The 230686-nt window shown below is 43.1% G+C and carries 230 protein-coding genes, 4 pseudogenes, 1 riboswitch and 1 other annotated feature (2 of these 236 only partly in view); of the genes and pseudogenes, 61 read left to right on the forward strand and 173 right to left on the reverse strand.

Annotated elements, in window-relative coordinates:
• Window positions 1-314 carry the 3' portion of a histidinol-phosphatase gene (locus tag QFZ77_RS33580; protein WP_307447055.1) on the forward strand. Its footprint begins 493 nt before the window's first position, so 314 of the gene's 807 nt are visible here — the last part of the coding sequence; the start codon falls outside the window, past its left edge; its stop codon occupies window positions 312-314.
• A 52-nt stretch (window positions 315-366) separates the two neighbouring features.
• Here the strand turns inward: QFZ77_RS33580 and QFZ77_RS33585 are convergent, their stop codons facing one another.
• The 3 genes from QFZ77_RS33585 to QFZ77_RS33595 form a co-directional block, all read right to left on the reverse strand.
• Window positions 367-2679, reverse strand: a complete 2313-nt coding sequence (locus tag QFZ77_RS33585) for a bifunctional diguanylate cyclase/phosphodiesterase (RefSeq protein ID WP_307447058.1) — start codon at window positions 2677-2679, stop codon at window positions 367-369.
• A 185-nt stretch (window positions 2680-2864) separates the two neighbouring features.
• Entirely contained in the window at window positions 2865-4130 is a 1266-nt protein-coding gene (locus QFZ77_RS33590; RefSeq protein WP_307447062.1) for an MFS transporter, read from the reverse strand.
• Between the two features lie 5 nt (window positions 4131-4135).
• Window positions 4136-4351: a GNAT family N-acetyltransferase gene (locus QFZ77_RS33595; RefSeq protein WP_307447064.1), complete on the reverse strand. Its 216-nt coding sequence runs from the start codon at window positions 4349-4351 to the stop codon at window positions 4136-4138.
• Window positions 4352-4449: 98 nt separating this feature from the next.
• Between QFZ77_RS33595 and QFZ77_RS33600 the strand changes: the two genes are divergently transcribed.
• Complete coding sequence (locus QFZ77_RS33600; RefSeq protein WP_307447067.1) at window positions 4450-5490, forward strand: ParB/RepB/Spo0J family partition protein; 1041 nt, start codon at window positions 4450-4452, stop codon at window positions 5488-5490.
• Between the two features lie 4 nt (window positions 5491-5494).
• Here the strand turns inward: QFZ77_RS33600 and QFZ77_RS33605 are convergent, their stop codons facing one another.
• From QFZ77_RS33605 to QFZ77_RS33645, 9 genes are all read right to left on the reverse strand, one after another.
• Window positions 5495-6016, reverse strand: a complete 522-nt coding sequence (locus QFZ77_RS33605) for a GNAT family N-acetyltransferase (RefSeq protein ID WP_307447070.1) — start codon at window positions 6014-6016, stop codon at window positions 5495-5497.
• 35 nt (window positions 6017-6051) lie between these two features.
• The gene (locus tag QFZ77_RS33610; protein WP_307447073.1) at window positions 6052-7038 is read right to left on the reverse strand and encodes a phosphotransferase enzyme family protein; all 987 of its coding nucleotides are present in this window, start codon (window positions 7036-7038) and stop codon (window positions 6052-6054) included.
• A gap of 1 nt (window position 7039) precedes the next feature.
• Window positions 7040-8545, reverse strand: a complete 1506-nt coding sequence (locus QFZ77_RS33615) for an amidase family protein (RefSeq protein ID WP_307447076.1) — start codon at window positions 8543-8545, stop codon at window positions 7040-7042.
• A 364-nt stretch (window positions 8546-8909) separates the two neighbouring features.
• Entirely contained in the window at window positions 8910-12158 is a 3249-nt protein-coding gene (locus QFZ77_RS33620; protein WP_307447079.1) for a response regulator, read from the reverse strand.
• A 31-nt stretch (window positions 12159-12189) separates the two neighbouring features.
• Complete coding sequence (locus tag QFZ77_RS33625) at window positions 12190-12900, reverse strand: response regulator transcription factor (RefSeq protein ID WP_307447082.1); 711 nt, start codon at window positions 12898-12900, stop codon at window positions 12190-12192.
• Between the two features lie 147 nt (window positions 12901-13047).
• Window positions 13048-15201 carry an EAL domain-containing protein gene (locus tag QFZ77_RS33630; RefSeq protein ID WP_307447085.1) on the reverse strand — a complete coding sequence of 718 codons (2154 nt, stop codon included), beginning with the start codon at window positions 15199-15201 and terminating at the stop codon, window positions 13048-13050.
• 64 nt (window positions 15202-15265) lie between these two features.
• A complete protein-coding gene (locus tag QFZ77_RS33635; RefSeq protein WP_307447088.1) occupies window positions 15266-15670 on the reverse strand; it encodes a hypothetical protein in 405 nt (134 codons plus the stop codon).
• Window positions 15671-15942: 272 nt separating this feature from the next.
• Entirely contained in the window at window positions 15943-16437 is a 495-nt protein-coding gene (locus tag QFZ77_RS33640; protein ID WP_307447091.1) for a CYTH domain-containing protein, read from the reverse strand.
• A 99-nt stretch (window positions 16438-16536) separates the two neighbouring features.
• Window positions 16537-17364, reverse strand: a complete 828-nt coding sequence (locus tag QFZ77_RS33645; RefSeq protein WP_307447095.1) for an AraC family transcriptional regulator — start codon at window positions 17362-17364, stop codon at window positions 16537-16539.
• Window positions 17365-17476: 112 nt separating this feature from the next.
• Between QFZ77_RS33645 and QFZ77_RS33650 the strand changes: the two genes are divergently transcribed.
• Window positions 17477-19183 (forward strand): glycoside hydrolase family 2 protein, encoded by a 1707-nt coding sequence (locus tag QFZ77_RS33650; protein WP_307447097.1) that lies wholly within the window; start codon window positions 17477-17479, stop codon window positions 19181-19183.
• A gap of 87 nt (window positions 19184-19270) precedes the next feature.
• Here QFZ77_RS33650 and QFZ77_RS33655 read toward each other — a convergent pair whose 3' ends face one another.
• The 6 genes from QFZ77_RS33655 to QFZ77_RS33680 all read right to left on the reverse strand — a co-directional run bounded on the left by QFZ77_RS33655 (window position 19271) and on the right by QFZ77_RS33680 (window position 25122).
• The gene (locus tag QFZ77_RS33655) at window positions 19271-20113 is read right to left on the reverse strand and encodes a carbohydrate ABC transporter permease (protein WP_307447101.1); all 843 of its coding nucleotides are present in this window, start codon (window positions 20111-20113) and stop codon (window positions 19271-19273) included.
• A 16-nt stretch (window positions 20114-20129) separates the two neighbouring features.
• Window positions 20130-21014 carry a carbohydrate ABC transporter permease gene (locus tag QFZ77_RS33660; RefSeq protein WP_307447104.1) on the reverse strand — a complete coding sequence of 295 codons (885 nt, stop codon included), beginning with the start codon at window positions 21012-21014 and terminating at the stop codon, window positions 20130-20132.
• 77 nt (window positions 21015-21091) lie between these two features.
• The gene (locus QFZ77_RS33665) at window positions 21092-22435 is read right to left on the reverse strand and encodes an ABC transporter substrate-binding protein (protein ID WP_307447107.1); all 1344 of its coding nucleotides are present in this window, start codon (window positions 22433-22435) and stop codon (window positions 21092-21094) included.
• Window positions 22436-22507: 72 nt separating this feature from the next.
• Window positions 22508-24307 carry a cache domain-containing sensor histidine kinase gene (locus QFZ77_RS33670; RefSeq protein ID WP_307447111.1) on the reverse strand — a complete coding sequence of 600 codons (1800 nt, stop codon included), beginning with the start codon at window positions 24305-24307 and terminating at the stop codon, window positions 22508-22510.
• Window positions 24297-24896, reverse strand: coding sequence for a helix-turn-helix domain-containing protein (locus QFZ77_RS33675; protein WP_373462789.1), 600 nt, complete (start codon window positions 24894-24896; stop codon window positions 24297-24299). Before QFZ77_RS33675 ends, QFZ77_RS33670 begins: the two co-directional genes overlap by 11 nt.
• The gene (locus tag QFZ77_RS33680; RefSeq protein WP_307450049.1) at window positions 24802-25122 is read right to left on the reverse strand and encodes a response regulator; all 321 of its coding nucleotides are present in this window, start codon (window positions 25120-25122) and stop codon (window positions 24802-24804) included. Before QFZ77_RS33680 ends, QFZ77_RS33675 begins: the two co-directional genes overlap by 95 nt.
• A 325-nt stretch (window positions 25123-25447) precedes the next feature.
• On the opposite strand from QFZ77_RS33680, the gene QFZ77_RS33685 reads away from it, so the two are divergent.
• The gene (locus QFZ77_RS33685) at window positions 25448-26719 is read left to right on the forward strand and encodes an erythromycin esterase family protein (RefSeq protein ID WP_307447114.1); all 1272 of its coding nucleotides are present in this window, start codon (window positions 25448-25450) and stop codon (window positions 26717-26719) included.
• Between the two features lie 224 nt (window positions 26720-26943).
• Here the strand turns inward: QFZ77_RS33685 and QFZ77_RS33690 are convergent, their stop codons facing one another.
• The gene (locus QFZ77_RS33690; protein WP_307447116.1) at window positions 26944-27678 is read right to left on the reverse strand and encodes a hydroxypyruvate isomerase family protein; all 735 of its coding nucleotides are present in this window, start codon (window positions 27676-27678) and stop codon (window positions 26944-26946) included.
• Window positions 27679-27811: 133 nt separating this feature from the next.
• Between QFZ77_RS33690 and corA the strand changes: the two genes are divergently transcribed.
• The gene (corA, locus tag QFZ77_RS33695) at window positions 27812-28762 is read left to right on the forward strand and encodes a magnesium/cobalt transporter CorA (protein WP_307447121.1); all 951 of its coding nucleotides are present in this window, start codon (window positions 27812-27814) and stop codon (window positions 28760-28762) included.
• A 395-nt stretch (window positions 28763-29157) separates the two neighbouring features.
• Window positions 29158-29778, forward strand: a complete 621-nt coding sequence (locus QFZ77_RS33700; RefSeq protein WP_307447123.1) for a glycoside hydrolase family 172 protein — start codon at window positions 29158-29160, stop codon at window positions 29776-29778.
• A 231-nt stretch (window positions 29779-30009) separates the two neighbouring features.
• Here the strand turns inward: QFZ77_RS33700 and QFZ77_RS33705 are convergent, their stop codons facing one another.
• From QFZ77_RS33705 to QFZ77_RS33730, 6 genes are all read right to left on the reverse strand, one after another.
• Window positions 30010-31662, reverse strand: coding sequence for an ABC transporter substrate-binding protein (locus tag QFZ77_RS33705; protein WP_307447126.1), 1653 nt, complete (start codon window positions 31660-31662; stop codon window positions 30010-30012).
• Window positions 31663-31713: 51 nt separating this feature from the next.
• Window positions 31714-32610, reverse strand: coding sequence for a carbohydrate ABC transporter permease (locus QFZ77_RS33710; protein WP_307447129.1), 897 nt, complete (start codon window positions 32608-32610; stop codon window positions 31714-31716).
• A gap of 24 nt (window positions 32611-32634) precedes the next feature.
• Window positions 32635-33594 (reverse strand): ABC transporter permease, encoded by a 960-nt coding sequence (locus QFZ77_RS33715; RefSeq protein ID WP_307447132.1) that lies wholly within the window; start codon window positions 33592-33594, stop codon window positions 32635-32637.
• A 164-nt stretch (window positions 33595-33758) separates the two neighbouring features.
• Entirely contained in the window at window positions 33759-36086 is a 2328-nt protein-coding gene (locus QFZ77_RS33720) for a helix-turn-helix domain-containing protein (RefSeq protein WP_307447134.1), read from the reverse strand.
• Between the two features lie 273 nt (window positions 36087-36359).
• Window positions 36360-36620: a hypothetical protein gene (locus tag QFZ77_RS33725; RefSeq protein ID WP_307447137.1), complete on the reverse strand. Its 261-nt coding sequence runs from the start codon at window positions 36618-36620 to the stop codon at window positions 36360-36362.
• Between the two features lie 195 nt (window positions 36621-36815).
• A complete protein-coding gene (locus QFZ77_RS33730) occupies window positions 36816-39980 on the reverse strand; it encodes an ATP-binding cassette domain-containing protein (RefSeq protein ID WP_307447141.1) in 3165 nt (1054 codons plus the stop codon).
• A 657-nt stretch (window positions 39981-40637) separates the two neighbouring features.
• Between QFZ77_RS33730 and QFZ77_RS33735 the strand changes: the two genes are divergently transcribed.
• From QFZ77_RS33735 to QFZ77_RS33740, 3 genes and pseudogenes are all read left to right on the forward strand, one after another.
• Window positions 40638-40892: an SDR family NAD(P)-dependent oxidoreductase gene (locus tag QFZ77_RS33735; protein ID WP_373462790.1), complete on the forward strand. Its 255-nt coding sequence runs from the start codon at window positions 40638-40640 to the stop codon at window positions 40890-40892.
• A pseudogene (locus QFZ77_RS38070) lies at window positions 40837-41061 on the forward strand (SDR family NAD(P)-dependent oxidoreductase); the annotation flags it as partial. The gene QFZ77_RS33735 and the pseudogene QFZ77_RS38070, both read left to right, overlap by 56 nt.
• Window positions 41062-41144: 83 nt before the next feature.
• Complete coding sequence (locus QFZ77_RS33740; protein ID WP_307447147.1) at window positions 41145-42110, forward strand: cation diffusion facilitator family transporter; 966 nt, start codon at window positions 41145-41147, stop codon at window positions 42108-42110.
• 60 nt (window positions 42111-42170) lie between these two features.
• Here the strand turns inward: QFZ77_RS33740 and QFZ77_RS33745 are convergent, their stop codons facing one another.
• Window positions 42171-43229 carry a LacI family DNA-binding transcriptional regulator gene (locus QFZ77_RS33745; RefSeq protein ID WP_307447150.1) on the reverse strand — a complete coding sequence of 353 codons (1059 nt, stop codon included), beginning with the start codon at window positions 43227-43229 and terminating at the stop codon, window positions 42171-42173.
• Window positions 43230-43365: 136 nt separating this feature from the next.
• Between QFZ77_RS33745 and QFZ77_RS33750 the strand changes: the two genes are divergently transcribed.
• A complete protein-coding gene (locus QFZ77_RS33750) occupies window positions 43366-44283 on the forward strand; it encodes an EamA family transporter (RefSeq protein WP_307447153.1) in 918 nt (305 codons plus the stop codon).
• Between the two features lie 237 nt (window positions 44284-44520).
• On the opposite strand, the gene QFZ77_RS33755 is transcribed toward QFZ77_RS33750, so the two are convergent.
• From QFZ77_RS33755 to QFZ77_RS33780, 6 genes and pseudogenes are all read right to left on the reverse strand, one after another.
• Window positions 44521-45327, reverse strand: coding sequence for an ABC transporter ATP-binding protein (locus tag QFZ77_RS33755; protein WP_307447155.1), 807 nt, complete (start codon window positions 45325-45327; stop codon window positions 44521-44523).
• 3 nt (window positions 45328-45330) lie between these two features.
• Window positions 45331-46149: an ABC transporter permease gene (locus QFZ77_RS33760; protein ID WP_307447159.1), complete on the reverse strand. Its 819-nt coding sequence runs from the start codon at window positions 46147-46149 to the stop codon at window positions 45331-45333.
• 23 nt (window positions 46150-46172) lie between these two features.
• A complete protein-coding gene (locus QFZ77_RS33765; RefSeq protein ID WP_307447162.1) occupies window positions 46173-47195 on the reverse strand; it encodes an ABC transporter substrate-binding protein in 1023 nt (340 codons plus the stop codon).
• A 64-nt stretch (window positions 47196-47259) separates the two neighbouring features.
• Window positions 47260-47368: riboswitch (guanidine-I (ykkC/yxkD leader) on the reverse strand.
• Window positions 47369-48088: 720 nt separating this feature from the next.
• Entirely contained in the window at window positions 48089-48853 is a 765-nt protein-coding gene (gene sdhB, locus QFZ77_RS33770) for a succinate dehydrogenase iron-sulfur subunit (RefSeq protein ID WP_047680827.1), read from the reverse strand.
• Between the two features lie 2 nt (window positions 48854-48855).
• Window positions 48856-50619 carry a succinate dehydrogenase flavoprotein subunit gene (gene sdhA, locus QFZ77_RS33775; RefSeq protein ID WP_171641079.1) on the reverse strand — a complete coding sequence of 588 codons (1764 nt, stop codon included), beginning with the start codon at window positions 50617-50619 and terminating at the stop codon, window positions 48856-48858.
• A 16-nt stretch (window positions 50620-50635) separates the two neighbouring features.
• Window positions 50636-51290, reverse strand: a pseudogene (locus tag QFZ77_RS33780) (succinate dehydrogenase cytochrome b558 subunit).
• 288 nt (window positions 51291-51578) lie between these two features.
• Between QFZ77_RS33780 and QFZ77_RS33785 the strand changes: the two are divergent.
• Window positions 51579-52475, forward strand: a complete 897-nt coding sequence (locus QFZ77_RS33785) for a LysR family transcriptional regulator (RefSeq protein ID WP_307447170.1) — start codon at window positions 51579-51581, stop codon at window positions 52473-52475.
• A gap of 51 nt (window positions 52476-52526) precedes the next feature.
• On the opposite strand, the gene QFZ77_RS33790 is transcribed toward QFZ77_RS33785, so the two are convergent.
• From QFZ77_RS33790 to QFZ77_RS33805, 4 genes are all read right to left on the reverse strand, one after another.
• Entirely contained in the window at window positions 52527-53264 is a 738-nt protein-coding gene (locus QFZ77_RS33790; protein WP_307447174.1) for a response regulator transcription factor, read from the reverse strand.
• A 93-nt stretch (window positions 53265-53357) separates the two neighbouring features.
• Window positions 53358-54608, reverse strand: a complete 1251-nt coding sequence (locus QFZ77_RS33795; RefSeq protein WP_307447177.1) for a cation:proton antiporter — start codon at window positions 54606-54608, stop codon at window positions 53358-53360.
• Window positions 54608-55270, reverse strand: coding sequence for a potassium channel family protein (locus QFZ77_RS33800; RefSeq protein ID WP_047680845.1), 663 nt, complete (start codon window positions 55268-55270; stop codon window positions 54608-54610). Before QFZ77_RS33800 ends, QFZ77_RS33795 begins: the two co-directional genes overlap by 1 nt.
• Window positions 55271-55284: 14 nt before the next feature.
• The gene (locus QFZ77_RS33805) at window positions 55285-56637 is read right to left on the reverse strand and encodes a TrkH family potassium uptake protein (RefSeq protein ID WP_307447182.1); all 1353 of its coding nucleotides are present in this window, start codon (window positions 56635-56637) and stop codon (window positions 55285-55287) included.
• A 211-nt stretch (window positions 56638-56848) separates the two neighbouring features.
• Here QFZ77_RS33805 and QFZ77_RS33810 point away from each other — a divergent pair, with 211 nt between their 5' ends.
• Window positions 56849-58483 carry a CPBP family intramembrane glutamic endopeptidase gene (locus QFZ77_RS33810; protein ID WP_307447185.1) on the forward strand — a complete coding sequence of 545 codons (1635 nt, stop codon included), beginning with the start codon at window positions 56849-56851 and terminating at the stop codon, window positions 58481-58483.
• Here the strand turns inward: QFZ77_RS33810 and uvrC are convergent.
• From uvrC to QFZ77_RS33825, 3 genes are all read right to left on the reverse strand, one after another.
• Window positions 58443-60440 carry an excinuclease ABC subunit UvrC gene (gene uvrC, locus QFZ77_RS33815; RefSeq protein ID WP_307447188.1) on the reverse strand — a complete coding sequence of 666 codons (1998 nt, stop codon included), beginning with the start codon at window positions 60438-60440 and terminating at the stop codon, window positions 58443-58445. The two genes, QFZ77_RS33810 and uvrC, sit on opposite strands and share 41 nt — an antisense overlap.
• A 499-nt stretch (window positions 60441-60939) precedes the next feature.
• Window positions 60940-61254, reverse strand: coding sequence for a thioredoxin (gene trxA / locus QFZ77_RS33820; RefSeq protein WP_057307540.1), 315 nt, complete (start codon window positions 61252-61254; stop codon window positions 60940-60942).
• Between the two features lie 142 nt (window positions 61255-61396).
• A complete protein-coding gene (locus tag QFZ77_RS33825; protein WP_029194766.1) occupies window positions 61397-61780 on the reverse strand; it encodes a MerR family transcriptional regulator in 384 nt (127 codons plus the stop codon).
• Window positions 61781-61990: 210 nt separating this feature from the next.
• On the opposite strand from QFZ77_RS33825, the gene QFZ77_RS33830 reads away from it, so the two are divergent.
• Window positions 61991-62134, forward strand: a complete 144-nt coding sequence (locus QFZ77_RS33830) for a YqzM family protein (RefSeq protein WP_082562634.1) — start codon at window positions 61991-61993, stop codon at window positions 62132-62134.
• A 140-nt stretch (window positions 62135-62274) separates the two neighbouring features.
• On the opposite strand, the gene dnaI is transcribed toward QFZ77_RS33830, so the two are convergent.
• From dnaI to QFZ77_RS33845, 3 genes are all read right to left on the reverse strand, one after another.
• Window positions 62275-63225, reverse strand: a complete 951-nt coding sequence (gene dnaI, locus QFZ77_RS33835) for a primosomal protein DnaI (protein WP_307447196.1) — start codon at window positions 63223-63225, stop codon at window positions 62275-62277.
• Window positions 63226-63279: 54 nt separating this feature from the next.
• Window positions 63280-64800 (reverse strand): replication initiation and membrane attachment family protein, encoded by a 1521-nt coding sequence (locus tag QFZ77_RS33840; protein ID WP_307447198.1) that lies wholly within the window; start codon window positions 64798-64800, stop codon window positions 63280-63282.
• 171 nt (window positions 64801-64971) lie between these two features.
• Window positions 64972-65328: a winged helix-turn-helix transcriptional regulator gene (locus QFZ77_RS33845; protein ID WP_307447201.1), complete on the reverse strand. Its 357-nt coding sequence runs from the start codon at window positions 65326-65328 to the stop codon at window positions 64972-64974.
• Window positions 65329-65487: 159 nt separating this feature from the next.
• On the opposite strand from QFZ77_RS33845, the pseudogene QFZ77_RS38075 reads away from it, so the two are divergent.
• Window positions 65488-65589: pseudogene (locus QFZ77_RS38075) on the forward strand (zinc-binding alcohol dehydrogenase family protein); the annotation flags it as partial.
• 117 nt (window positions 65590-65706) lie between these two features.
• Here the strand turns inward: QFZ77_RS38075 and QFZ77_RS33855 are convergent.
• Complete coding sequence (locus QFZ77_RS33855) at window positions 65707-66582, reverse strand: alpha/beta fold hydrolase (protein ID WP_307447206.1); 876 nt, start codon at window positions 66580-66582, stop codon at window positions 65707-65709.
• Between the two features lie 75 nt (window positions 66583-66657).
• Complete coding sequence (locus tag QFZ77_RS33860; RefSeq protein WP_171641056.1) at window positions 66658-66942, reverse strand: YuiB family protein; 285 nt, start codon at window positions 66940-66942, stop codon at window positions 66658-66660.
• 191 nt (window positions 66943-67133) lie between these two features.
• Between QFZ77_RS33860 and hemQ the strand changes: the two genes are divergently transcribed.
• Window positions 67134-67880 carry a hydrogen peroxide-dependent heme synthase gene (hemQ, locus tag QFZ77_RS33865; RefSeq protein ID WP_029194770.1) on the forward strand — a complete coding sequence of 249 codons (747 nt, stop codon included), beginning with the start codon at window positions 67134-67136 and terminating at the stop codon, window positions 67878-67880.
• A gap of 162 nt (window positions 67881-68042) precedes the next feature.
• Here the strand turns inward: hemQ and QFZ77_RS33870 are convergent, their stop codons facing one another.
• On the reverse strand, window positions 68043-68324 hold the full coding sequence (locus QFZ77_RS33870) for a hypothetical protein (protein WP_057307547.1): 282 nt from the start codon (window positions 68322-68324) through the stop codon (window positions 68043-68045).
• 27 nt (window positions 68325-68351) lie between these two features.
• Entirely contained in the window at window positions 68352-69542 is a 1191-nt protein-coding gene (locus tag QFZ77_RS33875) for an NAD(P)/FAD-dependent oxidoreductase (protein ID WP_047681609.1), read from the reverse strand.
• Between the two features lie 414 nt (window positions 69543-69956).
• Between QFZ77_RS33875 and QFZ77_RS33880 the strand changes: the two genes are divergently transcribed.
• Window positions 69957-70958: an NAD(P)/FAD-dependent oxidoreductase gene (locus tag QFZ77_RS33880; RefSeq protein WP_307447222.1), complete on the forward strand. Its 1002-nt coding sequence runs from the start codon at window positions 69957-69959 to the stop codon at window positions 70956-70958.
• A gap of 311 nt (window positions 70959-71269) precedes the next feature.
• Here the strand turns inward: QFZ77_RS33880 and sda are convergent, their stop codons facing one another.
• Window positions 71270-71434 (reverse strand): sporulation histidine kinase inhibitor Sda, encoded by a 165-nt coding sequence (gene sda, locus QFZ77_RS33885; RefSeq protein WP_373460170.1) that lies wholly within the window; start codon window positions 71432-71434, stop codon window positions 71270-71272.
• A gap of 331 nt (window positions 71435-71765) precedes the next feature.
• Between sda and QFZ77_RS33890 the strand changes: the two genes are divergently transcribed.
• Window positions 71766-71927 carry a hypothetical protein gene (locus QFZ77_RS33890; RefSeq protein WP_029194774.1) on the forward strand — a complete coding sequence of 54 codons (162 nt, stop codon included), beginning with the start codon at window positions 71766-71768 and terminating at the stop codon, window positions 71925-71927.
• Window positions 71928-71975: 48 nt separating this feature from the next.
• On the opposite strand, the gene QFZ77_RS33895 is transcribed toward QFZ77_RS33890, so the two are convergent.
• The 4 genes from QFZ77_RS33895 to QFZ77_RS33910 all read right to left on the reverse strand — a co-directional run bounded on the left by QFZ77_RS33895 (window position 71976) and on the right by QFZ77_RS33910 (window position 73939).
• The gene (locus QFZ77_RS33895; protein ID WP_307447228.1) at window positions 71976-72656 is read right to left on the reverse strand and encodes a glycoside hydrolase family 73 protein; all 681 of its coding nucleotides are present in this window, start codon (window positions 72654-72656) and stop codon (window positions 71976-71978) included.
• Between the two features lie 149 nt (window positions 72657-72805).
• Window positions 72806-73084 carry a hypothetical protein gene (locus QFZ77_RS33900; RefSeq protein WP_307447230.1) on the reverse strand — a complete coding sequence of 93 codons (279 nt, stop codon included), beginning with the start codon at window positions 73082-73084 and terminating at the stop codon, window positions 72806-72808.
• 159 nt (window positions 73085-73243) lie between these two features.
• On the reverse strand, window positions 73244-73615 hold the full coding sequence (gene erpA, locus QFZ77_RS33905; RefSeq protein ID WP_029194777.1) for an iron-sulfur cluster insertion protein ErpA: 372 nt from the start codon (window positions 73613-73615) through the stop codon (window positions 73244-73246).
• A gap of 132 nt (window positions 73616-73747) precedes the next feature.
• A complete protein-coding gene (locus tag QFZ77_RS33910) occupies window positions 73748-73939 on the reverse strand; it encodes an aspartyl-phosphate phosphatase Spo0E family protein (RefSeq protein ID WP_307447234.1) in 192 nt (63 codons plus the stop codon).
• A 342-nt stretch (window positions 73940-74281) separates the two neighbouring features.
• Between QFZ77_RS33910 and mqnE the strand changes: the two genes are divergently transcribed.
• Window positions 74282-75385 (forward strand): aminofutalosine synthase MqnE, encoded by a 1104-nt coding sequence (gene mqnE / locus QFZ77_RS33915; RefSeq protein ID WP_373462699.1) that lies wholly within the window; start codon window positions 74282-74284, stop codon window positions 75383-75385.
• Window positions 75386-75429: 44 nt separating this feature from the next.
• Window positions 75430-76494 (forward strand): NAD(P)/FAD-dependent oxidoreductase, encoded by a 1065-nt coding sequence (locus tag QFZ77_RS33920; protein ID WP_307447237.1) that lies wholly within the window; start codon window positions 75430-75432, stop codon window positions 76492-76494.
• Between the two features lie 2 nt (window positions 76495-76496).
• Here QFZ77_RS33920 and QFZ77_RS33925 read toward each other — a convergent pair whose 3' ends face one another.
• Window positions 76497-76751 carry a YuzB family protein gene (locus QFZ77_RS33925; RefSeq protein ID WP_307447240.1) on the reverse strand — a complete coding sequence of 85 codons (255 nt, stop codon included), beginning with the start codon at window positions 76749-76751 and terminating at the stop codon, window positions 76497-76499.
• A gap of 95 nt (window positions 76752-76846) precedes the next feature.
• Between QFZ77_RS33925 and QFZ77_RS33930 the strand changes: the two genes are divergently transcribed.
• The gene (locus QFZ77_RS33930) at window positions 76847-77092 is read left to right on the forward strand and encodes a NifU family protein (RefSeq protein WP_056829608.1); all 246 of its coding nucleotides are present in this window, start codon (window positions 76847-76849) and stop codon (window positions 77090-77092) included.
• Window positions 77093-77157: 65 nt separating this feature from the next.
• Here the strand turns inward: QFZ77_RS33930 and QFZ77_RS33935 are convergent, their stop codons facing one another.
• The 5 genes from QFZ77_RS33935 to QFZ77_RS33955 form a co-directional block, all read right to left on the reverse strand.
• Window positions 77158-77949, reverse strand: coding sequence for an SDR family oxidoreductase (locus tag QFZ77_RS33935; RefSeq protein WP_307447246.1), 792 nt, complete (start codon window positions 77947-77949; stop codon window positions 77158-77160).
• A 7-nt stretch (window positions 77950-77956) separates the two neighbouring features.
• Window positions 77957-78667 carry a Cthe_2314 family HEPN domain-containing protein gene (locus QFZ77_RS33940; protein ID WP_307447249.1) on the reverse strand — a complete coding sequence of 237 codons (711 nt, stop codon included), beginning with the start codon at window positions 78665-78667 and terminating at the stop codon, window positions 77957-77959.
• Window positions 78668-78704: 37 nt separating this feature from the next.
• Window positions 78705-79661 carry a DMT family transporter gene (locus QFZ77_RS33945; RefSeq protein WP_307447252.1) on the reverse strand — a complete coding sequence of 319 codons (957 nt, stop codon included), beginning with the start codon at window positions 79659-79661 and terminating at the stop codon, window positions 78705-78707.
• Window positions 79658-81421 carry a UbiD family decarboxylase gene (locus QFZ77_RS33950; RefSeq protein WP_307447256.1) on the reverse strand — a complete coding sequence of 588 codons (1764 nt, stop codon included), beginning with the start codon at window positions 81419-81421 and terminating at the stop codon, window positions 79658-79660. The genes QFZ77_RS33945 and QFZ77_RS33950 overlap by 4 nt, the downstream gene beginning before the upstream one ends.
• A 134-nt stretch (window positions 81422-81555) precedes the next feature.
• Window positions 81556-82455 (reverse strand): COX15/CtaA family protein, encoded by a 900-nt coding sequence (locus tag QFZ77_RS33955; protein ID WP_307447259.1) that lies wholly within the window; start codon window positions 82453-82455, stop codon window positions 81556-81558.
• A gap of 245 nt (window positions 82456-82700) precedes the next feature.
• Between QFZ77_RS33955 and QFZ77_RS33960 the strand changes: the two are divergent.
• Window positions 82701-83223: pseudogene (locus tag QFZ77_RS33960) on the forward strand (general stress protein).
• 83 nt (window positions 83224-83306) lie between these two features.
• On the opposite strand, the gene QFZ77_RS33965 reads toward QFZ77_RS33960, so the two are convergent.
• The 8 genes from QFZ77_RS33965 to QFZ77_RS34000 form a co-directional block, all read right to left on the reverse strand.
• On the reverse strand, window positions 83307-83651 hold the full coding sequence (locus QFZ77_RS33965) for a thioredoxin family protein (protein ID WP_307447262.1): 345 nt from the start codon (window positions 83649-83651) through the stop codon (window positions 83307-83309).
• 388 nt (window positions 83652-84039) lie between these two features.
• A complete protein-coding gene (locus QFZ77_RS33970; protein ID WP_307447265.1) occupies window positions 84040-85983 on the reverse strand; it encodes a TnsD family Tn7-like transposition protein in 1944 nt (647 codons plus the stop codon).
• 300 nt (window positions 85984-86283) lie between these two features.
• Window positions 86284-87960 carry an ATP-binding protein gene (locus tag QFZ77_RS33975; protein ID WP_307447268.1) on the reverse strand — a complete coding sequence of 559 codons (1677 nt, stop codon included), beginning with the start codon at window positions 87958-87960 and terminating at the stop codon, window positions 86284-86286.
• A gap of 21 nt (window positions 87961-87981) precedes the next feature.
• Window positions 87982-90159 (reverse strand): hypothetical protein, encoded by a 2178-nt coding sequence (locus QFZ77_RS33980; protein ID WP_307447270.1) that lies wholly within the window; start codon window positions 90157-90159, stop codon window positions 87982-87984.
• 13 nt (window positions 90160-90172) lie between these two features.
• Window positions 90173-90985, reverse strand: a complete 813-nt coding sequence (locus QFZ77_RS33985) for a TnsA endonuclease N-terminal domain-containing protein (protein ID WP_307447273.1) — start codon at window positions 90983-90985, stop codon at window positions 90173-90175.
• Window positions 90986-91073: 88 nt separating this feature from the next.
• Window positions 91074-91442 (reverse strand): hypothetical protein, encoded by a 369-nt coding sequence (locus QFZ77_RS33990; RefSeq protein ID WP_307447275.1) that lies wholly within the window; start codon window positions 91440-91442, stop codon window positions 91074-91076.
• Window positions 91443-91524: 82 nt separating this feature from the next.
• Window positions 91525-92550 carry a TnsD family Tn7-like transposition protein gene (locus tag QFZ77_RS33995; protein ID WP_307447278.1) on the reverse strand — a complete coding sequence of 342 codons (1026 nt, stop codon included), beginning with the start codon at window positions 92548-92550 and terminating at the stop codon, window positions 91525-91527.
• An 8-nt stretch (window positions 92551-92558) separates the two neighbouring features.
• A complete protein-coding gene (locus QFZ77_RS34000) occupies window positions 92559-92858 on the reverse strand; it encodes a hypothetical protein (protein WP_307447282.1) in 300 nt (99 codons plus the stop codon).
• A 145-nt stretch (window positions 92859-93003) separates the two neighbouring features.
• Between QFZ77_RS34000 and QFZ77_RS34005 the strand changes: the two genes are divergently transcribed.
• Window positions 93004-93342, forward strand: a complete 339-nt coding sequence (locus tag QFZ77_RS34005) for a helix-turn-helix domain-containing protein (RefSeq protein ID WP_171651979.1) — start codon at window positions 93004-93006, stop codon at window positions 93340-93342.
• 480 nt (window positions 93343-93822) lie between these two features.
• Here QFZ77_RS34005 and QFZ77_RS34010 read toward each other — a convergent pair whose 3' ends face one another.
• Window positions 93823-94665 carry a tyrosine-type recombinase/integrase gene (locus QFZ77_RS34010; protein WP_307447286.1) on the reverse strand — a complete coding sequence of 281 codons (843 nt, stop codon included), beginning with the start codon at window positions 94663-94665 and terminating at the stop codon, window positions 93823-93825.
• A 258-nt stretch (window positions 94666-94923) separates the two neighbouring features.
• On the opposite strand from QFZ77_RS34010, the gene QFZ77_RS34015 reads away from it, so the two are divergent.
• Window positions 94924-95121, forward strand: coding sequence for a hypothetical protein (locus QFZ77_RS34015; protein ID WP_307447289.1), 198 nt, complete (start codon window positions 94924-94926; stop codon window positions 95119-95121).
• A gap of 268 nt (window positions 95122-95389) precedes the next feature.
• Here QFZ77_RS34015 and QFZ77_RS34020 read toward each other — a convergent pair whose 3' ends face one another.
• A complete protein-coding gene (locus QFZ77_RS34020; RefSeq protein WP_307447292.1) occupies window positions 95390-95860 on the reverse strand; it encodes a DinB family protein in 471 nt (156 codons plus the stop codon).
• A 193-nt stretch (window positions 95861-96053) separates the two neighbouring features.
• Between QFZ77_RS34020 and QFZ77_RS34025 the strand changes: the two genes are divergently transcribed.
• The gene (locus QFZ77_RS34025; RefSeq protein ID WP_307447294.1) at window positions 96054-96341 is read left to right on the forward strand and encodes a hypothetical protein; all 288 of its coding nucleotides are present in this window, start codon (window positions 96054-96056) and stop codon (window positions 96339-96341) included.
• A 12-nt stretch (window positions 96342-96353) separates the two neighbouring features.
• The gene (locus tag QFZ77_RS34030; RefSeq protein ID WP_307447297.1) at window positions 96354-96746 is read left to right on the forward strand and encodes a hypothetical protein; all 393 of its coding nucleotides are present in this window, start codon (window positions 96354-96356) and stop codon (window positions 96744-96746) included.
• Window positions 96747-96928: 182 nt separating this feature from the next.
• Here the strand turns inward: QFZ77_RS34030 and QFZ77_RS34035 are convergent, their stop codons facing one another.
• The 6 genes from QFZ77_RS34035 to QFZ77_RS34060 form a co-directional block, all read right to left on the reverse strand.
• Window positions 96929-97408, reverse strand: a complete 480-nt coding sequence (locus QFZ77_RS34035; protein ID WP_307447300.1) for a hypothetical protein — start codon at window positions 97406-97408, stop codon at window positions 96929-96931.
• 29 nt (window positions 97409-97437) lie between these two features.
• A complete protein-coding gene (locus QFZ77_RS34040; protein WP_307447303.1) occupies window positions 97438-97905 on the reverse strand; it encodes a coagulation factor 5/8 type-like protein in 468 nt (155 codons plus the stop codon).
• Between the two features lie 190 nt (window positions 97906-98095).
• Window positions 98096-98641, reverse strand: a complete 546-nt coding sequence (locus QFZ77_RS34045) for an HAD-IIIA family hydrolase (RefSeq protein WP_307447306.1) — start codon at window positions 98639-98641, stop codon at window positions 98096-98098.
• 242 nt (window positions 98642-98883) lie between these two features.
• A complete protein-coding gene (locus QFZ77_RS34050; RefSeq protein WP_307447309.1) occupies window positions 98884-99468 on the reverse strand; it encodes a hypothetical protein in 585 nt (194 codons plus the stop codon).
• Window positions 99469-99589: 121 nt separating this feature from the next.
• Window positions 99590-100054: a GNAT family N-acetyltransferase gene (locus QFZ77_RS34055; protein ID WP_307447312.1), complete on the reverse strand. Its 465-nt coding sequence runs from the start codon at window positions 100052-100054 to the stop codon at window positions 99590-99592.
• Window positions 100055-100643: 589 nt separating this feature from the next.
• Window positions 100644-101732 (reverse strand): S-layer homology domain-containing protein, encoded by a 1089-nt coding sequence (locus QFZ77_RS34060; protein ID WP_307447315.1) that lies wholly within the window; start codon window positions 101730-101732, stop codon window positions 100644-100646.
• A gap of 479 nt (window positions 101733-102211) precedes the next feature.
• Between QFZ77_RS34060 and QFZ77_RS34065 the strand changes: the two genes are divergently transcribed.
• Window positions 102212-102616, forward strand: coding sequence for a VOC family protein (locus QFZ77_RS34065; RefSeq protein ID WP_307447318.1), 405 nt, complete (start codon window positions 102212-102214; stop codon window positions 102614-102616).
• A gap of 191 nt (window positions 102617-102807) precedes the next feature.
• On the opposite strand, the gene QFZ77_RS34070 is transcribed toward QFZ77_RS34065, so the two are convergent.
• Window positions 102808-103236 (reverse strand): GNAT family N-acetyltransferase, encoded by a 429-nt coding sequence (locus tag QFZ77_RS34070; protein WP_307447321.1) that lies wholly within the window; start codon window positions 103234-103236, stop codon window positions 102808-102810.
• Window positions 103237-103480: 244 nt separating this feature from the next.
• On the opposite strand from QFZ77_RS34070, the gene QFZ77_RS34075 reads away from it, so the two are divergent.
• Together QFZ77_RS34075 and QFZ77_RS34080 are read left to right on the forward strand one after the other, a co-directional pair.
• A complete protein-coding gene (locus tag QFZ77_RS34075; RefSeq protein WP_307447324.1) occupies window positions 103481-104044 on the forward strand; it encodes an RNA polymerase sigma factor in 564 nt (187 codons plus the stop codon).
• Complete coding sequence (locus QFZ77_RS34080) at window positions 104031-105038, forward strand: sigma-E factor regulatory protein RseB domain-containing protein (RefSeq protein ID WP_307447327.1); 1008 nt, start codon at window positions 104031-104033, stop codon at window positions 105036-105038. The genes QFZ77_RS34075 and QFZ77_RS34080 overlap by 14 nt, the downstream gene beginning before the upstream one ends.
• 84 nt (window positions 105039-105122) lie before the next feature.
• Here the strand turns inward: QFZ77_RS34080 and QFZ77_RS34085 are convergent, their stop codons facing one another.
• The 3 genes from QFZ77_RS34085 to QFZ77_RS34095 all read right to left on the reverse strand — a co-directional run bounded on the left by QFZ77_RS34085 (window position 105123) and on the right by QFZ77_RS34095 (window position 106579).
• A complete protein-coding gene (locus QFZ77_RS34085; RefSeq protein WP_307447330.1) occupies window positions 105123-105680 on the reverse strand; it encodes a GNAT family N-acetyltransferase in 558 nt (185 codons plus the stop codon).
• 65 nt (window positions 105681-105745) lie between these two features.
• A complete protein-coding gene (locus tag QFZ77_RS34090; RefSeq protein WP_307447334.1) occupies window positions 105746-106030 on the reverse strand; it encodes a hypothetical protein in 285 nt (94 codons plus the stop codon).
• 189 nt (window positions 106031-106219) lie between these two features.
• On the reverse strand, window positions 106220-106579 hold the full coding sequence (locus tag QFZ77_RS34095) for a GNAT family N-acetyltransferase (RefSeq protein ID WP_307450054.1): 360 nt from the start codon (window positions 106577-106579) through the stop codon (window positions 106220-106222).
• Window positions 106580-106708: 129 nt separating this feature from the next.
• Between QFZ77_RS34095 and QFZ77_RS34100 the strand changes: the two genes are divergently transcribed.
• On the forward strand, window positions 106709-107986 hold the full coding sequence (locus tag QFZ77_RS34100; RefSeq protein WP_307447337.1) for an IS110 family RNA-guided transposase: 1278 nt from the start codon (window positions 106709-106711) through the stop codon (window positions 107984-107986).
• Window positions 107987-108438: 452 nt separating this feature from the next.
• Here the strand turns inward: QFZ77_RS34100 and QFZ77_RS34105 are convergent, their stop codons facing one another.
• The 17 genes from QFZ77_RS34105 to QFZ77_RS34185 all read right to left on the reverse strand — a co-directional run bounded on the left by QFZ77_RS34105 (window position 108439) and on the right by QFZ77_RS34185 (window position 122340).
• The gene (locus QFZ77_RS34105) at window positions 108439-108795 is read right to left on the reverse strand and encodes a DUF3221 domain-containing protein (RefSeq protein ID WP_307447342.1); all 357 of its coding nucleotides are present in this window, start codon (window positions 108793-108795) and stop codon (window positions 108439-108441) included.
• A 186-nt stretch (window positions 108796-108981) separates the two neighbouring features.
• Window positions 108982-109233 carry a hypothetical protein gene (locus tag QFZ77_RS34110; protein ID WP_307447346.1) on the reverse strand — a complete coding sequence of 84 codons (252 nt, stop codon included), beginning with the start codon at window positions 109231-109233 and terminating at the stop codon, window positions 108982-108984.
• A 130-nt stretch (window positions 109234-109363) separates the two neighbouring features.
• Window positions 109364-109879, reverse strand: a complete 516-nt coding sequence (locus QFZ77_RS34115) for a hypothetical protein (RefSeq protein ID WP_307447349.1) — start codon at window positions 109877-109879, stop codon at window positions 109364-109366.
• A gap of 276 nt (window positions 109880-110155) precedes the next feature.
• A complete protein-coding gene (locus QFZ77_RS34120) occupies window positions 110156-110647 on the reverse strand; it encodes a nucleoside/nucleotide kinase family protein (RefSeq protein WP_307447352.1) in 492 nt (163 codons plus the stop codon).
• A 188-nt stretch (window positions 110648-110835) separates the two neighbouring features.
• On the reverse strand, window positions 110836-111171 hold the full coding sequence (locus QFZ77_RS34125; protein WP_307447356.1) for a hypothetical protein: 336 nt from the start codon (window positions 111169-111171) through the stop codon (window positions 110836-110838).
• 43 nt (window positions 111172-111214) lie between these two features.
• Complete coding sequence (locus QFZ77_RS34130; RefSeq protein ID WP_307447359.1) at window positions 111215-111628, reverse strand: nucleoside 2-deoxyribosyltransferase; 414 nt, start codon at window positions 111626-111628, stop codon at window positions 111215-111217.
• 159 nt (window positions 111629-111787) lie between these two features.
• A complete protein-coding gene (locus QFZ77_RS34135; protein ID WP_307447362.1) occupies window positions 111788-112438 on the reverse strand; it encodes a hypothetical protein in 651 nt (216 codons plus the stop codon).
• Window positions 112439-112661: 223 nt separating this feature from the next.
• On the reverse strand, window positions 112662-113132 hold the full coding sequence (locus tag QFZ77_RS34140; protein ID WP_307447365.1) for a hypothetical protein: 471 nt from the start codon (window positions 113130-113132) through the stop codon (window positions 112662-112664).
• A 267-nt stretch (window positions 113133-113399) separates the two neighbouring features.
• The gene (locus QFZ77_RS34145; protein WP_307447368.1) at window positions 113400-113660 is read right to left on the reverse strand and encodes a hypothetical protein; all 261 of its coding nucleotides are present in this window, start codon (window positions 113658-113660) and stop codon (window positions 113400-113402) included.
• 174 nt (window positions 113661-113834) lie between these two features.
• Window positions 113835-114425, reverse strand: coding sequence for a hypothetical protein (locus QFZ77_RS34150; RefSeq protein WP_307447372.1), 591 nt, complete (start codon window positions 114423-114425; stop codon window positions 113835-113837).
• A 270-nt stretch (window positions 114426-114695) separates the two neighbouring features.
• On the reverse strand, window positions 114696-115145 hold the full coding sequence (locus QFZ77_RS34155; RefSeq protein WP_307447375.1) for a hypothetical protein: 450 nt from the start codon (window positions 115143-115145) through the stop codon (window positions 114696-114698).
• 336 nt (window positions 115146-115481) lie between these two features.
• Window positions 115482-116768 carry an AbiJ-related protein gene (locus QFZ77_RS34160; RefSeq protein WP_307447377.1) on the reverse strand — a complete coding sequence of 429 codons (1287 nt, stop codon included), beginning with the start codon at window positions 116766-116768 and terminating at the stop codon, window positions 115482-115484.
• Between the two features lie 318 nt (window positions 116769-117086).
• On the reverse strand, window positions 117087-118211 hold the full coding sequence (locus QFZ77_RS34165) for an RNA-binding domain-containing protein (RefSeq protein WP_307447381.1): 1125 nt from the start codon (window positions 118209-118211) through the stop codon (window positions 117087-117089).
• A 235-nt stretch (window positions 118212-118446) separates the two neighbouring features.
• Complete coding sequence (locus QFZ77_RS34170) at window positions 118447-120222, reverse strand: ATP-dependent nuclease (RefSeq protein WP_307447384.1); 1776 nt, start codon at window positions 120220-120222, stop codon at window positions 118447-118449.
• 210 nt (window positions 120223-120432) lie between these two features.
• On the reverse strand, window positions 120433-121326 hold the full coding sequence (locus QFZ77_RS34175; protein WP_307447389.1) for a hypothetical protein: 894 nt from the start codon (window positions 121324-121326) through the stop codon (window positions 120433-120435).
• Between the two features lie 17 nt (window positions 121327-121343).
• The gene (locus tag QFZ77_RS34180; protein ID WP_307447391.1) at window positions 121344-122009 is read right to left on the reverse strand and encodes a TauD/TfdA dioxygenase family protein; all 666 of its coding nucleotides are present in this window, start codon (window positions 122007-122009) and stop codon (window positions 121344-121346) included.
• A gap of 121 nt (window positions 122010-122130) precedes the next feature.
• Window positions 122131-122340 (reverse strand): hypothetical protein, encoded by a 210-nt coding sequence (locus tag QFZ77_RS34185; protein ID WP_307447394.1) that lies wholly within the window; start codon window positions 122338-122340, stop codon window positions 122131-122133.
• Between the two features lie 763 nt (window positions 122341-123103).
• On the opposite strand from QFZ77_RS34185, the gene QFZ77_RS34190 reads away from it, so the two are divergent.
• Window positions 123104-123943 carry an SPFH domain-containing protein gene (locus tag QFZ77_RS34190; protein WP_307447397.1) on the forward strand — a complete coding sequence of 280 codons (840 nt, stop codon included), beginning with the start codon at window positions 123104-123106 and terminating at the stop codon, window positions 123941-123943.
• A gap of 13 nt (window positions 123944-123956) precedes the next feature.
• The gene (locus tag QFZ77_RS34195) at window positions 123957-124148 is read left to right on the forward strand and encodes a type II toxin-antitoxin system antitoxin (RefSeq protein WP_307447399.1); all 192 of its coding nucleotides are present in this window, start codon (window positions 123957-123959) and stop codon (window positions 124146-124148) included.
• Window positions 124149-124568: 420 nt separating this feature from the next.
• On the opposite strand, the gene QFZ77_RS34200 is transcribed toward QFZ77_RS34195, so the two are convergent.
• From QFZ77_RS34200 to QFZ77_RS34215, 4 genes are read right to left on the reverse strand one after another with little or no spacing between them, the layout of a single operon-like run.
• Window positions 124569-125798, reverse strand: a complete 1230-nt coding sequence (locus QFZ77_RS34200; protein WP_307447402.1) for a hypothetical protein — start codon at window positions 125796-125798, stop codon at window positions 124569-124571.
• Window positions 125799-125809: 11 nt separating this feature from the next.
• Entirely contained in the window at window positions 125810-126643 is an 834-nt protein-coding gene (locus QFZ77_RS34205) for a hypothetical protein (RefSeq protein ID WP_307447404.1), read from the reverse strand.
• Window positions 126640-127329 (reverse strand): ATP-binding cassette domain-containing protein, encoded by a 690-nt coding sequence (locus QFZ77_RS34210; protein ID WP_307447408.1) that lies wholly within the window; start codon window positions 127327-127329, stop codon window positions 126640-126642. Before QFZ77_RS34210 ends, QFZ77_RS34205 begins: the two co-directional genes overlap by 4 nt.
• A gap of 54 nt (window positions 127330-127383) precedes the next feature.
• Window positions 127384-127761 carry a GntR family transcriptional regulator gene (locus QFZ77_RS34215; protein WP_057307568.1) on the reverse strand — a complete coding sequence of 126 codons (378 nt, stop codon included), beginning with the start codon at window positions 127759-127761 and terminating at the stop codon, window positions 127384-127386.
• 254 nt (window positions 127762-128015) lie between these two features.
• On the opposite strand from QFZ77_RS34215, the gene QFZ77_RS34220 reads away from it, so the two are divergent.
• Window positions 128016-129284 carry a DUF2515 family protein gene (locus QFZ77_RS34220; protein WP_307447415.1) on the forward strand — a complete coding sequence of 423 codons (1269 nt, stop codon included), beginning with the start codon at window positions 128016-128018 and terminating at the stop codon, window positions 129282-129284.
• Between the two features lie 16 nt (window positions 129285-129300).
• Here the strand turns inward: QFZ77_RS34220 and QFZ77_RS34225 are convergent, their stop codons facing one another.
• From QFZ77_RS34225 to QFZ77_RS34260, 8 genes are all read right to left on the reverse strand, one after another.
• The gene (locus QFZ77_RS34225) at window positions 129301-130974 is read right to left on the reverse strand and encodes a putative polysaccharide biosynthesis protein (RefSeq protein ID WP_307447417.1); all 1674 of its coding nucleotides are present in this window, start codon (window positions 130972-130974) and stop codon (window positions 129301-129303) included.
• 33 nt (window positions 130975-131007) lie between these two features.
• A complete protein-coding gene (locus tag QFZ77_RS34230; RefSeq protein WP_307447421.1) occupies window positions 131008-131487 on the reverse strand; it encodes a DUF456 domain-containing protein in 480 nt (159 codons plus the stop codon).
• 42 nt (window positions 131488-131529) lie between these two features.
• Window positions 131530-132264: a Cof-type HAD-IIB family hydrolase gene (locus tag QFZ77_RS34235; RefSeq protein WP_307447424.1), complete on the reverse strand. Its 735-nt coding sequence runs from the start codon at window positions 132262-132264 to the stop codon at window positions 131530-131532.
• Between the two features lie 36 nt (window positions 132265-132300).
• A complete protein-coding gene (asnB, locus tag QFZ77_RS34240) occupies window positions 132301-134175 on the reverse strand; it encodes an asparagine synthase (glutamine-hydrolyzing) (protein ID WP_307450056.1) in 1875 nt (624 codons plus the stop codon).
• A gap of 879 nt (window positions 134176-135054) precedes the next feature.
• The gene (locus QFZ77_RS34245; RefSeq protein ID WP_307447427.1) at window positions 135055-137115 is read right to left on the reverse strand and encodes a peptidoglycan D,D-transpeptidase FtsI family protein; all 2061 of its coding nucleotides are present in this window, start codon (window positions 137113-137115) and stop codon (window positions 135055-135057) included.
• Between the two features lie 18 nt (window positions 137116-137133).
• The gene (locus QFZ77_RS34250; protein WP_307447430.1) at window positions 137134-137856 is read right to left on the reverse strand and encodes an HAD-IA family hydrolase; all 723 of its coding nucleotides are present in this window, start codon (window positions 137854-137856) and stop codon (window positions 137134-137136) included.
• Between the two features lie 171 nt (window positions 137857-138027).
• On the reverse strand, window positions 138028-139176 hold the full coding sequence (locus tag QFZ77_RS34255; RefSeq protein WP_307447433.1) for a transglutaminase domain-containing protein: 1149 nt from the start codon (window positions 139174-139176) through the stop codon (window positions 138028-138030).
• A gap of 40 nt (window positions 139177-139216) precedes the next feature.
• Window positions 139217-139651 carry a hypothetical protein gene (locus QFZ77_RS34260; RefSeq protein ID WP_171641008.1) on the reverse strand — a complete coding sequence of 145 codons (435 nt, stop codon included), beginning with the start codon at window positions 139649-139651 and terminating at the stop codon, window positions 139217-139219.
• A gap of 321 nt (window positions 139652-139972) precedes the next feature.
• On the opposite strand from QFZ77_RS34260, the gene QFZ77_RS34265 reads away from it, so the two are divergent.
• Both QFZ77_RS34265 and QFZ77_RS34270 read left to right on the forward strand, forming a co-directional pair.
• Window positions 139973-141139, forward strand: a complete 1167-nt coding sequence (locus QFZ77_RS34265; protein WP_307447439.1) for an MFS transporter — start codon at window positions 139973-139975, stop codon at window positions 141137-141139.
• 168 nt (window positions 141140-141307) lie between these two features.
• On the forward strand, window positions 141308-141661 hold the full coding sequence (locus QFZ77_RS34270) for a ribonuclease M5 (RefSeq protein ID WP_047681520.1): 354 nt from the start codon (window positions 141308-141310) through the stop codon (window positions 141659-141661).
• A gap of 21 nt (window positions 141662-141682) precedes the next feature.
• On the opposite strand, the gene QFZ77_RS34275 is transcribed toward QFZ77_RS34270, so the two are convergent.
• The 8 genes from QFZ77_RS34275 to QFZ77_RS34310 all read right to left on the reverse strand — a co-directional run bounded on the left by QFZ77_RS34275 (window position 141683) and on the right by QFZ77_RS34310 (window position 148247).
• Complete coding sequence (locus QFZ77_RS34275; protein ID WP_307447443.1) at window positions 141683-142315, reverse strand: SCO family protein; 633 nt, start codon at window positions 142313-142315, stop codon at window positions 141683-141685.
• 17 nt (window positions 142316-142332) lie between these two features.
• Window positions 142333-143310, reverse strand: a complete 978-nt coding sequence (cyoE, locus tag QFZ77_RS34280; protein ID WP_307447447.1) for a heme o synthase — start codon at window positions 143308-143310, stop codon at window positions 142333-142335.
• A gap of 208 nt (window positions 143311-143518) precedes the next feature.
• Window positions 143519-144373 (reverse strand): urease accessory protein UreD, encoded by an 855-nt coding sequence (locus tag QFZ77_RS34285; RefSeq protein ID WP_307447450.1) that lies wholly within the window; start codon window positions 144371-144373, stop codon window positions 143519-143521.
• The gene (gene ureG / locus QFZ77_RS34290; protein ID WP_307447452.1) at window positions 144366-145025 is read right to left on the reverse strand and encodes an urease accessory protein UreG; all 660 of its coding nucleotides are present in this window, start codon (window positions 145023-145025) and stop codon (window positions 144366-144368) included. Before ureG ends, QFZ77_RS34285 begins: the two co-directional genes overlap by 8 nt.
• Window positions 145026-145066: 41 nt before the next feature.
• On the reverse strand, window positions 145067-145801 hold the full coding sequence (locus QFZ77_RS34295) for an urease accessory protein UreF (protein WP_307447455.1): 735 nt from the start codon (window positions 145799-145801) through the stop codon (window positions 145067-145069).
• Between the two features lie 41 nt (window positions 145802-145842).
• Window positions 145843-147525, reverse strand: a complete 1683-nt coding sequence (gene ureC, locus QFZ77_RS34300) for an urease subunit alpha (RefSeq protein ID WP_373462792.1) — start codon at window positions 147523-147525, stop codon at window positions 145843-145845.
• Window positions 147526-147538: 13 nt separating this feature from the next.
• Window positions 147539-147922 (reverse strand): urease subunit beta, encoded by a 384-nt coding sequence (locus QFZ77_RS34305; protein WP_307447461.1) that lies wholly within the window; start codon window positions 147920-147922, stop codon window positions 147539-147541.
• Window positions 147923-147944: 22 nt separating this feature from the next.
• Entirely contained in the window at window positions 147945-148247 is a 303-nt protein-coding gene (locus tag QFZ77_RS34310; protein WP_029194808.1) for an urease subunit gamma, read from the reverse strand.
• Window positions 148248-148530: 283 nt separating this feature from the next.
• Between QFZ77_RS34310 and urtA the strand changes: the two genes are divergently transcribed.
• From urtA to gerQ, 7 genes are all read left to right on the forward strand, one after another.
• The gene (urtA, locus tag QFZ77_RS34315; protein WP_047681507.1) at window positions 148531-149805 is read left to right on the forward strand and encodes an urea ABC transporter substrate-binding protein; all 1275 of its coding nucleotides are present in this window, start codon (window positions 148531-148533) and stop codon (window positions 149803-149805) included.
• Between the two features lie 80 nt (window positions 149806-149885).
• Window positions 149886-150791: an urea ABC transporter permease subunit UrtB gene (urtB, locus tag QFZ77_RS34320; RefSeq protein WP_047681504.1), complete on the forward strand. Its 906-nt coding sequence runs from the start codon at window positions 149886-149888 to the stop codon at window positions 150789-150791.
• A gap of 21 nt (window positions 150792-150812) precedes the next feature.
• On the forward strand, window positions 150813-151889 hold the full coding sequence (gene urtC / locus QFZ77_RS34325; protein WP_307447469.1) for an urea ABC transporter permease subunit UrtC: 1077 nt from the start codon (window positions 150813-150815) through the stop codon (window positions 151887-151889).
• Between the two features lie 49 nt (window positions 151890-151938).
• Window positions 151939-152730 (forward strand): urea ABC transporter ATP-binding protein UrtD, encoded by a 792-nt coding sequence (urtD, locus tag QFZ77_RS34330; protein ID WP_307447471.1) that lies wholly within the window; start codon window positions 151939-151941, stop codon window positions 152728-152730.
• Window positions 152723-153418, forward strand: coding sequence for an urea ABC transporter ATP-binding subunit UrtE (gene urtE, locus QFZ77_RS34335; RefSeq protein WP_307447474.1), 696 nt, complete (start codon window positions 152723-152725; stop codon window positions 153416-153418). Before urtD ends, urtE begins: the two co-directional genes overlap by 8 nt.
• 226 nt (window positions 153419-153644) lie before the next feature.
• A complete protein-coding gene (locus tag QFZ77_RS34340; RefSeq protein WP_307447477.1) occupies window positions 153645-154331 on the forward strand; it encodes a response regulator transcription factor in 687 nt (228 codons plus the stop codon).
• 168 nt (window positions 154332-154499) lie between these two features.
• A complete protein-coding gene (gene gerQ, locus QFZ77_RS34345; protein ID WP_307447480.1) occupies window positions 154500-155003 on the forward strand; it encodes a spore coat protein GerQ in 504 nt (167 codons plus the stop codon).
• A gap of 53 nt (window positions 155004-155056) precedes the next feature.
• Here the strand turns inward: gerQ and QFZ77_RS34350 are convergent, their stop codons facing one another.
• Window positions 155057-155353 carry a hypothetical protein gene (locus QFZ77_RS34350; protein ID WP_307447483.1) on the reverse strand — a complete coding sequence of 99 codons (297 nt, stop codon included), beginning with the start codon at window positions 155351-155353 and terminating at the stop codon, window positions 155057-155059.
• Between the two features lie 250 nt (window positions 155354-155603).
• Here QFZ77_RS34350 and QFZ77_RS34355 point away from each other — a divergent pair, with 250 nt between their 5' ends.
• Window positions 155604-156587, forward strand: coding sequence for a metal-dependent hydrolase (locus tag QFZ77_RS34355; RefSeq protein WP_307447485.1), 984 nt, complete (start codon window positions 155604-155606; stop codon window positions 156585-156587).
• A gap of 127 nt (window positions 156588-156714) precedes the next feature.
• Here the strand turns inward: QFZ77_RS34355 and QFZ77_RS34360 are convergent, their stop codons facing one another.
• Entirely contained in the window at window positions 156715-156942 is a 228-nt protein-coding gene (locus QFZ77_RS34360) for an alpha/beta-type small acid-soluble spore protein (RefSeq protein ID WP_056829533.1), read from the reverse strand.
• A gap of 153 nt (window positions 156943-157095) precedes the next feature.
• Between QFZ77_RS34360 and QFZ77_RS34365 the strand changes: the two genes are divergently transcribed.
• On the forward strand, window positions 157096-157278 hold the full coding sequence (locus QFZ77_RS34365; protein WP_307447488.1) for a DUF5325 family protein: 183 nt from the start codon (window positions 157096-157098) through the stop codon (window positions 157276-157278).
• 78 nt (window positions 157279-157356) lie between these two features.
• On the opposite strand, the gene trpS is transcribed toward QFZ77_RS34365, so the two are convergent.
• Window positions 157357-158340: a tryptophan--tRNA ligase gene (trpS, locus tag QFZ77_RS34370; RefSeq protein WP_307447491.1), complete on the reverse strand. Its 984-nt coding sequence runs from the start codon at window positions 158338-158340 to the stop codon at window positions 157357-157359.
• A 65-nt stretch (window positions 158341-158405) separates the two neighbouring features.
• Window positions 158406-158670: a binding site (T-box leader), on the reverse strand.
• A 159-nt stretch (window positions 158671-158829) separates the two neighbouring features.
• Between trpS and QFZ77_RS34375 the strand changes: the two genes are divergently transcribed.
• Window positions 158830-159963 carry a permease gene (locus tag QFZ77_RS34375; protein WP_307447494.1) on the forward strand — a complete coding sequence of 378 codons (1134 nt, stop codon included), beginning with the start codon at window positions 158830-158832 and terminating at the stop codon, window positions 159961-159963.
• A 49-nt stretch (window positions 159964-160012) separates the two neighbouring features.
• Here the strand turns inward: QFZ77_RS34375 and ilvD are convergent, their stop codons facing one another.
• The 6 genes from ilvD to QFZ77_RS34405 all read right to left on the reverse strand — a co-directional run bounded on the left by ilvD (window position 160013) and on the right by QFZ77_RS34405 (window position 166779).
• Complete coding sequence (gene ilvD, locus QFZ77_RS34380; RefSeq protein WP_307447496.1) at window positions 160013-161698, reverse strand: dihydroxy-acid dehydratase; 1686 nt, start codon at window positions 161696-161698, stop codon at window positions 160013-160015.
• A gap of 120 nt (window positions 161699-161818) precedes the next feature.
• Window positions 161819-162805, reverse strand: a complete 987-nt coding sequence (locus QFZ77_RS34385; protein WP_307447500.1) for an ABC transporter permease — start codon at window positions 162803-162805, stop codon at window positions 161819-161821.
• A 1-nt stretch (window position 162806) separates the two neighbouring features.
• Entirely contained in the window at window positions 162807-164315 is a 1509-nt protein-coding gene (locus tag QFZ77_RS34390; protein WP_307450062.1) for a sugar ABC transporter ATP-binding protein, read from the reverse strand.
• A gap of 69 nt (window positions 164316-164384) precedes the next feature.
• Window positions 164385-165479, reverse strand: a complete 1095-nt coding sequence (locus tag QFZ77_RS34395; RefSeq protein WP_307447503.1) for a sugar ABC transporter substrate-binding protein — start codon at window positions 165477-165479, stop codon at window positions 164385-164387.
• A gap of 153 nt (window positions 165480-165632) precedes the next feature.
• Complete coding sequence (gene rnhA, locus QFZ77_RS34400) at window positions 165633-166280, reverse strand: ribonuclease H (RefSeq protein ID WP_307447506.1); 648 nt, start codon at window positions 166278-166280, stop codon at window positions 165633-165635.
• 1 nt (window position 166281) lies between these two features.
• On the reverse strand, window positions 166282-166779 hold the full coding sequence (locus tag QFZ77_RS34405; protein ID WP_307447508.1) for a hypothetical protein: 498 nt from the start codon (window positions 166777-166779) through the stop codon (window positions 166282-166284).
• 160 nt (window positions 166780-166939) lie between these two features.
• Here QFZ77_RS34405 and QFZ77_RS34410 point away from each other — a divergent pair, with 160 nt between their 5' ends.
• Window positions 166940-167179, forward strand: a complete 240-nt coding sequence (locus QFZ77_RS34410) for an alpha/beta-type small acid-soluble spore protein (protein WP_307447511.1) — start codon at window positions 166940-166942, stop codon at window positions 167177-167179.
• Window positions 167180-167986: 807 nt separating this feature from the next.
• Here QFZ77_RS34410 and QFZ77_RS34415 read toward each other — a convergent pair.
• The 6 genes from QFZ77_RS34415 to QFZ77_RS34440 all read right to left on the reverse strand — a co-directional run bounded on the left by QFZ77_RS34415 (window position 167987) and on the right by QFZ77_RS34440 (window position 174445).
• Window positions 167987-169147 carry a trans-sulfuration enzyme family protein gene (locus QFZ77_RS34415; RefSeq protein ID WP_307447514.1) on the reverse strand — a complete coding sequence of 387 codons (1161 nt, stop codon included), beginning with the start codon at window positions 169145-169147 and terminating at the stop codon, window positions 167987-167989.
• A gap of 31 nt (window positions 169148-169178) precedes the next feature.
• Entirely contained in the window at window positions 169179-170012 is an 834-nt protein-coding gene (locus QFZ77_RS34420) for a carbohydrate ABC transporter permease (RefSeq protein ID WP_307447517.1), read from the reverse strand.
• A gap of 2 nt (window positions 170013-170014) precedes the next feature.
• Entirely contained in the window at window positions 170015-170896 is an 882-nt protein-coding gene (locus QFZ77_RS34425) for a carbohydrate ABC transporter permease (RefSeq protein ID WP_307447521.1), read from the reverse strand.
• Between the two features lie 69 nt (window positions 170897-170965).
• Window positions 170966-172321, reverse strand: a complete 1356-nt coding sequence (locus QFZ77_RS34430) for an ABC transporter substrate-binding protein (RefSeq protein WP_307447524.1) — start codon at window positions 172319-172321, stop codon at window positions 170966-170968.
• 119 nt (window positions 172322-172440) lie between these two features.
• On the reverse strand, window positions 172441-173118 hold the full coding sequence (locus tag QFZ77_RS34435) for a FadR/GntR family transcriptional regulator (protein WP_307447527.1): 678 nt from the start codon (window positions 173116-173118) through the stop codon (window positions 172441-172443).
• Window positions 173119-173446: 328 nt separating this feature from the next.
• Window positions 173447-174445: an ABC transporter substrate-binding protein gene (locus QFZ77_RS34440; RefSeq protein ID WP_307447529.1), complete on the reverse strand. Its 999-nt coding sequence runs from the start codon at window positions 174443-174445 to the stop codon at window positions 173447-173449.
• A 180-nt stretch (window positions 174446-174625) separates the two neighbouring features.
• Between QFZ77_RS34440 and QFZ77_RS34445 the strand changes: the two genes are divergently transcribed.
• The 3 genes from QFZ77_RS34445 to QFZ77_RS34455 are packed head-to-tail and all read left to right on the forward strand — an operon-like array spanning window position 174626 to window position 177549.
• A complete protein-coding gene (locus QFZ77_RS34445) occupies window positions 174626-175657 on the forward strand; it encodes a FecCD family ABC transporter permease (RefSeq protein ID WP_307447532.1) in 1032 nt (343 codons plus the stop codon).
• Window positions 175654-176703 (forward strand): FecCD family ABC transporter permease, encoded by a 1050-nt coding sequence (locus QFZ77_RS34450; RefSeq protein WP_307447534.1) that lies wholly within the window; start codon window positions 175654-175656, stop codon window positions 176701-176703. The genes QFZ77_RS34445 and QFZ77_RS34450 overlap by 4 nt, the downstream gene beginning before the upstream one ends.
• Before the next feature lie 33 nt (window positions 176704-176736).
• A complete protein-coding gene (locus tag QFZ77_RS34455; protein ID WP_307447536.1) occupies window positions 176737-177549 on the forward strand; it encodes an ABC transporter ATP-binding protein in 813 nt (270 codons plus the stop codon).
• A gap of 55 nt (window positions 177550-177604) precedes the next feature.
• Here QFZ77_RS34455 and QFZ77_RS34460 read toward each other — a convergent pair whose 3' ends face one another.
• Window positions 177605-177973, reverse strand: coding sequence for an O-methyltransferase (locus QFZ77_RS34460; RefSeq protein ID WP_307447539.1), 369 nt, complete (start codon window positions 177971-177973; stop codon window positions 177605-177607).
• A 284-nt stretch (window positions 177974-178257) separates the two neighbouring features.
• Between QFZ77_RS34460 and QFZ77_RS34465 the strand changes: the two genes are divergently transcribed.
• Window positions 178258-179517, forward strand: a complete 1260-nt coding sequence (locus tag QFZ77_RS34465; RefSeq protein ID WP_307447542.1) for a methyl-accepting chemotaxis protein — start codon at window positions 178258-178260, stop codon at window positions 179515-179517.
• Window positions 179518-179573: 56 nt separating this feature from the next.
• On the opposite strand, the gene QFZ77_RS34470 is transcribed toward QFZ77_RS34465, so the two are convergent.
• On the reverse strand, window positions 179574-181382 hold the full coding sequence (locus tag QFZ77_RS34470; RefSeq protein WP_307447545.1) for a M3 family oligoendopeptidase: 1809 nt from the start codon (window positions 181380-181382) through the stop codon (window positions 179574-179576).
• Window positions 181383-181538: 156 nt separating this feature from the next.
• On the opposite strand from QFZ77_RS34470, the gene QFZ77_RS34475 reads away from it, so the two are divergent.
• Window positions 181539-181703 (forward strand): YycC family protein, encoded by a 165-nt coding sequence (locus QFZ77_RS34475; RefSeq protein ID WP_082562639.1) that lies wholly within the window; start codon window positions 181539-181541, stop codon window positions 181701-181703.
• Between the two features lie 3 nt (window positions 181704-181706).
• On the forward strand, window positions 181707-181940 hold the full coding sequence (locus tag QFZ77_RS34480; RefSeq protein WP_082562640.1) for a hypothetical protein: 234 nt from the start codon (window positions 181707-181709) through the stop codon (window positions 181938-181940).
• A gap of 111 nt (window positions 181941-182051) precedes the next feature.
• On the opposite strand, the gene QFZ77_RS34485 is transcribed toward QFZ77_RS34480, so the two are convergent.
• Window positions 182052-182756, reverse strand: coding sequence for a DUF2225 domain-containing protein (locus tag QFZ77_RS34485; protein WP_307447550.1), 705 nt, complete (start codon window positions 182754-182756; stop codon window positions 182052-182054).
• A 42-nt stretch (window positions 182757-182798) separates the two neighbouring features.
• Window positions 182799-183191, reverse strand: coding sequence for a globin domain-containing protein (locus tag QFZ77_RS34490; protein ID WP_307447553.1), 393 nt, complete (start codon window positions 183189-183191; stop codon window positions 182799-182801).
• Window positions 183192-183471: 280 nt separating this feature from the next.
• On the opposite strand from QFZ77_RS34490, the gene ylbJ reads away from it, so the two are divergent.
• The 4 genes from ylbJ to QFZ77_RS34510 all read left to right on the forward strand — a co-directional run bounded on the left by ylbJ (window position 183472) and on the right by QFZ77_RS34510 (window position 189014).
• On the forward strand, window positions 183472-184710 hold the full coding sequence (ylbJ, locus tag QFZ77_RS34495) for a sporulation integral membrane protein YlbJ (RefSeq protein WP_307447555.1): 1239 nt from the start codon (window positions 183472-183474) through the stop codon (window positions 184708-184710).
• Window position 184711: 1 nt separating this feature from the next.
• The gene (gene glgP / locus QFZ77_RS34500) at window positions 184712-187312 is read left to right on the forward strand and encodes an alpha-glucan family phosphorylase (protein ID WP_307447557.1); all 2601 of its coding nucleotides are present in this window, start codon (window positions 184712-184714) and stop codon (window positions 187310-187312) included.
• A gap of 127 nt (window positions 187313-187439) precedes the next feature.
• Window positions 187440-188114: a PilZ domain-containing protein gene (locus tag QFZ77_RS34505; protein WP_307447559.1), complete on the forward strand. Its 675-nt coding sequence runs from the start codon at window positions 187440-187442 to the stop codon at window positions 188112-188114.
• Window positions 188115-188201: 87 nt separating this feature from the next.
• Window positions 188202-189014 (forward strand): NAD kinase, encoded by an 813-nt coding sequence (locus QFZ77_RS34510; protein WP_307447561.1) that lies wholly within the window; start codon window positions 188202-188204, stop codon window positions 189012-189014.
• A gap of 61 nt (window positions 189015-189075) precedes the next feature.
• On the opposite strand, the gene QFZ77_RS34515 is transcribed toward QFZ77_RS34510, so the two are convergent.
• Entirely contained in the window at window positions 189076-189393 is a 318-nt protein-coding gene (locus QFZ77_RS34515; protein WP_036632718.1) for a YutD family protein, read from the reverse strand.
• A 40-nt stretch (window positions 189394-189433) separates the two neighbouring features.
• Window positions 189434-190309, reverse strand: a complete 876-nt coding sequence (gene lipA, locus QFZ77_RS34520; protein WP_307447563.1) for a lipoyl synthase — start codon at window positions 190307-190309, stop codon at window positions 189434-189436.
• A gap of 155 nt (window positions 190310-190464) precedes the next feature.
• Here lipA and larE point away from each other — a divergent pair, with 155 nt between their 5' ends.
• The 3 genes from larE to larC are packed head-to-tail and all read left to right on the forward strand — an operon-like array spanning window position 190465 to window position 192950.
• Entirely contained in the window at window positions 190465-191313 is an 849-nt protein-coding gene (gene larE, locus QFZ77_RS34525; protein ID WP_171692805.1) for an ATP-dependent sacrificial sulfur transferase LarE, read from the forward strand.
• On the forward strand, window positions 191310-192086 hold the full coding sequence (gene larB / locus QFZ77_RS34530) for a nickel pincer cofactor biosynthesis protein LarB (protein WP_057307614.1): 777 nt from the start codon (window positions 191310-191312) through the stop codon (window positions 192084-192086). The genes larE and larB overlap by 4 nt, the downstream gene beginning before the upstream one ends.
• Window positions 192087-192095: 9 nt before the next feature.
• Window positions 192096-192950: a nickel pincer cofactor biosynthesis protein LarC gene (gene larC, locus QFZ77_RS34535; protein ID WP_307447567.1), complete on the forward strand. Its 855-nt coding sequence runs from the start codon at window positions 192096-192098 to the stop codon at window positions 192948-192950.
• Window positions 192951-193000: 50 nt separating this feature from the next.
• Here larC and larC2 read toward each other — a convergent pair whose 3' ends face one another.
• Window positions 193001-193489 (reverse strand): nickel pincer cofactor biosynthesis protein LarC2, encoded by a 489-nt coding sequence (gene larC2, locus QFZ77_RS34540; RefSeq protein WP_307447569.1) that lies wholly within the window; start codon window positions 193487-193489, stop codon window positions 193001-193003.
• 116 nt (window positions 193490-193605) lie between these two features.
• On the opposite strand from larC2, the gene QFZ77_RS34545 reads away from it, so the two are divergent.
• A complete protein-coding gene (locus QFZ77_RS34545; RefSeq protein ID WP_307447571.1) occupies window positions 193606-194655 on the forward strand; it encodes a M23 family metallopeptidase in 1050 nt (349 codons plus the stop codon).
• 10 nt (window positions 194656-194665) lie between these two features.
• Here QFZ77_RS34545 and yunB read toward each other — a convergent pair whose 3' ends face one another.
• The gene (yunB, locus tag QFZ77_RS34550) at window positions 194666-195463 is read right to left on the reverse strand and encodes a sporulation protein YunB (protein WP_307447573.1); all 798 of its coding nucleotides are present in this window, start codon (window positions 195461-195463) and stop codon (window positions 194666-194668) included.
• A gap of 711 nt (window positions 195464-196174) precedes the next feature.
• Between yunB and QFZ77_RS34555 the strand changes: the two genes are divergently transcribed.
• Window positions 196175-197023: a transposase gene (locus QFZ77_RS34555; protein ID WP_307447575.1), complete on the forward strand. Its 849-nt coding sequence runs from the start codon at window positions 196175-196177 to the stop codon at window positions 197021-197023.
• 578 nt (window positions 197024-197601) lie between these two features.
• Here the strand turns inward: QFZ77_RS34555 and QFZ77_RS34560 are convergent.
• The 29 genes from QFZ77_RS34560 to QFZ77_RS34700 form a co-directional block, all read right to left on the reverse strand.
• Window positions 197602-198465 (reverse strand): hypothetical protein, encoded by an 864-nt coding sequence (locus tag QFZ77_RS34560; RefSeq protein WP_307447577.1) that lies wholly within the window; start codon window positions 198463-198465, stop codon window positions 197602-197604.
• Window positions 198466-198622: 157 nt separating this feature from the next.
• Window positions 198623-199183 carry a 5' nucleotidase, NT5C type gene (locus tag QFZ77_RS34565; RefSeq protein ID WP_307447579.1) on the reverse strand — a complete coding sequence of 187 codons (561 nt, stop codon included), beginning with the start codon at window positions 199181-199183 and terminating at the stop codon, window positions 198623-198625.
• A gap of 63 nt (window positions 199184-199246) precedes the next feature.
• Complete coding sequence (locus QFZ77_RS34570; protein ID WP_307447581.1) at window positions 199247-199891, reverse strand: pentapeptide repeat-containing protein; 645 nt, start codon at window positions 199889-199891, stop codon at window positions 199247-199249.
• Between the two features lie 93 nt (window positions 199892-199984).
• Entirely contained in the window at window positions 199985-200560 is a 576-nt protein-coding gene (locus tag QFZ77_RS34575) for a hypothetical protein (RefSeq protein WP_307447583.1), read from the reverse strand.
• Window positions 200561-200815: 255 nt separating this feature from the next.
• Window positions 200816-201838, reverse strand: coding sequence for an ATP-grasp domain-containing protein (locus QFZ77_RS34580; RefSeq protein ID WP_307447585.1), 1023 nt, complete (start codon window positions 201836-201838; stop codon window positions 200816-200818).
• Entirely contained in the window at window positions 201835-202671 is an 837-nt protein-coding gene (locus QFZ77_RS34585; protein ID WP_307447587.1) for an HAD family hydrolase, read from the reverse strand. Before QFZ77_RS34585 ends, QFZ77_RS34580 begins: the two co-directional genes overlap by 4 nt.
• Window positions 202668-203801, reverse strand: a complete 1134-nt coding sequence (locus QFZ77_RS34590) for a cysteine protease StiP family protein (protein ID WP_307447588.1) — start codon at window positions 203799-203801, stop codon at window positions 202668-202670. The genes QFZ77_RS34585 and QFZ77_RS34590 overlap by 4 nt, the downstream gene beginning before the upstream one ends.
• Window positions 203774-205189 carry a phosphoribosyltransferase family protein gene (locus tag QFZ77_RS34595; protein WP_307447590.1) on the reverse strand — a complete coding sequence of 472 codons (1416 nt, stop codon included), beginning with the start codon at window positions 205187-205189 and terminating at the stop codon, window positions 203774-203776. Before QFZ77_RS34595 ends, QFZ77_RS34590 begins: the two co-directional genes overlap by 28 nt.
• Window positions 205134-206237 (reverse strand): HpcH/HpaI aldolase/citrate lyase family protein, encoded by a 1104-nt coding sequence (locus tag QFZ77_RS34600; RefSeq protein WP_307447592.1) that lies wholly within the window; start codon window positions 206235-206237, stop codon window positions 205134-205136. The genes QFZ77_RS34595 and QFZ77_RS34600 overlap by 56 nt, the downstream gene beginning before the upstream one ends.
• A 76-nt stretch (window positions 206238-206313) precedes the next feature.
• Window positions 206314-207051 carry a TerC family protein gene (locus QFZ77_RS34605; RefSeq protein WP_307447594.1) on the reverse strand — a complete coding sequence of 246 codons (738 nt, stop codon included), beginning with the start codon at window positions 207049-207051 and terminating at the stop codon, window positions 206314-206316.
• 32 nt (window positions 207052-207083) lie between these two features.
• Window positions 207084-208340 carry a TerD family protein gene (locus tag QFZ77_RS34610; protein ID WP_307447596.1) on the reverse strand — a complete coding sequence of 419 codons (1257 nt, stop codon included), beginning with the start codon at window positions 208338-208340 and terminating at the stop codon, window positions 207084-207086.
• Window positions 208341-208412: 72 nt separating this feature from the next.
• A complete protein-coding gene (locus QFZ77_RS34615) occupies window positions 208413-209000 on the reverse strand; it encodes a TerD family protein (RefSeq protein ID WP_307447598.1) in 588 nt (195 codons plus the stop codon).
• Window positions 209001-209093: 93 nt separating this feature from the next.
• On the reverse strand, window positions 209094-209675 hold the full coding sequence (locus tag QFZ77_RS34620) for a TerD family protein (protein ID WP_307447601.1): 582 nt from the start codon (window positions 209673-209675) through the stop codon (window positions 209094-209096).
• Between the two features lie 39 nt (window positions 209676-209714).
• Window positions 209715-210314, reverse strand: coding sequence for a TerD family protein (locus tag QFZ77_RS34625; protein ID WP_307447605.1), 600 nt, complete (start codon window positions 210312-210314; stop codon window positions 209715-209717).
• A gap of 106 nt (window positions 210315-210420) precedes the next feature.
• On the reverse strand, window positions 210421-210867 hold the full coding sequence (locus QFZ77_RS34630) for a tellurite resistance TerB family protein (RefSeq protein ID WP_307447609.1): 447 nt from the start codon (window positions 210865-210867) through the stop codon (window positions 210421-210423).
• A 229-nt stretch (window positions 210868-211096) separates the two neighbouring features.
• Window positions 211097-212425, reverse strand: coding sequence for an LLM class flavin-dependent oxidoreductase (locus QFZ77_RS34635; protein WP_307447611.1), 1329 nt, complete (start codon window positions 212423-212425; stop codon window positions 211097-211099).
• Between the two features lie 22 nt (window positions 212426-212447).
• Complete coding sequence (locus QFZ77_RS34640; RefSeq protein ID WP_307447613.1) at window positions 212448-212978, reverse strand: GNAT family N-acetyltransferase; 531 nt, start codon at window positions 212976-212978, stop codon at window positions 212448-212450.
• A 48-nt stretch (window positions 212979-213026) separates the two neighbouring features.
• A complete protein-coding gene (locus tag QFZ77_RS34645; protein WP_307447616.1) occupies window positions 213027-213506 on the reverse strand; it encodes a DinB family protein in 480 nt (159 codons plus the stop codon).
• Window positions 213503-214690 (reverse strand): M20 peptidase aminoacylase family protein, encoded by a 1188-nt coding sequence (locus tag QFZ77_RS34650; RefSeq protein ID WP_307447619.1) that lies wholly within the window; start codon window positions 214688-214690, stop codon window positions 213503-213505. Before QFZ77_RS34650 ends, QFZ77_RS34645 begins: the two co-directional genes overlap by 4 nt.
• 38 nt (window positions 214691-214728) lie before the next feature.
• Entirely contained in the window at window positions 214729-215739 is a 1011-nt protein-coding gene (locus QFZ77_RS34655; protein WP_307447622.1) for an LLM class flavin-dependent oxidoreductase, read from the reverse strand.
• A gap of 27 nt (window positions 215740-215766) precedes the next feature.
• Window positions 215767-216519 (reverse strand): amino acid ABC transporter ATP-binding protein, encoded by a 753-nt coding sequence (locus QFZ77_RS34660; protein WP_307447625.1) that lies wholly within the window; start codon window positions 216517-216519, stop codon window positions 215767-215769.
• Window positions 216516-217226, reverse strand: a complete 711-nt coding sequence (locus tag QFZ77_RS34665; RefSeq protein WP_307447627.1) for an amino acid ABC transporter permease — start codon at window positions 217224-217226, stop codon at window positions 216516-216518. Before QFZ77_RS34665 ends, QFZ77_RS34660 begins: the two co-directional genes overlap by 4 nt.
• Window positions 217223-218005 carry an amino acid ABC transporter permease gene (locus QFZ77_RS34670; protein WP_307447630.1) on the reverse strand — a complete coding sequence of 261 codons (783 nt, stop codon included), beginning with the start codon at window positions 218003-218005 and terminating at the stop codon, window positions 217223-217225. Before QFZ77_RS34670 ends, QFZ77_RS34665 begins: the two co-directional genes overlap by 4 nt.
• 44 nt (window positions 218006-218049) lie before the next feature.
• Window positions 218050-218916 (reverse strand): transporter substrate-binding domain-containing protein, encoded by an 867-nt coding sequence (locus QFZ77_RS34675; protein WP_307447632.1) that lies wholly within the window; start codon window positions 218914-218916, stop codon window positions 218050-218052.
• Between the two features lie 147 nt (window positions 218917-219063).
• On the reverse strand, window positions 219064-219954 hold the full coding sequence (locus QFZ77_RS34680) for a LysR family transcriptional regulator (protein ID WP_307447634.1): 891 nt from the start codon (window positions 219952-219954) through the stop codon (window positions 219064-219066).
• Between the two features lie 185 nt (window positions 219955-220139).
• Entirely contained in the window at window positions 220140-220568 is a 429-nt protein-coding gene (locus tag QFZ77_RS34685; RefSeq protein ID WP_307447637.1) for a GGDEF domain-containing protein, read from the reverse strand.
• Window positions 220513-220983: a hypothetical protein gene (locus QFZ77_RS34690; RefSeq protein ID WP_307447641.1), complete on the reverse strand. Its 471-nt coding sequence runs from the start codon at window positions 220981-220983 to the stop codon at window positions 220513-220515. The genes QFZ77_RS34685 and QFZ77_RS34690 overlap by 56 nt, the downstream gene beginning before the upstream one ends.
• A complete protein-coding gene (locus QFZ77_RS34695; RefSeq protein ID WP_307447644.1) occupies window positions 220980-221720 on the reverse strand; it encodes a cache domain-containing protein in 741 nt (246 codons plus the stop codon). Before QFZ77_RS34695 ends, QFZ77_RS34690 begins: the two co-directional genes overlap by 4 nt.
• A gap of 247 nt (window positions 221721-221967) precedes the next feature.
• On the reverse strand, window positions 221968-222807 hold the full coding sequence (locus QFZ77_RS34700; protein ID WP_307447647.1) for a hypothetical protein: 840 nt from the start codon (window positions 222805-222807) through the stop codon (window positions 221968-221970).
• 262 nt (window positions 222808-223069) lie between these two features.
• On the opposite strand from QFZ77_RS34700, the gene QFZ77_RS34705 reads away from it, so the two are divergent.
• Window positions 223070-223309 (forward strand): hypothetical protein, encoded by a 240-nt coding sequence (locus QFZ77_RS34705; protein WP_307447650.1) that lies wholly within the window; start codon window positions 223070-223072, stop codon window positions 223307-223309.
• Between the two features lie 71 nt (window positions 223310-223380).
• Here QFZ77_RS34705 and QFZ77_RS34710 read toward each other — a convergent pair whose 3' ends face one another.
• From QFZ77_RS34710 to QFZ77_RS34740, 7 genes are all read right to left on the reverse strand, one after another.
• Window positions 223381-224871 carry a gamma-glutamyltransferase family protein gene (locus tag QFZ77_RS34710; protein ID WP_307447653.1) on the reverse strand — a complete coding sequence of 497 codons (1491 nt, stop codon included), beginning with the start codon at window positions 224869-224871 and terminating at the stop codon, window positions 223381-223383.
• Window positions 224864-225883 carry an ABC transporter ATP-binding protein gene (locus tag QFZ77_RS34715; RefSeq protein WP_307447656.1) on the reverse strand — a complete coding sequence of 340 codons (1020 nt, stop codon included), beginning with the start codon at window positions 225881-225883 and terminating at the stop codon, window positions 224864-224866. Before QFZ77_RS34715 ends, QFZ77_RS34710 begins: the two co-directional genes overlap by 8 nt.
• The gene (locus QFZ77_RS34720) at window positions 225883-226881 is read right to left on the reverse strand and encodes an ABC transporter ATP-binding protein (protein WP_307447659.1); all 999 of its coding nucleotides are present in this window, start codon (window positions 226879-226881) and stop codon (window positions 225883-225885) included. Before QFZ77_RS34720 ends, QFZ77_RS34715 begins: the two co-directional genes overlap by 1 nt.
• A gap of 35 nt (window positions 226882-226916) precedes the next feature.
• The gene (locus QFZ77_RS34725) at window positions 226917-227837 is read right to left on the reverse strand and encodes an ABC transporter permease (RefSeq protein WP_307447662.1); all 921 of its coding nucleotides are present in this window, start codon (window positions 227835-227837) and stop codon (window positions 226917-226919) included.
• A 13-nt stretch (window positions 227838-227850) separates the two neighbouring features.
• Window positions 227851-228768, reverse strand: coding sequence for an ABC transporter permease (locus tag QFZ77_RS34730; RefSeq protein WP_307447664.1), 918 nt, complete (start codon window positions 228766-228768; stop codon window positions 227851-227853).
• Window positions 228769-228877: 109 nt separating this feature from the next.
• On the reverse strand, window positions 228878-230434 hold the full coding sequence (locus QFZ77_RS34735; RefSeq protein WP_307447667.1) for an ABC transporter substrate-binding protein: 1557 nt from the start codon (window positions 230432-230434) through the stop codon (window positions 228878-228880).
• Between the two features lie 65 nt (window positions 230435-230499).
• On the reverse strand, window positions 230500-230686 hold the 3' portion of the coding sequence (locus QFZ77_RS34740) for a gamma-glutamyl-gamma-aminobutyrate hydrolase family protein (RefSeq protein ID WP_307447669.1). 521 nt of this gene lie beyond the right edge of the window; only the last 187 of its 708 coding nucleotides appear in the window; its start codon lies off the right edge, out of view — the gene reads right to left on this strand; it ends in the stop codon at window positions 230500-230502.

Below are 230686 nucleotides of genomic sequence, written 5' to 3' on the forward strand. Positions count from 1 at the left end.
AAGGCTTCTATCCAGCCTTCTCTGATATCTCCACACCTAAGGTTAACGAAACGTTGAAGATCATCGGAGAAGCAGGTGTAGCGATTGAGATCAATACTTCCGGCAAAACGAAGGACGTAGGAGGCTGGTACCCTTCCAATGAAATATTGGAGCAAGCGCTGCATTATGGTGTTGAAGTGACCTTCGGCTCTGATGCTCATCTGCCAAGCCGAGTTGCTGATGATTGGGAAGAAGTTAGCAAGACGTTAAAAGAGATCGGCTTCAAACATTGGGTCTATTTCAAAAATAAACAAAAACAAATCGTTCAACTCTAAAAGAGAAAAAATCTCCTTCGCTGCCTTCAGCGGGGGAGATTTTTGTTTATTTTTATTCAATATGGCCAGATGGGTTTGATTCAAGAAAGGCAAGCTTAGGCTGTAAACATTCCTGTAACACAGGCAGTGCTTGCTCGGCAGTCATAGGCCGGTAGAAGTAGTAGCCTTGAATTTGACTGCAGCCATTCGCGACTAAGAAGTCCGCCTGTTCTTTTGTTTCAACACCTTCCGCAATAATTTGCAGTTGAAACGAATTGGCTACGGAAATAATCGCTTTGATCATCGCTCGATCCTTGTCATCCGTTTGTACGCCGCGGACAAATGATTGGTCCAATTTGATTTTGGTGACTGGGAACCTTTTCAAATAACTTAGAGAGGAGTAATGTGTACCGAAATCGTCGACCGATATCGCAATGCCCAGTTGGCGAAGCTTGCTAAGTGCGTCCAGCTGCTCATCCTGCATTGCGAAATTTTCGGTAATTTCCATTTCCAAATACTTAGCTTCCAGGCCTGTCTCCTCTAAAATTTGTTTCACTTTATCAACAAAACGTTCATCATTCAGCTGTTTGACCGATAGATTGACGGAAATAGCTAAAGGTTCAATCGTCATGCTGTGCCAAACCTTCATCTGCTTGCAAGCACCTCTCAGCACCCAATCACCAATACTAGCAATCGTACCTATTTCTTCTGCTAGAGGAATGAAGTCAGCGGGAGAAATATAACCTTTGGTCGTATGATTCCAACGCAAGAGTGCTTCAACACCAATAATTTTGCCCAATAAACAATCTACCTGCGGTTGGTACACAATTTCGAGTTCATTCCGGTCAAGTGATTGACGCAGATGATTTCCCATCTCCAGCTTTGATAGGGAATTCATGGCCATCTGCTGATTAAAGAAGCTGTATGAGCTGCCGCTCTCTTTTTTGGCTATGTACATGGCAATATCCGCATTCTTGAGCAATGCTTCCCAAGTTACACCCCCATAAGGATACTGCACGATACCAATACTGGCGCTAATGAAAAAAGAGCGATTCGATAACAAACAAGGCGGCTTTAAGATATCTATTAATTGTTCACAGAAGAGTTGAATCTCCTTCTCACTTGGACAATCTTCTAGCAGGATGGCAAACTCGTCCCCACCAAATCTGGCAAATGTATGAAAGGGAAGGTTAGATTGCCCTATACGATTAGCAACTTCCTGCAGCATAAGATCGCCCATATGATGACCATGCGAATCATTAACCATCTTGAAGTTATCCAGATCAAAGAAAAGCATAGCAAGGGATGTATGATTAATTTCGTTGTGTACAATTTGTTCTTTCAAGATCATTTGAAAATGGGCTCGATTATGTATCCCTGTCAGAACATCATGATAAGCCATATACGATAGCATTTGTTCGGATTCCAGCAAGCGTTTGGTTGAATCATACAATTCCTGTTGTCCTGCCAAAAGCTCTTCATTCGCAGCAGTCAAATCCTCATTTGCAAACTGTAACTCTTGTGTGCGCTCATTTACCGCTCCGCTTAACTTATCCCGCTGTCTAACGATATACAGGATAAAGATGAGGCCGATAAGCAGAACAAGCATAAAAGAGCTGCGTATTAATATGATTTGCCGCTTAATATTCTGAACAGCACTTGCCTGCGGCAGCGCAGCAAGCTCCCATTTCGTCTCCGTATGCTCAATGGTGGCTATCATCGGGTTTTCTTGAAAAATAGAATCGTCGCCATAGAACGCAGGCTCGCCAGGATTGCGGATGGAAATCTGTAGATCCCCTGTATCTCTATTCTTAATTCCTGCTTCGACAAGTAGTTGATCCAGATTTACACCCACAGATACGAAGCCCCAAAAAACACCATCTTGATAGATTGGCTTTCGAGCGACTAAACCATTAATACCTTGAAGTAATTTAAACGGGCCATTCATTGTCATTTTTTTAGTTTGCAAAGCTTTTGAAATTTGCTGTTGAATATTTGTACGGGGATCCTGCAGCAAATCCCAATTATATATACTTTCGTTACCCTGAATCGGATAAACGAACTTCATAACTCCTTTAGGTGCAATAATTAAATTAAACGTTGATCCCTGAGCGCCATGATAAAGAGATGCAATGAATTCCATGACTTCTTTATCGTCTTTGTTTTGCAAGTAACTCGCATCCACATAAGCTTCCAGGCTTACCATCATATTAAAATTACGGTCAATAACGGATTGTAATGCCAATGCTCTTGAGGATAATTGCGACTGTTCCGTAATTTCAAGCTCATGGAGTAAGGAGTCCTTATACTTATTAAGAACAAACTCTGACGATGAAACTAATATGACGAAAATTAGAGCTATTATCGTGTTTTGAATCATTTTCATGCTACTCTACTCCTAAGTCATATGAAAGTTTTATGTCACAATTCGACATCATTATCCTCTATTATTTCATCTATAAACCTTCCGATGCAATCTTTTTATTGAATTTGGTATTACTTTGCAAAAATGGATGAAAAACAACAAGAAGGACCTAGCCTAAATGGCTGGGCCCTTCTTGTTTTCCGATTTTACAACGCCCTGGCTGTCGTTCCTGTACGTTGAATACGTATAGCCATGATGGCAGCAATCATACATACGAAGCCCGCCATAAGAAAAGGTAGCGAATAGCTGCCGAGCAAATCTCTCAGCAGACCTGCTTCATAAGCAGCAAAGGATGCCCCTAGCTGGTGAGCGACTACAATCCAACCAAAGACCATGCCTGCCTTCTCCTTGCCGAAAATATCCGATGCGATCTTCACGGTTGGCGGAACGGTTGCAATCCAATCTAATCCGTAGAAAACGGCAAAAATAAGAAGCTCCGTATAGCCTAATCCGAGCGCTTGCGGCAGAAAAATAAGCGAAATTCCGCGAAGCCCATAGTACCAAAACAGCAGCCAACGGCCGTCAAATCGGTCGGTCAACCAACCGGACATTGTCGTCCCGACCAAGTCAAAGATGCCCATAAGCGCCAGCAATCCCGCTGCGGTTACTTCAGGAATGCCAAAATCCCCACAGGCGGGAATAAGATGCGTACCAATTAACCCATTCGTGGAGAACCCGCAGAAAAAGAACGTCCCCGCAAGCAGCCAGAATGCCTTGTTCTTACTGGCATCTCGAAGGGTAAGCAGAGGAGTCATAAACAAGTTGCCTTTGAATTCGGCAGGCTTGACGACTTGATCAGACCCATAGGGAGCAGCACCTATGTCATAGGGATGATTGCGCATCCAGATCGCTACAACAGGGATTAACACCGCGATCACAGCGATCGCTGTATAAATGGCATAGCGCCAACCGACGTCCACCGTTATTTTAGCCAGAAGAGGTAGAAATAGCAGCTGCCCTGTCGCCGCGCTGGCTGTCAGAATGCCAACCACTACGCCTTTATTCTGAGTGAACCATCGATTCGCGATCGTGACACCGAGCACGTTGGCAAGTGAACCCGTTCCAAGCCCCACAACGACCCCCCAAAGCAAATGAAACTGCCACAAAGCCGTGATCATAGGCGTCAGCGAAAGGCTGGCCGCGATGCAAATGAGGGAGATCAGCACCACCCGACGGGTACCAAAACGCTCCATCAATGCAGCGGAGAAAGGCCCCATCAGACCATACAAAAAAATATTAATGGAGACAACGGAGGATACATCCGCGCGGCCCCATCCGAACTCTTTTTCAAAGGGAAGCATGAAAATGCTAGGTACCGAGCGTATACCCGCCGATACAATCAAGGTAAAGAAGGTCACCAGGACAACAATCCAGCCGTAATGCAGTTTGGTGCGTTTTGCTAAAGTTCCCACTTTATTTACTCCCATTCTTCTGCCAAAATCCCATAAACCTCATGATCATGAAAGGTATTATAACTGAACTCGGCCTGTCTAATTGTTCCTTCATGCTTGAATTTCAACCTCACCGGAACTGAGCGGCTCTTGAAGTTATCCGTCCAATGGAATAAGGCATCTGCATGCCTGACTTCTAGTATTTTTATTTCGAGTTCATCACTTATTTTACATGAAAACATGATTGACCTCCTATCTAGCACCATGATTAGCATTTCCACGATTTTGTTCCTTGTTATATAATAATCCAAGGACAACCTGAACGAATGGAGAAATGAATATGGATATACATGAAATTCCCATGCATTTAATTGACGAGGATACGGATCAGCCCAGATATCAATTTGATGAAGAGGCGCTCCAAGAATTAATGAAAAGCATCGAGGAGATCGGCTTACTCTCTCCGATTAAAGTGAGAACAACGGCAGACAACCGGTACAAAATTATTTACGGGAACCGGAGATACAAAGCTAGCAAAATGCTGGGACGCCCAACCATGTCCTGTATCGTATCGACCGTAACGGATGAGTTGGAGATTTATTTAGAACAGATTGCGGAGAATCTGACAAGGGAAGGCTTTTCCCCCATTGAGGAAGCCGAGGCCTTCCACAAACTTATGAATGATTCCAAGTTCAGTTCCTCTATTAAATACCTTTCTAGCAAACTTGGCAAGCCGGAAACTTACATCAAAAACAAATGTGATTTGTTAAAGTTTGGAAATTCAGTTAAGAAACTGATCGTAAGCGGCACAGAAATTCGAAAAGACAAGTTGACCGAGGACCAGCTGCTGCCTATCAAAGATTTACCGATCGAGCACCGCGATCCGCTTGCTTTGATTATTGCCAGAGATGAAATGCCTGTTAGTGATGTCAAAAAGATTGCTCGCATGTTCAAAGATAAAGATATTTCAGAGAGCACCAAAGGGAAGCTTCTCTATAAATCAGGTCATGATCTGGTCGAAACTTGGTCCGTCTTTCAAAACAACCGAGCAGAACGCGCCAAGCCTGCAGCTACAAAAGCTCCGACAAAAGTGGAGAAAGCGGAGAAAGCCAAGGAAATAGTCTCGGACAATAAAACAGAAATGCCGGTACAAAGCGGGCTTCCTGCAGCTTCAACTAACCCAACAACTAGCCCAATTCAAGCCAAACTTCTGCAAATGCTTAACGCATTTCCTGCACCTAGTGATTTTCAAGTTGCAGCCTTAGACGTCGATGCCCAAGATAAAGAACAATTTCTGAATGATCTCAATACCTTAGTCGGTAATTTGGAAAAGCATTTGGATGCGTGGAAAAAAGTTAGAGAACTTGCCGTTATCCACTAACATCCTAGTCTAGCAATTCAAGTACTTCAAGCTTCTTCGCATAGCAATGCCTTAGAAGACCGCCATACATCAGGCGGGTGAATTGAAGTATGAAGCCTGCTGCTTCTAAGTTTTGACGACTTATTCCATTGTCAGGATGCACGGTTGCGTAGAGGTATAACATACCTTGTTCCCGCGCTCGCTGTTCCCTCAAAGCATGAAAATGCCGCTGCAGACCTTGTCCCCTGACCGATTCATGGACAAGAGTTCCTTCTAGAGAAGCAACTCTTGGTAGATCTGCTTCCGGCACTCCAAACTCTCGTCCGAGATTATTGGCACTTAAACCGGGAAATGCGATAACCGTATATGCAACAAGCTTTTCGCCTTGATAAGTGCCATACATCTCTCCCTTGTCTTGGACATATTCGTATAGTGCCTCCAAACGGTCCATCGAATAAAGCGCATCAGAAGGAAGACGTGACACCACGTCCATCATTAATGCTTGTACTTGCGGTATATCTGGTTGCCATAAACGCCTTATTTCCAAGTTGTGATCCTCCTCATGTACCGCTGATCAGTAGGTCACCATGGGTTGCCGAAACCAAGTCTCATTTCGTCCGTCATTGTCATGAGCTTTAATTTCAATCCTGCATACCATGGTGGCGTATTTGATAGATCACTGTCCTCCAAAGCTGTTAAGATTCTTGAAAAGCTAAAGAGCTTAGAGAACCTTAGGAACTTTGGAAAGTGTTCTATCATTTGCTTGTCTAATGGACATATTGCCTTATAGCCTCTCAGAAAGCTTTCAACCTGGCTGCTGGAATCCCTCTCTGTATTATCCAACACGTCGGCAAGAGCTGCAACAATATCCATCGCATACCAATGATACATAGCATCATCAAAATCAATAACATGAAATTGCGACGTACTTGCATGCCAGAAAATGTTATCCTGTTGAAAATCATAATGAATGAGACCATACTCATGTTTGGATTGCTTTAAAGAATAAAGCCAAATCCTCAGGTTATCCAGCTCCATCAAGGCTTCTTTTTCATGTGGATGACGATCTAATGCCATTGCAATATAATCCAGTCCATCCCGCCAATCCTGACGCTTTATTCCTTTAGCAGGTTCATATACCTGTGACCTTGCATGCAAGCTGCCAAGTGATTTCCCCCACGCCTCCATCTGCGAATCGTTCATTTGATCACAATCTAAACTTTCCCCTTCCGCATCACTGAACACAACACCAATATATGCCCCTTTACTTGTCGTTACTCTTTCAACTAGCTTACCCTCGCTAGAACGTATAAGCACAATTGTAGGATAATGAGATAAGGCTAAGTAATTTATGAAATCAAGTTCAGCCTCTACATGCTCCAGAGTCTGTGCTCTTTCAAAAGAAAACCTCAAAAAAAAATTCTTACCTTTATTTTCAAATCGATATACGAAGTTAGAGCTTGCTCGCCAAACTTTTAAAGTTCCTTCCTCATGCTCCCATAACCGCATGAATGCCTTAGCCACATGATCGTTGATTAATCCAACAACCATCGTTCTTAGATTCATCATTTTATTCTACCTCTACTTTCGCAGCAGTTGCTAACTCGGGTTGAATGCGATGTTTCGCCGCTTGCTCAAACCCATAAGCAATTTTAATCAAAGTGGGCTCGCTAAAAGCCGTTCCTACAAAAGTGATACCTTGTGGCCCCTTCGTTGTGTACCCGCCTGGTGCGATAATCCCCGTTGCAGCATACCCTCCCGGTACAGTAATGGACGGGTAACCGGCTCTTGCCGCAAGATCAGCCCCACCCACAAATCCTAGAAATAGCAGAGCGTCCAGATGATGTTTCTCTAAAACATGATTGATCCCCTGCTCACGCGACATCTCTTTATCTCTCTTTTTGCTGTCTAAATAGGCTTGTTCCGTTAGTGTCCCGCTCGTTTCCTCTGACCAGATTAAGGTTCCTTGTCCATATTTCAATGCTTGATCTGCATGTGCTTCATTGTAGGCAATGACATCTGCCAAAGAATGAACGGGAATCGAGCCGGGCAACTGGGCTAAATAATCATTCAAGTCTTTCTTAAATTCAAATCTCATGACATTACCATCCCAGTCCATCTGTTCGCACGGAAGTTCTACCGGATCAACAATAGTCGCACCCTTTTGTTTCAAAACGGCGATAGCCGCCTCCACAATATCAAGCCGAGCTTTATCTAATTCTTGATAATAAAATCTCGGGATCCCTACTCTAGCTTGCTGCAAATAATTGGCGTCTAAGAATGGGGTGTAGTCTTGGAAAGAACGCCCTTTACTCGCTAACATCTCAACATCACGCTCATCTATGTTAGTCAAAGCGCCGAGCAAAATCGCTGCATCGCTGACAGTTCTTGCTATAGGCCCCGCTGTGTCCTGGCTATGAGCAATAGGGATGATGCCCGTTCGGCTTACTAGTCCAATCGTAGGCTTAATGCCAACTAAGCTATTCTGGCTGGAAGGACTGATGATAGAGCCCGACGTTTCCGTTCCAATCGCCGCTGCTGCTAGATTCGCTGCCGTGGCCGCTGCTGAGCCTGAACTTGAACCGCCTACGAATAATTCGCCAGGGCCGTAAGGATTTAAGGTGAGACCACCTCTTGAGCTATAACCCGCCCAAATATCGCCTGACATGTAGCCTGCCCATTCGGTCATATTCGTTTTACCAAGCAGCACAGCCCCCGCCGCTCGAAGCTGTGCCGCCACGAAGGAATCGGCTGCTGCGAATGACTCCGCTAATGCGATAGAACCGGCGCTAGTATGCATACGATCGTGTGTATCGATATTATCCTTCAGCAGAATAGGGATACCATGCAGGGATCCACGACTGCCCTTCACTTTTCGTTCTTCATCTAAAGCTTTGGCTATGTCTAAAGCATCTGGATTTATTTCTAAAATGGCATTTAATATGGCGTCATACTTTTCTATGCGGGTTAGATATATATGAACCAATTGTTCCGAAGTAACCCTACCTGTGCTCATTGCTTGCTGCATACTTGCTATATCTGCCTCTATGATCCATTTCTCCAACTCATTTTCCATTCATCAATCTCCTTCTAGTTCACAGTCTTATTTACATTGTTCTCTGTAGGGTATGAAGTTCCTGTATGTGTAAGTTGGCGAGTTTAATTATAGTTATTTTTGATTAAATTCATCGTCTCAGACAAGATGACCACGCCAACAGTCGTAGCTTACCCGGATCCTTGCCTCGCATAACCAACGCTCCTATATATGTGTATGTATAAATAAAATAAGCTAACCTTTTCCAGCCTTGGCTGTAAAAAGAGTTAGCTTTCTTCATGTAATGACACACATAGAAACGTCGCCAACGGTCTTTGCTTCGATTCTTATTGGACGAATGGATGAGCAGCTCACTATCTGAAATTGATATATGAAGTTCCACTCACTAAGAAGCTTCATTTGGGATAAATGTGGTAATACGCTCTATTTCCTCCGCCACTTCGATGAGCTGATCATGGAAATCATCTTTTTGCAAAATGGCAAGTTCCAGGTAACTTGCAGCTTCATGCAAACGATTTGCGGAAATACTTCCGGCAACTCCGATAAGTGTGTGTATAGCCCTTTTGACAGCCTTCCAATCCTCATCAAGGATACTTAGCGTTAGCTGCTCGACAAAAGTTGTATAATTTTTCTTAAACAACTGAAGCATGACGATTAGAATGCTTTCTTTTCCTTCTAGACGGGCAAGTGCAGCTTGCCAATCTATCGCTTCAATCTGCCTATAAAAATAGATTGTATTCGCCTGACTAGCCCCTATTGAAGTAAACGGTTCTATCCATTTACTAATCACACTAAAGAGACGCTTTATATCCAAAGGCTTACTAATGACGTCATTCATTCCATAACGGATATAATCTTCATGATCCTGTTTAACAACGTTGGCCGTCAGTCCAATGATGGGTATATTCATATAGTTGGGGATTTGACGAATGTACGCTGTCGCTTCAACGCCGTCCATGACTGGCATGTGAATATCCATCAAAATCAAGTCGTATTCGTCGACTTCCAGTTTTTCAATGGCTTCCCGGCCATTTTCCGCTATCGTGATCTCAAATCCATGCTCCTTCAGAAACTCCAAAGCAACCTGCTGATTAATTTCGTTATCCTCCACGAGAAGAATTCGCCCTGTCTTGCTAACTCTAGAGGACTTGGCCTGCAAAGACCTGCCGCTTCTTGGAGATGAGTTGTGCGGATTAAACAAGGATTCCAACGTTTGATAAAGCTCTAAACGGCAAATTGGTTTAACCATGATAGCATCAGGTCTTGCGCTTATCGGAAGTCTCAGCATTTCTTCTTTACCAAGCGGCGAAGTTAAGCATACAACAAGCGTTTGATCTCTTTGGATCGACTCGATAAAAGTATTCCATGTATCTATGCCATACATATCTTCAATTTCCATATCAAGCAGGATACAATCGTACTTGTCGTCATCGGTCCCCAACCCCTTCATCCGTTCAAACATATCTCTCCAGGATGACACCTCCGATACGATCAAGGCAAACGACTCCAAAGTGTCCCGTAAGGTGCTGCGCATCAGGGGATGATCTTCGACCAGCAAAACTTGATACGTCGTATGCTCTTTTGTTAAGTCCCATTCATCTGGATCAGCGAACTCTATGACTTGAAAAGGCAGTGTAAATTTAAATCTGCTTCCTTTACCCTCTACACTCTCGGCTGTTAATGACCCGCCCATAAGCCCAATCAAATGCTGGCTGATCGTAAGTCCCAATCCTGTTCCCCCATATTCACGACTCGTAGATCCATCTGCCTGAGAAAAAGGATCAAAAATAAAGGCTAAACGATCTGGAGATATACCTATTCCACTATCCTCTACGGTAAAGCTAAGCCTAATTTCTTCTCTGGATGTGTGTGGTTCCAACTCAATTTGGAGCATCACATAGCCCTCTGAAGTAAATTTAATCGCATTGCTGCAAAGATTAAGCAGTACTTGCTTCAGTCTCAGCGGATCCCCAAGAATATGATTGGGCAATTCAGCGGCTGTATTAAAAATAAGCTCGATCTGGCGACTATCGGATAAGACACTCAATATACTGGAGAGTTCCTTGAGAAGCTCATCTAACTGAAAGCTGGTTCGTTCTACTTCGAGTTTTCCCGCTTCTACTTTGGAAAGGTCAAGAACATCATTAATAATGCCTAGCAGTGTATGGGATGAAGATTTTATTTTATGTAGATAATCCTTTTGATGGTCTGAGAGTGAGGTTTTCCCGAGAAGTTGAGAAAGACCAATGATACCGTTCAGAGGAGTTCTAATTTCATGACTCATTTTGGCAATAAATTGGCTTTTAGCTTGATTCGCTTGATCGGCGGCATGCCGCATGGTTACCTCTGTGAAATCATGAACCGTTCCAACAATACCTTCCAATTCGCCACTCGCATCATGATAGACTGAAAGCGTGACACAATAATCTCGAAGAGCACCTGAAGAGGACGGAATACTCATTTCAAATCGTACGTTACCACCATTCCGGATGACTTCTTGGAAATGGGAATCCCAACGAATTTGCTCGGCTTCCGGGAGAAATCCGGTTATTTTTTTGCCCAACATGTCCGCAGCTGTCGCATGGGTCATCAGGGAAACAATTTGATTCACAGAGGTAATCTCGCCTTCCTTCGTGAACCCAAGAATTCCTTCCTGTGAATTCTCTACGAGGATACGATAGCGTGCTTCACTCTCCTGAATACGCCGTTCTGCTGCTGTTCGCTCTGTAATATCTGTCGTAGAGCCGATGATCTCGACCACCTGCTCACCTTCAAATACGGGTTGTAAGGTTGTAAAGGCGATCTTCCCTTTTATTTGGTTCTCATACGCGACTTTGTTCCCCTTCCAGGCTTCTTCGAATTTCCCAAGTATAAATGTTGTGAATTCAGTGGTAAAACATTTGATTGATTGTATATTTTTATTTATTAAATCTTGTGGGTGTAGTCCAAGATTTCGTAATAACTGACCATCGATCATGGTATAAATGAATTGATTATGACTTTTATTAAGTTTAAACGTAATGCCGGGCTGCAGCCGAAGAATATCCACTAACTCTTGTTGGATATGACTTACTTGACTCCTTAGCTCCTCTGCCCTTAAGAAATAGCGGATTAGCGCTGCTGCGAATAAGCCCCCTCCCAAATGCAGAAGCAACGTTGGAATGACTAACCGGGCAACAGGAATATGATAGATTAGTACCATATCAACGAACAAGACACTGATAGGACACATCATTAATAATGTCCATTTTCTCCAATAACCATGAATGAAATGATTAGTTAGCGCGGTACCCGCAAATATGAGTAGTCCTAGTGTAGAGATTCGAAAAAATACAGAAGGATCTATCAGCGTCCTGCCAATAATCATAATCGTTGTGGCAATAAAACCAGAAATTCCTCCACCAATGAATGTAGCCATCAGAATAGCAATCGCTTTTAAATCCAATATATGTCTTGCAGTAACATGTACGCCAAGAAAAGTTAGAATGACACCATAGATCCCATGCAGCAAACCTGCTAGTATGCGATATTTCCATCTAGATGTGGCTTTTAATCTAGGAGAATAGAAAATCTCGATAGACAAGAAAATGAAGACAGCCAGTATCGAGAAATTGTTCAGTAGATCTTTGAGCACTGCTATTCACCTCATCGCTTAATTACACACCTTAAATAGCTGAAAGATGCACAAATTTATAACCAACACCCCATACGGTTTTAATATATTGTGGTTCCTTTGGATTCTGTTCTATTTTTCTACGGAGATTCGTAATATGTACATCAATGGCGCGATCATTCACGATTTCGCCCATCCGATATAAAGTATCTATAAGCTCATCACGTCTAAACACTCTGCCAGGATAGTGAATAAAACGTTTCATTATTTCAAATTCAGAATTGGTGATATCAATTTTTTGATCTTTGATCACAATCAATCTGCGCTCTACATCCAGAGTAAAGTCAGGATATTGTGACTCTGACTCTGTCCCTTCCGACACACCGATAGCCGGAACCTGTATGTCCGCCATACGAAGTGAGGCTTTGATACGTGCTTTTAACTCCTGCATGCTAAACGGCTTACAAAGATAGTCATCAGCCCCAATATTAAAGGCCTCCACCTTCTCCTTAATATTTGTTTTCGTCGATATCACAATAATAGGAACCAAACTTAATCCCCTAATGGCCCCACATAGCTCTAACCCCTCATAATCTGGCAAAACGAGATCCAATAAAATCACATCAGGCTGAAAATGAACGATTTCCCTCAATCCGTCATGTCCATTTACGGATTGCTTCACATCAAATTGATCTTCCGAAAGATACATGCTTATCATTTGTCCTATAATGATGTCGTCTTCGATAATAAGCACCTTAATCACTAAAATCCCTCCTTTATACCTATTTTGTTTCTATCATCTATTATAATATGTCGAATTATGGCAGGTCTACACTATTTTTTACCAGAAATATGAAAAATAAAAAACGCCACAGAACCGACAGTCACTGTCATGGCGTTAGGATGATTCTTATGTATTCGCAATTCGATTGCATGTAAATCTATCAAATATCTCGGGTACTTCGCTTGCTTCTACCGGGCGGCTAAATAAATACCCCTGTACGGTGTCACAATTGAATTCCTGCAGAATCTTTAAATCGTTGTCGTTCTCTACCCCTTCTGCAATCACAACTAGCTTTAGGTTACGTGCTAGCGCAATGATCGTATTTACAATGGCTGCATTGGTAGGATTAATCGAGATATCCTTCACAAAGGATTGATCAATTTTCAAATGATGGATCGGGAATTCTTTCAAATAGCTGAGCGAGCTGTAACCCGTTCCAAAGTCATCCATAGCAATCTTCAGACCCATGTTTCTAAAACTATTTAAAGTCGTTAAGGCAACTTGAACATCCATCGTCATGCTTTCCGTTATCTCTAATTCCAGATATTGCGGTTCGAGTCCTGTCTCTTGAAGTATGCTGTTAATCTGTTCTTTGAGTGACTGATCATAGAACTGCTTAGAAGACAAGTTGACAGCCATTGAAACCTTAGGAAAACCTAACTCCTGCCAGCTCTTATTCTGGCTGCATGCTTCTCTAAGGACCCATTTTCCAATCGGATAGATTAATCCCGTTTCCTCTGCGATAGGAATAAATTCTAGTGGAGATACGCACCCCAGTTCAGGGCTTTTCCACCGAATTAAACTTTCAAATCCGACGATCTGATTTACTAATAGATTGACCTGCGGTTGGTACACCAGAATAAACTCATTTTTCTCCAATGCTTTTCGCAAATGCTTCTCAATCTTAATTCTACGTTCTATTTTCGCATAAATTTGCGAATTGAAATATTGAACTTGATTACCGCCTAGTTCCTTGGCGTATTCCATAGCAATATCTGCAAAACGAATCAGATTATCAGGGTCAATATCGTCTTGTGGATACTGGCTAATCCCGATCGAGGGAGATATATAAATTTCATGTTCTTGGATGCGAATGGGCTGATTAATAGTCTGAACAATGGTATGTGCGAAACCTTCAAGTTCAGCTAACGAATGGTGCTTAACCAAACAAATAAATTCGTCACTGCCCACTCTGAAAACAGAAACATCTTTGATCATGGTACTGTTTTTCAATCTGCGGGCCATAACTTGAAGAATTCTGTCCCCTGTATCATGACCTAACGTTTCGTTGGCCAGCTTGAAGTGATCCAAATTCACGAATACAACAGCAAAACGTTCCTGCTGTGCAATTGCGTCCTCGATCCATTTACTTAACCCATGTCGATTCGGAAGGCCTGTCAGAGGGTCATGATGGATTAAAAAGCGGATTCGTTCCTCCAAGCTTCGCGACTCCGTAATATCTACAGTTAGCGAAATGATTTCTGTCATTACACCATCTCGTTTGATTGGGCGAAGTACGGTTAAGTAATAATAACCATGCCATTCGGTTTCGAAATCAATGACTTCTTCATTGTCCCATGCCGCTTGATAATAGGGAGCCATGAAGTCGGCCTTATCTTGCGGGAAAATCGTAAACAAATCCTTGCCTACCGCGTTATTATCCTTGATACCAAGCCGGTTAAATAGTGAGCCCTGCCAAGTTGTATAGATAAATTTATGATCCTCTTTATGAAATTTAACGAGAAGTCCATTCTGTTGTTTAATTTGATCCTGCAGCTCATCGTGAAAATGAAGCATATCCCCTTCCATTTTAAGTAGGAATGTAAGCATTTCCAAGTGAATTTTGATCGACTGCTCTTTCCCCAACATACTCGTCTCATTCCGTAGGAACAGTTTCTTCCTCATTGCGGTTTTACACCGTAATAGAAATTCTTCTTCCAACAGCGCATTCTGTGTACTTTGGAATAATGTTTCCTTCTGGATAAAGTCCAAAGCCCCTAGCTCCAGGGCTTGCAAGGCAACATTTGAACATTCTTCCGTGCAGCTGCTCAGCATAATAACCGGCACAGGATGGAAGGTCATAATTTGACGCAAAGCAGCTAGTCCATCGAGCTCGGGCATCTCTACATCCAGTGTTACTAGGTCCGGCTGCAGCTCTACAATTTTATCCAGCGCATTGGCACCATTAACCGCGAATCCTACCACTGAAAATTGTTCATCTTGTTCAAAAAGATTCGCAATCCTATTTCTCATTACGATGGCGTCATCAACGATTAACACCCGGTATTTCCTCATTCTTATCACCTAAATTCTTATGAATTCGTCTTTGTCAAAATAATGCCGGTTAAGTGACTCGCATTTGAATCGCAGAGAAAACAAGATCAATGATTTCCCCTCGGGCTTGATTGACAAATCCTAGTGTTGTCTGCTGCAGGTTTTCTATAGAAACACAAGAGGATAACAGCATCTTATCTGAGAACAAATACAAGGACAGCTCATACGAAGATGAAACGTTTTTGACTACTTCACTAATATTCGTCTTTTTATATTTTTCAGGAAGCTCAACCGCGTACACTAAATACAAGGGTTCACTCGGAAATTGAGTCATTTGAAAAATTTCTTTAAAAGAAGACTTCACATACGAATTCCAACGAAATCCAAATCTATAGTTATGATCCTCTTCCCAATTGGGCTCGAACTGAGAAATTAATTCGAGAAACTGCTGGCGGTAGTAATGTATCAGGTTCATAGGTGGCCCCTCGCAATTCCTGAAAATGTTAGCTATCATTTCTGTACATCCATCATACTTTGTAATTGTTGTTAAACATCTATTTTAAATCTTAGCTAAACATTATTTTTGCTAATAGTTCGCTAACGAATCTAACACTTTCACTCTTCAGAAAAAAGCGAAAAGACCAAGCTCTGACCTCACTTGGGTCATAAACTCGGCCTTATGTATGTTTATCTTGATGAAGATTATTAACCAATTGTAAGGAAAACGAAATATAACTTATATAAATACTATCGTGACGTCTGCAGTTTTACCCACATGGACTTATTTCGGAATTCTTCCTCCGCTCCTAACTCTCTCCCAAACCAAGAAGGTACTACAAAGAGCCGCGCAGCTTCAACATCTGGAAACTCGACTTCGACAACTAGGAGATCCACTTGTTTATATTCATCAATTTCAAAATGGAGCCCTTGAACATCAACCGTGGTACGAATCTTCTCCAATGGGACTAACCCCGTACGTTCAAGAAGCTGCTTATATATAGGTTCCGATATGTTGTATTCAATCTCTTCCCGAACCAAGCCATGCCCTGATTTGAACGTATGTGTAAAATGCGACAATCCAGAACTATCCACCAGCTGGCGCACTCTGATTTCTTGATCTTCCGAGAAGGCCAAATACGTTTGATAAATATACTGCTTTGAAACTAGCGTGATTTCATTATTATCCAATTCCGCCACAGGGAACGCGGGTAATAGGAACTTTCTTTCGATTTCGGCACTCATTGGTGTGACCCCTCTCCAAACAAATCATGTTTTCTTCACCATTTTACCACGCAATCATTAAAAAAACTCCCAGAAGGGAGCACTCCCCTTCCATGTCTCTCATCGGTTGGACTTGTTCAAAGTTCGGAATCGAGCCGGAGATACTTCGTTCCACGCCCGAAACATTTTACCAAAATGAAATTCATCGGCAAATCCGCATGCATCCGCAATAGCTTTCATCGGTTCTTCTGTCAGCAGCAGCAGTGTTTTGGCTTTCTCATTGCGAATCCGGTTCAAGTACTCTTTGGGTGAAACGCCTACTTGCTGCATGAACATTTTTCGCAACTGGGAGACGGAGATATGGAAGGTTCGCGCGAGTTCTTCCATCCTCAAGGGCCGGTTATAGCAGGTTTCGATCCAAAACTTCGCTTGCTGAAATGCTTTCATATACGGGTCCGTTGACGTGTTTGTATCCCTCATGAAATGAATCAATCGTGAAAGGACATATTGGAATTCAGCCTGTCTTTCGTGTGGGTCCGGGCTCTGTAACGTCCCTATCTGCTTGAACTGCTCTTGAATCCAGACCGCTTGCTCCGGAGAATACAACTTGTTAAAAGGCAATTGAAGTGAGTCCAAATGAACGGGCTGCAGCCAGGTTTGATTCTCATAGGGGATGTCGAAAGCATCAAATAGAAGCATACGAATATAGAGCGGTTTATCCACAGATGATGTCATGGTCAGCGTAAAACCCGGCCTTAAGTAAAAGAGCATACCCGATTGTACATTCAATAGCTGTTCATCAAACGAATGTGTAAATTCTCCTTCTCCACTCATAATCCAGTAAAGAGAATGAACATCTGTTGTATTCCGAATGTCTTTCCAGCCTGGAACAGGCAGCTTCTCATAGGTCAGACGAAGATGATACATCCGGTGCTCTTTTGTTTCCATTCATTCACCACCTTCAAAGCGATTTTGACAAATACTAAAGTTCTTTATCCATAGAAAATAGCCATTCTTCCATGATACGCTTAACTAAACATACATGAAAGGGGCTTTTACTTTGATTCGTACTTTTCAACAACACTCCCTACGCCATACCCGACTTCTTGATGGATTATGGGACTTCATAACGGATCCAGGAAATGTAGGGATAACGGAACAATGGCATGCCAAGTTTCCAACCGATTCCCGAAAGCTTGTGGTTCCTTCTTGCTGGAATAATGAATTAGGCTTATACGATTATATCGGGGCCGCGTGGTATCGCACGTATTTCGACACCGCACAAGAAGCTAATATTCGACTATGCTTTGAAGGAATTCTCCACCATGCCGATGTTTATGTTGACGGTCATCACCTCGGTTACCACTTTGGCGGCTACACCCAGTTCTCCAAGATCATCCCTCATCTAGCGAAGGGAAAGCACGAATTAATCATTCGTGTAGATAGCACCCTTGATTGGCAGACACTGCCCACAGATATCTCAGATTGGTACTCTTATGGTGGAATCATACGTTCTGTCGAGCTTCAGGAGCTGCCCGATATTTATATTGAATCCTTGAAAATTGATTATCAACTAGAGGGAGATACAGCCGATATCCAGCTGCAAGTAAAGTTAAACTCCATAAGCTCGGTTGATCGTCAAATTGTTGTTAGTGCCTCTATAGAAGGACTAGCTTTCTCTGATTCAACCGTTCATATCGCGGCGGGCAAATCTTCACAGCTTTCTCTCCGAGGGAGACTCAAAAACATCCGCAAATGGGATGTTGGACAACCGGAGTTGTATACCTTCGTAGTCCGTATAGGCGAAGATGACCTGATCGATCGGACAGGATTCCGCACCATTGAAGTCAATAACAGTCAAATCCTCCTAAATGGCAAAGCGCTGTATTTGCAGGGAGTGAATCGACACGAAGAGCATCCCGAATGGGGATTTGCTTTTCCACCTAAGCTCATGCTGAAGGATTTGGATATTTTGACCGATATGGGCTGCAACATCGTTCGTGGTTCACACTATCCACAAAGCCAGTTCTGGATCGATTTGCTTGATGAGCATGGACTGCTCCTGTGGAGCGAGATCCCGATGTGGGGCTGTTTTATGAGCAAAGAAACGCTGGCTAGTCCCCTATTCGCAGAACGCGGTTTGCAAATGTTAGACGAAATGATTAGCCGTGATTATCATCATCCTTCGATCATTTTCTGGGGGGCTCATAACGAAATTGATACACGCACGGATGAAGCGCTGGAGCTTACTAAGAAATTCGTTAGCAAAATACGCAGCATGGATACCAGCCGCCTAGTTACGTACGCCACGATGCATCCTGAAGAAGACATTGTACTATCCTATTTCGATGTCATCGGAATCAACAAATATTACGGCTGGTATCAAGGAAACGTGAACGGATTCCGTGACATGCTTCAGCAGTATTATCAACATGCAGAATCACAAGGTGCCAGTGGTAAGCCCGTCATCATGAGCGAGTTTGGCGCTGCTGGTATCTTCGGAGATGCAGGCTGGGAGCCTCGCTTGTTCAGTGAAGACTATCAAGCTGACGTTGTGCAGCAGGCTTTACAGATCTTCCGCGAGGATCCTCGCATCGTCGGTACGCTGATTTGGCACTTCGCCGACATTCGCGTCGATGTGCGGAGTGACCGTCCTTATTTCCGTGATCGGGCGCGGAGTTTTAACAACAAGGGACTGCTGAATGAGTATCGCAAGCCTAAGCTGGCTTACCGATTGGTTAAGGAGATTTATCGATCTAAGAGGTAACTTTCAAAAGGTAAAATCTTAAAAAGACGCTCAAACCAGTTCAATCACACGGTTTGAGCGTCTTCTTTTACTTTCCGTTTGTGCGCATTACCCTTTGAGAGATCCCGCTGTTATACCGGAAATTATCCGTTTATTGAAAATGGATATTACAAGGATCGACGGAAGGGTTGTCATCACAATGGCCGCGAACATCGGTGCAAAATCCGTTGCGTATTGACCCTGAAAATTCAAAAGTCCTATCGGAAGTGTCATCTTTTTGGCATCGTTAATGAATGTTAGTACAACCAGTAGTTCATTCCAGATTCCAGCAAAGTTTATAATGCCAACCGTCATAAGCGCCGGTATCAATAAAGGCATCAAAACTCGCCAATAAACACCGTAAACCGAACAGCCATCAATAATGGCCGCTTCCATAATTTCTTTGGGAATGGAACTCATAAAACCGCTTAGCACCAGTACCGATGTAGGCAGAGCAAAGGCAACATAAATAAGAATCAAGCCGATTTGCGAATTCATCAGATTTAATTTAGAGAAGAAAATAACCAAAGGAATGAGTGTTGCTTGCAGCGGAACCATCAAACCGATCAAAAAATAAAGTAGCGTGCCTTTCGATGCTTTCCACTTTAATTTAATAATCGCAAAAGAGGCCATTGAACCTATTAGTAAGACCAGAAGTAATGTGACAGTCGTAATGAGTACCGAATTGTAAAAATAACGGCCTGTTCCCCCTGTGATCCATGCATTTATGTAGTTTCCCCACAGCCAATGCAGCGGAAGTTCCCATGGACGTTCAAAAATTTCCGGTGTTTTCTTGAGTGAATTCACAATAAGCCAAAACAGAGGATAAATATAGACAAGCGTCCCTAATCCCAAAAATAAATAAGTGAACAGCTTTTGAATGGGACGAATCATTTTTGAACCTTGCTCCATACGCGTACCTCCTTCCTCAATCTTCGATATCTTTGGTGGAAATTATTTTATTAATAACAAACGTAACGATTAAGCACATAACTAGTAAGATGACAGCTAATGAATTACCGTAGCCATATTCTAACTGACCAAAGGAACGTTTTTGCAAATAACCGACCAGTGTTTGTGATACATTGGCAGGCCCCCCGCCCGTCATGACATAAACAAGATCAAAAAACCGTAAGGAACCAATAGAAATGAGAATGGTATTCACTTTAATAATCGGTTTAAGCAATGGCATGGTGATATGCCATACCAATTTCCATCCGATAGCACCTTCAAGACGCGCGGCCTCAAAGATTTCCTCGGAAATATTCTGTATCGCTGCAATGAACAGGATCATGGTATACCCAATAAATTGCCAAGATACAACCGCTGTAACTGCCCACATCACCGTTTTGGGTTCAGACAACCACAGGTGCTTTAGTGAATCTAGCCCTAACCAATCAAGTAAATTATTAATAATACCGATCTGCGGATGATAGATAAATGTCCACATCATACCTACGGCGACACTCGACAGGAATGCCGGCATAATGAAAACAAGCTTAAAGAAATCTTTCCCTCGCACGTTTCCTGTCAGAATCAAGGCCAGAAAAAAACCAAATGGCAGTTGAATCACCAAACTTGTCACCAAGAGAAATAACACGTTACGTATCGTAACAAAAAACACATCATCATCTGAAAACATACGCGTATAATTGTCCAACCCTATAAACTTCATCGGATTCAGAACATCCCAATCAAAAAAGCTCAAATAAATCGATGCGATAATAGGGATGAAAACAATAGCCGAATATAGAAACAGGGCAGGGGTTATAAAGAATGCAATGGTCGAGCCTTTTCTCAGCATTTTATCCATAAACAACCACTCCATTATTGTTTTGATGAAAAAAGGGAGAAGAATATCTTCCCCCTCCATAAGAAAATTTTATAGTTTTAGCGGTTTTTCTCCGTATAAGCTTGCAAGCTCTTGAATGCATCTTCCGGTGATTTGCCTGCTAAGATAGATTGGATCGTGTTGTTATATTCATCCCCAATCTTCGCACCCAGTCCCACATCATAAAAGATGAACATCCCTTTCATTGTGGACATTTGATCTTTTAAATCTTTACTTAACCCTGGCACTTTAGCTGGATCTAAGGTAACTTTAGTAGCTGGAATATCTCCTTGCTCTTCACCAACACGTTTTTGTGTTTTGTCCTCGGACCATACTTTCAGATATTTAACAGCTGCATCTTTGTCTTTTGCCGTTGAACTTATCACTAAGTTAAATGCAGGTTGACCCAACCAAGTGTCAATATCCCCTTTTCCATTCGGAAATGTTGGGAATTTAGCAATGCCCACGACATCCTTCACCTTGGAATCGGTATTTACCAACGTATTGATTGCCCAACTGCCAGTAACCATCATGGCCGCTTGACCATTTTGGAACATGCTCGTCATTGCACTGTTGTCAATACTAAGGAACCCTTCTGGGAACGCCTTCATTTTTGTTAATTCCTGCAATACACGGCCTGTTTCGATGTAAGAAGGATCAAGCCAAGTTCCTTTGCCCTCCATTAATGCATTAAACGGTGCGTCGCCGCCAATCCGATTGGCTACAAATTCACTAAATAAGGCACTAACCCAAGCATCTTTGGCACCCATTGCAATCGGTGTCACTTTATTTTTAACCAACACATCAATCACATGTTTTAACTCATCGTACGTCTTAGGTACCTCAAGGTTATTCTTTTTGAAAATGTCTTTATTGTAGTACATGGTAGCTGCCGCGAAATTAACCGGAACACCATAAATTTTGTCATTGAATGTTAATAAATTAAACGCCCCAGAGATAAAGCGATCTTTCCACGCTGGATCTTTATCCAGATATTCATTAAGCGCCAGCACTTTTCCTGAATCCGCATACGTTTTTAGTTTTCCGGCAGCATGCAGAGTGTACACATCAGGCGCTTCATTTCCGGCGATTTGAGCATTTAATTTCGGATAAAAAGCTGTACTAGGAAGATGTGATACTTCGAAAGTCGCGTTCACATCTGTTCTTGCATTAAATTCTGCAAGCAGATCTTTCTGAATATTGATCCCCTTGTTTTCCGGTTCTAACCAATCAAATTCTTTCATTTTAATCTTATCTTTTGGCTTTGCAGCCGCTTCCGTTGCTTTTGGAGCATCACTAGCTTTGGGTGCCTCACTTGCTTTCTCGGTCCCGCAAGCAGATAATACAGCAGTGATTGCAAAAATAGCAGTGATTGATGCTGAAATCCTTTTAACCTTTTTCATTTAAACCCTCCTCTATCATGTTTTACAATCTAAGCTTAGTTGAAATGGGTTCAAACGAGTATGCGGTATTCCTTACTTCATGGTTGAATCTGCCGACCTCTTCTCATCTTTACGTGGTAAGGATAACGTTATCATTGTACCTTGCCCTACGACGCTATCAATCTGCAAGCCGAATCTCTTTCCGTAATGCAATTGAACCCGCTGATGTACATTAATCAATCCAATCCCCATACCTGAATCATCAACAGTCACTTGCAAATTTTCCCGAATCTGCGCTAGTCTTTCAGCCTCAATACCGTTTCCGTTATCACTTATGGTAATGTTAAATAAATCATCTTCAAAAAAACCGCGAATCTCAATAAGCCCTTGGTCAATCTTCATTTCCATACCATGAATAATCGCATTTTCCACCAACGGCTGCAGAATAAATCGCGGAACTAACAAGGGCAGCGCCATCGTATCTATGTCGATAGAAATGGTAATTTTATCTCCATATCGATATTGCTGAATATAGACATACTTATTAACGTTGTCCAATTCCTTGTCAAGGGGAATGTACTCTTTTCCCTTGATTCCTTCCCGCATTAAATCACCCAACGCTTTGGATAATTTCCCTACTTCAGGAACGTTCTTCATGCGCGCAAGCCAATTGATCGTTTCTAGTGTGTTAAAAAGGAAATGAGGGTTAATTTGAAACATTAAATATTTTAATTGCGACTGCTGTTTCAATAGTTCCTCTTGATAAACCGTATTAATTAAATGATGGATTCGATCGATCATTCGGTTGAAATTTCGACTCATAACACCTATTTCATTGCGGGAATTGTAATTAAATTGAATATCAAAGCGATCTTTTTCCACGTCTTTCATCATCGCGGAAAGCTGACGAATGGGTTTAGATATACTGTTCGACACAAAATAGGCGATTAATAATGCAACGACAATACAGATAATGAAGATAATAAACATCCAATTTTTCAATTCAATAGACGTTTGGGAGTATTTAGCATCCGGAATGACACTGACGATCTTCCAATCGGTATTCCCGATGGCATGATAAGTAATGATATAGTTAATCCCGTCCATCATCTCGCTAGTATGATCTTGTTCAGGTCCATGCAACACGCGAGTTATATACGGGTAATCAGGGGTCGTATTAATCAAGGATTTATTCGAATGTGAAATGATCCTTCCATTCTGATTGATAATATACATTTCACCTTCATTGTTTAATTTCGTCTGCGCAAAAACCGAATATAAAGCGTCTTCTTTAAGATGAAGTTCAAAATAGCCGATTTTCTTCAGGTTTCCTACATCAAACATAGAACTTCTAGCTGTAATCGTTAGCTGCTCGGGATTCGTATTCATCCAAACTAAATTGCCCTCATTCTCTTTCAGTACATCCCAATCGTTTATGTCCAAATCATTGGATTTCAAGACATTTCCCGATGGAAAGACATCTTTATTTAAAGCATAAAGGCTGATGTCCTGTATGTCTTCGCTATCAATGATGGCACCATCCAACAAGAGCTTAATTTTGTTGATTTCGTCTAAATATTCCAACTGATTATGAAAGCCTAGATTGGCTTTTTTAAGAGCATCCCTTATTTCTTTATTCGTAAAAAGGGAATAATACACCCGCTTGACTTCCTTCATCTTGAATTCAATATTTTTGCTTACTTCGGTTAACAAATCGGTGGTGTAAGCGTTTGTTTTTTCCTGTATGAGCGATCGTGATTTTTGATAAGTTAACGTACCGATCACAGCTAATGGAATAAGGTTCAAAATGAGGAAGGACACTAGTAATTTTTTTTGAATCTTCATGTCTAGTATCCATTGCCGCAACCTTCTTGCTAGCTGGTTACGTATCATTGAGGTGCCCGCCTAATTCCGCATGTCTTATAAATAATTGCTTACGAAAATCGTTTGGCGTTTGTCCGTAATGTTTTTTAAACATTTGTCCAAAATACCTGGAATCTCGAATTCCCACCCGACTGGCTATTTCAAATACTTTAACCTGGGGGTCTGCTAGCATATCCACAGCTTTTTGCATACGAATTCGGGTGAGTGTATCCGAGAAGTTTTCTCCTGTTTCCTTCTTAAATAAGCGGCTCAAATAGTCCGGATGATAATGAAGCATGTCCGCAACTTTGGTAATGGTCATTTCCTGCATGTAATTTAATTCTATATATTCAATGATTTGCGCAATCACTTCATTCAGCTTGGATATTTCACCTTCCGGTAGCAACATGCCTTGCAGTGTAAACGAATATTCCTTCAACTGATGCCGCAGACCAAGCTCAAGCTCATTTCGCTGACGGTCCTCTTGAATCACTTGTTTGGCTTTTCTGCAAGCCAGCATGATTTCATCTGGATCGGTAGGTTTTAATACAAAACCGACTGCCCCCAATTTTATTGCTGTCATTGCGTAATCCAACTGGTGGTAGGCTGTAATAAACACCCATTTGATAGATGGATTCTCTGCTTGTACCAGCTCCATTAAGGCTAGTCCGTCTAAACCGGGGCATTTTAATATCAGTCAATACTAGATCTGGATTAACAGCTCGAATCAGCTCTAGTGCCTCCAATCCATTAGCCCCTAACCCTACCAACTCAAAGCCTTCTTCTTCCCAATCTAAGGATCGCAGCCCCATTCGGGTGATTGGTTCATCGTCAGCAATAATCATTCTAATCACACATATTCCTCCCCACCTGAAGTAAGTGAGTTCATTATCATTGTTTTTGTTTAATAGTTCAATGAATATTTGCTTTACGAAAAAGGTTTTCGACCCTCCAAACAAAAAAAGGGACCTAGCCAACGGGGCCAGGTCCAAAGTTTATATTAAAAAAGGGGGGTCTTGTTTATTATAATACACCCATTATGTTAGAGAACTGTAACAGGAATGTTCCAATTGTGTTACAAAAAAAGGCGATTCCATTCAAATGGCTTTTTTTGTATGCACTTTTGTACATACTACAGAAAGTAAATCTTTAGGAATAGGAGTCAAACAAGTGAAAGTTGAAGACGCCATTGTGGAACAGATTAGACAGCAAGCTGTGCAGCTGAGCACCCCCGAAGATTTGGATGTATTAGTAGAAGCAATCGGAGACAAGAAGTACGTTTTACTCGGTGAGGCAACGCATGGTACATCGGAATTTTATAAGCTTCGCATGGAGCTGAGCCGTAAATTGATTGAAACGAAAGGTTTTTCTTTTATTGCTGTCGAGGGCGACTGGCCGTCCTGTTATGAGATTAACCGCTATGTGAAGCAGTACAAGGATGCAAAGCCGAGCTCCCGCGAGGTCATGGAAACTTTTAATCGTTGGCCGACGTGGATGTGGGCCAATGAAGAGGTTGGAGAGTTGATGGAGTGGCTTAACCAGCACAATGCAAATAAGCTGATGGAAGAGCGAGTCGGGTTTTACGGTTTAGACGTCTACAGTTTATGGGAGTCCCTAGAAGAGATCGAACGTTATTTACAGGAAAAAGGCACACCTGAGCAGTTAGCTATGGCGCGGAAGGCATTTGAGTGCTTCGACTCTTATGAGAAGGAGGGGCAAAATTACGGGGTTTCGGCGGCTTTTTACGGCGAAAGCTGCCAAGATGAGGTTGTGAAGCTGCTTCAAGCGCTTCACGCGAAACGCGTGCGGTACGAAGAAGACAGCGAAGCAGCGCTTAGCGCGGAATTGAACGCGCTTGTTGCTGTGAACGCTGAGGATTACTACCGCACCATGGTTCGTCACGACGCGGAATCGTGGAACGTCCGCGACCGACACATGGTCGAGGCGCTGCGCCGCCTCGTCAACCACCACGGCCCAGACGCCAAAGTCATCGTCTGGGAGCACAACACGCACGTCGGCGACGCGCGTGCAACAGATATGTTGGCCGACGGTATGGTGAACGTCGGCCAGCTCGTGCGCGAAGCGCACGGCGAAGCCGATGTGTTCGCTATCGGCTTCGGCACTTACCGCGGCACGGTCATCGCCGCGACATCCTGGGGCGCGCCGATGGCGACGATGCAAGTGCCACCTGCCCAGCCGGGCAGCTGGGAGGAGCTCATGCATCGCGCCGGCGCGCATGATCAGATCCTCCTGCTCAGCAAGGAGGATCCGATTCTCGGGCACGAGGTGCTGGGGCACCGTGCCATCGGGGTCGTGTACCGCCCTGGTCATGAGAGAGGGAATTATGTTCCCTCTCTTATGGCTCGGCGGTACGACGCCTTCGTGCATGTGGATGAAAGCCATGCGCTTCATCCGCTAACCATAAAAAAAGTGCTTGTGTGAATTCACACAAGCACTACCTCCCAAAAGCCTATCCGCCGATGCAAAACACTATTTCGAGGCCTAAATCAAGCTCAGTTCCTATACATAACTAATGTTGTACGAAATTCGCATAAAAGTGGCCTTTTTAGTATGAAATACGGCTAAATTGTTGTATCAAATACAACATCTTCAGCTTGGAAGGAAGATATCAAGGATATTGTTGTACAGCGTACAACTTATGGCTTTCACTTGTCATTAATAAGACGTTTTAACCCAATACTCGGTTCCTCCAGAGGAAAATACTCTAAACCGATATGCCCAGTGAAGCCGGTTTCATCAATGGCCTTGAAAATCTGCTCGTAATTCAACTCGCCGTTACTCAGCTCATGCCGCCCCGGATTACCAGCTGCATGAAAATGGCCTATCCAAGCCATATTTTCACGAATATTCGTAATAAGATGACCTTCGGTAATTTGTTGGTGATAAATATCGAACAGCACCTTCACATGCTGGCTCCCCACCTGCTTCACAATATCGAATGCTTCTTCAGATGAAGCTAAGAAATATCCTTGATGGTTCACAAGTGTATTCAGCGGCTCTACCAATAATGTTATCCCTTCCCGCTCCAATAACGGCACGCATGCTTTTAGTCCATCAATCAATGATTGACGCTGCACTTCTCTGGGCACGCCTTCTAATTCCTGACCCACTTGCGAAATGAGCTGAGAGCAATTCAAGCTCTTCGCTGCCGCAATGGATTCGGTAAGTCCAACTATATAAGTTTCACGCATGGTTTCATCGACTAAGCTCACAAATTTGGTACAAAAGGCAGCAACCGAAACACCAGCATCCTTCACAACATGCGCGACTTCATCCAAATCTTTATTCCACCACGCCCAAAATTCAATCGTATCATAGCCAATTCGCTTCACTTCCTTAACACTTTGAGCAAAATCATGCTTGCTATAAACCGCATCCATACAAACGGAGAGCCTCATTGTCATCCTTCTTTCCAAATATACGTTATTTGTGCTAGGGACCAAGCATTTCTGAACTTTCACTATTGTATGGTAAAATTAAGCAGATGAAAATATGACCCAAGGAGTTTTACTAATGATTCGTTCCCTTGCTATTACCATGGACTTCAATGTGCTCCATAATGTCCCCTTCGAGGAGCTTCTAGGCCCGAACATTAAGTGGTATTGGGTCGACTTTCATAATCCGAGCGAAGAGGAAGCGCTGCATCTGAAAGAGCATTTCCATTTTCATCCGTTGGCCATAGAGGACTGCTTTTTCTTACTGCAACGACCGAAGATGGATCACTATGAGAACGTTCACTTTTTTGTGATGCATGGGATTAATGCGATGACACTGGATGCTGAAGAAGTGGATATGTTTCTGGGAAGCAATTACATTGTGACCTTTCATTTGCATGAATCAAGGGAAATTGAGGATGCTTGGAGCCGAATTTCAGAACAAGAACATTTGCGGAATGAAGGTCATATTTATGCGGCTTATTTAATTCTTGATAATTTGGTGGATCAATATTTCCCAAGTGTTTACCAAATCGAAGATCAATTGGATGATATCGAGAACAATTTTGATGCCGAATCGATTGAAGTCTTAATGAAACATATTTTTGATATTCGGGCCAAATTGTTAAAATTACGCCGCACCATCGTGCCCATGCGTGACTTGCTGTACAGGGTCATCAATACAGATCGTATCGAGCATCTCCGTGAGCAGCTCGTCTTTTTCACGGACATCCATGATCATCTGCTCAAGTTGTCTGAAATGATTGATTCAAACCGCGACATGACGGCTGATATGAGGGATAGTTACATCTCCCTGAATTCAAACCGAATGAATACCATCATGAAAACGTTGACCGTAATCACGACGATCTTCATGCCATTAACGTTCATTGCTGGTCTTTATGGGATGAATTTCGCTTATATGCCTGAACTGAAGTGGCACGGGGGTTATTTTGGAATTCTCTTGATCATGTTCGGAATTGGATTCGGCATGTTCGCTTGGTTTTGGAAAAAGGGCTGGTTTAAATAGAAGACCTTACTGATTCTGAGCAATGCTCATCACGGCATTCCTTCCTAAAGCCAGCAGGCGAAACCCCCACTTTTTTCTTAAAAGCTCGACTGAAGGCATGAATACCGGAAAATCCTAATTGATAAGCTCACAGAAAGAATCCTTCCTTTTCAGCAATAATGGTTAACTTTTAACTAACTTTGGCTAAATGAACGCGCTTACCTTCATTATATAATGTTTTCAAGTTCGCATAACAATAATGATAAAGGTGGATGTTCCTATGTCGCAAAATCAAGGCTTTATTCATGAACTCTCTGTAGCTCCATACCTGACACAAGGTCGAACTCGCTGGATCACGGCAGAGAATCCGACCGGTGAGAAGGGACACGGCGGGAAAGCAGCAAGCAATTTAGGTATTGCTCGCAAAGGCAGGCCATGCATCACTTTACCTCAAGGAGAAACAGTCGTTCTGGCCGATATTCAAGGAACTGGCATCCACGATCGAGAATCAACACGCCGAGGATATTCACGGCTTCTTCTATCAATTTCATTATACGCTTGTAGATTCGCTCCCTGAGAAAACGGCTTACTTTCACGCCCAATATGTCGGTACCTATTTGGCATGGGCAGCCTTAGAACGTTATTGGTGGGGCGAGGTGGAAATTAAATTTTATTTGGACGGAGATGAAGAATGGCCAACTCTCTGCGGGACGGGGACGGAGGATTACTTCGGTGGAGCCTGGTGCTTTTACGAAAAAGAAAACGGGATCCCCGTCGAGGTGTCATACAGCACTCCCTATCTAGGATACCCATACTATTCCAAATCGGATACGACCCTCAAAGAGAAGTTTGGTGAAGATTCCGTGCCTATGCATGGACTGTATCGCTGGCATCTTCCAGACCCCATCCATTTCGAGAGCGATCTGCGCGTCACGATTCAACAGATTGGACTTTCCTCCGTTGCCTATTGGTATCAGATGGAGCCTCATGCGGATTTCCCCATACTGCTTCCCGTTCACCGGAGATGGCCGCGATAGTGAACACGCCAAATTATTTGCAGGCCTAGCTCATCACATGTAGATGCATACACCGTTTTAATTCCGATCGGTGAGCACCACCTCAGAATATAACCGTTTTCACAGAAGGCGTCTTTGACGTAAGAAATGATTTTTTATCGAAAACAACGATGGCGGGGAGCGTACACAGTAAAGGGCCGACTTCCAGAACTATTCGCTGGATTGTCGACCCCATTTATCGATTATACAAATCTACTTCTTCTTCGCATCATAGGCAGCTTGGTAAATTTCCAGATAACGCTTCAGGTTCATATTATCCAAATTTTTCAGATAGCCGTCCCATTCTTTCTCCAGATTTGCATCCCCGATGATGAAACGCGCGGTCATCTCTTTGACATGATCAGTAATCGTCTTCTCGAGATCAGCTAGCTCCATCGCCTGCTCGTTCGTGAAGAACAGCTGCGGTAGAACAGTATCCAGCTTCTGCTTATAAGGCTCGTACTTGTTTTTCGTTTCATTGTACAAAATAACTTCCAATGGGTTTTTCGGATCGGCAACCAAGCCTAAGCGGAAATCGTTCGTTCTAAGCGACGGCCCGGTTTGTGCCCATTTCACATTTTGCACATTGGGCAGCTTGGCGTCGGTATATTTCCAGATGGCCTGCTTGCCATTGATGCCGAGCTCACCTTGAGCCGCATTTTTCCATTCTATATCCGGACGTCCTTCTGTGTTGCGCAGTGTCATCTCCTGAGTGTACATCAGATCTGCCAGACGGAAGGCGGCTTCTGGATTTTTACTCGCTTTCGTAATGACGTAACGCCCTTGTGAGACGCTATTCGTGTACGGCGCAACTTGTAAGCCTTTCGGCCCTTTGAGCACTGGAACAGCGGTAACTTCAAGCCATCTTCCGCTCGGTCCGTTAAAAGCTGTAAACGTCCCATTATGCTGGGCTATCGCCGCGCCCAATATATTAATGTTGGGATTTTCCCCCATTTGCTTCGCCTGATCCCGATCCTGTGTGAAGGACTGCGGCGCGATCAAACCTTCGGCATATAGCTTGTTCAGGTACTTTAGGCCCTCTTGCCATTCCGGCTTATTATAAGGCACATCGACCTTGCCGTTATTAAGGTACAATCGGTTGGTACTATTAGGATTTAGAATAAAAGCATTCATAAGAAACGAATCGATATTGACGGCAGGTCCAACCGCTGCACCTGCAAGCGGAATCTCATCTGCTTTTCCATTGCCGTTCGGATCCTTCGTTTTAAAATCCTTTAGCACCTTGTATAGCTCATCCGTCGTTGTTGGCACAGCCAGCCCCAATTTATCGAGCCATGGCTTGTAAATCCACATTTTTTGGGACATGGAGCAATGGAAACACTCGTTCACAAGCGGCAGCCCGTATATTTTACCGCCTGGCGCTGTAATCGCATCTTTCACTCCTTCAACCTGCTCAAACATCTTCTTGGTTTCGACGCCATACTTATCAATAAAAGGCTTTAAATCGAGGAAATCGCCTTGGCTGCCATAGATCAGCTGTTGTGTAGGGCTAACGTCAAAACCCATGATCACATCAGGCAAATCTCCGCTTCCGAGCACCAGATTAAGCTTTTCTACCGCCGATTTCTCCGGGGCAACATCCCACACGATATGAATGTTCGTCTTCTCCTCCAGATACTTCGTATATTCATTTGTCGCAAAATCTTCAACAAAAGAGCTTCCTTTTACAAGCACCTTTAAGGTTGTTTTTTCCTTTGTGATAGGTAATTCCCCTGCCGCAGTCACCCGGTCCTCTGACACTTTAGGGGCCGCATCTGATTGCGCTGCTTCTTTATCTGAACAACCGCTTAAAATTGAGACTGTACACAAAGCTAGCCCTAAGCTTACTACCATCCATTTTTTCATCTAAAAGAACCCTCCCTGGAATTTTTCATTAGAAAAATTTTCATTGAATGACTAACCTTTCAACGAACCGATCATGACTCCCTTAACAAAATGCTTCTGTACAAAAGGGTAAATCATCATAAGTGGCAGCGACGAGACGACAATGAGAGAGTATTTAAGCAGTGCCCGTAGGCCCTCCCGATTCGCTTCCTGACCCAGATCGGACAGCATAGCGGAATCTACCTCATTTTGAACGAGTATTTCCCTAAGTACAAGCTGTAATGGATAAAGGCTCGGCAGCTTCAAATAGATCAACGCATTAAAATATTGATTCCAATAACCTACCGCCGAATACAGGGTAATGACAGCAATGATCGGACCAGACAGCGGAATCACGACATGCCATACAAACTTGAAATCGTTACAGCCGTCTAACTGAGCGGCTTCCAGCAGTTCATCCGGTATCGTCGTTTTGAAATAAGTTCTCGTAATAATGACATTGAATACACTCATAGCCCCGGGCAAAATCATCGACCAGATCGTATTGAGCATGCCGAGATCTTTGACCAACAAGTAGCTCGGAATGAGCCCGCCAGAAAACATGGTGGTGAACACCAGCAAAAGCATGACGGCATTTTTCCCATACAAGTCTCTCCGTGCGAGCGGATATGCGGCCATAATCGTTAGTGCGACATTGATGACTGTACCCAGAACCGTATAAATAACGGAATTGCGAAACGAGCTCCAAATCAGCTTATGTTTAAATACAGCCTCATAACCGTCGAGTGTAGGTTGAACCGGCCATAGCCACACCTTCCCGGAGATAACCGCGTCTGGGCTGCTGAAGGATGCGCTTACAATAAACACAAGCGGATACATCACTACAATGAGAAATAAGGTAAGCACCGTGTAATTGATCACGTTAAACCAACGGTCATTGCTGGCTTCCCGAATGTTAGCTTGCTCCATGATGACTTCCTCCCCTTGTCACTCTTACCATAGGCTTTCCTGCTTAGCTTTCTTGGCCATTTGGTTGACCGAGATCAGTAAAATCAAACCAATGACCGATTTGAATAAATTGATGGCCGTGGAATAAGAGTAATTCATCGCTTGGGAGGCAAGACCGACCTTATACACGAACGTATCAATGACTTCAGAGGTACGCGAGTTAAGCGGATTTTGCAATAACAGCACCTTTTCAAAGCCCAGATCCAGAATATGTCCGGTGTTCAAAATAAGCAGAATAATCATAACCGGAACGATGCTCGGCAGATCGATATGCAGCATGCGCTGAAATTTACTTGCTCCATCAATAACAGCCGCTTCATGCTGTGCGGGATCAACACCCGCTAAAGCAGCTAAATAAATGATGCAGGAAAAACCTACATTTTGCCAAATACCAGACCAGACATAGATCGAACTGAAATATTCCGGCTTGGCCATAAAATTAATCGTTTTGAATCCCAATTGACCGAGCAGCATGTTCACTAGTCCATTGCGGGGGTCCAGCAGCTCTATGATGATACCTACCATCACGACGACGGATATAAAATGGGGAGCATAAGTAATCAGTTGTACGGACTTTTTGAATAACTGGTTTTTCACATAATTCAAGGATAAGGCCAGAATAATCGGAAACGGAATCCCGGCAAGCAAGCTGTACAAGCTGATGATCAACGTGTTTTTCATCAATTTCACAAATTCATAAGAGTTGAAAAATCGGATGAAGTGCTTCATGCCGACCCACTCGCTCCCAGCGACACCCTTGGATGCAATATAATCCTTGAAGGCAATCTGCGCCCCGTACATTGGATAATATTTAAACACAAGGACGTAGATGACTGGAAGCGCAAGCAAGGCATACAATTGCCAGCTTTTCTTCATTTGCTTCCTTGCGGCAAACAGCAGACTGCTTGCTCCCGTGCTTGCTTTGGTTAATACAACCTCTTTCATTGTGCGCTCTTCCCCCTTTCAATTGATATCTTAACGATACAAGAAACCGCCGCAAGCCGTAAATTAGAAAGCGCTTTCTTTATGTGCAATTATTAAGATTCATTCATGTGCACTTCTAAACGGATGTGCAAAAGTAAAGAATACGGCACAAAAGTGCCGCATTCTTATCCGTGTAATTTCTTATAGGAGGTCGCACTGACGCCATGCAGCCGCTTGAATGCCCGACAAAACGTATTGGAGGAGCTATAGCCAACCTTATCGGAAATTTCAAGAATCGTTAGGTCAGTTGTCTGCAGTAGATTTTTGGCCCGATCCATGCGCAGATTTTCCAAAAAGTCAGAGAAATTAATGCCCGTTTGCTCTTTGAAGAATTGGGAGAGATACACTTTCGAGATGCGAAAACGATCGGCCACTACATCCAGGCAAAGCTCACTGTCCGTATATGCGTTCTGCAGCATGCCAAGAATACTTTGAATCAGCTGCACATTTTGACTTTTCTTGTGCTCGTTCACGCTTTCGCATATCCATCGATAGGTTACGCGGATCGACTGATAATTTTTGCGCATATTTTCATAGGAGTCAATCTCGCTGCTCAGTGACTGGATCCGTCTGTAAATCTCCTGCTGATCGAGCTCCATTTGCGGCAGCAACTTCACCAGACTTCCCCACATTTCGAACAAGAACAACTGCATAACAGCAAAGGAAAGGTGCCTCAGCTCGAAATTCTCATGGTATATCTCATCAAGCGTATGCTGAACCTCAGTATGGTCCCCCGCTTTGGCCAAATTGATTAAACGGATCTCCACATCCTGCGGGAAATAGTAGTTGTTCATATCCGTCGGGAGCTCGTCATACCATACGATTTCATTCTCATTTTTCCTTAATTGTACGTTCAAAGCTTCTCTGGCCTGTTCATACGATCTGGAGATACTAGTGAGACTATCACATAAGCCGCCTACACCATAGACAGACACCAGCTTTAACTGGCTTTTCATCTCCTCATTGGCTTCCTTCAGCTTCTGCTCAATAGGCTCCTTGTAGAGTTCCGACTGCTCAGCTCTATAACAGAAAAGCACCCCGAATTGATCCTCCGCTATATCGTAAACAAAGCCTTCCTGATCGATCGTCCTTCTCAACATTTCTTTAGCCAGTAAACGCTTCATATCCAGTTCTTCCAGCAAGTTATCATTATAGCCGTTATCGAAGCCTCGCAAATGAACAACAGCAACCCGATATAACATCCCTTGCAAATCCATACCGACATACTTTAAGAGTGCATCTGCATCACGTGCCGAAATAAATTGCCCATTCAACAACCGTTGAAAATACGCTGCCCGCAGCAAAGGAACCTGCTGCTCGATCTCGGACTTCATCCTGTGGTTATTGTTGAACAAACCGGTTACCGTTTCTCCAATTAATCTAAAGGCATCTTTCTGGTGCGAGACTACGTCCGTTTTTTCAAGGATCATGTTTACGATATTCCTTAGCGGTTTACTGTTGCGATAAGCCAGCACATATGCGATGAAGACACCCACGACAAGAAAGACGAACGTTAAAGAGAAAATGATTTTCTGAATATAACGAACCTTCTCCAATACAACAAAGGTTGGCTCTCCAACCAGATACGTCCAACCGTTATAGGAGGATTTCGTATAGGTAATCATCATCTGATTCGATTGCAGCGATTGCTCGATTACGCCCTTATCGCCAATCAGATTGCCGATCTCGATCGGTAAGGGGGCTTTACTCGCCGAAAGCTCACTAACGATTTCCCCCTCACCATCCACAATATAAGCCCAACCACCTTCGGAAATGTTCAGCCCTTGAAAAAGCTTCTGGATTTCCTTCTGGTCTATCATGACAGCAATGGCGCCCTGGGGATTTCCGGGGTACCCAAGCGATTGCATATACGTTAGCATAGAATAGGGGACACCCTGTACGATGACTTCCTCAGACGCAAATGTTTTGCGGGTATGAAATTGCTTTGCGACGAAGTCATACCATGAATCATAATCATGCTTGCTGTAACGAGCTACCCGATCAAAAAAATGCTGTAAAGAGTAACTAGCCCCCGGGGTTAACACCATTTCACTATTTTTAAACAATACATAATAATTAAATATGAAATTGTTAGACATCCTGTAATCATATAAGCTTTTATTCGTATCCAATATCCGGTACGTATTCGTCCCCTCAAATGGATCAGTGACAGACTGAAACCTCATAATTCTTGTATCGGCCGCTAACTGCTGGGTAATCGAGGAGATTTCCTCCAATCTTCGATCGAGGATATCTTTACTCTGCTCCAACAGGTTCATATGGCTCGCGGTTGCTTCGCTTTCGATCAACGCAGTCGTCTTCTGATAAATAACCCAGCCAATAATCATCGGCAGCATCAGAAACACAAGATATGGAACGAGAATACGTGCAAACACGCGGTGCCTTCCTTTGTTAACGTTAACATTAATGCTTCTCTCTCTCTTGAACAGCATAGTAAATGTCCCCATTTCCTTTACGATTCCGTGTTGCGATCATATTGAGAGTAATCATTGCGCATTTCAATGTATGCGTTTGCAATCTATTGTGACGTTCATCCCAAAAGGATAAGCTGTTACTTTCAGTATACCTTGATGTGCTGGTAATCGGAAGCTTTTCATTCTTACTTTTCTAGCCTTACCAATACCTGCTAAAGGGCGAATCAGTGTATCTACAGAAACAAAATAAGACTACCCAACTTGGATAGCCTTTTAATTGTCTTTACCACTTCACGGTACATTGGCTTCTGCAATAATTTCCTTTGTCAGAGGATCGACTAAAATATTGGCTTCTACACTATTGTATAGATAGCCAACGTTCCAATATGGTGCTAATTTAAACCAAACAATCTCTGCACCTGTGACTGTGTATTTATCTTCTTGACCATTAAAAGCAATTGATATTGCTTCTTTTTGCGCTGATTTATAAGCAAAAAAAACAGATACGAATACGGCGACAGTTATGACTATTAGCATTGTTATTCTTTTCATCACAAGTGCTTCCCAACCTTTGTAGAGATTTCCTCACTCTTGCTTAGCTCAATCAACAACATTTTCTTCACAACCGAGAATACTTATTTACCGAGATGAGATATTTTAAAATTCTTTGTACTGCAACCCTTCCAATTGTCCCATCTCCTGTGGAATTGATCAGCGTATCACTTTAGAGGCGAACGCTAGAGTATCTTACTTCAGGCAATGATAAACCGCCATCATATCTCGTTTATTCAACTCACGAATACGATTGAAGATAGGAATATCCGCAACTGCCTCAATTAGTAAGCTTTCAGCAACAACATCTCTTACTTTGCCAGTAAGCCATGTTTGTACATCTATGCCCTCGACGATTTCCTTGCGCCCTTCATCGTTGATGCCACTTACATAACAGCTAACACATGGCACCGATAATTTAAATACGCCATCATGGAGACCATCCTCTGAAATTACTTTCTTCCCGTTGCAGAATGGACATGGATGACTTGCTTTAATTTTATTAATTTGGGTAACAATTTTATTGTAACCAAACACTTCATAGACATAAGTTAGTTTTTTATATTTTCCATTGGTGAAATACTTATCAATAATGGTTTCTCTAGTTTCAGCAATATTGGCAAAATCACAGATGGTAATCAAGTTTTTACTGTTGATCGCCTCGAGGTTGCCTTTAATCTTGTCCCAAAATGGTACGGCATTTTGTAAAACCACCTCATAGCCCACAAAGCTTGCAAGTTCCAGTTCAAGCATTTTCAGCGCAACTTGTGTTTCCCTAGGAAATAAAGAGACATCTTCCGTAAGTGCAAGATCGCCGCCAACAATTGATTTTAGTTTTTCTAGTTGAGGTAAACTCCCTACGGTTTTAATGACCTGATCAATCGGTTGCTGAATAATCTCACGAATATCCGTATCACTAAATTTTAGCTTTTTATGATGGTTTAACACGCTTCCTTGACAAACTGGGCAGGCAATCATTTCTTTTGAGGCTTTCATTTGCTCTTTAAGAGGAATGTTCTTCGAAATTACCATATAACGCCCAAGGATGAGATTAAAACCTTCCCATGTTCTCGAAGCCTTCCCTGCTTTATCATAAAATGACTTTTCCCAATAACCATATAAGAAAGTACGCTTTTCTGCTTCTGACATCTCATTAAAGCTTTTACTCATATCGTGACCAAGTTCGTTCTTTATCTCTTCAAACAGGAAGTGCAATTTGGCATGTTGATAATATTTCAAGACATCCATGACTTCTGGAAGTAACATGCCATCCCAGAATGGGACTGTTTTATCTTGAATGAGAACATCCATATCAAATTGCTCAATGACACGACGACCCGAACAACTCGGACAGTGATTGTCTTGATAATAGAAATCGAAGCTTCTTGTATCTTTATTGGTCGGATGAGCAGCCACAATATGATTGATCAGTCCACCCATTTCATAGAGAAAGCTATATTGACTATACAGGTGTCGTTCAAGATCAATGGCGATGACAGGTGCAATCGTTTCAGATTCATATTCACCATAAATCACATGGGCAATTGGCGATAAGCTTTTTAAGATACCACCCTTATAGACGTTTTCTGCCTTTTTAAAATAGTCCAACTGATTTTCTTGTAAGTAGTGAATACCGTTTTGCGGCTTGAGTGTGGAAGAAATATGCATGGGGGCCTTGCTATCTTCCTTAGGTTTTTGACGATAATAATCATCATGACTGACAACATCCAGATGCTCCACAGGGTCAAACTGCCTTTTTCCAAAATCAACGATAAAATCAGAGCTTTCCAGCATATAGGCATTATGTTCGATCATCAGGATGGAGACAGATTCATCTTCCAGAATGTCCCTAACACTATCAATGAATTGGTTTAAAATATTTTGGGATAAACCTTTTGAAGGCTCGTCAAAAATAAAAAGTGTATGTGGGTTTCTTGAATTAGCAAACAGCTCAGAAACTAAATGAACACATTGAAATTCACCAGTCGATAAGGACTGCGTTTTTCTTTCCAGCGTCAAATAACCAAGTCCAAGTTTGATCAATAAGCTCAAGCGTTTATGAGCGATGTCTTCATTTGGCAGTTCATCAATAATATCTTCAATCGAACGCTGAAAAATATCATCAATATCCTCGCTATATTTTGTGAGTTTCTTTTTAATATCAAGAAACGTCGCAACGGTTGAACGACTGGAAATCGACTGGTTTCGATCTTGCCCAACCACGACCAGTTTATCTTTTGGATAACGCTTCTGAAAATCTTTGACCATACACTCATTGACAAGTGTAGATTTACCGCAACCCGACTCACCCGTAAAGGTTACAAGTCTATTTTTGGGAATCTGAATTTCAGCCATTTGAATATTACGACAATAAAGATCATGAAATTGATAGTATTCTGTTGGCATTGCCTTATTTAGTTCACAATGGATAGGTTGTGGACGTGGTGATTCTTCAACAATTTTCCCACCGTATTTACCACTACCAGGTCCAAAGAACAATTGATCATCCGCTGTGTCGAGCACCGTGTCAGAATGGTCAATGAGCCAAATTTGATTCTTATACCCTAATTGTTTAATCTCTGCTAAAATTTTCAATAGTGTTTGGTGATCAAGACCCACGGAAATTTCATCAATGATAATAACCGTATTTTCACTTGTTGCCATGAATTCTGCCAAGTAAAGTCGTGTTATTTCTCCACCTGACAATGTACCCATAATGCGATTTAATGTTAAGTAACCCATATTCATATTGATTATATTCTGGAGAATATGCTGCTTCGCTTCACTAATTTGTAATTCCTCTGCAAGAGAAAGAATCGTTTCAATGCTTAAGTTATTCATATCGGAAATACTATGTGGTTGATTCAATAATTCCATCTTATATTGCTCAACTTCTTGATTGTAGCGCCTACCCTTGCACTTTGGACAATCCACATTTTGGGTCATACTGCGCCCTTTACAATCTGGACACCAGCCTAAGGCGTTATTAAAGGAAAAAACTTCTGGAGAAAGATTAAATTTTTCAGCAAGCGTTACACGAATCTCTTTGAACACGCCCGTATGTGTGCCAATGGTTGAACGAGGATTGGATGAAATCGATGATTTTCCGAGAAAAAGGACTAAAGGCATTTCTTCCATCTTGATGGCACTGAAATTGGTTTCCATAATATTAGGAAATAAATACTGATATTCAGCCTTTGGCAATAAGGAAACGAGACGCTTCTTGGATTCTTCACCAATGGTTTGACAAAACGTTGTTTTACCAGATCCAGACAAACCAGCAATACCTAACGATTTATCTACTGGTAGGGCTGCATCTAATAGGTTAATATTGTTCGAAATTAATCGATTTATTTTCATATGTAAATTAATCCTCTCTATTCTTATAAGCTTAGTCTTTCCATGTTATCACAGAGTTAAATGTATGAATTGCTTTTTTTTCGAATCAAAGAACTCGTCAGCTCCATTCTATTATTCTTTCACATTCCACCATTTGTATGGAACTAAAGAAGCGCCTAAGACATTGAGTTGTTTTTTGACAATTAGATTTACATATCCATATAAGATAAAGCCACTCCTATTACGGGGAGTGGTTTCTTTATTATTTTCAAAGACTTGAACGAAAGATACTTAGGAAAGTCTGATGTCTAATCCTACCAAGACTCCCTTTAGGAATGTAAAACTACAACCAAACGCCCCGTAAGCCCTTAATGTATAAGGGTTATTTGTCATACACAAAAAAAAGGAACCCAGCCAACGGGGCCGGGTTCAAAAGTTTATATTAAAAAGGGGGTCTTGCTTATTATAATACCTCGCAAACATTATGAAACCATAACAGGAGTATTTCAATTATGTTACAAATTAGAAAGCGCTTTATTTCCTACTCTTCTCCAATATTTACACCTCTAAGATTCGATCCCGCAAAGCCGGAATAATGACCTGTCATACGATAATTCAAAGAAAGTCGCCATTGTGACCGGCGCATAATCCGGCATTGGCTTGGCTTCCGCTATACGTTTGGCTGAAAAGGGGTTTAAAATCGAGCTGCTCAACCGCCCGGGCGGTGAGCTTGAAGCAGCAGTGGCCAAAGTGCAGGCTGCCGGAAGAGAAGCGATCTCCATAGAAGCGGATATTGCCGTCGAGGAAGAAGTGAAACAGGCCGTTCAAACCGTCATGGACCAATGGGGCCGGCTCGACGTACTGGTCATTCTTGTGAGTCAAACATGCAATCGAGCCTCTCAAACAGCATGGTGGCAGCATCATCATTACTAGCTCCATTAACGGTAACCGGGTTTTCTCCAGTTTTGGCATGAGCGCTTATAGCACTTCCAAAGCCGGACAAGTGGCTTCATGAAAATGGCTGCGCTTGAATTGGCGTTACAAAATTCGTGTAAACGCGATCTGTCCAGGAGCGATCGAAACGAATATTGATGAGTATACTCTTTACACAAAATCAGTTGCACCTGACGAAGGTCTAGCATATAATAATATTAATTAGAATTATTATAAATAAGGAGGAACCGTATGAGTATCGAATACGACTATCACCATCTCCATCATGTTAAAGAACAGAGCAAATCCAGAAAAACGTTATGGGTAACTCTCATACTGACCGCCTTTTTCACCATTGTAGAAATTGTAGGTGGGGTGCTCTCTAATTCCCTTGCTTTACTATCCGACTCTGCTCATATGATCTCCGATGTCATCGCTTTGGGGCTTAGTATGGTTGCTCTGAAGCTGGCTACTCGTCAGCCTAATGCGCGGTTCACCTTTGGTTTCCTGCGGTTTGAGATTATCGCTTCTTTTCTGAATGGATTAGCCCTCTGTATCATTGCTTTGGGAATTTTTATCGAAGGAATTCAACGTATCATTAACCCGCAGCCGATTCACCTGGCTCTTATGCTTGGAATTGCCTCCATCGGTTTCGTTGTCAATCTTGTTCTTACATTGGTTCTCCATAACAGTGTGAAAGAAGAGGACAATCTGAATGTGAAAAGCGCGCTGTGGCACTTTTTCGGTGATTTACTCAGCTCGGTAGGTGTCATTATCTCTTCTATTATCATTTATTACACAGGTCTTCTCTTGTTCGATCCTCTGATTTCGATGGTCATTGGCGGCATTATTTTTACTGGTGGGAGCAAAATCATTCGAGAATCTTATCTGATTCTGATGGAATCGGTGCCTGAGCGCTTCAACTTAGATGAAATTCGCAGCGAGATCGCGCGTGTTGAAGGTGTCGAAGATGTGCATGAGATGCATCTGTGGGCGGTTTCGACTGATCACTACTCTTTAACCGCGCATGTGTTCATCAATCCCAACATTCAACCCTTCTGTGTTATTCTTGCGATTAATGAAACGCTGAAAAGTAAATATGGCATCAAGCACTCCACCATCCAAATTGAACATGCCGACATTAATCCACATGGGGATTATGGCAAAGAGTTTTTGAAACATCAAAGACAAACGAATAGAAATGAGATTCATATCTAATAAGGGAAAGGCCAAGAAGACCGCTATACTTCTCATCTTAACGAGAGTATAACGGTCTTTTCATGTTGTTGTAGACTTCCGGACAATCATCTCCAAATCAATAAATAGCTCATGTCCGTGAATACGTGGCAGGTGGTCATCCAGCAGTTGTGTATTCTCTTCATCCAAGTCTTCACCAATCTGCCGCATCAGAAAAGCGGCAACTAATCTCGTTTGCAGCTCGACAGGCATGTCGAAACTTGTGATAGAGGGAAAGCTGGCCTTAGAAAACAGTTCATTGTCCATTCCAATCAACTGCACATCCTCCGGCACGCGAATGCCTCGCTCATGACACACAGCTAGAAGCTCCAGTGCCAACGCATCATTGAACGTGTAGATGCCGATAGGTCGCTGCTCGCCGCTAATGCGCAGAGCTTCCTCCAGTGTACCTTCGATACCGAGCTCTCCAGCATCTAGAAGCGCATGCACCGTCGACTCGGCCTTATCGCCTAGCCCTGCCATAAACCCTTGAATACGCTGCTCATTGGCCCCCATCCCTTTACGCCTGCCGGCATAAATAATGGAGCGGCAGCCGTTGGCGAGGAAATGCTGAACAGCTTCCGTCGAAGCCTTCGCGAAATCCAAATTAACCGCCAGTTTGACCATGTCGCTAGGCCATCCCCAGCCATTAAAGATAACGAGCGGCGTGCCCTCCCCGACTAACTGCTGGGTCGATTGCATACTCATCGCTAAACCATGGCTCACTAAACCGTCTACTCTTCGCTGCAGCAAGTGCTCCAGGTGACGCTTCTCGATCACTGGATCCATACCCGCTGCTGAAAATACGGATAAATGGTAACCGAAACTATGTACTTCCTGCTCCAGCTTCTCTGCAAATCGGCCATAATAGCCGCCGAAATGCGGTATGATAAGGCCTAACTCATAGGATCGACGCCGACTAAGGTTCGTTGCCATCACATTGCGGCGATAGCCCAGCTGTACAACGGCTTCCTCCACTTTGCGTATCGTCACCGGTGACATCGGCACCTTTCTCCGATTCAAAACATTGGAAACTGTCGCAATGGATACACCCGCTTCGGAAGCAACATCGATAATGGTGGGCTGTTTACTTTTCTTCATAGGAAATCCCTCATTCTTGAAATGCTTTAACTCATTTTATCGATAAGCAAAACGCTCGTCAAATTTCGATAATCTGTGCATTCCTACGGCAATTCGATATAATGAATAGATATTACTTGGGGATGCATGCAGCCCTATGAAAAGAAAACGTAAGGAGTCACACATCATGTGGTTTATTGCTGCAGTCGGTAGTGCCGTACTATTTGGTCTAACCGGCTTTTTTATGAAAGTGAGTCAAATGCGCCAAGGCTCCACACCGCATCTACTGCTCGGACTCTATCTCACAGGAACACTTGGCTTCGCTGTGAACAGTCTATGGGAAGGCTCCCTCTTCTTAGACGATTGGCGTGTTTGGTTAGCTGGTATTATCATTGGCGTGGGGTCAGGCTGGGGCAATGTCGTATTCATGAAGGCGCTCGAGAACGGTCCGGCTAGCTTAACAGCGCCGCTGATGAACTTAAATATTTTGCTAGTTATTCTCATTTCCGTCACCATCTACGGTGAACACATACATAGCACAGAAGTCAGCGGCATCGTCCTGCTCATTGCTTCAGCGGTTCTTGTATCCATTAAGCTCAAAGAGCCCCTCACAATCAAAGAGAAGAAATGGTTTGCACTCGTTGCGCTCGGCGGACTTCTGTTCTTCTTCCGCAACGGCGGCTTAAAAGTTACTGCCGAGCTAGCGTTAGCGAACACGCCTATTCTACTCATCAGTTATCTGCTATCCGCCATTTGGTTCGCCATCGCTGCAGCTAGCCACACCAAGAAGCAGCAAAAGCCTGTCCAACAAGGGCTCATCGCTACCTATGATGCTTTACCAAGTAGCACAGGATTTCTATGGGGGCTGCTCTCTGGCTGCTTCTCTTATGGCGGCCTTCAGCTTTACTCCGTCGCTCTGCAAATGGGTCCGGGATCCATCGTCGCGCCCATTTTCTCTACCTATGGACTTGTCGTCGTTGTCGGCTCTGTGCTCGTTTACAAAGAAAAGCTGACAATCCTGCAAGGTCTCGCTTTAGCTCTTCTATTTGCAGGTCTCATATTCGTAAAGCTTTGAAACAAATTCACTATTATCCGCGATTCATGTCAAAGGGCTGTCCCAAAAGGGTTATAAACCTTGAGGGGTATCTACCTTGAAGATGGTTTTACATTTTCACGAGGACTTCCACCAATAGGGGGAGGTCCTTTTCCTACGAAACAACAAAAGGGGCTGTCTTAAAAAGTAGATAAAATCTACTATTCAGACAGCCCCTTATTCATTTATTCAACTTACGATACCGGCATTCACTGCTGATTACTCCTCATGATCCCCGATAAGCGAAATAATTTGCTTCTTCAGCTTAATAAACGACTCCGTATCTTTACACTCTAAGGTCTCACGAAGTCCTTGCGGAATCACGACTTCTTGGCGAATCCTTCCAGGATGCGCCTGCATCACATACACGCGCTGCGATAAGAAAATAGCTTCCTCGATGTCATGGGTAATGAACACGACGGTGGTTTTCTCCTTTTCCCAAATACGCAATAGCAGCTCCTGCATCGAATTCTTCGTCTGCGGATCGAGTGCACCGAATGGCTCATCCATCAGTAGGACTTCCGGATTGTTCGCGAGGGCCCGAGCGATGGCGACCCGCTGCTTCATGCCGCCCGAAAGCTCCTTCGGCAGCGATCTGGCGAACTTCTGAAGCCCGACGAGTTCCATAAAGTGATCGGAAACGGCCCTCTTTTCGAATAAAGGAACGCCTTTGAGTGTCAGTCCGAACTCGATATTCTCCCTCACAGAAAGCCATGGGAACAAGGTATAGGTCTGGAATACCATCCCACGGTCAGCGCCAGGACCATCAATTTCATGCCCAGAAATACTTAGCGATCCAGTCGTCATCGACTCTAATCCCGCAAGGATCCTCAATAAAGAGGACTTGCCGCAACCTGAAGGACCTACAAAACTGACAAACTCATGCGCGTCCACATGGAAAGAAACGCGATCCAGCGCGACAAACTGGGATTTCTTTGTGCTATACACCTTCGTTACATCCGTCGCCATAATTTTACTCACAGCCACAGCTCTATCATCAGAGGGCTCCATATTCAAAGCATGCATGATTTAACGCCCTCCTTCCAACCACGGGAAAAATCTACGGTGACAATAAGCAAATGTGCGATCCGTTAGTAAGCCCAGCAAGCCAATGGCGATAATCCCTACGAAGATCAAATCCGTATTGAGGAACCGCTGCGCTTTCATAATGGAGAACCCTAGTCCGCTGCTGGCCGCAACCAACTCAGCAACAACGAGATATGTCCAAGCCCAACCGATGATTAATCGCATGGTGTTCATTAAATCCGGCAGTAGAGCAGGAATAAGCACCTTCTCGATTACTTGCCAGCGGTTCGCACCAAGGGTATAGGAGGTTTGAAGCAAATCATTGGATACCGAACGTGTATTATCGGCAACCATCAGCATGAGCTGGAAGAAGCATCCAATGAAGATGACGATCACCTTCGCCCATTCACCAATCCCTGCCCAAACCATAATGAGCGGGATGAAAGCCGTCGCTGGCATATATCGGATAAATTCCGTCGGAGGGACGAGCAGCGCTTCAGCGAAGCGAAACGTACCTGCCAGAATGCCAAGCGGAATCCCCAATATACAAGCAAGCAGAAAGCCCGCCCCTACTCGAAAAATGCTTATGCCAACATGGTTCCAGAAAACAGAACTCTGAAGTTGAATGGCAAACTGACGAAGGACTTGATCCGGTGTAGGCAAGAACGTACGATTTACAAAGCCGCCATAGCTAAGCACACTCCAGAAGAGCAAAGCTATCACAACAATGAGCACGACACCGGATGTATAGGTTCTACGGCTAATATCGCCACGTATGGCAAACAAAGTTGATTTGCGCTTTTTTTTCACCATGGTGTCCATTTAGAGTCCTCGCTCTCCAGTTGTTATTTCTTACGTTCCTTCAGCACTTCTTCTACAAAGTGTCCATCTAAAAAGCTTTCCGACTTCGGAATAGAGGTCAACATATCTAATCCCTTTAAGAACTCGGCCGTCTTCTGCGAAGTGAATTGCAGGGATTCTAAGTTATCACCCTTTTGAAAAGCTTTCACATTATCTTCAAGTTGGAAAATTTTCACGCTATCCACGCCTGCTTTATATTCATCTACCGGCGTCTCTGCCGCTTTGGCCATAATTTTCAATGACTCTTCAGGATTGGCCTTCCAGTAATCCAAAGCATCGAACCAAGCGTTGATGATTTTTTTCACATCTTCCGGACGGTTCTTCGTTATTTCTTCTTTGAAAACTAACAGATCAGGGATAAGTCCCGGTGTATCTTTGGAGGAAAATAATAGCTTGCCTTTGCCCTCTTGAATCGCCTTGCTTAGGAATGGCTCCCATAGTACCGCGGCATCCAAATTGCCTGAAATAAAGGCAGGCCCTGCATCGTTAACCGTCATATTCGTATAAGCAACATCCTTCTCGGCAAGCCCCGCCTTTTCAAGTGCGGTTAACATCAGAAGATGATCAACCGTTCCCAGCTCAGTCGCTACTTTCTTACCCTTCAAATCCTTCAATGAATTAATGCTCGGCTTCACAACAACACCGTCTCCGCCATTGGAGTTGTCGTTCACCAGCACAGCCTTGAGTTTAATCCCTTTACTTGCTGGAGCAAGTGTATCGCTTAAGGTTTGGCTGTTCGCATCGACTTTACCAGACGCCAATGCCGATAAGGAGTCGCTATATACCGGGAACCAAACGAGATCAACGTTAACCCCATTTTTCTCAAAGAACCCCTTCTCCTTCACTAAATACCAGACAAACCAACCTGGCCATGGACTGAGTGCCAATTTAATCGGTTCTCCGCTTTTTTCCGTTGTCGTACTTGTTGCCCCTTTGCTCGTACATCCGCTAACTACTGTAAAAATCAATAACAACGCCATCATCAGAAATACCACTCTTTGTCTCATTCCGATCTCCCTCTCCATTTGAACTGGTAAAAAGAAAAACCCGGAACGATATCATATTCTGATATCCTCCCGGGCTTTTATCCCTCCGTGTGCACGATGAAGCTCACCGTGTGTCTTCTCTTGGACCTGACCAACAGCCTTCATTCTGTCGCGGAACCCTAGAAAACAAGTTTGCTATGAGGTTAGTACTTCGATGTCCTACATTTGTCTTAATCATACTTACATCCGACTTATATGTCAATATATATAACATAAATAAATAATGGGTTGTCAAAATAGCTTAATGTGTAATATTATATAACATATATAACGACAAAACGGAGGTGTATACGATGTACTCGATTCATTTCCACATCACGATGTTAGATAATCAGCCTGTTCTACCTAAACCTGTTATATTAACGGTGCCTTCTGTTTCTGAACTTCAAGAAGGACACCCCCTATCCGAGCATCCTCTCCTGATTTCCCCTATAAATAATCAAGCAGCCACCCAAGCTGATAGCCTGCCCGCTGACTAGCCTCATAATCCTACGAAGACCATCAGGACGATCCTCCTGATGGTCTTTTTCTGTGTGCAGGGTTTCCATATCCCCTCTTGGGCATCTGTGGTTACCGATGTTGTATTTTCTGCAACAATTCCCGCCGAAAAAAGGCTATTTGACGGGTTGAAGTTGTAGTTTTGTACAACATTTCTGACCCATTTATTGCGAAATGGCCTGTTTCGGGCCCAATTGTTGTACATTATGATAACAACGACGGGAGCGAGGCACGATATAGGCAGCAATTGTTGCATTTTATACAACATCATTCAACCGATAATATGGATTCATTCATCCGGCATAAAAAAAGCCCGACACCCTGGAGATCAGGGCATCGGGCTTGGGCGATTTCGTTTACACGCCTAACCATTTTTTGAACATATGCTTCGTTGTATCTGCATTCAATGCTGCGATTGAAGTCGTCAGCGGAATGCCTTTCGGACAGGAGCGTACACAGTTCTGCGAGTTACCGCAGCCTTCGATACCGCCATCTGTCATCAACGTATCCAGACGCTCGTCTTTGTTCATTTCACCCGTTGGATGCGCATTGAACAGACGAACTTGAGAAAGCGCTGACGGCCCGATAAAGGAGTTCTTGTCATTCACGTTCGGACAAGCCTCAAGACAAACGCCGCATGTCATACATTTGGAAAGCTCGTAAGCCCATTGACGCTTCGACTCCGCCATACGAGGTCCTGGTCCAAGATCATACGTACCGTCAATCGGAACCCATGCTTTTACTTTCTTCAAAGCCGTGAACATGCGCCCACGGTCGATAACAAGGTCACGCATAACAGGGAACGTGCTCATTGGTGCTACGCGAATCGGCTGCTCCAACTTATCAACAAGAGCCGAACAAGCTTGACGCGGCTTACCGTTGATAACCATGGAACAAGCTCCGCATACTTCCTCGAGACAGTTGGATTCCCAGCATACAGGTGTCGTCTTATCACCCTTAGCATTCTTCGGATTACGCTGTACTTCCATCAAACCACTGATGACATTCATGTTGGAGCGATAAGGAATTTCAAACTCCTCGGTATAAGGTTTGGAATCTGGACTCTCTTGACGAGTCACGATAAACTTCACTGTCTTTTGTGCGCTTAGTGTCTCAGCCATGATTAATGTCCTCCCTTTTTCTTCTCCGTGGAGTAATCACGTTTCCGTGGTGCAATTAAAGATACATCGATTTCTTCATAGCTGATTTTCGGACCATCTGGCGTCCAATCGGCAATTGTTGTTTTCATGAAGTTCTCATCATCACGCTCAGTGAATTCTGGCTTGTAATGCGCACCGCGGCTCTCGTTACGCAGCAAGGCGCCGAGTGTCATCGCTTCAGCCAACTCGAACATGTTCCAGAGCTGACGTGTGAACGCAACCCCTTGATTGTTCCAGCGAGCTGTATCTGTGATGTTGATGTTGTTGTATCTTTCTTTCAAATCCTTGATCTTACCAATTGTATCTTCGAGACGATCATTGTAACGAACAACCGTCATGTTAGCATTCATCATGTCGCCAAGCTCTTTATGCAGAACATAGGCATTCTCCGTACCATTGTTCATTTTGAGCAAGTTCTCGTAACGGTCTGTATGACGTTTCTTCTCGCGATCGTATACGATCGAGGACGTATCATCAGCGTGCTTCTCTAAGCCGCGGATATACTCAACCGCTTTAGGACCGGAAACCATTCCGTCATAGATGGCCGAAACGAGTGAGTTCGCTCCGAGACGGTTCGCTCCGTGATGCTGATACTCACACTCACCAGCAGCGAATAAGCCGGGAATGTTCGTCATCATGTTGTAATCGACCCAGATTCCGCCCATGGAATAGTGAACCGCAGGGAAAATCTTCATCGGAATTTTACGCGGATCGTCGCCCATGAATTTCTCGTAGATTTCCATAATACCGCCGAGCTTAATATCAAGCTCCTTCGGATCTTTATGAGAAAGATCGAGGTAAACCATGTTCTCGCCGTTAATACCAAGCTTCTGGTCTACGCACACTGAGAAGATCTCGCGAGTTGCAATATCACGTGGCACCAAGTTACCGTATGCTGGATATTTCTCTTCGAGGAAGTACCAAGGCTTCCCGTCTTTGTATGTCCAAATACGTCCGCCTTCACCACGTGCAGATTCAGACATCAAGCGAAGCTTGTCATCTCCGGGAATCGCTGTTGGGTGAATTTGAATCATTTCGCCATTCGCATATTTAACGCCTTGTTGGTAAACAGCACTTGCTGCCGTACCTGTATTAATAACCGAGTTCGTTGTTTTGCCGAAAATAATACCAGGACCGCCTGTAGCCAAGATGACCGCATCGGATGGGAATGTTTGAATTTCCATGCTCCGCAAATCTTGAGCTGCAATACCACGGCATACGCCATCATCATCTAGAACAGAACCTAGGAACTCCCAATGTTCGAATTTCGTTACAAGACCAGCTGTTTCCCAGCGGCGTACTTGCTCATCAAGTGCGTACAAAAGCTGCTGCCCTGTAGTAGCGCCTGCGAATGCCGTACGATGATATTTGGTACCGCCGAAACGACGGAAGTCGAGGAGACCTTCTGGTGTACGGTTGAACATAACGCCCATACGGTCCATTAAGTGAATAATACCTGGAGCCGCATCGCACAAAGCTTTAACAGGTGGTTGATTTGCTAAGAAATCTCCACCGTATACTGTATCATCAAAGTGCTCCCACGTGGAGTCACCTTCGCCCTTCGTATTCACCGCTCCGTTAATGCCGCCTTGCGCACATACGGAGTGGGAACGTTTAACAGGAACCAAGGAGAACAATTGCACGTGAACTCCGGCCTCTGCTGCCTTAATTGTCGCCATGAGTCCCGCAAGGCCTCCACCGACGACGATAACTTTTGAATTAGCCACTTCTGTTCACCCTCCTTTATTTCCCCGTATGCGCTTCTACCGGAAGCTCAAATTGCGTATCTGTAAATGCAGTCAAAGACATAATAAACATCACGGCCATGACAACGAACAAAGCCATCCAGATCATGGATGAAAAGCGCTGCGCGCGCGGTCCAATTGTAATTCCCCAGCTAACCAAGAACGACCACATACCGTTACAGAAATGGAATGCTGCGGAAAGTGTACCGATGACATAGATTGTAAACATTACCGGATTCGTGGCGATATCATGCATCGTCCGGCCAAGCTCTTCATGCGCTACGTTACCGAATGCAACTTGCAAGCGGGTTTCGAAAAAATTGCCAAGCAACGAACAAGAATGTGATGACACCAGTAACACGTTGAAGCATGAACATTTGATTACGGAAATAACCATACTGCGAAACGTTGTTACGCGCTTGATACGCTACATACAGGCCATATACCGCATGATAAAGAAGCGGTATCCAGATTCCGAAGATTTCTAGAAACAGCACCAATGGCAAGCCATTTAACCAGTTAATTTGATCCACGAACGCGCCTGGTCCTTTTGTTGCTTCATAGTTCGTGAGCAAATGCTCAATAAGAAAGAAGCCCACAGGAATTACGCCAAGCAAAGAGTGGATCTTTCGAAAGTAATACGAATTACCCATAATTGAACCAATTCCCCCCTCATAAAAATTCATTCATCATTTATCCGACATTATCAGACAAGACAAGCCACATATCATTGTACTCTCGCCGCAAACGAGCGTCAACCCATAATCATCCAAGCCTATTTTGCCAAATCAGTGAATGATTATACACCTTCGTCCAAGAAATGTGAATAAAAAGTGACATGTACATCGTACCTCTTTCATGCTTATAATGGAAGTGCCGTTTTTTTATATACACTTATAACTTAAACACATATGCATTGCACGAAAGGAGTCGATAGAAGCATGGAACTCTTGGATGTTTTCGCTGTTGTTGTCGAACAAGTAAGCCTCAATAAAGCATCTCAGCTATTAAACATCTCGCAACCGGCTCTCTCTCGCAAAATAATGAAGCTGGAGGAAGAACTTGGCGTAGAACTTTTTATCCGCAAAGGTAAAAGGCTGGAGCTGACCAAAGTCGGCCAAATTTGCTATGACCATGCTTTGGAACTGCGTCATCTAGAGCGAAAGTTCAAGCAAGCGATCCAAACCTACAAAGCAGCGGGCAGCCACACTTCGATTACCATTGGAGCAAGCCTGACAACGCTGCAAACAACGCTCCCAGATCTTATCACAGATTACTTGCAGGATTACCCGCTGACAGAAATTAAGCTGCTTACGGGTAAGACGCACGAGATCGTTACTATGGCGAAAGAAAACAAAGTGGATATCGGTATCGTTGCGTCCCAAATTAATGCTTCCAGCCTTCATTGCGAGCCTTTATTCGATGATCACTTATGTCTAGTGCTTCCTCTAGGGCATCCTCTTATCGATCGCGCCGTCATCACAATGAACGATTTAAATGATTTGCCGATGATCCTCTTCTCCAAAGGCACTTGGTATCGCATTTTGATGGATGAGCTGTTCAACCGTTATACCATATTACCCAATGTGCAAATGGAGATCGACTCCTTCGAAGCCATCATCCGACTCGTTTCAACCTGTAAAACGGCAACCTTGCTTCCAAGATCCTATTTACGTGAAGATTTAATTCGGAATAATGAACTGATTTTGCGCAATCTGGTAGAGTTAGAACAGACGAAACGAACGACTTCACTCATTTACTCCGACCATACCGCGGATAATATGGCGACTATGAAGTTTATAACTCAAGCGATCAATTATTTTGCCAAGCAAAAATAAAACCTCTGTGCCTCACATCTATAGAAGATGCATAGGCTAGAGGTTCTTTTACTAATAAACAAATTTGTAACCTACACCCCAAACCGTCCGAATCCACTTAGGTTCTTTGGGATTGTCCTCGATCTTTTTACGAAGGTTAGCAATATGTACATCAATGGCCCGATCCGTTACTAAACTGTCGAATCCGCGAACCGTTTGCAGTAAATCTTCTCGGCTATATACACGGCCAGGATGATTCACGAAGCATTTCATAATTTCGAATTCCGAATAAGTCGTTTCCACTAAAACACCATGAACACGCATAGAGCGCGTATTCGGATTGAGCGTTATTTTCTTATCGATATCCAAGACTGCCTCTAATACCGCAGTCGTTGATCCTCCAGCAGCTCCCGTCACTTGACGAGTATTCACACTCGATTTCAAATACAAGTTGGAGCGACGAATAAGAGCGTGAACTCTCGCACTCATCTCATGCATACTGAACGGTTTACACATATAATCGTCCGCACCTGCCCCGAGCGCGTTAACTCGTTCAACGACTTTACTTTTCATCGAGACGATCATAATAGGTATTTTCGAGGTTTCCCGAACTTGTCTGCATAAGGCAAGACCATCCATATCAGGCAGCATCAGATCGAGCAAAATAACATCTGGATCAAACTGGGAGACAGCTGCAATACCTTCTGCCCCATTTGCCTTTCTTATGACATGGAATCCTTCTTCACTTAAATACATAGTGACCATATCGCCGATCATGGCATCGTCTTCAATTATTAATACCTTATACATGGGGAGTCCACCTTCAGTTAGAAATTCTCTTGTTGTATATGTACTCGCAAATTTTTTAATTGAATAGTCGAATGGCGATCAAAGAAATTTATTTTATTCATGGTTCTCGGGATCGTCGGGCTTTATTTCAAGTCCCAGTTTACGCGCTACATAAGCCGTTGTACTTGCTTGAAACAAAATAGTTATAAGCACGGCCATGAACGTAACGCTGGCAATAAGATCACTATGCTGAACACCCATCCCAGCTACCATTCCGGATAATGCCGCGGGTATAACACCTGTCTCTCGAACCCAGAACATGAACAGAATTTCATTTCGTTTCCACTTCGCTTTACGATCCGGCCATGTACAGATCAGAACCGTAAGCGGGCGCGCGATAAACATAAATACAAAGATAACACCTAAGCTAGTCCAGAAATGCTCAAGGAGCAATGGAAAGTTAACTTGACTGCCTAGTAAGATGAAGATGAGCATGCGCATGATGACCGTGATGTTTTCGGAAAAATGCTCCATTTCAAGATGTTTATCTTGCATATCCAGTTTGAACGTCCCTGCATTTCCCCAGATCAGTCCTGCCGTAAAGGTCGCCATAAAGCCGCTTACACCAAGCTCTTCTCCCACGATATAAGCACCGAGTGATGTCACAACCATCGATATCGTTGCGTAGTCTCTTAGTAGACCCAGCTTCAAGTGTGCTGTCAGGAACGTTATCGCGTAGCCAATAGCGGCCCCAACAAGAAGCCCGCCCAACGCTGTCTTCACAAAATCAGTGACCCCCGAAGTAACAGAAACCTCTTGTGTACCAAGAATAATGGCTAATAACGAAAAAGTTAGAATCGAAGCCGTCGCATCGTTAAAAGCAGATTCACTTTCAACCGTTTCACGTACTTTCGTACGGATCTTCACTTGTTTAAAAACAGGGATCAGGGTTGCTGGATCTGTTGAAGCAATAATAGCTCCCAGTAATAGAGCATAAAGCCAAGGCAAATCCAGCAGCAAATGAGCGACTACTGCCACTGCGCCGCATGTGATAAGAACGCCAGGAACACTGAGTAAACTTACAGTAAGCCATACCTTGCGAAGACCAGAGAGTCTGATATTGCGTCCTCCATCGAAGAGGATTAAGGTCGAGCCAATAACAAGGATGAATTGATTCGTAAAAGATGTGCTTGATTCTGTAATCCAGTGAAAGGCTTGTCCCACCAGCATACCTGCTATCAGAAACAGCGCAACGTCAGGAAGCTTCAACCATTGCGCTGCTTTCCCTGAGATCATGCCCAGTCCAAAAATAAGCACGAGTAGGATAAGTACATGTTCAATTAGGATTGAGGTTGTATTTTCCATTATCCGATGACTTCACTTTCAAATTTATCAATTTGATTGTTGGTTCCGATGATGACCATCACATCATTCTCATTCACAACATCACCCGCCGTAGGTGCAATGATAATCCCTGTTTGTTTATTGATAGCCACAATGCTGCATCCATACTTAGCACGAGGATCTAGCTCTCTTAGAGCAAAGCCACATAGATTCTTAGGGACAGATAATTCCACGATTGTGTACTCTTTAGAAATCTCAATGTAATCAAGAAGATTAGGTGATACCAATTGGTGTGCAACACGAATCCCCATATCTCGCTCCGGATAAATCACACGGTCAACACCCAGCTTATTCAGTACTTTGCCATGCAATTCGGACAATGCTTTAGCGACAACCTTTTTGATCCCCAAATCTTTAAGTACAATGGCCGCTAGGATACTCGATTGAATATCATCCCCAATGGCTACAACAGCGCAGTCGAAATTTCGTACGCCCAATGATTTCAATACCTCTTCATCCGTCGCATCCGCAACTACCGTATGGGTAAGCACAGAACTCAGCTCATCAACCACTTCTTCATCTTTATCAATACCCAACACTTCATAACCAAGCTTAATGAGTTCTTTGGAAATACTGGCCCCAAAACGCCCCAGCCCGATTACAACATATTGATTTTTTTTCATATTTCTAGTTCCCCTTATCCAATCGTGATTTTACCCTCTGGGTATCTATATAGTTCTTTCTCTTGCTTCGGCTGCAGTGCATAAGCTAGTGTGATGGGCCCTAAACGCCCAGCAAACATCGTCAAACTTATGAGAATCTTCCCAAATGTCGTTAATTCAGGAGTCAAACCCATGGTCAAGCCTACAGTCCCGAAGGCGGATGTTACTTCAAACAATATTTTCAATAACTGTGAATCCTCCGTCGTCGATAACAGCATGGTGACGATGATAACTAAAAACAACGCCATCATTGTTAAGGTAATAGCCTTAAGAATACGATCCTTGGCCAACCGATAACGAAAAATGACAATATCTTCTTTACCACGGATCATCGTAACTATGGCACTAATTAGAATCGTAAATGTGGTTGTTTTAATACCTCCCCCTGTAGATCCAGGAGAAGCACCGATAAACATTAGGATGACAATGAAAAATTGGGATGCTTGGCGTAGAGCTCCAATATCAACTGTATTCGGCCCAGCCGTACGAGGGGCAACGGATTGGAAGAAGGAAGCTAATATTTTCCCGCCTAAATCCAGTGAACCCATGGTTCTGATATTTGTATATTCGAATATAAAGATGATAATAGCTCCAAACATAATAAGAAAACCTGTCATGCTAAGTACCACTTTGGAATGCAGGGAAAGCTTCTTCTTGGTGTTATAGTCCATCAAATCAGACATAACAATGAAACCAATACCCCCCAGTACAATAAGCGCCATAGCGACAAAATTTACCACGAAATCATCAACATAGCCGGTTAAGGAAACGAATGGCGCATCGACCGTGCCAAATAAATCAAAACCAGCGTTATTAAACATGGATATCGCATGCCAGATTCCGAAATAAAGGGCTTGAGCAAAATCCATATCAAACGACCAACGAATCGTGAAAATGACTGCTGCTATTGCTTCAATCGATAACGAATAAATAATAACTTTGCGGATAAGTCTGACGATGCCTTCCATGCTGCCTTGGTTAAAAGCCTCTTGCAGAACTAATCGTTCTTTTAACGTGATTTTTTTACGAAAGGCAAAAGCGATTAAAGTCGACATTGTCATGAAACCTAATCCGCCAATTTGAATCAAGCTCACAATAACGATTTGCCCAAACATCGTGTAGACACTACCTGTATCCACTACGACCAAACCTGTCACGCATGTTGCCGAAGTCGCTGTAAACAGCGCATCAATAAAAGCAATCGAATGTCCCGTTGCCGAAGCAAAGGGAAGCGTCAAAAGACCTGCTCCTAAGAAAATAATAGCAGCAAATCCGAGAACGAGAATTTGCGGAGGCGTCAGTCGCCAAATATTCATTTTTTTAATCATAGTGCCTCCTGTGTTTGCAAAAAAGACATAAGGATTTCCAATGCGTTAACGTAGGGTTCCCCCGTTATTATTTAGAAATTCCGAACGTTATCCAATTGATAGGTATTATATAATTGTTTTTAATTCTTTACCACTAAATTGGCTTTCTTTTTAAACTATGATAACGTGAAAGATGTGATTTCAGAATCGAAAATATAGAAGGGAACTCACTATGATCAGGCCAAAATTAAATCGTTTTCTCCTCTTCCTTGCATGCATTGGAGTAGCTCTTTATTTGGGAATATCCGCATTAAACGGACTTCAGGCCGAAGAACCGTCGGCAGCAGACAATCCTTCTATTACAAAGCAGCAGGCTGCGGATCGCGCAGCTCAATTTGTTAATGAGCGCTACGATGTGCATAACCCGCAAACCTTTGTTGTTTATCAGTCCAAGAAGGAACGCAGCGGTTATTTGCAAAAGGAGCATTTGTTAGAAGCTTATATGAAGGACTACGGGGAGCGTTACCCCATTGATTATTATCAAGTAAGCGTAGAAGACACCAAGACCAACCGTCAATTTGATGTTGAGATTAATTACACGAATGCATCCGTTATTGGATGGCGTGAAATGCAAAATCCCTCCGATCAAGCAATCATCAGTAAGCAGAAAGCAGACATTTTGGCCAAGCAGGAACTTCGCCAGCAAGGATTTGAGCCGGATGACTTTGCACCCATAGATAAACGGACCGTCGAAGGCGATCAAGAACATGGAACAACCTTATTTTATGAAAAGCAAACAAAACCGATTGGCGAAGCAAAGTTACAGGTTCGAGTTGATTTCAATGATAAAAATCTGACCGGTTATAACGTGCTTTTCAGCTTACCTGCGTCGCATCAAATCTGGATCGATCAGCAGGATCACTCCGCATCTATCATGACTTGGATTTCCATGGGCTTCTCACTCATAATGACCATTGCCGCGATTGTATTCGCCATCATCTATAGAAAACATATGAAATTCAGTAGAGGCTTGCTATTAACAGCCATTTTCTTAGCTATTTATATCACCAATAATTTTAATATGTACCCTGCTTTTAGATCTATGAGCGGAGCTTTGAACGATGAATACGCAACATGGGCAACTATTATTTTCATGAATGTAGTGACTGTGCTGCTCGGCATATCTCTCTACCTAGCTCTAGTAGCAGGTAATGGATTGTGGAATTCTATCGGAGAGCGGAAATGGCCAGCTTGGAAGGAATCATCATTTGGGACTCAGGTTTATAGCGGCATGGGGCGCGGCTATTTGCTTGCTCTCTTTATCTTAGGCGTTCAGCAGGTGCTTTTTTACACAGGTGAAGTGAATTTTGATGTTTGGGCTGTGAACGATCCGTCCGATTCTGTTCTCAATATGGTAGAACCTCGCTTCTTCCCGCTCATGGCCTGGGTTGCTGCCATATCTGAAGAGGCGACCTACCGACTGCTCGGCATCATTCTATTCAAGAAGCTGTTTCGCTCAAACTTTATTGCAATTATCATACCCAGCGTGATCTGGGCGGCTAGTCATACCCAGTATCCCATTTATCCAGTTTATACACGGCTAATCGAGGTCACCATCATAGGCATTATTCTAGGTTATGTCTTCCTCAAGTACGGTTTCATTACCACCGTATTCGCCCATGCCTGCATGGACAGCATCCTCATGGGGATGTCCCTCTTCTACCTCGGACATGTAAGCGATGTGCTTGCTGGCATTTTCTACATCCTGCTGCCTGGTTTGATCGGTCTGCTGCTTGCCTGGCTGCATGGAAAAAGGCGGGGTCCCCTTATTCCTGGGGAGCCGCCGCCTCGCCTTGAAGCGCTTTGAGAATTTCGTTAGCCAATTTCTCACCTATACCCAGGGGCTTGAAGTCTTGGACTTCAGCCTCTTTTATTTTGCGTACGGAGCCAAAATGCTTAAGCAATGCCTTCCGGCGTTTCTCCCCGATGCCGGGAATCGCGTCCAGCTGTGAAACAACCATTGACTTCGCTCTTGTTTCGCGGTGGAACGTAATCGCGAATCGGTGAACCTCGTCTTGAATCCGCTGTAGCAGGTAAAACTCCTGGCTGTCACGCGGCAGTGGCACGACTTCTGCAGGATCTCCGATCATGAGCTGCGCTGTCTTGTGCTTCGCATCCTTCACGAGTCCACAGATCGGAATGAACAGGCCTAATTCGTTCTCCAACACGTCGACTGCGGCTGAGATCTGCCCTTTCCCTCCATCCACGACGATCAGGTCAGGCATCGTGAGATTATCCTTAAGTACACGTTCGTACCTCCGGCGAATCACCTCGCGCATGGTTTCGTAGTCATCCGGCCCAACGACTGTTTTTACTTTGTATTTGCGGTACTCCTTGCGATCTGGCCTGCCGTCCACGAAGACGACCATCGCAGAAACTGGGTTCGTCCCTTGTATGTTCGAGTTATCGAACGCTTCGATACGGCGAATCGTACCTGTACCGAGCCATTCTCCAAGATTCTCAACCGCTTTGGTCGTGCGGCGCTCATCGCGTTCTACCAAGCGGAACTTCTCGTCGAGCGCGTTGCGGGCGTTATCTTTGGCCATATCGACCATTTGCTTCTTCAGCCCTCGCTGCGGGATATGCACTTTGACCTTGAGCCAGGATTCCAGTGCTTCGCGGACATCCTTCTCTTCAGCCTCTACTTGAGCCACAACTTCCGCAGGAACATCGATAGAGGTTTCAATTGAGGCTTCAGCGGGAGCTTCAATAGGAGCTTCAGTAATGACATCTGTAGGAGTATCGGCTGCTCCTTCGGCCCCCGTCATGGGAGCAACTGCCCCCTGTATCGGTATCGTCGGCAGGAAGATCTCCTTCGGCAGCGCCGGATTGTCACTGTAGACCTGAGTAACGTAGGTGATGAAGTCATTGTACTCATCACCGTAATACGGAAACAGCGAGACGTGCCGCTCGATGAGCTTGCCCTGCCGCATATACTGGATGTGTACAGCCATCCAGCCCTTGTCGACTGCGTAACCGAAGACATCTCGGTCTAGCGCATCTGCCGTCGTGATCTTCTGCTTCTCCATCACGGCGTCGATGTTCATGATATGATCGCGCAGCTCCTTGGCGCGCTCGAAGTTCAATTCCTCCGCTGCGGCCAGCATTTTGGCCGTCAGCTCTTCCTTAATGACGTCATGTCCCCCATTCAGGAAACGGCTGATCTCTTGCACCATCCGCTCGTTCGTCTCGGCGGATACGTCGAATTCGCAAGGCGCAAGACACTGCCCGATATGATAGTATAGGCATACTTTCTCGGGCATCGTCTTGCACTTGCGCAGCGGATAAAGCCGGTCCAGCAGCTTTTTCGTTTGCTGGGCCGCAAAGGCATTCGGATAAGGGCCGAAGTACTTGCCCTTATCCTTAAACACCCGCCGCGTGACTTCCAGGCGCGGCTGCTCTTCATGTGTAATCTTGATGTACGGGAACGTCTTATCATCCTTCAAGAGTACATTGTACCGCGGATGATGCTGCTTAATCAGATTACACTCAAGAATCAAAGCCTCCATGTTCGAGGAGGTAATTATATATTCAAAGTCGCGGATTTCGCTGACTAGTTTTTGCGTCTTTGCACTGTGGCTCCCCGTGAAATAGGAGCGCACACGATTCTTTAGTACTTTCGCTTTTCCCACATAAATAATGGTACCTTCGCGGTTTTTCATGATATAACAACCTGGCTTATCCGGTAATAAGCTCAGCTTGTGTTTAATTACTTCCAGACTCTGTTCGCGGACTCCAGCGTCCTCATGCTCATGCTCGGTCATGCATCCAATCTCCTCTCGCGCAAAAACTTACACCATAATTCCCCTCTAAGATCCTAAACTTCGGAGTTCCAAAGCTCTTAAGTTCCTAAGTTTCCAAGCTCCTAAGCTCCTAAATTCCTAAGCCCAGAAGCTCCAAAGTTCCAAAGCCCCTAAGTTCCTAAGTTCCTAAGCCCCTAAGTTCCGAAGCTGCATGTTGCACTGCGTACAACATTTACACCTCTGGGCAGGCCATACCGCTGTAAATCTTGTATTTCATACAACAATTTAACCTCAATATAGGCATAAAAGAGGATTAGCGGCTATATTTGTTGTAGAAAATACAACATTCGTACATAAATGCCCATCTATTCGAATAATTGTTGCATTACGTACAACAAAATCGTCTCAGTAGCTACAAAGTATAAACGCTCCCCATTATCGGAAAACAAAAAAAGCTCTTTTTCAGCATAGCAGAAAAAGAGCTTTTTCTCACGAACAATTGTTTCTAGTTTGTAACAAATTATTGATGACGAGAAACAACATTTTTCAGCGCTTCTTTGGATTGGAAGCCAACTACTTTATCAACAGGCTGTCCGTCTTTGAAAACGATCAATGTTGGGATACTCATAACGCCAAAGCGAGCAGCAGACTCTGGGTTGTCATCCACGTTTACTTTTGCGATTTTCAAGGACTCAATTTCTTTATCAAGCTCTTCCAAAACGGGAGCGATCATTTTACAAGGTCCGCACCAAGGTGCCCAGAAGTCTACAAGTACTGTACCTTCTCCTTCAACTTCGGCTTTAAAGCTGTTATCAGAAACATTCACGATTGACATGATAGTTCCTCCTTCTAAGAATGGATTTGATTTATAACATCAAGTAGTACCTAGCTACCGATGAACGTCAACATGTAAAGTATACCACACCAGTAGGTCATTTCAACCAAGCCATAAGTTAGCAAAAAGGTCGAAGTTGAATCTACTTAGCAGGTAAACCTACAGGCAGGCCCTGAAGTCTTTGCTGCTCGATATAAGCAATACGATCCTTCAAATTAGCTTGCAGCAGCTGCAGCATTTTCATCTGTTGTTCGATTTCTTCGAGCTTCTCTGTGTAGAGTGGCAGCAAATCATCGCACATAGACTCTTGATTTTTCATGACGCAGTTCAGAAAGCTTTCAATTTGTTCGGTCGTAAAGCCTAAGCTCAAATAAAACTGAATGGTCTTCACGCGCTCAACAGCCATCTGGTTGAACACCCGATATCCGTTTTCTTCACGCTGTGTCGCGATTAGCCCTTTCGCCTCATAATACCGCAAAGAACGAATACTGGCTCCGGTAAGCTTGGATAACTCACTAATCCGCATGGCCTTCACCTTTTTCCTTTTCCTTGATCAAGTAAGGATGATTTCATTGTAAACCATGACACTAATGTTAGAGTCAAGTCTTATTTTATACTTTCCGCTGCTATCCGTTATTGTTTGCACAATTGTCACTTTGATTAGCTTTACAACTTTCGACGAATTTGGGTATACTAAACTTAAACATACGAATGTCGGACGTTGGGGGGTAACCACATGAGCGATCCTAAACACCCTGAGCTTCACGTGTACGAAGAACCGCGTAATGATTTCATGGATGTAGGCATTGGCTTTGGCGCTTTCTTTGGCTTTTTGTTTCTAATTGCAGCCATTGCAACCGTGATTCAAGTTATGAAATAGGAATAACCAAGCCTGGAAGAGTACCGCTTTACACTCAGTGTGTAGGCGGTTTTTTCATGCATTTTTTCGTTAGGAAAAACTTATACTTTCTTATATGGCCAAAAAAGCTGTACAGATGAACCCATCTGCACAGCTTTTTATTATTTCCCGCGCTTGTTCGTACCTGTTACCACAACCACATCGACAAAAGGACGAATACGGTCCATAATCCGCTGTCCCTTGTACTCCTCGTCACCATCTTTATTCGTAAAGCTGAAATGCTTCTCCAAATCAGAGAGTGCGTAATTGGATGTGAAAAAGGTCGGCTTACGATTCATGCGATGATTCACGATAGCTCCAATAACATGGTCTCGCAACCACGGATTCAAATTCTCCGCGCCAATATCATCGAAAACTAATAAATCCGTTTCCTTTAGAAGATCAATTGTTTCCTTCAGCTTATAAGGCTCCTGGAACATTCCCTTCAAGTCCTCGGCAAAATCCGGCATATAGACGATTGCACCTGTCATACCGACTTTGGCCAGCTGGTGCAGCATATAGCCCATCAGGAACGTCTTCCCCGTCCCAAATGATCCGGATAAGTAGAGTCCTCTAGTCTGAAGCCCCTCTTCCATCGTCAGACTGACATAGTCGTTAATTTGCATAACGGCTTTCGCCCGGTCCAGATCCGTTTCAAGGATATCTCCAAAAGAATAGCTGCGCGAAATCATCCGCGGATCCACATGAAAGGTGCGGATTCGGCTGCTTATGGCATCCTGCAGCTGCTTCGCATTGAACTTCTTGCAAGCTACCTTTTCCTCATGAACAAACGGCTTTTCATTGACGGAGTCGGCTGTCAACATCGTATAATGCCCTGTCATATCATTCGGACAGTTTTCTAACCCTGGACAATTCGAACAGTTCTTGAACTCTGTCACATATTGATAAAGCTTGTTCATATTAATCTTAATGGTATAGTCATCGACGAATGGATACTTTTGGCGAAATTTGTGAACTAAGGCGTCATCCATAACAACTTTAATTTTCGCTTCTGCCTTCCGTCTCCATTCGGATTGCGGCATTGATTTGAGTAAGTGAGAAAGGGAATCCATGCTTCCTGCACCTCCTTATAATTCTCTTGTACGTTGTTCCATCGGATCTAACCGTCAGCTCTTCCGATTAAAGCGCTCGTCCAGCTTCTGCGCCATCCTTCTCGCGGCTTCCAGCTCTTCATCCGTCAGCCTCGAAGCCGCCGACGTGCCGGCATCCGGCACAACGATCGGAATGTGAGGCTTCTGCGTCTTGCCTTGACGACCTCTAGTTACAGAGCCACCGCCAGCTTTTGCGGCCTCCACCTTGGAAGCGGCCTTCTGTTTGTAGCTGATTTTCTCACGCACATATTCCACTGCTTGTTCGTATGTGACAATTTGCTTGCCCAGCATATCCGATGCGACCGCTTCAATCGAAGACTTAGCCCACGAACGGCGGTCAATATGTAGGAAGTGGATCAAGACGTTAATGACTTCCTCATTCAATTTATAATTCAAGTCAATCTTCTCAAATATATTAAGTACACCGTCCGGAATGGAGCCCTGAGTAAAGAACATTTTCAGAACTGCCGTGTACGGCTCATTTCTCATAATGTAGTTGTATTGATGATCTGTACATTCGCCGCGCAGCTGCTGCGGCACTTCTAGGTAATAAGCCATCTCAACTGACTTGTCTCCAGACGTGTCTAACATATCCTCATTCGCATCGCCTTGCGACTTCTCTTCCGACCTGGATAACGTGCGCTCTCGTTCCTCATCCCGCTTCTTGCTCTGTCTGTAGAACAGATTCGCATTATACTGCATAAGATCCATCTGCAGCTCGCCCTCTTCGGTGAATGCGCCATCCTCATCCAGCAAACGGCATGTTTCCTGAAGTGACAGGTTGTACTTTTTCGCCACAATATTAATCGCAGCCATCTGATCCGTTTTATGCTTGAGAGCTTCAACGAAAACGCGATTACTCGCTCCTCGCGGGAACCTCATAATAATATCCGCATACTGGAAGCCCTTGGTTGTCACGTCCATGCGAGCGTCTCCCTGTTTACTGGCTGAGGCCTCATACAGGGCTTGCTCCAGTTCGTAATCAACCACCTGAGTATTGAGGCGGAATAGATCATAGAACGGAACAGACAGGTTCTCTTCACTCGCGTCACAGCACTCTTCCGGCTCCGGCGAGAGCAGCTCTTCCCGAAGGGATAAGAGCATGAACTTACCGACCTTATCGCGGAGCAGCAGTGTCAAATGCTGATTGCGGAAAAACTCATTGGGCCCAAGCGGAGGGAACAATGTGTACACGAAGACATAGTCTTCTTCACCCGGCAGAAACTTGCGAGTTGTCTGCAGGAGTCCTATGGCTTCAAGCTTCGAAGATTGCTCAATTAAATATTTGCGTCCTCGCTCCCCCTGCTCAAGCTCGAGCAGCAGAAACAGCTTTCGCTGTTGTTCCAGAGGCGAATATCCGACTTTTTCTGCACTCATCTGCAGATAGAGTGCTTGATAGAGGCTAATAGCCAATCCGCCGATCATAGGCTGATACATAATAGCTAACATTTTATAATCCAGACTGCTCAAAGAAAACTCACGGTTCACACAAAACCTGTGGTTCTCGGTGAAATGCAGCATATTCGTCATTCTCATTCCGTTACAGCACCATCCTGCCTCAACCGATTGCAGCTATGTAAGCTTCTCGGTTTCTCTCTATTAGTCTACCACAAAAATCGACACGCTTGGTATCTACGAGAGAAAGATAATATTACCTAATATGAAAAAACCAACCTTTCGGATGGCAAGATTCCGACAACTCAGACGTTAGACGCGACACTCCGACTTGTTTTTGTAAGCATTGCCCCAATCTTTCATAAGTAAAATAATCGGGACCAATGTTTGTCCGAAGTCAGTCAACGAATATTCGACCTTTGGAGGAACTTGATGATACACCTCGCGGTGGACAATGCCGTCCTCTTCCAGTTCCCTTAGTTGTAGTGTCAGCATTCTTTGAGTAATGGACGGACAGATTCTTTTGAATTCATTAAATCTTTTGGTCCCTCCAATCAGGTGATATAAAAGAATGCCTTTCCATTTGCCCCCGATAACATCCAATGTATATTCAACAGGACAGCCCTCATCATTCGGAGGGTTGCCGTACCCGCTTTTACGATCACGCATTACGATTCAGCTCCTTAACAGTATACAAATTGATACTACATAAAACTATTGTGCGTACTTACTATTTTAAAACGGATCGAATAAACTAACAACTTAGAAAAAATTACTGTAAATGAGGTGATGGAATTAAATGTTGAGCATTCGGAAAGTTTGATTGATGATAGCGAGTTTCATCTCGTCGATGAACGCATCGTCGGCAGGAAACCGTCAACACTGGATTTCGCTCAATCGGCAGCGCTGCCGTTAACCATGATTGAAGCAGGCAACACAGTTGGAAAGGTTATTTTGGAACATTTTTAATTTCGGACATTTATTTTTTTGATATTAAAATAGAGCCTGTTGAGTTCTCTCAACAGGCTCTTCAATCTATCAGCTAATTTAATGAAGTGGCAGATGACTTTCCTGGACATCCTCGCCATACATGTCCGGATTCAGTTTCTTTGCAATCGCCAAGTCCAGCAATATACGCTGTGTCTGAGTATCTTCCAGGCTGTCCACCCAGAGGCGGATCAAGTCATTCATCTTTGAAGGGTTTTTAATCGGAATTTGATGCTTAGCATCTTTTATGAAATAAAGGGAGCTATGCGGCAGCTCATTATGGAGTATGTTCGCATACCGATGAAATGTGCGGTCCTTTTGACCATAAATCAATAGGATCGGATGCTGGAGGCCCCTAAGGCGGCGCGTACAGGTGTAGGTAAGGGACTGTTCGTAATAGGACTTCACATTATTAGCAGCATCGCTTAATGAGCTTTCATACAGACTATGATAGGTATTTTCATTATCTGCATTTCCAAAAGTAATTGCTTTTTTCAGTAACTTCATGAGCAGACCTGAACCCGCCATCCACGAAGCGAGCCACAGCCTGCTTTTGTTATAAGAATCCGTTAATTCAGACATCCCGCTAACCACGATTCCCCCAAGGAAACGTTTAGGGTACGTAAGCAGCGCTTCCAGCACTAACGCGCCACCTGTTGAATAACCGCACAGGAATACTTTTTCGATGCCCAGGTAGTCCAGCAGCTGCCTTATATCTTCAACGATCAGCGCATAGCTAAATGCACGATCTGACGACTTGCTCGCGCCGTGTCCCCTGATATCAAAAGTAATGACTTGGAAATGGTCTGAAAGCTGCTCTTTTTGATAAGCAAAGGTCTTTAAGGTTAATAAAGGTGGATGAATAAAGACGATTGGGGTGCCAGTCCCCGTAATCTCAACATTCAATTTGGTTCCGTTCACATGGGCTAAAGGCAAGATGGTCTCCTCCGAAAGGTCAATTTAGGCAACTCAACCTTAGAGTGACCAGTTCTGCCTATTTCTATGAGAACCTTAAAACATTTTGAAGCCTCTGATCCGCAGCGCTTTAATGGCCGATCCACTTAAAATAGCGCCAACCAAACCACCGATAGCCGGAACAATATCAACAATTGTGAAGCTCTCACCGCTGGAAAGAAAAGACGCCTCTCCTATTGAACCATAAATAACAACGCCGATAACCAAAGCAATAAAAGCATAAAGTGGAAACCATGTTGTTTTCATTAGCATATTCAAAATAAACCCGATCCCAAAAAATAACACTATCATTAAGACAGTGGCAATGACCATTTGTAACAATGTATGTTCCCCCTTAACAATGTAAGAAGCCCGTTCATCTATCTGACTTCCTTATAATTGTAATCCACGAAATGTCACAGGTAAAGTGTACACAAATTGAACATTTCCCTCTTCACCCTTTGTTCATTTGCCCTTTCCCCATGAATTGGATACAATGTAGGGGATATTAGCCCTTGAATGGAGGAAAACCAATGAGTGAAGCCGTACAAACGCTGGAAGGCTGGTATGCGCTCCATGATTTCCGTCTAATCGACTGGAACGCATGGCATGCCGCAACCCCGCAGGAGCGTAAGCACGCAACGGACGAGCTGAATACATTTCTGTCCCAGTGGCAGCAATTCGAGAACGATAAACTAGGCAGTACTGCCGTTTATAGCATCGTTGGTCAGAAAGCCGACTTTGTATTCATGCAAATGCGCGAAACGCTTGAAGAACTGAATGAATTGGAAAATACGTTTAATAAATCAAGCTTCGCCGCTTTTACAATCCCGGTCTATTCCTACGTATCCATTGTAGAATTAAGCAGTTATCTAGCTAAGCCAGGCGTGGATCCTTCGGAAGATCCGGAAATTCAAGCCCGCTTGAAGCCTATCCTGCCTAAATCGAAGCACATCTGCTTCTATCCGATGAATAAGCGTCGCGATGGCAATGACAACTGGTACATGCTCCCTGCCGAAGATCGTAAAACGATGATGCGCAGCCATGGCATGATTGGACGCACATACGCAGGTAAAGTGAAACAAATCATTACTGGTTCCGTTGGACTGGATGATTGGGAGTGGGGCGTAACCCTGTTCTCCGATGATCCTCTTCATTTCAAAAAGCTCGTTTATGAAATGCGTTTCGACGAAGTGAGCGCACGTTTCGGTGAGTTCGGCGACTTCTACGTCGGCAACCTGCTGACACCTGATAAATTTGCTAAATTAATTCAAATTTAAGATATAACTCAAGAGTGAAGGACTCCATGTCCTTCACTCTTTTTTGCATCACTGCACAATCAACATTGTGCACATTTTTGGAAGAGGGTAAACAGCCCCTGAAGATGAAATAAGCAAAAAAAGAAAGCTTGCTCAATGAAGAGCGAAGCTTTCTTAAATGAATTATTCCTCATCCTCGTCGTCCCGCAGGGCAGCCTCTAATTCAGCTTCCATTTGCGCTTTACGAGCCAGATACACTTCTGTATCACGGTCACGCTGACGACCTTTTTCCTTCAAGCGTTCAATCGCAGGAAGAATGAGGATATCGATTTCCTTTTGTACAACGGCTACATGATCATATCGTTTCTCAGTCTCTAGAAAGTGACCGACCTCGATCAAGGCATTGTAACGATCCAGTTCATCCCGGGTAAGAAGTCCTCTTACTTGGACACTGCAGTGCCGCATGGCGATCCCCCCGTTTACTAATGATGACTAGAAACGTCCTTTACGTATAACAAGTGGAATACCGCCGATAATGTAGAGGTACCTCATATCAACCACTTTTTTCATCATGGCTGCAACGTTACCTTTCAGCTTACGGGAACCAACGATACCAATGGCTTGACCTTTACCTAAGGAAGCAACTGTACCTTTGTTGGAGTATTTGAAAGTTTTCATTTGCGAACCGCGAATGGAAGCAATCAGGTTATGTGCAACAGCTTCACCTTGCTGCATAGCGATTTGAGCTGTTGGAGGGTATGGTCTGCCTTCATCGTTCATCACGATGGAACAGTCACCAACAACATAGATGTTATCGAAACCAGGCGCATGCAGGTGTTCATCCACTTTAATTCTGCCGCGCATCGTTTCGAAGCCAGCTTCATCAAGCATATGGTTACCGCGGATACCGCCTGTCCAAACGACTGTAGCTGCTTTGATGAACTCATCGCCAGCGATCAGAACACCTTCAGGTGTACATTCTTTAATCGCTGTACCGATTTTGAAAGTAATACCTTTGTCTGTCAAAACTTTCATCGCATACTCAACAAGCTCAGGATCGAATCCTGGAAGTGCCGTTGGAGCTGCTTCAATATTATAAATCTTCACAAGGGAAGGATCTACGTCGAATTCTTTGCAAAGCTGTGGAATACGGTCAGCAAGCTCACCAATGAACTCGATTCCAGTAAATCCTGCTCCACCGATAACGAATGTCAGGTAATCTTTGCGATCCGGTTCACGCTTGTACTTCGCAAATTGATACTCAATATGTTCACGAATGAAACGAACGCTGTTGATACTGCGAATGTTCAATGCGTTTTCTTTAAGCCCTGGAATACCGAAAGTTTCAGCTTCGCCACCAAGACCAATAACCAGGTAGTCATAGGAAAGCGTACCATCTTCGAGAATAACCTTTTTCTCATGAGGACGGATTTGTGTAACTGTCGATTTCACGAAATCAACTTTAAATTCATCAATCAATTTCAAAATGTTCACGCGTGCATTTTCAGGGTTATCCGTCCCTGCAGCAGGCATGTGAAGATGGGTAGTAATGTAATGATAATCATGCTTGTTTACAAGTGTTACATCGGCTTCATTGTAATTTAATTCTTTTTGCAAACGAATTGCGGAAAGAATCCCGCCATAGCCTGCTCCTAAAATTACGATTCTTGGTATTCTACTCATATCTCTCTCACTTCCATATCCGTATTTATAGTCCTATGGTTTCTCTATCTTGTGAAAAATTACACAAACAGCTTCAAAAGTAGTATTCTGCCTCTAGTTTGCACACAGCTGCAGCGAATTATGATGAAACAGGATGAAATTAGTCACAACATGCGTAAACCGATTCTCATGATATAATATAATTTTCATAAGTAAATATCAAGTGCTATTTTGCTCTAAAATAAGGCGTACAGGCCCTTCTAGCCTGACCAACCACTGTAAGCATTATTTATCATATATATAAGCGATTTATATAAAGAAATCTCACTTTTCTGTTTCCTTCAATAGAAGAGACGTTTATAATGGAATAATGATTGTTACTGCACTCAGGAGAATCACACACATCAAAGGAAATGAATCGGAGGAGTTTAAACAATGAACGAGAGAGAAACAAATCAAGATATCGTAGATATCATAGTAATTGGTGGAGGCCCTGCTGGAATGTTCGCATCTTTCTATGCGGGTATGCGCCAAGCATCAGTTAAAATTATCGAAAGTATGCCGCAGCTTGGTGGTCAGCTTGCAGCTTTATATCCGGAGAAATACATTTATGATGTAGCTGGTTTTCCAAAAGTAACCGCACAAGAATTAGTCGACAACTTGCTAGCTCAAATGAAACACTTTCAGATCAACACTTGCTTGGAAGAGAAAGTACACCAAGTGATCAAAAAAGAAGAGCGTCTCTTCGAAATAACAACAGACAAAGGCACACACTACAGCCGCGCCGTTATTATTTCAGGTGGAGTTGGCGCATTCGAGCCGCGTCGTCTTGAGTTACCGGAAGCCGCGCAATTCGAGAAGAAAAACTTGCATTATTTCGTTAGCGATTTGAATGCTTTCGCTGGCCAAAAAGTATTAATCAGCGGTGGCGGTGATTCAGCAGTTGATTGGGCCTTAATGCTTGAACCTATTGCGGAGAAAGTCACGCTTATCCACCGTAGAGATAAATTCCGTGCACATGAGCACAGTGTAGAAAATCTGATGAACTCCAAAGTAAACGTTGTAACTCCTACGGAAATCACCAAACTTCACGGCAGTGACCGTATTGAGCAAGTAACGCTTAAAGATATCAAATCAGGCGAAGAAACTATACATGATGTCGATGCTGTTATCATTAACTTCGGCTTCGTTTCTTCCCTTGGACCGATCTCCGAATGGGGCCTTGAGATTGAAAACGGCTCAATCGTTGTTGACTCCAGAATGGAAACAAACATTCCAGGCATTTTCGCTGCCGGGGATATCACAACTTATCCTGGGAAATTGAAACTGATTGCTGTTGGCTTTGGTGAAGCACCTACTGCGATTAATAACGCTAAAGTCTATATTGACCCTAGTGCAAAGCTTTCACCAGGACACAGCAGTAACTTAAAATTTTAATCTTCTTAAATAAAATGGGGTATTCTAAACCTAATCTACGGATTAGGAGGAATACCCCTTTGTCATATATATGTCCGGTTTGCAACGGCCTTCAGGAGCTGAATATCGAGTGTCCTGTTTGTTCACAACAGATGAATGATTGCGGGAAATGGAGTGACTATCTAGGCCCCTACTCTCCTTATCGAGAGATTGATGATATCTCCATGTCAGATGGGACACTAGGCTCACAGAATAATCAATGCCTTCATCTGGTAAACTGCGCCGACTGCCACCAGAATTTTACCATCCAAATAATTTCATGATGAAACTCTCTAGTTTAGCGGGGTTTCATCCTTGATGTAGACGTGCAGTTTTAAATTACGTCTCTGTATTTCTGCGAGCAACAGGTCAACAAAATCTGATTCCAATCTCAAATCCAATGCTTTGTAATAAGAGTCGATCAATGTTTCGTCACTAATTTGTCTCACTGAAATCACCTTTATTCTATAATTTGTAATTATATTATCATGGCGGGAAAATTAGAACAAGCGTTCCGTTATCCACAGATACCTGTGCATATCCTGTGGGTAGATTGTTAATATGTCCCATAAACGCACTGTATTTATGGGGGATACTGTGTATAAAGTTATGCACACGCTAAACTGTCAGTCTGCCGATAAAAAAAATTGATCGAAATACCGGAAATATTTTACGTTCACTTAACAAATCCTTAAGATTGTTCACACAATTGAAAAGAAATTTTAATCGTCATTTAATATTCGTAGCCTACAATGATAGTAGAAAGACAAAAACAAAGGAGTGAAAGATATGATCGTCTACGACATTGTACTAAATGGTGAAATAAAAGAAACGATTAAACCCCGCAAGAACCGGTTGAAAGAAATTTACGCATTTATGCTAGAGCAAAGTAAGCTCATGAAAGCTAAGTATGGTGATAATGTTAAAATTAAAGGCCGCATGGTGTATTAGGGATAAACAACCCGTTATACACTCGCGGCCTTTTTTTCTTCCATGCCATTAGATGATCCCTTTGCGATGAAGAACCGTTAATAATCGATAGAAATCATAGCTCCCTTTCTCTGGAGTATCGATTAATGCGGCCTTGACCGCAGCGTCCACAGCAGCTTTCGCCCATTGCGGTACTACCTCCATAGCTGCTTGCTCCTCTAAGGAACTAACTCTATTTTGTAAGATTACGATTTGTTCCTGCAGTTTCTCTAACATACGAACGACCTCCTCATCAAAGTGAGTTAAACCATAGGTTTGAATAATCGTATTCAGTTTACTAGCATAAGAGGGATCCGTTGCATATCCACTACTTTGCAATGCTTTCACTTGTTCACCAGGACTTCTCGCTATCCTAACACTAGCATAACGAGGGGATCCAAAAAGTAAATCCTGATCACGAAACCCTGCCTCAAGCGTAGGATATGCGCGAAAATCTCCTGGTACGTTATCATAACGTATACCTCCAATGACTTCCCATGTCGTTGTTGAAACGCGATCACCCTGCCAATAGGGCGTCAATACCCCATTACCAACCTTATATCCGACTAGATTGTTCCACGCATTCAAAATGCCTCCTGTCTCCTGAATGGCTTGCGCGATTCTCACTGAAGGATAGATCGGTGAGTTCTCTAGGCGAAGCTTCACTGCAATAGTTGCAATCATCTCAATAAATTCCTGTCTAGTTGCCATGAACACACCTCCTTCTTTTATCACTAGTAAACTAAACCTTTCAATCTATTCTATTCTTTCAATGCTTAAAAGGGTTCCGCTAGTATTTTGTTTTTTGAAAATAATATAAAAAAGGCTCCCACAAGTGCAACTATCCTGCACTCGGGAAGCTAATGAATCCAATGACCAATCAACATCATAAGTAATCCAAATATAGCCGAATATCTCTTTATCGTTCGGTTCGTCTTCGGGTAAAACAGCAGCAGCCAAATAATAAATCCAATAGGAATTAAAACACCAACTTTTAAATTGAATGTACCTAAAATGTAGTATCCAACTAATTTCAATCCCAAATAACCTTCGTCCTCTTCCCTATTTCTGTAAAACAGCATTAATACGAAAATGACAACAATTGTAGAGATAATTGAAACATTAAAATTCCAATTCACTTATAGGATTCAACTCCTCTCAACCACACCAACTGCAGGAATTCCTTATTATGTATATTGTATCACTTGATGGTTTGTCCTTACTAAGATGAAAAAAAAACCTCCCAAGACAGTGTATTTAAAAATACACACCTTGGAAGGATTGGTTCTCAATGTTCATTAAGCCTCGACTTTATCGTCGCACTTCTCAACTAAGCCCTCTTCATCTTTTACTTTAAATGAAGAACCGCAACCACATGATGCTACAGCATTCGGGTTGTTAATGGAGAACCCGCCGCCCATGCCTGCGTCTGTGTAGTCAATTTCAACACCGTATAAATATTTGGAGCTATCTTCGTCCACAACGACCTTGAGGCCATGAATGGTGAATACTTTATCGTCATCCTTCTGCTCATCATCGAAGCCCATGCCGTAAGAGAAACCGCTGCAGCCTCCGGCTTTGACACCTAGACGCAAAAACAAATTCGGTGATTCTTCAGAAGATAGAAGCTCTTTAATCTTATCTGACGCTGATTCACTAATGTTAATCATAACGGAAATCCCTCCCTAAAGTTCTCCTTATGGAAAACTGGCATTATACTAAGTTTTCGTAATGCTTACTATCAAGTATACTCCTATCTGGCACATTGCTCAAGGGCAGCCGCGCAGTCATTCTTAGACATTTCAGCCATAAACTTTACGGTTATGTCGTATCGCATAATATTGCAACAGCAATTGATCAAGCTCTCGACTGCATTGCTGCACTTCTGGATGAAGGAAGCCGTACGCGGTACCTAAGGAAACCATTTGGCCTCGAAGCTGTTCTATTTCTATATTTAATCGTTCCTGTGGTTCGGTCACGAATATTGGTATCACGATATAATCACCTTTAGCCCTACGTAATCACATTGTAATAGTATACAGGAATTTGTTAATATTGGGAATAACATTTCCTAATATTGTAGGAAAAACCAAATTATATTCGCATATTGTCAATTTATCTCCATCTAAATGATATTGCCCCTCCCAACACGTAGGTTTATAATGGGATGGATGGATTGCACGTATATAGAAGAAACAAAGCGGTGAGTGTGAATTCCTGAACCGAACTGGATGAACAGGTACGCGAGCGTCTCACACCGCCTAACGCATTTGGTCTTTATCTTGCTGAATGCGTTGATTCAGTATGGGCTTTATCTACTATTCAGAGGAGGAATAATGATGAGTGTTGTGACTACAGACCCGGTCAAACGGATGGCTGAAATTGCTGAAAAGGTTGAGAACAGTCAACGTCTATCTATGGAAGATGGGCTATTTTTATATGAATCAGACGATTTGCTAACCATAGGTCAATTAGCGAACAAAGTAAATACGCGAATGAACGGAAACAAGGTTTATTTTGTCCAAAATATGAGTTTGTACTTTACGAATGTGTGCGAGGAGCATTGTGCTTTTTGTCATTTCCGCCGCGACGAAGGTGAAGAAGGCTCATACACCCTTACACCTAGTCAAATGTTAGATTATGTAGCTGAAAATTTTAATCCAGAAATTAAAGAATTTCATATTAGCCAAGGGCATAACCCGCATTTACCTTTTGAATATTACGTGGATTGTATCCGTCAGCTGAAGCAAGCTTATCCTGACGTTACGATTAAAGCTCATACAGCGGCTGAAATTGAATTTTTCTCGCGTATCAGTGGTCTCAGTTTCCGTGATGTCCTGAAAACGCTAATGGATGCAGGTTTATCCACTCTTCCAGGAGGAGGAGCCGAAATTCTGACTGAGCGTTACCGGACTAAAATGAAAGTAGAAAAAGCGTCCTCTGAGGAATGGATTGACGTACATCGTAACGCTCATATGCTCGGAATGAAAACTCACGCAACGATGCTGTACGGCTCAATTGAAACGAAAGAGGAACGCATTCGTCATATGATGCTGCTGCGTGAGCTTCAAGATGAAACAGGCGGCTTCTTAGTATTCATTCCTAATTCCATTCAACCAGCAAGCAAAAATGCTGGCCTCAAACAACGGGTACCAGCTTGGGATGAACTGAAAACCATTGCCATTAGCCGTTTGATGCTGGATAATTTCCCGCATATTAAGGCTTATTTCATCAACATTGGTACGAAATTGACTCAGCTATCCTTCGCTTTCGGTGCTTCGGACGCACATGGTACGATCGTGAAAGAGAAGATTTCCCATGCTGCTGGAGCATTGTCACCAGAAGGTCTTACACGTGATGAGCTTGTTTATCTCATTAAAGGCGCAGGACGCGTTCCTGTTGAACGTGACACCTTTTATAATGAAATCAGGGTATATTAGTCATACTAGAGAAGAGATATTGTTCAGAAGGGATATTGGATGGGATGAAAAAGTTTGTGATTCTTGGAGGAGGTTATGGCGGTTTGACCATAGCCTTAAACATGCTGGAGAAGGATTTACCAGAAGATACACTGCTAGTACTTATTGACCGAAGCCCTTTTCAAGGATTAAAAACAGAATATTACGCACTGGCTTCAGGTACGATCGCTGAAACACATATTCGTGTTGCCTATCCGAATGACCCACGGTTGCTTCTAACATTCGGTGAGGTTTCAAGCGTCGATTTGAACAACAAGCAAATTCTTTTTGAAGACCAAGAACCGTTATCGTACGACTGGTTAGTTATCGGTCTGGGCTGTGTGGATAGTTATCACGGAATTGTCGGTGCTAAGGAGTACTCTTCCAGCATCCAGACTCTTTGCCAAACACGTGCTACCTACCAGCGCATCAACGACATTGCCCCATATGGACAAGTCTCCATTATTGGAGGAGGTCTAAGCGGTGTTGAAATGGCAGCTGAGCTCCGTGAAAGCCGGGCTGATTTGAACATTCGATTAATTGATCGTGGTCCAAGCTTACTTTCGGCTTTCCCGAGCAATTTGCAGCAGTACGTCCGCGAATGGATGACGGAGCATCATATTGAACTCCGTCCTCAAGTATCGTTAGTTCGACTAGATGGTGGAGATTTATACAACGGGGATGAAATTATTAAAACCGATGCTACAATCTGGACAGCAGGCATTCAGCCCAATCCAATCGTTGAGGCATTGAATGTGCCCAAAGACCGCCAGGGCCGTATCCTGCTTAACGAGTATCATCAGATCCCAGAGTATCAAGAAGTGTTCGTCGTTGGGGACTGCGCTGCCCTGCCGTTCTCGCCAAGTGCGCAAGCGGCGCAAGCCCAAGGCAAGCAGATTGCCGAAGCCATGCTGTCGATTTGGAAAGGTGAAACACCTCGTCTTGGTAAAATCAAACTTAGAGGTACACTGGGTTCACTTGGTAAAAAGGCCGGCTTCGGCATCATGGGTAAACGTACGTTAATGACGGGTAAAATCGCTCGTGTCCTCAAAAGCGGTGTACTTTGGAAGTCGAAACGCCACTTCGGGTAAGATTAGTCTCCAAGAAGTTCGTACATTGCTTCTATTTCTTTTATACGGTCTAAAATGCGCTCGTGGAGAGCATCTGCGCTTTCAGCAGCAACGATTTCGCCATTCACAAGCGCATAAGGTTCCATATAGCACTGCCCGCAATTGCCTAGACAGCCGTATTCCATGACGTCGAAGTCCGGATTTTGTTCCAAAGCTTTCATGACTTTATCAGTTCCATGGTGCATATTACTGGCACAAAACTCAATGATTGGTCTCATTATATAAATTCCACCTTATGTTGATATTCAAGTTGAAAACCATTTTCATTTAAACATTATTGTAATATAATAATAGAAGAAAGGAGATGAATCAAATGACTGAAAAAACAAAAGAAGTAATTTATGATGAAGTCCTTGAGGTTTTAGATAAACTCCGTCCTTTTCTACAACGCGATGGCGGTGACGTAGATCTCGTTGATGTAGAAGACGGTATTGTGAAGCTGAAACTTATGGGTGCCTGCGGCAGCTGCCCAAGCTCAACAATCACGTTGAAAGCTGGTATTGAACGCGCATTGGTTGAAGAGGTTGAAGGCATAACAGAAGTCGTACAGGTATTCTAATTACGACTATATCATAAGAAAGAGCTTACCTCTATGGTAAGCTCTTTTTGCATATAGGATAAGGACTAGTTTTTACGCTGGTTAAGCACCGGCAATGGTTGGATTGGATCGAGGCCCCCAGATATATCCATAATATTTCCAGTTATGAAATCGGATGCAGGTAAACAAAGGAAATCAATGACTCTAGCCACATCTTCGCCCGTCCCCGGTCTTCCTACTGGTGTTTCCCCATCAATCTCCAGACGCGCTTCTTGCATCGTACGTTCTTTGTTCTTACCTCGAATATCGCCAGGGCATATCATATTGACAGTGATGCCATGACTCGCTTCTTCTTCGGCCAATGTCTTCGTGAATGAAACTAAGCCCACCTTAGCCGCCGCGTATACGGCGCGATGCGTCCAACCCCTAGCTTCAGCCGCCTTTCCGAATCCAAAGTGGATAATTCGTCCCCAGCGTTTCTCCCTCATCATAGGCAGAACCAGATGATCAAGCTCCATGACGCCAAGCAAATTGCCGCGCATCAGATATTCAATCTCATCGACATTATAATCAGCGAAAAAACGCCGTTCTCTGAAAAAAGGTCCGGCATTATTCACAAGAATATCAATAGGACCGAGCGTAGATGTTGTTTGTTCCACCATACGTATAATATCTTCGCGCTTAGCTACATCGCCTTGGACGGCCACGCTGCGAACACCCAGATCTTCCAATCGAAGGACGAGCTCAGCGGCTTCCTTTTCACTATTTACATAATTGACAGCTACATGGCAACCCCGCTGTGCTAGGGTGATCGCGGTCATTTTGCCCAAGCCTTTGGCGCTGCCTGTAATAAGAACCGTTCGGCCTCTTATTTCCATGGTCCTCTTACCCCTTTGCAATACTTGCCGTAATATAAGAGAAAGCTATTGTTAAGGTTCGGCATACCATTTCAAATCCCTGCTGCAGATCGGCGATATTTGATTTCACATTTTCAACATGAATACGTTCACCTGGAATCGGCTCTTTTTGCATAAGATCATCCAGCATTTCAGCATTAATATAATGAATCTCCATATTGCGCTGATTGCGGAGTCGATCTAGCGCCGATTTATAATCCATTTTGAGATTATAAAGCTGGAGCTCCAGTGAGCCGTGAATATGCTTTTCATGCATGCGGCGCAGTACGGTAAAGTACGAGAACCGAGACTTAAGCGTCTCTGTTTTCAGCTCAAATAGATCATTCATAAACGTGCCCAATTTGTCCAAAATCGAAAACAAGCGAATGAAGGCATTTTTATAAAAATAAACAAATCGATGATATTCTTCGATCTCTTGCGGATTCATTTCCTCCAAGAATGCCTTTCTGATATGCTCAGCGTAACGCTCACAGCAATATTTACTCTGTTCCAGCTCATCCAAGGCATCGATAAACCCCTTGCTCCAGATCGCCCGTCTATGGTACTTGGGATACTCTGAGGCTAGGCGGCTATGCTCCTTAGATTCCAACAGCTCAATATATGTTCTCACCGCGTTGCCAGCATCTAGAAGAAGTCCGCTATCGATTCGTTTCGGTTCATTGAACAATACTCGCAGCACGGGCACACCCCTTTTTCATCCTAGCAAATTTGTTCGGTTATAGCTTTGCTGTTTGTTCGCTTAGCAGGGTCTGTTTCACCTTCTGTGAACGATCCCGTTGTACTAAATACATAGCTGCCAAAACCCCAACACCACCCAAACATTGGTACAGGGAGATAGACTCATGTAAAAAAATGTAGCCTGCAATAGCTGCTGTTACAGGAAGTAAGTACCCATAAGCAGAGGATTTGAACGGCCCTAGCTTAGCTAAGCTCCAGTTGTGAATAGAAAATCCTAAGGCAGTAGCCAACAAGGAGGTATAAATTAAGCTGATCCAACCTGTCGAAGAGATGGCTGCATAATAGGCGGCGTCAGCACGCAAGAGTACGAAGGGCAATAACGAAAGCGCCCCTGCAGTCATTTCGAGCGAGATCAGCAGCGGCAGCGGATAACGCAATACAAGTCGATTCATACCGATGAGATAAATGGCTCCCATAAAACTGCGCATCAGTAATAGGATATCTCCTCTGAACGTTTCTCCTCCAAGATGGAATCCATCTACCCCGCCTGAGACAATGATGATTACACTGCATAAAGCTAAAGGAATTCCTATAAGGATGCGCCATGTGAGCCTCACTTGACCGGCTATTAAAGCGAAAAGAACCGTTATGACGGGCATGAAGCCGCGCCCTAATACAGCGCCATTCGCGGAGTTAGAAAACTGTAAGGCATACTGCAGAAGGGCTTCCATCCCAATAGCATTGAGAATGCCTAATCCACATATAAGGAGAAGATCTCTACCGGCAATCTGTATCTTCAGCGAACGCGATCGATAATAAAAGTAAGTATAGACCCACAGCATCGGAATCATACTCGCGAAGCGTAACCCGTTAAAAACGAGGGAATCCCATTCTCTTCCCCCAATTTTTAGAGAGGCTAAATTAATGCCCCAAAGGATATACACCAGAACAAACCCTGCATGTGGATAAAAAGAACGGAACCGATCCGCATTCATGCGAAATATTCCTTCCAGCGGCGATCCACGAGTTCCACGATATCTTCCCGAGGGAACAGCTCATCGGGATATCCCGGTTTCATACGAGCATCAATCACAATCGGAACCTCGTAAGCGATGTGATGACGATTTACGCTGGACTGCGCGTACATATCACTTGCTGGATTGAAACGAGTGAACACAGTCCATAAGAACTTGGTCTGGTCGTTCGCGATGCCGCTGGCGTCATCCACTAAGATGACTAGCGGCCACTCTGTTAAGCGGCTGGCTGCATTCGCCAGCAGACGCTGTGGCAGCTCCGGCTCCGCCGCGTAAGACGCTCCTGAGACGAGCAGACATCCGCCACAGTAAACGGCGATGTCATGGATCTCTGGCAGTTCTCCTGCGGTGTAGGCTCTTGGCAGCTCACGTACAGGGTCGCCTGTGCCGAGAAGAACTGCTTTGCTGCCATGATTAAGCTGGCCACCTGTATAATCAAGCGTATCATGCGATGTTTTGTTGAAAATGAATAGGTCACGTCCCGGATCAAAACGCTCCAGCACAGTTTCAAGCAGCTCTGTGAAGTTGGCTAAGACCGTCGGCTTGTCTGTGACGATCAAGAACTTGGTGAGTGACAGCTGACCCTCACCTAGAATGCGGAATGCCGTGCCAAGCGCCTCACGGCTATAGCTCTCACGGACGACGGCAGCTGCGAGCGGGTGGAACCCGGTCTCTGCATACGTCCAGAGGTCTTTAACCCCCGGCATCGCCATAGGAAACGCGGGTTCGAGCAGTCTTTGCAGGAATTCGCCAAGGAAGTAATCCTCTTGGCGCGGTTTACCGACGATCGTCGCCGGATAGATCGCGTCTTTGCGGTGCCATACATGATTCACGTTGAAAACCGGGAAATCATGGATGAGTGAGTAATACCCGAAGTGGTCGCCGAACGGCCCTTCGGCACGTCTCGTATGCGGCGGAACAGAGCCGCATATCGCGAACTCCGCCTCGGCCACGAGGCGGTGCCCCCCATGGGGGTTCTCCACCATGGGGAGTTTCTGTCCGAGGATGAGCGAAGCGAGCATCAGCTCGGGCAGGTGCTCGGGCACTGGCGCAATCGCCGAGGCGATGAGCGCAGGCGGGCCGCCCAGGAACACGGTGACGGGCAGCGGCTTGTTGCGTTTCTCGGCTTCGTGGTAATGGAAGCCGCCGCCTTTATGTATTTGCCAGTGCATCCCGGTGGTGAAATCATCATAAACCTGCATGCGATACATGCCGAGGTTATGATGACCTCCGTCCGGATGCTCGGTGTAGACGAGCGGCAGCGTGACGAACGGGCCGCCGTCTTCTTGCCAGCTCGTCAGGACAGGCAGTCCTGCGAGTGGGTTGTCCTGCTTCAAGCCGCCGAGAATCGGCGCTTGGTTCGGCTGTACTTTCTTCGTTCCAACCTTCAACAGATCCATAATGAGGGCACGTTCGCCCCAGAGCGCTTGCGGCGTTGGGGGCATTAACGTGCTTGTAGCGTTAATAACCGCTTTCATGAATTGCTCCGGTTTTGGACCGAAGGCAAGATCAACGCGTCGTGTAGTCCCAAACAGATTCGAGACAACAGGGAATGAACTTCCTTTGACATTCGTGAACAGCAAGGCTGGGCCTTGCTCGTCGATGACTCTGCGATGAATCTCGGCGAGTTCTAAATTCGGGTCTACTGGAGCGGAGATTTCAATCAGTTGATTTTCACGGCGCAAAATGTCTAGAAAAGCTCGTAAATTCGTTGGTACCATGTATGTTCCACCTTTGACTGTGAGATTGTAGATGAATAATTGTAAGTAAAAAGGAAATAGCCTTCCACATCAGAAGGCCTCCTCTACCGCAAAGGTAGCCCTGCCGTGCTTCCAAGGAGCTCGTCCGTCAGGTATTAAGCTTTGCGGTCATATAGCGTAAGTACGCATAGATAACATAAGAATCCAAACATGCAAGAAACAATAACTGCGTGAATCATGCCGGTAAATAAATAAGCGACTTCATTCCCCATTGACCAGGTCACAACGGCACCGCTAAACACTTGAAGAGACACTAAAATTAGCGCCCATTTGCTGCCAAATCTCAGCTTGTCTGGGCCATGATAGTAGCGTTTGGCTTGTAAATAAAGAAATAAAATACATATAAAAAGCAGTAATGCCGCTACACGGTGGGTAAAGACAATACCCGTTGCCCCGCTTAGTTCAGGAACTACTTCTCCATTGCATAAAGGCCAGCCCGAACATCCACCTGATGAAACCGTGTGACGAACGAATGCACCCAGATAAACAACGACATAGCTATAAATCGTCGTCATCCATACAAGGGCTTTAAAACTGCTGCGAATGGCCGTATCACGCTGAAATTGCCCCCATGGCGTAAAAACAATGGCTAATAACAAAGAAAAAGCAAAGGCCAATAAGGATAATCCGAAATGCAGTGCCAAGACGAGTGAAGATTGCGGCCATACAACAGCCATAGCACCCATTGCTGCCTGAATTAGCGTCATCAATACCGTAGCAGAGATGAAAAATTTGGCATCTTTACGTTTCACATAACGAAATACAAGGATGAATGTAGCAACCAGGATTAACGTCACAATGCCAACGACCAATCGATGGCTGTACTCAATAAGCGATGAAATCGTATGTGCCGGGACAAATGTCCCATGACACAGGGGCCACTCATCTCCGCAGCCTCTACCTGCGTCAGCCTTCGTAACTAAGGCACCCATTGCAAGAATAAGAAACATGCCAATGGCCGAAAGATTCGCTAATCTTTGAATCAATTTTTGCATGATTGCACCTACTTTTATGTCGTGACTTCTGTTAATCATGTCGAATGATGTTGTTCCGCTTTCAATTATAGCTTTAATAAGTAGGCAAATCCATTCGCAATTGTTACAAAGCTCTGAAACCACGCTGAAGGCTGTCCTGAAGTTCATAAGGCATTCAATGTTTCAACTTTTTGGACGAGGGTAAATAAAAGATGAGCACCAAATTATTGCTGTTCAACCAAAATCGATTGCAGGAGGTTTTATCTATGGGTAAGCACATTATTGGAGTATTCAATTCTGAAGAAGAAGCCATTCGCGTGATTAACCAACTCAAAGCAGAAGGCTACAGAGCAGATGATATCTCAGTTATCGGCAGGAATAACGAGGATTTAAATCAAATCGAGGATGAAACAGAAACCAAAGCGGAAGAAGGACTAGCTACTGGTGCTGCCGCTGGCGGTGTATTGGGTGGCGTTACGGGATTACTGCTAGGTATTGGTGCACTTGCCATTCCAGGTATAGGGCCCCATCATAGCAGCTGGCCCTATAGTCGCGACTTTGACAGGCGCAGCTGTTGGCACGGGTGCAGGCGGCCTTGTCGGCGGCTTAATCGGCTTAGGTATTCCCGAGAAAGAGGCCAAAGATTATGACGATTACGTTAAAGATGGGAAAATCCTGATCCTCGTCGAATCTGACTCGAACCGTGATCATAAAGCCTATGAAACATTTCGCAATAACCAATCGCTGAATGCTAACACTTATAGCCCTGAGTATGGCTATCGAATCTAGATATATATTTTATTAAAAAATCTCTCTTTGGTAAAATGGGGTCAAATTTGACCCTATTTACTCAAAAGAGAGATTTTTTGTGCTTACGACTTTAAAGCATCGGACACTTCAATAGCGCGGTTGAGGAATTCCTCAATTTCTTCGCGTGTTTTGCGTAGTTTACTGACGAAACGAACCAGCTCTTGGCCTCCACGGAAAGCGATAAAACTTGGTATACCAAGGATATTCAACTGCTCACATAGATCAGGCACTTCGTCGCGGTCTAACTCGATGAACGTGATACGCCCAGCATAAGCTTGTTCTACTGCCGGCATGAAAGGTTCGATATAGTGGCAGTCTTTGCACCAAGTTGCTTTGAATACAGCAATGGTCAACGTGGACTGCGAGATTTGTTCTTGAAAAGCTTGTTCATTGGATACTTTAATCATGACGAGCACCTCACTGCTTAGAATTTATTAACTTATAGCATGTCCTAATAATTGTGTCAAGATTGATTCAGCGAAATAAAGTTCGTTAGTGAAAAGTCCAGTAATTCGCAGTTTTCACAATAACTAAAAATAAATTAAGTTCGTTAGTTAACGGACTTATTCTAATGATATTGATGAAAAATTGGAAAATAAAGTTCGTTAGTAATAATTACTTTTGTAAATTAAAATCAGATACCAGACGTAAAAATGACCAAGACCCGCAATTGTATAATGTCTTGGTCATTTATTATTAAATTATACTACAAGCACTAAAAATCCTTCAAAAAAACCTTTTAATTCCTCATTTCCAAGTTTACTAAAATGATTTTCCGGAATTTCTATACTATTACTAATTTCTGCGTTGGAACTGTTCATTAGTTTCAATATTATCTTTTATTAATTTATATGTTAATGGTAAGTTATTTTCATTTTGACGAATCATCATTTCTTCATTCTTTTTAAGCTTCGAGACAAAGGTTCCTAATCGAATCTTCTGTCTTGGTGGGGAAGTCAACACACTCTGTACTATTGGCACTAATATATTAATAAATTTAAGATCAAGCTCTGACCAATTAACCTTCGAATAATTTCTTTCAGGAAGATGTTCATCGCACCAATTTGGGTCTGTTTCCAAAAGGGACATCCACGCTTTCTCACCTACAATATTTAATAATTCACTGCGCGAATAATTCTTCTCATTTAGACAGCTGACAATTACCTCTTTAGTATTTTCTATTTTTGAAATCTCGTATTCCGTACAAATTCTTAAGGTAGTAAATATATCATAACTGTTATTATTATTTAAGAAGAGCAAAACATACTTCTTTACCGTTGTATAAGCAACATCCATATACTTTGAAGTTTTATAGTAACTCTTAGTAGTGTTGTAATGTTGAATCAACCTTTTAAACCAGTCAAGATCGTATTTTTTCTTTCTAATCTGTTTTTCACCACTAATTGCTTGCGAGTATCTGTAATATCTAACTTTAGAAAAACTAATTGATTTAGTAGAATCCTGGAGTGTGCATTGTTTCCACTTTGCGCCAGTAGATAACACATTTACCTTTTCTGAGAATTCGAGCTTTGAATAAATATAGTTACAATCTGGACATTGAAAACATCCGCGGTATTTTTTATCATTATATGAATACGTTCTTTTACATTTTGTAATTGACCAATTCCCACAGTATTCATTTAAACATTTCCACGGACCGATGCCAAACGGAATTGGTTCTGCAACCAAAGGATGTTCAGATGCAAACAAATCCTCTGCACTGCCTCCTATAATGTCCATTAATGCAGAATGAATATATAAATCGCCCATTAAAGTTAATTGTAAATATTGCTTTGAAAAATGATCCTCTTTTAAACTTACTGTAAAACCCTTGAGAGATGACATGTATTGAACTACTACTTGAAAAAGTTTTTTATTATTAAAATATCCTGCCCTTTCAATAAAACCAGCACCAAATGCAAAAGCAATATACCGATTCTTTAAGGATTCAGTGTTTATATTAAACCCGTTTTTCATTAAAAATCGAATATTCTCTAAGTATTTAAAAATTATAGAACTGAAATCAATTGATGCAATATCTATACTTATTGACTGTCCACACCTATTACAATTCGGCTTATATATTGATTGATGATTAAATACTAATGATTCTCCGCATGATTGGCAAGAATCAATTAATTTACATTTATGATCATAACACACATCTAAATGCTTGAACTGGTGTAATCTATGTATATAACATTCTCCGAATGTTTCATAATCCTGTTTGCAACAGACTGGACAATAACGAATTGTATCAGTTAGAAAATAACTAAGATTGTTGGAATGAAAACCAGTCAATACGGTATTGCATACTTGTTCCTTTACTTGGACCTTTCTAGTTTCTTTTAAAAAAGTAAACGATATTGGAAGATATGAATGACGCTCAAGAAATTCATCCTCAGTAATTGAATTTTTGGGCAATGCATTTATTAGTGTACTTATCATAAAAGGACATTTATAGTTTCTTTTTTTAAGTTTCTTCCCAAACAACTCATTATATGTTACCACGATACTAAACGATCTGTTTTTCAACATGTGAATCCTATATAAGATGCTTCTAAAATCTTCATCATCATACATCGGTAGATGAAAATCTATTTTCATTCTAACACCCCGATTAGTTATAAGATGCCTCATTGTTGCGCGATTAAGCATATAGCCAAAATTTCTTGTAAATACAGCATTCAAACCAGAGCGAGTGCCGAATAATCCCATATATATCAAGTCAAAATACATGCTCCCTCTCATTTTATAATGCCTTTAAACAATATTTCGAATATCCTCATCTAGGTAATGTTGGCGGTATTATGAAGTGTGAAAGCAATTAAGTTTCTATTTATTATGATCAATATTTCCAAGATTATGCAACATAATACGGATTGAACCTAATCTATCGTCATGAAGTCTCCGATCTTCCAACTATAATTCTCGTATAGGTATTAATTGCCTTCCAAAAAAAGGCAACTCCTGTTCACTGAAGCACAGGAATCACCTTTTAAGTAATATTTTCTCATACACTCTGTAGACTTATGTACTTTATATGCTGCCGATTTTTAAAGTACTTTCACTAATTTTAGCATGTACCTTTTGTACATCAGGTTTATTTCTTCTATTTTCACCTGATCTTTGCTTACGTTCTACTTTCGATTTTATTTTCGTATAAGCTTGAAATGCTGCGCTTTTTAATTCAGGTAGAAGGATGTTTTTGTCCCCCTCAATTAATGATTTTACAATCAAATCAGCCTGATTCACAGGAACCTGAGCTTCCATTAACCATTTAGTTGCTTCATATGCAATATCTACTTTATCCTTCGAGTTGCTATCAGATTCGGCATTTGAAGTCGTAAACTGTTTCTTAGCTAATTCTGATAAAGCCTTATCAAAAAACTTATCAATCTTTAAATCCTTTATATAAATATCTTTTAAAGACTCAAGCTTTGCATAATCATTGAGTTTGAGCGCTAATAGCACTGGCTTTAGAGCACACAATTCATTATCAATTACATCTCGGATGATTTGAGGAGTTAGATACTCTGTTCCATTATTGATAGCCCTCCACTGAGCAACCATAAATAGCTTAATAGCAATATCCGTAACTCCCTGGGAGTATTCATACATAGCATGATTTAAAAAATCATCTAATTCAATTGGGTTATGGGTCCACTGATACTTCCATAATGCATTCAAAAAAATTTTCCACTCCATACCGGCTGCTAAATCGGATGGTGCATCAAAAGGTCGAAATACCATTCTCTCCCAAAATACAACTCCAAAATGCTCACAAGCCCTACGAAGCTGTCGAAACTCTTTTGATAACATATCCCATGCTTTATTGGTTCCAATTAGCACAACTGGAATACCCAGCATATTTTTTAATGTTACAAAAAAATTAAGCATATGCTCTTCTACATCCGTATTTCCACTAAGATGTTGAATCTCATCAATGATTAAAACACCAATCATATAAGTCGCACACATTTGAGCCATGACAGGGATCATTTGTTCGACAGTACCCTTAATAATAAATATATCGTAATGTTTATCGCCTACAAGATCTCTTAGAATTTGAAAGAAATTGAGGCATAGTGCCTTAATCGAACCTTTTGGCGGACATTCCAGTTTTAACCAAACAATCTGCGTTGAGTTGATATTTCGTCCTTTATATTGACTATGTCGAATAACCTGAGCAGGGTACATTGTCATTAGGATGTTATTTATCGCTGTTGTCTTCCCCATCCCAGAGACCCCGATTATTGATAACCCTCCTCCTGAAGTCTTATAGGATTTATTATCAAATGAAACGGTTTGAGACGTTTTCTTTGATTGCTCAAATGCCGCCATCGCTTTGGCGACATTATCAGCAGCCTCATTTCGTAATCTAACACCATTCACTGTGAGAGGATTTCGGTCAACATAACCATCACGTATCAAGATAGACAAGCTCTGCTCTATTCGTATATGGTTTTCTAGGGGTTGAACGAACCGCGGGAGATCGTAAATACAATGAAGCCTGAGTGTTGGGTTCCTCGATCTATCCCGCTCATGGAAAGAAACTTTCTTGGTTAGTTTCTTAATTACTACAGGAACATCGTGTATTGGTTGAAGGGCTTCGATTAAAGGGTTGTCACGATATTTAGCAATCTCTGCTCTTCTATAAGAAGCCACAACATCTTCACCTCTAAGAAATGAAAGTCGTTCTTCAATAACTTCCATACTATTCACCTCGTCATTTTACTAGTTCTGCGCAGCTAGTAAAGCTTGAATCCTAGAATTTCCTAAGTTTTGAATTTCCGGAGCTTTTGAAAATTCCTCTGACTGTTCTCCGGAGCAAATACCTTGAGCTTCTTGCAAATCACTGTTATCGTCCGATAGGAAATTTTCGGTTAAACGCATTTTTTCCTTTTCTAAAGCTGTACGTTCAGCGATACCGTCAATCAGCTTAGCATTGCTTAGCCCACTTTCTATTTTTAGTGCTTTTGCCATTTCAACAATATTATCTCTGCGGTAATCCTTTTCAGCTTCCGCTTGCTCTTCAATTGGCCTATATTGTTCTCTTTCAAGTCCAAGAACTTCTTGAATATGCTCGTATTCATCCCATGACCTATCAAGAGAACTAGGATCCGAATTGATGATTCTGAGCTCAAGGTAACCGTCTCCATTATCTCCTTTTAAAACTACTTTATCTCTAACTCTGGGATCATATGCGATATTTAACTTTTTCCCCATACGTGGATTACCGTCTACAAACCACCCTTCACGTATAGCCTGTTCGCAGCTAAAATGTAGTCCCTTAAATTTTATGCCCAAATTCGTAATTCTTCCAGTCTCAGTTGGTAAAAGATTAATTTTTAATGTTTCTTCATCGAAACTTCTGAAACAATGCCCTTTCCGTTTCATCCCCCACTCCAACAACTCACGTGGGATTGGCTTCACCCCATCAGCAATCATATCGTCATCTAGAGAATAACCCTCCATATAATGATAATTGTTATGCCAAATTGCTAAATCATACATGATCTGCGAAAATTCTTTAAGTGTTAATACGGCCTTTGTTCTAGGGTCTGGATCCCCTCTACGCCGCATTTCGATTGAAACTTCTCCCGGTAATCTAGAAATAGCTTCGACATTATATACATTAAAGAAGCTTTCAACTAGCGCTTTCCAATCTGCGCGATACGGAGCCATGTACTCAATATCAACACCAAGAATATTTCGAAGGCCAGTAATTTTTGTATTTAACAATTCACCTCTATCTGCAGTAAATTGTCGAGGCAAACAAGCTAGTGACCACTCTTCTGGCATGATTGTCATGCCACTCCGTTGACATAGATCTACTTTTGATGAGCCTGTATTATAGATGGCCATAGCAGCCCCGATGTAGGATCTCTCAAACCCTATGTAAATTCCTGCAATGTAGTGACTAAACAAATCAATCACAGAATAAATTACAGGCCTTCCAATGGGTAGGTAAGAGCGATAGCTACTTGCCAGATAAGTATCTGCTATAGTTGAGTCAATATGAAATATGGAACCTGGAATCAATGCTTGTTTCGTTTGATTCCCAATCTTAGCTCTCTTATTAAGATTGAACCTTCGTTCACCAATTAGAGCTAGTGAAGAACCAATAAAGTTTGCATTTTTAAATTTATTAGCGTGGTAATAGAACGTTTTAAATAAAGGTCGTTCCTCTTTAGGCAGGAGTATCGGTTTGGCTTTACCATTCTCATCCTCTTCATAATGACTTATAAAATAGGTTCTGTTCATTTTATTAAAAGCTTTCCGCAAAGAGAGCTTTTCTCTTAGATGAAATTGTCTATATGCAATCAACATATATTTATGAATGGTCGCATCTGTATTGACTCCGACTTTCTCCGGGTGAAGTTTTGTAATTTTTCGCTTTCGACCCCGTTTTTTTGTGTTTTCAGTAGCTAATTTATCACTACCAAGTCCCCCACACTTATCATATCGATTAAGTAGTCCTATTTTTAGCTTCCCAGATTTCCAATATCTTTTTAGCAACCGATGCACCTTTGGAATAGAATATGACGACTTGGCTATACATTCCGTTACCATAGGGCCTCGATACTCACTCCTATAGATATAAGGCTCGTTTTCAAGGTACTCCTTCAGGTAGTTCCATGATTCATCTATCTCTCTTTTTCTTTCATCAGGTAAGAGATCAAATGATTTCTTTTCTACTTCTGAGATATATTTAACAATTCGTGCTTCACCATTTGTTAGTGCTTTTGTTACATCCTCTATCGAACGTGTAAATGGAAAGTCATCCTCATTTAAATCAATCACATGCATTCGATCAGTTTTATACTCTAAGTATAGAATCCGCTCGAAAACTGAATTGTGCGCTTCAAATGGTGCCCATTGAACAACTTGATTAATAGTCAAAATTTGCATTTTATTCCCTCTCTTAGACTGGTAATGAAATGTTGATTTGTTTACAAGGATTAAAGAGTTCATCCATATTTATCATCAATCGTTTATTTGCAATCAGATGCATCAAAAGTGTAATACTTGTACTTGTGGGAACATTGAAATGTTTATCCATTGCATCCGTGATATCAGCCAAGATTTTATTGTTTCCTGGCAACAACTTTATTAACTTCTCTTCCATAGACTTCAGAAGTGATTCGTCAACATTTGGAAATAATCCGAAATTGCTTCTTAACTTATGAAACATTTGTACATTTTGAACCTTGGGAATGTGAATGGAGTTTTCGGTCACAACATTCCACTCCACTTTTCTTCTTGACCAATAAATCTTCTCGATCAGTTGTTTCTCAGCATTCCTTCGCTTTTGAAGCGCATCTTCATATTTTACGGATCGCGCTTTAATAACTTGACCAAATTGAGTTTTCAGGGTGATAACATTATCGGTCGTCATAACTATTTCAACCTTTGTCTTCGGGTCAGTTGGATGCTTAACTCCAAGCTCCGCAGCTATTGACTGTGTTTCTTCTCTTGGTAAAAGCGGAAACTGTTCTCTGCAATCGAGGACATCGTCATCCCATTCCAATAAATAGAAATACATTGCTTCTAGCAATGATAAGAAATGATGGTCGCGTCCTACTGTCCAACTATATCGAATGCTTGATTTGCCAATTGAAGGAACTTCGTGTACAAAAATCCACGGTTTATAGTTTGTACCTATTCCGCTTCCTCTTCCTTCTTTTAGTCGCTTCGCAATGGTATTTTCATCAATTGCATACTTGAATTTAGCCATATTTATGACACTCCGTTCGCTTCGAGTTTACAATTGGAATATCTTTCCCAAGCAAAAAAAATTTATTCTCTTTTTTCCACTTACATCGTTAAACTTCCTTATTTTGAATCTTGACTCCAACTAACTCTTCTATCTTCCATTCAAGTGTTCGCATATAGTCAATAATTTGAGTTAAAGTAGCTTGTGTTACAAATCCGGGAATACCAGCCTTTTCATTTTTCAGCCTGCGTTCGAAATCATTACTCCTTTTGTTAAACTCTACATTTCGCTTCTCATTAAAACTCACAAGTAGTTGTAAAAACTGTTCCCAACATTCAGACTGACTGTGTAGAAGCATAAGTTTATAATAATGGTCACAATTACTGGTAAACGGATAATCAAAGTATTTTTTATTTCTAGCTATGTTAGTGTTTATTTTTTTAATACCATCGGATACGACATTGAGCAATTCCTCCATTTAAGCCTCCTCCCTGCAACATTGTAGAATGTTACGATATATTCGAACTTCAATTATATAAATGTTCTTTACTCTAAATTTTCTATGCTGCAATTTTAATTTCTGAGCTTGAAAGTATGGAGCCATTTTGTATCGTGTTAGGATTTAGGGAAGTTTGTTGTAATTTCAATCCGTTTAAAGAACCAAACAAGAACTTTATCAATAATAAGTGTTTTAATGGGTGTCTTGCATATTCGCCATCAATGCATTCTCTCAACCAACCTCCTATTTCTACGTCACACCCTAATAACTCAAGTAACGATCTGCTATAAAATTTCTCAAAAAAATAAATTAGTTTGCGCAACCTTAATTTGTTATCGATTTCATAGAAATTAGCTTCAATTAATTTTTTAACATAAAGATTGTGCAATTTTGTAAATAACTCATCTAACCATATATTCTGTTCATTGAATAAATAATTAATCTCACTACTAATCTCAATTAGTTCGGTTTTAAATTCACTTATTAATGGACTCCAACTGTGATTTTGCAAGGTTAAATCTGACCCGCATTTAGGACAAAATTGTTTTAGAATATAGAGCTTATTTCTTAATTTCGTTGTGAAGTGAAATCCACATTCTTCACATCCAGTAGAAAGTATTCTTTGATGATCTAGACAATAAAAGTTTCCTGGGGCTTGATGTGTCCTTCGCCAGTATGATTCACCATTCTTATTCAAATCCTCAATTAAACAGGACGTGCAGTACTTCAAATGATTACTTATAGTTGATTTTGCAATATATCCTACTTGGGAATGTATGAAACGATATCTTGTATTTGTGGCCATCATTTTTAGCACTTGTTGCTTATTTTTTGGTGTTAAAAAGGGGAGAAAATAAGGAAGTAACGAATGTTTCCGAATAAAGTCCTGTTCGCTATAGTTGTATTTACCAGGAATGTTTTTAACTAAACGATTCGTTATCTTAGGGAAATCCAATATTTGAGTGCATTTGACACCATACAAATCAATCATCGTTTTATCAACTTTCAAATTACCACTTAAGTGATGATATCTTGCTAAAATGCTATAAAGTATTTCATCTGGGTACAGGTTTGGGAAAAAGTTCATTACTAATTTCAACCTCCTAAAGAAGTGCTCCCTTTCTTAATAGATCGCATAATAAATTTCGATATCTTTAAAGTATCAGGCACGATATTTGCCATAAATATTTCTCCTTCATATACAAGTTTGATGCTCTCTACCTCCTCATTTGAATATATAACTGGGATTAACCATGTTCCATAAATTGCTGCTCGATAGAACCACTGTTCTTCAATCGCTTTTGGGCATGTGTAAAACAAATCATTGGCATAGATACCCATTGGTGTAACCAGGCCAAACGCAAAAATTCTTCCCAATAAAAACACCTCTCTCATTAATTTCTTTCCTATTAATCTACTAATAGTTATTATCAAATGCGGTAATTTTTATACTTATAAATAGTATTTTTATTTGTAATACTTATACGTTTGTGTTTCAATTGCATCTCATTGTCTACACTTTTATTGAGGTGTAATATACATGGGCGACATTTTAAAAATTGTTGGTGCTAGAGTTAGGGATATTCGTAAAGATCGCGGTTTAACTCAGGAACAATTAGCTGAGGTGTCTGGTTTCCATTTTACTTATGTAGGGGCAGTTGAACGTGGTGAAAAAAACATCACTTTACTTAATCTTGAAAAAATGGCAGAAGCATTAAATACTGAAGTTCAAGAATTGTTTAGATACGCTGGGCTTGACTTAGGTCAAACAAGCAAACAAAGGGATCTTCAAGAAGTCCTTAATTTACTCATGCGTCAATCAAATGAGGAGATAAAGAGGGCAAAATTTATTTTATCTGAGTTTTATAGAAGTAAATAAGAATGAAATTAAAGAGGTCATCCCGACTGTGGGATAACCTCTTTTTTAGGTCAATAAATTGCTAATAATTGTACACTATCATTCACGAAAGTTAGTCGGCTTTCAGCATTTATACTTTACTTGTTGTCCGCAACTTTTTGAGGTTGTGAACCGAAGCTACGTAAAATGTTTTGCTACCGTGATGGGCAACCTTGATGAGTTCAAAATTTTACAGGCTTTCTTGTAACTTAACCCATAAGTTTGCCGCTTTGGAATGCTTATGCTTCCAATTTAACATGGCAAACTTATGCTTCCAAAAATAAAAAGCCCCTTGAAAATCAAGGAATGTTCATGTTCCGTCCTTTTTTCTATGTCTTTGGGACAATAAAAATGAGTCCGCATTATTTACAATAGTACAAGACCGATACCTGTCATCTTTTGCATCAAAACAAGGCAATTTATTCGCAAAATTACTACCTTTTCGTTAGCCTCACAAATATCCTAAAAATAACGTCGATACAATTCTCTCCGTCGTTCACCCCGCAACTGATCATATATCTGAGTGGTTGATGCTTTTTCATGCCCAAGCATCCCTTGTATAAACTCCAATGGAGCACCATTATCTAACAGTTGGCAAGCATAGGTATGCCGAAACCGATGTGGGTATACATTTGCAGCTACTTCACCTCGTGCTGCCAACAGTTTTAATGAGTGACGGATCGTTGGGATACTCAAACGGCGGATAGGATGACTTTCGGTGACGAACAACGCTTTACTGGTATCCTTACGACTCTCAAGGTATCGTTTTAACCACACCTTGCACTCTGTCGTAAAATAAACTTCCCTCTGTTTGGAACCTTTTCCATTTACTATGGCTGAGCAGTTTTCCCAGTTGATGTCTTCAATATTTAATTTCTGTACTTCACCTACGCGGCAACCCGTACAATACAGAAATTCTAGTAGAGCATGCTCACGGGGTGAATGACAGGAAATCTTGAGATGGATAACATCTTCTTCAATCAGGAATTTGGGAATTCGTTTATCCGTCTTTGGTTCTCTCAACTTAAGGGATGGATTTTTAGGAATATGGCATTCTTCAAAAGCAAACCGAAAAAGTGAACGAATAAATCGGATACGATGTCCTAAACTGCTTGGTTTTAATCGCTCTGTTTGTTTGGCCAAATAATCTTTAAGCAGATTTAAAGATACCTCCTCGAGTTCGAGATTACCCATTTCGCGGATCAACATCTTTAACTGAAGAGAGTAAGCTTTTAATGTGTGAGGACTGAACCCCAATATTCGTTTATCGGCTTCATACAGCTTCCATAACTCCTCTAATGTCATAGCAAACCCCTCCCAATTCATCTAATAATTCTAGCTTTACTAGAATCGAGAGGATTTAATCTGTCTAAATTATTTTATTTCAAAATAATTAAGTTAATATGCTGATTGAATCTAAGTCCCATGAGCTTAAATACAAAAACGTAGCAACATAGTCAAAACTGACGTTACAATTATTTCATAACATTTCGAGTGCTACTGTAAATAATTTCATATTTATGATCTAATGTAATAGATATTACTTCATTAAGGGAGATTAAAATGCCAAAACAACGTCAACTAATAGAACCTTCAGACTTTGAACGTATGCGCGTATTTCAACAGCCAATCTCAATCTTTTTACAAGGTGAACTTATAGGTGAGAATATAATAATTCAATCTCATGATGAAGAAATTGTATTGAGCACCAGTGGTGAACGGTACGTAAGGGCAAATTGTCAATTTCTTAGTAAAAGATAATTCCAAATTCCATACTCATAATCTTAGAATATATTAAGAACGTAATAACAAAAGGCCAGTCCGCTGAAGCAAACTGACCTTTTGTTATTCAACTATAGTAATAAATAATTCTAGAATATTGTCTCCATTCCTTCAAACAAGATGTCATTAATTTAACGGGGTTAGTTCCACGCTATCCTGCCTGTTACTTCAATGAAAAAGGAGGAGCTACATCGCGGCAAGCTCCTCCACTATCGTTCCTCGTTAGCTTAATGCGGCGGTGCCACGGTTAAAACAAACCCCGGCGAATGAGATTAGCCGTCACGGGGACTTTGCCCACTTCCCTCGACCATACGGACAATTGGCCGATATGGTGGATTTCATGGGCGATGACATGCCGCATGATTTCTCCATATTTGAAGTTAACGGGCTCCCCCTTTGGAGTTAATTCCGATAACTCCTTCAATTCCATTTCATTGGTCCACGACATGACAAAAGGACGAACTTCCTCGTGAAACCTAGCGGATAAATCCGTCACTTTTTGCAGGCTGGCATAGGATTCGAACGGCTCCGTGAACTCTGGCTTCCCTTGCAGAACAGATATCCAGCTGAATTCCACATCCGCAATATGAAACAACGTGTGCAAAATGCCTCCGATCCCGCCTATCCGCTTCTTTAGTAGTTCTTCTTCGGAAACGTCTTGGCACCAAGCGAACCAGTCTTGCCGAACTTGCCAGTTATATTCGAATAATTTCAACATCTGTTTTACCTCCTAATAGATCCTGAATTTGAAAGCATAAAAAAGACCACGGGCAATCAGCTTATATCATTACCTATGACACGACTACAATGGCGTTCCAATTCAAGGTAAAGCCGGAGAGGCGATAAAAGTACGTGTTGATAATAATGGAGTCTCGCTTTATTATAGACTTTGGAATGAAGTTACAAGTGAAATGAAGGAAAATAAGAGCAAAAAAATAATCAGCGGGCAAGATGCACTGGAAATAGGTAAAAAGAAAATTAAAGAGAGATTTGTGAAGGTCGAGCAAGATACTAAAGAACCAGAAATTAAACAAGTAGAAATGGTATACTGGTCACAACCATTCTTTACCAACCAAAACACAATGATGCCAGCTTGGAAAGTTGATGCGGGTACCTATACTTTATTCTTAGATCCCGAAACAGGGGAGCAAATCCAAACACACACCTCGTACATATATGCGAGGTGTGTTATTGATTAAGGAGGGAAATACATGCAAAAGATTTTATTAATCATAATATGTATGTATATATTATGCAGCTGTGGAGTTGATCCGAAAGTACATGGATCCAGAAATATAGAAGTGATCGATAAAAAAGTATTATCACGCGCTAATGAAATAATAAAAAATGACCCTGACGCTGATATATTTCTGTTGCCCGGATATCTCTACCAAAAATCAGATAATCAAAATATAGATATGACACCAGGCTTATTTATTGGGCAAATCTCAAAACAGCATACAAATAACGATGAATTTTCTTTTTATATGGCTTCAAAGCTTCCAAAAGGAACAAATCTTTATTACTCAAAAACACCACCTATGTACGTTCTTGCTCAAACAGAGCATGGGTACATTATTTATAAGAATATGAGTTTGGAATAAACCAAAAAACGACTTCACAGAAGAAGTCTTTTGTTTGAAGGTTGATGTCTCATTATTTAATATTTTATTACTCTTATCCTTGTACATTTAATTAGGTATAATCATGATAAACAGGAAAATGTTTGAAAGTCGGCGGCTTTCAACAGGTAGATTGCTTACACCAGTTAACCTCGTGGGGTGTTTTATACTGACCATGATATATTATGAACTCCTCGTAAAACTACGGCACTAAGAAATACTGAATTAATAATCAATAAGGAAAGATGCAACCAACTGTATTTACTTCTTCCAATATTATTACGTATTATGCTTATAAAGTAGAGGATCCAACTTACTAGGAGGCACGGTAAAAGGATTGACCAGACTTCACTAACATAGTTACTTAAGAATATATAACTAAAAGCATCTTGAAATCCTTGCTCCTCTACATAAGTGATTTGATCAATAATATCAATTATAATTGCACTTAATAACAAAATTGCTATCTTTACAACAAATGATGAGCCTAAATTGTAAAAATTAAATATATAACTTACTGACTTTTGTGATTTATTTATTACAAGAAATTTTTGAACTATAAAAAGAAATATTAACGAAATGATTTGTTCAATCAAAACAAAAAATACAATGAAGAAAAGTCCCAAAATTGCTAATGCTATCAATGGTAATACTCCTTTATTGTACGTTGTTTTTAGATTCCAAAATGAATTATTAATTTATTATTATTTGAAGCATTGACAGCTAACCCAATCAATTGTTCTAATTCTATTTTCATTCTTTCTCTCTTCATCCTATTCCTCGTCTGCTCCCAGTAACCTTCTCCGTTCTCCTCTTCTTTCCAAATGGTATCTCCTCTTAAACTAAATGTGTCTGGCGCTTCATCGATTAATTTTAGCCACTTGTCTAATACCCTTATTAGCTTCTCTGCACCTAGTTTCTGAATAACGGTTAGCCCATAGTAATTTAACCCATTCCCACTTTCTTTAGTTTCGGGGTTATATGAGGGCATCCAGTTCAAGAAGTCCATCATGTATTGGATAATATCATCTGATAATTCAACTTTTTCTTCCCATGTATACCGATTAGTGCTGTACCATTCGTGTCTGTCATTTAACTCAAAATCGCTGCTAATAAGAAAAAACTTATGTGTTAAACTCAATTACATCACCTGGGATTTCCCGTGTTAATTTATTGGTCCTTAGACAACTTAATATTAACACATATTGGAACTAAACTGCCCGTTACTTGAACAGGCTGCCCAGTATGCCGTATGCCGGCAGCCTGTGTTATATTATGCTATCGTTACTCGTTAGCTCAATGGCTCATACGTCCTCCGTCAGAACAAACTCCTACATTAAGAGCCAATTAACGGCATCCATTAAATCTTCTGCGATGTAATCTGGGGCAGCATCAAGCCACTCTCCATAAAATTGATTATTTCTATATTTGGCTAGTTCCCTTTCACCGGAACCAGTTTTCACTAACACTTTTATACATCCTACTCTTTGGGCAGCAATCATATCTGTCCACCTATCACCGATTACAGCACAATTTTTCAGCACTAGTTTATAATCTTGTGCAGCCTGATTAAGCATGCCTGAGGAGGGCTTTCTGCATAAACACCCCTCGCCATTTTGATGTGGACATATGTAAATTTTATCAAAACCAAATGAGCTAAGTTCATCTACAAAATCTTGAAATTGTGCTTCTCCACGAGATATCCCTGGTTGGTTAGTAAACGAAAAGATTGGTATCTGAGCATTCTTTAACATCTCCAAAGACTTGGTTGAGAACTTGAATAATTTAAATTCTCCTGGAAAAACCACCTCATCAGACCCACCAATTGTACCATCCCTATCAATAAAAACAGCCTGTATTCGTTTCCAATTTGTCATTTAATCACCCTCCCAGAGGTAATATCCGTTATGGAAAATTGTAGCAGAGGTTATTCACATTGTACCATATATTGGGAGTAAACTGTCCGTTAGCGCAATAAGCTACCGATAAAATCCGGCAGCTTGCTAATTGGTGTATATTGTTAAGCAATCGTTCCTCGTTAGCACAGTATGCGGTCATTCTCATGATAGCTTGAAATGTATTTCAATTGAGCTATGTTTCCTAAATGATTTTAAGATTATTATTGTTTAAGGACATTTTTACCGTCACGTGAATATCCGTTTATTGAAATCACCTCTAGATTGTAGTTACTGTATTCATCTGGTATAACGAACCAAACTCTATATCCCTTATTCGTCTTAATGATTTGGGCTTTTTTGTTAAATGTTCGATCTCCGTCTTTGTATTGAACTTCAAGTTCTTCAATATCTACATTATTTACAGTGCCCGAGAACATTTGGAAATGCTCGGTTTTTCCTTTAGACTCTTTGCTACACTCACTATACGACGATGATACTTCAGGCATTTTATCGAGTGAGATACTGCCACCTCCACAAAAATCCCTGTACTTTGAACCATCTTTATATGTGAACCCATAATCTAGACCATGTTCAGTCTCAAAAAAGACGACTACTCCATCTTTCGTTTCTCCTTTTGCAACAATCTCTTTATAAGCTATATGATTCAATACTTCTTCAAGTGTCGATGATGCTCCTTCACTTTTTATACAACTCGAAAGAAAGATAAGTATTAAAATAAAGCCGATAAAAAGATTTATTGTCCTGGGCAAAGTGAACCAGTCCTTCCCATTAATTTCATTATTCATTTATACGTTTCCAGATTTAGGAAAGTTGCGGATTACTGCCCGTTAGCGCAGCCAGGCTGCCGGTTGTTGTCGCGGATGTGGATTATTAAGCTAGTGTTTCCGTTAATGCATTACACAAGGTTTAATGATTTATCATTAATTCAAATTCAATTTCGTGGCGAACAGGTATCCCATCGAATCCAATCAGGGGAATTGATGGCTTTATTTTCCTCGCTTCAGTGATTGCGTTTTGATGAACTGCCTTTATGTCAAAGCCTCTTTTTTGATAAAATCGAATAGCCCTTAAATTATCATTAGAAGTGATCAACCATACTCGTTTACAGCTGCTTCCCCTCGCTTTTTCAATGACTAAATCAATGAGTTTAGTTCCTATACCTTGCCCCTTTACCTTGCTATCAAGTGAGACGATTTCGCATTCGTCGTTATAAATGTTATAAGTTATCAGTCCTTTTATCTCATCATCAATTAATACAACATACCCTGGCAAATTATCTAATGAATGTACTTGTCCTCTGGATATAATAATTGATCCTCGAAAATCTTTAATCCCCTCTTTGTGGATCTCATTAATTTCATTTATCACCATCGGCTTACCTCCGTAAATATGTAGCATTCAAAAACCACAAATCTGGAATTAATTGTATCACGGAGGATCATTTTTAAGAACGAATATCATTACGTTAACCTGCCCGTCCAATGAAAAAAAGGAGCTGCATCGCGGCAAGCTCCCTCAACTATCGTTCTGCGTTAGCGTAATGACTATAACCAATTATTTTTCATTCCCGAACCGCATACATTGTAAATATAGGTTAATTAAACTATTTAGAAAGGTGATTTAAGTGTATAGAATTCCAGGTGGAATAACTAATGCAACAGGTGTGGATGGAAGGATTGTAGCGTTGGTTTTCATTGGACTTGCAATAATGGTTATTATTGAAAGATTGATTAAACGAAAATAAAGTAACTTCAAACGTCATCCCCTCAACCCTAGAGTTACTACAATACTCTACTGCCAGTTAGCGCAAGGAAGCTACCGGTTATTTCCGCGGCAGCTTCCTTGTGTAGTTATTCAGCTATTAGTACCCGTTAGCGGAATTAAATCGCCTTATAGGGGAGTTGCGCATTATTCAACTCTTCCTCTTCGGCCAAGGAACATGACTTAACCAATAGTAATTTTACAATGGCCTCGTTTGTTCCGGTAAATAACGGACCAGCCTTTCGCTGAACGGCCCTACGCGTTTCGATTCATGCGCCACGATCGACAGCTCTTCGATCCATCCGAACGACCATACGTCTTTCGGTACGTCCGGCCAATGCTGGATCACAGGGGTGTCGCCATCCTTCAATTCGCCGCGGTAGAGCATAATAGCCAGAAGCTTTGCTACTTCTTCGCGGGTCATGTATCCATCAGGAATGAACATATCCTTTCCATGTCCGTCGATATATTTCAGCGCTTTGGATGTCCCGATGGCTTGCTTCGCCCAATGCCCCTTCGAATCCGAGAAAGAGTTCAGCGGAATCGGTTCAATTCCTTTGACTCTAAGCATCAGGACAACAAACTCGGCGCGACTGATCGGCTGGTCCGGCCGGAATGCTCCACCGCTGCCGTTCATGTACCCGGATGCCGTTACCTTTTGGACATATCCGTATGCCCAATGATCGGCAGGGACATCCTGGTATGATCCAACCGAAGCAGGGGCAGGCAACTCTTTAACTCTCGCCACGATGGCAGCCGTTTCGGCACGCGTAAGCTGTCGTTCTGGGTGAAACCTTCCGTCCGGATAGCCGTTAAAAACGGGCTGATGTACTTCCGTAGCGACCTGCACCCGGATCGGTTTATTCGCGATGAGCTGCTGTTCCCCCATTCCTCCACTGCAGGAGACTTCCATTGCGGCTGTGTTTGGCACATCATCCTTGACTTTCAAGTTAAAATGTACAACATCGGCGCCATTCGAATCGAAATCCTTCAAATTCCACTTCAAGGTTCCCGAAGCGGCATCCCAATCCGCTCCCTCCGCATCTTCGAGTTCGAACCCTTTAGACACCTTCACCTTCAGCCATGCCTTCGACATGACTTTATTTTCCACATTGTGGTATAAAATATGAAACCCTACTTTGCCCCCCTGGACAGCTGAATGCTGATCACTTACACATTGAATCTCTAGGCCCGATGCTCCGGCCGCAGAACCGAATCCTGCAGGAATCCCTACTATCATAAGCATGCTGGCAACCAACGTGATTATGAACCATTCTTTCATCCTCATAACCAATCCTCTCCTTTCTCATGTAAAGTATCAGATCCAATATATGCCAAATGGATATAATACACTCTTCGCTGATCTATGCAAATTTATGACGCTGAACACCGCCCAAAATAAGCGCGATCTAGCGGCGAGCTACATTTCCCTTTATTAAGCTATCATTGTGTTAAACTGCCCGTTAGCTCAATGCCCAGCTGCCAAAACCGCAAGGCTATTCGACCGACATGGACTTGCTGAACAACTACACCAAGTTTGAGATCGGGAACGCGGCAACATCCATATCGTGTACTGACGCATTCCGAAATCGAATTCGGGAGTAAGCCCAAAAAATGTTAAAACGCTACTGACATACTGTTGTCAGTAGCGTTTTTTTATAATCGGAGTAAGTAACCGTAAAGGAGTGGGAGATAAATGCGAAGTAGTTTGGCCCAAAATTATATGATACGGTTTAGTATCATTTATTATAGGAAGGATGGTATCACATGAATTTTGCTTCTGTACGCATCATTACCGACGACGTGGGTCGTCTCGTCGAGTTCTATGAGAAAGTCATGGGTGTTTCGGCGGAACGCCTCGCGCCCGTCTTTGCCGAACTCGTTGTGCCATCGTGCACCCTGGCGATCGGCCACTCCCAGACGGTGCAACTGTTCGGCGCTGGTTCCGCAGTGGCGGCCGAGAATCACTCTGTCATCATCGAGTTCCGCGTCCACGATGTCGATGCCGAATACGAGCGCTTGAAGCCGTTTGTCGACGAGTGGGTAAAGGAACCAACCACGATGCCGTGGGGGAACCGTGCTGTGCTGTTTCGCGATCCCGACGGCAACCTGGTTAACCTCTTCGCGCCGGTGACCGAGGAAGCAATCAAACGGTTCAGCGGTAGGCGCTGACGGACAGTTGAAGTGAGTGAGGCGAATTTCGTAATTAGTAATTTTACTGACCACTTCATAGAAAGAGACCATAGCAACGAGCAATGGTCTATTCATTTTATCTAGGTTCTTCATTATTTATTGAGATTTCGCGACCCTCGCTGATGCTGGCAGCCTATTTGTAATTGTGCTATCGTTCCTCGATAGTTCAATTAGAAATATTTTTTAAATCCTTTACTAACCGATCCGTCATATCCTTCTCGTTCGAAGAACTGATGAGCTCTTTCACGAGTTGAATTACTTAGAAGCATAATCCGATGACAATTTATAGACCTACAATACTCCTCAACATATTGTAAAAGTTGTTGTCCAATACTCTTGCTTCGATGATTCTCATGAACAATTATGTTCTCGACAATTCCATAAGGTCTTGTCCCATGCAATGCTTGGATACATATATTTAGCGTTACCGTCCCTAATAGTTCACCGCCTTCATCGAAGACAAGTAGGAAGTTATTAGGGTCATTTTTGATTGTATCAATTTGTTCTTCGAGAACATTCATTTTCTTGCTATTTGGCACTAACATACGATAGAGCTCGCACAGTTGGTTTTTATCAGATCGTTCAGCTTCACGAATCATATCAATATCAACTCCTATATAACCCTTATCTTTACATTTTATTCCACATTACAATTGAGCATTCCTGCCCGTTACTTGAACAGGCCGCCGAGTATGAGTATGCCGGCAGCCTGTTTTATTATTGAGCAATAGTTTTCCGTTAGATTAATTATGTTCTCTCATCTATGGTTGGCAATTCTTACATTAAAATTTTCAAAATAAATGTAACCTTTTTAAGATTGAATCGTCTACTCTCCAAGAGGTGATGAAGTTGGACTTTACATACCTAAAATATTTATCCAAAGGACATGACAGAAAGCAAATACTTCATGATTTAATGCTAGCATATGGTCAAGATGTGTGGAATTTTGCTTTTGCTTTGACTAGACAGCGAAATCTCGCTGATGACATAAGACAAGATGTTTTTGTGAAAGCCTTCCATAAACTAGAATCGTTTCGTGGAGAATCATCACCAAAAACGTGGTTGCTTTCAATCACTCGTCATGTTGCATTCGATTATAGAAAGTCAGCGTTTCTTCGCAAAGTGACCCTTGTTGAATACATAACAGAAAAAACCACCTATCAATCTGCTGAAAGAGAATATTTCAAAAATCAATTAATTAAGGATACTTGGCAAGTCGTTTTATCATTACCTTTGAAACTTCGAGAAGTCATGGTGCTATATATTCATCATCAACTGTCTATTGTTGAAATAGGGGCACTGTTAGATATTTCGGAATCAACAGTAAAAGTAAGGATTCATAGAGCCAGAAAAAAAGTTAATACCATTTGTAATGAAAGAGACGGTGAGTTAAGTGGGGAATTTTAAGTATGATTGGGAAAAAGATTTAATAACTCCTCCTCTCTCAAGTGAAAGCTCGTCAAACGAATGGATGGATGTTGTTAAAAACCAAATCATGAACCAAAAAAGGAGCATTTTTAATCGGTTTGCACCTTTGGTTGGAAGCCTATCTGTTATAGTTTTAGCTTTAGGAATATTTGCAGCAAAAAATGATAAGATTTTGGGGTTGATACTTGATTTGAGTGTAGTTCAAGGACTTTACGCTCCCACCCTTACTTATGAGCAAGTCCGCTATCCCCCTAGAAACAAGGTATTTGAGAATCAAGAACAACTTTCAAAAGAGGAACAAAAAAAGGCTGATTTTATACAAAATATGGCATATGCATATCAAAATATAAAAACTTTGAAAGGAAAGGCTGATATAAGGTATTACACAGATATTGGGCAGACTTCTATTTCAACAGTTGAATTTCAAATTCGGGAAGGCAAAAACCCAGCTTCATACTTATTAGTCAATCAGCCGAATGGAACTAAAAGTGAATATATAAATGATAATCATTATGAGTTGAGACGTTCGGATGGTAAGGAACAAAGAGAACGGGTTAGCACGAGAAATCCAGAGAATGAGCCTAAACTAACTTTTGTATCTAAAGCCGACGGACAGCCATCTTATTACTTCCCGGCTGACCCAGCCTGGTCTAGCAGTGCAGAAGTTATAGTCGCTCCTTTACGTCATCTTGGATGGATTGTGGTTGACTTAGAATTGTGGTCCATCAAAAGTAGGGAAACATTTTTAGGTCGTAAAATCAATATCATTGAAGGAAAATTGCCTTCTTCTCGTGCTGAAAAAATGCACGCTGACACTTATAAGATATGGGTAGATGATGAGACAAGTATGGTCCTAAAAAACCAAACGTATGATAATAAAGGTAAAGTTGTCGAAAGTTTTGAGGTAACTTCAATTGAAGTAAATCCGCAATTGGATTTTAGTATCTTCGATACTTCAAAAAAGAAAGAGTGAGCCATCGTTAAGGGTGGCGAGTTAAGCTAATCTGCACGATACTTGAATGTACAAAAATAGGAGCTGCCGCGAGCAGCTCCTTCACTATCGTTCTGCGTAGCTTAATTGCTTTATCAGGCTTACTCGGATTACCTCATCCCAAATTGGCCCACGGCGAACCTCTTGATAACCAATTTTTTTATTTAGCTCGATGACATGATTATTTATTTCTTCTGTATGTGTATAGATTAAATTAACTTTATGATTTTGAGCTTCTTCCTCCAACTTGAGTTTTAGCTTAGTCGCTAATCCTAATCTTCGATAACTTGGATGAACCCATAATTGAAATATCTCGATAAACCGCCCATCAATTTGAAATAGGTTTCTGTCTAACTCGTTGTAAATTGTTTTCCATGGATACACGGAATCCCTATTTGCTATGGAATACATTATCATTGCAATTGGTTTGTCGGAAGCAGAATCCTCAATAATAAACGCACCTTTATCTGAGTCAGTGAGATACCCTTCTATTTTCTTACTATGTTCCTCTTTATTTTGTTCTGTCATATCAACTACATCCAAAAGTGTGTACCCATCATTTTTTAAGTCAATTAGAACTAAAAACTCGTGGTCAGTTTTATTAGATTTTCGTATGTTTAGCATTCTTTCACCCCCGCTATCGTACTGCCCTAGCTTAAAGATTCGAAACATAAATATTAATTTCTTGATTACTCGTTAAACGGTGTTATCCAAATCCTATATATCATCTTCCCATCCACTAAATCCTTTGAAGTATTAACATTAATCCTTATATTGTTGTTGCTTGCCCATTTTGGAAGGTGCTCGGCTAAATGCGCGAAAACTTTATCATCTGGAGTTGCATATCCTACGTTAACTCTTAGACCTCCTGCAAAGTCAGGATAAAGTGAATCAGCCCATTCATAAACTTCCCAAGTAGAGTCAAATATTCTATTTGCTTCCTTGTATTTCTCATTAATCCATTCAATGTCCATTCGGAATCCTCCTCAAAAGTATTATCCGTAACATTGAAAATACATACCTTTGGTATTCGTGAATTGATTTAAGCATCCTTCTGTTACTTCAATGAAAATAGGGAGCAGATGTTGCTGTAATCTGCTCCCTGGTTATTCCACTCTATCGTTCTCACGTTAGCGTAGCAAGTGTCCTCATTTTTTACACATCTATTCAATGATTTTTGTTAATTCTAGTGCACCGCTACCCCAAATTTCACGATAGCTCTTTGATGTGTAAAATCCATGCCTTTTATAAAAAGATATTGTACTTTCATAATTTGGTTTCACTTCTGGCGGTACGGTTAGTAACTTAATTTCTTTAAATCCTATCTTGTCTGCATGTTCAAAAAATGATAAAAGCAGTTCTGATCCATAGCCTTGATGCTGATATTCTGGATGAGTTGCCATCAGTGTTATATATAAATTCCCTTCCCAGCTTGTGAAAATAATAAAGGATACTATCCTGCCATCTACTGTTAAACAAATAGCATCTTGAAAATATAAATCCTTAAGCGTATCCTCAAGAATATTTTCAGTAAACCACGAGGGACATTCCTGTAGGTGTTAATAGATGGAACTTGCAGAAAAAAGGACGCCTCACTAGGATGAGTATGTACTGGGTTGCAGCCCTCAGAACTCACCTTAGGAGGCGTTATCATGAAGTCTAATCCAATTAATTCTCAAAATCAACGTGTAGAACGAATCTCCACTACCACTCTGGTTATAGGCATCGACATTGCCAAGGAGAAGCACGCCGCACAAGCCATTAATTTTCGAGGTATCGTCCTCACCAAGCGCCCTATTCTATTTTCGAATGACCTAGCCGGCTATGAGCATTTAGAACACAGCATTCGGAAATTACAGAAGATGCATGGCATGAATGACTTCGTTGTGGGAATGGAGAGCACCGGTCACTACTGGTTCAATATTGCCAACTGGTTGGTGGATCGAGGAATTGATGTGGCTCTTGTCAATCCAATGACAACCAAACGCAATAAGGAAAACAGAGATAACTCACCTTCCAAGAACGACCCAAAAGATGCTCTGGTCATCGCCGATGCAGTGAGTCGTGGGTTCTACACGCCCTTCTCTCCAAAGGATGAAGCATTCCGCCGCATACGGGTTATGGTTACAAACAGAGAGCACTGGGTTGTTAAATCAGGACGGATTAAGAATAGAATCCACCGCTGGCTCGATATCCGGTTTCCAGAATACAGACAAGCATTTGATGATATTTTTAGCGATCGTTCCTTGGCCTCTTTGCGCCGGTTCCCAGCCCCTTCTGACTTATTGCAGCTAACTCCGGAGCAAATGGTACAGATCTGGGGTGAGTATATGGCCAGACCTGGCGGGGTGCGAGGTAAGAACAAGGCTTTGGAACTTCAATCACTCGCTAGACATAGCGTAGGAGATACTACTGCCCTTGAAGAAGACAAATGGGAGCTGAGGCACCTCATCGAAGAGTATGAAAGAATCCGCCGAATCATTGACGAAGCGGACGAGATGATTGAAAAGATACTGCCTGAAATTCCTTGTTCTGATCTCGTTCGATCTGTCGGTGCTTCCGTACCTGCAACGGCTGCCATATTGGCATTTGGCGGGGACTTACGTAATCTGTCTCACGGAAATCAATTACTACGTAAGGCAGGATTGAACTTAGCAGAACGAAGTTCTGGCAAGTATAAGGGGCAAATCAAGCTCACCAAACGAGGCAACTCACTACTGCGCAAGCATCTCTACTTCACTGTGTTTCACCTGTTATCTTTCAATGAAGCGTTCCAAGCCTTGCATGCGCATAATACCGAAGTGAAACGAATGACGAAAATGCAGTCCATGATGAAGCTGATTGGGAAACTAGCCCGTATGCTTGTAGCCATGGCAAGAGAAGGACAATCATTCTCCATGGATAAGGCCCAGCTACCATTAGCAGCATAAAAAGTAAATCGTAACCCTGACACGTAAATTGGCTCATTCGCAGGAACTCAAAAAGAAAGCACGGAGTACCGAGATTTTTCAGCTTTAGGGCATAGACCCGTTCCGTTAACGTTGATCGGACTCCACACCTTGGATAGATAGGACGAAGGAATGTGAGGGCAAAGACCCGTCGAGATTTGGGAGAGTGAATCCCCAAGGACCTTGTGGAGAGAAGCGTGCAGCATAACTTTTTTATGGAAGATGTTGTAAAAATGGTCAGCACCTTCTGTTCCCGCATGCGCACTAACGGAACGGCCTGCCCCACACTACCCAAACACCTGAACTCCTATTTAACAAGCATATTGAAATCCTGCGAATGAGCGAGCATTCGTGAGAAAATCCTTATTCTCTGAGGGAGCTTAACGACGATACGATTATTATTATTATTATGGTTCTCGTTCATAATAACCTAATCAATCCTTTTGTCTTTCTATTTCACTAGCTACAATTTGAGGGGGATCGGATTGCATTACAATATATTCGCCTTTGTCATTTGTTTTAGGAGTTACATTAACTTTTTCGCCTACCCTAAGCTCGTTGTAGAGTTGGGAATCTTCTACAATATAATAGACTAATTCGATATTACTCTTTTTGAAGGTAGCAAAGGTCTTACTTTCTGCATCCTTCTTAGAAATTTGCTTCGCCACTAAGATTCTTTGCTCTTCCTTTGCAATAATGTAATTCCCCTTTTCAGCTTCAGACGAAGCACTACAACCACTAAATACACATACGGCAAGTGTTAAGGCTACGCCTAAAACTAACTTTTTCAATATTTCACTCCTTCTAGTAAAAAAAATTCTTTATCCTACCCACTTTATTAGACGGATCTCTGGTAATAATTTGTTGCGTTAAACTGGACGTTACCTGTACAGGCTGCCAATAATGCTGGCAGCCTGTTGTCATGGTGCTATCGTTCTTCGTTAGCGTAACGAATCATTGATTAATTCTTCGAAAGCCTACAGGTTCTTTCGCTTAACGTATCGCACGACCCAGAAAATTGCTGCATAAACCGTGAAAGTAGTCACCGCCAATATGGGATACACGTATGGATCAATATGTATCACGACGAAGTAAGAATCGTGATATTGAAAATCTTCTGGAGGCCCCTGCACGTTACCGAGATTAGTAATAGCTACAACCGCGAAAAACACGATCATCGGTACAGACAAGGATAAAAGTATCCTGGCAACCACGCTTTTCCTACTCATTCAAATCTTTTCCTTCCCTCTAAATACCTGCAGACTCTATTTGTGTGGATTGATCTATCGTTCTTCGTAAGTGAAGTATAACCCCTGAAAATATGCTGATGCAATTACTACTCAGCACTCCCAAGAAGAATTAATAATTAATAACTTTCCCTAATCCTTTTAATGCCTCAAATATTTTAGTATCGTCTCTAGGATCCTGATTTTTTCCATATTGTATTTTATACATATCGTTATCGCTTCCTTTATTCCACACAGAAGAGATAATTGGAATATCAGGATTAAATTGAGAAGATAAATAGGACCAAAAACTCCCTAGATATATTCTTTCATTACCAACAACTACAACAAAAGGTTTGCCACTTAAAGATACCTTCCCATCTAACTTTTCCTCTAAACTAATGTCTTCCTTCATTGTGAATTCATGTTCTGTCCAATCGTATGTTCTAATTTCCTTGTCGGTAAGCACAGGTATAGTTTCTAATGGAAGATCATCAAGCTTTTTACTCATGGCTTCAGTTGTAGATAATTCTTTAACCAAATAGATTGAGAATTCATTAATAGCGCTCTTATTGCCATTATTACAACCAACAATTAGAAATAGCAGAAGATTCAGAATTGCAAATAATTTTATTTTAGATAATATCATAAGACCCCCTCGGAACCCCTCTCTTTAATTTAGACACTCATGACAGTATAGACGTGAGATATTTATAAAGGTTTAATTTTATGGTATTTCATCCAATATTAACTTTTCTGTTACTCAACTATACTGCCCTTTACTTCAATGAAAACAGGGAGCAACTGCTGTGGCAATGCTCCCTGTTTGTTTCTACTATCGTTCTCCGTTAACGCAGTGGATGGTCCTATTCGTATCCAGGTGCACTGATGTATTGGGCTGTCCTTGAGCGCCCGTAAGTTACTGTCATTGGCGTTCATTTGCTTCGATTTGATGGAGGATTTCGTCAACGACGTGCGCGATCGGTGCGGTGGCGTCGATTATAATCCCGTTTTTGGGAACGCCTTCTTTCGTTTGATGCAAGCGCCGAATGATTTCCCGTTCCTCTGGTCTGCCACCCCAGTCAGTTGGGTCCAGTGCCACTCGCTCATCAATCCGTCGGAGACAGGTTTCCAGGTCGACCTCAAGGACAAACACGCTGTCGAAGAGATCAATGAATTTGGGAAAATTCCGCGAACCACCGCAGAAAAATGATACCGCCTCCTCTTGATTGGCGACCAAAGCTTTTACTTTATCTACATGCCAAATGTGGTGTTCGGGTTTAAAGCCATCCGTCGGGGTTACCAGTTTCCGGGTCGCCTTGATAAGCCAATTCACGGTCACCATGAATGGCATGGTAGCCGCGACGCTGCAATTCGTTGCAGACCGTAGTTTTGCCGGCGCCGGAAACGCCTTCAATCAGATAATTCCTAATGCCCATGGCAGACCCTCCATTCAACTGGATAAGCACAATAAATTAGATGTTTCTATATTGTCGCTAAAACTGCCCAATAGTTTAATGATTCAAGGGAACAGATCCTCACTATCTGCTCCCTGTAAATAACTTCTTTGTTCCAACGGCACCATACAGAATAGCTAACATTAAATTAACTAGAGGTACTATCCTCATATCCCCAAAATTCTAGAAGACGCTTATTTTCTTTAATGTCATCGTTGGATAAGCGGCCCAATTTCATTTTTGCAAGGAGAAGGAGGTGTCTATAATCTGTGTACGTAAAGTCTTTGTAGATCTCTTGATTCTTCTTATGGAATAGATGAATTAGCTCAGTTAATTCAGAGTATGGCATTATCCCCGATTTCCATTCCAAAAAAGATTGATACAAGGGTTCCAAAGCTTGTTCAGTTACCACTTTGTGATACTCATCTATAATTTCACGTTCTTGTTGTCGTTTTTGTTGTTTAGGAGTTAGTTTATTCTCCAAGTTATTTACCCCTTCTTTTTTTGTTCTACTTAGAAATGTTGAACTAAAGTTCCTCGATAGCATAATGATGCAGGTACTCCAGACATACTGAATTTATCAAGTCATCTAAGGAGCCAATCCTCTGTTCAACTGAATCTACATGATAAAACGTACATGTGTTTCCGATTTCATTCAGTTCATTTGTTGATGAGTATAAATAAATTTTCTTTCCTGCTCCCAGAGCAATTCCTAACTCAACATGACTCCCTTTCCCCGCTGGAATCATGACAATTACTACATCTGCAGCCAAAACGCCTGAAACTTCATCTTGGCCGATTTTACGGAGTTTGGTGATGGAGTCTATGTTCGAATGTGTTGTCCAATCGTACGTGTGTTGAAAACCACGAGCTTTCAAGTTCTCAGCGACTTGCCGCACGTTTTCTATGTTTTTGAGACTGGACGCTATGTAAAATTTCATACGTTCCCCCCATTTCAATCTTCTAAACATGCTATATATATTAACACATATTGGAAGTATCCTGCCCGTTAGCACAACGCGGCTGCCGATCCATGTCGGCAACCGCGTTGTGTTTAAAGCCCCTCAAATAACTAATAATCTTAAAATACATTGAAAAAATCATTCTTTCATAGAATCCCCAGAAAGCTGTATCATAACAACTTGCTTGTCACTTAAATCAACAACTAATGTTATAGTGGGGATAAAGGTGGCAAAGAACCTCAAAGCTTTCGACTCTTTCAATTCATCTACAAATGTCCAACCAGTTGGGATAAAGCCAAACTCTTCATTTAAGTCAAAATATCCTTTTGTGAAAAAATCCTGAATGTCATTTGTATTGTCAATATCATACTTATCTAACTCATTGAGTTTAACGGAGTAACGAGTAAGTTCTCTTTTTTTACCATCTGTCCATATACTCATGTCATTATTTCTAAATAAGTCATGTATAACCTGAATTATTCCGTTATTCGTACTGTCAAACATTTTTTTTGATTCTTGTTTAAGGTATTGCATATTAACAACATCAATTTCATCTTCAACGTAAACAATTTTTACATCTTCAAAATGAGGTGCTATGTCATTCATTATTAAATAACGAACAGTTTCATCTTTCGCAGAATAGACATTCATCATATTGTCCGAAAGAAGCGCACTGCCAGCTGAAAGCAATCGTGCTAATTCAGTCATATATGCAGGAGATTCAAGTGAAACCTTTTTCAAATTAAACCGCCTACCAAGTATTTGCTTCGCACTTCTGTTGGTTGGCATAGACTCCTCAATCCAATCGAACAAATTTACCATCCCTATCTATGTACAGTTGTTGCTCTTCTAAATTATACCATATAATGTTATTTCTTCAATAATTGCTCATGGACTAGGTTTGTGTCGAGTTATTGTGCTGAACTGTCCAATAGCTTAACGAGGCTGTCGATCATGCCGGTAGCCTCGTCTTAGGTGTTATTGAGCTATAGTTCCTTCGTTAGTTTAACAATCACTCCGTTACAACCTTGACATTTTCTCTAATGTCTAATTTCTTATTGGGTACAACCTGGTCAGTATATGCAAATGCTTGCTTATAAACATCTCCAGTTGTTGCATCAACAATTGCAAAAATTTCATTGTCTGCATAATCATCACCATCGTTTGGATGTGGTGACTTCATTGATACTATATAGGCAGGCTGTTTACTTATATTTACTTCTTTACCTTTAAAACTGACCAAATGGTATTCAATAATTACTTGACTTACATTTCCACCTTGAATATAAGTTTTTTTTGCATTTTCAATTGCAGTTTTTTCATCAATTTTAGGTTGGCTTGTCGGGGGTTCTAAGTAAAGTCCATCTGGTAACTTTTTAATTTCAAAATGCGTTTTTCCATTATTAAAAGATGTAACCTTCGGTTCATTCGAACATCCCGTAAGTAAGATTAATACTGACACGAAAAACAAAATATACTTCATAATAATTCCCCTCCAGTACATAGATTTCATCCTAAATAAATCCTGATTAATAAATCTGGGAGTTCAAGTTTAGTTCTAATTATTTAGACTGAAGTATATGGGAAAAGTTTCAATATCATACAAATACTTTAGTGTTAAGTAGTAATATACATACTCGTTCCTGTTGAACATTAATTCACGTTACTTCAATGAGAAAGAGGAGCTGCATCACTGCAGGCTCCCCCACTATCAGTGTCCCGTTAGCGGAATGACGGTTTGTTTATTACTTCAATTCTCTTCTTTGTTTGTTGCATTGCGTAAAATCCCTACAAATAACAAACCAATAACAATGAATATAAGAACAACAATAAAAGTAAATAAAGCAGGTTTTGTTGTCGATATTTCAAAAAACATCGGTATTGGACCATGATGTATTTCCCTTTCCAAATCAACAATAACCCAAATTTCATAAATTTTTGCCACGATGTAACCTACAACTAGGCCAACAAATCCACCTAAATAGTAATAGGGATGAATCCTTTCTGCCATTGAGCACCTTCTTCCCGAAGATTGGTTAAATAGATAAATTCTCCGTCAGTTCTTTTCCTCATACTACCACAATTGGAACTAAACTGTCCGTTCGTACAACAGGCCACCGAGTTTATCACCGGCAGCCTGTTTGACCTTTGTTATGAAGCTATCGTTCACCGTTAGTTCAGCACCTTATTTTTTTATCCAAATATTTTTATATAGGTCGACAATTGTAAGATTAACTATACCAACATCTTTAATGTTATCTTCATTTGGTAATTCTCTCAAAAAGAATGTGAAAGAAAAACAATCTCCATCCTTATAATTCAAACCACATTGACCTGTTAGCTGAGCGTTGTATGTTTTTCCATTATATTCGGCTGTCAATATTGTAGTTGAAGATGTAGTGAAGGAATGAATGTTGATCGTCTCATGGTGGAGAGCAGAGATTAGCGTTGCACCTGATAAAGAATATTGTCCACTTGATCTAAATCCGATATCAAATCCTCCATTGTGTGTCACCTTGAGCCATGATACGTAAATCCTATGCTCTCCATCATTATAAATCTCTTTTCCAATGTTACTTTCTAAATCTGACAAATCGACTTCAAGTGAATACCTTCCATCTAACTGGTGACCATTTTTATCTGTAAATTCTACTGTATTGTTTGCAAGAATAGCCATTCCACCAAACCATAAGCTGAATAACCCCGATGACCATAGAATTGCAACCGTTACTGCTATAAAAAGTAAGGTGATGTAGAGCATCTTTCTAGCTTTCATGTTTATTAGCCTCCTCTCGTATGATTGGATGCATAATCCACGTTTATTACAAATTATTGTGCAAACGAGGCTGATAATCGAACCTCATTTACGACATATTATATGTCAACATAACTAGTTAGACGTACATAAATTGGAAAAAGTTTCTTTATGAAATTTGTTGCAATTCAACTATCCTGCCCGTTCGCAACGAAGGGCTGCAACGCGGCAGCCCTTGTGATATTTAACTTCGTTCTTACGTTAGTTGAGTGAGAGGAATAAGTTTCCAACCTATTTTTGTTTTGTTTCTGTTATTTTAAAAGTGCCCGTTCCCTTATTAATATGGTTTCCTTCGAGCCAATCCACTTCTACCGATACAGGTATATTTAGCGGTAGCACTAAATCCGATAACGTTATCTTTTCATTCGAATCTAATTTTGAAACGACTGTTTTTGAATCAGCTTTTACAGTCTTACCTGAAAGCTTTTCTTCTGTATCCACTCTGTAATATACAACTACACTTTTAACAGAAGCACTCCCTGTATACATAAATTCAATATCGTAACCCTGTTGTCCTAGAGCATTAATTTTTGGAATCATCACTAATTTCCAATTTTCTAAGCCGTTTTGATTCGTTAATGTTGTATCGACAGGAAGAATTCTAGAATCATTGTTATCATTATTTTTTGAACAACCCATAATAAATATGATACATGCAATTATTATCAAAGATTTTCTCATTACATCATCACCTCTTTTTCTTATACGAAAAATAAGTAAATTTGTTTCATTTTTCCAAATTAAAACACGAGCTGAGAATGAGCAAATCTGCCCGATAGCTTAAGAGGCTGCCACTCGCTTTCGCGGCGGCAGCCTCAATTTGTAGTTTATTGAAGTAACAATGTCGAATTTTCAGTCCTTTGCTCTACCGACTGAGTTACCAACCCTTTTGGGCTTGTGATGGCTTGGGACGAATTGAACCTCCGACACAATTTCGAGAAGGCAGCTACGCATACTATTTTGGACATGAGGCTGCCATGAAATTTACTCACGTTAATTTAATTATTCTAGATCACATTAGGCTAAATATTGAACCGAAGCTGAAATTAGTGATAGACAACGCTTATAAAAATAATCATAGTGTCTATCATCCTCAATATTGATTTTTGTTGTTTCATGATGACGAATCCTAAAGCTGTTCCCGATTTGCGTAAGTTCAAAAAATTCCTTTTCGAATAGATCCATATAATGAGCTTTTTGACCGCTCATATCTCCAATAATCTTACTTACAGATTTCTTCTTGTCCAAAGTAGGAGAATAATATGTTTTAAGCCTCTCAAAAGCATCCCATAGTTTTTCAACAGCAATATTAAGATTACCTTTATCGTAATAGTTTGCTGCTTCTTGGAGCAACTCTTTGAGACCTGCTTCCTGAATCGGTACTAATGCACTATCCTTTATTTGTATATTAAATGTGCTTGCGACTTTACCATTACTCAGCTTGAAAGGAACTTCATTCAGTTTAAAAATTGCATTAACTTCTGCCTCGAAATCAGTATTCTTGTTATATGTTTCAAAAAACTCTATTGCATCGATTACACAATTGGGTGAACTTGAAAACACAAAATCTTTTAAGTTATTAGTTTCCACATACTGACCCTGCTCATTAAAACATTTAGGTATGTAAAATTGCCGAATATCAGCGATAACCTCTTCATTTGTTGTAACATCGTAATCCCAACCAGTAGTCTTATCTGTTTTTCGATAAACATCATTATTTTTTTCAAACAGTTGATATATTTGATTCCTAGCGTTCTTTTTGATTGAAAGTGGCATTCTTTTCTCTTTAATTGCCTTTTGATTCCTTTGAGAAAACGGAATAAATAGTTTGTTTTCTGCTAAATCATAAATCCTCCAACTATAGACATCTCGGTTGGAAATCTTTCCTGCTGGGTAAACTTCATACCCATCGTTTTTAAGGAATTTGTTAACTTCGTCCAAAAACTTTTCCCAATATCCATTCTCGTTTCTTACTGTCGGATGAAAAATCTCACAGATGAATTTCAAATATATTTCATCACTTCCGTTTTTTAATTGGAATCGTTCGTCTTCAAATACCCAACAAAATGGATAATCATCATTGTTTACTGTATGTTGCCAAATATCTTCTTCAGCATTGCAGTACCGTTTATCTAGACTTGGCATTTCCTTTAAATCATATAGTCTCTTGCAAAACTCGAATTCTTCTAACCTTCCAAAGTAATTGTACTGCACTTTTTGCATCTCCCATAAATCAGGTATGTCCATCCCATATTCAAACAAATCGAAAATATCACGTTTGGTTATCTCACTTATGGAATTCATTTGTTTGATTGCTACTCCTTTGTTCCGATTGTTGACAGAATAATCTAATTCCTATCATTTACTAATATTCTTGGATTAAATGAACGAAATTGCCAAAGTCGGGTTATTCATTCAAACTCTGTCTAAGCGATTCACTATAGCGCAAATTTCAAACGTGGTCCTATTTCCTTGAACCCCTTCCCTAATATAAAAGGCGTTTGGCACACTTCGTCCTCCCGTAATCAGCCTCTAGTGTAGAGATACCTGTCCAATGACACAAATGCATTCTAGCTGAAGTTAATGGGCATTGAGATTTGTAATGTTAAAACGTCATTTGTATTAACCATGTTCTGGCTTGCTTACAAATCCAAAGGCATTCCATAAATAGTTAATAATTGTTGAAATAACCCTTTCTAAATCTTGATTTACATGCGAATCAATCATTATTTCTGGTAGTTGAAGGAAGTCATCATCAATTGATTGAGGAGCTGAAATGAAAGATGCCCCGTAAGAACTTCCTATTACCCCCCTTGCCCCAATTATGTTAACAAATATGTAAAAAGGATCTTGCATGTTTAACTCTCTATAATTTATTAATTGATTAAGAATTGATTCTCTAAGTGAATTTTCAAAATGTGTTGCGCTAAAAAACTCTTTACGTGGCTCATCATAGCTTTTACGATAATTAAACGAAAGGTTTGACACCTGCTCAATAATAGCGCTCCGGAATACTTGGGTATGCCCCCTATAACCATTGGCACCAATTGATTGATAGTATAATCCATGTGCATTTATTCCTTGGTTATATCCTGAACCGCCCAGGATAGAAAGATTAATACTATTTCGCCTTTCGGTTATAGGATAATTTGATTCGATATCAAATGCAGAAGTTGGTAAGAAGTGAACTAGTACAAGTGGCGTCTCTTGTTTGTAAACATTTAATGTTTTTTCAATACGTTGTACACGAAATCGATTGTATTGCTCAAGAAAATGATCTCTAACATTCATCATTCTTCTAATATCAGATGTACCTGCAGGGACTTTAGCAGAGGCTGTACGTATCATAAACTTGTAATTCTTTACCATATGCGGCCCATTCCAGCTCCTTGGTACGCGGATATGGATAACATGCCCTCCATTGGCCAAGGAAATATGTCTATATAATATATTTGTAAGAGCTGGATCAGTATTAGTTTCTACCCACTGCTTATACTTTAAAATTTCTTGATCCGGGTTGATATCAATACCACTAACATTAACCGGAGTCCCATCCCTCTCCTTCACCCCTATAAAAAGATCTCCTCCTTGTGTATTTGCAAACGCAACTACCTCTTCAACTAGACTGATATTATTTGAAATCGTTTCTTTAAATTCGAGCTGTAACCCTTCTGTAGCACCACTTTCAATTAATAATTTCAAATCGTTTTCCTTCACTTCATCGAAAGCTTTATGAAAAGTTGTCATTTCTTCCATGCCCCTTCAATTAATATAGGTTAGCTGTTTTAATTTTTGTCCATCATGCTAAGTTGCAACGAACAACTGACTATCATAGTTAATGCTTGTATTCTGGATTCAGAGCAGTGCAGCGGCTTCTAGCAAAGCGCAACAAGAGATCACGTACACTGTTAAGTGGACTAAATGCTCAAATCTAATTCGGGACTCAAGAGATCATTGAGGGTGCTTTTGTGTGAATAAATAATTAAGAAGATGAATCCTTCTTCTTGATCTGATTTATCTCAAGGAATTCTTGAAGTTTTATCGGGAAAATTTTCTCTCCAAATTGAGAGATATCTTTGAGTGCGTTCCAGATTCCAACACTGTTTTTGTCATTGGAGTCATAGCCTATAACCGACTCAAGTTTTGGAATGTTAAAATGTATTTTCGCAAAGGATGCTTCCGAAATTAATCTCCAATTCGTTGTTATCATTGAACGTTTGGTTTTATCATTCAATGCTTCACCTTTGGAATTAAAAATTATAATTTGCTCTAAACCTTCATTGTAGAGATGACTTTTTTGTAACTCTTCGGTTGATGTAAAGGTGAGTTGTGAGACAAAATCTTGTTTAAAGTCGAAATCATTAATCACAAAATAGTCAATACCAAAATGTTTACAGAGTTTTATTAATATTGAAGCGGTTAATTTACCATGATGAGGAACAATAGCAATATTATTAAAATTCAAATATGTTGCAGCAAACTTTTCATCACCTGTAATACCTAATACATATCTTCTGATAATTTCTTTATACGTCATCAGATCGTTGGGGCCTTCCACTAGTAATACTTTTTTGCTGAATATTATTTTATTTAAATTGGGTTCAATTAGCTTAATATAATTGTTGTAATCTTTAATTTCAGATAGTGCTTCATCATCTTTATCTTCGAAAATTTCTTTATTATGCTTGTTGTACTTTAAAACAGTTTGCTTTGTTATTTCATCAAACTCAAAACGAATCAAGCCTCGGGTATCAAATATATCCAACATTTTGTCAGAATGCGTTGTATAAATTACTTGATGTCCCTTTTCTGCTAATCCACAAAGGACGGTTTTGTAGAAATATTCTTGGTGATTTTCATGCAAAAAGCTTTCAGGTTCTTCAAATAAAAACAGGCACTTGTCAACTTCGTTGCTCTCCGCTATTGCTTGAATTACTGCCATTACAAACATAGAGATGTAGCCATCGCCAAAATGGTCAATTGGAACTAGATTATCCATATCTCCGTTAAGACCAACTTTAAACATCATCTCTAAAAATATATCTTCATAATCAGGTAATCCAAATTCAATGTGGCACTGATTCTGTCTTAAATTTGTTGAATAATTAAATTGTATTTTGCAAAGAAACTCATTTAACTTTGAGTTTGCAAGTACTTTATCAGTCGCGCTTTTTACTTCCCCTTTAAAAACATCTTTTTTGCCGACCATAATATTGTCTGTATCAACTATGCTTTTGATATGCTTTGCTAGAAAAGAAGACAGATTTCCCCAACTCGTTTTCTTTGTCGATATTTCTTTTTTGATTTCATGGAAGTTTATGTAGAATATTTCAAAATACTTTGCTGCACCGAAAGCGCCAGAACTCCTGTTACTTTGATTGTAATCATCATAGGAACTAATTTTTGTGCTCTCTATTTCATGACCATCGAGTTTGATTTCTAAAAAATGATATCCAGTGAGATTCGCCGTCCCCCATTCAACTTTAGGCTCGCTACTACTGGTTACTTTAGTTACAATTTTAGGTATATTGCTATAAGACCTTTTGTGGAAGTCGTTGATTGTAAAGGTATCTTTAGTCACATACTTTTCTGTTATTCCATACAAAATTGAATTAAGAAAATTTGTCTTACCTGCATTATTGTATCCCACTATTGCTACTGGTTTTTTATAATCGCTATTAGGAAAACTAACAGTAACTTCTTGGCCAAATGACCTGTAATTTTGGACTTTTATGCCCTCAATACGAATATGGCTCATTGTATAATGCACCTCTAATTCTTAGTTGAAAGTACTAAGCAATTCACAGTGAATCAAATTATCACATGTGTATAGATCGCCATCCCAAAATCGTCCCGCTGAACAATCTCTAAAATGCGGGACGCGTCATGAGAATATCATAATTTATCATAAAAGATATAATTACCATCCCAAATCTGAATTACCTAGTTCTAATTGTTACGTTGCATTTTAGTCATTTCCATAATCGGGTTCATAATCAGGTTCAATAGTGATTGTTTTCTCAAATGTATGATCTATGCCAGCGGCGGTTACCTCGTCCAAACTATTCAGTTTCAAATCGCAAACCCTACACTTTAATGACGTGATTTCATATTGATTATCCTGATATGTTATCCAAGGCTCCTCCTTGTCGATATATTCTGATCCTTCATCTAAAATTTCTCCGTATATTACTGCGTGTCCACCGCAAGAAGGGCATGTAATAGTTTCCTGATCATCATCTGTGAGTACAGGGATCACTTTCAACATATCACGAGGAACTGGCCCTTCGTATTTTTGCCTCACTTCTGTACGATGTCTTTGAATTCGAGCTTCAATTAGCGCCTTCAAACTAACGGACCTAGCTTGAATAATCTCTTCTGCCGCTCTTGCTTCTCTTGGTCCGAGCAGATCACTTAACGATTTGTTTTGAAACTCAAGAAGCATTTTGCATACATCCCAAAACTTCGGCAACCAGTGGTCCATATTCATTCCTACAAAAGGAAGTGCTCCAGAATGCAATTCCTCATTTCTGTGATTTGCTAGCGTCATACAAAATTTCTTTGTATCAGCATCAAAACGCGAAACATTTACTAAGTTTTGAAGGCGTTCAAAAACTGTTTTTGCTGTAATTGTCTTAAAATCCACACTCTGAGACTCGTTAATGGCAACCAAGAATCCATTTGGAGTGTTGGGATCAACAATCAATGACGGGTGCTTATATGTTAATGCAGCCTTTCCTAAGAGTTCCAAAGAAAGAGATGCCCAGAGTTGGAACTCTGAAAAATCGCCTTCGTCACGTCTGCTAATTGCTTTTCCTATGAATAATTTGGATTTGTTCCATAAAGATTCGTAGTCTATCATAATGGCCTCCCTATTTCTTATAGTATTGTAACTCTTTCTATAACCCTAACTGCTTTGGCGCTTGAATTAGCTACACCTCGTCCATGCAAACAGCGCCAATTATCTATGATCAATATATCGCCTTGAGACCAGTTTATTATTTCCAATTTAACTTTAGAGATCGATTCATTAAGCTCGTTCATTGTAACAGATGCTTCCTTATTCGTTGGGCGCATGCAACTTGAATCGAACCTGATCCATTTCTTTCTGTGAATATTGCTATACCCACGTAATGTAGCCAAGAAACTATGCCGACTATTTGCAATGGTGTATAAACATCTATCCAGTCGCTCTTCAAGATCTTGAGAAAACCCTATTTTACCAAGATCCAATAGAGTTGTTGGCTGGACTTCACCTTCAATTTGTTTTGCATGTAAAAGAACATACCTTGCTGGAATTTTTATGTAAGCAGTATCAGTATGTAACGGAAATTGCCCTACTCCATATACTGCACTCAATGACCTTGGTTTTGCTTTATTCGCATCCATAGGCACTAATATATCTATAAGAGTACTATTTAACCTCGATGGTATTGGCTCACCCAAATCAAGTGCTAGTTGTAGTAGGTTATCCTGGTTAATTAATTTCTTTGTACTTACGAATATCCATCCGTTATCGCGCAATTTGTTTAAGTTAATATCCATACTACACGCCCCATAGAAAATTTAGTTTGCTTCTACTCCATTTGAAAAGTTTTTATCAAGCCGGCCATCAAACACTAAACCACTTTTACCAGTTTTACTTATTTGCTAAAATAAGAATCTATCAACAAATTCTCCGAATTATGCTTGCTACTATGTGGCGAATAATACAGGTAAACTTGAGAGGTACCCATGCTTCTTTGTCGACACTAAATTTGATATCCCGGTTAATATATGCCTGAATAATCTCAATGTAAGTTCCTGCATATATACCAGTGGCAAAGGTTATGGTGGCACCTCCAATAATTGTAATAGAAATAATAATTTCTTTCACTTTGTCAATACCCCTATTTACATAATATTCCACAATAAATATTCGACATGATTCGCGATATTCCTTGTCCTGCACAGTTGGAGTGGATTACTACAAAGAGACTCTCAGCAACGGGCTAAGGGTATCAGTTCTTAAGACAAGGCATTCCGCGCTTTGCCCTTTAGCTTAATAAAAGCAAGGATCAGTTATTGTGATATATCTACTACTCTTTATTTTTTCAACTATCAATTTCATTTTCCTTTCCTGTGATCGGATAGGTACGTACTATCTCTACAATCACTTTCAAACAGCTACTGGATAGATCAGCATCATAAAAATACCCTTCTATGTATTTAAGCATCTATGAATACATTTATTTTTACAATAACGAGCGTTTGCAGGCAAAATTAAACGGCCTTTAGTCCAATTGAATTCAGGACCAAGGCCGCCTAACTATTTTTATTATTTGTACTGTCTACTTGACGGGGGGCAGTTCATGGTCGGGCTGCCGCGGTGTCTTTATTAAATTATAGGTTTCCTTAAATTAATCATCTAACTAACAACTCCCCTAAAAGCAAAATAAGGTGAAAGTTCACAAAAGTAAACATTCACTAACGATCTCTATTTTCCACTAACGAACTTTATTTTCCACTAACGATCTTTATTTTCCTTGATCAAAGATTAAAAACCAGGCTGCGTTTTGCTTTGAATACATTTACAATAAAAGTAAAAAGTGATATCATATAAATATCAAAAAGATATAATTTGAAGGGGTGTTGCAGGAATGAAAGAAACGAATGCTTGGTCGTTGAACGGTTTTCTCGGTTTATTGTTATTTATTATCGGCGGTGGGATTGGCGTTTTCCTTCTTACGCAAGAACGAATTGTGTTGGGTATCATCCTTATTATTCTAGGGCTGATATTCGTCTCGACGATCACTGCGGTTAATCCGAATGAAGCTTCAGTCATCACTTTCTTCGGCAGTTACTTGGGTACAATTCGTAAGAGCGGCCTATGGCTCATTGTCCCTTTTTCAAGCAGAAAGAAAATTTCATTGCGGGTGCGTAATTTTAACAGTGTGAAACTAAAAGTAAACGATATTGAAGGAAATCCTATCGAGATTGCGGCTGTCATCGTGTTTAAAGTAGTCGATACCTACAAGGCCCTCTTTGATGTGGACAGCTACGAAAAGTTCGTTGAAATTCAAAGTGAAACGGCGCTGCGTCATGTCGCCAGCAAATATCCTTATGACCGTTTTGAAAGCGAAGGCTACTCACTTAGAGGCAATGCAGATGAAGTTGCCGCTGAGCTTAGCCTAGAACTGCAGCAGCGTCTGTCAGTAGCAGGTGTAGAGGTCATCGAATCCCGCCTGACCCACCTTGCTTATTCGACTGAAATTGCCAGTGCCATGCTTCAACGACAGCAGGCTTCTGCTATTTTATCCGCTCGCCAAATTATTGTTGATGGCGCTGTGGGTATGGTTCAGATGGCTATCTCTCGGTTGGAGTCCGAGGGTTTGCACCTAGACGAGGAAAGAAAGGCGGCTATGATTAACAATCTGCTTGTTGCGATTGTATCGGACCGCTCAGCGAGCCCGGTCATTAATACCGGTTCGTTGTACTAACGGGACCAGAGCTATGGCTCCTAAGAAAAATTTCCCGCTCCGACTTGATCCTAAGCTGTACGAGGCTTTGGAGCGTTGGGCGGAGGATGAATTCCGCAGTGTGAACGGTCATATCGAGTATTTGCTGCGTGAAGCTCTTCATCGAAATGGACGTGTGACTAAACCCGGAACAGAGCAAACCATTTCTGAAAAGACGGATGAGTGATTTCTACTATGACCTTGCGATGAACCCTCGCAAGGTTTTTCTATTTATAAGTTTCTAGATATCGACTTCCCGAAAAAAACAGGACATGAAAGATCGCTCTTATTATGAGCGGCATAAGGAATTCGCTTGCTTATCCGAGTAGTGTTGTATTTTGTACAACTTTTGGTAAGCTAATCCACGTTTTCCACTCAATTGTTGCAGTAAATACAACAATTCCAGCTGAAAGTAGCTCTATTGCACATAAAAAGGCTAAATTGTTGTATAACATACAACAATCCTTAGCTTTTTAAGAAGAAATCAAGGAAATTGTTGTACGCTGTACAACTTACCTACCCCCTAACCCGAAAAAATAACTTTTTATAATGAAAAAAAGGGACCTTGCGGCCCCTTTTTCATCATTTCCAGTCTTTCACAACTGCACTACTTAATTGATAAATGATCAATCATTAAATTTCTTATTTCTAAATTATCTTTACGCTCGATTACCCCTTGGTAAACCATTTTCCCTGTTTCCAGTTCGGCAACAGCTACTCCTGGATTTCCCTTCCCAGACATGTACATGTATATTCGGTTATTTACAATTTGGAGCATACCCGTTCTTCTCCATTCTTTTTGCACGTCCTGGAGAGCAAGTTTGACGTCACTCTTTACTACATTTCCATTTAAATCATAACGAAGGACTTGCGATTCGCCAGAGTCTGACAATTTCGTAATGTATAGTTCACCGCCAACCTGGCGAATCGTCAGCTCATCTGTTTTCGCATTCAGTAACAGATTACGCATGGGCTCGTTTTGAATCCTCGTCAATTGACCGTTCCATATATCGTAAACAAGGATCTCACGGTTCACTATCTCTTTGCTTCTTAATTCTACTGTGTCCTCTTCGGCATCATCTTTATAAGTGATCCTATCAAAAATAGCATAACGATTTGCCTTGATTTGATCGCTTGACCACACATTCGTTGTACTCGTCCTCAACCTATTATCTGGAGAGGCTGCAGGTTCAATCAATTGGTGATCAACAACACTTCTTTTGTCGAGATCAAGTGTATACAAATGGTATTCAGCATCCTTATACAGTCGCGGATTTGTCTCTGTTCGATGCTGATAAGCAACGAGTAATTTCATCGTCTGCTCTTTTACTTGCACATCCGCTATGCTGATAAACTCATTTTTGTCCTTCTTCAATTTCACCTGGAAATCCGCACTTTTCTTCTTCTTTCCTTTATCATATAGAGCGATATCAAGAATATCCGGTTGCCCTTTTTCTAGATCGAAATCTGATTCAGAACCTACGTAACCTATAACTTTTTCATCTTCAAAAAATGCATTTACATTCCGCTTTCCTCTCATGAAAGAACGATGTTCTGGGAGTAATCCCCCTAATTCCTCCAGGTAATAATAGGACGAATCTAACTTTTGCCAGTACGACTGATGTTCGTCTGAATAGTCACTCCCTGTCGTTTGAATCGTGATTGGATCCGTTTCATATTGACCTTGAATAGCTATGTGTGATCCTTCCTGCTCCTGACCTGCCAGCGTTTTGAGATAATAATCAGGCTTGTGATCTTCGGAAGCGGTGGCGTAATATATACTAATTGACAATGCAGTAAATGGAATAAGCAAAGCAAGTATCCAGTAACGCTTCATGGCGCACCTCCTTAAATGGTCACTTTTTTACGTAATAAGTAGGAACTGAACCACAAAGAAAGACCTGTGATGCAGATACCAATGATAATTTGCAAAAGGAGAACCTCACTAGGGAATAGGTAATTCCTAACCCACACTTCAGCAATGATGACGGGCAATAAAATGAGAAGCAATGCTGCGACACTATAGAGGATGCCTGCCGCGATTCCTTTGTATCGAAAGCTGCGTTCTAGTAAAATCGCCGTAAACAGGACGACCACGCCCATCGCACCTGCTCCGTAATATAGGACAAATTCAATAAAATATTTAGGAGCAAGCATTTTTAATAGAGGATGATGATGGATGAGTTCCGGGATGGGCACGTCTTGTCTGAATTCACCTGGAATCATAGCATCGAATACTGAAATGTGAATGGGAACCAGCATGAGCTGAAAAGCAATAAGCCCCAATACGAACAGGACAATGGTGCTTAGCTTGGCCAGATACACATTCATCCTCGAAGTGGGTAGCATAAGAAGCCTATAGGCAAACGTACTTTTACCGAACCACTCCTTGTACCAGATCAGAAAAATATATAAGAGCAGCGACGCTGCGCACAAACTAATTGACCCTTCAATCCATATAGAACTGTAGCCGTTCGTGATACTGGTCTTACCGTACTGCGCTGCATACTGGACAGCCGAAATCGAATTCCTATCCATCATTTCTTCCGCTCTATTCATGTAGCTATTCGCCTCTAACCATATGCCGAAAAATTGCGAAAACAGCGTAATTACCAATAATGCACCATAAAATTTGCTAAATCGGACGATTTCCCAATTCAGCAGTTTACCATAACGATTCATGCCAGATACACCTCTCTCATGACATCTACAACAGACTTGCCTTCCTTGAAACGCATCTCCTCCGCATAAAACTGCTTCATCACTCGGCCCTGATCGAGCAGAACGACCTTATCAATCAAATGCTCGATATCGTGGATTTCATGTGTCGTTATCAGGACTCCGCGGTCCTCGACGAGATGGCTGGTGAAGACGTCCGTGATCTGCTCCCTGCTGAAAATGTCTATCCCAGAAAAAGGCTCGTCCATGAGTAGATAGTCAGCATCGAGCGATAGACCAAGCAGTAAATTGGCTTTAGCCGAATTCCCTTTGGATAAGCTGCCTATCCGATCTTCTGCTTTAAGCTTAAAAAAAGTTAGAAGCTCCTGCGCTCGTTTACTATTCCAATTCGAATAGAAATCCTGCATAAACTGCATCGCCTCTGCAATTCTCAAATGGGTAGGCATGGTCAAAGTATCAGGAATAAATACAACCTTCTCGTACGTGTGTTTATCTAAAAGCTGACTGTCAATCTGAATCTGACCGCCATTTATAGGTGTTAACCCCATGATGGATTTCAAAATGGTCGATTTACCGACGCCATTTATGCCAATAAGACAAGTGATTTGGCCTTTCTCAGCCGTGAATGAAACTTCATCCAGCACTCTTCTCCTGCCGTATTTCTTAACGATCTTATCTACTTCGATCATTTGTTGACCTCCTTCGAGTGATGCTTAACAAAAATTTCTTCGTAACATGCGGCATTACCCTCTAGCACGCTCCGATTCATACTTCTCTTTCACAAAGCGAAGCAGTTCATCCGTTGGCAGCTCGATTTTCTTAATGGATTGGACGAATACTTCAACAGCCTCCTGTATGAGCTCTTCACGAATCGAATTCAAAATTCGTCCATCCGTCGTTATCCGGCTAGGGGAATTTCCTTCGGTTGTAATCAACTTCTGCTCCTCCATCTCTTTGTAAGCTCTTTGTGCGGTATTGGGATTGATCTGGAGCAAGCCCGCCAATTCACGCCTAGACGGGATCTCCTGTCCTGAAGCTAGCTTGCCTGTGGCGATTTCTTCTTTAAAATACTTCACAACTTGCAGATAAACCGGATCGCGGTTGTTAAACGTAATGTTCATCTACCCATCTCCTATGTCCCTTCCTTAGTAAAACTGGATAAATTTAGTGTGTGTATTAACTGGTTCATACATCATGAAGTGTACTATACACTTCATACACTTATTCTGTCAAGAGATAATTGGAAGCCATAGCCATAATTGGCCGCGTTCCCACATACCTGTAAGTGAATAAGCAAACACTAGAGGCAAGGATTCGTTGAAGGTCGGGGAGGTAATTGGTGTTGGGAGGAACAGTTAAACCAAGAGGTAAGAACATGAAAGGTGTTCTAAGCAAAATGAGAGGACTGCCGAACGCAGTTGCACAGCTGTTCAAGCAGCAAGCATCGCTGCTTTTGCATTCCTCTGCTAAAATAGTTGGCCCTTTGGAGGAAATTCCTGTCACGACAGCATTCATAGGACGGCTGGAAAAGGGCTTAAAACATCAATTAGATCTGCAGCAAAGCGGTGTCGTAAGTTCTCTTCTCTCGACAGATGAGAGGGCGATTGTGCATCGAATTAAGGAACGAACCCAGCGGGAAAACCGAAATAATGTGACACGAACTAACGCGTATTGGTCTTGTTATCAAGATAATCCGGAGCTTCACTGGGCACTGCTTGCCCATATGGTCTCACGCAACGGGGGCTGGTGCATGACCGATCTTCGTGGGGAGCTGCTGCCACATTTGATAAGCAATGAATTAGCCCAGCATCTATTTGCTTTTCTGGAACGAGCGAACGGTCTTATTTTTCAAGATGCTTATCCACAACTACTGCTTTATGGCGAAAGCAAGAAACGAAAGATCAGTTTGTTTCATCTCCTGCCGCATATGGACATCTCGTCCTGGATGGTCCCTGTTTGGAACGACTTCTGGACGAATCAAGAATCGGCCGCGCTAACGATTGCACTTATTGTTAATGAGCAAAACTACATCGAAAAACGAATCGTAAAGAATAAACAGATTCAGCAAAACGTGTTGAATACGCCTTTGTTCAAAACACAAGCATGGCTGCAATTGAATCAAATCGGGTTTCCCTTTTTTCCGGCTTCCAGCGAATCACAAGCACCTCAGATGCATCTGTCTGGACTTATACTCGAGAACTTCGCTAGCTTAACAGAACGCATCGAATTCGGTAAAAGCTTGTATGCGATACTTTTCGGAGTACCGGAAGTACTACAAGGCGTGCTTAGATTTGCGGCCACAACTCCCCACACTGGCTCACGTTCCGATTACTGGCCTCACCTGTTTGCCCAAATAAGAAAAACCCCTCCCGATATGAAATATCAGGAGAGGCTGGATGGCAGCGCCCTTAAGAAAGGGACACAGCCGTTTTATAGTCCTAAGCTTACGTCGGTATGGCCTGACAGGAGCTTGGCTCCTGTAGAGCCCGGTGACTGGTTCACGAGTGTGAAGGAGCCACTTGTGCATATGCGCTCCATTCCTGTACCGATTCCTTATGATTTAACGAAAGAAGTGTACTTTGGTTTAAGCAAGATCGAGTTAGGCATTGTAGCTGCCCAAGCGATTAAGAAGGTGATCCGGTGAATCAGCTTGGCTATGGCTAGGAATGTTTGATAAGACGACTCACTTTGCCGATTAGCTTTTGCACTGGCGATGGGAAGTTTTTCACATCGTCCTTCGTTACAACACGTGTTACCATCAGCATCAATGGATACAAGGCAGCCGAGAAGCCACAAACAAGTACTGCATTTATTCCTTCATTTAGTCGATACCAGCGAGTTGGATGCACATACGTATGTGTGAGCCATTCTGCCCCTAGACCAAGGATAACTATGACAACGATGGAAAACAGTAATCCGATGAAACGACGTCCGAGGATCGTAAAGTCGACTTCTTTACGAAGCGAGCGTAAATTGAGCCAAGACATGACAATAAAACAAAGACCCGTTGAGCCGATGATTCCATAGATCCCAAACCACTGCGCAAGTAAGAAGCTACCAGCTAGCTTGACCGCAATACCAACGGCAACATGCAGCATCAGCGGTTTCATTCGGCCCATGCCCATAAGGACTGCACCCGATGTCTGCATCACGATTTGAAACATAGCTCCTAATGTGAGCAGAGAAATCATGTGAGGTCCATGGCTCATACCAAAAGCGGTATCCTCATGCCCGAACATGAAGAAGTCTAATGGACGGGCAGCAATGGCGATCACCAATACGGCTGGTAACCCAGAAAGAATCGAGAGTTGAAGCACCCTTGTTGTCTGGTGGCCAACCTGTTTCATATCTTTGCGGGAATAGGCCGCTGAGATGATGGGAACGACGGATTGACTAAGCGCGATGGCCAAAATAATCGGAATCCCCGCCAGGGACTGGGCACGTCCTCCTATAATACCAACAAGCCCAAGCGCTTCGCTTCTGCCAATGGTCCCTTCTAAGAGCGGGATAATAATAGAAGTGTCGATCGCATACACAAGTGTAACCGTCACAGAGAAAATAACGATCGGAATCGACAGCTTCAATAAGCTGCGATAGATTTCACTATAACGAACTGGCGTATGTGATTGTGGTGATTGCGTGCTTCCCGCAGCTATCTGTTCGACCGCTATGTTCGACTGCGCATCTCTGCGCTTCAGCTTCAAGGCATAGTAAAGCATAACGGCAAGTGCCGCAATCCCTCCCATAACCCCTCCGAAAGATGCACCCGCAACTCCCCAACCTAAGCTGATGTTCAATAAAATAAATGCGAGTCCGATTGAGGTTACGAGTCTGAATATTTGTTCCACAACCTGTGAAATCCCGTTAGGCATCATGTTTTGTCTGCCTTGGAAATAGCCCCGCATAATAGCAATCAGCGGGAAGAACAGCATGGCTGGCGCTATAGCGCGAGTGGCGAGTGTGGCATCCGGTCCACCATGTGAAATGTGCTCGGCATAGATCGGTGCAAAGACATATAGCAGCGCCGTCATCACGACTCCCGCTACGATGGCAAACCATATGGCCGCGCGATAAATCCGCTGCGCTTCTGCCGGTCTTCCGATCGCATATTTCTCGGAAACCATTTTGCTTAGTGCGCTGGGGATACCGGCTGTTGCTACAACAAGTAAGATCGAATATAGATTAAAAGCAATGGAATAACTGCCCATTCCTTCCTCATGAAGCAAATGCACCAGCGGAATTCGCTGGAAAACGCCGAGAAACCGCGCTATTAGCGCGGCCACGGTGAGAATGAGCGTCCCTTTTACTAGAGAATCTTTGGTTTCCTTCGTCAAGTCCGTTCCTACTCTCTTACAGTATTCATTCCATTAAAAAACCCAGATAAAAAAGATAATAATCATCGCCAGCTGAAGCGCAATTTTCACCGCACTGCTTGCAAAGAAACCGAGTACAGAGCCGACACCGGCACTTATCGCCTTTTTCCACGACGTACCGATGATAATTTCACCAATCACTGCGCCTAAGAAGGGGCCAATGAGTAAGCCGAAAGCTGGAATAACAAAAGGCCCAATGATAAGACCAATTGTACTTCCGATGATAGCCGCCCTTGAGCCTCCAAACCTCTTTACCCCTAGCGCACCTACTGCGTAATCGGCCACCATGATGATGATGACAATCAAGGATTGGATAAGCCAGAACCAGACGCCGAACGGTTCGAAGCTAATCAACCAACCATAGATGAAGAAAGCTCCATAAATCGCTAACACACCGGGCAGCACCGGATAAACAGCACCAATCATACCCACTACAAATAAAAGGATAACTAATGTCCAGCCTAAGGTGATCATAGATCGCATCTCCTCCAATCTAAGCGGTTTATCACTTCTACTTTACAGCATATAAGTGCGAATCACTTTAGCAATGGCATGTTCATTGTTGGTAACGGTCGTAATATCGGCAATACGCTTCACTTCATCCTGTGCATTACCCATAGCTACACCAAGACCTACTTCACGAATCATCGCGATGTCGTTCTCGCTATCCCCCATCGCAATGACTTCGGACATGCTAATGCCTAGAAGCTGACATACAGTCTCCACGCCGCTCGCCTTACTAATGCCTAGTGGGTTTAGTTCAATATTAGATGGATGGGAATTCGTTATTTCAAGTGTTCCCCATCCCTCAACGATGTCCCGGATTTGCTGAAGTTTCTCCATATTTTCGGTGAAATAACCGAACTTTAGCCATTCTTGGCTGTCAATGTCCATGGCTTCGCTCTCACGATTGAACACACCTTGCACCGAATAAGCCCACCACCAACAATCATACGTTTGTGCTAGAGTATGCAAATTACGTACCGTTTCAGCAGGGAGCAGGGTCCGCTTAAGTAATTTAGTCGGAGACTCCCACACTTCACTCCCATTGACCACGACAAGCGGTGAGGTAAGTCCTAGCTCCTGAATATACGGCATGGCGCTTACAGCTCCGCGTCCTGTAGACATAATAACGATCTTACCCGCTTTAGTGGCTTCCTGAATCGCTTCTCGGTTTTCATCTGATATTTTTTTGTCATCGTCCAGCAAGGTGCCATCCATATCGAGGGCAAGTAATTTATAAGATCCCACGTTTTCCCATCCCCTGTCTCTACGTCATTAGTAGACCTAGTAAGCAGCGAGCACTTTCTTAGGCAGTTCTTCCATGAATGTCACATGCCAGAGGGCAAAAATATAGATGGTCCAAATGCGGCGAGCATAGTCGCCCTGATTATTACGATGCTTATGCAGCATGCGCTCCACAGCGTTGATGTCAATATAATCTTCAATCCCGCTGGATTTAATTTGCTCCAGGACCATATCGCCCATAGAACCTTTCATCCAATCGCGCAGCGGTACCGGGAAGCCCAGCTTCGGACGGTTCAGGATGGGATCAGGGATGATACCTTCCATGGCCTTTCGGAAAATGTACTTCGTCGTTCCATTCGCGATTCGGTACTTGGCCGGAATGCGGCGTGCCACTTCGAACAGTTCCTTATCGAGGAACGGAACTCGAAGCTCAAGTGAGTGTGCCATCGTCATCTTGTCAGCCTTCATCAGAATATCCCCTGGCATCCATAGATTCATATCGATATACTGCATCCGGCTTACTGGATCAAGATGCTTCGTCTTACTGTAATAATCGCCAGCAATTTGTACGGGATTCTTATAGGCGCGCAGCATCTCACTATCAAGGCGCAGCACCTCCGCTTTCATATCCTCGGAGAAAATCTTGGCGTTGCCGAGGAAACGCTCCTCAAGCGGTGTCGTTCCGCGCAGTAAATAGTTGCGGCCCTTCACACTGCTTGGCAGAACCCGGGCAAAGCGGTTCAGCATGCGCTTCACCGATGCAGGCAGCTGGTCAATCGGACGCAAGGATTGCGGCTCGCGATAAATGCGGTAGCCGCCAAACAGCTCGTCCGCGCCTTCGCCGGACAGTACAACCGTTACGTGCTCGCGCGCAAGCTTCGCCACGTGATAAAGGGCAATGGCCGAAGGATCGGCGACAGGCTCGTCCTGGTGCCAGATCGCCTTCGGCATCGTACCGAAGAAATCATCCTGCGTGATGATTTTGTCGTAATGCTCTGTGCCTAATGCCGCAGCCGTTTGGGCGGCAATCGGCGTTTCATTGTTGGCGCCTTCGAAGCCAACAGAGAACGTGCGGATCGGTTCGATATTCCTCATATGTGTTGCAATCGCCGTCGAGTCAATCCCGCTCGACAAGAAGCAGCCCCGATCCACATCACTGACCATGTGAAGCTTGACCGAATCCTTCAATGTTTCACGAATTTGTTCCACGTACTCGTCAAACGGGCGCTCCTCCGGCTCAAACATAGGATCCCAATATTTATGTATCGACATTTCTCCGTCGAACGTAATTTTGACCGTATGCCCAGGTGGAAGCTTATGTATGCCATGGAACATAGTGTTAGGCTCCGGCACGTATTGAAAGGTCAGATAGTTCAGCAAGCTGTCCGTATGGATCAACCGGTTCATGCCGTCCGCAGCCAGCAAGCTCTTAATTTCGGAGCCGAACAAGAACTGACGGTCATTGACATGATAGTAAAACGGCTTAATGCCGAAGTGGTCTCTCGCACCGAACAGCTGCTTCTTTTTCTTGTCCCAAATAACGAAGCCAAACATGCCGCGCATGTATTTGACGCATTCCTCTCCATACTCCTCATAGAGGTGAACGATAACCTCCGTATCACTTTGCGTGCGGAATTGATGCCCACGCTCCTGCAGCATACTGCGCAGGGCTTTATAATTATAAATTTCCCCGTTGAAAATGATCCAGACAGAATCATCCTCATTAGCCAAAGGCTGATGCCCTTCTTTCAGGTCAATAACAGACAAGCGGCGAAAGCCAAGACCAATACGATTATCCGTCCAAAAACCGGAATCGTTCGGACCCCGATGAACAATAACTTCTGTCATTTGCTGCAACATTGCAGTGGTTGGTTCTCTATCTTCAAAATACATTACACCCGTAATACCACACATGGTGAAACTCACTCCTCCGTACCATTCATCATCAATCTTTCTATTCGACAACCGATATATTAGTATACCATATCTGTCCGTCATACTGGAAATGCGATGAAAGTACGTGAAAGCGCTGTATCCTATAGAAAAATGATGGAAATCAGAAGTCGCTTTAATGAAGCTGATAACCTGGTTTTTTTCATACATTCCTCCACCTTTCCTCTGTGCATAAAAGTTTGCCTCGCGCAACTTTTAGGGTGGAAAATGTTCTTTCCCTTACACTAGGATATGCTCAAGGATGGGAAACGGTTCCTGCACTTGTGTGCTGCATGAACAGGCATAGAAATAACCAGCTTACGCCTTCCATTAGTGAGCGTGTTTATACAGCTGATGCAAAGCAAGCTGCGCCCAAGAGACGTAATGCTGAAACATTCGCTTACTTATCCGTGTTAAGTAGTGCTTTGTACAACATTAGGTAAGCTAATCTGCATTGTTCAACCGAATCTTGCAAAAAAGAGACCGTCCATTCATTCATCCAATATTGCTCTAGATTGAGGTGTCTTAAATAAGGATCAATCGTCATATATGCTCAATTGAAATTGCTGGATGAATGAGAATCCATACGCAAATTGTTGTATAAAACACAACATTGGTAACCTCTATAGGCCATTTGCCCTCACGAAAGCTGATTGACTCTAAAATCGAAAAACAGCAAACAAAACGCTAAGAAAACCTAGTTTCTTACCGAATGATCGTGCAGTATACACCATCTCAGCAAAGAGAAAAAGGACCTGCTTTTGCAGATCCCTTTTACTAACACCTTTATTTCTTTCCTTCCAATGCCATTTGATCCACTCTGCTGGGATGAATTCGAATAACAGCGAATTCAGCAGTGATTTACCACGGCCTTTTTCCGCCGCCCAGCTTCGTCAGAATACCGTCGTTCGCCGCGTCATAAGCCTGAAAGATTTTGGCTGCTATCGGGGATGCCCCATAGCGTCCGAATCCACCCTCAGGTACAACCACTGCTATGGCAAGCTTTGGATTCTCTACGGGAGCAAAGGCGATAAATACGGCATTTTCTACCGTGCCGCCCGAAACTGCTTGTGTCGATGTACCTGTTTTGCGTGCTACATTATACGGTAATTCATCAATGCCCTCGGCGCCACTTTTCATCCCATGAATAATGACATTCCAATCTTCTTTAGAAAATTCAGAGGAAGAATCCTGAATAACTTCAGGCTCAACCTTTTTAACTAGTTCACCTTGGTAATCTCGAATTTCATCTACGAAAAGAGGCTTCATACGTTTCCCACGACTGGCAAGTGTAGCTGTATATTGAGCTAGCTGCAGTGTTGTCGTTTTTTCATTCTGTCCCCATGAGGCGTAGACCATTGCGGATTGGTAGCTGTCTTTTTGGGCATTTTTAATAAAATCATTCGAACCTGCGAATTCACCTGGAAGTCCGCTTCCTGTTTTCACACCCATACCGAATTTCGCAAGGTATTCTGCCCATTTCGTTGTGACCTTTGGTGTTTCTCCCCCATATTTCGAATAGAAGGGAATGCCCACTTTCTCGGACATAAACGTGTTAGAAGAGTGTTCAATAGCCCCAGCAGCATCAATATATCCGTAAGCTGCTTTACCCGAATTTGAGATAGTACTAGACCCTCCCTTACCAAAGCTAAACGATCCTGAATCGTAATAGTTCTCATAAGCGCCGAATAATTTCTCCTTAAGTCCGATTAACACCGACAAAGGCTTAATGGTTGAACCCATAAAAACAATGGAAGACGGATGCTTCGCATTCTCTTTTTCATCTGGATATTTAGATTTAGCCGTCATGATGGATCCATTAGAAATATACGTACCAATTTCTTTGTAAATATTTGGCGAAATACCTCCGGTCCAAGCATTCGCATCGTAATCCGGATAGTTTGCCATAGTGACAACGCGCCCCGTATCCACTTCCATCGCAACGGCAAAACCAGAGGAGGCCTTCATCCCGGTTTTCATATACAGATCATTGGCATGAGAGGGACTGCGTAAATATTTGATATGTTCCTCCAGCATTCTCTCTGTTGCCTTCTGGATATCTTTATTAATCGAAAGATATAGATTATTCCCTTTTATAGGCGCTGTCACTTCGGCTCTTCCGATAATTTTCATAGCCGCATTTACTGGATATTTCCTACTCCCGTTTTTACCGCGCAACTCATCCTGATACATACGTTCAATGCCGTCAAACCCTACATTTTCTGTGTTCAGATATTCTTCGCTACTTGGGCTATCTTTATAGATATCTTTGGCCGTCTGCGTAGAAAATGATTTTAAATATCCAACTAAATGTGTGGCAATCGTCGTATTATCATCATCCATTTCATACGTACGGATACTTTCTTCCGTCACTTCTAACCACTTAAATTCATCTCGGTGCTCTAGTAAATAGGCCATTTCCCCTTTAGATAAATCAGCCTTAATCCGTCGCGGTACCCAATAATAACTCGGATCTTTCACCTTATTTTTATTAATATCGTAACCTAAATCCATCGCTAGAACGATCTCTTCTGGCGTAGGGCTGACCGAATTCGGTTTGGCATATTTATCAAAAACATCAACCTTTAGCCGCTGAGCTAGTGCAATCACTTCATCTTTGTTTTGTTGACCTGGTTCAATACGGAAAAACAAGGACTGAACTGGAATCGTATAAGCAAGAGGAGATTTGGTAGAGTCGTAGATATTACCTCGAATGGGAGCGATACTCGTGGTCTGATTCGTATTTGTATTCTCCGCCTCTTTAAGATCTTTGGCTTGAACGAATTGTAAGATAGCCAAACGCACGATTAAGACAGAAAATAATAAAAACGTTACAAAGAAAAATATATTGATCCGAAACGAAAAGTGCCGCTTTTTGGTAACCTCTTTTTTCTTCGGATCATCCATAATGGATGACTTCATCGCTTCTCAGATCCTTTCTTACGCTATGGCTTGCTCATGAAATAGCTCAAGCAGGGAATGAATACCCTCCCCTGTATGATAGGAATAACGGATTATTCGAACAGCATCGATGCCGACTTGACTTGGCGCCCAAATATCATTCGTCTCATGGTCGCCGATATAAAGAATATCCTTAGCCTCTAACCCCGCCCTATCCAGGGCAAGCTGGAAGATCGCCGGATCGGGCTTCTCTAGACCAACTTCTGTTGAAACAATGACGGGGTCGAAATCATGCAAAATCCCCTTATCCTCCAATATGGCTTTCAAGGTAGGAGCAAAATTGCTGATAATCCCTATTCGAAAACCTTGGGCCTTCAAACCATCTAAAAATGGTTTAACATCATCAAACAATTCATAATACTCGGGTGCCGTGTAAATGTCGTAGAGCTCATGGCAGCAGGTATAAATCTCTTCCTCTGTCCACTCCTCGTGTATGCCCAATTTATGGAGCACATATTTATATAGATTGACCCAGAACTCACGATCTGACTCTGGACTGCAAACCACGAAATTGTCCTGCTTATTCACATAATAAAAAAGACGAAAAGCTTCCGTAAATAGTTCACTAATATGAGCTTCATCACGATCCACAGATCGCAATTGTAAATACTGTTTCAATATCGTCTGGGCCGCCGGAATCGTAAGTAAAGTGTCCCCAGCGTCTAAGTAAATCATCTTATATTCCTGTAATGGTTTTCGCATATAATCTCCCTCATTCTTATAAACAATCGCACCTTATCAGTGTACCACATTTAATCATGATATGAGAAAACCCTCCAGATCTATCCATGAATTCCCTTAAAAGTTCGGTCGCCTTAAACAAAAAAAAGCCCTCCCTTGATCTCCAAAGGAAAAGCTTCTTGCCGATACTTTTTAAGCGTCCTTAACATGAGTTTGATCGAAGTTAGGCGGATTGAACCAGTTGCCACCGCTTGCCACCCAGGTTGAATCTAGCGGTACCCAGCGATCAGACTCTTTCAGGTAAACTTCGTTCCAAGCGTGAGGCCCATAGCTGCCCTGCCCGTCATAGCCTAGCCCCGTCACAACTTTCACATCAAGTCCGATGGATCTGGCCATCTGTGCATACAACCTAGAGTAGTCTATACAAACCCCTTCGCGGGTGTTGAAGGTATCCTCCGGCGTCTGTTCTTTCCAGATTCGTTTCTCTTCATACAGAGTTACCTTATCCCAATCATATTTGATGTAGCCGCCTACCCATTTATACAACAGCTTGGCCTTCTCTTCATCCGTCTTCCCACTGGCGGTTACTTCTTTGGCCGCATCAGCAATATTGCCTGGAATTTTCGCGTCTAGAACTTCATACTTACGCTGCAGGATATTCGTAAATTCCTGTTCGACAGCACGTGTGAACACGGGCACTTTGTCGGCAATGAAGTCACCCGTGAAGGGTGAAATTACTTCTTTAGCACCTTTCTGATACATCTGTGATGATTCAATGTATGGTGTGACCAAAGAGTGAGGGAATAACGTTACATAAATGAAAAGCACAGCAATAAGAATGAGCGCCCTAGCGAATCCTGCGACAGAACCGATGGCTCCACCAGAGACAGAACTAATAAAAGAGTTGCTGCGCTCCCTGTAAGGATCACGATTAGCCAGCCAACTTCCTAACAAGGGATCAATCAATAGGTTCAGCAGTTGCTTCACGATCATATAGCCAAGTAAAAACAATACACCGAAACGCAGCAGCGGGAAATCGCGGATACTCGTCATAGCCGTATAATAGATTTGTTTAAGCATGCTTATCTCTACGGATGGAATTTGCAAATTCTGCCCTTTCAGCCAGATTTGTATCACAGGCGATATCCACTGGACCCCTTTCCACGCAATGAACATGGACAGAATGACGATAACCGCCTCAACGAGCATAGACAGAAGATGCTTGGCTGAACCTGATCCTCCCCGGAAAAACCCTTGAACGACTGAGCCTACAAATGTGAGAACGATCACGATGGATATTAAATTTATCGAAGTTGATTGTAACCACGTCATATCCGTCATGATTTCTCACCATCCTATTTTTTATAAAAAATGACTCTTCTTACTGCTTAGCGTTTTTCTTTGCTTGCTCGATGAAAGCATTAACGGCTGCGTTGGCGTTCATCTTAAACGTTTTACCAAGAAAGGTGACTTGTACTTCATCCGTCCCTGCCTTGCCTTCCACCTTTAAGCTCTTCGTCGTAATGAGAAAGGAACCGTCCGGATTCGCTTTAAATTGGGCATCTTTGGCTTCCGAGGTCAACGTACTGACAGCCTTATCTTTGATTTCATCACCGACTTGCGAAACCACGCTTGCCCCAATATCCTTTATTTTATCCTTATAGCTCGCTCCATAAACGACGAGAGCCCCAACAATTGCGATAACCACAATCCATTTCACCACGGTTTTCACAATTCCGATCACGATAAAAAGCACAATAATAGCGGCCACAATTAAGTACCAACGATCCTGCGCAAAGGAAATCCACTGATCCAAACTAACCCCTCCTAATTATCCAAAAGTCCCTTCCTATCATACTACAAGGAATCCTTAATCTTCATCTCTTTTTTTCCTTAACAGGGCTAACTTTCGTTCTATCTCCTCCGTTTTATCGACTCTACTTCTCGTCTTTCGAAAAGACTGTCTCAAGCGAAAAATCAGGAAAATAGCTGCGCCAGCGAGTAAAACAATCACATATGCGTCCATAAAGCCTCCTAAAAACAGAATTGTGTCATTTGTATGGAAAGGTCATATCTATAGGACGAGCGGCGTACATCTTAAGAAGAGACAAGTCTAAATGATTGAGGTGGTGAGAACATGCGAACAGCTATTTGGTTGTACTTATTTATGTTTGTTGCTTTTTTTGATTTACACGCGCAGTACCCGATTCTTTCTCCCTTCGCCTTATCTTTGGGAGCAGCTCCTTCATTTATAGGGCTAATTATGGGCGTATACTCAATTACACATTTGCCTGGGAATCTAATCGCTGGCTATGGCGTGGACAAATATGGAAGTAAAATCTTTATTGTCTTTAGCCTGATTGTAGCAGGGATCATCTTACTTTTTCAATCCAATGTGAAAGATCCTTGGCACTTGCTATATATTCGTTCGATTAGCGGATTCGTACTCGCCTTCTTATCCCCTGCCTGCTTATCGTTGCTTGCACGCATAGCCAAGGATCGCATCCATCAAAGTAAACTGATGGCTGGCAACGGTCTCATACATACCCTTGCTTCCGTGGTATCTCCAGCAGCAGGCGCTGTGTTAGTTGCCAAAATTGGATTTACAACAGCCTTCTCCGTGTTAGGTTGGATTCTTATTATCACAGGCATACTTGCCATCTTCGGTGTGAAAGAAAAGCAGCTCCTAGCGCAAACAGGAAGCAAATCCCCCATCTTAGATCATCATGGTCATGGCATGCTGAGTGATGAATCAGACCTACCCGCCAGCGTAACGATTCCATGGTTATTCTTTCTCATTCCAATGGCTCTCTCCTGCTCGCAAGGCATTCTTTTCTTTGAGCTTCCACTTATGCAGTCGGCCAGAGATTCTATCCTAACGTCCGGCGTTTTTTTCACTTTAATCAGTTTAGGCGCTCTGTTAAGCATCAGCTTCTGGTTCTTAAATAAGATCCCCCCGTTTATCCGAACGGTCTGTGGAAGTATCTCGCTTGCGATCATTTTCTTCGGTTTAGCCATTCAGTGGCCGATACCACTCACGGTTTCCCTTTTCCTAATCGGAATGGCGAAAGGTATCATTTATCCCGCTCTCGCTGCCCTTCTTGCCGGTATAACAAGCAGCAATCGATATGGACGCGTCTTTTCCCTTCTTTCCATCTCCTATTCCGTTGGCGCCTTTATCGGTCCCATGATGGCCGGACAGCTTCGCGACCACATTTCCTCTTACTTCATCGCGTTTTTCGTCTTAATGCTAGCACTTTCCCTCTTACCGCTGCGCACATTTAAAACGCCTATCACAACGTAATTGCCGATAAAATGGCGGCTTGAGCTTATCAAGCCGTCTTTTGCGCTGTCAATCCCTGTCATTTCCCGGGAAATGACAGCATCATATTTGCCTAATCGTCGAATGAAATCCTTGGATCACTTGCGAAAACGGGTTATACTACAAAAAAACCTAAAGTGAGGAAATCCCATGTCGATTGTAATCATAGTAGAAGGTAAAAATGATAAAAGCCGGTTAAAACGCGTGGTTGATGAAAGTGTCGTGATCTTATGTACATTCGGTACCCCCAGCTCGTTAACTCTTGAAGAACTGAGAAAAAAAGCGGAAGACAATCATGTGTTCATATTTACGGATAATGATGCATCCGGCAAAAAAATACGTTTTCTATTGCGAGAAACGTTTCCAGACGCAGAACAAATATATACGCGCAGAGGGTATGCTGGCGTCGAAGGAACACCTGAGGAATACATCATTCAGCAATTAGAAAAAGCAGGGCTGGATGAGTATATCAAATACCCCGCTCCAGACCCTGCTTTTGAATAGTTAACACCATGAATGATTGACTTATTTTCCTTTAGATAAGGTCACGACATCTTTGACAATATGGTCAACATCCAACTCTGGGTTGCTCGCATCATAATAATTCCGGAGTTTTCCTTTTGGGTCAACCAGCAAAATAGCATTCGAATGCGAGAAATTACCATCCTTTTCTTTAATCACCATAATGCCGAAATCTTCAGCAAGCTTGTGAATTTTCGATTCCTCACCACGCAGGAATGTCCACCCACCCGGAACTGGCTTCGATTCAAATCGGTTTCCAAATTCTTTAAGCACTTCCGGTGTATCTCGTTTTGGATCGACTGTTATGGATACAATTTCCGCTTTAGTACCCAGTAAGTCTTTTTTCTTCAAAGATTCCTGAACCTGAGAAAGCAAGAAAGTCGTCGGCATGCAAACATCCGGACAAAAGGAATAAAAGAAGTATACAAGTCTAACCTTACCATCCATATCTTGAGAGGCAACGGGTTTGCCATCTAAGTCCTCCAATTGGAACGAAGGAGCTTGTTTCATTGCTGTTAAGCGTTGGTCAGGTTCACTGCCGTTAGCCCATAATTTATAGGCAAATGATGCAATCATGGCAATTAATATAGCGCCCAGCGCAAGTTTAAACCAATTTTTCCCGAAAAACGCACTCATTACTTCAGCCCTCAATTCTAACTAATTTTCACAGTATCAATGACCATGAGGAACGATAAGAGAGTTAAATACAACAGTGAGAATAGGAACATACGCTTGGCCCATACCACTTCGGCCTCACCTGTTGCCTTAAATCCTTTGATACTCATGAAAGCCCAAATCAATCCTAAGATGGTTGATGCGAATAAAAACAAATAACCCACATATCCATAAGCCGTTAACATCACGGTTACAGGAACAAGCAAAACCACATAACGCACCATACTGATCTTGGTCACGTAAGTCCCCTTCACGACGGGTAAAAGCGGGAATCCTGCAGCGCGATATTCTTCCATACGTCGAATCCCAAGAGCCCAGAAATGCGGAGGCTGCCAGAGAAATAGGAAAGCAAAAAGGAGAATAGCACCTAGATCAACCGTACCACTTACTGCACAGTATCCAATAACGGGAGGTGTAGCACCAGAGAATGCCCCAACGAATGTACTCCATACCGAAGTTCTCTTAAACCATGCTGTATAGAGCCAAACATATAAGAACAGTCCAATCAGTCCGATCAACGTTGCAAGAGGCGATTGCGCTCCAAAATATAGGACTCCTAGACCGATCGTTCCTAAAATAATACCGTACCATAGAACGACATTAGCACTCATTCTCCCGCTTGGAAGAGCTCTATTCTGCGTCCGTTCCATCTTCGCATCCATTTCACGGTCCAAATAATTGTTGAGCACCGTTCCTCCTGCCATTACAAGAGCTGTTCCTAGCATGGTCATAATAAGGTGTACCCAGCTTACTTCCCAATGGGCCGCCATCCAATAGCCAGCAAAAGCTGTCATTAGATTGGAATAAATAATGCCTGGCTTAACCAAGCGATAAAAATCTTTTAAGGTCACAGGCTCAGCCGATGCCTGAGTATTGCTAGCTTCTATGGAATCTGTCCCAATAGACCCTTGTGACGAACCGTTCGCAACGCTTTCGTAGCTAACTTGATTTCCCACGTAAACGTCCTCCTCTATGTCGAATTTCCGAGCAAACTGAATAATGAACATTCTCATCATACCAACCCTTACATCGTTTGACAATGAAGTGCAGCCAGTTGTCATCATATTGTCGATTCTCCTTCCAGTATGCGTGGAAAATGATCGGAACATTCGATTTCATGCAAAAAGGAGCCCCCAGGGCTCCTTTCAATCGTATAAATCCTATTTATTTATTTACCATAAGTGGTGTTAAGGCTAATAAACTGCGGCGAATTTCATGCCATGCCTTCGTCAAAGCCAGCTGTAGTTCCCAAGCATGTCTTCCCATGACTGTGACAATCAAACCGTATTTATACGTAAGACTGGCCCCGATACGGACCTCTACACCCTCAAGCTTCTCAAGACTCTCCAATACTTTCTCAAGATGACGCTGTTTAAGACGATCCGAGAAAATGTACAGATTACCAAGGTGTGTTTCCCGCTCCCAGCAACCTGGTGCTGATAGCTGCATGGTTTGTGGTTCAATTCTTTGATTCTGATAAAAAATCAATTCCTTGCCGTGCCAAACTTTCATACGATTCATATAACGGGAGTACTGAAATATTTCGCCTCGCTGCGTTCGTCCCGGACAACATACATCTGAGAAAATCAATGCAGACCCCGGTGATAAATGAACATCCATTTCTGCGGCTAGGCTTGCATCCTTATAGAGCATTAAGGGCTCTGGCATGTATTCCAGCAGCGCGTCAGCTTCCAATTGAACCGTCTGACGCTGCGTGCTTCCGTGACCAACCTCAGACGGATGAACCTTCGTGAACGATTGGTTCGTTAGAAAAACACGTGCGCCCTCTCCAAGGCGCACGTTGATTTCGTAATGATCCCCCGACATGAGTCCTGGGGAGCAGTCCATCATATAGACGCCTAATTGATCCGCAGGATGGGCGTCCTGGATGAGTGTTTCGTTCTCGTAACGAAACGTTTTGGCGATTTTGAGCGGGGAGGCGTGGTATTTGTGGACAAGCTGCGTCAAGCTGCCGCGTAACGCAAATTCCGCCTTAATCTCCCCAGTCACTCTAGGCATGGCGGAACTCCTGTTCCACCCATGTAACAATATCGTCTAACCCTGTACCGCCCATCAGGTTTGAGAAAATATACGGACGGTCGCCGCGCATCTTCTTCGTATCCGAATCCATCACTTCCAGGCTGGCGCCTACATACGGGGCTAGATCGATTTTGTTGATAATGAGCATATCGGAACGCATAATGCCAGGACCGCCTTTGCGCGGTATTTTCTCCCCTTGGGCGACATCTATAATATAGATGAAGCGATCTACCAACTCCGGGCTGAACGCTGCAGCCAAGTTATCGCCACCACTCTCGATGAAAATAATATCAAGATTATCGAATCGCTTCTCCAGCTCTTCGATAGCTTCGAAATTCATCGAAGCATCCTCTCGAATCGCTGTATGCGGGCATCCGCCTGTTTCTACCCCAATAATCCGGTCCTCAGGCAGTACTTCGGAACTAATCAATATACGGGCATCTTCCTTCGTATAGATATCATTCGTAATCACCGCAATACTATAGCGGTTATTGAGTTTCCGAGCCAGACGCTCCACTAGCGCCGTCTTACCAGAGCCAACAGGTCCGCCGATTCCAATACGCATTGGGCGACTCCGATCCACAGCTGGTTTCTCCCATTGGTGGTGATGATGACCTTGACCTTGACACATAGTCATTCCTCCTAAAATTATGATAGGGCATATTTGCCTCATTAAGACATGAATAATCGCGAATACAGGGTTTCGTGCTGCATCATGGCCAGATCTGCGGCTGGTGAATTCGTATACGCATCCAAGGGATCCAAATGCGCTACACGCTGCCACTCGCTTCCGGTCAAAGGAAGCAGTTTCGCAAGAAGAATTTGTCCTTGAGTTTGCCCTATGGACATGAGTCTAAGCGCACTGTTGATACAGGTCATGATACAGCTATAAAGATAACCTTCCGCCGCTTGATGTAAGGGCACACCGAGGTGATAGCTCACCCATCCATGGACAATCGGATGATTGGAGCTGCAGCGGCCGGCTTTCACTGCTTCGTCCAGAGGCAGCCAGTTCAGCTCGGGGTACATCGAGCGCGATAGCTGGAGAAGCCTGCGGCCCATCTTTTGAACGCCGCTCCTCGCTTCACTTGATACACGCTGCACATGCAGCATATGGTCGATCTCCCAGAGTTGATCCCATTCCTGCCTTGGAATTTGGGTATAGGCAGCTTTGATTACCATCGCATCTGACGTTGCCCAACTATTGGCGAGCATCGTACGAATATAAGCTTCGAGCTCTTCAATCGTTGTTAAGCGCTCTTGCTGAACGAGCGTTTCCAAACCAAAGGAATGAGAGAATCCGCCAATGGGTAAGGCTGAATCCAGAAGCTGCTGATAAGCGAGCCAGTGAAACCTTGGAGTCATCTCTTCAATGAATGTCGTTGTTGTCGTTGTCTTTGTTCTCATCGCTATTATATCGTCACCTCGATCAGGGACTTCCCGCTCTTTTAAAACAAAAAATATAACTGCGCCATCGGCAGCTCAGTTGCTGGCTCACAAGTAATGGCTTCCCCATCAACTTTCACTTCATAGGTCTCTGGGTTTACTTCTATAGAAGGCATGCCGTTATTATGAATCATGTCTTTCTTCGATATATGACGACACCCTTTCACAGGCTCGACACGCTTTTGCAGCCCTAATTTCTCAGCGATGCCACGATCATAAGCTGCTTGAGAGACGAAAGTAATCGAGCTTTGCGTCAAAGCTTTACCAAAAGCAGCAAACATCGGACGCCCAAATACAGGCTGCGGTGTTGGAATTGAAGCGTTGGGATCTCCCATCTGCGCGTAGGCGATACTGCCGCCTTTGAGTACCAGATCCGGCTTAACCCCGAAGAACATTGGACTCCAAATGACAAGATCCGCGAATTTCCCAGGCTCAATGGAGCCGACAAGGTGCGAAACACCATGTGTAATCGCCGGATTTATCGTATATTTGGCGATGTAACGTTTAATTCGGAAATTGTCGCCATCTTCCGTATCGGGAGTCAGCGGTCCACGCTGTTTCTTCATCTTATCGGCGGTTTGCCATGTTCGAATAATGACCTCGCCAACCCGCCCCATTGCCTGAGAATCCGAGCTTAGCATGCTGAAGACACCTAGATCATGAAGAATATCTTCCGCAGCAATCGTTTCCGGGCGAATCCGGGAATCCGCGAAAGCAACATCCTCGGGGATACGGCTGTCCAAATGATGACACACCATGAGCATATCCAAATGTTCTTCAATGGTATTGATCGTATATGGACGTGTCGGGTTTGTCGAAGACGGCAGTACGTTAAGCTCAGCAGCTGCACGGATAATATCCGGCGCATGCCCACCGCCTGCTCCTTCGGTATGATACGTATGAATCGTACGGCCCTTGATGGCTGCCAGTGTATCCTCGAGAAATCCCGCTTCATTTAATGTATCGGTGTGAATGGCTACTTGAACGTCATATTGATCTGCTGCTTCTAGACAAGTGTCGATTGCTGCCGGCGTCGTTCCCCAATCTTCATGAAGCTTCAAACCAATAGCTCCCGCTTCAATTTGTTCCGTCAACGGGGCTAGAAAAGAAGCATTACCTTTACCCGTAAAGCCCAAATTCATGGGAAAAGCTTCAGCTGCCTCCAGCATACGCTGCATGTGCCATGCACCTGGTGTACAAGTTGTGGCATTCGTTCCTGTAGCAGGCCCCGTCCCGCCACCAATCATTGTCGTCACACCAGAGGAAAGTGCCGTTTCAATTTGTTGGGGGCAAATAAAATGAATGTGCGCGTCGATCCCGCCCGCGGTTACAATCTTACCTTCACCCGCAATGACTTCCGTGCTCGCGCCCACGATCATATTCGGATGAACGCCATCCATAATGTCCGGGTTCCCCGCTTTACCGATACCCACGATATGACCATCCTTGATGCCGATATCACCTTTGACAATACCCCAGTGGTCGATAATAACCGCATTTGTAATCAGGGTATCTAGAACACCTTGGTCACGGGTAGCACCGCTGGATTGCCCCATCCCATCCCGAATGACCTTGCCGCCGCCAAATTTACATTCATCACCGTATACGGTGTAATCATGCTCTATTTGTGCCCAAAGCTCGGTATCAGCCAAACGAATGGCATCTCCAGTTGTAGGTCCGAACATGGACGCATAACTTTTACGATCTATTCGATTCACCGGGCTTTCCCTCCCATGCTTGCCATCTTTCTCTCGCAGCACTTGACATATTTCCAATAGCTGCTAAGCCTTTACTCAAGTTATTTAGTCCATAAGAAAGTTTCGCTCCACCAAGTTCAACTAGCTGAATAGGTTTCTGTTCTCCTGGCTCAAAACGGACAGCCGTTCCCGCTGGAATGTCCAATCGCATGCCATAGGCTTGTTCTCTCGGGAAGTCCAAAGCTCTGTTCACTTCAAAAAAATGAAAATGCGAGCCCACCTGAATGGGACGATCTCCTGTATTCGTAACGATAAGTTCAATCGTTTGTCTTCCTATATTCATTTCAATATATCCTTTGACTGTTCGATATTCTCCTGGAACCATCTTCTCGCCCCCATTTGTATAGTTAGGTTATTGGCTCGTGTACGGTAACTAATTTGGTCCCATCGGGAAACGTAGCCTCTACCTGCACCTCATGAATCATTTGAGGTACACCTTCCATAACTTGCTCAGCTCTCAGAATCGTTGTACCGAATGCCATCAATTGAGCAACGGTCAACCCATCCCTTGCTCCTTCCATAATTTCGGATGTTAGCAGAGCTATGCTTTCGGGATAATTCAGTTTCAAGCCTCTGGCAAGTCTTCGGCGTGCGAGATCAGCTGCCACAGTAATGAGCAGCTTTTCTTTTTCTCTCTCCGTTAAATGCACATCTTCACCTCATTAAAATCCGAATAATGGTAATTACTTATCCTTATTATATTCGTGTATTCCATGATTGTAAATCATCAATGTTAGATATTATGACACCAAAACAACGATTTCTGAAGTCGTTCTTCGTATTTTATGTGATTTCAACAAAAAAATAGCTAATTTTTGTGCGCTGTTAACAAAAAAACCTTTATATATGTCAACTATATTGACACTAACTTGTTTCGCACTTTATCATAAGCCTTGTAATCCAAATCTTGTAAGCAAAGGGAGTGGGACGTGAATGAGAGAGATACGAAACAAAGGTAAGCTCACAGTCGCTTTGAGTATGGCTTTGATGATGGTCATGGCTGGCTGTGCAAAGACAGAGCCAACTACATCCACGACAACTACACCTATGGCGACCAAAGCCGCTGAAGCTAAGGCGGAGACGAAGGATGAAACGGTACCTGTTGGTATTCTTCACTCACTGACAGGCACGATGTCCATTAGCGAGGTGTCTGTCAGAGATGCTGAACTTATGGCGATTGACGAAATTAATGCAGCTGGGGGACTCTTAGGTAAAAAAATCAAGCCCGTGATTGAAGACGGTGCATCCGATTGGCCGACTTTTGCAGAGAAAACTAAGAAGTTACTGCAAAAGGACAGCGTCGTAACCATCTTTGGCTGCTGGACATCTGCCAGCCGCAAAGCCGTGCTTCCTGTCGTCGAACAAAACAAAGGATTACTGTGGTATCCGGTACAGTATGAAGGCGTGGAATCATCACCTAATATCTTCTACATTGGCGCAACAACGAACCAACAAATTATCCCTGCGGTAACTTGGCTTCTTCAAAACAAAGGCAAGAAATTCTACCTGCTTGGTTCCGATTACGTATTCCCGAGAACAGCCAACAAAATTATTAAAGAGCAATTGAAAGCTGAAGGCGGATCGCTTGTTGCCGAAGAATACACACCACTTGGACACACGGACTACAATACAATCATTAGTAAAATCAAAAAAGAGAAGCCAGATGTCATTTTCAATACGCTGAACGGCGACAGTAACGTAGCCTTCTTCAAGCAATTGAAAGATGCAGGCATTTCATCCAAAGATCTAACAACAATGTCCGTAAGTATCGCTGAGGAAGAGGTTCGCGGTATTGGAGCATCTGTCCTTGATGGACACTATACAGCTTGGAATTACTACCAAACAACAGATACACCTGAGAATAAAAAATTCGTTGAAGCTTACAAAGCTAAATACGGCAAAGACCGCGTTACGGATGATCCGATCGAAGCTGGTTACACGGCCGTTTACTTATGGGCTGCAGCTGTTAAGAAAGCAGGATCCTTTGAGGTAGAGAAAGTAAAAGCTGCTGCCAAAGGTATCGAGTTTAACGCACCTGAAGGTAAAGTGGTCATTGATGGAGAGAACCAACATATTTCCAAAACGGCTCGAATCGGTCAAATTACGGCGGATGGCCAAATCAAAGAAATATGGAACTCCGGCCAACCACTCAAACCAGATCCTTTCCTCAAAACATACCCTTGGGGCGGAGAAGTCACGAAAAAATAAAGTTAGTTATTGGAGCCAGGACTGCCTAACGGCAGTCCTGGATTTCACCATTTACTTGGGGTTTACTGGGAGGGATTGTCATGAGTCTGCTGCTTCTTCAATTATTTAACGGTCTAAGCCTTAGCTCCATTCTGCTGTTGATCGCCATCGGTCTTGCGATTACATTCGGCTTGATGAATGTTATGAATATGGCACATGGCGAATTCATCATGATTGGCGCCTACATGGCTTATCTAGTCCAGCAGTGGTTCCAGAAGTTTCTACCGGCGTCCGCTTTCGGATGGTATTTCATCGTGTCGTTAGGAGTTGCCTTTGCGGTAGCCTTCTTTGTCGGCTGGCTTCTCGAAGTTTTTCTTATTCGATTCATGTACGGCAGACCTTTAGACAGCCTGCTTGCTACATGGGGAGTAAGCCTTGCCTTGCAACAGCTTGCGCGCACCATCTTCGGTGCTCCTAACGTGGCTGTCAAAGCACCCGAATGGTTGGAAGGCGGACTCCATCTATCAGCGGACCTCATTCTCCCTTACAAGCGCCTCTTTATTATTGCTTTGGTTGCGCTATGTATCTTGGTGATTTATATGTACCTGTACCACTCAGCCGGAGGAAGGCGCATGAGAGCTGTTATGCAAAATCGTGAAATGGCTGCTTGTCTTGGTATTTCCACACGTAGAGTAGATGCTCAGTCCTTCGCTTTTGGCTCCGCTATGGCAGGAATTGCCGGATGCGCCTTAACGCTTCTTGGACCTATTGGACCAACCATAGGCACTTATTATATTGTGGATGCGTTCATGGTTGTCGTACTTGGTGGAATTGGCAAGCTGATTGGAACCGTAGCAGGAGCATTAGGTATTGGGGTTTTCAATACAGCTTTGGAATACACAACAAGTGCTACGCTCGGTAAAGTGCTAGTCTTTACGCTCATAATAGCCTTCTTGCAATGGAAACCGATGGGACTTGTGACGATCCGTTCAAGATCCTTAGATTGAAGAAAGGATGTGGTATCTTCCATGCTCTTAACGGGACAATCCAAGCTTAAATTGATCGTCTATGCCGTTTTTTTGATCGCTATCGCTCTGGCTCCTTTGTTCATGTCAGACTTCCGACTTTCGCTTCTTGGCAAGTTTCTCGCTTATGCCATCATTGCCATGGGAATTGATCTGATTTGGGGCTATACGGGCATTCTTAGCCTCGGCCATGGCGTCTACTTCGGACTTGGCGCTTATTGTATGGCCATGCATCTTAAGCTCGCCGCGACGCCAGACCAACTTCCGGATTTCATGTCATGGAGCGGTGTTGAAAGCTTACCGTGGTTCTGGGCTCCTTTCCACAATGCAGGCGCTGCATTCCTACTCGCCCTCATCATTCCGATGATCGTTGCATTCATCTTAGGATATTTTACATTCCGCAACCGCATTAAAGGTGCCTTCTTCTCCATTTTGTCTCAGGCGTTGGTCATTATTACCGTCACGTTATTCGTTGGCCAACAAGGCTATACAGGTGGAACTAACGGACTAACTAATTTCACCACCTTTCTTGGCTTAAACCTGCAATCCCAATCTACGAAATTATTATTTTTCTATCTCACTTTAGCTGTTGTTGTTGTTGTTCTTATTCTATGCAGTCTGCTCGTCACCAGTCGTATGGGGAACATTCTCACAGCCATTCGTGATGGTGAAAATCGGGTTCGCTTTATTGGTTACAATCCAGTCACTTATAAAGTATTCATTTACTGCGTTTCAGCAGGATTAGCCGGACTTGCCGGTGTGCTCTTCGTCCTTCAGGAAGGCATTATCTCACCTGCACAAATGGGCATTGTCCCTTCTATTGAGATGGTTCTTTGGGTGGCTATCGGGGGGCGCTCAACGATCGGAGGCGCCGTTCTTGGAGCGTTAATCACCAACGCAGCCAAAACAACGTTTAGCGAAGCTTACCCAGCCTGGTGGCCTATTATGCTCGGAGCCATGTTCATTATTGTTGTACTGCTGCTGCCCAAAGGTATCGTCGGTACGATCACACACTATACCTCCAATTGGAAAAAACCCGTGCTTCCTAAGCCGATTTCTTCATCGCAAGAAGCAAGCTGACCATACACCAAATCCTTAATATTATGAAATTTGAAGGGGGAACATCCCAATGCTAGGACAATTAGCGAAACAACAACCTGTAGCCGGCGAGAAAATCCTTAGCGTTAAAGGACTTGAAGTGAGCTTTGACGGATTTAAAGCCTTACGAAATCTGGACTTTTCCCTGCAATATGGAGAGCTTCGGTTCCTCATTGGGCCGAACGGAGCAGGTAAAACGACGCTCTTGGATGTCATTTGCGGGAAAGTGAAACCTTCGCAAGGTCACGTTTATTTCAAAGAATCGATTGATCTCTCCAAGCACCAAGAACACCAAATTGCTCAACTTGGCATTGGACGTAAATTCCAAGCACCATCCGTCTTCTCTACATTAACCGTTTTTGAAAATTTGGCTCTTTCTATGAAACAACAGCGCGGTCTCCTAAGCGCACTATGGACCAAGACGACGAGTGAACAGCGCGACCGCTTGCATCTCCGACTCGAGATGATAGGCCTGCAAAGTAAAGTCAAAGAACGCGCGGGGTCACTCTCTCACGGCGAGAAACAGTGGCTTGAAATCGGGATGCTGCTCATGCAGGAGCCCGATCTACTACTGCTTGATGAGCCTGCCGCCGGCATGACAGATAGCGAAACCGAGAAAACAGGTGAGCTGCTGCACGAAATAGCGGCTAATCAGACGATCATCGTAGTTGAACACGATATGGAGTTTGTTCGCCAATTCGCTAGAACGGTCACAGTACTTCATGAAGGCACTGTGCTTCGGGAAGGCACGATGCAGGATATTCAGAATGATGATAAGGTTGCTGAGGTTTATCTAGGAAGGAGAGTGGAACGAGGTGCTTAACCTTCAGAAGATAGAAGCCGGTTACGGCGAGAGTATGGTTGTACGCCATGTCAACCTTCAGGTAAAACCTGGGCAAATCGTTTGTCTAATGGGCCGCAACGGTGTAGGGAAATCCACACTCATGAAGAGCATTATGGGACTCATTCAGCCGAAGTCCGGAACGATCCACTACAACGAACGGAATATAACGTCATTCCCGCCGGATCGACGAGCCAAATTAGGGATCGGCTACGTGCCGCAAGGCCGTGAGATTTTCCCACAGCTTACTGTTGAGGAAAACCTGCTTCTTGGGCTTGAAGCTGCAACTGATGGAAGAAAAAAGCTCCCTGAATCCCTCTTCGACACCTTCCCCGTGCTTCGTCAAATGCTTCACCGCAAAGGAGGCGACCTCAGCGGCGGGCAGCAGCAGCAATTAGCGATAGCCCGCGCCTTAGCCCCTGGCCCCAAGCTGCTGCTGCTAGATGAGCCGATGGAAGGTATCCAGCCTTCTATTGTCATGGAGATTGAAGCCATCATTGAATCTATCAAACAGAGTCGAGAAATTGCCGTATTACTTGTCGAACAAAGTTTAGAGTTCGCTACAGGCATTGCCGATTACTATTATGTATTGGACCGAGGGACAATAGCCGCCGAAGGTCATGCCGAGCATTTGAGCGAAGATCAAGTCCGAAAGCACTTAACGGTATGATTTTGCTTACATGGACCCACCCTACAGAAGGAAGCTGGATTACTTGACCTATGAAATTAGGCGTCAAGTACCGTCCAGCTTCTTTTTTTTCATACGGAGGAACTAATTATGAAGTTAAGCTGGACGTCACAAAATGTATAATGATAACATGCATATATAGGATCGAATGTTGCGTCCGGCATATCGAGCACCGAACCTTTTGAAGGAAAAGGAGGGGGGAACGTTTATGTCTAAGATATTAATTATTGAAGATGATTTAAGCATTGGTGAAATGATGTCGATTTATTTGTACGAAGAAGGCTATCAAGTTATGCGTGCGGAAACTGGCCGTCAAGGCGAAGTGTTATTTCGAGATTTCGAACCTGATATCATCGTGCTTGACATTATGCTGCCTGATGTTGACGGGATTCAGCTATGCACAGACTTCCGAAATTCGTCAACCATCCCCATTCTTATGGTATCCGCCAAAAATGAGGTCTCCGATCGCGTTAAAGGCCTGCAGACTGGCGCAGATGATTACCTATGCAAACCATTCTCCATGAGGGAACTGTCAGCAAGAATACAAGCTTTACTGCGACGTTCACATGCCTTTCCTCCGCCAGTTCAATCTACCGATACGACCGAGCAAGTCGTTCATCTGGACCTAGAGAAGCGCTGCCTTTTTGTACATAACAAACTAATAGAGACCACTTTTTCTGAATTTGAAATTATGAAACTTTTTTGGCAGAATCAAGGACGAGTATACAGCCGGGAGGAGCTTTTAAACCGGGTCCGCGGTTTCGATTCCTATGTAACTGAACGTGCAATCGATGTACATATCGCAAACCTTCGCAAAAAGATAGAAGCTGATCCAAAAGAACCGAAATATATTAAGACGGTTTGGGGTGTCGGTTATAAATTTCTACTTACGTAAGCTCCCAATGGGGCTTTTTTTGTTTGGGATAATTAAGCAAAAACCAGTCACCAAATGGGCAGATGCACAATATGATGATTATGGATAATGACACGCACTAAGAATTTGTTTCAAATTTCAATTATGAAGAAAGCTTTCTCAAGGAAAGCTCAAGGAGGAAATACCAACATGTTGAATAGCCCTTACAGAATCGGTAACCTAGGAAACCAAGGCATGGCCCCGCAAGTCCCTTACGGATATCCTTATCCGGCTTATCCCGTTCCAACAACGGGTGCGAATAAACCTGCACCAAGCGGAACTGCATTTCCGCCTGCTGGAACTGCTTTTCCACCGGCCGGAGCGGCATTTCCACCTGCTGGGGGTCTGCAAACCGGTGTAAATGTACCAGGTCTTCTCCCAATGGAAGAATCTTATATCGAGAATATTCTCCGTTTGAACCTTGGTAAAATGGCTACAATCTACATGACATACGAAAATAACTCGCAATGGAATGCCAAAATTTTCAAAGGCAAACTGGAGGCAGCTGGCCGCGATCATATTATCATCAGCGATCCAGCTACCGGTATGCGTTTCTTATTGCTCATGGTGAATCTAGACTACATTACATTCGACGAGGAACTTCAGTATTACTATCCATACTCTGGCGGCGGACCTGGCCAACAGAGAGCATAATTAGATCACACATAAAGCCGTTTGCTCTTTCGTTAGAGCAGCGGCTTTTTTTGTCATGTAGAGGTCACTTCTGTGAAATGCCACATATGCAGTTTGCGCAGGCCGCCTTCAATCCACTCTTCCCATACGGCTTGATGTGAAGCATTTTCGTTTCCATGCAAGCGTTCTTGTTTCAATGAGAGATACTCCTCATAGGTAACTTTCTTCCAAATTTCCACAAAAAGCCCTGCCTGATCCGTTCCCTCCAGCAGTTCAAATCGCCCTTCCCGCCGCTGCCATTCCTGCATATAGATGAGAAAAGAGTCCCGAAAGGCGGGTTTTATGGCATACTCTACAAAAACTTTGAACATTTTTAGATCTCCCTCTGATTTATTTTTTGCTCCAAAATGGTAAACTAATAAAAAGACGGAAAAATGACCATGCTTACAAGGATAAATGATTCCGTCGTCTTATAAGGACGAGCGCGTTTATCAAGGTTGATGCGAAGCAAAAGTATAAAACTTATACTTTCTTATCAACTAAAGTAAGTTTTCCTACGGAAAACTCAGCCCATGCTTACGAAGAAAATTTTCTACGGAAAATTCTTAGGAGGAAACCCATTTGGACACAGGTACTCATCTCGTAATTGGTTTAGGGTTAGCGGGACTGTCTCAAATTGACCCTAGCGTTTCTGCGGACACAGCGGCAACCACTGCGGTCTTCATAGGAACTGTTATTGGCTCACAGATTCCGGATGTGGACGGGCTGCTCCGTTTTAAAGGGAACGCCACTTACATTCGAAATCACCGCGGTCGTTCTCACTCTTTGCCAGCTTTACTTTTATGGACGCTGCTGATCACTGGAGCTCTTGCTCTTTTCTTCCATGGAATCCCCTTGCTGCACCTTGGTATGTGGGTAGGAATCGCCGTTTGTTTTCACGTCTTCACAGATTGTTTCAACACATATGGTACACAAGCGTTCCGGCCATTCTCTGAAAAGTGGGTGTCATGGAACATTATACACATCTTTGATCCCTTTATCTTTTCAAGCCACATCGCAGCTATTTTCATGTGGTCTTTCCATGTCGCCAGTCCAAAGCTGGTATTCCCGACTTTGTACGGGGTTATCGCCCTCTATTACATCTGGCGCTCTCTGGACCATTACATCGTAGAAAAAGGGCTTTATCGCAAAGACCCCACTCATATGCCTGGGGATAAATACACACTTATTGTAACATTCAACCTCTATGTGTGGAACGTAGTGAAACGAAGAACAGACGGCACCTTCCAGTTGGGTGAACTGAAGAATTCGAAGCTTAGGTGGATCGACACTGTCAAATGTGAAGAACATCCAGCCATCGAGGTGTCCAAGAGTCACGAAGACATCCAAGCCTTACTCTACTTCTCATCCTTCACCTGTGCAGAAGTGAAAGAACATCGTTGGGGGTACGAAGTAAGGTGGGCTGATGTGCGTTATCGACACCGGAAGCAGTATCCTTTCGTCGGTGTTATCCTGATGGATCACAATTTCCAAACACTTGATTCTTATGTGGGCTGGGTGAATGACACTAGGCTTGAAAAAAAGCTAAAAGTGGATCTTTATTAGAAAAGAGGCGCGCTAACCAAACGCGTCTTTTTTACGTTTAAAAAAGACATACAAAAAGCCCAGAGGGTTTTAGGCCTCTGGGCTTTATTGTTACGTAATCGGGAAAGCTATTAACGAGTCAGGTTACCTAGCTGCGAAAGCCAGATTGTCCTGCCAGCGTTTGCTCAGCAATTTGCACCAAGCGACGAGTAATGTTACCCCCGATTGCACCAGCATCGCGAGTAGCCATATAACCCATGTAACCATCTTGAGGAATTTGGATGCCCAGCTCTTGAGCTACCTCATATTTCAATTGATCTAAAGCTTGATTGGCTTGTGGAACTACCAATGTGTTGCTGCTACGATTTTGCGCCATAAGGATCAGACTCCTTTCAGTCAGCTATAATCTTTGATGTATTTGCAAGCTTGCAAAGATAGTATGTGGAGGAAATGAATTTATATGCACAGCGATCAAAAAAGTTTAAAATAAGAAGACACTGTTCAATCTTCTAGAAAGTAGGTCACGTACATGAGCAAACCACTAGCTCTTCTTTTCGCTGTTATTGGCACTCTGCTGCTCGCCTCCATCAGCTTATTCATTGCCCTCAGGCAGCCTTGGATGATCCTTGCCTGTTCCATCATCTCCTTAGGCTTTATAGGATATGGATTTGCAGTTAAAGCGAAGATTCGCAAGAAAAATACACGGTCTTAACGAAAGCTTTAACAACTATCGTCAATAAGAGAAAGAGCCCAAATAGCTGTACTAGCTGTTCGAGCTCTTTTTTGCTTTTTATATAACGACGAAACCCATCCGCTTCTTCACTTCGAGCAGGGTTTGATCAGCCACCTCAGCAGCTTCCTGCGCACCTTTTTTCAAAATGTCGAAAATTTCACCCGAGCTGCGAATTTCACGATAGCGTTGTTGGATCGGCTCAAGAACGGCCACAAGATGCTCAGCTAGATCCTTTTTGAAAGGTCCATAGCCTTGCCCATCGTATTTGGCTTCAATCTCAGCTAAGCTCATCTCTGCAAAGTGGGAGTAGATCGACATCAAATTACTAACCTCCGGCTTGTTTTGAGGATCATACTTTACCTCACGGCCAGAATCGGTGACTGCTCGACTAAGCTTCTTACGGATGACATCAGGCTCATCCAGCATGGCAATGTAACTGCCGGCATTTGGACTGCTTTTGCTCATCTTTTTGGATGCATCATCCAAAGACATGATTCTCGCACCGATCTCAGGCATATAAGGCTGCGGCATGACAAATATTTCACCAAAACGGTTGTTGAAGCGATTCGCTAAGTCGCGCGTCAACTCCAAATGCTGCTTCTGATCATCTCCGACTGGAATAAGGTCCGCATTGTATAACAGAATGTCTGCTGCCATAAGGGATGGATACGTAAATAGGCCTGCACCAACAGAATCCTTACCTTCGGATTTGTCCTTGAACTGTGTCATACGCTCAAGTTCTCCCATATGCGTCAGCGTCGTCATGATCCAGCCGAGCTCAGCGTGCGCATGAACATGGGATTGTAGGAAAATGGATGCTTTTCTAGGATCTAGTCCCGCAGCAATATAAAGCGAAGCAATGGACTCTGTTTGCTCCTTCAGAGCTGCCGGTTCCTGAGGAACCGTGATGGCGTGCAAATCGACGACCATAAAATAACAGCGATGCAAATGCTGCAGCTTCACATAATTGCGCAGTGCGCCAATATAGTTGCCAATCGTCAGCTGTCCGCTGGATTGCATACCGGATAATACTCGTTTCATTGGATAATCCCTCCAGAATTCTTAACTTCTTATGGTCTAAAAAAACAACAAAAAGGCCTCTCCCCGCAAGGGACGAGAGACCGTGGTACCACCCTAATTTGTCCGTGAACAATTGTTCAATAAGACCTTCAGGCTCTGATAACGGGGAGCTTCCGTTTGGCATACTTGACAGATGAGGATGTTCTCCGGCCTAGGTTCCGGCAACCTGCATACTGTGTTCAGCCTCATGCTCAAGGATCCATTCGGTTTGCTTGTTTCACCGGTTCGCACCAACCACCGGCTCTCTGAGAAACGGAAGACAAACTTACTTGTTCCTATCATCGCGAATTGATTTTATATCATTATACACCCTTACAATCCATTGTCAATCAAGGACATTGTCCTATCTGAACCTGCATGTACATAGGATAGATCATACTAGCCTTTCCATGGATAAAATAACTCCGCGTCCTTCAGGGACGCATCAACGGACAAAGGGGTGTCAACGAATTGCCATCGACTCTATATCGCTGGAGCCTTCCTATCTCCACGGTGATTTGCGCGTTTCTCCTCATCTTAATCGTGACAACGAGAGAGCTTCCTCCTACGGGTTTGGTCTTTTATGAAAGCAAGCTCGTCTTTACAGCATTCATGGATATTTTTCTCGACGCTTTGCCTTTTATGTTACTTGGCGTCCTTCTATCCACGGTCGTTGAAAACTTCATTCCTGAAGCGTTCATCAGACGCATGACGCCGCGGCACCCGTTAGGAGGCATCTTATTTGCCTGCGTTCTTGGCATCATGTTCCCACTCTGTGAATGCGGAATGATTCCTTTCGTTCGTCGGCTCATGCGGAAAGGAATGCCTGTGTACATAGCTGTCATCTTCATACTAGTCGGGCCGATTCTGAATCCCATTGTCTTCGCCTCGACATTCATGGCTTTCCGCGGCGAGCCTTCGATGGCATATTCGCGAATGGGGCTTACATTTGGCGTTGCGCTCATCGTAGGACTGCTGCTGACACGTTTCCTGAAAGGTAACCCTTTACGTCATCCTATCGAAAATCAGGCAAACACACTACACCACCACCGGGGTTCCAGCCCTGGACATCACGCTGACCTTATTCACGCTTACGACAACAATCACGATCACGACCATCATCATGGGCATAACCATAATCATCATCATAAACACGATCATGATCATCATCACGGCCACAATCATTCGCACGACGGTGGTCGCATGATGGTTATGTTCAGCCACGGTACGACCGAGCTGTTCGAAATGAGTAAGTACTTGATGCTGGGCGCCTTCCTAACCGCTCTTATCCAAACATTCGTCGCCCAAGACAGCTTATCTGCGATCGGTCAGGGACCTTTCATTTCACATGTGTTCATGATGGGCTTTGCCTACCTGCTCTCGCTGTGCTCCACAACAGATGCTTTCGTGGCTGCCTCCTTCGCCAACTCCTTCTCTCCAGGCTCCTTATTGGCTTTCCTTGTGTTCGGCCCGATGATCGACGTCAAAAGCACGCTGATGATGCTCTCCATCTTTAAAGCCCGCTTCGTGCTGACTCTCTCCATCGTCGTCGCGGTTACGGTGTTGGCGGGATCATTGCTTTTAATGCGTTTCTTTTTAGTTTAAAAAAAAGGAGCTCGCCACTTATGGCGAGACTCCTTTTTGATATTAATAATTAAAACTTCAGAATGGCGCCTGCACTAGCATTTGTCACCATTTTCGTATAACGCGCCAAATATCCGGTTTGGATTTTCGGTTGGAACTCTGTCCAGCTCTCGCGGCGTTTCGCGAATTCTTCATCGCTGATTTGCAGTTCGATTTTGCGGCCGTCCATGTCCACATCAATGATGTCGCCATCATGTACGAAAGCGAGTGGCCCGCCCTCAGCGGCTTCCGGAGAAATATGACCGATGGAGATACCACGGGATGCGCCGGAGAAACGTCCGTCCGTAATTAACGCAACCTTCGCGCCAAGACCCATACCTACGATTTGGGAAGTAGGAGCCAGCATTTCCGGCATACCAGGTCCACCCTTCGGACCTTCGTAGCGGATAACAACGACATGGCCTTCTTTAACATGACCGTTCGCAATGCCGTACAAAGCTTCGTCTTGCGAGTTGAAGCAGATAGCTGGACCAACGTGACGTCCGCCAACGGATTTATCAACTGCACCAACTTTAACGATACTACCCTCAGGAGCAAGGTTACCGAACAGTACAGCTAGTCCGCCTCTTTCGCTGTGCGGGTTCGTAATTGGACGAAGCACTTCATGGTTCAGAATTTCACAGCCCGCCACATTTTCACGCAACGTTTTGGCAGTTACTGTCATGCGGTCACCGTCAAATGCACCCGGCTTTTTGAGCAGCTCGTTAATAATTGCACTTACACCACCAGCCAGATGCACATCTTCAATGTGATAATCGGAAGCTGGAGCGATTTTTGCTAAGTGAGGTACACGTTCTGCCACTTCGTTAATGCGTGAAATCGGGTACTCAATACCCGCTTCTGCCGCGATAGCCAATGTGTGAAGAACTGTGTTCGTGGAACCACCCATTGCCATGTCGAGAGCAAATGCGTTATCGATCGCTTCGATCGTAACGATATCACGAGGCTTGATGTCTTTTTCAATGAGGACCATCAATTGTTTCGCACAATCTTTCACGAATTGCTTACGCTCTTCAGCAACAGCCAGAATTGTACCGTTACCCGGCATAGCTAGACCAAGGCCTTCAGCCAAACAGTTCATGGAGTTCGCTGTAAACATACCGGAACAAGATCCGCATGTCGGACAACCGTATTGCTCTAACTCTTCTAGACCCGCTTCATCTAATTTACCAGCTTGGAAAGCACCCACGCCTTCGAATACGGAGGATAGGGAAATGGATTTACCGTTTTTATCTTTACCGGCTTTCATCGGGCCGCCGCTCACTAACATCGTAGGGATGTTAACGCGAAGGGCACCCATGATCATACCCGGTGTAATTTTATCACAGTTAGGAATACAGATAAGGCCATCGAACCAGTGAGCATTAACTACCGTTTCCAAGGAATCCGCAATAATCTCACGGCTTGGCAAGGAATAACGCATACCAATATGCCCCATCGCAATGCCATCGTCAACACCAATTGTGTTGAATTCGAAAGGAACCCCGCCTGCTTCACGGATCGCTTCCTTCACGAGTTTACCAAACTCTTGCAAATGAACATGTCCAGGAATAATGTCTATATAAGAGTTACAAACCGCAATAAACGGCTTGCCGAAATCTTCCTCTTTAACGCCGGCTGCACGCAGCAAACTGCGATGCGGAGCACGGTCGAATCCTTTTTTAATCATATCGCTTCGCTGTTTTGGATGAGCCATTCTCAATTCCTCCTAGATTTCATTTCTTTTGAGAAAACAATGAATCTATCATACCACACTTCTCGTAAAATTTCTGCCTTTAGTATGATAACGCGTCAATGTAACATCAAACATACCGCTTTAGGCTTTGCGTCGATTCAAATGAACGAAAGTAATGGCCAAAGCCAGCACCAGCACCCCGCCTTTGACAATATCAAATCCGAAATAAGGCACATTCAGCATCGTAAGTCCATTGAGCAATACGCCAATCAATACAGCACCAAAGAAAGTCCCTATGACATTAGGCTTCCCTGCACCTAGCACAGAATACCCGACGAACACCGAGGCAACAGCTTCCATCAGAAGCGGAGCACCGGCATCAATCTGTCCTGAACCGACACGAGAAGCATACAAAATACCTCCGAACGCTGCGAAAATACCGGACAGCACATAAGCTGCTAAGCGGATTTTGTTAACAGAAATCCCAGAGAGACGTGCTGCCTCCCGATTTCCCCCCGTAATGTAGAGCTGGCGCCCCCAGCGGGTGTACGTCAGAAAGACATGCACAACGATTACAGCCACAATCATAAGAACAACAGGCACAGGTACACCAAGGAGCTTTCCTTGACCGATCCAAAGAAATTCCGGCGTAAACTTCCCTTTTGCCACCGTGCCGTCTTGGAATCTCATATTATTATAGATGGAAAAGCCTTTCGTATACGTTTTTTGCACGCCACCGATGATGTACATCACCGCTAGAGTAGCAAGTAAATCCGGAATGCGAATTTTTACGATGAGCCATGAATTTATGAGTCCGATGATAGCTCCTATAATAAGAGGAACGATAATAACCAGAATGAGAGGCTGTTGGTACCAAACCATCAAAGCCGCCGCAGCCACCGTTGATAGTGAAACCGTTGAGCCTACGGATAAATCAAAGCCGTCTACAATTTGAGATAACGTGACCCCTATAGCAACAAACATCACTATCGATATCGACCTTAAAATGTCCGCGATGTTGTCATAAGTCATAAAATTTTCATTGATGATCGAAAAGACGATAACCACCAACGCAATAATGAACAAAGCGCCGTATTTAAACGTAAAATCCAAACTTCTTTCCTTCATGCTATTCAGCCTCCCCCGCACTCGCATACGTTAAAATGAGATCCTGCGTCGCTTCCGCACGGGAGAGCTCCTTCACCACAGAACCATAGCTCATTACTAAAATGCGATCGGCAATTCCTATAATTTCATTCAGCTCGCAGGATAAATAAATAATGCCTTTACCTTCCGAGGCCAATTGACCGATCAAGCGGAAAATATCGCTTTTCGCGCCAACATCGACCCCTTTAGTCGGCTCGTCAAACATGTAGACGTCGGCATTCGTCGGCAGCCATTTGCCCACGGCCACCTTCTGCTGGTTGCCGCCGCTTAGATGCTTCACAACGCGATTCGGATCGCCGGGCTGCACGTCAAGCTGCTCCACCATCTTCGCCGCGTGCAAACTCTCTGCGCTGCGCTGCACGAAGCCAAGCGAGCTCAGCTTGCGCAATATCGGAAGCGACAGATTGTGCTTCACGGTCTCCTCCACGAGGACGCCCTGCTTGCGGCGCTCCTCGGGCACGAGCGCGATGCCGGCGCGCACGGCATCCTCTGGCTGGCGCAGCGCGAGCTTGCGCCCGGCGAGCCACACCTCGCCGCCGTCCGCGGCGTCGGCGCCGAAGATCAGCCGGCTCAGCTCCGTCTTGCCGGCGCCGACCAACCCCACGACGCCGAGGATTTCGCCTCGGCGGAGGGCAAAGCTGACGCCGCGCACCTTGGTGCCGCGGCGCAGCCCTTTCACCTCGAGGAGGGTATCGCCGATTGGAACATCGGCTTTGGGGAACTCCTCGGTGAAGGTCTTGCCCAGCATCGCCTCAATGACTCCGGCGATGTCCATGTCTGCAGCCGCCTGCGTGAGCACGTGGCGGCCGTCGCGCATGATCGTGATCCGGTCAGCGACGCGGAACACTTCCTGCAAACGGTGGGAGATGAAGATAATCCCCACCCCTTCGCGCTTCAGGCTGTCCATGATCTGGAACAGCCGCTCTGACTCCTCCAGACTAAGCGGTGCTGTAGGCTCGTCGAAGATGATGATCTTGGCCTTGTGCGCCATCGCTCTAGCGATAAGTACTAGCTGCTTCTGTGAGATGCTCAGCTCGTCCACCTTGCTGCGGACAGAGAACGCAGCCCCGATTTTTGCTAGAATTGCTTCGGCTTCCCGATGCAGCTTTCTCCAACTGACCCAGGCCCCGCCTTGAACCATTTTATCCATCATGACATTTTCGGTCACTGTAAGCCCAGCTGCTAAGGCTGTGTCTACTTCTTGATAGACGCAATAGATACCTTGGTTCATTGCTTCCTTAGGCGTCTGTATGTTGAGAGACTGGCCGTTTATTGAAATTTGCCCCGTATCATGGGTATAAGCGCCGGATAAAATCTTCATCAAGGTACTCTTTCCAGCACCGTTAGCCCCGAGCAAGGCATGAATTTCTTTGTTTTGCAGGTCAAAATTAACCTCCTGCAGCGCCTTCACGCCTGGGAACGATTTGGAGATGCCTCTCATATGCAGCAAAGACCCGTTGTCAACCGACATCATCATTCACCTCTCATCTCAATCTGAAAGTCCCATCGCATAATAACGATGGGACCGCATTGGATTACACTATTTTTTTTCTGCCGCTTTCAACCAGTCCGTATAGCCTTGTTGGCTTCCGCCCCAGCCTTTGACGTATTCGCTAAGCTGTGTTGTATTTACTTGCTTGTCCTTCGGCAGTTGGTCTCTGGATACATAAACAGGCTCCAATACCACTTTCTCAGGCGTTTGGTCACCATGCAGCTTCTGATAAAGGTAACGCACTTGTACGCGACCGATATCTTTCGGATCTACCGCAGCAGATGCCACCCATGGGCTTTTCGGATCTTGCAGCAATTGCAAGTCTTCATCACTCAGGTCAATCCCGTATACTTTAATTTCTGTACGTCCTGCTTGTTGAATCGCACGGGAAGCGCCTTTCGCAAACTCATCCCAAGCTGTCCATACCGCTGTGATATCACCTTTGTTCGGGTATTTCTTCAGAATCGCTTCCATTTGCGTTTGTGTATCTAACGCAGGATCTTTAGCTGTACCGAATGCAGCTACTTCTTTAATGTCTGGATATTTCTTTTGGAAAGCTTGGTAGGCCAATTGTCTGCGTTCCATCGGTGCAAAGCCGGCTACCCATACTTTCACGATGTTCCCTTTACCGCCAGCATCCTTCGCAAGCTGCTCTAACGTAGCTTCAGCCATCTTCTGATCGCCTTGCTCTAAGGACGTAACGCCCGGAACAGAAAGAATCGAATCGAAACTTACGACTGGAATTTTCTTTTCTAGTGCTTTCTTCACGCCTGCTTCCAACGCTTCCGCTGTTCCGTGATCGATGAGAATACCATCGAATTTCTGATTAATCGCTGCATCCAGATTGGATGACATTTTCGCCAGATCCGTATCAGCAGCGAATACCGTTACCTTACCGCCAAGCTTCTCTACTTGTTCCTTCACACCTTCTACATACTGAGATGAAAATGTACCTGTATTGAATTGCATCACGAGTGCAATTTTCTTTCCGCTTAAATCTGCTGCTTTAGCTGCGTCAGTCGCTTTCGCGCTTGCAGCAGGTGTTGCCGAAGCGCTGCTGCTCTCTTTTTGTCCGCAGGCCGCAAGCAAGCTTCCTACTAAAGCCAGGATGATGAATAAACCGCCTAATTTCGTTCTTTTCATGAGTTACCCTCCCGATCTAATGCATTACTCTATTTCCTATCAACTCTATCAAAAATTATACCGAGTAATTTAATAGGAATTACTGTATATTAGCATTGGTAGGATTTCCCGTCAATACATTTGATGATATTTTCTCTTACATTTCGACTTTTTTTATTTCCTTCCAAAATCAGCCTTGATTTCTCCCCATTTCCGCGTATCCCACTTCATAATTTTATTAGTATAAGCGTTCGTTTTGAGCCATTTCAACGCCCGATCAACTAATGTCCAAATTTCTTCTGTGGAAGCATCCCTAACTAGATTAGTGGAAACCTCTTTTTTACGTATCCAGCTCAAAGCTGTGACTGAATCGGTATAAATGGTTTTATTACTGCCTAGCTTCTGCAAATAAGCGAGTCCGTGAACGATAGCAAGAAACTCACCTAAATTATTCGTCCCTTTAGAAATAGGGCCTTGATAGAAAATAATCTCACCCGTCTTCGTATCGACACCTTTGTATTCAACAATTCCTGGATTCCCCGAACAGCCAACATCGACGGAGATACTGTTATAGTCGACTTCAGGCGCCGTCTCAGGTGTAGCTGACTTGCCCGTAGAAGTTGCAGCTGTTCCCCCTTTTCCAGAGAAATTCAGCGACTTCTGCCACCCCTTCTCCAGTGCTTGACGTGCCTCCAGCTCCGATTCATACGATTTAAATCTAGCTTGCGGATAACCTTTGGTCTGAGCCTGACAATCAGCCCATGTACGGTAGATCCCTGGTTGATGTCCTACCCAAACAACATAATATTTCACTGCTGACATCTTATTCACTCCGTAATTGTTGATGTATTTGATGTACAAGATCTTCGATAACTTTCACTGTATCACCGAAATAAGGCCGATAGTCCAAATCTTTAATAAACGCAAGATAGGTTTCACCTACCTCCATAACCTTCTTGCTGTACTCCAAGCTAGGGATCATATGCGTTTCAAGCTCGCGATATGTTCCATTAGAGCGCTCCTCAACGGATGCGAGTTCCACTTGTTCATCCGCCAGATGACGCACAACGAACGAAAAACCTCTACACTCCGGATCTCCGCAGCCGCATACAAAGAACGGCATTCGCTCCCATTGATCCGCTGGCGCAAAACGATTCGGCGCGGTATCATGCAGGGCACTATACAAGAACGCAGGAAGCCCCACATCTACACACAATGGCTCTTCAATAATAATACTATCGTCCACCGCCATGAGGACATCTGCCTGAATAATTTGTAAATCTTTATCTAGGGACCAGCCCTTTATGGATATATCAAACATAACTCCTGCCTCCGCTCTCCCATTTATTCGGTTTTCTCATTATAGCAAAGACTGTGCGTTCCTGCTTTTAAGGTTTATTTTTATGGTGATAATTTCCAGTTTAGGTGATGAGTATAATTCCTAAAAAAGATTATACTACCATTACTGGAGGTGATATCAGATGGCATCAGGACAATCTCGTAGCAGCAATCAACTAGTTGTTCCACAAGCTACGCAAGCTCTAGACCAATTGAAGTTTGAAGTTGCTCAAGAATTAGGCATCCAAATTCCTCAAGACGGCTACTACGGCTACATGGCTTCTCGTGATACAGGAGCAATCGGTGGAAACATCACTCGTCGTCTCGTGCAAATTGCTGAACAGCAACTTGCTGGCGGCGCAGCCGGTAAATTCAGCAGATAACAGTTTTCCCTATACTTAAGTAAAAAAGGGCTTTCTTTTAAGTAGCAACTACTTGGAAGAAGCCTTTCAATTTTTTAAAGGATAAATTTTGTATAACAGAAACTGTCGATTCATGCACTATGCCGACTAACCACTGGTAGACTTGCCTCCAAAGTTTGATTCTAGAATCTTTCAGCAGCTTTGTGAGGGTAGACTGGGCTATAGTGGATACCAATGTTGTAATTCCTACAACAATTCGCACAACAAAAGGCTATTTTGCAACTTGAAGTTGCATTTCATACAACATTTCGAGCTCATTTGCTGCTAAATCGCCTATATGAGGCCCAATTGTTGTAGCATTATGCAACAATGAAGGGAGAAAGGCGGGATCCAGGCAGCGATTGTTGCACTTTTTACAACATCATTTCAAAAGAGAATATGGATCCGTTCATCAGGCAACCTCAGTGTGCATAGATGGCGAGCGATTCTGATTTAAGAAATTTCCATGTAGAACAAGATTAGATGAGTGATTGGATGAGTGATTGGATGAGTGTATCGACGGTCCTAAATCCCTATTCCTCCAACAAACAAATACAAACAATATACCAGGGACTCATAGTCACTTACCGAATGATTAACATATTCACTATCTCACTTTTCTTAGCAATAATCCGCAGCTAACTAACCTAAATTAGGTTAGTTTCGTCACCTTTCCCCCTGGCCCAAAATAAAGGAAGCCCATGCAAAAATGCATAGGCCTCTTACAGATCCGTATATGCGAGTTGTCGCATACGGTTCCTCCGAGATTATCCCCTCGGGGGATGATATTCATAGTAAAACAGCCGCAGCCGCATCGTCTATATCCCGAATCAGATCCTGCGGATCCTCAAGACCCACGTAAAGGCGGACAATGTGCCGTTCCTTATCTCCGCTCCGTATCACATTTACGTTGACTAGACTTTCAAATCCTCCCCAGCTAACACCAATTTTGAAATACTGGAGTTTTGTCGCCCAAGCCTTCAGCTTCTCCAACGGTTCATACGATTCGAACGAGAATAAGCTGCTGAAACCTATTAGCTGCTGAAGCGCCAATTCATGCTGCGGATGTGTAGGGAGTCCTGGATGGTGAACGTGAGCAGCGTAAGGTTGGTTACTAATATGCTCGGCTATGAGCATTCCGCTGCGCTGATGGCGTTCCATTCTAAGCGGAAGTGTCCGCAATCCGCGCATCACTAACGACGCTGTTTGTGGCGTCATGATACCACCGAAAAGCATATATTCCGAATTGCTAAGTCGATTCATGAGTTCCATTGAACCAATGACAACCCCGCCTAAGCAATCACTATGTCCGGATATATATTTCGTTATAGAATGGACAACCAGATCAATACCTAACGTAATCGGCATTAGGTGACATGGTGTAGCCCATGTGTTATCGATGATGGTCTTGATTCCCTTGCTCGCGGCAAGCTGAGCACACGCACGCAAGTCTTGAAGCTCGAACGTCATCGTTGTCGGACTTTCCAAATACATCAACTTCGTATTTGGCTTGATAGCTTCTTCCCAATTGCTGAGTTCGGTTCCGTCAACGAAACTCGTCTCTATACCGAACTTGACCAGGTACGATCCGAGAAACTCGCGCGTCGGACCGTAAGCGTGATTCACGCATACAATGTGATCGCCTTGCTGAACAACAGAAAGAACTGCCGCTGTGATGGCCGCCATCCCCGAAGCGAAGCACTTCGCGTCCTCGCCGCCCTCCATTTTGGCTAGCTTCTCCTCCAGATTACGAACGGTCGGATTGTTGCCGCGCGAATAGACGTGATGCCCTAACACATTTTGCATAGCCAGATCGAATTGCTCATGAGTTTCGAAAGCGAATAAACTGTTTTGATAGACGGGGATGTTAATCGCCCCATGGTGTCGAGTATCGTACGGGTCATGTGCCGCCTTGGTGTAAAGCGAATCCCCCGATTGATCTTTATTCATAGATGTTTCTCTCCGATCCGAAATTTGCTGCTTAGCCTTTCACTGCGCCTTGCGTGAGGCCTTCTACGATAAAACGCTGCGCGAACGCGAACAGAAAGACGGTTGGAATGACGGACAAGACGGTGCCTGCCGACATGGCGCCCCAATCGACGTCATATTTGAGAATAAGTGAGTTCAATGCTACAGGCATCGTCTTAAGTAGGTCGTGATCGATGAACATGACCGCCATAAACAACTCGTTCCAGTTCTGCACGAATGCGAAAATAAAAGTCGAGGCGATCCCTGGCATCATGATTGGCACGATGATCCGGATTAGGGCAACAAGCCGCGAACATCCGTCGATCATCGCCGCCTCTTCCAGACTGGCAGGTATGCGTTGAAAGAAGCCACGTAAAATAATGGTTGAGAATGGTATTAACCCTACCGTGTACATGAGTACAAGAGCGATTCTAGAATTAATTAAATCCAATTGCGTCATCATGAGGTAAAGTGGTCCGAGCGAAATGAAACCTGGCAGCATCTGTGTCGCGAAAAATGCCAACATAATTTGCCGATGTCCACGAAATTGAAAACGGGCAAGCACATAAGCACTCAAGACGGAAATCACAATAACAATAAGTGCTGATGAGATAGCTACCAACAGGCTATTACCGATATAGACATGAAATTTGGATATTTTAAAAATGTTGACATAATTGTCGAACGTAATATTCGTCGGCCAATATTTAAGCGGATATGTGAAAATTTCGTTTTGGGGTTTTAATGAAGTAATCAAAATCCAATATAGCGGGAACACCATGATTACTAGATGAAGCGCTAGAAAAAACACCTTGAATGGACCTATGAATTGTAAGCGCGTCTTCATGGTTAGAAATCCCCCATCTTTTCAGATTTGGTTACTGATAAGTAAAACAACGTGTAAAGCAGTAAAAGCACGATCATGACAACCCCGATTGCGGATGCCGCGCCGTAATCCCCAGCGTAAATGATTTTATCCAGCATTAATGAAGATAAAATATGCGTACTTCCTGCTGGTCCACCGTTGGTCATGCCGTAGATGATCGTAGGATCGTTAAAGATCCAGATGACCCGAAGCAGCGTAGTCGTAATGATCGTCGGTAAAATGTAGGGAAGCGTAACGCTAAGCAGCTTGCGCGCCTCGCTCGCTCCGTCCATCTCGGCAGCTTCGTACAGCTCGGAAGGCACTGATTGCAGCGCTGCGAGCAGCATAATTGCAAAAAATGCGATGCCGTACCATACGTTCGCGATAATGACGGAGATCATTGCCCATTTGGGATCCGACAAGAACCCGATCCGCGTTTCGATCAAACCGGTTTTGAGCAAAAGATCGTTGATGACGCCGATTTGTGAGTTGAACATCCATTTCCAAATCATCCCAATCAGAAAGCCCGAAAGCGCCCAAGAGTAAAATACTAACCCTTGGTAAATCCCTCTACCCCGGAATTTTTTGTTCATTAACAGCGCAAGCGTCAGCCCAATGAGAAATTGAAATACTAAGGAAAAAAATACCCAGTACGCACTGTTCGTCAACGCAGTCAGAAACTTCGGATCCTTGAATGCATCCCGAAAATTTTGCAAACCGACAAAATGGACATTTCTAAGATCAAACAGTTTGTATTCTTGAAATGCCATGATGCCGCCCTTTAGGAACGGATAATATGTGAAAATAAGGACCAGTAATAGAGCGGGGAGCAAACCAAATAAGATGAACGGCTGCCGACTCTTCATTAGATGCACCACCTCATATAGAAAAATGGTAATGGGCAGCGAATCGCCACCCATTACGAAGGTTAAACGCTATTTTTTCTTCGACTTTTGATCCATCCAATAAGCGTCCCATTTCTTCAGAACGTCGACGACAGTGAACTTACCGAGCAAATACGCCTGGCCAGACTCCATGCTCGCTTGATTCCATTGACCCGTTCCCGGATATTGGAATGGCGGCTTGTAGTTCATGAATACGTCCGGCTTGTTGGACATATCCAGCAACGTTTTGTAAGGACCTGTTTTGAAGTACTCGTCGTTTGCCGCAGTGGTGTGAATCGGCACTAAGCCGTACTTTTTACCAAACTCGGTATTCTGCCCAGGATTAGACAAGAAGGCGATCAACTTGAAGGCCGCTTCTTTGTTCTTGGATTGGGATGCGATACCCCAGCCAGCCCCTCCAGCTTGAATGAGAGCCTTGCCGCTTGGTCCCGTTGGCATTGGTGCCGTCGCCCATTGTTCCGGCTTCATTTTCTCCTGTATCGTCTGAATGACGTCCGGATCTTGCAGCAGCATGCCGGTTACACCAGAGGTGAACGCCTGTACCTGTTCTTGGAAGCCCCAGTTGACAGCATCCGAAGGTGATGCTTCTTTATAAATTTTCATATATAATTCGATAGCTTGCTTAGCTTCTGGTGATGAGTAAATCGTATTGCCGCTCTTTAAGAACTGCGCATCTTCCAAATTCACCTGATCTCCGTTATAAGCGAGTACCATCTGATCAGTGATGCCCGCAGACCCCATACCGCCTCGGAACGAGAACCCGTAACGGTTCTTAGCTGGGTCGGTTAGCTTCTTGCCTGTTTCATATAGTTCTTGGTAAGAAACTGGCGGTTTCAAGCCTTTCTCCTCAAACCAGTCTTTGCGGTAGAATAATTGACGCTGGTATAAGCCGTTCGGAATGAAATAGAGTTTATTGTTATTCGTTGCAATCGACTTGGCCACAGCTGTTACTGTACCGAAGTCTTTCCAAGTACCCGTGTAAGTATCGAGCGGATCAATGTACCCGTTGTTCACATACTCCGCGATGTTCAAATCTCTTACTTCTAGAACGTCTAGTTCTTGTTTAGCTGCAAGCATAGTTCTGATCTTGTTATCCGCTTGATCGAACGGAGGCGAGATGAGATCGACCTTAATTGTCGGATTCTCTTTCTCGAATTGGGAAATCATCGCTTTGAGAATGTCGGTCCGTTTCGGGCTCGTCAAGCTCTCGATCATATGAACGGTAACCACTTTACCAGAACTTGCACCGGCACCCGCTTGATCGCTATTGCCTTTCGCATCACTTTTTGCAGTGTCCGTATTGCTGCCGCAAGCTGCGAGCAACCCCATTAGCATCGTAGATGCAACTACTGTTGGCCATACTTTACGCATTTGTTTTCCCCACATAAGAAGATACCCCTCCTCGGTTGCGATTAAATTATGATGTATCATCCAGTCATCCTGTCTGATAGGTTGATCATAATTGATACCGCTTTCTCCGTCAAGTAAAAAAATCGACATTTTTTTTAATAGGTTTTGATCAGTTTCTCGATGCAATCCATCATTTGATGAAACTCGCTTGTCGCTCTTTCTGGGTCATGCTGGGAAATCCCCTCGTAAATCGTATGATGGAAAGGATAGGTCTCGTCAAATAAACGCTTCTCTCCAAGCGGATCGTTGAAAAACTTTTGATAAAGGCCGCTCATGGAGTTAATGACACTTTCCAAGATCGGATTACCTGAAGATTTAATGATGTGTTGGTGAAAAGCAAGGTCGATTTGCGAGGTATCTTTCCCGCTTTCTTTCAGCCTTTTATACTCATGTAAAATTTTCTCCAACTCTTTCAATTGATTAGCATTGATATTCCGTGCGGATAGCTCCACCGCTTTACCCTCGAGTGCCCGACGCACATCAAGTATGGAAAGTAAGAACTTCTTCTCGTTCTCCACCTTCACTTTGCCGGTGAAACGAAACGTATCAACATCGCGCACAAAAATACCCTTGCCGTTCTCAACACGAACAATATCAACGGCTTCCAAATAACGCAGAGCTTCCCGCAAGGACGAACGGCCAACGCCAAACATCGCGGTTAGTTCTCCGGCGGAAGGCAGCTTGTCTCCCTCTTTCAAAGCATTTTCCTCAATATATCGTTGAATTTCTTGTGCAACTAGTTCATGAACATTGTATTTCTGAATTTTCGGCATCGATTTTTCCCCTTATCTTCGAACCTGTGTACCTATCAGACAGGTGAATCATAGTATGAATTCTATGAAGTTGTCAAGCCGTGTGAACGAAGTCTTTTCGTTTGATATTTGCTGAAAGCAGCTCAAAAGCATGAAAAAGGGTTAAATTGTTGCACAACATACAACAACCATGAGTTTCTAAGAAGAAATCCAGGAAATTGTTGTTCGCCGTCAACTTGCCTTGCTAATTCTTCATTCAAAAAAATCAGCAAACGAAAGGCTAGGAAAACATAGTTATTACTTACCAAAAAAATAGAAAGGACTGCTCACAATAAGCAGTCCCTTCGTTTTAAGGCTTAACTTGATATAGGTTATACAAATCATCCAGCATAATGTTAGCCGCTTTGACACCGCCGGCAGTATTCCAAGTCGCATCATTCACTTTGATTAACTTATTTTCTTTAACCACTTTAAGATTTTTCCAGAGCGGGTCATTCATCCATTCCTGCTCTTGCTTGGTCCCTTTGCCATCACCGGTCTCATAGGTAAAATAAAACACTTTATCCGCAGCATCAAGCTCCGTTAGACGCTCCTTGGTAATGTCTTCGAACGATTTTTCATCACTCTTAGGATCCGAACGAACCATACCGATTTGTTTAAAAATAACACCCGTGAACATATTGCCGTAATAGTATCTGGTTTTGCCGCCCATGAAACGAACGACAGCCACTTTCTCTTTCAGCTTATCGCCTGCTTTGCTTTTGAAATCCTCAATGCGCTTATCGAAAGCTGTGATGACTTTATCGCCTTCGGCTTTCTTATTTAACGTATCGGCATATAAGCTGAAGTTACTTTTCCATTCACCGCGCAGCGTCTCCGAGTATATCGTTGGAGCAATGGCTTTTAATTGATCGTAGACTTTCTCATGACGCATCTTATTGCCAATGATTAAATCGGGTTTAAGCGATGCGATCAACTCCAAATTCGGCTGTGATTCACCACCGACTGTCGTCACACCCTGCATATCAGCTTTAATATGATCAAACCATGGGCTTCCATAATAAGACTCAACCGCACCAACCGGTTTAATGCCTAACGCGAGAAGTGCTTCCGTTCCTTCATTGGTCAAAATGACAACCCGTTTTGGATTCGCCGGTACGGCCGTTTCTCCCATGGCATGTTTAATGGTTCGAGTACTATCCGCCTTCGCTGATTGTTGAGGTGCTGCAGATGCCGAAGACTGTGAACTTGGCTTATCTCCACAAGCCGTCAAAACAACGGACAAAACAAACATAAGTGCAATAAGAGCCCAAGCTCTTCCTTGTTGACGATTTCTTTTTCCAAACATATAAATGAGTTCCCTCCATGCAGTCAATTAATGATAACGATTATCATTATCTATCACATACTACTAAATTTATCACCTGCCTGTCAATATATATTGATAATGATTATCATATTCGTTGACTTCGCTAGTCAGACTCATTAAAATAAATGAAGCAGCATTTAAGGAAGCAGGCAATCATTCATGAATAACTCAAGCTTTTCAAGCAAAGAACGTCTCTACCATTTCTATAAAAGTATTGGATTACTCGCGGCTTGCTGTTTGTTGGCTGCAATGATGCTCAGCAGCGTTATGTTCGGACTACATACGTATTCATGGGATCAAATTAGGACCTCGTTTGCGCAAGCCGCCGAACCAACAAACGAAGCTATCATCATCCAAACCGTACGCATCCCAAGAGCCTTAATAGCAGCGCTAGTAGGGGGAAGCTTGGCTGTTGCAGGCGCTCTTATGCAAGCTATTACACGGAATCCGCTGGCTTCTCCAAGTATGTTCGGCATTAATTCAGGCGCTGCCTTTGCCATTGTCTTATCCGTTGGATTTTTTAATGTTTCCAGTCTTACACAGTTTACATGGATTGCATTTCTCGGTGCTGCATTTAGCTCTGCCCTTGTCTATGGACTCGGTTCCTTAGGCCGCGATGGTTTAACACCTATGAAAATTACGCTCGCGGGCTCAGCAATGACGGCATTTTTCGCTTCGCTAACTCAAGGCATTTTGCTTGGGAACGGTAAAGCGTTTGACCAGGTCTTATACTGGCTTGTCGGATCTGTCGAAGGACGGACTATGGCCATGCTCCAATCCGTTTACCCTTATATACTAATCGCTTGGATTGGCGCTATATTTCTATCACCGCACATCAACATATTATCTATGGGGGATGATGTAGCCAAAGGGCTTGGACAACGCACCGTATATGTAAAATTCATTACCGCAGTAGTGATTGTCATTCTTGCCGGAGGCTCAGTTGCTGTTGCGGGTCCGATTGTTTTCGTAGGGATTATCATACCGCATATCGTTCGCTTTCTTGTTGGAATCGATTATCGCTGGGTCATTCCGTATTGTGCGGTTCTAGGCGGCATTCTTTTAGTTGGAGCTGACATTATAGCTCGTTTCATTGTTATGCCTAAGGAAGTTCATGTCGGTGTAGCGACAGCCATTCTCGGAGTACCCTTCTTCATCTATATCGCTCGCAAAGGGGGACTTCTGAAATGAGTCATTCCCATCGTTATGTCACCATTCGAAAAAAAGGCTTCTCGTATCTGATCAGTAAGAAATCTCTGATTGTTTCTCTTTTTCTGCTCCTTGCCGTCATCATCGTGATGATTCTAAGTACCGGAATTGGAAGCATCTATATCAAACCTGCTGAAGTCGTTCGCGCTGTTTTTGGTTACGGGACTGATCCAAACACGATGATCGTAAGGACTTTGCGTCTACCTAGAGTCATTGTTGCTGTCCTGATTGGTGCATCGCTTGGTGTAGCCGGAGCCATTTTGCAAGGCATTGTACGAAATCCATTAACCTCGCCGGATACGATTGGTACAACGGGCGGGGCTACACTTGGAGCTGTTTCTTTTTTCTTTTTTTTCTCAGATAAAATCAGTATTCACTGGCTGCCAGTTGCCGCTATTATTGGCGCTTTCGCCGCTACATTACTTGTCTATTCACTCTCATGGAAAAATGGAATCACGCCTCTGCGGCTTGTCTTGATTGGGACGGGACTTACAGCTGCGATGAGTGCACTCTCCTATCTCATGCTGCTTTCCGGACCGATTATTCTGGCTAATCAATCTCTGACCTTTATGACAGGCAGTATTTACGGAGTTTCCTGGAAAAAAGCGGTTTACCCGCTCTTACCATGGGTCTTGTTATTAATTCCCATCATCTTCTTGTATGCGCGGCACATTACCATACAGTCCTTGGGTGAAGATATCGCCCGTAGTGTTGGAAGCAACGTTCAACGTCAACGCTTCCTATTGATCATCCTTAGTGTTGCACTATCAGGGGCTGCAGTCGCCTTTGGGGGTGCGATCAATTTCATTGGTCTCATGGCTCCGCACATTTCCCGAAAGCTCGTAGGACCTAGCTTCGGCGCGCTTATCCCAGTGTCCGCGTTGACAGGTTCCCTACTTTTATTGTTAGCTGATTTAGCAGGACGCTTCTTATTCAAACCGCTCGATATTCCGGCAGGTGTATTCACAGCAGCTATCGGTGCCCCTATCTTCATCTATGTGCTATATCGCAGTAGAAATCGCGGTTAACAACAGCGGTTTTACTTAAAGGAGAATAGACCTATGCCCACCCTGGAAAAAGCACTGGAAGCACAATCGCTTCAGTTAACATACGGAGAGACGACCATCTTCCAAAGCTTGAATTTACAAATACCAAAAGGCAAAATTACCGTATTTATTGGCAGCAATGGCTGTGGGAAATCAACACTTCTACGTTCACTTGCTAGACTGCTGAAGCCGAAATCAGGCGCAATCCTATTGGATAGCACGGAAATCGCCAAACTCTCCACAAAAGAAGTAGCCCGGAAAATGGCCATCCTCCCACAAGGACCTTCCGCGCCTGAAGGGCTTACCGTACGACAGCTCGTGAAGCAAGGACGCTACCCTTATCAGAGTTGGCTGCAGCAGTGGTCATCTGAAGATGAGAGGAAAGTCATGCATGCCCTCCAGCTTACGAATATGCTCACCTACGCGGATCGCAGTGTGGATTCCTTATCTGGCGGACAGCGCCAAAGAGCTTGGATCGCCATGACACTGGCGCAGGATACCCCTACACTGCTCCTTGATGAGCCCACTACCTATCTAGACTTAACCCATCAGATTGAGGTACTTGACTTACTCTTCGAGTTGAATGAGAACGAACAACGTACGATCGTGATGGTGCTGCATGACATCAATCTGGCCTGCCGTTATGCCCATCACATCGTCGCCATTAAGGATAGTTCTGTTTATGCAGAAGGAAAGCCGGAAGACATCGTGAACGAGCAGTTGCTTCTAGATGTATTCGATATGAAATGCAGCGTTGCGCCCGATCCTATCTTCCGCACACCTATGTGTATCCCTTACGGAAAGGGCCGCATTCTTCCCCATAAATAATGACAACCCCGGTCATCTACGTGACCGGGGTTGTTTGCGATAAAAGGAATAAGTGCTAAATCGTTCTTGCAAAATTAGCCATATTGTAATTGCTTTCGAACATAATACTTGCAGACACCAGGTTTTGCCTAATTGTGAAATCGAACAAAATTTCACCATGGGTCCAGCTTTTCTTCCGTTTCAAAGATTCAATAGCCATCTGACGAAAGGATTGATACTGCAGTTCCGTCAAACCTTTGGTCGTGGTTGCAGGCAATACGCCGTCCTTACTTTCAAACGGAAGGTGCTTAATACCAAATTTCCCAATTTCGTTGTTGCGAATATGAACAAACACAGTACCGGAATTCACATGCGATAATTCTTCTTTGATCTTCCTAAACACCAAATCGATTTGTCTAGCGAGTGGCATCTGATCCAAATTCATCACTTTCCTCCTTAAAGTTTTAAATTTTTACTTATTATGTAATTTACGTGACTGTAGACCTATTATACTCACACTATTTACATAATTCAACAGTTTATTTACATTATTCACACAATTCTTACTATTATTTATGTAATGTTAATATAAATCCCATTTCAATTGTAAGAAACGAACGATATTTGTCGAAATGATGTAGAATATTTCCAGATTCAATGTTATAATTTGCAAACATACATCATGGATTCCAGCACAAATAAACAAATTTCGCAGAGGAGTCGGTCGGATTGGATAAAGTATCGTCCTTATCGTTCAGAAAGAAACTACAACTTGGTTGTTATGCTCTTATTGGTTTGAATTCAATCTTCATGTTGATTGTTACATTTGCCTCAGATTGGAATCGCTTACTTGGTATCATATTCCTGCTTATTATTCTTGGAGGCAGCTACCCGTTCATTCGATGGTTCGAGAGTCAGTTAACGGAACCCATTGCCGATTTATCCCGAATTGCGCTCAACATTTCCAAAGGGGACTTCTCTCAAAAAGTAACCGTAACCTCAGATGATACACTTGGACAGCTTGGCCAATCTTTTAACAAAATGATAGATAAACTCCGCGATATTCTTCGCGACACTGGAACAATCTCGAAGCAGGTTTTTCAAACAAGCCGCGATATATATGTTAAAAATGAAAGCTTCCGTACTGTCCTAGAACAAGTGAGCATTTCGGCCCACGAGCTGGCCTCAGGTGCCGGGCAAATTTCAGAAGAAGTTTCTGGCGTTTCGATCACCTCCAAAGATATTGAAGTGAGAATCGTCAACTATGCCGGATCTGCGAAAGAAATGAAAGACCGCTCGGATCAGATGATGACCCTTGTAGAAAAAGGACGCACGTCCGTTGAAAGCCAAGGCATCGGTATGAAACGAAACGTAGAAGTTACACAGCAGGTGTCTGATACAATCGACATGCTGGCTAGACAAGCTGAAGGCATCAGCAGCGTTACTCGTTCCATTTCCGAGATTGCTGAGCAAACGAACCTCTTATCCCTCAACGCTTCCATCGAAGCTGCTAGAGCTGGCGAACATGGCCGGGGCTTTGCAGTCGTCGCTCAGGAAGTGCGTAAGCTAGCTGAAGAGTCAACCTCTCTTACACGTGAAGTATTCGGTTTCGTGAAAAGCATCGAGCAAGGCATTCAAGAAGCCATTCGCAGCATTCAAGTTAACGAAGATGTCGTGAAGAAACAAACCGTGTTAATCGAGCAAACCGAAATTGTTTTTGCTGAGATTGTCGGAAGCGTAGGCTTTATTTCGGAAGAAATTACCCGCTTCGCGGAAGAAAGCGAACAAATGCTGACAAGCTCCGAACAAATTGCTGCAGCGATGGAGAACATATCGGCGATCACGGAGGAATCAGCGGCTGGCACGCAAGAAGTTTCCGCTTCTATGAATGAGCAGATCGCTACAGTACAAGGGATCGTCACACAAGCCGAAGAGATGACACGTGTTGTCACACAATTACAACAGACGATTCAGGTTTTCAAATTATAAGCTTTATTCCACAAAAAAGGCTTTCCCACTTCGATCATGGGAAAGCCTTTTTTATCTCATACTTGGACTTTAGCTTCAGTTAGTTCCATGAACTGCTTCACATCTTGAGCTGCCATATCGACTGCGCTTTGCCAGAAATCCGGCTCTGTCAGATCAACGCCGAGATGCTTCTGAGCAAGCTCCTCCACGTTCATGCTGCCTGTGTCTCTAAGCAAAGATATGTACTTTTCTTCGAAGGCTGCACCTTCCTGCACCGCTCTCGCGTAAATACCTGCACTAAACAAGTAACCGAACGTGTAGGGGAAATTATAAAAAGGTACATCCGTCGCATAGAAATGCAGCTTAGCCGCCCAGAAATGCGGGTGATAGCTGCTTAAAGCATCTTTATAAGCAAGTTTCTGTGCATCCACCATGAGCTCATTCAAACGCTCAACGCTAACTAAACCTTGACTTCGTGCTTCGTAAAAGTTCGTCTCGAAGATAAATCTCGCATGGATGTTCATGAAGAAAGCGATCGCGCGCTGGATCTTATCCTCAAGTAAAATGATGCGTTCTTCATCAGTAGTGGCACTTTTCACAACTGCGTCCGCTACGATCATTTCAGCGAAGGTAGAGGCTGTCTCAGCGACGTTCATCGCGTACTCCTGCGCTAACGCAGGCATATCCGTCATGACATGCTGATGGTAGCCGTGACCTAACTCATGCGCTAATGTAGAAACATTGTTTAGCGTTCCGCCGTAGGTCATGAAGATACGTGTCTCACCCGCTATCGGGAAAGATGTGCAGAAGCCTCCAGGTCGCTTCCCTGCCCGATCCTCAGCTTCGATCCAGCGCTTCTCAAAAGCTTCCTCCGAAAAGGCTGCCAGCTTAGGACTGAACCGTTTGAATTGATCGACAATCAGAGTAGCGCCTTCGTCATAAGAAATTTTCTTCGAGGAATCGCCCAGTGGCGCATCCACGTCAACCCATGCCAACTTATCAACACCTAGCAGTTTCGCTTTACGGTTCAAATAGGCAACGAAAATATCTTTGTTGCGGTCAATCACGTCCCACATGACATTCAGCGTTTTCTCTTCCATACGATTGATAGCAAGCGGCTCTTTATGTATATTTTTCCAACCTCTGTATTTATAAACCTGAAGACGGAAACCTGCCAGATGGTTTAATGCTTCGGCACAATATTCCTCTTTATCCGTCCATGCTTGTTCCCATTTTTCAAACAGATTCAATCGTTCTTCCCGATTCTCTGTATGCAGTTTATTAAACGCTTGACCGGCGGATAGCTCCACCTGTTCACCGTCAACCTCCACAGGCATGCGGAATTGACCAACGGTCGTATTATACAGATCTCCCCACCCATGATAGCCATCTACGGCCAAATCATTAATTAAGGCTTCCTGCTCAGGCGGCAACTTCTCTTGGGCCAAGGCACGTCGCTCATGGAGCGGAAAAGCAATGGCTTTGAACGGCTCTTTCTGCAGTAGTGCTGACCATACATCATCTGGGATCCCCGTCAGTACTTGATCAAAATGGGTGAGCGAAGACAAATGCTCTGCAAACAAGCTTTTGACCTGCCCGCTAAGCACAGGCGCTTTCTTATCTTTCTGATTATCCGCTAACAAGCAGCCTACGAAAGAATCCGCCTCATGGATATACTTCAAATTATGCTGAAATAATTCGATCAGTTTCACTAGCGAAGCTGTATCTTCTGCCTGTTGTGGTGAAGGGGTATTTCGTACTTGTTCTTGAAAAGCAGCAATCGATGCTTGAAGCTCCTTCAGGTGAGCTGCGAATGCAGGAGACTCGCTTCCCCCAGGAAAAAAGGTTTCTAAATTCCATGTTTGATTAAGAGGTAAATTAAGCAAAGCTATCACCTTTCCTTTCCATCTTTTATTAAATCACAAACGCCACCTGATCGCCAATCATACTCATCTTGCTCATTGCTTATAGGTAAAAAGTATGATTCAATTATAGTTAGTTCCCACACCATATATTCGGAACAGGATGGGTGATTTTAAATTATGAAACCGTTACAAATTTCTCCAGAAACGGCCGTTAAGCTAGCTGAGCAACTTAAGGTGCCTTTAGAACATCTCATGCATATGCCACAACATATTTTACTGCAAAAATTAGCGGAGCTCGCTAAAGCTTCCTCTACGGAAAATAGCGATCCAGAATCGAAGTAAGCTTTGATCCCTTTCGCTAACACTTGGCCTTATGACATTATTATGAAGGACATTTATGTGGCCCAATGTCCCTTTTGCCATAGCCCCAATGTGCTGCTGCCGTTGAAAATCCACGAACTGACATCCATTCACGAAGGCAAAAAAAAGCTGCTTGTGTTTCCTTGCTGCCATAATAAGCTGACGCTCGTCGACACAGATCGAGATTACTTATTGGCGGACACCGCAATACGCAAATGAATCGTAGTTTCACGCAATCAGCCAATTAAAAAATGAACGCTTAACCATTCAAGGGATTGAAGTCAACCCAAGAATAGATAAGCGTTCATTTGATTTATACGGCAATACTCATTATGTAGCTTGTTTCATTTCGTCTGGGAGCTCCATACGAATGGCAAGCATATCTTCGCGGGTTACTATCCATTGTTCACGACTTGCTCTAATCATACCAGCATCCATAATCTTGCGGTCATTAATAATGCGCGAAAACCATTTGACCGCTTCATTGAAGCGGCTTAATCTGCGATTGAGCTCTCCTATTAAGTACATGAGTCGTGCATTATTGAGATCCAAACCTTCTGTTTCATACACACTGACATATGCGTCCAAGGCAAACGTTAGGAAACGCTCCTCCTGCTCCCAGTCTCCTTTGGATCGATACAACCACGCCAAATGATGTAGAAGACCTGCTATAACACGCGATTTCTCATCTCTAATCTGTGCACTAAGAAGGGCCAACTTGTAACTCAGAAGGGTATCTTCCCAAGTTCTTTCTCCGCAAAAATTGCGCATTGACCAGTTTTGAGCCACTCTCTCGTAAAAAACTTCCCGCTGTGCCGATTTCCATTTATCTGAAAAGTTCTCCGTATGCGCATACCCGCAAAACGGACAGACCCTCACGACATAGAAGTCGGGATTGATGTCTTTATAATGAACACAGAAATCAGTATCTGTTTTGCTAGCTTTCTTAAAGCTTGGGCGAACCTTCATCGTTTTGTAGGAATTGTCGCAATACGTGCACTTCACTGAAATATCATATAAAGGTTCGACCATCATTGAAACCCCGCCTTCACTAAAGTTGTATGCAGGAAAGAAGAACTATTCATCTTTTGATGTGTTAATAAAATGATAGGCAGAGCCTTTCAGCCGTTCAAGTAAAAAATCCCGCAAATCAGTCGGTAGTCCTACTTCCACCATTGCTTCCGACATACAACTTAACCATGCATCTGCGCGTTCTACTGTAATTGGGAATGCCATATGTCTAGCTCTCATCATCGGATGTCCATGCGTATCTGAATACAAGGTTGGACCACCAAAAAACTGACTTAAGAACATGAACTGTTTATCTATAACCGGACCTATATCGGAAGGAAACAGAGGCGACAGAAGTGGATTCTGCTGAACTTTTGGATAAAAGGCTTCCACGAGTCTGCGTACCGTCTCCGCTCCCCCCATCAATTCGTACAACGTGCTGCGGTCATTTTCTGACATTAGGGTAAACCTCGCTATTCGTAATACTTTAATAGTTTTCTAAATCCTCATCCCCTGCATGCATGAGCGTTTCACGAATGACAAATACGAACATACATACAACCAAACCAGCAATGACACCTGTCATTTGAATCACTCCCGCTGCTTAGGATATAAGACTTCACTAGTTCTATTTTACCATAAAACCGGGCTATGAACAGTACCAAAGTCTAAGTATTTTGGGACGGCATGTATGTCCCATCCTGTTCATATAGTTGAGTAGGAGGAGGTATCCAATCTCATGCAGAAACGAAATTTCACGGCTGCGTTACTCATGGCTTTTGTTGTTGTTGCCATTATTCTATGCTTATTTGCGTTCCCTCATGACGGCCTTCAAGCAGCCTTGCGCGGCGTTTCCATTTGGTGGGATGTGCTCTTTCCCGCACTTTTCCCTTTCTTCGTCATTTCCGAAATTATGCTCGGCTTCGGTATTGTTCATTTCTTCGGTACGCTGCTTGATCCAATGATGCGTCCCGTCTTTCGTATCCCTGGCATCGGAGGCTTCGTAATGGCTATGGGATTCGCTGCCGGCTATCCGGTCGGAGCTAAATTGACCTCCCAGCTGTGGGAGCAAAAGCTTGTCAATCGTGAGGAAGGTGAACGGCTCGTTGCGTTCACAACAAGCTCCGATCCGATTTTCTTAATCGGGGCCGTGTCGATAGGCTTCTTCCACGATGCTTCTTTGGCTATGATCTTGGCTGTTGCTCATTACGGAGGCTCCGTGCTGATAGGTTTAATGATGCGATTTCACGGCAGGAAGAGTCTGCCTACTGTACAGGAGACTAAGAGCAAGGACTGGGTCTGGAAGCGTGCTTTTGAGGCGATGCACAGCGCTCGAATCAACGACGGCAGATCCATAGGCACATTACTGAGTCAATCCATTCTACAGTCGCTCAGCTTGATTTTCGTAGTAGGTGGTTTAGTTGTCTTCTTCTCAGTTGTTTTAGAAGTCTTAACAGCGGCTAAAGTCATGAATGCGATCTACCTGCTCATAGCCTCCATCCTGCAAATCACAGGACTCCCCCATGAGTTATCTCAGGCAGTTATGAATGGTTTGTTTGAGGTGACACTTGGGGCGAAGGCTGCCGGGAATGCTCCCGCGTCGCTAGCGCTCTCCAGCAAGGTAGCTATTGGCGCTTTTATATTGTCATGGGGCGGCATGTCCGTTCATGCTCAAATTGTTAGCCTATTAAGCCATACGAATCTGCGTTATTTGCCATTTGTCACCGCCCGCTTCATCCATGCCTTGCTCTCAGCTGCTATTGTTCTCGTTTTTTGGGAGCCTATGCAAATTTTCCGTGAATCCAAAGCTGTTTTCTTACCTCAATATGATTCGGCTTCTCCTGTTCTCAGCTATCTAAGGCTTATGCTGCCAATTAGCGGAACGGTCTTCCTGGGTGCTTTTTCTGTCATTGCCGGACTCTTTGCTGCATATTCCTTACTTAAACTGGTGTATGAAAAGGTTGGTGGAACAAGATAATATGGGTAATCACGATCATGATCATAAAGGGAGAGAACATCCAGATATGCAAGAAGCCTTCCCCAAAGAAGCGAAACATTTGCCTCCAACGATTGAGCGTTTAACTGAGCTATCATTCAACTTATGGTTCAGTTGGAACCATGACGCCTTGCAGCTTTTTGCACAAATAGATCCTGCAAAATGGGATCAATGCGGCCATAATCCTGTTCGTCTACTTCACCTGTTGGACAATTCACAGATCGAGGCCCTAAGCGGAAACCAAGATTTTGTAGCAAACTATCAACAAGTAATTGCCAAGTTCGATGCTTATATGAACGGCACCACTTGGTTTCAAGAGAAGCATCCGGACCAGGGTTATGTAAAAATTGCATACTTCTCCGCGGAGTTCGGCTTTCATGAATCGCTGCCGATTTATTCAGGAGGACTGGGAATCTTAGCTGGTGACCATACGAAATCTGCAAGTGATTTGGGTATCCCTTTGATCGGTGTTGGACTTCTTTATAAAAAAGGCTATTTCACGCAGAAAATCGATGCCTCCGGTGGTCAGCAAAGTGAATTATACCCTTATGACTTCAGCAAGCTTCCGATCGAACCTATGCAGCAAAATGGCCAGCAGCTCGTCGTTTCTATTGATATGCCTGGTCGCGCTATCACCTTACAGGTTTGGCGTGTGCGTGTCGGACGTAATTCGATCTATCTGCTGGATGCCGATCATGAAGCCAACAATCCAGCGGACAAAGAACTGACCGCTCAGCTGTATGGGGGCAATCAAGATACGCGGATTGCTCAGGAAATGGTTCTTGGCATTGGGGGCGTCAAGGCGCTTCGGCGGCTTAATATCTACCCCAACGTGTACCATATCAACGAAGGGCATGCGGCTTTCCTCACGCTGGAGCGACTGAAGGAGCTTCTACATCTAGGCCTTCCATTTCACGTGGCGGTTGAAACCGTTCGCTCAGCCACTGTATTTACTACCCATACGCCTGTACCGGCGGGGCATGACACGTTCTCCATCGAGATGGTGGAACACTATCTCGGGCCTCTCCTAAGTGAACTATCACAGTATAAACAGGACATTGTAGCACTAGGGCTTGATCACCATACGGGTCAATTCAATATGACCCATTTGGCCATGAATACAGCCGGACTGCGCAATGGGGTCAGTAAGCTGCACGGTCAAGTATCCCGAGAAATGTTCAAAGAATTTCACGGTCATATCGATGCGAACGAAGTTCCCATTAGCTCCATTACGAACGGCGTACATCTGGATACATGGACAGCGCCGCAATGGAAAGAGCTGCTTGATCGTTTCCTGCCCGGTTCATGGCGGGAAGAACAAGCCAATAAGCATCAGTGGGCGCAAATCGAGGTCATTCCAGACGAATCCATCTGGAAAGTGCATCAACAACTGAAAGAAGATTTAGTTCGTTACGCCAGGCGAAATTTGTTCGAGCAGCGCAAGCGCAACGGAGAATCAGAAGCGCGGATCGAGGAAGTCAGACAGTATTTGAATCCCAAGGCTTTAACCATTGGATTCGCCAGAAGGTTTGCGACCTACAAGCGAGCTAATCTTATTTTTAATGATTTGTACCGGCTTAAGAAGATAATCAATGATCCCGAGAGACCCGTACAATTTATTTTTGCTGGCAAGGCTCACCCTGCAGATTACCCAGGTCAAGAGCTTATCCGTGAAATTTATCGCGTTTCACAAATGAAAGAATTCGTCGGAAAAATCGTTATTCTCGAAAACTATGACATGAATATGGCCCGTTACCTCGTACAAGGCGTAGACGTCTGGTTAAATAACCCCCGTAGACCTCTTGAGGCCAGTGGAACAAGCGGTCAAAAGGCCGCCATGAACGGGGTACTTAATTTTAGCGTACTCGATGGCTGGTGGGAGGAAGGCTATAACGGTACGAACGGCTGGGCTATCGGTTCCACAGGAGCTGCTGACTGGGCTGCACAAGAGAAAGAAAATACACAAGCCATCTATCACATTTTAGAGAAAGAAATTATTCCACTGTATTTCAATCAAGGAGCACTCCCGCATCAATGGATCAGCCGCATGAAGCGTTCTATCCAATCGCTTAGCCCGGTCTATAACACGCATCGCATGGTGCAAGACTACACAGAGCTCACCTATTTACCGACAGCTCAGCGAGCCCGACTCTTTGTTTCTAATCACTATGATGTTGCAACTAAGGTTGCCGACTACAAACAATTCATCCGTTCGAATTGGTATCACGTGAAAATCATTGGCATCGATGACCGCTCAGCCAAATTATCTACGGAAGTGCCGTTAAACGAGATAAAACCATCAACGAAAGAAATTACAACACAAGTTCACTTCGGCCCCATTTGGCCGCAAGATACGGCAGTAGAAGTCATATATTACGAGGAAAATGGCGAAACATGGGAGCAAAAAATTATTCCAATGGAACCTGTAGGCGAACTGATTGAACAGATGCAGAGCTATAAAGCGACAATTCCATCCCATCTCATTCATGGGCCTCACTTCTCTATTCGCGTACGCCCTATCTCTTCTAACTTCGCACATTCCTTTGAACTTTCCTTAGTCACCAGCACATTATCGTGGCAGTAAATACGTGAATTCCTAGATAAAGCCCCGTTTGGGGCTTTTCTTATTTTCTTTTATAAATTATTATGAATAGAGAACTTACGGTATGTGTATGCGCTCATGAATGCAAATCTAACCACTTGGTGATGCTATGGATTGGAATAAGGCACTGGAATTGGCATATATCGCACCGAATACAGATTGTCATTTGATCATTGTCGGAGAATGTAAAGATGGGCAACCTTTTTGCTATGAAGAAAATTTCTCCATTGATAAAATAGGTGAGGCTTCATTCACCGTTTGTTTAGAGCTATCCGGAATTTTTCCATTCGACAAATTAGAGCATATTTCTTTCATTGAGTTTTCTTTTAAAGACCGTGGAATTTTATATTACGCCTATGTCGATTTAATTCAACTTGAATTAAAGAAGACGGTATGTTACCTTTCGTTATCCATTCCCGAAGAAATTCATCATCATCAAAACAGAAGGTATAGCCGAGCTAAGCTCTCCCTTCGAACACCTATCACTTTGCGTATTGTTGGCATTCGCGGCATATCCGCAAGCAAGGGAGTCGCCTTTTCCGGACAACTGCTTGATATAAGTGCCAGAGGGCTTTCTTTCGTTACGACGAATCGGCTTTTCTTCCCCTTATTTCTGGAATTCAGCTTTATTCTCCCTGGGTATCCCCATTCTATTACCGCCTATGGTGAAATTATTAGGGTAACGAATTTTAGTAATGATTCTTATCACGTCGCCGCCGAATTCCGACATACACCTGAATCTATGCTTCAGGACATTGATAAATATTGCTCGATTACAAGCTAATACTTACGAAGAAAGTTTTGCTAAAGCAAAACTCATTTTATGCTTACGATGCAAGTTTTCTTACGAAAACTCTTAGGAGGAAACCAATTGAAATACAACGTCATTGAACGAGGCGATGACATCTCCAAGGGGCTGACAGAGCGGTTCCACAAACTCGCCGCACAGCAAGGCATGCCGAGGGATGAAGAAAATCCCGACATTGTCCTTTCTATTGGCGGAGATGGCACAATGCTGCAAGCTTTTCATAAATATGTGCAGCAGCTTGATCACATTGCTTTCGTTGGTATCCATACAGGTCACTTAGGTTTCTTCGCAGATTGGAAACCAGATGAGCTGGATCATCTAGCTTCATTAATGTTCAGCGTCACCACCCCCGAGGAACTGCGTATTGTACAGTACCCCGTTGTTGAGATTGAAATTACGACAGAAAAGGGCTCCGAGACGCATCTGGCTCTCAACGAATTTACAATACGAGGAATCGAAGTATCGCTAGTCGCGCGGCTACACGTTAACGACGAAATGTTCGAAATGTTCCGTGGTGACGGAATCTGCATCTCCTCGCCTGCAGGTAGCACTGCTTACAACAAAAGCTTAGGCGGAGCAATGGTCCACCCTTCGCTCGAAGCGATTCAAATTGCAGAGATTGCTTCTATTAACAATAGAGTCTACCGTACACTCGGCTCTTCCATGATTTTACCGAAGCATCATCACTGTGACATTTATCCCAAAGCGCAGCAGAATATGCTTTTATCACTTGATCACCTTTACTTGCAGCGAGACGACGTTGTTTCTATCCGCTGCCGTGTAGCAGCCAACGTGAAAGTTAAGTTTGCCAGGTTCCGCCCATTTCCTTTCTGGAATAGGGTTCGGGAAGCTTTTGTTGGGTTAGAAGTGAAATGAACAATAAGAAGACGCCCCTCGCTCCGTTGGAGAATGAGAGGCGTCTTTTGGTTTTACTACATCAAGGAGTAGTTGTAATCACTTCAGAAGGTACTTGCTGCTTTGCGCCATTCACTTTTTCGATAATGAAATAAGCGCAGCCAAAGTTGCAGTACTCATTCAAGTAATCTTGAAGAGCCGCGATGGATGATTCCTTTGTCGCTTTAGGATGGATTTCTTTAAAAAATCCTCTCAGCCTTAACTGGCTGTACCCCCAATCGCCGACAATATAGTCGTATCGCTCCAACACTTCGCTAAAACGTTCTTTAAAAACTTCAAAATTCCAGCCATTCTTATGGTCTGTAACGAGCTCGTATGTTTTATTTGCAATATGAATCATGATGGTAGGAAGCTCTCCTTTCTATGATCCGTTCGTTAATTTAAACGTTCGATGCGGCTTGAACCTGTTCATGGGCATGGTACGAGCTGCGTACTAACGGCCCCGACTCTACGTGCTTAAAGCCACGTTTCATGCCCTCTTCTTTGAGCACAGCAAACTGCTCAGGTGTATAATACTTGGCTACAGCCAAATGCGTTGTAGACGGCTGCAGGTACTGCCCAATCGTCATAATGTCGCAGCCAACTGCGCGTAAATCCTCCATCGTTTGCAGCAGCTCGTCCCACTCTTCGCCTACGCCAATCATGACGCTGGATTTGGTTGGGATGTTCGGAGCAATGCGCTTCGAACGCTCCAGCAGTTCAAGAGAACGGCGATACTTCGCCTTCGAGCGGACGCGGTCTGACATGCGTTCAACAGTCTCCATATTATGGTTCAAGATATCAGGCTTAGCCTCTAGAACCGTGGCCAGTGACACTTCCCGGCCCAAGAAATCGGGGATCAGCACTTCGACTGTGCACATTGGCAATTTGCGGCGAATCGCTTTGATGGTCTCAGCGAAAATCATCGCGCCGCCATCCGCCAAATCATCGCGCGCAACGGAGGTGACGACACAGTGGCGCAGTCCCATTTGTAAAGCGGCATCAGCTACACGTTCTGGTTCTTCAAGATCCAGCTCGGTAGGCAGCCCTGTTTTGACTGCACAGAAACGGCATGCTCGGGTACAAATATCGCCCAAAATCATAAAAGTGGCTGTACGATTCGCCCAGCACTCATGGATGTTCGGACATTTGGCTTCTTCGCAAACCGTATGCAGCGTCTTGGAACGCATCATTGACTTTATTTCTTTGAAATTCTCATCTGTCTTAAGATTGATTTTTAACCAGTCTGGTTTTCTCTCTAATGGCTTTGGAGGCACTATAATTCCCGCCTTTTATTTGGTTTCTCGTTCTTGTTATTATAACATGAATGACTGACAAAACAATCCACTTTGCCAGTCAGTTGTGATACACTTATCAAGATGGCCAAAACAGCTTAACCTATCACGTAAAGGCTGTATGGGAGGGAAGAAACATGAGCATACAAGAAGTAACACGAGAGAAAGACCGCAAGCTTGGAGAAATTTTAAGAGGTATGGGCCGAGTATTAATCGCCTTCTCCGGAGGGGTTGACAGTACATTCGTCCTCAAACGTGCGCAGCAGGAGCTAGGAGATCAAGTCTTAGCCGTCACTGCAGCATCCGAAACATTCCCTTCTCGGGAATTCGATGCCGCCGCCCTACTAGCAGAACAAATCGGTGTCCCACTGTACAAAACAGAGGTCAAAGAATTGGAGAATGCGAATTTCGTCGCTAACAATCCAGATCGCTGTTACCATTGCAAAACGGGACTTTATTCACATTTGCAGCAACTAGCCAAAGAGTTAGGTTACCCCTACATTCTTGATGGCTCGAACATGGATGATCTCGGTGATTATAGACCGGGTCTACAAGCCAAGAACGAGCAAGGCGTCCGTAGTACTCTACAGGAGTCCGGCATGACCAAAGACGAGATCAGACAGCTTTCCAAAGAGTTAGGACTGAGTACTTGGAATAAACCGTCCTTTGCTTGCTTATCTTCTCGTATCCCTTACGGAACACAAATTGAGAAGTGGAAAATCGACCAACTTGACGAAGGCGAATACTTCTTGTCCCAGCTTGGATTGTACCAGGTGCGCGTACGTCACCATGAGAAAATTGCCCGGATCGAGGTTATGCCGGATGAGATTCATAAGGTTGTTGAACACCGTGATGCGATCTATGAAAAGTTCAGCAAGCTCGGCTTCACTTACGTGACGCTCGATTTACAAGGTTACCGAACGGGCAGCATGAACGAAGTACTGTCCAAGGAGACGAAAGACAAGGTGAAAGAAGCATCCTTATGATGGACCTAGAGAAAATCTTAAAGCTCGTCCAGGCGGGCGATCTGGACGTAGAAGAAGCCAAAAAGCAAATCATCAAGGAAGGCAGCGCCGCTGGCCCAGCTAACCTTGATCTTGGATTTGCTCAGCTCGACATCGATCGCGAGAAGCGTACGGGCTTCCCCGAGGTCATATTCGGGGAAGGCAAGACCGCCGAGCAGATCGAAGCGATATTCCGGCGGCTGATGGAGCACACCGACCGCGTGCTCGCTACGCGGGTCGATGCGGCCAAAGCCGCCCATGTTACCGCTGCCGTGGAAGGTGTCACCTACCACGAAACAGCACGTTCGCTCACTTGGTTCAAGCGACCGATGCTTAAAGTCCACGACGGCTATATAGCCGTCGTGTGCGCAGGCACCTCCGACCTCCCCGTGGCGGAGGAGGCGGCTCTTACGGCAGAATGCCTGGGCAGCCACGTTGAACGTATATTCGACGTGGGTGTCGCTGGCATTCACCGGCTTTTCCGCCGGCTAGAGCTCATTCGCGGCGCAAACGCGATTGTGGTCGTTGCCGGCATGGAAGGCGCGCTCGCCAGCGTCGTCGGCGGGCTAGTAGCCAAACCGATCGTGGCTGTGCCGACAAGCATCGGTTATGGCGCGAACCTTGCAGGTATCGCCCCCTTGTTGTCGATGCTAAATAGCTGCTCACCAGGAATCTCAGTAGTGAACATCGACAACGGCTTCGGAGCTGGTTACTATGCAGGGCTCATTAACAAAAATATGTCGAAACGAGCGTGAGATCCTACAATGCGCATTTTATATTTAGACTGCTTCTCCGGAATCAGCGGCGATATGACCCTTGGTGCTTTAGTAGATGCGGGAGCAGATCGAACTTACATTGAAGAAGAGCTTACCAAAATCAAGCTAGAGCCGTATATGTTGGAATGGAAGCGCGTTGTAAAGCGCGGTATTTCCGCCTTAAAGCTTGATGTTATTCTAGACCCAGAGCATCCACCGAAACATCATCGTCATTACTCAGAAATCGTACAAGTCATTCAACAGGCAGGATTCAATGAGCGTGTAACAGCTCTCAGCTTAGCTATTTTTGAAAAGATCGGTATTGCTGAAGCCAAAATCCATGGCATTCCCGTTGAAAAAGTACACTTCCACGAAGTTGGAGCCATAGACTCCATTGTCGATATCGTAGGTGTGGCCTTAGCCATTGACTCCCTGCAAGTCGAGCGCATCTTTTCCTCTCCAGTACCGCTAGGTTCAGGAACGATACATATCGATCATGGTATATATCCCGTACCGGCTCCGGCAACACTGGAAATGATGCGAGGGTTACCCATTGCTTCAACCAACTATAACCTAGAAATGACCACGCCAACTGGTGCCGGTATTATTTCCGGAATCGTGGACGAGTTCTCCAAAAGCTTTCCTCCTATGATCGTTGACACCATCGGTTACGGTGCAGGTACAAGAGATTTACCTAATCAACCTAATGTGCTTCGCGTCGTAGTCGGTAAAGTTGATCCTTATATTGGAAAATGGCAAGTAAGCCATGAGCACCTTGTCCATGAGCACGGTCATGGACATACACATGATGATCATCATCACCACCAACATGAACATTCACATACGCACCCTCACCATACATGAATCTCCAAAGGAGACCATTTATCAAATACCAAAACGCCTCTTCCTTCAAATCAGGAGGAGACGTTTTTTGGTTTTTGCTGTATAAACTGCATCCTAACTTCCTCGTATACCTGTTTCAAAGGTACTTGATGCTCCTTAGCAATTTGTTCGCATTCTTTGAACTCTGGTGCATATTGTACCAATTTCCCCTGGTGATAACCAACTTTTACCGTTAAAAGTCCCCATCGTGTTAGCACTTGCTCGAATTCTCTAGCCAATCTATGACAAGAAGCGTGCATATACCGGATGCCAAGTGTAGTTGTCTCGCTAAAAATAACCTCCTCTACAACAGAGAGCCGTTTATCTTCAACGAGCACATTCAGCATAATCCCTGGTCTGCCTTTCTTCATAATAATCGGTACTACAAATACATCATTCGCACCTACTTCAAACAGCTTATCCATTATATAAGAAACCCACTCCGGGTTCATATCATCCAAATTAGCCTGAATTAACAACATACTATCGTCCACATGCTCATCCCTATGATTAAAACTCACTGTTCTCACCTCTTACAGGCATCATAGCAAAAATCGGATAACAACGAAAGATGCAGGGATAAACATTCGTAGAAGAGTACATCCTAAGAACTAACATTTCAGGAAGGATGATAGAGATGAAAAGCAGACCGTTTTGGTCGCGGGTTCTTGTTCTTAGCCTCCTCCTATCAGCAACCGAATCCGGGACTTTTTCAAGTAGTGCTGAATCCCATGCCACTGCATCTGACCAATTATTTGCCGCAGTTCCGTCTAAAGTTAACCCTAACTTGAACACTGAGCGGAAAGAGCTATTCGAAAAAACAAGCATCTTGTCGGGCATTCCATGGGCATACCTTGCCGCAGTTGATCAGTACGAAAGAACCATGAATATCGCGAAAAAAAGAACCGTGCATCAAGGGATTACCAGCATTTACTTCCCTGAAGCAGATTGGGTCGGCTTATTGAATCCAGACCAACAAGATACGAATCCAAGAAGTATCTCCTTCTTTCATGGTTACGGGCGAGATGGTTCAGGTGACGGCATCGCAGATCGAAACAACGATTTAGACGTACTGGCAGCTATGGCCACACTAATGAGCAGTAATGGCAAACAAGAAGAAAATTTACAAATTAACTTATGGAATTATTATCAAAACTCGCGCAGTGTTGAACGTATCAAACAATTTGCTACAATTTATGCCACACTTGGTACCCTCGATGTTTACGAGCATGCTTTTCCACTACCGGTGCACGCAGACTACTCCTACCGCAGCACATGGGGGGACAGCCGCGGATGGGGTGGGCATCGTTCCCATGAAGGAACAGATTTATTTGCGGGTTACGGTGTTCCTGTTCGAAGTACTTGCTATGGCATTGTGGAAATTAAAGGCTGGAATCCCTACGGAGGCTGGCGGATTGGTATTCGAGATGTAAACAATATTTATCACTACTACGCCCATCTCTCTGGTTTTCAAAAAGGAATCAAAGAAAATGATATTGTAAAGCCTGGACAAACCATCGGCTGGGTGGGTAGTTCTGGATATGGTAAGCCGGGTACATCAGGTAAATTTCCACCCCATCTTCATTTTGGACTTTATCGTGATAATGGGCTGACCGAATGGAGCTTCGATCCTTATCCCTCCCTTCGCAAATGGGAACGTGAAGATCGGATGAAAAAGAAAAAATAAAACCGCTCCATTATTGGGGCGGTTCTTTTTGTGTATTACTTTCTTGCGTTGAAACTCCCTCTGGCTTTGGTGTTGTTGTAGTTCCCGCATTCGGAATGCTTGGGAGTGATAAACTCGGTGGACCCGCATCCTTATTACTACCCACAGGTTTTCCCTTATTATCATAATAATAGGTAGGGACATCCCCAACCACGAGTGAATAGGAAATAGGAATTTCTGTTTCCACAATTTCAGTGTCAGAATCAAAGGGAATAATCACGGATACCTCAGCAATAATGCGAACATACACTTCAAACATAACCATATTGATTCCCGCATTTTGAGAACGTGTATTCAGATCAACCTTCACATTACCAACTGGCAGCAGCCGAATCGGAATATCAGGGCCAAATGAGGAGAGAATCGCACTATTCATCGCTTGCCCCACCGGAATATGCTCTGAGATACTTTGCAAATCTTTCAGTTCACCTTGCACAGTCTTAATCGTATCCGCAGTTATACGCATATGTTCATTATAATTAAGCATGAAGCCTGTTATTTTACCGTTTTTATCCATCTTCCAATCAATTAATTGCTCCGCACTCGTACTTCCAGCCACATGATCCGCAATAGCACTATTAATCGCTTGTGTCGCTATCTGCTTGATGCGTACCTTTGCCAAATTCATCAGTGGAGGTCTAAGATTACGTTCTACGAAAATAAAAAACTGCACGCCAAATAAGACAAAGATGAGAAGACCGATCAACAGCACCTTTTTGCGGTTTGTTTTACCTGTAGGTCTGCTTCTCCAGCGTCGCCTTAGCAGCATCCCATTCCCTCCCCTAGCCACTCAAATCAATTAGTACTACCTTATGCGGACATGGAGTGAAAAAGAAGACACGTTCCCTACAGCAAGTCCACTCAACGGTCATACGTTTTGCGCATCCATATCATTATCGTGTCTGAACCCCAATGGGTCTTACCTACTTACGACTGCTCAGTTATCCCCATCATTAGTATCCGCTCACATCTGTGACCCATCATCTCAGTTTCTTTCCACATGCGTCTCATTCATTCCGTATCTTCTCACGCCTGGCCCCCATCATCTTCGCATCTTCCCACGTGTGTCTCATCCATTTTGTATCTTCTCATGCTGCGCCCCATCCTCTTAGCATCTTTCCACGTTCGTCTCTTACATTCCTTATCTACTAACGTCTGCACCTCATAGACTCTGAATCTCCCTAACTTACCCACCACATCCTTCAGCCGATAGAATTTGTCCTGTCCAAGTCCTGTCCGTCCTGCTTGTCTCAATACATGTATCTCAACTCATTAGTATCTTCCCTCCCAAGCCACCTCACTTTGCATCCAACCCAACTTTTCACCACCTCTATGGACACTATCCCCATCACTCAGAAATCAGAAAATAATCCGAGTTTCAATCAAATATTTTCCATCTTCTCTTGAAATAAGACCATATGTTTGGTATATTATTAGTAGGAACATATATTCCCATTTTAACGCAAATGGAGAGATGCATATGAATTTTGCAAGTATGTCACTTGATCAATTTCAAAATCATTTTTCCACTGATAATGCTTGCATCGAGTATATTTTTCATACTAAGTGGCCTGAAGGGTTTAGCTGCCCGCGCTGTAAACACAGCCATGCTTATGTAACAACAACCCGTCGTCTTCCGCTTTACGAATGCTGTCAATGTCGCCATCAAACGTCTCTTATATCCGGGACTATTATGGAAGGAAGCCGAACTGGACTAAGTAAATGGATGCTGGCTCTTTTTCTTTTCTCCCGTACAAATAAAGGTACGACCGCAACCGAACTTTCTAAATTTATTAAGGTTACTTATAAAACTGCCTGGCTAATCTTATATAAAATCCGTTCTATGATCCATAGCTCAGATAATCAAACTCCGCTTTCGGGCTCAGTTTGTATTAATTCGGCTATCTATGGACGACCTTATAATCCTTCTGTTCACAAACACCCTCAAGAGCACCTTCTTCTCATAGGCTCATCAGTTAATGAATGGAATGAATCTACCTACCTCAAAATAAAGCACGTTCTTCTTACGAATCCAAAAGAAAGACATATTCCTCGTTTTGAAACAAAAGCCTTCCATCAACAGCACATAGAATCCGATACCCAAAATATTGAGATTGTTACAGGCTTTTATACTCCCACACGACTTCGCCCATTGCTCGTATTCGCTAAACAAGCTAGTAAATGGATAAATAACACCTTCCATAGCCTCGGACCCAAACATTTACAAAAGTACTTAGACGAGTTTAGTTATCGACAAAACCTTTCTTCAAAAAACACACCTATTTTTGCCCATTTAGTTCAACTCTGCTTCAAAACCGCTAGCTACTAATAACAGTAGTATTCTATTTAGCCATTCAATTTCTTGTAATTATAGAAATAAAACTTAGTTTCAATTGACGAACAATTTTATCACGCATACATACATACATACATACATGTATTCATACATGTATTCATTCCTACATTCATGTCTGCTTTCATTCCTACATTCATGTCTGCTTTCATTCCTACATTCATGTCTGCTTTCATTCTGAGTTAAAGGGATAGTGAACATAGTGGAATGAAAGTGAAAGACCACCTTTGTTGAAAGGTGGTCAAGTATTGGAATCATGGTTTCGGGTTTCGGGTTTCGGGTTTCGGGTTTCGGGTTTCGGTGCTTGGTTCTGGTTCTGGTTCTGGTTCTGGGTTCTTGTGATCTCGGTTATTGGTTCTTGGTTCTAAGTTCTTTGTTCTTGGCTCTTGGCTCTTGGCTCTTGGCTATTGGCTCTTGGCTACTTGCTCTTGGCTCTTGGGTTCTTTGTTCTTTGTTCTTTGTTCTTGGTTCTTTGTTCTTGGTTCTTGGCTCTTGGTGCTTAATCTTGGTACTTCTTGGTTCGTTTTATAGTCGGTGTCGTATAGACAATCTTTTTAGTATCGATCCATGATTAGTTGTGTTTTCAGTGAATCTTGTGCGAGGAACCAGCCTTTACTTTGCAGATTGGTAATTAATTCATTATGCTTCGTGGATGCCGTCGATTCACTATTTGTTTTAAATGAAGCTTCAACAATGTACTCAGTTCCCGTACCAGCTGCATTTAGAATCGGCCATACTTCGATATAAAGCTGTTGGCCGCTCCATGTTCCGACTGAACGTTTGGCTAGAACTGGACCGTAGACACGGGAAGAAGAAAGCTTGCTAGTCCCCCATCCACTGTAGAGCCAATTATTAAATTTATCAGGTGAATTATTAATCAAAAGACTGCGGGAATCGGTCTGGTTTAGGAGATCCATACCGCTATAGCCTGATTTAGTACCTGTCTTTGGACGTGTGATACTTAATGTTTTTTTCTGATATCCCCACTCGACTTGTGCCTCATAGCCCGTATCGTTTGAATCAAAGCCTTGTTGGTTGGCGAGTGTTAAGGCCCCATTAATATCGTTACCAATAACGGCATAGCGCTTTTTGTAGGTAAGCTCGAAATCGTTTTCTCCCTCTGTTTTATGAATCCTTGGACTCCACCCATTGTTATAAATGTCCTCGGCGTTCGTATCCAGGAACTGGACATTCATCTTAGTCACACTATCTGGCATGCCAAATGCACTCTTTACGCTGCTTGTAAGTTTAAAATCTGATCCAAGAACTGCACTTGGATTAAGGAGAAGCTTCACTTCATAATTCGGTATCATGTTGCTCGCAGCTGCAGCAGGCTGGGGTGCTCCGCCTAGACCAACAAGTAAACTAGTTCCTACTACGGCCACTAGGACGACCATCAGAGCATTTTTCTTTAACATCACTTCATCTCCTCAACTCTTATGGAAAGTTTACCCTCATAGACTGACATTAAAGGAAGAATGTCATTAGATGATTATCTACACTTGTATTTAGTGTAAATCTAGTTAAAGGAGTAAAAAAACTGAACCCCTTAACATTTAGGAGTTCAGCTGTGTTTCATTTTATAATTTCTCGGAGTTCATCCCAAGATACAATTCGAGGCAGGTTCAAGTGCTGATTATACGATCTATCTTTCACATATAAGTTCAATGGGAGGTGAGACATGGTTTCCAGAACAACCGGTTTATCATCAAAATAATAATCCAAGTTCAGTTTCTCAATAATATGTACTTTCTCGGAATCACTCATCCCACAATAAAAATGTCCCTCAACCACCGGGAAACCATTGGCTATTAACCAGTTTTTCGTTCGGTCTGTATGCTCTTTGGCCCTTGCCGTAATATAGTAGACCTCATGACCTTGATGTACTAATTCCTGCAAGATATCTACGGCATAGGGAAAAGAAGGACACTGAGAATAATAAATGTCATCGCGGAGGCTAGACCACAGCTTGCCTCCTTCTTCTTTCGTCAAACCGAAAGCACTGTGAATTTCCATCGTCGTTAAGGCGTGAAACGCGTCCAAGCCAATATTTTGCTTTAGCTTATGGTTATAAATATGAAAGGCATGTTCTCTTAAATTAATAAGTGTATCATCGATATCAAAGCCGAATTTCAAGGTTAACTCCTCATTTCACGGATATACTATGCTGCGGGAGCAATTTCCTTTATTATTTTCCCCTTATTCCTTCAATATAAGTCCGAAAAGACTTGCAAAAACAGAGGCTTGTCCCCTCGAAATGATGCAGCCGCGCAAATCCTCTATACTCACACCTAAACTTGTAAATTCACAGCTGCTGATATCAATTCCTGCAAGCTTCACACCCGTGAATTGTGCCCGGTCCAGCTGACAGTTATCGAAATATACTTTTTGCAGCGTGGATTCGTAGAAATCGGCATTTAAAAGCGAACACTCCTGAAAAAAAATCTGCTTGAAATTAGCCATACGAAAGGTCGCATAGTCGGCCAAGCATGTATGAAATAAGACGTTTCGGACGGTTGCTTCTGTCAGGTCAATGCCCATGATTTTGCAGTTTCTAAATTCAGTCCGATGGATCGTAGCTTCACCAAAATCAACGTTGGATAGATCGCATTTCTCGAAAATAACATCTGTCAGCTCTATATCTTTCATCGATATCCGAGTGAAGGTGACATTACGAAATATCACTTTATCAAACGCGACTTTATATGCGGACTGATTGTCAATGATACAATCACTTATAAGACCCGTATGAAAGCTATCTTCCGGCTGCATTTCCTCGTTCGGCAGTGTAATGGCTGATATTTCTTTGGGGATTTTCGGTGTTTCAATTTTGGGAATGCTCATCTGGTACTCCTTTGTGATCAAGTGATAGGGCAAAAAAATAAGCCTTACGGCTTTTTGAACATATACTCGTTGGTAGTTAAGTCTCTCTTGATACTACCATCTCTTCTTCCCACCAGACAAATCTTGATCGCTTAACCCATTCAATTTCTCATACGATTCTTTCCACATCACATAAATGGACTGAATTTGGATAAATTCCTGGTCCGTCGGTCCTGCCCCTTGCATAAACATGGCCTCTAACATTTGTTTGTAAAAAGTCATTCGTTTATAAATAATTTGTTTCTCCATGTCTATAATTTCATCCAAAGTATGATAATCCATAAATGACTTTATATCGTCAGGGAGCTCATCATCCAGTCGTTCTTCTCTAGGTGAAGGAGTAGGTCTAGGTGTAGATATACTCGTTCTATTACTTAAATCAACTGTCGTCCGCAGCTCTGATAATAGGATATTCTCTTTCGCGCACATGACATGAAAATATTTATTTTTGAGCAACTCATTAATTACAAGCTGACACATATCTTTATTCCGTATTAACATACCATCAAAGGGATGAAGGGTCCAAACATGATCTTTCTCATATATATTGAAAGTGAACCATTCGTTGGCATACAAAATTCTGGTATTAATTGTAGACTCGTCAACAATCTCAAATGTAAAATCCAGCAACGTACAGCCCCCTCCCCAGCATTACAAATCTATTCTTATATTCTACCAAATCATAACAAAAAAAAGAAACCTTTTCAGGTTTCATAGAAGACTATTTTTCAATGAATTTAGACACATATTCTGCTTTTTCAGCGCTTGCTACGACAATGAGCACAATGATTATTCCAGAAAGTATAATCCCGCTTATTATCATCCTGTGCACCTTCTTTGACAGATTTGTTCATCTATATTCAAAGATATGATGCACGGTTTCTTTTATTCGCCTAAATCCATAATAACGTATTTCTCAATATGACTAGCCATAATGCCATAATTTGGTATCTGTTTGTCCACTTGCTCACCCAAAATTGATTTCACTGCTAAATAAGGGAAATTAATACCTGATAGACAAGTCACATGCAGACCGCCAGACATTCTCGGATTAATCTCAAGTAATTTAGGCACACCCTGATTGTACTTCACTTGAATATTGTAATTAAACGGGATCTTGTAGGTGACAGCAACCTGATGTGCGATTTCGATCAGCTCGGGCACTTCCTCAAGCAGCCTTAGCCGTCCGTCTGCTTTGCGACGCGGCACAGCGGCAAGTAATTCCCCAGAAGCCGATGCTAAGCAATCGATGCTGTACTCGAAGCCGTTTAATAATTCCATCACCATCAGGTCCTCGAAACGATTTACGGATGATAAGGTCTTGTATACCTGTTCCGTAGAGAGATAGGGAGTAACTGTGCCGAACAGGTCAGTTAATGTATCCCGCCCATTGCTGATGATTCTGAAGCCCATACCGCCCTCGGCATTCGTTGGCTTGATACAAACCTGGTGTCCTGCACTTACGAGCGTCTCATAGGCTGTCATAAATTCATCTGCTGTATTGACTACATGATAATCAGGGATTGAAATAATGTTCGTTTCCCTAATGGCTTCATAAAACTTTTGTTTCTCCAGCAAGTTCTCTAATAGCTCAAGGTCACGACAAACCGTGACTTTCGTTCCTGCTTTTTCGAACAAATCAATATGCTTCGCTATTGCATACATATGCAACCTGGGAATGAATACATCAATGCCATGCTTTTTGCAAAAATTTAGGGCAAACTCCACATAATCATCATCACCTAACACAGGTTCGGTATCCGCGTAATCAGCCGCCTGTAAAGCCATGTGGGTACGGTCCGGATGTGTGGCATACATTTTGAATTGGACGCCATCCTCATTATTGCGAATGCTATTCATGTAATGAAAGGCTACCGAAAACCAACGGTTAAACCATACTTTTTTCATGAGGACTCCTTTATGACAAATAGATTAGTTTGCTCGATGTTTACAGATTCAACATACTTAAGTATTTCGTCCGTAGCAAAAATCCCAGATTCCTCGGTAAATGAATAGCTCCCCGTCGATAGAATCTGCTCTTGTCGAAATAACTCTCCATGCCTAGGGACGATAGAGAACTCAGCAAAATCAATCAAGATTTGATCCAAGAGGGAATCACCAGATGCTACAACTTGGTGCTCCTCTGTTAACTGCTTGAGATGCTGAACAGCATCTCTTTTATTAACAACTTGGGGAACGACATAGACCTTTCTTCCTTGAACGGAAGTGCTCCAGCCCATACGCTGAAGTTCTGCACTCATTTGAGTAACTTCCTCCAGCGGCATCTTCGCTCGGTCAATGATATGGGAAAAAAATAGCTCGTCGCAATAGCTGGAACTGATGACCCATTCCGGACTAAGGACACGATCTAGCAGTATCCTGACATCCTTCACATGCTCACTTGATTCAGTAACGCGAGCGACTACAGATGCTTGCCATCCCAAGTCGGGATGTCCATCTATCAAAATATTCCCGCCGTTGCTCGTAACCGCATAGGTGGGTTTCAACATTTGACTAATTAAATGTATACGATTGTACTGCTGCATGGTTCGTGTCGTAACCGGGATGAAAATGAGCTCCGTCATCAACTTTTGAAGCAGCTGGTAGGAACTTGAGGACATATACGATCTCACTTTACCGTCAATGAACTCTGCTGTAATAATCCGATCGCCTAATTCTTCGGCACGTTCTAAAGGCTGTGAATAGATTAACGTTTGATCTAAATCGCTTGCAAATATCATTCGGCATCTCCTTTCACGGATTTAATAATACCACAACAGGAATAAGTGAGACCTGGGTACACTTCTATTGATACTTCCCTAGCTTCAGCTAAAAGGAGGATATGACGTATATTGGGATTATCTAATCGGTCAACTAATATCCGCCACGGCACTCTACGGAGCAGTACACGGGTCGTTTCTCCGACACCGGGTTTAATCAAGTTGATATCCTCAATCTGATACTCACTCTGAATCGCTTGGATATCTCGCAAACCCTTCCATGAAATCGTAGGAGGATGCTGGAGTAAATTCTGGGCACAACGCTGTGCTTCTTTCACTACCTCACCAAAAAAGGGCACAATCTCCGCAATAAAATGATTGGAGAGATCGTGGTCTAACCACTCTTTATAATATTTGGAACCATGAAAGTCATGCGGCCCAATGAGATCCTCGCGCAGCACCGTTCGACTAATTAAACCGGATACCACCGCATTCAAGCATGCACTCGGAATCAAGAAATCCTCTCTCGTTCCAAACATATCGGTGCAATGGCCAGGATCAGCAAGTACAGCAAGATCATCGTCCAGCTTGATCCTGTAATCTCGTTCCAGCTTGCTGCAAGCCTCTATAAGCACTTTACGGATTGCTCCCTTGCCGGTCCACCCGTCGACAAATTGAAGATTCGCCTCCGGATGCTTCTGCAGGATATAAAACAAAGCGTTCTCGTCAATCCCTTTACCTCGAATAATCGAGATGCTGTAATGAGGCAAGTCCAACTGATGCACCTCTTGCAGGTAACGTCTTATTAGAATACCGACCGGTGTGCCCGCTCTCGCAAAAGAGACTAACACCGTGTTCGGTCCTTTCTTATTTCGAATAAGCTCTGCCGTAGTACCAACGGCTAATGCAACCTTCTGGGCTGACATCTGAAGCGTCTCTCGGTACAATTTTAAATAATCGGACGTAGGTAGATGCTCTTGCGGTAACATTTCTGAATAATGAGTACCCGATTGAATGGCTAGTTCTCTCGCATCCATCGACTTTTCCAACTTAACCTCGCTCAAATCCTTAAGCAGGAATGTCACATCAGAAGCTGGATAGCTGCCCAAGTGCCTAGGCTCCTCTATTGGCCTAGCTCGCCAATCTTCCATTCTGCATTCTCCTTCCATTCAACCGTTTGAGGAGAGAAAATAACAATATGAATCTGTTTCAGCCCTCGCGTTTGAAGAATTTGAAGCAATGGCTGCATCGAAGCAGGATCAGCTTCTCTTTCCATAAATAAATAGAGATCGTCATACATGCCTACCGGAACGTTGTATAGGAAATGAATTACGTCGGGATCCTCCGGAGATGAGTACGGATAGCCTACCTTGACTGCGTAATCCTCTGTATCAATGGTATGAATTGGACTCCTCGTCGTCGATTGGTAATACACACCTTCTCCCATTTCAGCGGCAATTCGCATGGGGATATACATAAACTCACCTGTGCCTACGCACAGCGTCTTCTTACCTATTCGAGTAAGTTTCAACTGCTTGGCGGCTTGAGATATCGAATGACTGGATTGTTCGCTTTCCTCCGGTGTAAGACCAAATCTTCCGCTATGCTGTAAATAAGGATGTTGGCTCACATAAGGAGCATGAGCGAATAGATGATCTATATACGTGAAGTAAATGGGTCCCATTTGATTTGGAATAGGAAGGACAGGCACTTGGGGGGTTAAACTTTCAGATGAACCCGTTACTTTTACCTCACCTTTGACTAAGGAAAGCACGTGGATGGAGATACCTAACTCCAGTTCTAGCTTCAGAAACTGCTGCTGATCCTCTGGGGTTCTCCAATCAAGCAGAGCAAGGATGTAGTAGGTTTTCTTCGGAAATTTCCCCTGCATATCTCGAATAATGTTCAAAGAGGTCTTACCTGTCGTAATTTCATCATCAACAAGGACTACAATCTCAGGGTGTGTAAGCATCTGAGGATCCTTCGCGTAACAATAATGTGCTACCGCATGGGAATGTTCCTCACTGAAATTAATGATGGATGCCGATCCTTCTATCACTTCACGTGTGGTATGAATATAGCTGCCACCATAACCAAAGGTTTCATAAACCGCATGTCCGATAGCTGTGGCAGTTTCAGCAAACCCTATAAAAGCAACTGATTGGGGCAAACTTAAACGATAGGACATAATTTCTTTATAGGCCGCCTCGGCCTGAGAAGGATCTATAATGCCCTGAATGGCTTGAGGGATTAACTGCTGCGGCATATTACCTTTTAAGGCTTGTTGTAAAAGTAGTGCCAATGAAGCTCCGCTTAATAAGGAGGAATAAGGATTTACAGGGATATGTTTACCTAGCACTTTGCTAACAAACAGAAACGATCGTTTCTTATTGATTCTTGCCGCCATGGCGAACAGAGAGTCGAGGGGAATCTCAAATGGATTAGAGGTCAATGTCACTTGAAGCTCTAAATCGCCTGCGATCTTATACGTATGCTCGATTATGCTTGAGCAATAATCCGTCATATTGTTGTTGTTCATGCAGCACCCCATAAATTTGTGATCGTAAGAGAATACGTCTAGCCCAACTTAAATGAGGTTTGATTTCATTCATTTTATTGGCATATGCGCTCTTAATAACGCCATGATCGCCATTATTGTTCGTAATAATGCTTGTAGCATCCGTATACTCTTCATGTGTCACCGCGTATAGCGATTGAACGGGTTTAATATGAGTAGGATGAATAATTGTCTTGCCAATCATGCCGTTCTCTTTATCCATAATCACTTCGCGAACCAATCCCTTTTGAGGAAAATATTCCCATACAGGTCCGGAAATAACGTAAGAGGCGTCAACACGTCCAAATATATTAATAATGTCAGCTACACAATCTCGAATCGGCGTTATGTCATAAATGGTCATGTCTGGGCTGCGTCTCAAACCAAATAGGCTCGAGAAATCCGTAGCGCCAATTCTTACATTGAGGACCAAATTCTTATACTGCTCTAGGATCTCTTTAATCGTTTGAAGCGTATGGGTACGGCTTTCCTTATAAATCACAGGTCCAGACTCTAGAATTGGCAAACCATATAGCATCGGGGAAGAAGAAGGTTTCTCATCATTATAATTTTCTAGGATTTCAAAATAAGCCACTCCATTGTCTACACTAAATTTCGGGAAAACAAATCCCGCTAAAAGGGCTACATTCTCTTCTAATCTTTCGATCAAATAATTTAACTGATTCACACTTCTTACACGTACGAATAATAGCGGAAGATTGTCCGTATGAAGAATTCCGACTTCCATGAAGGTGGCTAGCTTATTCATTTGATTCACCAATGATTCTTCTGCGGCATGAACCTCATTTTCACCAACGGCATCTTCCAAATCAAGAATAACTGAAACAAGACCTTCAATTTTACCAAAAGCGATATCTTCCGCGAACGTGGGACGTGTAGCAGGCATATAAAGAGCAGCACCAATGGAATAAGCAAGGATTTCTTTGCGCGAATGATTATGGAAGGAAGTCGGAGGTAAATAAAATAGAGCTTTCTCTTCATCCGCTGTTAAATAATTAAAATATCTCAATCCCGATTCCTCCCTCTTTCGTTTAAGAAACAATCCCCCCGTAAAGGAGGGATTGTCATTGTTATAGTCGGTATTATTAGTTAGCTGATTCAGGCTTGTCCTTTTTGCGAAGCAAGCTAAGAACAATCGTGCCTCCAAATATGACAATAAGGGTTGAGAAGAAAAGAACATGTGAGATATGGACACCGAATGCACCGGCAATCATCTTAAGACCAATAATGATAATAAGGATGAAGGCTGCTTTCTCCAACTCTGGAATCTTGTCAATGAGCTTTAAGAAGATTTGCGCCACGCCTCTCATCATAAGTACACCTATAATGCCTCCAAGGAACAGAACCCAAACCTGGTCACTGACACCAAAGGCAGCAAGGACGCTATCGACACTAAAAGCAATATCCATGACTTCTACAGCAAGAACAGTACGCCAGAAGGAAAGTCCTTTATTCTGAACTTCCCCTTCCTCTTCCTTCTTCTTGAAGAAAAGATTACTGATGGCAATCCAAAGGAGATAGGCGCCGCCGAGCACTTTAATCCAAGTAATTTGAACAAGAAACGTACCTACCCCAATAGCTATGAACCTGAAAACATAGGCACCTAGGAGTCCGTAGAATAAAGCTTTTTTCTGCTGCTCCTTCGGTAAATGCTTAACCATTACTGCCAGTACCAATGCGTTATCAGCGGATAAAAGACCCTCTAAGATAACTAATGTCCCGATAATTCCCCAGTTAACCGGATCAGAAAGTGTTGTTGAAAGCACTTCCCAATCGAAAAAGTTAAGGAAGTTGTTGATAAAACTTTGAAAAAAATCTGACATGCCTTGACCCTCCTGTATATTTCGCTAATTATTTACTTATTTCCTGCAACCCATCTCATTCCCCATCCAAAGGCTTCATCTAGCACCTTATGACCGGAGAAATATTGAACAAGCCGCTCAATGCTAAATGTTTCATTATTTTGGTTACGAATTAATGCAATGGCACACATGCCCTGACGATTATCATGTTCGTTCAATTTCACTATGATGTCGGGTCCGCCATCTTGTTTGATGGACACTACGCCATCTGCTTCAGACCAAGTGGTTGCACCTTCGTAAATGAAAGTAAAAATTAGGATGCGCTCAAATTCAGAGAGCTTATTCCCATTAATTCGAATGTTCTCTCCTGTTGTTACCGAGCCCGTACGATCATCACCGTCTAAGGCGATATACGGCTCTCTATGGAGTGAACCGAATCGGTTGCCAAGCGCTTGAATAACGCCCTTCTCACCGTTCTTTAATTCATATAAACAAGCTAGATCCAAATCGATCCCTTTGCTTTCACCAAAAAATCCGCCGGGTTTCTTCTTCTGATTCCAGTTTAAATTAATGACAATTTCCCCGAGATTACCTGTTGTCTTCTTTGCAAGACTTATGCGATCGCCCTTCTTCTTCAATTCAATCTTATTCAGATTAATTGGAGTTGGAGGGATAAGAGGAGGTTTACCCGCTTGCGTCGGAGTTGAAACTGGGGGAGGCGTCGGTGTCGGATTAGGTACAGGGCTAGGTGTAGGTTCATCCTTAACCTCGATTCCGAAATTACCGCACAGCGCTTTCAGCCCACCGGAAAAACCAGATCCAATCGCACTGAATTTCCATTCTGTGCCGTATCTATATAATTCCCCTACAACAATAGCTGTCTCAACGGAGAATTGATTTCCTAATTCATATCGCAACATATCTTGCCCTGTGCTAGGATGAAAAATCCGTAAATAAGCTTGTGTCATTTGGCTGAATTGCTGCTTTAACTTCTCACCCTCATGAATGGTTAGTGTGATAGCAACTTTCTCAACATGGGCTGGAACGTTGGAAAATTGAATAGAAAATTGCTTCTTATCGGTCCCTTGAGAGGGTTGATCGATGAAGTTCACACCACTTTTTGTAGGATTGTTGTAGAATACCAACTGTTCGTCATTATCTACCTTCCCGTTAACGCCTAACAAGAATGCTGAAGTATCCAGATCTATGTTCGCAGGAGAGTTCCATCCGAGTCCAATACCAATCTGTGAGAGTCCCGGATTTGTTTTTGTAACATCCGTCTTTTGGCCTTTGACAAGAGATATATGCATAAGGGCTGTCCCTTCCGTACTCAATAATTGAAGGGTGATGCCTTACTCGCACCACCCCACCTGTTTCTGAATTTACTGGGCATCAAGTCCGTAGTTTTTACAAAGGGCTTGAAGACCACCTTGAAAACCACTTCCAACAGCTTGGAATTTCCATTCTTGACCTTGGCTGTCTCGGTACAATTCACAAATGACAACGGCCGTTTCTACAGAAAAGTCCTCGCCCAAGTCATAACGTAAAATCTCCCGATTCGTTACCTCATCAACAAGGCGAACGAACGCATTCGATACTTGTCCGAAATTTTGGTTGCGATTCGATCCATCATGAATCGTAACAGCTATACCTACTCGGTGAATATGCGCGGGGATTTTGGAGAAATCAACTCTGATTTGCTCGTCATCCCCATCGCCATCACCTGTACGATTATCGCCGGTATGCTCAACGCAACCATTAACACCAACCAAGTTGTTGTAAAAAATGAAGTCCTCAAGCCCTTTGGCTTTACCTTCAGCATGTAGCAGAAAGGCTGACGCATCCAAATCGAATGAATGCCCACCGCTATATTTGTTCGTATCCCAACCTAATCCGATGATAGCCTTACTGAGGCCAGGGTTCGTTTTGGTTAAGTCAATTCTTTGACCTTTTGACAAGCTGATTGTCATTGCTGCATCTCCTTAGAGTTTTCGCAAGAAAACTAGCATCGTAAGCATAAGCCTTAGAGTTTTCGCAAGAAAACTAGCATGATAAGTAAGATCTTAGGAAGTTTGCAAACCGTAATCGCGAGCTAATCCTGAAAGACCGTCTTTGTAGCCGCTACCGATTGCGCTGAATTTCCATTCGCCCGCGTTACGGTACAATTCACCGATAACTACGCCTGTTTCAATGGAGAAGTCTTCTCCAAGATCAAAACGAATCAATTCTGCGCCTGAACCTTCGTTAAGAATACGAACGTAAGCATTGGAAACTTGTCCAAAGTTTTGCGCTCTTGCTTCAGCATCATGGATCGTAATGCAGAAAGCAATTTTCTCAGTTTCAGCAGGTACTGCACTTAGATCAACACTTACTTGCTCATCATCGCCATCGCCAGCTCCTGTACGGTTGTCGCCGTTATGTACGATTGAACCATTCGCGTTCTTCGGATTGTTGTAGAAGATGAAATCAGATTCAGATCCTACTTTGCCAGAAGCATTAACAGCGAAAATGGAAGCGTCTAGATCGAAATCTTTACCGCCATCATATTTGTTCGTGTCCCAACCTAGACCAACAACAACTTTAGTTAGACCTGGGTTTGATTTTGTTAAATCTACTTTTTGACCTTTGGATAGTGAAATTGCCATTGTATATAACCTCGCTTTATAGGGGATTTGGTTGTGCTATTATTGATATCGTTTAACTAATTGTCCAACTGTTGTATCCGTGCTTCCTTCACCAATCGCGTTGAATTTCCATTCGCCGCTATGACGATAAATTTCACCAACAATCAGGGATGTTTTACCTGAATAATCTTCGGTCAGATTAAACTTAATCAATTCTTGTTTATTCGAATCATTCACTAACCGGATGTAGGCTGATTGAACGAGACCGAAGTCTTGTTTTCTATTCACGCAGTCGTAGATATTAACAACGAAGACGATTTTACTAACATCCGCAGGAACTTGTCCTAAATTAACAGCTACTTGCTCATCATCGCCATCGCCTTCCCCTGTACGGTTATCACCGGAGTGAACAACTGAACCATCAGGGCTTTGCAAGTTAGCGAAGAAAACAACATTTTTCTCTTTCGTCAATTTCCCATTCTCATCTAGTAAGATGACGGAAGCGTCGCAATCAATTTCAACAGCTGTTTTTTTGGATCCGAAGAAACCTTTCTTCTCCACAACTGCAGGATCCCAACCTAGTCCAACTACAACTTTGGAAAGACCCGCATTACCTTTTGTTAAATCAATTTTTTGACCTTTGACCAAACTAATTGTCAACGAGGTCACCTCCCTTCATATCCTGTATTCGTACACTCTTTCATTTGATACGGATGAAGTTCGAACACGTTTCATTTTTCCGATTAAATTATTTGTAAATCGACGATCACAGACTAAATTCGCTCGGATTGAGGTTCAGCGCTGTACAAATATCTTTGACAACCTTCTTTTCTTGATCATCAAAATCTCCGTCTGCAGCACCAATTGCGCAGCATACCGCAATGATGATTCGTCCAACTTCCGGCTTATTGTTAAACTTGGAAATAACTTTAAGCGCTTCTTGCTTGCCTACAATGGCTGAGAATTCAAAGTTGCCAGCAAAGTGATTGAAGCGAGCGATGACATTACTGACATCAAATACTTTAAGCTCTTCGCTACGGCTGATGTAACCAATCATCTTTTCTTTTTCTGAATTACCAATGCTGCCATCAGCGGCCGCTACAATCGCACAACCTGCTACAACGGCATCCAGAAAATCTTTGTTTTGAAATTTTTTGACTTGCTCGGACAAGCCCGTTTTCGCGCTTGAAAACCATGATTTAAACGTACTCATTTCAGCACCACCTATATGATTTAGTAACACATTTTGACTATAGGCTACATTTTTCTCCACAATAGTCTATGTTCACAGTTTATACGATTACACATTTGTTTTCAAATATTGGAATTTCAAAGCTGCATTAGGAAATAATTCAACCTAAACGCCATAGAACCGCCCAAAACGGGCGGTTAAAATAGACTAATTAATTAAAATGGAAATAAGTACCAATACTAACTGAATTTTAGATAGCAGCCTCTACCTTCGTGTAGCGATTCGCAGGAATCGGTACGCCTAGGTTTCCCCGCAGCGTGTCAGATTCATACTCTTTTCGGTATATACCGCGCTCTTGAAGGATTGGCACAACGAGATCGACGAAATCGTCCAATCCTTTGGGAAGAGCTGCGGCAATAATAAAGCCGTCTGCCGCTTCTTCTTTAAACCAGCGCTCGACACGATCAGCCACTTGTTCGGGTGTTCCTGTAAATTCATTGCGCGGTGTTGCGATACCAAGCGCAACTTGACGAAGTGTGAGGTTTTTCTCTTTCGCCGTTTGCTTGATTTTATCCGTACCGCTGCGGAAACTGTTACTGCCGAAATCTCCGAGATCCGGGAACGGTTCATCAAGTGGATATTGAGAGAAATCGTGGTGCTCAAAGAAGCGCCCCAGAAAATCCAATGCTTTATCAATCGTAACTAAATTAGCAATTTCTTGATATTTGCTTTCTGCTTCTTCTTCCGTGCGTCCGATAATCGGGCTAATCCCAGGAAGAATAACGAGTTCTTCGGCTGAACGGCCATAAGCTACCGCTCTGCTTTTAATATCTTGATAATAAGCCTTAGCTTCCTCAATCGTTTCGTGTCCGGCAAATACGGCATCAGCGACTTTAGCCGCGAAAGCCCGACCATCCTCAGAAGCCCCTGCCTGGAAGATAACCGGTTGGCCTTGCTTCGAACGCGCAATATTGAGTGGTCCCTGAACGGAGAAAAACTCCCCTTTGTGGTTCAACGTATGCAGTTTGCTTGGATCAAAGAATACGCCGCTTTCTTTATCCCGAACGAAGGCATCGTCTTCCCAGGAATCCCAAAGTCCACGCGCTACTTCCAAGAATTCATTCGCGATCCGATATCGTTCTGGATGTGTGGGGTGCTGGTCTTTGCTAAAATTTCTTGCCGATCCCTCTAGAGGTGAAGTTACGATGTTCCACCCTGCACGCCCATCACTGATCAGATCAATCGAGCCGAATTGTCTGGACACTGTAAATGGCTCGCTGTAGGAGGTCGAAAGTGTACCAACCAGACCAATATTGGACGTGACAGCAGCCAGCGCTGAAAGAATCGTAATCGGTTCAAACCGATTCAAAAAGTGAGGGATGGATTTCTCGGTAATGTACAGACCGTCTGCAATGAAAACCAGATCGAATTTACCGGCTTCAGCTTTCTGGGCCTGCTGTTTATAAAAACCAAAATTGACGCTGGCATCAGTAATCGCCTCGGGATGGCGCCATCCTGATATGTTTCCACCAACACCATGAATGATTGCTCCAAGCTTCAGTTGCTTTTGTTTTGACATCGTCATCACGTCCTTATAATTATTATTGAAGAATTGCTGCTTCTTTCAACTGCAAGCGGTAGCTTTTTACGACGTTTTCGCCCTTTAGAATATCCTTATCAAATGCCCGTTCGAAGCCTAAACGCTCATAAAGCTTCACGGCAGATTCCATCATATCGGAAGTGTGCAGATGCAGTGTAGATGCACCCAATTCCAGCGCTCGTCGGGCGCTTTCTTTAATGAGCTCCGTAGCGATTCCCTTGCCTCTCGCTTGCGGGGAGACAGCCAATAAGCGAATAATCGGAGTATGGATATCCAATTCAGGAAGTCCATAGGCAACCTGGGAAGACAGGAACAAGAGGGAGCTGCCCACGATTTCCCCATTGATTTCGGCAATTAGTCGTGCAGAAGGAGCGTCGCCATCTACAGAGGCAAGAATGTTGTCTTTGTACTGCTGCCATCCTTCGGGAGGAAGAACTGCTTCGTATTGACTGTAGGCATCAATAAGAAGCTGCCTGATCCCCTCACGGTCTTCCGTACGAGCTTCGCGAATCCGAACCCTATTTGTACTCATTTCCCCCACACCTCTTTCTATCACATATAGGTTTAGTCGGTTTTATTATTAAAGGTTCGCGGCTTGCCTAGCTTGTTTAATCCGCTCTATTTGGGCAAGATGCACCTGCACATGTGCGGTAAAAGATTGAACGACATCCGTCAAAGCTAACGTCTGACCTTTGAAGTTAACGCCCGTTTTCTCCCAGTCTTGTGGGGATAGTCTTCGCAATAATAGGCTGTTATAGGTCAATAAAACTTCGAAAGCGTCCAAAATATCTAAAGCTGCACCTTCATTCGCCTTGGCACTGCTTACCCAAGCATCTTGCCCAAAGGCAGGCAATTGGACCGTGGATCCAGAAATGATCTCGCGAATGCGAAAGGAAACAACAATGTTATGATCGGTCAAATGAGACAGAACTTCCGTCACACTCCATTTATCCGCGTTCTCTTTCCATTTCAACTGCTCATCCGTAAGTCCGTCAATCGCTGCTCTCAACTGTTTATTTGTATCTATATAAGGTTGAATATCGATTACAAGTTGACTCATCCTGATACCTCCACTTCGAATTTGGAGCTTATTTGCTTGAGAGCTTGCTCCGCTAATATGGCAAAATAGTTGGCACTGATCGGCAGTGCGCGCTCATCTAGATCAAAGGCGGGATGGTGCCATTCCTGCGTACCCGATGTACCCATGAATAAGAAAACACCCGGCACCTTCTTCTGATAGAAAGCGAAGTCTTCCCCTGCTAGCGATGGTGTAGGCGTGATGACCTGCAAGCCAGCAATATCCGCAGCTAGGGTTGCTAATTCTGCTAAGCCCGCATCGTTCTGCACGGCTGGAGGACCCTTGATCCATCGTACAGATGCCTTCGTCCCATAAGCAGCCGCTACACCATGAACAACTTGATCGAACCTGTTCAGAACCGTGGCTCGAACCTCCTTATCGAATGTCCTCACCGTTCCATCTAAGACAGCTTTATCCGGAATGACATTCCAAGCGGTTCCACTGTGTATCTTGGTGACGCTTATCACAGCACTTTGCAGCGCACTCACATTCCGGCTTACAATCGCTTGGAGTGCTGTGACGATATGTGCGCCGGTTACAATGGGATCTATCCCCGCTTCAGGCACCCCAGCATGTGTACCCTTACCCTCGATTTCAACAACAAACCCATCTGCAGAAGCCATGAGTGGTCCCGCTTTAATGCCGATTGTGCCCACAGGAAGATCGGGTTTATTGTGCATTCCAAATACGGCACGAACCCCCTCCAAAGCACCGCTCCTGATGACCTGCTCCGCTCCTTGCGCTTTCTCCTCTGCCGGTTGGAAAATGAAACGAACCGTACCCAGCAGCTCCTTCTCTCGCTGCTTTAATAAGAAAGCGGCGCCCAGAATGGCTGCGGTATGAAAATCATGTCCGCAAGCATGCATGGTGCCCGGAACCAATGAGGCGTAAGCCAGTCCAGTAGATTCCTGGACAGGCAACGCATCAATATCGGCTCGCAGCGCAATAATGGGTCCTTCGTGCAGACCGCCAACCTCCGCGATAAGACCTGTTTTCAGAGGAAAATTAGCCACTCGGATACCCGCTTCCTGCAGCCAGTCTCGGATAGATGCGGTTGTTTGAACCTCTTCGTTCGATAATTCCGGATTTTGATGCAGATGACGCCGAATCGCGATCAGCTTCTGCTCAAATGCCGACTGTGATTGTTCCGACAGCGTTTCGCTCATGCACATTCCCCCTCTAAAAAGCCCAATGGCGTTTTTACCTACACAAGCAGCTCCGAGAACGCCTCACTAAGCAATTCAAATGACCGCAAGCGTTTGGCGAAATCTTTCACCGACGTTGTAACGATAAACTCATCTACCCTATACGTTTGCTGGATGTCCAGCAGCTTTTGACGGACGGATTCTTTGGTGCCTTTCGTAATCTCCGCTTCCTTCTCTTCTACGGTGAATTTGGCTTGCGTTTGCCGTCCATACTCCTCGGCTTGTTCAAGGGTTCCTACCGTCAAGGTTTTACCGTTTTCCAAATGGATTTTGACATTTTTATATTCGCCAGCCATCACTTTGGCCTCTTCTTCTGTGTCAGCTACAATTAAGGACAGTGCCAAGATCGCCTTCGGCTGCCCGCCTTGTTCTCGATTAAATCCAGTGTGATACGCTTCAAAAGCAGCAGCTGCCACAGCAGGATCACCATTTATGAATTGCGCAAATACATAAGGAAGCCCTAATTCAGCTGCTAATTCCGCACTGGCCGCAGTGGCGCCAAGCAGATAGATATCCGCTGATTGTGTCGGAATCGGAGATACCCTAAGGCCTGTAAGCGGATGATCAGCATCCAATCGATTATGAACAAATTGTTTGAGTTCCTTCAGCTTCTCCGATAAAGTAGCTGGCTCTGTAATGCCCTGCTGTAGAGCTTTCGTAGAACGAGGAAGCCCGCCAGGCGCCCTTCCGATCCCAAGATCTACTCTTCCAGGCGCTAATGATGCCAGGACATTAAAGTTTTCTGCAACTTTGTAGGGACTGTAATGCTGCAGCATGATGCCGCCAGAGCCAATACGTATGCGCTCTGTTTTCGCTAATAAATGAGAAATTAGCACCTCGGGTGAAGAACCGGCCAATTGATCGGAATCGTGATGCTCCGATACCCAAAAGCGGTGATAGTCCAGCTTTTCCGCTAGTTGCACTAGCTCAATCGTATGCTGCAGAGCGGCTTCCGCATTCTCCCCCGGGAAAATAACGCTTTGATCCAAAATACTAAGTTTGATCCCCATATCATCCACTCCGTATTCGCTGTAAATTTAAATGTTAAACGTATACTCCGGCGTAATTCGTTTCAAAAATTGTCTCGTACGCTCTTCTTTCGCATCGCTAAAAATATCCTGAGGCCTTCCTTCTTCCACAATCACACCTTGATCCATAAAAACAACATGATTCGAAACTTCACGAGCAAAGCCCATTTCATGCGTGACGACAATCATCGTAATGCCTTCTTTGGCAATTTTCTGGATAACCTCCAGCACCTCACCGACCAACTCAGGATCAAGTGCAGAGGTTGGTTCATCGAACAAAATCACTTCTGGATTGAGTGCCAGCGCACGGGCAATGCCCACCCTCTGCTGCTGTCCGCCTGACAGTTGGCTTGGATAAGCGTCCAGCTTACTTCCCAGCCCCACTTTCTCCAGCATTTGAATGCTCGTTTGCCGTGCAGTTTCTTTGGATTGCTTCTGTACAATGACAAGGCCCTCCATCACATTTTCCAGCACCGTTTTATGTTTAAATAAATTGTAATGTTGAAATACCATCGCCGTTTTCTTGCGCAGCGTGTGAATATCCTGTTTGCTCGGACGCTTGCAATTGATGGTGAAATCCCCAATCATTACCTCACCTTGATTCGGCTTCTCCAAGTAATTGATGCAGCGAAGCAGCGTCGTTTTGCCTGAACCGCTTGGGCCAAGAATACAGACGACTTCACCCTTTTTAACCGTCAAATTGATACCTTTCAGCACCTCATGCTTGCCGAATGCTTTGGTGATATTCGCCATTTTGATCATTGTACACCACCTCGGTTGTAAATATTTATTCGTTTTTCTAGCAGCTCCGTTATCTTCTCGATCAGAACCGTCACTGCCCAGAATAGGAAAGCCGCGGCAATATACGATTCAAAGAATTTCCAATTTGTCGTAGCAACGATTTGCGCTTTGGCATTAATTTCAACAACGGATACCGTGAAAGCCAGTGTAGAACCGTGAAGCATACCAATGAACGAATTGGATAAGTTAGGCAAGCTAACAGCCAGTGCCTGAGGAAGCACAATGCGCCTTAACGCCTGCGGTGTTGTCATGCCGATGGAATAGGCAGCTTCGATCTGTCCCTTATTCACGGCTAGAATGCCTGATCTCACTACTTCAGCCAAATAGGCCCCTGCTGTAATCGAGAAGGAGAGAAAGGCGAAACCGATCATTGGAATAGAAGTCGATCGGAAGCTCCAACCGATGGCTGTTGCCAAAGAATCAATAATAACAGGCAATCCGAAATAAATGAGCAGCAAATGCATCAGCATCGGTGTTCCTCGTATGAACGTTACATAGCCGCTTGCGATGTAATGGATAACAGGTACGCGGTATATTCGGATGATCGCCACTGCCGATCCAATCAGAAATCCGAAGAAAACCGATACAATCGTAATTAGCATCGTAATGGGCAAAGCAGAGAGCAGTTGAATAAAGGCGGAACCGATAAACCCTAGATCGAGCTTCATGGTTGATACCCTCCTTTATCTGTTTGAGCGGATGCAGCCCAGGGTGTCTTAAACAAGCGCCTAAATGTAAACTTCGAATCACGTTGAACAATGAGTTGTTCATGCCGAAGTAGTCTTTTTTCAACATCCAAGAACAGCTTCTCCAGCCCGTAACAAATGACAAAGTAGATGAGCGATAAACAAATGTAAGTTTCAACAAAATGTTGAGTTGCCGCACCAAGCGTTTGCGCTTTCCCCATCAATTCCATCGCGCCTAACGAAAAGGCTAACGAAGTATCCTTCAAATTGGCGATAAGCAGATTCGCAAAGTTCGGTATCGATATGGCAAGCGCTTGTGGCATGATGATACGTGTAAAGGCTTGGTACCCTGTCATTCCTATCGCATAAGCAGCCTCCACTTGCCCTCGATCCACGGCTTTCACGGCTGCCCGAATGACTTCAGAGATATAAGCCCCGCCATGCAGCCCAAAAGTCAGAATAACGAAGGTCAGGACGGGGGCTTTAGAGACGTCGACGTTAATGAGCTTCAAGATCTCGGGAAGACCATAATAGATGAGGAACAATTGGATAAGGATCGGCGTCCCCCGGAAAAATGACACATAGATTTGGGATATCCTTCTTAGCACCGGAACCTCATACAACCGTGGCAGGGCTATGAGGAATCCGATCAGTACACCCAGCAGCATAGAGCAAGCTACAATAAACAATGTAATATGGAGATAAGAGACTAATTTGGGCAAAAAATCAAAGACATAGGTGATATCAAATTGTTGTTCCATTCGGACGATCTCACCTTTCTGTACCGTTCTTACTTAAAGCTGCATTAATCTTTCTTCGTATAGTCTCCTCCGAGCCATTGTGTGCTAAGTTTGGAAAGCGTTCCATCTGCCTTCACAGCTTTCAACGCCACGTCGATTTTATCCGCAAGAGCTTGCCCGTCTTTATCATTTTTGCGGAAAAGAAAGCGAACCTCAGCTTCTTCAATAATCGGTCCCACTGCCTTTAATTTGCTTTGAGGGTCGACGAGCGGCAGCAAGAAATCCGCTCCGAGGGATCCGTCCGCACGTCCTGTTGTAAGCTGACTAACCAAATCGTTAGCTGCACCGTTTTGGTAAACTATTTTGATCGCGTTATCGTTTGCTTTATTATAATTTTCTAATAGCGTAGCTTCGGCACTAGTCGCTGTCGTTAACGCTTTTTTACCTTTTAAGTCATCAATCGATTTAATGTTTGTATTGTCTTTAGCCACGATAACTTTTGTTTTCCAGTACGCATAAGGCTCGTTGTTGAAAAGGTATTTTTGCTCTCTTTCCTTATTCTTCTCGATTTCGTGGGCAACAAAGTCAATTTTGTTCGTTTCCAAGCTGAGGAGCAGGTTAGCGAAATCCATCGTTTTGAATTCAAACTCGTAATCAGGAAGCCGATTATCCAGTTCTCTGACAAGCTCGATATCATAACCGGTAAGCTTACCGTCTTTATCAAGGAAAGCTACGTTCGGAAATTTGGTACCTGTTCCAACTATGATCTTCTTCACTTTGACAGGCTCGGTTGCAGCAGCTGTAGCTGCAGCAGCCTTCGTACCTTCAGCGGCTTCCTTTGGTGATGCGATGGTTTCTGTATTTTTCGCCCCACAGCCTGCTGCTACCAAAGCCAAAGTTAGTGTTGTTCCAAGGATTGTTAATTTTCTCATCTGTGTATTCCCTCCATTTTTTCGGTTACAAACATTAAACTTATAATTCCTACCTGTTTTGTATGAATTAACTTTAGAATTAATTTATCATCAAGTTTCACAACTGGATAATAGAGTTTTTCTATAAGCTTATATAAGAATCTGATATTACCCTTTCGTTCGGCCCCATAATCCTTTGCAAATATCCAAAATACTGTTGAAAAATAGTGTATTTTCCCCATTTAGCGTAATCAAGTTCGTCTGCAAGGCAATGCCCGCTGTCTCTGGAAAGTCAATTGGAAATAGCCTATTATCCTTAACTTCCTGACTGACGCTAAGCCCAGGTAAGAAAGCAATACCTGCCCGCTGTAGAACCAGCTTCTTAGCAGTTTCGGAGTTATCCGTCTGGATCTGGATGTTTGGAGGCTCCTTCAAACTCTCAAATACACGGTGAATGCGCATCCAGTCTAGAGAGCCGCACTCAAAGAAAATAAGTGCCTGACGTCCAATATCCTGGATCGTTAAGTTTTCCTTCTCAATAAAGGGATGCCCCTCATATACATAAAGTCGAATAGGATCTTCATAAAATTTCGCTGACAAAAGACTTGGATGGGTGATTCCCCGCACAAAGCTGATATCCACATCCCGGTTCAGAACCTTGTTGACGAGATCATCTGTAATTCCGGTCGTTAGTTTAAAATTGATTTCCGGGTATTTATGCTTCATCTTAGGGATGATTGCTGGCATCATGTAATTAGATACAGATACCGTACAGCCGATCCGCAGCTCATTAGGCAGCGCCTTTTTCTGCTTAAGATGGATTTTACTCTTCTGGAATGTTTGCAGTAATTGCTGCGCGTAAGGGAGAAACTTCCTGCCATCATCCGTTAAATGAACTTGCTTGCCAATTCGATCAAAGAGCTGACAATCCAGTTCCCGTTCTAACGATTGAATTCTAGCTGTTACCGAAGGCTGGGAAAGGAATAATACTTCCGATGCCTTGTTAAAGCTGCCATAATGGATGACATATACGAACGCTTCTATATTCTCAATATTCATCGCAGTGCCCCTCCAGATGACCTAAAAGATATAAAGTTTATTATTCCAATCAATTAACTCGGAATTAAATATTTTTATAACTATAAGCTATCTTCCAATCGCTGTCAATATAAGAAATGCTGTTTCATTAGAAAAAGACCTTAGCTCCTGCCGCAAAATCTTGCGGGTGATCTAAGGTCTTTGGACTATGTATACTTAGGATCGTAAACAACGGTACAATTCCGCCCTTTTCCTTTGGCAAAATAGAGCGCTTGATCCGCATGCTCAAGAACTTCATGTGCCGTCATTCCGTCTGTTGGGAATGAGGACACTCCCAGAGATACCGTGATGGGTTGACCTACTGGGCTTATGGTCATTTCCAACTTATTACGGATCTTCTCCGCATACAGATACGCATCATCTTTCGTCACATGGGGCATTAGAACAATGAATTCCTCTCCGCCAAACCGGAAGTAGTATTCGTTCTCACTTGCCATTGAAAGCAGAAGCTTTCCTAGATATTTCAGAACCGTATCTCCTGCAAGATGCCCGTGCGTATCATTAATAATTTTGAAATGATCAATATCCAGTACAATGAGAGAAAAATCTATGCCTTCCTCCAACCATTCGAGCATTTGTGTTTCCATGCTCCTTCTGTTGGCAAGACCCGTTAAAATCCGTTTGAGCTTCCAGTGCATATTGATTCGCTCTCTTTTGCAAAGCATCGATCGTGATTAACATAGTTTTGTACAAATGATAGGCTTCATACGTATTCGTTCTTACCTTTGGCAGATCTGCGACTTGCTTGCCATTCAAGATTTTATAAGCGGTCGCAGCCAATCGAGCATAGGGAAGAGTCAACTTCTTGGCCAACCATGCCGTTAGCATAAGGATGAGAAGGAGAAAGGGTAATGAGTACAGAATGGCATTTTGGATCAAACCCATCGACTTTTCATTTATCTCTTCCAGCGGCGATTGCACTACGATTCCCCAACCATTGGCAGGTACATAAGAATAGCCAGCAAGCATTGGCACTCCCACTGTATTCACGACTTTCTCTTACCGCTATGACCACTAATGAGCTTGGCTACCACTGGATTAGCGCTGACATTCTGACCTAAACGATTGTGTTCTGGATGATAAATAAGATTACCGGCCCCATCGACCACATAGATATATGAACCTGATGGAGAGTAGCTGTTGGAACCGAATATATCATTTAACACATTGTTTTCTCGCAAATAAATAGCACCTCCTAAAGAACCCAAATACTGGCCTGAGGAATTAAATATAGGATTTGTCATTAATACAATAAGCCTATTCGTTACAGATTCAAAAGGTGCTGAGATCGCAGGCTTTCGCTGCTCAATCGCATCCAAAACGGCTGTCGATGTCAGTTTTTTGCTTGTGAGACCTACCGAAACAGGAGAAATAGCTAAGACATTCCCATTGGCGTCATTGACCATTTGTGAGTTAAAGTAATTGCTGCTCCCCGTTACCAAATCCAATTGTGCTTGGATAGAATCTTGTGTTTGCATACTCCTCGCCAGGTGTTCAGAGGTCACTTTCAGGCTTTTCTCCATTGCTTTGAAAAGGGAGTTCATGGTCACGCTCATTTTTTTTGCACTGTCATAATTAAGCTCAAGTGTCGTTTCATACAAGGAATCTCGTTCTGCCTTAAACGAAGCAGCTATTTGAATGATAGATATGATCGAAATAGATACAAGCATCAATAGGGTTATATAATGAACAAGTCGTATCCGCGGAGCAGCATCGGCTGTTCTCATACTCCTCATCTCCTAAAAAAGATAGTTACGAGTCGTTTCGACAACTTTCGACATATCTCCTTCATTTTTAATGCCAAGCATACAATTGAAAAACAAAACAAAGAAAAAAGCACGAAATTCGTGAATGAATTTTGTGCTTCTTATTTCTATCTTAGAAAGAGCTTGCCGTTGATCGTACAAGCAGCCGTGAATACGCTCGAATGTACGTCCTTCCGCCTATTAGCGAAATTAAACGGTTTCGTGGTAACTAAACCTTCCAGTTCAATACGGTTTCCAGCATGGATTTCAGATGCTTCACTCGGTGGACCTCAGGTTTTACTTTTACTATTTTAAATTCATCCCTGATATGCTGGATGAAATCAATCCGTAAGCGTTCTAACTGCTCTTCTGTTAAAACGTACGTATAATCTCGGACAGATTCGTATGTATGGTACCATTCGCTATTTTCCAAGAACGTAAAGGATGAACGTTGGTACCACTCTTTTACATGACTCTTCAATGCAGCTGTGATGGTATCATCATTCCCCGACATTGCGTAAAGTCGATCAGAGGACATTAGGTTTCTGTACTTGATCATGCTATCATCAGGGAACGAATTGGGAAGTGCATAAAACTGAATTACAAGTTCCAAAATCTCCATATAGGCATGTGGTCCAGCCAGTTTCGGATTAAATTGACACTTAACTGCGGCATGGGCAATATTCTTAAGCAAACGTAGTGCTTCTGCTGCTTCCTTTTTATCAGGCGAACCTTGAAAAAATAACCCTTGCTTTCCTGCACGAATTTCAGCCCGATCAATCGCATCATGGAGCGCATCTTCAAACTGATCTTTGCTGTACGGTGCCCACTGATCGATATGATCAGTAAGTTCCACGCTCATGCCAAACTCTCTACGGATAATGCTTAGCAGGTTAATCCCGCCGCTGCCGTTAACTACAGCAAATATATCGTGTAAAAACCTTTCCAAGTTTTTTGCCTTTTTCGTGGCCCCCATAATTTCACTGGGAATCGTATAACGGGTCTCAGCCTCTTTTTGCTCGAGATTGGTAATAAGCTGATTTAACTCTGAGAGTAATGGATGCTCCATTCTTGAATCCTCCGCTTTATCTTTTTTATTGAATAGTTCCCCCAACTGCCCATTTTTATCAAGTATTACAGAAACATGCCCTTCGACACCTGCCCGAAAAAAACACGTGTCCTCTACAATCCATTTGTTTGGTCCCGAAAACCGTACCTAAGTATATATAAGACATCATTATGTCTTTATAACATTTCAATAGTACACATTATTTAAATATAGTGTATATTATTTATGAGATCATAAAGCAGGCTAGGAGTACAAGAAAGGATTGAGAAGCGTGATAAACAACATCCATTCACTGGCTGAGGAAATTATTATTTCCGCCCAACCCGATCGAACGATCGATAAGGAAGCTAATAAGGACGGACATCTGCTATGTCCAAGGTGCAACAACAAAACCGGGGAATTCCTAATAGGGGAAGTATGTACTCTTTGCTTGGACGAATTGGAGTTTGGCTATCCTTCCTATCCCTCTTATCCATTAAGTGAATACAATAAAGGCGGCTAATATGAGCCGCCTCTTTTTAATATTCTTACAGCAATAAAGTTCATTCCGCATTGTGTTTTAGGGATTGTATCCTATTCTCTTACTTGACTTACTCCTCCCCGTCTTGGGTCGGCAGCACCAACTATTTGTCCTGTGTCATGCCATCTCATTAATCCGTGAATCCCCCCGTAATACATAGGATCCGCGTTGTTCACTACCTCATATCCAAGCTTGACTAAATCATCCGCCACAGCATCTGGAAGCGGGCTCTCAACATATATCATTTTTTCATCAATAAAAAACCGCGAGGCAGCTACTGCTTCTTCGAGGCCGATCCTTTTTTTTATAACGTTTTCCAAAATGACAGATAGTATCATAGGGATACGCTTGCCTCCTGCCGAGCCAATCACAATGGTTCTTTCATGGTTTCGTATGATCGTCGGACACACGTAACTTTGAGGCCTCTTTCCCGGCTGCACCTGATTAGGGGAGATTGCATCATTCGTAAAATTACGCATTTGATTATTGAGAAAAAATCCGCCTATTTCAATGCCCGGGCCAAAAAAGCCGCCTATTGTATTTGTCGCAGACACACACATTCCATCTTTATCCATAATGGAAAAATGAGTTGTATTAGCAACATCGTCCAACGTAACCGGTATCTCTGATATGATGTCCGGCCTGATGTTGTCAGCCAATAAGCCGATCAGCTCACGGCTAATCAACCTTTGTACCGGCGGAGAACAAAAGTCCGGGTCACCCATCGTGCTTTGTCTCAGCTCATAGCATTTCCTTATGACCTCGCCCCAGTGATGTATATAATAGATAGATTGCTTCTGCTGCTCGTGCAGCTCCAGCAGTTCACTGATCTTTAACGCTTGGATCAACGTTACACCTCCGAAAGGCGGAGGTGATGTGATCACATCGTAATTGTCGTATTCACTGTAGACCGGCTTTTTCATGGACACGCGATAGTCCCGAAAGTCGTCTTGTGTCATTCCGTCTACCATAGCCGAAATTTGTTGCCCCAGCTCGCCCTGATAAAACCAATCGGAACCGTTATCACGAATTGCTCTCATCGTCTTTGCAAGTACCGGCTGCTTCAACCATTCTCCTTGACGAATAGCTTCCCCCTCAGGAAAAAAGCTTGGATGCTGTTCTGCAATCAATTGCGGAGATTTCACCAATTGCCGATGTAAGGCTGCACCGGAGGCAAAACCCGCTTCAGCAACGCTTATAGCAGGATCCATTAAGGTTTCCATATCCAAAGTACCGAATAATTCATGCACCTTCTCCATGCCTTTTACGAAGCCCGGGACCCCAACCTCTGTTGGCGAGATAACCCCCGACATAGGTGCAACTTCCCGGTAATCGCACACTATCGATTCTCGTATCTTTGCAGGCAATATTAGCATGACACCGCCTCCCCCGATCCCGGAAGCATAAGGTTCGACCACGCTCAACATATACGAAACCGCGATAGCGGCATCTGCCGCGTTGCCTCCGGCCTTTAATACGGACATTCCCGCTTCCGTCGCCAGAGGATGTGCTGAACTGACACCATATTGATGCTGATTACCCATAAAAAGACGCCTCTATTTCCCCAAGCGGATAATGGCATGAAACGGATCGATCTAAACCTAACTGACGTAACTGCGGTTCCTCCACGATGCACCGGTCCTGTACGTAGGGACAGCGGGTATGAAATCTGCAGCCTGAAGGTGGATTTAACGGATTTGGAGTTTCCCCCTCCAATGCTTTCTTCTCTTTTCCGCGAAGTTCCGGATCCGAAACGGGTACGGAGGCAAGAAGCCCTTCGGTATAAGGATGTAAAGGACGGTTAAGCAAATCCTCCTTTTTGCTGATTTCCATAATTTTTCCCAGATACATAACTGCGATGCGATCGCTAATGTAGGCAACAGCCGGAAGGCCGTGAGCGATGAAAATGTATGTCAGCTTATAACGCTTCTGTAAAACGGAAAGAAGATTAAGTATTTGTGATTGTATGGACACATCCAGAGCGGACACCGGTTCGTCGCAAACGATCAATTTAGGCTTCAGGGATAATGCTCGTCCGATTCCTACTCTTTGCCGTTGCCCGCCGCTGAATTGATGAGGGAACCTCTCTGCAAAATCCGCAGATAAGCCCACCGCTTCCAGAAGCTTGTATACTTCCTCCTCAAGTTTATCCCCCTTGGCAATCCCGTGTGTACGGAGCGGTTCAGCAATGATATCAAATATTTTCAAACGGGGATTTAATGATGAAAACGGATCTTGAAAAATCATTTGAATATCCTTTCGCTTTTTGCGAAGCGTTTCGCGTGACATTTCGCTAAGATCAGTGTCCTCAAACAAAATTTTCCCGGAGGAAGGCTCTATTAAGTGCATAATCATATTCCCCAACGTCGATTTCCCGCATCCTGATTCACCCACAATACCGAGAGTTTCACCCTCATAAACAGTGAGGCTCACTTGATCTACCGCTTTCAATATTTGCGTTTTTCTTTTTATGAAGCCCTTGGTAATTTCGAAATGCTTGCTCAACTCGTGGACTTTCAGGAGCACTTTGCGTTGTTCTTTCGTTTCCACTATCATCACCTCTTCTCCGCCCATTCTTTTTCGAATTCTTCCTGATACATCAAGCATCTAACCTGATGATCCGACGCTAATTCTGTTAAACGCGGCTCATTACGGCTGCAAGTCCCTGTTGCGAAGGAACAACGCGGATGAAAGCGGCAACCTTCCGGCATGTTCAACGGGTTAGGGACCGAGCCTTCTATGGAATCCAAGGTCTCCAGGATATTGTGCAACTTTGGTATGCTTTTTAACAACCCCCGAGTATAAGGGTGCTTTGGATGTTTGAATAATGTATATACGCTGCATTGTTCGACAACTTGGCCTGCGTACATAACCACAACTCTGTCTGCCATTTCAGCAATTACACCCAAATCATGAGTAATCAAGACTATGGAATTACCTTCATTCTGAATAATTTCTTTCATTATTTTCAAAATTTGCGCTTGTATAGAAACGTCCAAGGCGGTTGTCGGTTCGTCAGCGATCAACACTTTAGGACTGCAGGAAATCGCCATCGCAATCATCGCTCTTTGACGCATACCACCACTTAGTTCGTGGGGATACGATTCGTACACACTTTCAGGCCGGGGTATTTTAACTTTGTTCAACAGCTCCAAAGCGTGTTGCTTTGCCTCTGTCTTGTTCATGTTATTGTGGTTCATAAGTGATTCCTGAATTTGATGGCCGATACGGAAAACCGGATTTAATGCGGTCAGAGGCTCTTGAAAGATCATACCGATTTCCTTGCCTCTAATCTTCCGCATCTCATGATGACTTAATTTCAATAAATCCCGGTCCCGAAAACGAATTTCTCCCTCAACAATTTTTCCCGGACTTTCAATCAACCCCATAATAGAAAGGGAGGTTACGCTTTTGCCTGATCCAGATTCACCCACAATACCAAGTGTTTCCCCCTCTTGTAATGTGAAAGTAACGTCGTCAACAGACGGCACTGCGCCATTATCCGTGAAGAAGTAAGTTTTTAATCCATTAACTTGTAAAATAGGTTGTTTCAATGTATTTCTCCTCCCTCCATGAATGATGCCTACTATTATATGTCTTGAGAACGAGGGTCGAAAATATCACGCAACCAGTCGCCCAAAAATATGATACCTAGCGTCGTGATAGTTATGGCTAGTCCGGGGAAAGTTGCGAGCCCCCAATTAGTAGCCAAGTATTCACGTCCGGTGCTCAGCATTCCGCCCCAAGAAATAGTGGGAGGTTGAATGCCTAAACCCAAGAAACTCAGTGAAGCTTCCGAAATAATGGTGGTCGCCATGCTTAATGTCCCAAGCACACAAAAGGATGAAAACACATTTGGTAATAAATGTCGGATCATAATCATCCCGTCACGTACTCCAATCGATTTAGCGGCTCTGACAAATTCTCTTTCTTTTAGACTTAATACCTCGCTTCGGATAACCCTTGCATAAACTACCCAATTCGTGACACCCAACACAACAATAAGAGTAAACATACCGGGTCCGGTCACTTTCAATATAACTAGAGTGAACAGAATATTAGGAATAGCCAAAAAAGAATCAACTAATCTCATAAAAACATTATCCAGCCATCCGCCGTAATAACCTGAAATCAAACCAATGGATAAACCGATAGCACCCGCCACAATAATCGCGAATAATCCTACAACCAAAGAAACCTGGGAGCCGTATATGATTCTGCTTAACAAATCTCTGCCCAAGTTATCGGTACCAAGAACATACTGCATGCTTCCGCCGTCCAACCAAAAAGGAGGGGCAAGCATATCGGTTATATGTTGTTCTGAAGGATCATAAGGAGCCAACCACGGTGCAAATAACGCCGTAAAGATAACGATAGACATAATTACAAAGCCGATCGTACCTGTTTTACTTTTGAGCAACAATCTAAACCAAAAGAAGATACGGTGATTTTCTTTTTTGTTTTTCTTTATGAGTCGACTCGCCGGAACTGCTTGCTCACTACTTATCATCCGTCTTCTCCCCTTATCTGTACTTGATACGCGGATCGAGCCATCCGACAAGAATATCCGTTACTATGTTAATCAATATGACGGACACAGCTACAACAAATATAGCAGCTTGTACAACTGCCATGTCTTTTGAATTAACAGATTGTACAATTAATTGGCCTAATCCTGGCCATGCAAAGATGGCTTCCGTAACTAGAGCACCGCCGATCATACCGCCAATCTGCATCATAATGATCGTAACGACCGGAATCAAAGCATTTCTGAATGCATGCTTGTAGATGACAACAGAATTCTTTAATCCTTTACTCTTTGCCGTTCTAACGTAATCCTGATGTAAGGAGTCAAGTAAACTCGAACGAGTTAACCGGGCAATATAAGCGGCATTACCGAATCCAAGCGTAATCGCCGGCAGAATGAGATGTAAGAATGTGCCGCTTCCCGAAACCGGTAACCACTGAAGGTTGACACCGAACACGAGAACAAGCATAATCCCAAACCAAAAATGGGGCATCGCCTTTCCGAGAACGGTTCCTGTCGTTACAAAAAGTTCGAGAATAGAGTTTTTGTGTGTTGCGGACAATATTCCAAGCGGTACTGCCAAACAAATTGCGATTATTTTGGCGGCTACTGCCAGCTCTAATGTAACAGGCAGCCTTTCCAGCACCAACTCCAGCGCATCCTGATTAAACCGGAATGATTTACCGAAATCACCATGCAGCACATTCCATAAGTAGGTCGCATATTGAACATAGAATGGTTTATCTAAATTTAAAGCTTTCCGGAGTGCATCCATATCTTCTTGGGTAGCGTCCTCCGGAAGCATTAATGCAACAGGATCCCCGGATAAGTGCATCAAGACAAATACGATAGAAACGATGATCAACAACACGGGAACCATCTGTGCCAATCGTCTTAGGGCATAACTTCTCATGGAATTCACTTCCTTATGTTATTATGCGAACAAGTTGTTAAGTAATATTGAAAAGATAGGGGCATAAATATTGCCCCTATTGAAAGATCAGCTTTTAAATAAGCAAATATCAGCGTTTTGAAATTTCGTATACTTTGTACATTTCGTCTAAACGAGGGGTGAAGTTCACAGATTTACTTGCTCCGTAGCTGTTATGCTCCAGATACAGGTACAATCTCAAAAATTGATTCGCTTCCACTTGTTGTGCCATTTGATACTGAGAGTCCCTTTCACCTTGATTCATGTTCTTTTCAGCTTTTTTCAATATCTCTTCCAACTCCGGACTGCTAAGACCCAAATTAGTTAAGCTTCGTACCGAAGTGAGATGCTCGCTGACCATAGTGAAAGCATCGAAGTTAGAGTTCGCCAGCCAAACCATATGTAAATCACTGACTTTGTTTACTTTTCTTATTTCTTCATAAACACTAAATTCAAGTAATTCCAATTTCACCTTAATACCTACTTTAGCCAGCATACCGACTATCATCTCGGTAACTTCCTTGTCTTTTGCATAACGTCCTGTGGTCGATTGCATCGTCAGTTCCAAGCCATTTTCGTATCCTGCTTCTTTCAATAATTCCTTAGCACGCTTTTCATCATATACAGCAACATTGAACAATTTTGGATTTGCCCCGAAATTACCTGGCGTAATGCGTGTTCGCGTTGTAGTACCCAAACCGCCTAATAATTTATCAATGATCAGCTTCTTATCTATTGCCAACTCAACGGCTTCCCTGACTCTCAAATCTGCCATTGGAGATTTTGGATTAGTAACTTTTGGAACAAGAAATGCTACACGGTTCGAAGCGCCGCTTACGATCTCGGTTTTATCATTTCCTTTCACACGTGGCCAATCATTGCTGCCGACTGAGGGAATTATATCAACTCCACCCGTTAAAAGCTCTCCAACTCTTGTCGAGCCTTCAGGAAGAATACGGAACACTACCTGGCTCCAATCTTTTGCGGCACCTTCAAAGTATTGCTCATAAGGCTCTAACTTAAGGTGGCTGCCTTTTTTCCACTCAACAAACTTAAACGGTCCTGTTCCAACAGGCTGCTGGTTGAAGGAATCCATTCCCTTTTCTTCTATGTATTTTTTCGGTAAAATTGCAGCACTTGTGCGGGCAATGACACTCAAGAAAAGCGGGTTTGGTCCGTCCGTAATAAATTGTACCTTGTACGGATCAATAATCTTCACTTCTTTAATTGATTTGTAATATACACTTTCGCCCAGCGTTTTCTCAGCAACTGCTCTTTCGAAGGAAAACTTGACATCCTCTGCAGTCATTTCTGTGCCGTTATGAAACTTAATGCCCTTTTTAAGATCAAATTCCCATGTCGTATCGTTTACTTTTTTATAACTTTCTGCCAAATCAGTGCTGATGTTTCCTTTAGCGTCGCGTTTTAATAATGTATTGTACATGTTATTGACTGCCATCCATGTTACAAAATCATTATGGGCGTAAAGATCCATGGATTTGACCTCTGTAGGCAGCGCGATTGTCAGTGGACGCTTTTCATCCTTCTTGTCGGGTTGAGCCGTATTATTCTTACTAGTGGTACAACCCGCCAGCAAAACTGCAAATGCAATAAAACATAAAAGAGCGGCTTTAATAGAATGCTTCATATATATATCCCCCTATTATTTTTTTCACAACATAACAACAGCCACAATAAAGAAAAGCCGGATCACTAATGTTGACAAGCCTGGACGAAAGCATTAAACAGTTTCAGAGAGTAAATATCGTTCTTGCCGGTCAAATTTTCCGGATGCCATTGCACGCCCAAAACAAAACGGTGCGTCTTGCATTCAAATCCCTCAATGATACCGTCACTGGCTCTTGCGCATACTTCAAACCCTTCAGCAACTTTTCTTACC

It is taken from the genome of Paenibacillus sp. V4I3 (genome assembly GCF_030817215.1).
Lineage (GTDB): Bacteria > Bacillota > Bacilli > Paenibacillales > NBRC-103111 > Paenibacillus_E.

Excerpts from the sequence above, each read along its gene's own strand:
- QFZ77_RS34610 (WP_307447596.1), bottom strand. The coding sequence starts at position 208,340 with ATGCATATATCTCTTGTCAAAGGCCAAAAGACGGATGTTACAAAAACA.
- QFZ77_RS33760 (WP_307447159.1), bottom strand. The coding sequence starts at position 46,149 with ATGGACACCATGGTGAAAAAAAAGCGCAAATCAACTTTGTTTGCCATA.
- QFZ77_RS33740 (WP_307447147.1), top strand. The coding sequence starts at position 41,145 with ATGAGTATCGAATACGACTATCACCATCTCCATCATGTTAAAGAACAG.
- ureG (WP_307447452.1), bottom strand. The coding sequence starts at position 145,025 with ATGTGTCAAGGTCAAGGTCATCATCACCACCAATGGGAGAAACCAGCT.
- QFZ77_RS34445 (WP_307447532.1), top strand. The coding sequence starts at position 174,626 with ATGAATAACTCAAGCTTTTCAAGCAAAGAACGTCTCTACCATTTCTAT.
- QFZ77_RS34175 (WP_307447389.1), bottom strand. The coding sequence starts at position 121,326 with ATGATAGACTACGAATCTTTATGGAACAAATCCAAATTATTCATAGGA.
- QFZ77_RS34505 (WP_307447559.1), top strand. The coding sequence starts at position 187,440 with ATGGATTGGAATAAGGCACTGGAATTGGCATATATCGCACCGAATACA.
- QFZ77_RS33600 (WP_307447067.1), top strand. The coding sequence starts at position 4,450 with ATGGATATACATGAAATTCCCATGCATTTAATTGACGAGGATACGGAT.
- QFZ77_RS34595 (WP_307447590.1), bottom strand. The coding sequence starts at position 205,189 with ATGAACAACAACAATATGACGGATTATTGCTCAAGCATAATCGAGCAT.
- corA (WP_307447121.1), top strand. The coding sequence starts at position 27,812 with ATGATTCGTTCCCTTGCTATTACCATGGACTTCAATGTGCTCCATAAT.
- QFZ77_RS34390 (WP_307450062.1), bottom strand. The coding sequence starts at position 164,315 with ATGTCGGTTGACAACGGGTCTTTGCTGCATATGAGAGGCATCTCCAAA.
- QFZ77_RS33595 (WP_307447064.1), bottom strand. The coding sequence starts at position 4,351 with ATGTTTTCATGTAAAATAAGTGATGAACTCGAAATAAAAATACTAGAA.
- QFZ77_RS33925 (WP_307447240.1), bottom strand. The coding sequence starts at position 76,751 with ATGAGACCAATCATTGAGTTTTGTGCCAGTAATATGCACCATGGAACT.
- glgP (WP_307447557.1), top strand. The coding sequence starts at position 184,712 with ATGGGTAATCACGATCATGATCATAAAGGGAGAGAACATCCAGATATG.
- QFZ77_RS34165 (WP_307447381.1), bottom strand. The coding sequence starts at position 118,211 with ATGACAACTTTTCATAAAGCTTTCGATGAAGTGAAGGAAAACGATTTG.
- QFZ77_RS34645 (WP_307447616.1), bottom strand. The coding sequence starts at position 213,506 with ATGAGTCAACTTGTAATCGATATTCAACCTTATATAGATACAAATAAA.
- QFZ77_RS34130 (WP_307447359.1), bottom strand. The coding sequence starts at position 111,628 with ATGAAATTTTACATAGCGTCCAGTCTCAAAAACATAGAAAACGTGCGG.
- QFZ77_RS34250 (WP_307447430.1), bottom strand. The coding sequence starts at position 137,856 with ATGCGAAAACCATTACAGGAATATAAGATGATTTACTTAGACGCTGGG.
- QFZ77_RS33845 (WP_307447201.1), bottom strand. The coding sequence starts at position 65,328 with ATGCGTGATCGTAAAAGCGGGTACGGCAACCCTCCGAATGATGAGGGC.
- QFZ77_RS34100 (WP_307447337.1), top strand. The coding sequence starts at position 106,709 with ATGAAGTCTAATCCAATTAATTCTCAAAATCAACGTGTAGAACGAATC.
- QFZ77_RS34580 (WP_307447585.1), bottom strand. The coding sequence starts at position 201,838 with ATGAAAAAAGTATGGTTTAACCGTTGGTTTTCGGTAGCCTTTCATTAC.
- QFZ77_RS34055 (WP_307447312.1), bottom strand. The coding sequence starts at position 100,054 with ATGGTGATAAATGAAATTAATGAGATCCACAAAGAGGGGATTAAAGAT.
- larC (WP_307447567.1), top strand. The coding sequence starts at position 192,096 with ATGCGCATTTTATATTTAGACTGCTTCTCCGGAATCAGCGGCGATATG.
- QFZ77_RS33895 (WP_307447228.1), bottom strand. The coding sequence starts at position 72,656 with ATGGCAACTAGACAGGAATTTATTGAGATGATTGCAACTATTGCAGTG.
- QFZ77_RS34050 (WP_307447309.1), bottom strand. The coding sequence starts at position 99,468 with ATGAATAATGAAATTAATGGGAAGGACTGGTTCACTTTGCCCAGGACA.
- yunB (WP_307447573.1), bottom strand. The coding sequence starts at position 195,463 with ATGCTGCTAAGGCGACGCTGGAGAAGCAGACCTACAGGTAAAACAAAC.
- QFZ77_RS34650 (WP_307447619.1), bottom strand. The coding sequence starts at position 214,690 with ATGAGCGAAACGCTGTCGGAACAATCACAGTCGGCATTTGAGCAGAAG.
- QFZ77_RS34170 (WP_307447384.1), bottom strand. The coding sequence starts at position 120,222 with ATGAGCCATATTCGTATTGAGGGCATAAAAGTCCAAAATTACAGGTCA.
- QFZ77_RS33795 (WP_307447177.1), bottom strand. The coding sequence starts at position 54,608 with ATGGAAAATACAACCTCAATCCTAATTGAACATGTACTTATCCTACTC.
- QFZ77_RS34605 (WP_307447594.1), bottom strand. The coding sequence starts at position 207,051 with ATGTCAGATTTTTTTCAAAGTTTTATCAACAACTTCCTTAACTTTTTC.
- QFZ77_RS34275 (WP_307447443.1), bottom strand. The coding sequence starts at position 142,315 with ATGAGTGCGTTTTTCGGGAAAAATTGGTTTAAACTTGCGCTGGGCGCT.
- urtD (WP_307447471.1), top strand. The coding sequence starts at position 151,939 with ATGCTAGGACAATTAGCGAAACAACAACCTGTAGCCGGCGAGAAAATC.
- urtC (WP_307447469.1), top strand. The coding sequence starts at position 150,813 with ATGCTCTTAACGGGACAATCCAAGCTTAAATTGATCGTCTATGCCGTT.
- QFZ77_RS33800 (WP_047680845.1), bottom strand. The coding sequence starts at position 55,270 with ATGAAAAAAAATCAATATGTTGTAATCGGGCTGGGGCGTTTTGGGGCC.
- QFZ77_RS33745 (WP_307447150.1), bottom strand. The coding sequence starts at position 43,229 with ATGAAGAAAAGTAAACAGCCCACCATTATCGATGTTGCTTCCGAAGCG.
- QFZ77_RS33610 (WP_307447073.1), bottom strand. The coding sequence starts at position 7,038 with ATGATGAATCTAAGAACGATGGTTGTTGGATTAATCAACGATCATGTG.
- QFZ77_RS34365 (WP_307447488.1), top strand. The coding sequence starts at position 157,096 with ATGAGCAAACCACTAGCTCTTCTTTTCGCTGTTATTGGCACTCTGCTG.
- QFZ77_RS34385 (WP_307447500.1), bottom strand. The coding sequence starts at position 162,805 with ATGAAGGAAAGAAGTTTGGATTTTACGTTTAAATACGGCGCTTTGTTC.
- QFZ77_RS34590 (WP_307447588.1), bottom strand. The coding sequence starts at position 203,801 with ATGGAAGATTGGCGAGCTAGGCCAATAGAGGAGCCTAGGCACTTGGGC.
- QFZ77_RS33990 (WP_307447275.1), bottom strand. The coding sequence starts at position 91,442 with ATGGAGGAATTGCTCAATGTCGTATCCGATGGTATTAAAAAAATAAAC.
- QFZ77_RS34285 (WP_307447450.1), bottom strand. The coding sequence starts at position 144,373 with ATGCCTAGAGTGACTGGGGAGATTAAGGCGGAATTTGCGTTACGCGGC.
- QFZ77_RS34585 (WP_307447587.1), bottom strand. The coding sequence starts at position 202,671 with ATGATATTTGCAAGCGATTTAGATCAAACGTTAATCTATTCACAGCCT.
- QFZ77_RS34425 (WP_307447521.1), bottom strand. The coding sequence starts at position 170,896 with ATGAAGAGTCGGCAGCCGTTCATCTTATTTGGTTTGCTCCCCGCTCTA.
- QFZ77_RS34295 (WP_307447455.1), bottom strand. The coding sequence starts at position 145,801 with ATGAGAACAAAGACAACGACAACAACGACATTCATTGAAGAGATGACT.
- QFZ77_RS33950 (WP_307447256.1), bottom strand. The coding sequence starts at position 81,421 with ATGGTACCAACGAATTTACGAGCTTTTCTAGACATTTTGCGCCGTGAA.
- QFZ77_RS34715 (WP_307447656.1), bottom strand. The coding sequence starts at position 225,883 with ATGATAGTGGAAACGAAAGAACAACGCAAAGTGCTCCTGAAAGTCCAC.
- QFZ77_RS34435 (WP_307447527.1), bottom strand. The coding sequence starts at position 173,118 with ATGCCGAAAATTCAGAAATACAATGTTCATGAACTAGTTGCACAAGAA.
- QFZ77_RS33615 (WP_307447076.1), bottom strand. The coding sequence starts at position 8,545 with ATGGAAAATGAGTTGGAGAAATGGATCATAGAGGCAGATATAGCAAGT.
- QFZ77_RS33840 (WP_307447198.1), bottom strand. The coding sequence starts at position 64,800 with ATGAGAATGACGAATATGCTGCATTTCACCGAGAACCACAGGTTTTGT.
- QFZ77_RS34010 (WP_307447286.1), bottom strand. The coding sequence starts at position 94,665 with ATGACATTAGAGGAGTTATGGAAGCTGTATGAAGCCGATAAACGAATA.
- QFZ77_RS33980 (WP_307447270.1), bottom strand. The coding sequence starts at position 90,159 with ATGCAAATTTTGACTATTAATCAAGTTGTTCAATGGGCACCATTTGAA.
- QFZ77_RS34655 (WP_307447622.1), bottom strand. The coding sequence starts at position 215,739 with ATGGGGATCAAACTTAGTATTTTGGATCAAAGCGTTATTTTCCCGGGG.
- QFZ77_RS34090 (WP_307447334.1), bottom strand. The coding sequence starts at position 106,030 with ATGGACATTGAATGGATTAATGAGAAATACAAGGAAGCAAATAGAATA.
- QFZ77_RS34630 (WP_307447609.1), bottom strand. The coding sequence starts at position 210,867 with ATGAGTACGTTTAAATCATGGTTTTCAAGCGCGAAAACGGGCTTGTCC.
- QFZ77_RS34220 (WP_307447415.1), top strand. The coding sequence starts at position 128,016 with ATGAAAGGTGTTCTAAGCAAAATGAGAGGACTGCCGAACGCAGTTGCA.
- QFZ77_RS34680 (WP_307447634.1), bottom strand. The coding sequence starts at position 219,954 with ATGAATATTGAGAATATAGAAGCGTTCGTATATGTCATCCATTATGGC.
- QFZ77_RS34255 (WP_307447433.1), bottom strand. The coding sequence starts at position 139,176 with ATGACGGATATGACGTGGTTACAATCAACTTCGATAAATTTAATATCC.
- hemQ (WP_029194770.1), top strand. The coding sequence starts at position 67,134 with ATGAGTGAAGCCGTACAAACGCTGGAAGGCTGGTATGCGCTCCATGAT.
- QFZ77_RS34085 (WP_307447330.1), bottom strand. The coding sequence starts at position 105,680 with ATGCTAAACATACGAAAATCTAATAAAACTGACCACGAGTTTTTAGTT.
- QFZ77_RS34065 (WP_307447318.1), top strand. The coding sequence starts at position 102,212 with ATGAATTTTGCTTCTGTACGCATCATTACCGACGACGTGGGTCGTCTC.
- QFZ77_RS34070 (WP_307447321.1), bottom strand. The coding sequence starts at position 103,236 with ATGATTCGTGAAGCTGAACGATCTGATAAAAACCAACTGTGCGAGCTC.
- QFZ77_RS33635 (WP_307447088.1), bottom strand. The coding sequence starts at position 15,670 with ATGAACCTGATACATTACTACCGCCAGCAGTTTCTCGAATTAATTTCT.
- QFZ77_RS33765 (WP_307447162.1), bottom strand. The coding sequence starts at position 47,195 with ATGAGACAAAGAGTGGTATTTCTGATGATGGCGTTGTTATTGATTTTT.
- ylbJ (WP_307447555.1), top strand. The coding sequence starts at position 183,472 with ATGCAGAAACGAAATTTCACGGCTGCGTTACTCATGGCTTTTGTTGTT.
- QFZ77_RS33655 (WP_307447101.1), bottom strand. The coding sequence starts at position 20,113 with ATGGAGCAAGGTTCAAAAATGATTCGTCCCATTCAAAAGCTGTTCACT.
- larE (WP_171692805.1), top strand. The coding sequence starts at position 190,465 with ATGAGCATACAAGAAGTAACACGAGAGAAAGACCGCAAGCTTGGAGAA.
- QFZ77_RS34060 (WP_307447315.1), bottom strand. The coding sequence starts at position 101,732 with ATGAGGATGAAAGAATGGTTCATAATCACGTTGGTTGCCAGCATGCTT.
- QFZ77_RS33805 (WP_307447182.1), bottom strand. The coding sequence starts at position 56,637 with ATGATTAAAAAAATGAATATTTGGCGACTGACGCCTCCGCAAATTCTC.
- QFZ77_RS33750 (WP_307447153.1), top strand. The coding sequence starts at position 43,366 with ATGAAAAGAAAACGTAAGGAGTCACACATCATGTGGTTTATTGCTGCA.
- QFZ77_RS34015 (WP_307447289.1), top strand. The coding sequence starts at position 94,924 with ATGCCAAAACAACGTCAACTAATAGAACCTTCAGACTTTGAACGTATG.
- QFZ77_RS34210 (WP_307447408.1), bottom strand. The coding sequence starts at position 127,329 with ATGATCGAAGTAGATAAGATCGTTAAGAAATACGGCAGGAGAAGAGTG.
- QFZ77_RS33920 (WP_307447237.1), top strand. The coding sequence starts at position 75,430 with ATGAAAAAGTTTGTGATTCTTGGAGGAGGTTATGGCGGTTTGACCATA.
- QFZ77_RS34135 (WP_307447362.1), bottom strand. The coding sequence starts at position 112,438 with ATGCCAACCAACAGAAGTGCGAAGCAAATACTTGGTAGGCGGTTTAAT.
- QFZ77_RS34560 (WP_307447577.1), bottom strand. The coding sequence starts at position 198,465 with ATGTTAAAGAAAAATGCTCTGATGGTCGTCCTAGTGGCCGTAGTAGGA.
- QFZ77_RS33690 (WP_307447116.1), bottom strand. The coding sequence starts at position 27,678 with ATGGATGCGGTTTATAGCAAGCATGATTTTGCTCAAAGTGTTAAGGAA.
- QFZ77_RS34075 (WP_307447324.1), top strand. The coding sequence starts at position 103,481 with ATGAAGTTGGACTTTACATACCTAAAATATTTATCCAAAGGACATGAC.
- QFZ77_RS34145 (WP_307447368.1), bottom strand. The coding sequence starts at position 113,660 with ATGGCAGAAAGGATTCATCCCTATTACTATTTAGGTGGATTTGTTGGC.
- QFZ77_RS33970 (WP_307447265.1), bottom strand. The coding sequence starts at position 85,983 with ATGTATTTTGACTTGATATATATGGGATTATTCGGCACTCGCTCTGGT.
- QFZ77_RS34245 (WP_307447427.1), bottom strand. The coding sequence starts at position 137,115 with ATGAAGTCATCCATTATGGATGATCCGAAGAAAAAAGAGGTTACCAAA.
- QFZ77_RS34195 (WP_307447399.1), top strand. The coding sequence starts at position 123,957 with ATGGCTCCTAAGAAAAATTTCCCGCTCCGACTTGATCCTAAGCTGTAC.
- QFZ77_RS34490 (WP_307447553.1), bottom strand. The coding sequence starts at position 183,191 with ATGTCAGAAAATGACCGCAGCACGTTGTACGAATTGATGGGGGGAGCG.
- QFZ77_RS34670 (WP_307447630.1), bottom strand. The coding sequence starts at position 218,005 with ATGGAACAACAATTTGATATCACCTATGTCTTTGATTTTTTGCCCAAA.
- QFZ77_RS34045 (WP_307447306.1), bottom strand. The coding sequence starts at position 98,641 with ATGACAAATTGGAAACGAATACAGGCTGTTTTTATTGATAGGGATGGT.
- QFZ77_RS34110 (WP_307447346.1), bottom strand. The coding sequence starts at position 109,233 with ATGAGTAGGAAAAGCGTGGTTGCCAGGATACTTTTATCCTTGTCTGTA.
- QFZ77_RS33890 (WP_029194774.1), top strand. The coding sequence starts at position 71,766 with ATGATCGTCTACGACATTGTACTAAATGGTGAAATAAAAGAAACGATT.
- QFZ77_RS34350 (WP_307447483.1), bottom strand. The coding sequence starts at position 155,353 with ATGTTCAAAGTTTTTGTAGAGTATGCCATAAAACCCGCCTTTCGGGAC.
- QFZ77_RS34460 (WP_307447539.1), bottom strand. The coding sequence starts at position 177,973 with ATGAATTTGGATCAGATGCCACTCGCTAGACAAATCGATTTGGTGTTT.
- QFZ77_RS34415 (WP_307447514.1), bottom strand. The coding sequence starts at position 169,147 with ATGAATAAAGATCAATCGGGGGATTCGCTTTACACCAAGGCGGCACAT.
- QFZ77_RS33730 (WP_307447141.1), bottom strand. The coding sequence starts at position 39,980 with ATGAAAATAAATCGATTAATTTCGAACAATATTAACCTATTAGATGCA.
- QFZ77_RS33825 (WP_029194766.1), bottom strand. The coding sequence starts at position 61,780 with ATGCGGATTAGTGAGTTATCCAAGCTTACCGGAGCCAGTATTCGTTCT.
- QFZ77_RS34660 (WP_307447625.1), bottom strand. The coding sequence starts at position 216,519 with ATGATCAAAATGGCGAATATCACCAAAGCATTCGGCAAGCATGAGGTG.
- trxA (WP_057307540.1), bottom strand. The coding sequence starts at position 61,254 with ATGTCAATCGTGAATGTTTCTGATAACAGCTTTAAAGCCGAAGTTGAA.
- QFZ77_RS33705 (WP_307447126.1), bottom strand. The coding sequence starts at position 31,662 with ATGAAAAAATGGATGGTAGTAAGCTTAGGGCTAGCTTTGTGTACAGTC.
- QFZ77_RS34215 (WP_057307568.1), bottom strand. The coding sequence starts at position 127,761 with ATGAACATTACGTTTAACAACCGCGATCCGGTTTATCTGCAAGTTGTG.
- QFZ77_RS33870 (WP_057307547.1), bottom strand. The coding sequence starts at position 68,324 with ATGCGGCACTGCAGTGTCCAAGTAAGAGGACTTCTTACCCGGGATGAA.
- QFZ77_RS34620 (WP_307447601.1), bottom strand. The coding sequence starts at position 209,675 with ATGGCAATTTCACTATCCAAAGGTCAAAAAGTAGATTTAACAAAATCA.
- QFZ77_RS34545 (WP_307447571.1), top strand. The coding sequence starts at position 193,606 with ATGAAAAGCAGACCGTTTTGGTCGCGGGTTCTTGTTCTTAGCCTCCTC.
- urtB (WP_047681504.1), top strand. The coding sequence starts at position 149,886 with ATGAGTCTGCTGCTTCTTCAATTATTTAACGGTCTAAGCCTTAGCTCC.
- QFZ77_RS34360 (WP_056829533.1), bottom strand. The coding sequence starts at position 156,942 with ATGGCGCAAAATCGTAGCAGCAACACATTGGTAGTTCCACAAGCCAAT.
- QFZ77_RS33945 (WP_307447252.1), bottom strand. The coding sequence starts at position 79,661 with ATGAATGCGGATCGGTTCCGTTCTTTTTATCCACATGCAGGGTTTGTT.
- QFZ77_RS34410 (WP_307447511.1), top strand. The coding sequence starts at position 166,940 with ATGGCATCAGGACAATCTCGTAGCAGCAATCAACTAGTTGTTCCACAA.
- QFZ77_RS33930 (WP_056829608.1), top strand. The coding sequence starts at position 76,847 with ATGACTGAAAAAACAAAAGAAGTAATTTATGATGAAGTCCTTGAGGTT.
- QFZ77_RS33785 (WP_307447170.1), top strand. The coding sequence starts at position 51,579 with ATGGAACTCTTGGATGTTTTCGCTGTTGTTGTCGAACAAGTAAGCCTC.
- uvrC (WP_307447188.1), bottom strand. The coding sequence starts at position 60,440 with ATGACCGAGCATGAGCATGAGGACGCTGGAGTCCGCGAACAGAGTCTG.
- QFZ77_RS34190 (WP_307447397.1), top strand. The coding sequence starts at position 123,104 with ATGAAAGAAACGAATGCTTGGTCGTTGAACGGTTTTCTCGGTTTATTG.
- QFZ77_RS34025 (WP_307447294.1), top strand. The coding sequence starts at position 96,054 with ATGAAGGAAAATAAGAGCAAAAAAATAATCAGCGGGCAAGATGCACTG.
- QFZ77_RS33640 (WP_307447091.1), bottom strand. The coding sequence starts at position 16,437 with ATGAGTGCCGAAATCGAAAGAAAGTTCCTATTACCCGCGTTCCCTGTG.
- dnaI (WP_307447196.1), bottom strand. The coding sequence starts at position 63,225 with ATGGATTCCCTTTCTCACTTACTCAAATCAATGCCGCAATCCGAATGG.
- QFZ77_RS34155 (WP_307447375.1), bottom strand. The coding sequence starts at position 115,145 with ATGAGAAAATCTTTGATAATAATTGCATGTATCATATTTATTATGGGT.
- QFZ77_RS33975 (WP_307447268.1), bottom strand. The coding sequence starts at position 87,960 with ATGGAAGTTATTGAAGAACGACTTTCATTTCTTAGAGGTGAAGATGTT.
- trpS (WP_307447491.1), bottom strand. The coding sequence starts at position 158,340 with ATGAAACGAGTATTATCCGGTATGCAATCCAGCGGACAGCTGACGATT.
- QFZ77_RS34615 (WP_307447598.1), bottom strand. The coding sequence starts at position 209,000 with ATGACAATCAGCTTGTCAAAAGGTCAAAGAATTGACTTAACCAAAACG.
- QFZ77_RS33995 (WP_307447278.1), bottom strand. The coding sequence starts at position 92,550 with ATGAACTTTTTCCCAAACCTGTACCCAGATGAAATACTTTATAGCATT.
- QFZ77_RS34005 (WP_171651979.1), top strand. The coding sequence starts at position 93,004 with ATGGGCGACATTTTAAAAATTGTTGGTGCTAGAGTTAGGGATATTCGT.
- QFZ77_RS34305 (WP_307447461.1), bottom strand. The coding sequence starts at position 147,922 with ATGGTTCCAGGAGAATATCGAACAGTCAAAGGATATATTGAAATGAAT.
- erpA (WP_029194777.1), bottom strand. The coding sequence starts at position 73,615 with ATGATTAACATTAGTGAATCAGCGTCAGATAAGATTAAAGAGCTTCTA.
- QFZ77_RS34430 (WP_307447524.1), bottom strand. The coding sequence starts at position 172,321 with ATGTGGGGAAAACAAATGCGTAAAGTATGGCCAACAGTAGTTGCATCT.
- QFZ77_RS34730 (WP_307447664.1), bottom strand. The coding sequence starts at position 228,768 with ATGAGAAGTTATGCCCTAAGACGATTGGCACAGATGGTTCCCGTGTTG.
- QFZ77_RS34205 (WP_307447404.1), bottom strand. The coding sequence starts at position 126,643 with ATGAATCGTTATGGTAAACTGCTGAATTGGGAAATCGTCCGATTTAGC.
- QFZ77_RS34450 (WP_307447534.1), top strand. The coding sequence starts at position 175,654 with ATGAGTCATTCCCATCGTTATGTCACCATTCGAAAAAAAGGCTTCTCG.
- QFZ77_RS34115 (WP_307447349.1), bottom strand. The coding sequence starts at position 109,879 with ATGATATTATCTAAAATAAAATTATTTGCAATTCTGAATCTTCTGCTA.
- QFZ77_RS33935 (WP_307447246.1), bottom strand. The coding sequence starts at position 77,949 with ATGGAAATAAGAGGCCGAACGGTTCTTATTACAGGCAGCGCCAAAGGC.
- QFZ77_RS34030 (WP_307447297.1), top strand. The coding sequence starts at position 96,354 with ATGCAAAAGATTTTATTAATCATAATATGTATGTATATATTATGCAGC.
- QFZ77_RS34570 (WP_307447581.1), bottom strand. The coding sequence starts at position 199,891 with ATGAGCATTCCCAAAATTGAAACACCGAAAATCCCCAAAGAAATATCA.
- QFZ77_RS34200 (WP_307447402.1), bottom strand. The coding sequence starts at position 125,798 with ATGAAGCGTTACTGGATACTTGCTTTGCTTATTCCATTTACTGCATTG.
- ureC (WP_373462792.1), bottom strand. The coding sequence starts at position 147,525 with ATGTTCGGACCTACAACTGGAGATGCCATTCGTTTGGCTGATACCGAG.
- QFZ77_RS33665 (WP_307447107.1), bottom strand. The coding sequence starts at position 22,435 with ATGAAAAAGGTTAAAAGGATTTCAGCATCAATCACTGCTATTTTTGCA.
- QFZ77_RS34675 (WP_307447632.1), bottom strand. The coding sequence starts at position 218,916 with ATGAGAAAATTAACAATCCTTGGAACAACACTAACTTTGGCTTTGGTA.
- QFZ77_RS34230 (WP_307447421.1), bottom strand. The coding sequence starts at position 131,487 with ATGATCACCTTAGGCTGGACATTAGTTATCCTTTTATTTGTAGTGGGT.
- QFZ77_RS34725 (WP_307447662.1), bottom strand. The coding sequence starts at position 227,837 with ATGATAAGTAGTGAGCAAGCAGTTCCGGCGAGTCGACTCATAAAGAAA.
- QFZ77_RS34000 (WP_307447282.1), bottom strand. The coding sequence starts at position 92,858 with ATGAGAGAGGTGTTTTTATTGGGAAGAATTTTTGCGTTTGGCCTGGTT.
- QFZ77_RS34020 (WP_307447292.1), bottom strand. The coding sequence starts at position 95,860 with ATGTTGAAATTATTCGAATATAACTGGCAAGTTCGGCAAGACTGGTTC.
- QFZ77_RS33965 (WP_307447262.1), bottom strand. The coding sequence starts at position 83,651 with ATGATTAAAGTATCCAATGAACAAGCTTTTCAAGAACAAATCTCGCAG.
- QFZ77_RS33715 (WP_307447132.1), bottom strand. The coding sequence starts at position 33,594 with ATGAAAGAGGTTGTATTAACCAAAGCAAGCACGGGAGCAAGCAGTCTG.
- QFZ77_RS34420 (WP_307447517.1), bottom strand. The coding sequence starts at position 170,012 with ATGAAGACGCGCTTACAATTCATAGGTCCATTCAAGGTGTTTTTTCTA.
- QFZ77_RS33955 (WP_307447259.1), bottom strand. The coding sequence starts at position 82,455 with ATGCAAAAATTGATTCAAAGATTAGCGAATCTTTCGGCCATTGGCATG.
- QFZ77_RS34665 (WP_307447627.1), bottom strand. The coding sequence starts at position 217,226 with ATGAAGCTCGATCTAGGGTTTATCGGTTCCGCCTTTATTCAACTGCTC.
- QFZ77_RS34735 (WP_307447667.1), bottom strand. The coding sequence starts at position 230,434 with ATGAAGCATTCTATTAAAGCCGCTCTTTTATGTTTTATTGCATTTGCA.
- QFZ77_RS33660 (WP_307447104.1), bottom strand. The coding sequence starts at position 21,014 with ATGGATAAAATGCTGAGAAAAGGCTCGACCATTGCATTCTTTATAACC.
- QFZ77_RS34395 (WP_307447503.1), bottom strand. The coding sequence starts at position 165,479 with ATGAAAAGAACGAAATTAGGCGGTTTATTCATCATCCTGGCTTTAGTA.
- mqnE (WP_373462699.1), top strand. The coding sequence starts at position 74,282 with ATGATGAGTGTTGTGACTACAGACCCGGTCAAACGGATGGCTGAAATT.
- QFZ77_RS33725 (WP_307447137.1), bottom strand. The coding sequence starts at position 36,620 with ATGAAAAGAATAACAATGCTAATAGTCATAACTGTCGCCGTATTCGTA.
- ilvD (WP_307447496.1), bottom strand. The coding sequence starts at position 161,698 with ATGGCTCATCCAAAACAGCGAAGCGATATGATTAAAAAAGGATTCGAC.
- QFZ77_RS33585 (WP_307447058.1), bottom strand. The coding sequence starts at position 2,679 with ATGAAAATGATTCAAAACACGATAATAGCTCTAATTTTCGTCATATTA.
- QFZ77_RS33880 (WP_307447222.1), top strand. The coding sequence starts at position 69,957 with ATGAACGAGAGAGAAACAAATCAAGATATCGTAGATATCATAGTAATT.
- QFZ77_RS34710 (WP_307447653.1), bottom strand. The coding sequence starts at position 224,871 with ATGGGTAATCAGCATCAATATGGTGTCAGTTCAGCACATCCTCTGGCG.
- QFZ77_RS33755 (WP_307447155.1), bottom strand. The coding sequence starts at position 45,327 with ATGCATGCTTTGAATATGGAGCCCTCTGATGATAGAGCTGTGGCTGTG.
- QFZ77_RS33810 (WP_307447185.1), top strand. The coding sequence starts at position 56,849 with ATGATCAGGCCAAAATTAAATCGTTTTCTCCTCTTCCTTGCATGCATT.
- QFZ77_RS34180 (WP_307447391.1), bottom strand. The coding sequence starts at position 122,009 with ATGGATATTAACTTAAACAAATTGCGCGATAACGGATGGATATTCGTA.
- QFZ77_RS34405 (WP_307447508.1), bottom strand. The coding sequence starts at position 166,779 with ATGTTTGATATATCCATAAAGGGCTGGTCCCTAGATAAAGATTTACAA.
- QFZ77_RS34475 (WP_082562639.1), top strand. The coding sequence starts at position 181,539 with ATGAAACCGTTACAAATTTCTCCAGAAACGGCCGTTAAGCTAGCTGAG.
- gerQ (WP_307447480.1), top strand. The coding sequence starts at position 154,500 with ATGTTGAATAGCCCTTACAGAATCGGTAACCTAGGAAACCAAGGCATG.
- asnB (WP_307450056.1), bottom strand. The coding sequence starts at position 134,175 with ATGTGTGGTATTACGGGTGTAATGTATTTTGAAGATAGAGAACCAACC.
- QFZ77_RS33680 (WP_307450049.1), bottom strand. The coding sequence starts at position 25,122 with ATGATTATTGCTGACGATGAACCAATCACCCGAATGGGGCTGCGATCC.
- QFZ77_RS34160 (WP_307447377.1), bottom strand. The coding sequence starts at position 116,768 with ATGAATTCCATAAGTGAGATAACCAAACGTGATATTTTCGATTTGTTT.
- QFZ77_RS33790 (WP_307447174.1), bottom strand. The coding sequence starts at position 53,264 with ATGTATAAGGTATTAATAATTGAAGACGATGCCATGATCGGCGATATG.
- QFZ77_RS34555 (WP_307447575.1), top strand. The coding sequence starts at position 196,175 with ATGAATTTTGCAAGTATGTCACTTGATCAATTTCAAAATCATTTTTCC.
- urtA (WP_047681507.1), top strand. The coding sequence starts at position 148,531 with ATGAGAGAGATACGAAACAAAGGTAAGCTCACAGTCGCTTTGAGTATG.
- QFZ77_RS34340 (WP_307447477.1), top strand. The coding sequence starts at position 153,645 with ATGTCTAAGATATTAATTATTGAAGATGATTTAAGCATTGGTGAAATG.
- sdhB (WP_047680827.1), bottom strand. The coding sequence starts at position 48,853 with ATGGCTGAGACACTAAGCGCACAAAAGACAGTGAAGTTTATCGTGACT.
- QFZ77_RS34140 (WP_307447365.1), bottom strand. The coding sequence starts at position 113,132 with ATGAAGTATATTTTGTTTTTCGTGTCAGTATTAATCTTACTTACGGGA.
- QFZ77_RS33830 (WP_082562634.1), top strand. The coding sequence starts at position 61,991 with ATGAGCGATCCTAAACACCCTGAGCTTCACGTGTACGAAGAACCGCGT.
- QFZ77_RS33875 (WP_047681609.1), bottom strand. The coding sequence starts at position 69,542 with ATGAGTAGAATACCAAGAATCGTAATTTTAGGAGCAGGCTATGGCGGG.
- QFZ77_RS34485 (WP_307447550.1), bottom strand. The coding sequence starts at position 182,756 with ATGATGGTCGAACCTTTATATGATATTTCAGTGAAGTGCACGTATTGC.
- QFZ77_RS33710 (WP_307447129.1), bottom strand. The coding sequence starts at position 32,610 with ATGGAGCAAGCTAACATTCGGGAAGCCAGCAATGACCGTTGGTTTAAC.
- QFZ77_RS34440 (WP_307447529.1), bottom strand. The coding sequence starts at position 174,445 with ATGTTTGGAAAAAGAAATCGTCAACAAGGAAGAGCTTGGGCTCTTATT.
- QFZ77_RS34640 (WP_307447613.1), bottom strand. The coding sequence starts at position 212,978 with ATGAGTACAAATAGGGTTCGGATTCGCGAAGCTCGTACGGAAGACCGT.
- QFZ77_RS33645 (WP_307447095.1), bottom strand. The coding sequence starts at position 17,364 with ATGGAAACAAAAGAGCACCGGATGTATCATCTTCGTCTGACCTATGAG.
- QFZ77_RS33670 (WP_307447111.1), bottom strand. The coding sequence starts at position 24,307 with ATGATACGTAACCAGCTAGCAAGAAGGTTGCGGCAATGGATACTAGAC.
- QFZ77_RS34635 (WP_307447611.1), bottom strand. The coding sequence starts at position 212,425 with ATGTCAAAACAAAAGCAACTGAAGCTTGGAGCAATCATTCATGGTGTT.
- QFZ77_RS34700 (WP_307447647.1), bottom strand. The coding sequence starts at position 222,807 with ATGGAGCATCCATTACTCTCAGAGTTAAATCAGCTTATTACCAATCTC.
- QFZ77_RS33720 (WP_307447134.1), bottom strand. The coding sequence starts at position 36,086 with ATGCTGTTCAAGAGAGAGAGAAGCATTAATGTTAACGTTAACAAAGGA.
- QFZ77_RS33985 (WP_307447273.1), bottom strand. The coding sequence starts at position 90,985 with ATGGCTAAATTCAAGTATGCAATTGATGAAAATACCATTGCGAAGCGA.
- QFZ77_RS34455 (WP_307447536.1), top strand. The coding sequence starts at position 176,737 with ATGCCCACCCTGGAAAAAGCACTGGAAGCACAATCGCTTCAGTTAACA.
- larB (WP_057307614.1), top strand. The coding sequence starts at position 191,310 with ATGATGGACCTAGAGAAAATCTTAAAGCTCGTCCAGGCGGGCGATCTG.
- rnhA (WP_307447506.1), bottom strand. The coding sequence starts at position 166,280 with ATGTCAGCAGTGAAATATTATGTTGTTTGGGTAGGACATCAACCAGGG.
- QFZ77_RS34515 (WP_036632718.1), bottom strand. The coding sequence starts at position 189,393 with ATGATTCATATTGCAAATAAAACATACGAGCTCGTTACAGACCATAAG.
- QFZ77_RS34150 (WP_307447372.1), bottom strand. The coding sequence starts at position 114,425 with ATGAAAGCTAGAAAGATGCTCTACATCACCTTACTTTTTATAGCAGTA.
- QFZ77_RS34685 (WP_307447637.1), bottom strand. The coding sequence starts at position 220,568 with ATGCTCGAATGGTTGGAGGAAGGCATAGATTTTTCTCTCATTGTACTG.
- QFZ77_RS34270 (WP_047681520.1), top strand. The coding sequence starts at position 141,308 with ATGTCGATTGTAATCATAGTAGAAGGTAAAAATGATAAAAGCCGGTTA.
- QFZ77_RS34695 (WP_307447644.1), bottom strand. The coding sequence starts at position 221,720 with ATGAGAACAGCCGATGCTGCTCCGCGGATACGACTTGTTCATTATATA.
- QFZ77_RS34265 (WP_307447439.1), top strand. The coding sequence starts at position 139,973 with ATGCGAACAGCTATTTGGTTGTACTTATTTATGTTTGTTGCTTTTTTT.